Here is a 230,686-nt window from a genome sequence, read left to right as displayed (position 1 = left end):
TGCCAGTGGTGCTGGTGGTTGCGTCCGGCCTGGGCACGCTCAATCACACCGCACTGACCGTGGAAGCCCTACGTGCATCCGGCGTGGACTGCGCCGGGTTGGTGATCGGTTCGTGGCCGCAGGAACCGGACCTCGCCGAGAGATGCAATCGCGAGGATCTGGTTTCGGTCAGCGGTGTTCCCCTTCTCGGGGTAATGCCTGCCGGAAGTGGAGGCGTGAGTGTCCGAGAGTTTGCTCGCACCGCTTCGATCACGCTCGGTGAACTTCATTTGACGAACTGACGACGTAGCATCCGATTTGTCCGCATCGATAGCCAAGGCACAGTGGGGCGCCTTGGGTTTCGACGTCCCTCGCGTACGATTCCGGTCGGTATATTTCGACGGGTGTCTTGCGGCGACCCTGCATCCGGGGCGCCTTGGTCACCGACAGTGGTTGTCGAATTGTGAGTAGGTCAGTCGAATGTAGGTGGTGAGCACGGTCGAAAAGTCGTTGTCGTCATCGGCCGTTCGTCGCGCACTGCTTATCGGCGTAGTCGTCTTCGTCTCGTGCCTGGTCGGAATTCTGAGCCGTCTGCCGGGCACGCTTGCAGTCTTCTGGCCGGCGAACGCGCTGCTACTCGGGATCCTCTTTCGGTCGCCGCGTTCCGCCACACTGCTCACCTGGATCTGCGTCGTAGTCGGTTATGTCGGAGCCGACCTAATCACCGGTGGGGCATGGGAGTCCACGGTGTGGCTCAACGCGGCCAACATCGTCGGGGTTGCGAGCGGCTTCTACGCCTTTCGCTGGGTCGACAGTGAGGACCGTCGACTGACCAGTATTCAGTCCGTCGGCTATCTCGTGTCGATGACTGTCGCCGCCGCGTCGATGGCGGCGCTCGTGGGCGGAATCGCGAACCGCGTGCTGTTCGGCGGGCAGTGGTGGGACGGCTGGTTGCTCTGGTTCTCGAGTGAGTTCGTCAACTACATGACCATCGTCCCCTTGGTGCTGACATTCCCTTCGCTTCGACGAGTGGATCGAGAACCGAAAGCTGTTGCCACGCTTGTGCGTCGATCAGTCGTTCCGACGGCGCTGCTGGCCGTCTGCATCATCTTGGAGTGGGTGGTAGGCGGTGCCGGAGCGATCGCGTTTGCCATGCCGGCGCTGGTGACTGCAGCCTTGCTCACCAATGTATTTGTCACGTCGGTGCTCACCGCTGTGTCAACTGCCTGGACGTTGGTACTGACGGCCGACGGCCATCTCGGATTGTCCAGCGAGGGCGTCTCGCCGGTCAGCGCGTCGGTCCAGATCGGATTGTCGCTGCTGGCGGTAGCGCCGATCGCGGTGGCCTGTGTGATCCTCGAGCGTCGCCGCGCGCTCGAGGCACTCACCCAGGCCGTCACCCACGACGATCTCACCGGTGCGTTGCGCCGGGACGAATTCCTGCGGCGAGGCGGCAGCGTGACGGGTGCGACCGATCCGCGTCGCCCCTCTGGACGTCCGGTCAGCGTCCTGATGATGGATCTGGATCACTTCAAGATGGTGAACGACAACCTCGGTCATCGTGCCGGCGATACAGCGTTGGTGAGTTTTGCCGATCAGGTGCGGCGGCACCTCGATGACAAGCATCTCTTCGCCCGATTGGGCGGCGAGGAGTTCGTCGTACTGATGGCCGGTGTCGATCTCGAGGGTGCGACCGAAACAGCCGAGATGATTCGACGCGCGCAAGCGGAGAATTCGTCGGCAGTATTGGGTGAATTCGGGCCGACCGTCAGCATCGGTGTCGCGTGTTCACCCCACGGCGACGCAGACCTGACGCAATTGGTCGATTGCGCTGACGAGGCGTTGTATCGAGCGAAGAAGTTGGACCGCAATCGAACCGTGGCGCTCACGGTCGGTAGCTGAAGAAATACGTGCGGACCCGCAGTTTGTTGCGGGTCCGCACGTGGTGGTGGAGTCGACCGATTCAGAACAGATTGATCAGGGCAGGAACACTGAACAGCGCTACGTAGTAACCCATGAACAGAACTCCGCCGTGAATCTTGAACAGGCGCCCGAGAAGACCACCGACCAGGCCGACCGTCACGGTGATCAGAAGCCCGAGGATGCCGCCCTCCCAGATGCTGATGACGACGACGAGTCCCGTGAACACCGCGATCACAGCTTCGTGACTGATGTGCTTGACCACCGCTGACGCAGCGCGGTACGCGTAGTTCATGGCAAACGGGTATGCGATGACCGTTGCCGTGACCACTGCGAGCAGTCCGTAGAGCAGGAACTCCCACTGCGTCAGGTACGTGGAGAGATTGTTGATCACTCCGGTTTCCTGATTGGTCTCGAACACCGGTGGAGCGTTGAACAGAGGGGCTGCGGGGCCTGCCGCGAGCGGGCTGAGCGGAAGGCCGAAAGCGACGAGTGGGATGAGGGTTTCCGCGATGTAGGTGGATTCCGTCGTACCGTTCTTCGCCGAGACCATTGTGGTCAGTCGGTGATAGCCGTTCTTGATCCGCGCACCTACCAGCTCACCCATCAGAACAGTCATGGCGACCGGGCTGAAGACGAAGGTTGCGCTCGACACCGTGGAAGCGGCGGCGGTGTAACCGATCTGCTTGCGATCGAGGACCTTCAGAGGATTGGGGAAGTATCCCTTCCATCCTTTGATGTCCGGGGCCAATGCAACGGTTTTGGGTTCACTGCGTTCCATGTCCTTACGGCTCGACGGGCCCAAGGTCAATGCGAGGTCCGCGATCAGCGGCCCGACTGCGATCGCAAGGAAGTAGCTGATGTTCAGCGACACATCGTAATTCGACGTCAACGCGCGGGCGCCGAGGATCAAGATGACGAAGGGAACGAGGGCGACAACCCCGGCCCAGCGGCCTGGTGAGGCGTAGGCGATGCCGATGGCGGCGACCAGGAACAGCCACGGTGCTATCGACTGAACGGTGTCCGCGAACGGCGCGAGGATGGTCGCGAACAAAACGGCAACCGGCACAGCGACGAACGCCGAGATCACTGCTCCCGAGATCGCCTTGCGGAGTGCGATGTGCGGGATGCCGAGTGAGCGCATCATCTGCGCTTCCGGCAAGAGTGGAATCGCCATCGTGTCGCCGGGAATGCCCAGCAGCATCGTCGGCACCGCGTGCGTCATGTGTTTGGCGATCGCACCCGAGAGGAAGAACGTGAAGACCGCCGCCGGGGGAGCGCCGAGCAGAATCACGAGCAGAGTCAGCGGTGCGATCGTGGCGGTCTCGTCCGTGCCGGAGATCAATCCGATGAACGTGAACGCGACCGCACCGATGATGCCGAAGAGAACGGCAATCAGAATTTCGTTGGTCAGAACCGAACTCATGCGCGCCCACCGTCCTTCGGTGTGTTCGAGACCCGTGCGTGCTCGGCCTCGGCAGCGGCGAAGTGGTCGTACAGACCCAGCTCGCGAAGTTCCTGTCGGCTCTGCTCCGGAATGTCGGCGAGAGTGCCCAGACCCTGGCGCTGTTCACTCATCGTCGTGATGACACCGTCGATCGACTCCGCGTCGGCGGCGGCCAAGGCGACTATCCGCTTCGGCTTGATGAAGATTCCGCAGACCACGCCGGCGAGCAGGCAGGCCGCGATGCCGACCAGAAGGCTGTACGCCTGGGCCAACGACGGTTCGCTGACGACCCGTTCGAACAGTGCCTGGGCCGCGAGAAGGGCCGAGGCGCCGACGACACTGCCGACTGCAACGGAGATCGCGAGGTGTCGACCGTTGACGGTGTCACCCCAGACTTCGAGGTATGTCTGCTGCTCGGTCGGCTCGGTTGTGGTGGTCGGCGTCGTTGCCGGCTGCGGTGGTGACATCAGTCTTCTCCAGTGTCATGCATGGCGGGGTCGTACAGGGAGGGGCTTGCGAGATGAGGGGCTTGCGTTGCGGGTGTCAGGTGCGTGCTGCGCGGAGGGCGGTGACAACTCGGGACGGGCTCGAGTGGCCGATCTGTTCGGCCATCCAGCTGCTTGTATCGGTGAGCGAATCCAGGTCGATGCCGGTGTCGATCCCGAGGCCGTGGAGCATCCACACCAGATCCTCGGTGGCGAGATTTCCGGTCGCGCCCTTGGCATACGGGCACCGTCCGAGACCACCTGCGGAACTGTCGAATTCGGATACCCCAGCGGTCAACGACGCATAGACGTTCGACAGCGCCTGGCCGTAGGTGTCGTGAAAGTGCATGGCGATCTGCGATGTGGGGATGCCACGTTCTCGGAGGGCGCCGAGCAAAGCGAGCACATGGCCAGGTGTGCCGACGCCGATGGTGTCGCCGAGTGAGAGTGACGTGACACCGCTGTCGATCAGGGTCTTTGCGATGTCGGCGACACGCTCGACGGGCACGGAGCCTTCCCAGGGGTCGCCGAAGCACATGGAGATGTAGCCGCGGACGGGAAGTCCCAGGGCTCGGGCGGCCGTAGTGACCTCGGCAGCCGCGGCGATCGCGCCGTCCACCGTGGAATTGAGGTTGCGTTTCGCGAATTCCTTTGTGGCGCTGACGAATACTGCAACCTCGCTCGCTCCGGCGGCGACGGCCCGCTCGAGACCCTTGCGGTTCGGGACAAGAACGACCGTACGTACCGAGTCCGGCAGGTGCAGCCGACCCATCAATTCTTCCGCGTCCGCAAGTTGCGGGATCCATCGAGGTGAGACGAAACTCGTCAATTCGACAGTGCGGGAGCCGGCCGCGACCAGGCGTTCGATGAACTGGGCTTTCGTCTCGGTCGGGATCACCGCTGTTTCCGCTTGAAGTCCGTCGCGTGGCCCGACTTCGTAGATCCGGACCGAGGTCGGCAGTCCCGGTGCCGGCACTCGATGAGGCGCCGGCTTCCACACCGGTGATCCTGCAACTGTTTCGGTCATTGTCGTCAGTTTCCGCCGCGGATCTCGGCGAGAACCTTCTCGGCATGCTCGACGCGAATGCTCTTGTCCGCGATCAGGCGTGCCACCACGGCGTCGATCTCGCTCTTCTGCGCTCCGGCGGTGGCAGCGATGTTGCGGGCGTGCAGCCCCATGTGTCCGCGCTGGACACCCTCACTGGCCAGAACGCGGACAGCAGCCAGGTTCTGCGCCAGGCCGACTGCCAGAATGATGCCGGCGAGTTCTTCGGCGCTCTCGACGCCGAGCATCTTGATTGCGGCCTGCGCTACCGGGTGCACCTTGGTGGCGCCGCCGACGAGGCCGACCGGCATGGGTAGCTCGAGGGTGCCGACGATGTTGCCGTCGGCATTCTTCTCGAAATGCGAGAGTGAGGAGTAGATTCCGTCGGCGTTGACTGCATGGGAATGGCACCCGGCTTCGACTGCGCGCGTGTCGTTTCCGGTTGCCAACACCACGGCGCTGATGCCGTTCATGATGCCCTTGTTGTGTGTCGCGGCGCGGTAGGGATCCAGCTCTGCCAAGCGTGCGGCATGGATCAGGTTGTCCACAACCTCTGCGCCGCCGATCAATTCGGCGTCGAACACGGCACGAACGCGCGTCAGCCGCAGATCTGCCTTGTTGGTGAGAATGCGAAGAACGACGTGCCCGCCGCCGATCTCGGCTACTCGATCCGCGATTGCCTCTGCCATCGTGTTGACTGCGTTGGCGCCCATCGCATCTCGTACGTCGACATGAAGGTGGAGGACGACGTAGGCGGCCTTGTCCGAAGAAACGATGCGTACCGAAACGTCCTTCACGCCACCGCCGACGCTGACCAGTTTCGGGTCCTGTTCGTTGGCGAGTGCAATGATTTCTTCACGTGCCTCGAGGAGTCGGATACGGGCGGCTGCCGGATCCACGACGTCGACGAGTTGTATCTGGGCCTGCATGATCGGCGGGGTACTCGAGACGTGAAAGCCGCCGAGTCCGCGTGCGATGCGAGCAGCGTTGCTTGCGGCTGCGACCACCGACGGCTCCTCGGTGGCGAGCGGGATCAGGTAGTCCGTGCCGTTGATCGTGAAGTTGGTGGCCACGCCGACCGGGATGCCGATGACGCCGAGGACGTTCTCGACCATGCGATCGGCCTGGTCGATGGTGAGGCCGTCGGCGGCGTCGTAGACCGCGATGTCTGCCTCGGTCAGGTCGGTCTGGCGGACGATCTCGGCGCGTCGTGCGGCGACGTCGTAGGACCGGAAATCGGCGATGCGGCTGTTGATGGACCGGTTGTTCATAGACACGTGGGGTCGTCCTCCTGAAGTGGTTCTGTGCTCCGCTTCACAGTAGGGAGGTCGATGCTTGCCAGGCCACGTGCTCACGACACATCGATCGGTCGAAATTGTAGTGTCATGCACCATCGGCGCTGTCGGTGATGCCGCTTCCGGCCTCTTCGGTTCCCACGTCCCGAAGTTCGTCGAGCCTCGTCGCCATGGACACCCGGAAAAAGTTCTCGTCTTCCCGCCACGATTGACCGAGGAGCGTACGGATGCGGTCGAGACGCTGAACGACGGTGTTGGGGTGATAGTTGAGTGCGCGGGCAGCCTTGGTCGGGCTCCCGTCGTTGCGTACCAGGGCACGAAGGGTCGCGGTGAGATCGGTGTCCTTGTCGCGGTCGTACGCGAGTACCGGGCCGATTACTTCGTCGATGAACTGATGAAGTGATTCCGGATTTTCGCCGAACAGAACGGTGTACGGCAGATATGACGCCGTCGTGACCGCGCCGTCGGTCTTGCCCAATGCCGTGAGTAGGCGGGCCGTGCGCAGCGCCGAGGTGAAGCGCGCCGGGAGCTCTTCGGGGCGTTCCGTCGTCGCCGGCGCAATGACTACTGCGTGCGGTCCTACCGAACCGGTGATCTGACGGTGAATGACCGTCGCCGCGGCTGCCGGGTTTCCCGAGCGCGAGACCACCGCGATCAATCCGGCATGCTGCGCCGCCAACCCCGCTACCGGCAGAGACTGCCCGATTGCGCGGAGCGCGGCGGTGCGGAGTTCCGGAGCGACCGACACCACGAGGACGGTGTCCAGTTCGCCGAGGGAGATGCCGAGGTTTCGGGTCCTACGTTCGAGATCGCGCCTGCGCTCGGGCGCAGTGCTCAGCAAGTCGGCGACCAGTTCGTCACGTGCACGCCGGTCCGCTGCCGCCGCCGCCGAGTGTTGCAACACGAGGATGGCAGTGACCTGAGCTGCCCGTTCCACGGTCCGGAGTTCGACGGGGCCGATCGGCGCGTCCGAATGATTCAGCAAGATGGCCCCGAGGAACGATTCTCCGGCGGTTACGGCGCTGACGAGTTGGATCACGGTCTCACTGTCGGCGACGAACGTGCATCGGCCGCTTCGGCGACTCTGGTCGATGGCCTCGGACACGGCGGGAGGAAGAGACATCGGCACCGTCGTGATCTGCTCGCCAGAGGATTTCACGAGTGGGCGTAGCTCACTGTCGACGACGACGGTGCTGCGCTCGAGAGAGCTGCTGAGAGTTCGTGCAACCTGGGCGTATCCGCCGCCGCGGAGAACGGCGTGGATCAGATCCTGGTGGACGATGTTCGATTTGTCCCGCGCGGACACGTGTTCGCGCAGCTCGTCGAGTGCTCGCCCGGTCTCGGCAGCGGATTCCTCGGCGCGGTCGAGTGCCCGCGCGGTTTGCAGGACCACCGAGGCGTGATCAGCCAGCGCCGAGAGCAGGGCGATCTGATCTGCGGTAAAACGCCGTTCCCGGCGGTCGGCGGCAAACAGGACTCCGAGGATCTGGCCGTCGGAGAGCATCGGCACGCCGAGAATCGCCACCAGACCCTCGGCGACGATCGCGGCATCGACCACTTCGTCATGGCGCGACTGCGTGTAGTCGCTGTAGTTCTGAACCCATTGGGCTGCTCGAGATTCGGCAATCGCGCTGACCAGTCCCGCGCCGGCAGGAACTTGCAGATGCTGGAGTTCCGGCGAGACCGCGCCGGCCGTCTTTCGAACATTCAGGTCACGAGTGATCACGTCGAACTCGGACAGGTACGTGACGTCGGTGCCCATGATGTCGTGTGCGCGGTTGACCAGCCTCTGCAGCAGTGTGTCCACGTCGCGAACCTGCGCGAGCTCACGTGCACTCGAATAGAGAACCGCCAATTCGTTCTCGCGACGGCGAAGTCGCCGAAATTCCGACCGACTGGCCCGGATGCGGGCCGCGGTCTCCGCGACCTCCGTTGCGCCAAAGCCGAATTCGGCAAGTACCTGTTCGACATGTTCGTCGCCGACTGCATCGGACGTCACGTCGAACAGCGCGGCAATCACGTTGGGCGCTGAGTCGGAGTCTGAATCAGGGGCGGTCACACCGAACAAACTACAGACCGGTGGATCCACCGAATTCGTCGAGCGGTGTGGATATGTGATTGTTGTTTGTTTCCAATGCATTCCGAGTCGTGCTCGTGTCTCCCGTTTCCCGTCTCAGTCTGTTCACGTCCTTCTCGAGCGCGCTGACTTCTGTCTCGAGGGCACTGATTTTGCGGTTCAACGCTTGGATGCTCGCCATGCAGACGCCGTTCGCGTCGACGGCGGAGATCCGGCGGGCGTTGGATCCCAAGCCGAAAATCGCCGCAAAGTCTTGCGCCATCGGACCCAGGTGACGGACCGACTTGTGGTCGAATCCGTAACTCCACGTACTTATTCGGAGTGCCGTCAACCGGTCGAGCACGTCCTGCGCGCTCGTCGGAACATCTACGCCGGTATGCACGCCACGTCGATGCGCGGCCCGTGCGAACACCCACTGCGCGGGGTGTCGCATCGCGGCGTTCACCCGAATACCGACCCGAGTGCCCAAAAATTCAGTGCGCTCGCCCTCGTCAGGCGGTGAGTTCACGTCGTGCGGTTTTGACGGTCTTGTCGCTCAGCAGAATTCCCGCTCCTGCGCCGAGCAGTCCGAGGCCGATTCCGACAGCGGCGCTGCCGAGGCCCAAAGCAATTCCCAACATGATTCCTCCAAAAATTGTGCGGTGAATTGAGGGGCCAGGTGTCCGACGAAAGTGCTGCCGACCTGCTCCGCGCTCATCTTTCACATTGCTCCGCCGTGCGGGCGATGACAACCCGTCTGGACCGAATTTCTCGTGGAAAACACAGGCGTGCAACACTGGGTGAAGAACTGCTGAGTCATCGGCGTCTTGTCGGCGCCGTACGGGCGGCAGTAATTGAGTAGCCATCGACCGATCTCTAACGCAGGTTTATCTGCGCGCGGCAACGATGACCAGGCAAAAGGGTGGCATGTGAACGAATCGAGCAGTGGCTTGTTTTCCGACCTCAGCGCGTCGGAGCCCGTTGTCGACGCAAAAAGCGCCGAGCAACTGGCTGCCGAGCGTGAAACTGCGGCAGCAGAACGCTCCAACACCGACACCGCTGAACAGCGGCAGTCGCGGCTGTTCAGCGGTTAAGCGCGTCAGGACTCCTTGATCACCGACAGAACATTGCCGGCGGGATCGGTGAACCACGCGATGTCGGGGCCGTTGCCACGCATGATGCCTCGCTCATCCTGGGGGAATCCGTCGTATTTGAGAAACTCCACGCCACGTGCGGTCAGTTGGTCGACGGTTGTGTCGATGTCGTCGACGACGAAGTTGAGAATTGTGTAGGTCGCCGCTTCGTGATTCGGCTTCGGATAAACGAGGATCTCGGTTCCGCCGGCAAGATGTAGGCGAATCAGTCCCATGTCTCCGTCGGTTACCTTCAACCCGAGTGTTTCGCCGTAGAACTTCTTTGCAGAGTCGATGTCTGTCACCGAAAATCCGCTGAATGCTTTCGTGTCTGTAAGCATGACTATCTCCGTTCCCAGCGGTTGCCGGACTAGGTGGTTTGGGAATCCGTCATTCCGGATTCCATCTCGGCCCTGGCTTCCTCGCTGAACTCGATGATCTGAACGTAGTTTCCGTCGGGGTCGATCGCAGTGGCGAACAAACTGCCCCCGCGGTCTTCGAGTGGAGCGTGCCATTTTCCGCCGAGCGCATCGATGCGCTGTGCGATCGACCGGGCGTCGTCGGTTTCGACGTTGAGGAACATGCGACCCGGCTGGGGGTTGGTCTCGCCGACGTCGTCGCGTCTGTCGAGCATCACGTAGAAACCGTTGAAGTCGAGCACGTCGTAGCCGGGTTCGCCGGGAGTCCGGTCGACCTTCGGGGCGAACGCCTCGGCGTACCAGTCGCGCAAGCGTTCGGGGTCGGTGCTCGAGAGCAAAATGCTGCTGATGCTGGATCCGGACATGGGTCCTCCTGCTGTCGGTCGTTACTGTCTTCGGCAATCGAGGCTCTGGCCACATCACCTCCCAGATACAGACTTCCCGCAGCGGCGAAACTCATCGCGGCTCAGGTGTGTTCCGACACCAAGATCGCTGTCGTCCCGGGCTCGAGCGCCCGAAAGATGTGCTCCTCGTCGCCGGGATAAGCAAGATAATCGCCCGGTCCGAGTTCGATCGGATTTGCAGTGGGCCCGACCTCCGCCCGTCCGGTGCCGATCACGACGTGTTCGGTGGTGCCGCGTGCATGCGGAGTCGAAATACGCGGCTCGCCCGGTTCGGCGACTATCCGATACAGATCGCGTCGTGCGTTCGGTGGGCTCGGCGCCAAGAGTGTCGCGATGTACGACGCGTTTGCCGACGCAATCGCGGGACCTTCTCCGGCTCGAATCAACTGAACGGTCTGTGCCTGAGAGTCGACGAGTTGTGAGAACGGCACGCCCAATGCGTTTCCGAGTGCCCACAGAGTTTCGAGGCTCGGATTTCCGAGTCCGGATTCGAGTTGGGAGAGTGTGGACTTGGCGATATCGGCGCGCCGGGCGACCTCCGAAAGGCTCAAGCCTGCTCGGGCACGTTCGCGTTTGAGTGCGACGGCGACCAGTTTCTGAGGAGTCTCCGCTGTATCCGTTTCATTACTGGGCATCGTTCGATTCTCCGATCGATCGTTCTACTTGACGAACGGTGTCACTTCGTTCAACATAGAATACATGCGTTCTTTATGGCGAACAGTTGATCGAGACACGGTTCGGGTGAGCGTGCTGATCTGTCTCTCCGTGGCCATCGTCGGTGTGTCCTACGGTGTGTCCTACGGTGTGACGGCGGGATCGGCTGGATTCTCGTTGTGGCAGCTTTTGGCGTTGGCTGTACTCGTTCTGGGAGCGTCTTCGGAGTTCTTGTTCATCGGAATCATCGCGGCCGGAGGCGGCGCCGTCGCTGCAGTTGTAGCCGGCTTGCTGATCAACTCCCGAAACTTCGCCTACGGATTGGCAGCGGGATCTTTTCTCGGCGAGGCTCGCCACACGGATTCAGGCTGGCGCAGGGGCTCGGGCTGGCGCAAGTTGGTCGGCGCGCACCTGGTCAACGACGAAAGCGTCGCGGTTGCCATGGCGCAGGGCTCGGTGAAGCAGAAGCGTGCGGCCTTCTGGTTCTGTGGGATCGGGATCGCGGTGTCGTGGCCGATCGGAGCTCTCCTGGGCGGGCTGCTCGGCAGAGTCGTCCGAGACCCCGGCGCGTTGGGATTGGATGCCGCGTTTCCGGTTGTCATTCTGGCCCTTGTCTTGCCTGCGCTGAAGGAAAAGGTGACGCTGCTTGCCGCCCTGATCGGTGCAGCAGTCGCGGTGGCCACGTCGCCGTTCCTGCCGTCGGGTACCGCTCCGCTCGTTGCGCTGCTGAGTATCGCGGTGACGATACCGTTCCGGGAGAAGGTTCGATGAATACCGCGTCGGTCTGGATCGGTATCGTCGTGTTCGCTTGCGGTTCTTACGCTTTGCGGGCAAGTGGCGTTCTGCTCCGCGCTCGGGTGAAGCTTTCGGTTTTTGCCGAGAAAACCCTCGATCGTGCTGTCGTGGTCCTGCTGCTCGCAGTGGTTGTGACATCGACGGTCTTCACCAGGCATGACGTTGCGGGGCCGGCGCGGATGCTCGGCGTGGTGGCCGGAGGCATCTGCGCCTGGTTCAAGGCGCCGTTGGTGGTCGTGGTGATTGTCGCGGCCGGCACTACTGCAGTACTCCGACTGTCAGGAGTGTCGTAGAGCCGATTCGGTGCGCGTTGAATGTGTGGTCGAATTCAGGCGAGTGCGGATGCCGTCGATGAACAGGTCCAGGCCGAACTGGAAGCGCACTGTCGGATCGCCGTCGAGGAGGTCCTCGTCGGAACCGCCGCCGATCACCTCGGGGGAGTCGGGGGAAATGGGCGCTCGGGTCAGTGCCCCCATTTCTTCCATCTGCGCTCGGGACTGCTCGTCCACGGTATGGCCGAGTACGTAATACAGCAGGGCGTACGCCGCGAGTTGGGCGTGCTCGCGTGAGAGACCGGATTCTTGCCCGGCTTGTACGAAATGCTCGCGCACCTTGCTGTTCGTCATCCGCGAGGCGAAGGTGGCGCTGACCAACTCGGCGCCGTCGCGGTGCGCCAGTAGGGCAGACCGAAGTCTGTGTGCCAGTTCGGAATACGCTTCTTGCCACGTGTCTGCGTCGACGGGGGCGTCGAGGTCTTCGAGGATCTTGTCGACGACCGCGCCCAGCAAGGTCTGTTTGTTCGGGAAGTGCCAGTAGAGGGCGCCGGGTTGGACACCTAGTGAGGTTGCGAGCCTGCGCATCGTGAGGTCGGCAAGTCCGAACTCGTCGAGTATCGCCATGGCGCCGTCCAGCACGTCGCCCCGTCGCAACTGCACTTGTTGTTCCCCTCGTTTCGTCCCGCTGTGGACCGCTCGCAATCGGATGTCGATCGGATGTCGATCGGACCCGCCTTTGACAGTATTCCACCACGTCTCTAACGTGAACACCGTTCAACTTGTACGGTGTTCAATTTTGTTGGTTTCGAAGGAGACGTCTGTGACCCCGCCCCCGATTAGCACGGCCCCTGCGACGGTCGACATCCTCGACCAGGCGCGCGAGCAAGTTCTCGAAAGAGGAGTTGGCCTGACCGAAAGCCAGGTGCTCGACGTACTCCGACTCGACGACGACAGGCTCGAAGACCTGCTGGCTCTCGCCCACGATGTGCGTATGAAGTGGTGTGGACCGGAGGTCGAGGTCGAGGGCATCATCAGCCTGAAGACGGGCGGCTGCCCTGAGGACTGCCATTTCTGCTCGCAGTCCGGACTCTTCCAGTCGCCGGTTCGCGCGGCGTGGTTGGACATCCCGAGCTTGGTGGAAGCTGCCAAGCAGACTGCGAAGTCGGGCGCTACCGAGTTCTGCATCGTGGCCGCCGTCCGCGGACCCGACGCCCGGTTGCTCGCTCAGGTTGCCGCAGGCATCGAGGCGATCCGCAACGAGGTCGACATCCAGATCGCCTGCTCGCTCGGCATGCTCACCCAGGAGCAGGTCGACCAACTGGCCGCCATGGGTGTGCACCGGTACAACCACAACTTGGAAACTTCGAAGTCGCATTTCCCGAACGTCGTGACCACGCACTCGTGGGAAGAGCGGTGGAACACGCTTCGGATGGTTCGTGAAGCAGGCATGGAAGTGTGCTGCGGCGGAATCCTCGGCATGGGTGAATCGCTGGAGCAGCGCGCAGAATTCGCGGCCAACCTGGCTGAACTGGAGCCGGACGAGGTCCCGCTCAACTTCCTCAACCCGCGTCCGGGTACGCCGTTCGGTGATCTGGACGTGCTGCCCGCCAGCGAGGCGCTCAAGTCCGTGGCCGCTTTCCGTCTCGCGCTGCCTCGCACGATCTTGCGCTTCGCAGGTGGACGCGAGATCACTCTCGGCGACCTGGGTGCCAAGCAGGGCATCCTCGGCGGAATCAACGCCGTGATCGTCGGCAACTATCTGACGACCCTCGGACGTCCCGCCGAGAAGGATCTGGATTTGTTGGTGGATCTGCAGATGCCGATCAAAGCACTGAACGACACTCTGTGAGCACTCCGGTGACCGAGGAGCGGTACAACCCGTTCACCGGGCGTCGGATCGTCGACGGCGTCGACGATCCGACGCCGACTGCGGCGTCGATGGGGCTCGAGCCTCCTCGCTTCTGCGAGCAGTGCGGGCGCCGCATGATCGTTCAGGTCAGCCCTGACGGATGGTGGGCGAAATGCTCCCGACACGGTGTCGTCGACTCGATCGACGTCGCCCGCAGGTAGCGTCACTCTGTGTGATCTCTCTTCGGCAGATTCGTCTGCGCACCGCGATCGTGATCGCCGCAACCATTGCGGGCGTGAGCGTGCTCGTCGGTGTGCTGTGGGCGTTCTTGGCTCCGGCCGAGCACCTGTTGGTGGTGTCCGAGGGGCGCGGCGTCGCGTTGACGGGTGAGAGCCTTCATCAGTTCGACGCGAGCGCCGTGTTCATCTGGCTGGCACTGATCGTCGGTGTGCTGTCGGCGGTGGCGGCCTGGTTGGCACGCCTGAGTCGAGGTCCTTATGCCCTGGGCGGGTTGATAGTCGGTTCAGTGGCAGGTACCGGACTGATGGCACTCGTGGGTTCGGGCGTGACAAAACTGCGTTTCCCCACGGCCGACAATCCGGCGGTCGGGGAGGTCATTGCGCGGGCCCCGAACGTCGGAACTTTGCTCGTGCTTCTGTTTCAGCCGCTCGCGGCGTGCGTCGTGACATTGGTTCTTGCAGTGCTCAATCCGTACGACGACCTCGGGGTGGGGGACCACCCGGAATCCGGGGATCCGGAATCTGGGGATCCGGCCACCGACACCGAACAGGCCGAAGTCGAGAGCCAGCCGAAACTTCCGTAACTGTTGCGTCGCTACGCCGGCGAGGTCGACGAGCGCTTGGTTTCGGTTTTCATTCGCACGTCACCCAACAGTCGCCCGGAAATCAGCGCGCCCAACCGGCGGGTTGCGAAGCGAGTGCTGATCGAGGACACCCAGTTCGGCAGTCCCGATACAACGGTCGGCGGCGCGTAGCGTCGATCCAGTGCTCGGAAAGCGGTGTCCACCACCTGAGTTGCCGTCTGCATTCGCCCGACCGCCGCGTCTTCGGAGCCGACTACGTCGAAGAACTCGGTGCGCGTCGGACCGGGGCACACCGCCAATACAGTCAATCCGCTGCCGCGAGCTTCGGCCCAGAGTGCTTCGGTGAAGTTGAGTACGAACGCCTTGGACGCGCCGTAGACGGCCATGCCCGGTGTCGGCTGGAACGACGCTGTGCTGGCGATGTTGACCAGTGCTCCGCGGCCGGTGAGAAGGTCGGGCAGGAATGTGTGTGTCAGCTCGACCAGCGTGGCGATGTTGAGTTGAATTTCGGACGTGACGCGCTCGAGATCTTCGTCCACGAATGCCCCATGTGTTCCGAATCCGGCGTTGTTGATCAGCGAGTCGACGGTGATGCCACGGTTTGTCAGCTCCTGGTGCAGCGATGCACCGACGCCGGGTGCGGCCAGGTCGGCGGGCAGGACTGTCACGATGATGCCGTGGACGCCACGGAGTTCGGTGGCGAGTGCCTCGAGGCGGTCGGCCCGCCTGGCGACCAGAACCAGGTTTGCGCCGCGAGCGGCAAAGCGATGAGCGAATTCCACTCCGAGCCCAGCGCTGGCTCCGGTGATGAGGACGGTGGTTCCGGCTACGTCGATGGCCATGGTGGCTCCTTCGGTTCGGGTGATCCCAAATGTAGGCACTGACACCATAGTTGTCAATGACAACATTTTGATATGGTGCCACCATGCCCGCCCACGAACAGCCGTATCATCACGGCAGCCTGCGACAGGAACTCCTGGCGTCGGCCGAAGCAACACTCGAACGAGATGGCGTCGACAAGTTGTCGCTGAGGCAACTCGCGCGTGAGGCGGGCGTGAGCCATGCGGCTCCGGGCAAGCACTTTCGTGATCGCCAGGCTTTGCTCGATGCCTTGGCCGAAAGTGGATTCCATCGGATGACCGGTGCGCTCGAGCGGGCAGTCGCGGATGCTCCACCGACCGCGAGGGCGCGGTTCTCCTCGCTCGCCAATGCCTACGTGGATTTTGCGCTGGAGCATCCGGGCCTGCTCTCTCTGATGTACAGCAACAAGCATGCGCCGGGCGCCGCCGAAACTGTCGTCAACGCGGGGCACGCGACGATGGACCTGACCGTCCGGCTCGTGTCGGAAGCTCAGGCCGCAGGTGACATTGCCGCCGGTGATCCGGAAAGCATTGCGCTGGTTGCCTTTGCGACGTTCCACGGCGTCGCGACGCTTGCTGCGGGCGGAATGTTGGGCGACGTGCCGGTGGGCGAGGTCGTGAACGCGGCCTCGACGGTCTTCTGGGCGGGCCTTTCCAGGGCTGTCTGAGGTGGGGCGCGCAATTCCCCAGAGTTCTCACAGAACCAGCACAAGGGAAGCACAAGATTGCGGACTTACATAGGAGTCAAGAAGTTTGATTCCGAGTGGAGGTTCGGCAATGAGTGTTTCAGAGATCGCCCCCAACAGGGGAGTTGTACTTGTCACGGACATCGGATTCGAGCACGGTGCGCGCACGGCCGCCGAGTTTCTCGACGCTGGTTGGAGCGTGGCAGTCACGGCGCGGACGGTCACCGAATTGGTTCGCGTCATGGCGGGAAAACCTGCCCATCGCTTCTTTGCGATTGTCGCCGATCCGACGGATCGTTGGCAGGCCGATCGGATTCTCGATCGGGTGACTACTCGGTTCGGTGTAATCAACCGGGTCATCGATCCGGCCGGCGCCGTGACCTCGGTGTGGTTGCAGCGCGGAAGTCTCGAAGCTGTTGCCTGACAGTGCGATCGGTGTCAGCTTGGCGGCCGTAGTGCGGCGAATTCGTCGGTGACCCGCAAGGTGGAGTCGGTGAAACGGTACAGGGCGGGTGGACGTCCACCCGACTTGCCGGACGGTGCGGTGTTGCCGGTGGGAGTCAGAACGCCTCGACGCCCCAGTACGCGTTGCAAGTTGGTGGCATCGACCTGGTAACCGAGGGCAGCGCAGTAGATTTCGCGCAGTGTCGACATCGCGAACTCTTCCGGGGCCAGCCCGAATGCGATGTTGGTGTACGAGAGTTTCGCGGCAAGTCGATTGCGCGCGTGCCGTACGACGGTTCCGTGGTCGAACGACATCTCCGGCAACTTCGAAACGGGGTGCCAGGCCGTGTCCGGTGGCAGTTGTGGGTCGGCGCTGAGGGGAACGAGTCCGAGGAAGGTCGACGCGATGCGGCGCGGACCCGGCACGCGCTGTGGATCACTGAAGACGGAGAGCTGTTCGAGGTGGGCGACCTTTCTTAGGTCGACCTTCTCGGCGAGGAGTCGTCGAGCGGAGGTCGTCAGGTCCTCGTCGTCGCGCAAAGTGCCCCCGGGCAGGGACCACGTGCCCTTCTGTGGGTTGAGTGCACGCTGCCACAGCAGCACGGCCAACTCTTCACGCCCTTGCGGGCAGTGATCGCCGTCACCTGCGGCGATGCTTGCGGGGAAGGTGCGAACTTGGAACACCGCTGCAAGCACTTCGTGGGTGGTGTTACTATTGGGCACGTTTTCGATCCTAAGTCGAAAACCTCGAATACGGAAATCCGGGCCAGCCCGTCCGGATTTGAACTGGGTGACGAGCCCGGGTTCACGGTGAAGGAGAACGCCATGACGACCACGACGTTATGGGAGGGATCGGCCTCGCAGATTCACGACGGCCCCGGCGGATACAACGGAGTCGAAGCGACCCCCGAGTGGGCCGCTGAGATCAAACGTCTGGCTCGCGAACGCGGCGCGACGATTCTTGCGCACAACTACCAGCTGCCTGCGATTCAGGACGTCGCCGATCATGTCGGTGACTCCCTGGCGCTGTCGCGAATCGCTGCCGAGGCGCCCGAGGACACGATTGTCTTCTGCGGTGTGCACTTCATGGCCGAGACCGCGAAGATCCTGTCGCCGTCCAAGACCGTGCTGATCCCGGACGAGAGAGCCGGCTGCTCTCTGGCCGACTCGATCAATGCCGAGCAGCTTCGTGAGTGGAAGGCCGACAACCCGAACGCGCTGGTGGTGTCGTACGTGAACACAACCGCAGAGGTGAAGGGTCTCACCGACATCTGCTGCACCTCGTCCAATGCCGTCGACGTGGTCAACTCGATCGATCCCGACCGCGAGGTTCTGTTCCTGCCGGACCAGTTCCTGGGAGCTCACGTCAAGCGCGTGACGGGCCGTACCAACATGCAGATCTGGGCCGGTGAGTGCCACGTGCACGCCGGCATCAACGGTGACGAGCTAACGGCCAAGTCCAAGTCGCACCCAGACGCCGAGCTGTTCGTGCACCCTGAATGTGGTTGCGCTACTTCGGCTCTGTACCTAGCCGGTGAAGGCGCGGTCCCCGCGGACAAGGTCAAGATTCTCTCCACCGGCGGAATGCTCGACGCTGCCCGCGTCACCAAGAGCAAGCAGGTTCTGGTCGCGACCGAGATCGGGATGCTGCACCAGTTGCGCAAGGCAGCGCCCGACGTCGATTTCCAGGCCGTCAACGACCGCGCGTCGTGCCCGTACATGAAGATGATCACGCCTGCCGCGTTGCTTCGCTGCCTTCTCGAGGGCAAGGACGAGGTCCACGTCGATCTCGAGATGGCCAAGCGTGCACAGAAGTCGGTGCAGCGCATGATCGAGATCGGTAATCCGGGCGGCGGCGAGTGACCAGCCCTGCCGGGCGTTTCGCCTGGGAGGCTCATGCCGACCTGGTCGTCGTGGGAGGCGGTGTCGCGGGCCTCACCGCTGCGCGCACCGCTTCTCTGCGGGGACTGAAAGTACTCACGGTCAGCAAGGGCGGTCCGACGGACACCGCGACTCAGTACGCGCAGGGCGGCATCGCGGTCGTCGACGATCTGAATACGGATTCCGTCGAGTCGCACGTTTCGGATACGTGTGAGGCCGGCGTCGGTTTGTGCGACGAGGAAGCCGTCTATTCCATCGTCGAAGCTGGTCACGACGCTGTTGCTGCGCTGGCCGCGTTGGGAGCGGTCTTCGATCGCGGGCGAGACGGCGAGGTGTCGCGCACCCGCGAGGGTGGGCACAGCACGCGTCGGATCATCCATGCCGGCGGCGACGCCACTGGCGCGGAAGTGCAGCGGGCTCTCAATGCTGCCGGGCTCCCCGTTCTGTTCGGTGCAGCGGCAGTCCAGGTGGTGACCAACCGGCGTGGGGTGTGCGGACTCATCGTCTCCTCGCCGGAAGGCCTCGGAGTGATCCATGCGCCCGCGGTGCTGCTCGCTACCGGCGGACTCGGTCAGCTGTATGCCTGCAGCACAAATCCGCCCGGAGCGACTGCCGACGGAATCGCGTTGGCACTCGAAGCCGGTGCGGCGATTGCGGACCTGGAGTTCGTTCAGTTCCATCCGACGGTGCTCTTCACTCCGGGCGGGGTAGGCCGCCGACCCCTGATCAGTGAGGCGGTCCGCGGCGAGGGCGCGATTCTTGTCGACACCAGCGGTGATTCGGTCACCGCAGGTGTTCATCCGCTGGGTGATCTCGCCCCGCGTGACGTGGTCTCGAGGGCAATCGCAGCACGCCTACGCGATCTCGGCACTGATCACGTCTATCTCGACGCTCGCAAGCTCGACGGTTTCGATTCGAGATTCCCGACCATCACGGCGTCCTGCCTCGAAGCGGGCATCGATCCACGCACCCAATTAATTCCGGTCGCTCCGGCCGCGCACTATTCGTGCGGCGGAGTCGCCACCGACGTCCATGGACGAACGGGAGTGCCTGGTCTCTACGCAGCAGGCGAAGTGGCTCGCACGGGATTGCACGGCGCGAATCGTCTTGCGTCCAACAGCCTTCTCGAGGGTTTGGTAGTCGGGGAGCGTGCAGGAATCGCAGCTGCCGAGCGTCGCGAGGTTCATGCCGAAGTGGTCAACGTGGTGCGCAAGCCGATGCCGATCCTGCCGCGAGAGACCGTGCAGTCCGTCATGACGGCACACGCGTCGGTGGTTCGCGACGGAGGCGGTCTCCAGATTGCGCGAGCCGCGCTTGCCGACGCCGAACAGACAGTGGCGGTGGCTGCTCCGGACCTCGAAGACGCGGCGCTCACGTTGACCGCGACTGCATTGGTCGACGTGGCCGTGGCGCGAACCGAGAGCCGTGGCTGCCATACCCGCACCGACTATCCTGAAACAGATCCGAATCAGCGTCGCAGCACTCGGATCAAGATGGGTGCCGATGGAGCGCTCGAAATACCCGACATGTTGTTGACAGGAGTTCATTGATGACCGAGCAGAAGATCCTGCCCGCGCCGCTCGACCGTGACGAGCTGCTCACATTGGTCAGGCTCGCTCTGGACGAGGATCTGCGCTATGGCCCCGACATCACTTCTACCGCAACGGTTCCCGCCGATGCGGTCGCGAAGGCGTCGGTCGTCTCACGCTCCTCGGGTACTGTCGCCGGCATCGACGTCGGACTGCTTGTTCTCGACGAGGTGATCGGCGCGGGTAACTACGAGGTCGTTGATCGGGTGGCCGACGGAACTCGGGTTGCGCCAGGTCAATCGGTGCTCACTGTTGTCGCGCCCACCCGCGGACTTCTCACGGCAGAGCGCACGATGCTCAACCTCGTCTGCCATCTCTCGGGAATCGCCACGGCGACATCACAGTGGGTCGACGCCATTGCCGGCACTCATGCCAAAGTGCGGGACAGCCGAAAGACGCTGCCCGGACTGCGTTCTCTGCAGAAATATGCAGTCCACGTGGGCGGAGGCGTCAACCACCGTATGGGATTGGGCGACGCGGCGTTGATCAAGGACAACCATGTTGCTGCTGCCGGTTCGGTGGTCGCAGCACTTCGTGCGGTCCGTGAGCTCGCCCCGGACATCGAGTGCGAAGTTGAGGTCGACAACCTCACTCAGCTCGATCAGGTGCTGGCGGAGAACGTGGAACTTGTTCTGCTGGACAACTTCCCGCTGTGGCAGACGCAGATCGCGGTCCAGCGCCGAGACGCTGTTGCTCCAGAAACCAAACTCGAGTCATCCGGTGGTCTCACCATCGACGTTGCCGCAGAGTACGCCCGAACCGGCGTCGACTACCTCGCTGTCGGTGCCTTGACGCACTCGGTGACGGTCCTCGACCTCGGGCTCGACATGTAGGTGTCGCTATTGCTCGGCGTCCAGCAGTTGCGGGACGGCCGAGCGAAGCGCGTTTGTCACGGTTGCGACCGCCGGGTGAGCGTCGGAGCCCGCTCGGTGTGCAATCTTGGTCCTTCGTCGAATGGGCATCGGCGTCAGGCGCACACCTAGCGGCGGATGGATTGCTCCGAGTTCAGGAACCAGCGAAACACCCTGTCCCGCAGCGACGAGGGCGAGAACGGTGGCGAACTCGTCGATGTGGTGTCGCACTTTCGGGGTGAATCCAGCTGCCTGGCATGCGCGAATAGTCATTGCATGACAAGCAGTTCCGGGAATTGCGGTAATCCAGGGACGTTCTACGCAGTCGGTCAGTGATGCGACAGCGTCGTGGGGATCTGACTCGATGTCACTCGAAGCGAGGTACACGGCTTCGCTGCACAGCGGCAATGTCGTCAGGCCCGGTTCGGTGGGGCGAGGGACGAAGTCGTAGTCGTGAATCAATGCCAAGTCCAGAGTCCCAGCTCGTAGGTCGTCGGCGACGTCCGCCGGGTCGATCTCCGAAACCATCGGTTCCAACCCGGGATGCTCGCGAGACAGGGTGATCAATGCCGCCGGGAGGATCGCCCGTGCCGCGGTCGGGAACGTTCCGATGCGCAGCGGCCCCGCCAGTCCACGACGTGCGTCGACCAATTCACCTGACGCCTGCTCCAGGCGTTGCAGGATGGCTTCGGCATGACGTGCGAGGTTCTCACCGGCGGGTGTGAGTCGGACGCGACGGCCTGTTCGTTCCAGCAGCGGCACGCCGGCTTCACGTTCGAGGACGGCCAACTGCTGCGACACCGCGGAGGGACTGAACGACAGCGCCTCGGCAACGGCAACGATGGTTCCGCGCAGCGCTAGTTCGCGCAAGAGCTTCAGTCGGCGAACATCGAGCATCAGCTCAGCTTACGCTCGACGATGGAAATGCGAACTAGACCTACAAGGTTTGTTCGGTGAGGCTGAGTTCTATGACTACGACTCGAGTTGACCTGGCCGGAATCCATGTTCCACTGATCACGCCCTTCGAGAGCGACGGTCGTATTGCAACCGATGCACTCGAACAGCTTGCGCACCAGGTCCTCTCCGAGGGTGCGGTCGGACTCGTTGCGCTGGGGACTACAGCGGAAGCCGCAACACTCACCGAACAGGAGAGAGTGACCGTTCTGGATATCTGTGCGAATGTGTGCCGTGCGAGAGGTGCGACGTTGATCGTCGGCGCGGGCAGTAACGACACGGCGGGCAGTGCGCAGGCGCTCGGGAGGCTGGCTCGGTGGCCTGAGGTCTCGGCGGCGTTGGTGCCGGTTCCCTTCTTCACGAGGCCGTCGAAAGCCGGTGTGGTGGCGCATTTCGCGCATCTGCAGTCGTCGAGCCCAGTGCCGCTGATCGTCTATCACGTGCCGTACCGGACTGCGTGCGATCTGGACAGCGGCACTTTGCAGGAGGTGGTTACTTTGCCCGGGGTTGTTGGTGTGAAGTATGCCGCGGGCGGTATCGACGCAGCTGCCGTCGAACTCTTCGCGGATCTTCCGGGCGACTTCGCCGTACTGGCGGGGGATGATCTATTTCTCGCGCCTCTTCTGGCCTTGGGTGCGGCCGGTGGCATCTTGGCGTCCGCTCATGTGTCGACCGCTGAGTTCGTCCGCTTGGTAAAAGCTTGGGACAGTGGCGATGTGGACGGCGCCCGTGACCTCGGGCGGAGTTTGTCGAAGCTGTCCGGAGCTCTGTTTTCCGAACCGAACCCTACTGTGATCAAGGGCGTATTGCATGCGTTGGGACAGATTCCGACTCCCCATGTGCGACTGCCGTTGCTACCTGCGGGTGACGAATCGGTAGCGCGGGCGCTCGAGGTCTACCACTCTTGACTCGAGCGCATGTTCGAGTATCCTTTGGGGAGGGGATCGGGGGATTCAATGAGTGTCTTGTTGTCGGATGTGGTGTCGGGTTCTGCGGTGGGTTTGCGCGGACGGTTGTGGCAGTTGTCTGCTTCGGAGTTGCGTGCTGCTGCTGTCGAGGCGAGTGCGGAGATTCTGCGCCTGGAAGCTGTGTGTGTGGCGGTGGTGGACGAGTTGTCGTTGCGCCCGGATGATCAGGTGATTGCCAGCCGCGGGGTGGGTGCGTGGTTGGCGGGCAACACGATGCTGCAGGTTCGGGACGGGAAGAAGATCGCCGCCCTGGGTGCAGCTTTGCGGCCGATTCCTGCGGTGGCGGCAGGCTTCGATGGCGGGGATTGCTCGTTCGAGCATGCGGTGTTGATCGTGGCGTTCTGCGAGTCACCGCCGAAGGGGATGCCGGAGGAGGCATTACCGAAGTGCATCGATTTGTTGTTGGCGGCTGCGTCGGGTGTGGAGGCGACGACGACGAAGGTGCGGAACGTGATCGCGACGTTGGAGCGGTTGTTCGAATCGGATGAGATTCCACCCGCCGAGGATACCGACCTCAACGAGCTGCGGATCGCGTCGACATTGAACGGTCGAGTGGTGGTGCGCGGTGATTTCGACGCCCTCACCGGTGAAATGTTGTTGTCGGCGTTGTCGAATCTGACGATGCCGACCCCGGCACCGGATGGGACGCCGGATTCTCGGTCGGCGGCGAAGCGGACCGCGGACGGGTTCACGGAACTGATCCGGCGGTATCTCGATTGCGCTAAGACCGGCACCGATGGTGGTCAGCGGCCGCACGTGAACGTGCACATCAATGCTCGCGATCTCGCGGAGCATCGGGACTGCGCCGCCACACCAACTGATGGTGGTGGAGTGGCTGTGTCGGATCTCGATGTCGGGCACATGCCCTGGCTGGGCCCGCTGTCGGTGTCGCAGACCAGGCTCCTCGGGTGTGATTGTTTCCTGTCGACCGTTCTGCTCGACGATCACGGCGCGCCCTTGGATGCGAAACCAGGAAAGAGGTTGGTCACCGCCGAACAACGGACTGCGTTGATTGCCCGCGACAGAGGCTGCGCGTTCCCGGGTTGCACATGCGTGCCCGCCTGGACTGATGCGCACCACATCCGGCACTGGGCGAACGGTGGCCCGACGGTGATGAACAACCTGGTGCTGCTGTGCCGTTCACATCACCGACTGATGCACCGCAAATCAGGGTTCGTCGGGAAATGGGCGATCCGAATAGGCGCCGACAACAAACCGTGGTTCATCCCGCCGCCCTCGATCGACCCCGGCCAGCACCCGCGACCGGCCAACACCACATTCAAAACCTGACTGAGTGGTGACACCCGTTCAGGCGCACAACTTCACGCCGATAGGCTTCAACTCGGAGATACACCCGGGTTGGGGCCTGGAGGCCGTGTTGTTGTGAACGGCTGCAGATATGGGGGAGGTCATATGGTTGTGGACGTTGTGCAAGCGGTCGAGACCGATGGGCCGGAGATTCTGGCGCTGCGGCACGCGGCAGAAGACTGGTTGGCAGAACGCGGAATCATCCAGTGGCGCCCGCGTGAAGTGTCTGTCGAGCAGGTCGAGCAGCAGATTTCGAGAGGGGAGTTCTTTGTTGCGCGAGACCGGGAGCAGTCGAGGATTGTCGGTGCCCTGCGGTTGATCTGGTCGGACCCTGTGGTCTGGCCCGATTCGAACGAGCCTGCCGGCTACGTGCACGGATTGGTTATCGATCGAGAATTCTCGGGAACCTCGATGGGCGAACGCTTACTCGTCTGGGCCCATCGACGGTCCGCGGACGAGAACGCGCAGTACCTGCGGCTCGATTGTGTAGAAACCAACGTGCGGTTGCGCCGCTACTACTTGGACGCCGGTTTTACCGAGGTAGGGCGTCGTGACTTCGGAGACGATGCCGACACCGGGTGGTTCAGCGTCGTGCTGTTCGAGCGCTCCCTGACCTGAGCCATTCACAGCAACTTTCCAGCCGGCTCCCAGTGCCGCCAGGGTTGGAGACGCGATCGTTGGCAGGACAGTAACTCGTGAAGGGACTTCCTGATGACCGCCGTTCTGCATCCGGCCCCGCGTCAGCGGCCGGCACCAACTGCCCATCGCGCGGAGCCCTCGCCGTCGTGGTTCCGCACGCGCAGTACAGGATTGGCGCTGACGATCCTGTTGGCAGCAACGGCAGTCCTGTATTTGTGGAATCTGACCGCGAGTGGCTACGCCAACACCTTCTACGCTGCAGCGGCGCAGGCCGGCTCCCAGAATTGGAAAGCGTGGTTCTTCGGTTCCCTCGATACCTCGAATTTCATCACTGTCGACAAACCGCCCGCTTCATTGTGGGTCATGGGTGTGTCCGGACGAATCTTCGGATTCTCGAGTGCCAGTCTTCTAGTTCCGCAGGCATTGATGGGCGTCGGATCAGTAGCGCTCGTATACGCGGCCGTCAAACGAGTGGCGTCGCCCGCTGCGGGTTTGGTGGCGGGAGCTGTTTTGGCAGCTACGCCCGCTGCCGCCCTGATGTTCAAGTTCGACAATCCTGATGCACTGTTGGTTCTGCTCATGACTCTTGCGGGCTACTTCGTGATTCGGGCTATGGGCACGGCGATCGGTCGTCGAGCCGCGATGTGGGTGGCGCTCGCAGGAGTAGCGCTGGGGTTTGCCTTTCTCACCAAGATGCTGCAAGGGCTGATGGTGTTGCCTGCATTCGGTGCCGCGTATTTGATCGCCGGACAGGTGCGCTTGCGGACTCGCCTGGTCCACCTGGTGATCGGTGCTGCGTCCGTTGTCATATCGGCTGGGTGGTGGGTGTTGGCAGTGTGGCTGTGGCCCGCTGATTCTCGCCCGTACATCGGCGGATCGACCAACAACAGCGTCATGGACTTGGTACTGGGATACAACGGATTGGGTCGACTTTTCGGGAGCACCGGTGGCGGTGGCGGAATGGCCGGTGGCAGTGCAGGTTCGAGCTTCGGGGGAAGTGCCGGACTCGAACGGCTGTTCGGCAGCGAGATGGGTATCCAGATTTCCTGGCTGATACCTGCGGCACTGATCGCAGTGGTGTTCGGACTGCTCGCTCGGGGACGCGCACCGCGCACAGATCTTGTCCGTGCGTCGTTGATCCTTTGGGGTGGCTGGTTTCTCGTTATCGGCCTGATCTTCAGCTACATGTCCGGCACGATCCACCCCTATTACACAGTTGCGCTGGCGCCCGCCGTCGCGGGGATGATCGGGACCGGTGGATACGCTCTGTGGTTGGTCCGTGCCCGTTGGATCGGACGTTGCGGCTTGGCTGCGACGATGCTGGCCGCAGGAATCTGGAGTTGGGTGTTGTTGCACCGCAATGCCGGCTGGCTGCCGATGCTGAAGTGGATTCTGTTGGCGGGCACTGTCGTCGGCGCGATCCTGGTTCTCGTGGGAGCCAAGGATCGATTCCGCAAGCTCGCTGTCGCTGGATTGATTCTTGGATCGTTGGCAGGGATAACCGGTTCTGTGTCTTACGCGATTGCCACTGCCGCAACAGCGCACGGCGGATCCATCCCGACGGCCGGACCAACCGGCGCCGTGTCCGACTCCGGAATGGGCGGGGGAGGAGGTATGGGTGGGGGCCCAGAGCTGCAAAACGGTGACGCTCCGCCGAATTCTTCTGACGCGACTGTAAATCCGGCGTCGAACGGGCAAGAACTGAGTAGCGGCAGCGAAAGTACTTCCGAGTTGACGGCAATGCTGGTCAATGCGGGCACCACGTGGTCGGCCGCGACCAACGGCTCGCAAAGCGCAGCAACCTACGAGTTGGCCAGCAATACCGCGGTGATGGCGATCGGCGGTTGGAGTTCCGATCCCGCACCGACATTGGATCAATTCATCCAGTACGTGGCAGACGGAAAAATTCACTACTACATTGCCGGTGGCCAGGGCGGAAGCCAGAGAGAGGGCCAAAGCGGGGGCAGCACCTCGAGTGTCATCCAGGAATGGGTCGAAGCGAATTTCACGTCGACAACGGTGGGAAATTCCACGATCTACGACCTCAGCGGGTATGTCGGATAGCGACGTAGTTGTTGTGGTAGGCAATGATCGAGAAATGTCTGGGCGCAGCGCACACGAGTCGAACCGTCGCCGCGAGCAATGGACCTGGCGTGACGGGCTGGTGATCGTCTCGATCGTCGCCTTGGGAACTGTTGTCGCGGCGGTGACGAACGAAGACACGGGCACGTCGATTCCCGGCTGCGATTCGGTGGCATCGCCGGGTCCGCCGGTGCGTATCAACTACGGTTTTGCCGGTGAGCCCGGCTATGACGACCCGGACTATCCATGGTTCTCGGGACCGAAGGCCACCGCCATGAGCGACGCACTACTCGAATCGCTGCCTTCCGATGTCGACGTTGCATTTGCGAGTCCATCGAAATCGCTCGAGTTTGCGCCGATCCAGAATTACCGGGGTGCCTCGTTTCCTGACGGGGTCGACCCGATCGAGTTCAGCGGTTCTACGTCGGCGAAGGGAACCTTGACTCGCGTCGGGCGGACTGCGGATATCTCGGTTCAGGTGCGTGCATGGGATCAGCCGGTGCCGCCGTGCTTGGAGGGTCTGGTGGATCGGCGGGAGCATCTCGAAAACGGAACAGTGCTCGACATCGCCGATTTCGAGGACAGAGCCGATTTCGAAGACACGGACGGTTCGGAAGTCGGGGGCGAGCGCGGAGTCGTCGCGTATCTCGGTGATGGATCCCGGGTTGTTGCCAGCGTCGACACGTCGACCGGAACTTCGTCGGATGCTTCCCCGCTCTTGACGATGGACGAACTGATCGCGTTAGCGACCGCGCCGGGGCTTGCGGTGACTGCGCCGGTTCCAGACTCGACGCCGCCGCCGATGGCATCCTGCTACACCGATTCTGTGAATGCCGGTCCACCTGCGTCGCGCATGGATATCGACCGACTGAATCAGTTGCTCGATGCACGTTGGAAGGATCTCGGCGCGGCAGGCGTCACTTTGGAGCGCCCGCTCGGTTCGTTGGTTCCAGATGATTACGGACAGGGAGGAGTGTGCGAGCGGATCGTCGCCTCGACAGCGGACGGCAGCAGCGATGTCGAAATATCAGTTGGTACCGCTGTGCCGGAACCGGGTGAGACACTGACGTTGCCAGGCTCCACCACCGTGACTCGCCTGGTCGATCCCGGTGGCTCGGGCGATGACACGGTCCGGGTTGTTCACCCCTCCGGCGAAACAGTAGTGGTGACCCAGTTCGTGACATCGGCGGACTCCACATCGGCGTCGCCTTTGACAATCGAACAGCTCGAGTTCATCGCAACCACTCCAGGGCTGGTGATTTCGGCTCGGTGACGGTGGTGCTGGCACAATAGTGGCGAATTGTTCGTACCCAGAGACGTCGGAGGCTCAACGAATGGGCGATGCCAGCCCTGCTCGCGGTGACGACTTCTCCACGTGGTTTATCGATCAGTTCTCCGTGTACTGGCAGTCCGGCGGTGGGGCCCGCATCGAAGGACGTATTGCGGGCTATCTGTTGATCAGCGAGTCGCCAGGGGTCAGCGCCGAAGAGTTGGCGCAGGCACTCGGAGCAAGTCGCGGATCGGTGTCCGCCTACATTCGTCGGTTGATCGACCGGGGGTTCGTCAAGCTCACGCGCAAGCCTCGGGATCGGACTCACTACTACGTCATGGATTCCGACGTGTGGGGCGGATTCCTCGAAACAGAGCACGTATATCTCGAGAATCAACGCAAGCTTGCGACCGAGGCCCTGCAGTACGCAAATCCCAACGGTCCCGCGTACATTCGTGTGCTCAACATGCGCGATTACATGGGATGGATCATCGACAATCGCATGCTGAGCAGTGAGTGGATGCGATTCAAAGCTGAGCGCGACGGCAAGAAACCCGCGTCAGAATAGGACGCGGGTTTCTCGATCGCACGATGCTGATCTACATCACTTGTTCAGCTTCGCGATTGCCTCGTCGATCATCGGCACGTAGCGCTCGAGCGACCAGGGCACGGTCAGAGGGTTGATCATCGAGGAACCGGTGACGAAGGGCTGTTCGGTCGGAGCGATGACAGTTCCCCGAGCCACAGCGGGGATTGCCTGGTAAGCGGGCTGCGCTTCGATCTCGGCCCGATTGGCCGGGTCCGAGTAGAAGGTGAAGAGCAGGTCGGACTTGTCGAGGAGGTTTGCGTTCTCGAGGCCGATGACGGCCGAGTCTGTTCCTTCAGATTCCGTCAAGGTGTAGACGACGGGATCCACCTGCAGGCCAAGTGCGCGGACCATGGCCACACGCTGCTCTTCGGCGAAAAAGACGCCGAGGGTTCCTGGGCCCGTGTTGTAGATGAAAGAGAAGCTGACGTCGGCGTAGTTCGGATGTGCTGCAGTCGATTCCGCGAACTGCGACTTGATCTTGTCGATTTCGGCTGTCGCCTTCTCGGATTCGCCCATGGCTTTGCCGATGACGCTGATCTGGTCTTCCCACGTGATGGTCCAGGGGCTCTCGGCGTAGGCGACGGTCGGCGCGAACGCGTTGAGTGAGTCGAACTGCTGCTGAGTGATGCCGGACCAGGGGGCGAGGATCAGGTCGGGTTCGAGAGCGATGATCGCTTCGATGTTGAGATCGGTTCCGCCGGTGAACTGCTCTGGCAGTTCGCCACCTTGCTTCGTGACCGCTTCGTGCACCCACGGCAGATACCCGGTGTCGTCGCTGCCCCATGCGTACTTTTCGACGCCGACCGGGATCGTGCCGAGCGCGATTACGGTCTCCGCCGACCCCATGCCGAGAGTCACGATTCGCTCGGGCTTTTTGGTGATGACGGCGTTTCCGAGCGCACTTTCGATGGTGACGGTTTCGAAGTCGCTGCTGCTCGATTCGGTTGCGGTGTCGTTGTTACTGCATCCGCCGATTACCAGGGCGGCAATGACCAATCCACTCAGCGCCACAGTTCGGCGAAGTGAGCGCACACGGGCGTATCGCATGGGGAACCTTCCGTTGTCGATGCGCCGAGGAGTGAGACTCCGACGGATCGCAGCCGACGGCCGGTTCCAGGCGCGTCGGGAAGCATAGGCTAGCCTTCGCCAAAGTTTCAAATCTGCTGAAAGTTCACGAGCCCGACAAACGGCGACATGCCAGGGGCCTCGTCGACGTTTGCCGGTCAAGCTCAGCAGGTAGGCACGTCGACGGTAATCTTCGGGTCGTCGACAAGCGGCTGGACCGGTACGCGAGCTTCGCCCTCGGCTGTGGGCTCGGTCAGATCGAACTTCAGCTCAACCGTCTGGCCTCGCGGAATGACGGCCCTGGTCATGTAGGCCGGGTGACCCTGTTCGGTTCCGTTGACGGCAAACGAAATCTGTCCACCCACGGAGACGGCATCGAGTTTGGCGCCGGCTGTCGCAAGCAGAGTGACTGCAGCCACATTGGTGCCATTGGGCAGTCGTCCGGGGTTGTCGACGATCCCGCTGACATATTCGGTCAGGTCGGCGTCGGGCGCGTTGTTGGTCAGTCGAACGGTGACCGTTGTCTTTCGGGTGTCGCCGGTGCACGTCTGGGCTGTGTAGTCGATTTCTCGTGTGAGGTAGTAGTCGAGCTTGTTGCCGGCTTGGTTGTTGATCACCACACCGGCATACGGCGCCGCATCATCGGGAATGGTGTGCCCGAGGACGGTGTCGGCGAGAACCGATTGTTCGTCGGGGTGAGAGCTCCACACGGCGATTCTGCCCTCGCTGACGCCCTTGCCCAGAGCTTCCAGCAGTGCGCTCGGCGACTTGATGTTCCCGGTCATCTTCTCCACGACACGAGCTGCGATTGTCTGCAGATACTGCTTTCGTGCCTTGTTGTCGGAAGGGAAGCGAGCGTACGCAGTCGACTCGGTCAGTTCCACGACGTTGTCGGCGGTGACCGACTCTCCGTCGGGCATCTTGATCGGTCCTACCGCTTCGAGGATGTAACTCAGGGCGATCGGATCGGTCGCGATCGCACCGTCGACCATCTCACCCCCGGACTCCTGTGACCACAGGGACTGCCAGATCTGCGCTGCGTAGGGAAAGTGCGAGCTGAGGTTGCTGTTGCGAGAATCGGTGGTCGGGCGACTGTTTCCGTACAGCTGGTTGAAGTCAGGACCAAGGTCTATCGGTTGATTGTCCAGTGTTAGTTCGGAGTTGGGGGAGAGTGTGTCCACCCGAGCGGCGCCGTTGTCGACTCGGACGATGCCGTATCCACCCAACAGGCCGCCGGTTCCTCGCGCTTCCGCATTGGTCTGGAAACCGATGAAGTAGTTGCGCGGTCCGTCGGTGCCGAGCATCGCCGGTGCGATGCGCGCCGCGGTGGCGGTGTTCGTCAGGAGGGTAGCCAGTTCGCTTGTCTGCGACTGTAATTCTGCTCTGGCATCGTTAACTCGGCCCAGGTACTTCGATTCGGGAACTTCCTGTGCCTGCGACGACAGCAATTCCGCGGCGATAGCTGTTTCGGCCAGTTTCGGTTCCGCTTCGCGTAACGGTGCGAGTGCCAAGCGCCCACCGGGCTGCACCAATTCCGTTGGTGCGAGTGAAGTTCCGGTAGTCACGGCAGGGCCGAGAACGTCACGCGTAAGCCCCTGAACGACCTCGGTCATCTGGCGCGTCGACTCGAACGGCGACCCGATGACGGGAATTGCGGCGGTGATGTTCCAGGGGAGTGAATGGGTGTTGTCGTATGCGGCCGATGCTTCGCGATCGGCTTCCGCCGCGGCAGACTCTGCGACTCCCGTATCTCCGGCCAGGAGAGCGCTCTTCGCCGACTGTGCGTGGTCGCGAGCCGCCTCCAGGTTGTCTTTCGCTTCGTATGCCGTGTACCCGAGCCATGCCACGAAACCGCCCACTACCAGCGTCGTTGCGGTGATCGCGACTGCCGTTCTACGGCTTCGGAGAAAAGCGGCCGCCCCCTTGGTTTCGCGCTCCGGGCCCCTCGGTGGGATGGTGTTGGAGCCGCTCGGTTCAGCCCCGGAATCGTCGTCGGACTTTGGTCCCACCGTGTCGTTGTTCATCCGCTGAAGCTCCTGACGTTTGAGTGCGTGAAAGCTGCGTCGACATGTCTAGCAGTGTTGGCCCAGTGGTGAAAACTTAGACGAGACAGTAGGGTTCGGTTCGGCCGTTCGTGGTGTTCGCTCCCATGGATTCACGTGATCAGCCACCGAACGTTCGTGAAAAACAAGGCTGGTGAAATGTGAGGTGACGGGTTGAGTGCTTTTCCGTTGTCTCGGGCTCAGCTCGCGCTGTGGTTCGCGCAGCAATTGAGTCCGTCAACTCCGTTCGTGGTGGCTCAGTACGTGGAACTACGCGGACCGGTTGACGTCGACGCGCTGATCGAGGCAACGAATACGGCATGTCATGAATTGGAGTCGCCGTTCGTTCGCCTCGTCGCTACCGACGCCGAGCCGGCGCAGGTCGTCGATCATTCGATCGTCGACGATCTCGCATACCTCGACTTACGCAGCGATGGCGACCCGGTTCAGCGCGCGAACGAGTGGATGACAGCGGAATACTCACGGCCACTTGACGTGATGTCTGACCGCCTGATCTCGGCGACCTTGCTTCACCTGGCAGATGAGCACTACTACTGGTACTCGCACGCCCATCACCTCGTGCTCGACGGACATGCGGCGATGACACTCACCGCTCGGGTGGCCGAGCGCTATTCGCATCTGGTTCATGGCAAGACGCTGACTCCTTTCGGTGGTCTCGGGGTACGTGCACTGCATGACCTCGACGTCGATTACCGATCCTCGTCGCGGTATCGATCGGACGAGCAGTACTGGACGGAGATGTCCGAAGGCCTGCCCCGCCCGGTTCGCCTCGCCGACGGCGCCGGCCTGACGTCCATGCCGCAGCGCATGATGGTGCGGACACTGAATCCAACTCTTGCAAAACAGCTTTCGGATGTCGCGACCGAGTGGACTACCTCCGAGGTGGCGGTCCTCGTCGGTGCATTCGCGTCCTATCTCGGTCGCATGACTGATTCCGATGACGTAGTCCTCAGCTTGCCGGTGTCCGGCCGCACCACGGCGACGTCGAAACGTTCAGGTGGGATGCTGTCCAACATCGTGCCTGTTCGTGCGCAACTCGAACGGGATCTGTCGCCACGAGAACTGGTGCGTCAGATCTCGGTTCAAATGACCGGTGCGCTACGCCACCAGCGATTCCGCTACGAGGACATGGGCTTCCAGGAAGGTCAGGGCGGATCCCGTGAGGCGGCGGGCCCGGCCGTGAACGTCATGATGTTTCACGAAGCCATTCGGCTCGGCGACGTCGTCGGCGAGTTTCACGTCCTCACATCCGGCCCCACCGAAGACCTGTTCTTCAGCATCTATCCGTCGATCGCGGGGGAGAACGTTCGCCTTTCCTTCGAAGCCAATCCGCACCTCTACAGTGAACGTGACCTGGCGATGCATCATCGTCAGTTCGTTCGGCTACTCGAGGGGTTCCTCGACTCGGCTACCCGTGCGCTCGGTGACCTCCGCATCCTCTCGACGGATGAAGTGAAGGATCTGGTCCCCGCGCTGGGTCCGCGGACGGACGGATTCGCGACGCTCGATTCGGTCATCAGAGGCGGCGCAGGGCAGGGGAGTGCTGTCGCGATCCGCGAGCAAGGTGTGGACGTCACTTACGACCAGCTCGGCGCTCGCGCGGATGCACTCTGCGCCTTGCTCGTGGAGAACGGAGTCGGACGAGGTGACGTCGTCGGGATCCTCACCGAGCGCTCGACCGATTCCGTAGTTGCATTCCACGCGGTAGTGCGGGCTGGTGCTGTCCTTCTTTACGTGGATCCTCAAACACCCTCCGAGCGTGTCGCTTTCATTCTCGACGACGCCGACGTGTCGGTTGTGGTCGGTGGCGAACTCGTGGACGTGCCGGCTTGGGTGTGCGTCGTTGATCCCAGTGGCGACGAGACCGTCGAAGGGCCGGTGGATCGACGCGTGGGGGCGGGTTCATCTATCGCCGACCTGTCTCTGGACGACACCGCCTACGTGGTCTACACCTCTGGTTCTACCGGGCGACCGAAGGGTGTCGCGGTCACGCACCGAGGCATTGTGCCGTTGCTGCGTTCTCACGCACGGCGTCTGAACATCGATAGTTCCTCCCGCGTCGCGCTCCTTGCAAACACATCGTTCGACGTGGCGATCCTCGAGATTCTGCTTGCGCACGGCTGCGGCGCGACCGCAGTGATCGTTCCTCCCGGATTGATCGGCGGAGTGGACCTCGAAGACTATCTGCGGCTCGAAGGTGTCACGCACCTGAACTCGACGCCATCGGTTCCGTTGACGATGGATCCTCGGGCTTTGCCGGAACTTCGAGTCTTGAACGTCGGCGGCGAGCGACCGCCGGGAGCGCTAGTGGATGCGTGGTCGAGTCACGTCGACATCGTGAATTCGTACGGGCCCAGTGAAGCAACCGTCGCGGCATTCATGAGCGAGCCGCTCGCGCCTGGTGGTGATACTCCGATCGGGCGCCCGATCGACGGCGTTTCCGCTGTGGTGTTGGATTCGTCGTTGCTGCCCACTCCGGTCGGCGCCGCGGGGGAGCTGTACGTGATGGGACACGGACTGGCGCGAGGGTACCTTTCTCCGACGCTCACCGCGGAGCGTTTTGTCGCTGCGCCCTTTGGTGCCACTGGTGCCGGCGAGCGCATGTACCGCACCGGGGATGTCGTGCGATGGAACGATGCCGGTCAACTCGAGTTCTTGGGTCGCTCTGATCAACAAGTCAAGATCCGTGGAGTACGCGTCGAACTGGGCGAGATCGAGGCTGTGCTCCTGTCGACTCCCGGCGTTGCGCAAGCAGCGGTGGTCGAGCGATCCGGGTCGCTTGCGGCGTATGTGACCGCGGCCGAAGGTGCAGCTCATCCGTTGAGCCAGACGATGGTGCTCGATCATCTGGCTTCCCGACTTCCTCGTTCCATGCTGCCGAGTTCGGTGACTATTTTGGCAGCATTGCCCGTCACGAGCCATGGAAAGACTGACCGTTCAGCGCTCCCCGAACCGGCGTCGTCCGCGCCGGCCGAGCAGCGCGCGGCGGTCAACCGTCCGATCGAGTACGACGAGGAATTGATTGCCTCGGTGATGGCCGAGGTCCTCGGCGTCGGAGTTCTCGGACCGCACTCCGACTTGTTCGCCTGGGGCGGTAGTTCACTCGACGCCGTGTATGTTGCCGCGCGAGTGAGTTCCGCTCTCGGAAGACGGGTTGGTGTCAGGGACGTGTTCGGTGCCCCGACGCCGGCGCGCCTGGCCCGGGTGATCCGTGCGGGGCGGGCGGAGTGGGTGGAGGAACCCCAGCGCATTTCGGACGACCTCGTCGTGGAAATCGCACCGGCGCAACAACGCCTATGGTTACTGAACCGTTTGGATCCCCAGTCGTCGGCGTACAACATTGCGTTCGAGGTCGCGTTCAGTGGTGCTCTGGATATCGAGGCGATGAGGGCGGCGGTAGGTGACCTGACCGATCGCCATCTCGTCTTGCGTACTGTTTTCTCGTTCGACCAGAATCACGATGCGTGGCCGATCCAGGTTGCGACCGCGACTCCGGTGACTCTGATCGAGGTTGCGTCCGAGGATTACGAGGCTGCGTCAGCGGATTTGGTTGCGGCGGGTTTCGACCTGGCGACCGATGCGCCTCTTCGCTTGATCCTCGCCTCCGGCAGCGACGCCGACCACCGCATGACCGTGGTTGCCCATCACGTCGCCCTGGACGGCCTTTCGTTCGCGACGATCGTCTCGGACCTCGTCGCGGCGTACGACGCTCGCGCCGACGGACGGTCGCCGATCTGGCCTTCGCCCGCTCTCGACTACCGCGACTATTCCGCTTGGCACAGAACCATTCTCGGTGATCCCGCGGATCCACAGAGCTTGGCAGGACGCCAGCTGGAATTCTGGTCCGACACACTCGCCGGTGTTGATCCGACTCTGGCGCTTCCCGTGGACAGATCCCGCCGGCCGGACCAACCGTCGTCGGCGCGGGACGTGGCGTTCGAGTTGCCCTCACCTATCCATGCGGCGCTGAACGAGATCGCTCGCGCGCACGACTGCACAACCTTCATGGTGTTGCACGCCTGCCTTGCGATCGCACTGAGCAAGATCACCGGTGCGTCCGATGTGGTCATCGGGACCCCGACCTCCGGACGAACGCATCCTTCGTTCGACGGTGTCGTCGGTATGTTCGTCGGGACCGTCGCGCTGCGAACGCTCCTTCGCGGCGGAGACACGTTCGGTGAGTTCTTGACTCGGGTGCGCGAGGTTGATGTGGCGGCCCTGTCCAATGCCGACGTTCCGTTCGACTGGGTGGTCGACCGTGCGGTCGGTGGGGGCGTAGGTGAGAAGAATTCCTTCCTCCGAGTTGTTCTCGCTGTCGATCCGGTAGCGCCCGACTCCGAGATCGCGATGGGAACTCTGACGGCGCACGGCACTCCGCTACCCCCCGTGCACCCTCGCTTCGACCTCGAAGTGACTGTGCGCGAGGATCGTACGATTGACGGAGACGCGAGCGGTATTCGCGGTACATTCCGATATGCCGACGATTTGTTCGATGCAGGCACCGTGCAGAGCTGGGTCGAGCGGCTTCGTCGAGTGTGTGGCTCGATTACCGAGAACTCGTCAATCATGCTGCGTGACATCGATGTTCTCAGTGTTGCGGAACGCGAAGAATTGTCGGCTCGGGTGCCGGCGCCGTCGATTGTCGCGCAGTCGCTGCCTGACCTCTTCGGGGCCGTCGCAGCCCGGCATCCGAATGCAATCGCGGTGTCGAGTGGCGATACTCGTTTCACCTATGAAGAGGTGCGAGTTCGTTCGGAGGGCCTTGCCGCTGTCTTGATCGATCGAGGAATTCGAGTCGGTGATCGCGTGGCGGTCGCCCTGCCTCGATCGGTCGACCTCGTCGTAGCCATCATCGCTGTCGTTCGTGCGGGCGCGACGTACGTACCGATCGACTTGCAGTATCCCGACGCTCGTATCCACTATGTACTTGCCGATGCAGGCCCGAAAGCGATTCTGTCGACGGACGAATCTGCTGGGCGGTTCGTTGGGTACGAGCAACTTGTCATCTTCGTGGACGAGACGACTGACGCTACGGCCGACTGGCCCGTTGCACAGTCGGAGTCCGCCGCCTACGTGATCTACACTTCCGGATCGACCGGAGCTCCCAAAGGCGTAGTGGTGTCTCAGGACAACGTGTTGGCGCTGCTCGCCTCGACCCGAGAGATCTTCGACTTCAACGCCGAAGATGTGTGGACGATGTTTCATTCGTACGCATTCGACTTCTCGGTCTGGGAGATGTGGGGCTCGTTGACCACTGGCGGATCCCTCGTGATCGTGGATGGTGATGTCGCGCGCTCACCCGAAAGATTCGCGGATCTGATTGTGCGGGAACGAGTGACTGTTCTCAATCAGACCCCGGCCGCCTTCTATGCGTTGGCGGAAGTCACGCAGGAAATGCTGCTTCCGCTCCGGACGATTGTTTTCGGCGGTGATCGCCTCGACGCCGGGCGCGTGGAGGCTTGGTTCAATCGGCACCCGGACGTGCGGGGCGTCAACATGTTCGGAATCACCGAAACCACAGTCCATGTCACCAGTTTCGATCTTGTCCCCGGTGACGAGACTGTCTCGCCGATCGGGTCCCCACTACCAGGGTTGCGCAGCTACGTACTGGACGCGTCGTTGAAGCCCGTCCCTCCGGGATCTGTCGGCGAACTGTATGTTGCGGGTCCGCAGGTGGCCGAAGGCTACTTGGGTCGACCCGCGATGACGTCTTCGCGATTCGTGCCTGAACCCGGATTCGATGGATCACGGATGTACCGCAGCGGCGATCTGGTCCGTTGGCGAGCCGGCCGACTCGAATATGTTCGCCGCGCCGACGGTCAGATGGCACTGCGCGGTTACCGCATCGAACCGGGCGAGGTCGAATCCGCGCTGTTGGCTCACACGTCGGTGGAGCAGGCCGCGGTAGTGGTGAGAGAACTCGACAGCGGGCCGACTTTGGTCGGTTACATCACCCCGGGGAGCGGACACGACCTCGACGGCGTCTTGCGGACTGCTCGTTCGTTGCTGCCCGCGCACATGGTTCCGTCGGCTTTGATGGCGCTCGCGTCATTACCGGTCACGATCAACGGCAAAATCGACCGAGCATCGTTGCCGACCCCGGTGTCTCTCACGCAGCCGACTCGGCAGTCGCGAGACTTCTTCGAGCAGACAGTCGCAGCCATTCTGAGCGATTTGATGGAAGTTCCGCATGTCGATCCGGTCCGGAACCTCTTCGATCAAGGCGCCAATTCCTTGATCGCCACTCGTCTTTCGTCGCGTCTGAACTCCGCCCTGGGCTGCAACCTCGACGTCCGCGATGTGTTCGAGCACCCATCCGTCGATCAGCTCGCAGACATCGCTGCTGCGCGGATAGGTGTAGGGCGAACCGGCGCGGAGCACGCGTCTGACGTGTCCTTGGGGCCTCGTTCGGACAACACGGAAGTGCACCTGTCAGCTTCCCAGCATCGAATGTGGATTCTGAATCAGTTGGATACAGACTCCGCCGGATACAACATCCCGATCGTGCTGCGCTTGGCAGGCGAGCTGGACGTGGTTGCGGCCGAACTGGCAATTCGTGACGTGATCAATCGCCATCGCACCCTGCGGACCGTGTACCCGGTTGTCGGCGGCGGCCCGGTTCAGACGGTGCTCGACGCCGAGGATGCGCTTCCGGCCTTTCAGCTCGAGGCACTCGACGGCGGCGACGCCGAGAATTGTGTAGCAGAACTGGTGGGTTCGGGCTTCGATGTCACCGTTGATCCGCCCGTACGTGCGGCACTTCTCCAGGTTTCACCTGTCGAGCACATCCTGGCTGTCGTCGTCCATCACATTGCCGCCGACGCTCGATCACTCGAATTGTTGGTCCGCGACTTCACTGCGGCGTACATCGCCCGCTCGGCGCAGCACGCTCCGCAGTGGTCGCCGCTCGCGCTCGAATACTCCGATTACAGTGCATGGCAAAGGGAATCGGGGATTCCCGAGACGGTACGCAGCTACTGGATGCAGGCTCTCGAAGGACTTCCCGAGCAGGTGACGCTTCCCCTCGATCGTCCACGTTCGACGTTCGCCCGTGCGTCGAGCTGTCGGGTGGAGATCTCAGGTTCGGTACGAACGGGCCTTCAGACACTCGCACGATCGAACAACGCGACCATGTTCATGGTTGTACACGCCGCTCTCGCGGCGCTGTTGGCGAGGTACAACGGTAGCAATGACGTAGCTGTCGGCACTGTTGTGTCCGGACGCGTCACACCTGAACTCGACGAGCTGGTCGGCATGTTTGCCGGCACGATTGTTCTTCGAACCGAAGTCGATCCGTCGAACTCGTTCGGCCGGTTGGTCGAGCAGGTTCGTCAGCGTGACGTAGCGGCGTTCGCGCACGCAGAGATGCCCTTCGAATCGCTGGTCGATCTGATCGACCCACCGCGATCGCGTTCGCGACATCCGTTGTTCCAGGTGGCGCTCTCGTTCCGAACTGCTGAGACCGCCGCGTGGTCGATACCAGGGCTGGACATCACACAGATTGCTCCTGAAGTCAGGCACGCAAATTTCGATCTGCAGGTCAACGTCACGGACGAGGGGGTCGGGGGCGAACTCGGTCTCGAATTCGTCTACAACGCTGATCTATTCGATGATCTGACGGTATCGAGCTTTGCGGGCCGGTTCGAGCGCTTCCTGAATCGAGTGTCTGTCGACCCGAATGTCGCCGTAGGGCAAATCGACCTGTTGGACAGTGCGGAACGAGCTCTTCTCGTCCCCGTACATGGCGCGGTCGACCGGCCTGATCGATCTCGACTTTCCGGTACGACACTTGCCTCCATGCTGCGCTTCGGCGTCGAATCCGCCCCGGACGCTGTGGCGGTCGAGGGTGAGGGCAACACACTGACTTACCGGGAACTCGATGCCCAGTCGGATGTCGCAGCCGACGAGTTGCGCTCCCGGGGAGTTGGAGTCGACCAGGTCGCTGCTTGGACTGCAGATCGGTCGATTGCGTCGATCGTGCAACTGTGGGCAATCGCGAAGGTCGGTGCAGCTCCGGCATTGACGGACCCGGAACAGCCGCAGGCGCGAGTACGCGATGTCCTCGAAACACTGGGCACCGGAGCGATCGGCGGCCGCAACGCTGGTGGTGAGAAAGTCACCGACTCGGTGCGCGAATATTCCGAGAACCTGGCGGCCTACGTAGTTTTCACGTCAGGAACGACCGGAACCCCCAAGGCTGTGGTCGTGACCAACGGCGGGCTCGGTGTGATCGCCGAAGACCTGCCCGGTCGATTCTCGGCTGGGCCAGGTTCTCGCGTATTCCATCGCGGAGCGCCAGGATTCGACATGACGTTGCTCGAGGTGCTCATCGCGAGTGCGTCCGGGGCCACGCTCGTTCTGGCGAAGAACGAAGAACTGTTCGGCTCGGGACTCGCATCAGCACTGAGGCGCGAGCGAATTACTCATCTGTGCGCCACACCTACTGTCGTCGCCTCGATCGGCGATCCTTCGCTGCCGGACCTTTCCACGGTGATGTTCGGGGGCGAGCGACTCGGCGGCGCGTTGGCGAAGCGCTGGCAAGCCGGACGCCGAGTCATCAACGGATACGGACCTGCCGAGTCGACGATGTATTCGCTTGCTACCGAACCACTGTCGATCGAACAACTGTCGGGTGACACTCACGACGGATCGATCGGGTATCCACTGGCCGGGGTCGACGCCGTCGTGCTCGATGATCGACTCGAACCGGTGCCGCCGGGAGTCGCCGGCGAACTGTATCTCTCAGGTCGAATGCTCGCTCGCGGTTACGCCGGCCAACCGGCCCGAACTGCGGAACGATTCGTGGCAACCGGTTCAGGCGCCCGGATGTACCGGACGGGCGATCTGGTGATGTGGAAGCCGGAAAGCCCCAAATCCGAGGGAAATACGTATCGCCTGCATTATCTCGGGCGAACCGACGTGCAGGTGAAGGTCAACGGTGTCCGGATCGAACCGGGTGAGATCGAGGCAGTCATTCAGTCTGTCGCGAACGTCGACTTCTGTGTCGTCGGGGTTCGGTCGGCCGAAGGTGGAAGTCCTCTGTTGGTCGCCTACGTGAGAAGTTCAGGTGCCGAAAGAGTTGACACAGGTCAACTTCGCGCTGCCGCCGCAGAAGTCCTTCCGACGTACATGGTTCCGCATGCCATCGTCGACATCGAGGGCGAGCTTCCGATGCGGAACGGCAAGGTCGACTTCGCCCGTCTCCCGTCGCCGACACTGGATGCTTCCCGTGCAGTGGGGCCGGCCACCGCCACCGAACGTGTTGTAGCCGGAGCTTTTGGTTCCGTCCTCGGTGGGAATGAGGACGACCGCGACGCAGACTTCTTCTCGCTCGGGGGCAACTCGCTGTCGGCCGCGGAGGTTACCTCGCTCTTGAGTAGTACTCTGGGGCTGGTTGTTCCGCTCAGGACCGTATTCGAGCATCCAACAGTTGCGGCGTTGGCAGCCCGGCTCGATTCGCTCGAGCAGAACGACTCGGTGACCGATCTTGTCCGACTGGAACCGCGCCGCGACCCCACGCCCGCACCCCTGTCACGAAACCAGCGTGCGATGTGGGTACTGAATCAGCGGAACACGGCGAGCGGCGCGTACAACCTGCCGATCTGCATCGAGATCGACGGTGAACTCGACGCGGCGGCGCTGCGTCAGGCAGCAACGGATCTTGTCGGTCGTCATGATGTCCTCAGAACCCGGTATCCGGGCACTCCACCGGTTCAGGTCGTGGATCCTCCGACCTCCGTGACAATGGAAACGCGGCTGGTCGCCGACATCGAGGTCGAGGTGCTGCTGCGAGAGTTCGGCTCGCGTGGTTTCGATGTAGCGGCAGACCTGCCGGTGCGCTGGATGCTGCTCCAGGTGTCACCGGTCAGGCACGTTCTGGCAGTGAGCTTTCATCACATCGCAGTCGACGGGGTGTCGATGCGAACGGTGGTCGGCGACCTGCTGACCGCGTACGGCAAGCGACGAGCTGGACTGGATTCGCAATGGTCTCCGTTGCCGATCCAGTACGGGGATTTTGCCGCGTGGGAGGCAGCACGTGACGTTTCCCCTGTCGTCGAGCAGTTCTGGCGCCGAACGCTGGACGGTGTGACATCTGTGTCTCCGCTGACGGTGGATCACTCCGATGGCGGGCCGGATACCTTAGCGCAGCGAGTGAACTTCGTGATACCAGCCGTCATCACCTCGGCACTGCAGGCGCGAGCCGACCGATTGAAGGTCTCGCTGTTCGCGGTAGTTCATGCGGCGTTGTCGGTGGTGCTTGCCAAGCTGAGTGGAAATCCCGACGTCGTGATCGCCACAGCTGTCGACGGGCGGCGGGCGCCTCAGCTCGACGGCGTGGTCGGCATGTTCGTGGATACGGTGCCTCTTCGCCTTCGGATCGACGGGGACGTGCCGATCGATCTTCTGTTGGGTGCAGCTTTCGATGCTGATGTGGCAGCGTTCGAAAACAGCTCTGTTCCTGCCGAGTTGGTTGGTGAGCTGCTCGGTGGACGAACTCCCCAGATTGCGCTGGGTCTGCAGAACTTCGCGATCCCTGCCGTGGAGGTTTCCGGCCTCACGATCGAGGCTCGCGAAATCGAGACCGCGACAACGAAGTTCCCCATGCATGTCTCGCTCGCACCCGCTGACGACGGTTCATTGACCGGAGCGCTCATCTATGCCGCGAGCGCATTCGATCCTTCGAGCGCCGACGCGGTTACCCGACAGCTGTCGAGAGTGCTCACCTCGATTGCCGAGGATGTACCAGTACTCGTTTCGGATCTCGTGGTGGGCGCGGCGCCCAGTTGGACTGCTGCCGAGGTCGATTCGTCCCGCACACTGACCGAGATCTTCGCCGCCACCGCGGCGCGATTCCCGAACAACATTGCTCTCGACGACGGACACCGCACGGTGACGTATGCCGAACTCGACTCTGCCTCGGATGCCCAAGCCTGGGAACTGGTGGCTCGGGGAGCAGGACCGGGTGCCGTGTACGAGATTCCGGCGGTACGGACTATCGCGTACCTGGTCCGAATGTTGGCGATCTCGAAGACGGGCGCGGCATTCGTGCCGATCGACCCCGACCTGCCGCCGGCACGTCTGAAGCAGCTGCGCACCGTCCTCTCCGATCGCAGCCCTGTTCCCGGTCGGCAGTATCCGGATTCAGTCGCGTACGTTGTTCACACGTCCGGGTCGACCGGTGAACCGAAAGGCGTTGCAGTCACCCACCGAGGACTGGGCCTGCTGACCGACGATGCTGTCCGCAAGTACGGCGTGACTTCGGAATCGGTTGTGCTGCAAGGTTACAAACCGACGTTCGATGCAGCAATCCTCGAGATGATGTTGGCGATCGGCGCCGGGGCTACCTTGGCGGTCGCTCCTCGGGAGGCTTTCGGCGGAAGGGCACTCGAAGAATTCGTCGCAGAACGCGGCGTCACTCACATGTTGTCCACTCCAGCCGTACTCGACACGATGGCTCCAGAGCGGTTCGATTCGCTCGAGGTGGTGGCAGTCGGTGGCGATGTGCTCTCACCTTCCACCGCGCGTGCGTGGAGTCGCCGCGCGCGAATGCTCAATGCGTACGGACCGACGGAATGCACGGTGGTCACCACTGTCGCCGAGGTGGATCATCGGGTCACCATCGGAGTCCCGCTCGCCGGAATCGGTGCAGAGGTGCTCGATACGCGACTGCGTCCGGTGCCGTGGGCCGGGATCGGTGAGTTGTACGTCAGCGGGCCCGGGCTTGCGATGGGCTATGCCGGAGATCCTGCCGGCACCGCCACGTCGTTCATCGCAGCACCCGGTGGGCACCGCCGTTATCGGACCGGTGATCTGGTTCATCGCCGCACGGATGACACGCTCGGATTCGTCGGACGCTCCGACCGTCAGATGAGCGTGCGAGGAATCCGCGTCGAGCCCGCCGAAATCGAATCAGCTCTGCGTCGGTGCACGGGCGTCGAGGCTGCGGCGGTTGTCCTCGTCGACGACATTGCGGTTGCATGTGCGGTCGGCGATGGTGTGGAGGCGGATCAGCTGACAATCGAGTTGGCCGCGATGTTGCCTGCGTATCTGATGCCCGGCCGCGTGGTCGTATTGGAGTCGATCCCGCTCACGACGAACGGAAAACTGGACGCAGATGCGTTGCGGCGCCATGTGTTCGAGAGCCAGGCGCCCGATGCAGCAGTGACGGTTTCGGAGGAACTCGTCACCGCTGTCATGTCGGAACACGTGTCCGGAAGTTTCGGCGCCCTGCACAACCTGTTCGAATCAGGTGGTGATTCGTTGGCCGCGGCAGCGGTGGCAGGTCGACTCGCCTCGATCTTCGCGCGAGATGTGCCTGTTCGCGCCGTCTTCGACAATCCGTCGCCGCGAGCGATGTCTCAGTGGCTGTCGGCGAGCGCGTCCGATGGCAAACGCCGCGAACTGACTCGACGTGATCCCGGCAAGCCGGCCCCGCTGGCGCCCTCGCAACAACGACTCTGGCTGATCAATCAGCTTCAGCCGGAATCGACTGCGTACAACCTGACGTTTGCAGCGGTCCTGGCAGACGACATCGATCGTTCGGTCTTGAGCAGCGCGCTCGGCGACGTCGTCGATCACCATGCCGTATTGCGAACTGTCTGTGTTCCGGGTGAATTCGGTCCGCAACAACTTGAAATGGACTCTGTTGCATTCGATCTCACTGCGGTACACGTCGGCGATATCCGTGCGAGCGCTTCGGCATTCGCGACTGTGCCGTTCGATCTCGAACGAGATGTTCCGTTCCGTGTGCGTGTGTTCACCGAAAAGGCAGGAGTCGACTCTGCAGGACTGACGGTCCTGGTCATCGTTGTTCACCACATCGCGATCGACGGAGCGTCGACGGGCCCGATCCTGACCGATTTCGTGGCAGCCTTCGAGGCCAGGTCGGCAGGTCTTCCCTGGGATCGCTCGTCGGGGGAGATCAGCTACGGCGACTACAGTTTCTGGGCGAGAGAGAGCTTGGGTGACCCCGAGGATTCTCTCAGCATGGCCCACCGGCAACTCGACTACTGGTCGGACGCACTTTGTGGCGTCGAGGATGTGTTGGCTCTACCCGTCGACAACCCCCGGAGTCCCGTGTCTTCACGATCCGAGGAGATGGTGACGGAAGTCCTCGACGGCGCCACCTACGACGCGTTGTCGGCGTTGGCTCGTTCGCATGGCGTCACGGTATTCATGGTCGTCCACAGCGTGATTGCCGTGCTGCTCGCTCGCGAGTGCGTCACGGACGACGTCGTGGTGGGAGCAGCTGTGAGTCTGCGGAACGATCCGGCGCTGCTGAGCGTCGCCGGAATGATGGTGGGTACTGTCGCATTGCGCACGAGGATCAACTCCACCGATCGCTTCGCTGCTGTTCTGGACGAGGTTCGCCGTGCCGATCTGGAAGCAATGGCGAACGCGGACGTCTCGTTCGACGACGTCGTTGCGAAGGTCGATCCGCCGCGCAGGATGAACGAGCATCCGCTGTTCACGGTCATGCTGGCGTACCGGCGAGCGCTGGAGTTGCCGCAGATCGACGGCATCACCGTCTTCGACATCGACAACGCAGGGGCGTCGACCGGTTACGACTTGACGTGGGACCTGGTCGACACCGGTGACAGTCTGACTATTCGATTGCTGTATGCGACGGAGAAGTTCCGCGAGTCGACCGCGGAACTGTTCATGCAGCGGGTGAGACGTATCGCCGAATCAGTGACCGCGGAACCCGAGATTGTGATCGGGGAGATCGAACTGCTGTCCGGACTCGAACGCTCGGCGCTGACTGCTGCGAATCCTCGCCACGTCGAACCTCTGACGATTGCCGACATTTTCGAACGCGCTCTGCGTCAGGCGCCCGACGGCGTCGCGCTGGAAGAGAACGGCAGACGCTGGACTTACCGCGACCTGCACGAGGAGTCGTCGCACTGGACACGCGAGTTGGTGGTCCGAGGAATCGGACCCGACGACGTGGTGGCCGTTGCGCTCGGGCGCGGGCATCTGTGGATCGTTGCGTTGTGGGCAGTAGCGCGTGCAGGCGCAGCGTGGCTGTCGCTCGATCCGGCGCTGCCGACAGCGCGCCGGCAGACGATGGTCGAGGAATGCGGTTCGGTTGTCGGTTTGACAGCGGGAGGTGCATCCGAGAGTTTGCCCGAGTGCGTCGAGTGGGTGGCGATGGACGAATCCCGCACTGCTGGTGGCGCTGCCGAGGTATCGGCAACGCCGGCTCACCCCGACAACCTCGCCTACGTCATCTACACGTCGGGTTCCACGGGAAGACCCAAGGGCGTGGAGGTTTCACACCGCGGAATCATGAACGTCTGCACCGCACACGCCGAGATCGCCGAGCTCGAGCGTGGCCCCCGAGTCCTGCAATTGGCGTCGTCGACCTTCGACGCGTCGGTGATCGAGATCCTTCTCGCGGCTGCAGGGTGTGGAACGCTGATTCTGACTCCCGACTTCGTCTACGGGGGAGAAGAACTCACGAATCTGCTGATAGCCGCCGACGTAACACATCTGATCGTGACGCCGACGGTCCTGGCGACAGTCGATCCGGATGCAGTGCAACCGTTGATCGTCGAATCGATGGGGGAGCCGCTCTCTGCGCGCCTTGCGTCGGCGTGGTCACCCCGACATCGCATCGTCAACGGATACGGACCGACCGAATCAACGATCGCGGCATCGATTTCCGCACGGATCACTGACGCGGACGTCACTGTCGGCACTCCAGTCCCTGGTACGACAGCATTTGTTCTCGATCAGAGGCTCCGACCGGTTCCGGATGGCGTTGCGGGAGAACTGTTCCTCGCCGGTGAGAATGTGGCACGGGGGTACGTCGCTTCCCCGGCTCTGACTTCCGAGCGCTTTGTTGCCAATCCTCATGCGGTGGGGACTCGGATGTATCGCACGGGTGACCTCGTGCGTCGTAGGCGTCACGACCGAGCGCTCGAGTACCTGGGTCGCAACGACGCGCAGGTGAAGGTGCGGGGTGTCCGCGTGGAACCGGCGGAGGTCGACGCGGCTCTGTCAAGCCATGGAGCAGTGGCCTTCTCGGTAACCGTTGTCTGTGACGACGGGCACGGATCCGCTGAGCTCCGTTCGTATGTGACGTTGGCGGAAAACGGTTCGGCGACGGAATCGGAGCTTCGCGGGTTCGTCTCCGGCCTGCTGCCGAAGCACCTGCTGCCTTCGTCGGTGACGATAGTGGGCGAGGTACCGTTGCTCGCTTCGGGGAAGATAGACGCAGCGGCACTTCCTGCTCCTTCACCGCAGCCAGGGTCGAGTGTGGATCGACCCATCTCGGATACCGAACGTCACGTGGCACAGGCATTCGAGGGCGTGACCGGCGCGATATCGGTCGGCCGCTACGACGACTTCTTCGAGCTCGGCGGGACATCGATGGGTGCAGTTCGAGTGGCTACGCGCTTGCGTGAGAGCCTGAACAGGGAATTCCCGGTTCAATGGATTTTCACCGACCGAACTGTGGCGGAGCTTGCCTCTCGGATGGATCGCGTTCATGCCGATGTCTTCGAGGGTGATTCGCTTCGTTCGGATCCGCTGGACACGGTCGTCATGCTCGGAGGCGACCCCGATGACCAACGGCCGCCGTTGTTCTGTGTGCATCCGGTCAGCGGAATCGCCTGGTGCTACGCCGGACTCGTCGGTCAGCTGCGGGGTCGACGGGTGTACGGCATCCAGGCAACGGGAGCAGGTGAATTGCCAGGCACGGTGGCGGAGTTGGCGTCGGGGTACGTCGATGCCGTACGGACGGTGCAGCCGTCGGGTGAATACCATCTACTGGGTTGGTCTGCCGGCGGAACGATCGCGCTCGAGATGGCGAGCCAGCTCGAAGAGGCCGGCGATCTGGTCGGTTCGGTTGTCATGCTCGACGCGCTGTTACCGGAGATGATGCCATCGGTACAAGCGGCTCCGAAACCTTCCGAACTGTTCGCGCAGATCGGGCTATCCGAGGTTGAAACTGAAACTGCAGCACTGACTTTCACAGACGTTGCGGCAGAGATCCGAAGGCAGACCGGTATGGATTTCCTTTCCGATACGGTACTCGAATCCGTAGTGGGTCGGGTGGAAAAACTGTCGCGAATCGTTCGGGACCACACGCCGCGGCACTATTTCGGGTCAGTGGAACTGTTTGTGGCGCAGCATGATCTGCCTGAACATCGTCACCTGGTCGAAAGGTGGTCCGAACTGGTGGGGCCGTTGCGGGCGTACCTGGTCGACTGCTCCCACTCGGAAATGTCGAGCACTGAGGTGTTGGCGGAGGTCGCCCAAGTTCTCGTCAGCTATCTCGAAGGTGTCGATTCGGATTCGAAGGATCGCAATCATACTGGGGTGCAGTAGATCTAACGGGCCGGGACTTTGGTCCGGAATTGTCACTCCCGTGGTCCCCTTGCTTCAGTTCCGCAAGTGGAATCGGTAGCATTTCCCTTGTGGCAGTAAGCCATTCAGAAACTATCTCCGGAGGATCGTATGTTGGGTTCCCTTTTTTCCATCAGCTCTGAAATCGGTGTTCCGTCCGTCGACGCGCTCTTCGAGGCTGCTCGGACCATCATCGGCGCGCTCTTCGGCCTGAGCTGACACGTCGCAGCGACCTTCCCCCGCGGTGAAGAAAGTCCCTGTTCTCCGACAAGGAGGACAGGGACTTTCGTGCAGCCTGCCGGTGAGCGTTTGCGTGGCGGTGAGTGGGTGACCTACCGGCCGTTCTGTTGATACGCGATCGCTGTCAGCGATCCGACTTCGTCGTTCATGTCTGCGGTGCTGGTGAGCCCGATCTTGTGGGTCGACTGCCCGGGAGCCTTGGCCGGCACAAGAAGTTCGGATTCGGGGGCCTCGACAAAACGTAGTCCGAGGTCGACTCGGGCCTTGGTGGCCGCTGCGATGGCGGCGAATTGGCGAGCGCGAACGAAGGGCGTGTAGGTTCCGCGGCCTTCGACCCGAACATCGGTTCCGAGTTCGTCGATCAGACGTCGGGCTGCATCGAAGATCGGCCGCAGTGCCGCCTTCGGGCCGCTGTACTGCTGGTCGATGTATTGCTCGACGGTCGGCTCCACCCATCCGGACTGTTCGGCAGTCTCGAATGCAATTGCCCACTGCGAATTCTGCGGCACACCGTGCTCTGCTTTCAGCCACTTGCGCACTTCGTTCTGATCGAGCGGGTCGACCCCGGACGTCCGTACGGCCTCAACCCATTCTTCGAGGGTGCGCCCGGTACGGTCGCGCATGGACGAGGTGACTGCGGCCATCATGTCGGAGGGTTCCATGTGTCTGTTCTACCGGTTGTCACTGGTCTTCCGGTTGTCGCTGCTCTCTCGGTTCTCACGGTGCACGGGTAGCTCGCTCAGTCGATGCCGAGCATCGTCTTGAACGCGCGCACGCCGGTCACTTCGACGGGATACGGCGGTGCGACAAAATCTTCGCGGCTGAGGGTGAAGAGACGACGCACGGTCATGCGACCGTCGGCAGCCAACTCCTCTACTGTGCCGTCTGCGCGGTACCCGACTTTGGTGGACACCGTGATCGAGGCGGGGTTGTCCGTGAATGCCGATGACACCACGCTTCGTGCTCCCAAAGAGTCGAATGCGAATGCGCAGATTGCCTGTCGGGCGAGAGTGCCGACACCCCGGCCTTGGAACCCGCGTCCGATCCACGAGCCGGTTTCACCGGTACGACTGGTAGGAAAGTCCGTCGCGGCGAACGCCTGGCAGCCGACGATTTCTCCGTCGACGACAATGGCTGTTTCGAATTTCCAGTCGGTCATGGTCATCGCTCCGCGGACCGACCAGTGGTATTGGATGAATCTTCGCGACACTTCGTCGGGAGTGCCCACCGTCCAGGGGACGAGAAACGGCATCTGTTCGGCAGGGTGAATGCCGGCTCGGACCAGCGCAGTGAGTTCGGGGAAATGATCGTCGCGCACAGGGAGCAAGGTGATGGGCCCACACGTGATCGTGACTCCGTACGGAGGCCAGATCTCTCGCAGTGGGTCAACCATCGTCTTCAGACCTTCGTTTCGTGTGCGAATCGGGTCACAGTCTGGCATGCCAGGCACGTCCGAGTGAGCGACTTCTGGTCATCGGGATTCTTTTGCCCTCGCGGTACGGAGTCGTGACATTAGTGTGTGGACGGTGACTACAGACAAACCGGTACGTCTTCGTGAAGGTAGATCGCCTGACAGGCTTTCGCGTGGTGTGGTGGCCGGATACGCAGCGGGAAGTGTCGGTACGGGTGGATTCGGTGTTCTGCCAGGTCTGGTACTGGCGTACTACCTGACCGACACGCTCGGCGTTGCCGCGGCGCTCGCGTCGCTTGTGGTCATTGTCCCGAAAATCGCCGACGTCCTGATCGATCCGCTGATCGGGTCGATCAGCGACCGAAGCTCTCATCGAACTGGTACGCGAGTGCCACTCATGCTCGCAGGCGCTCTGGGACTGCCGTTGCTCTTCATTCTCACGTTCTCGGCCCCGGTGTCGGCCGGCCCCGGAGTCGGGGCGATGTGGGTGCTCGTCTTCTTCCTGCTCGCGGCGAGTGCCTACAGCCTCTTTCAGGTGCCGTACATCGCGTTGCCGACCGAGTTGACCGGCGATTACCACGAGCGCACCCGGTTGGTATCGGTTCGAATTGCGGTGTTGGCCCTGACAATTCTGGTCATCGGCGCCGGCGGACCCGAGCTACGCGACGCTGCCGGGGGCGGAGCACGCGGTTATCTGGTCATGGCGATCGGGGTGTCGGCGCTGATGTGCGGGGCAATGATCTGGGCAGTTCGCGGAGCCGCGCGCCACACGGTGACTCACGCGGACGCGCCGGTCGGCTCGTTGCTCTCGCAGTACCGGGACGGGTTCGACGCGATACGACGTACCCGCGCGTTCCGATTGCTGGTCATCGTCTTTGTGCTCCAAGCTCTTGCCACCGCTGTGATGTTGGCGGGTGCGCAATATCTGGCGACCTATGTGATGGGCAACGAAGGTGCGCTCACCGGTCTGTTCGTTGCACTCGTCGGACCAGCTCTCGTCGTCATGCCGCTGTGGTACCGGTTCTCGCATCGGTACGGAAAGCTTCGCGGTTACGTGGTGTCTTCGGTTCTGTTCGTCGTCGCCACGGCGTTGTTGACGCTTGCGGCTGTCGACGCGGGTTCGTGGATCTACGGTGCCGTCGCGCTTGCCGGCGTCGGCTACGCCGGCATGCAGGTGTTCCCGCTGGCGATGCTTCCGGACGTCATCGAGGACGACGCGCGAATCGGTGGGCGCCAACGCGGTGGTTCGCTCAGTGGTATCTGGACCGCCGCGGAAACCGCAGGCCTTGCCCTGGGACCCGCGGTGTTCTTGGGTGTACTCGCGGTGACCGGCTTCGTTTCGAAAACTGCGGGCGAGACTGTCGTGCAACCGGAATCGGCGCTGACCGGAATTGCCCTTGGCTTCTCGGTCGTGCCGGCGATCCTGGTTGCGATCAGCCTGGTCGTATTGCGGAATTACCGCACCGAACAAGAATCCACTCACGAGAACGAAAGGTGAACGATGAGTTCCACTCGGGCCGAGGAACTTCAGGGCAAGATCGTCGAGAGCGCAAACCTCGAGAAGAGGGCGGCCGACATCTTGAGTCGGTTGCGTTCGCTTCGCGAGCAGGACGCTCCGACGCACGGAGGCCGGGTTCTGTCGTACGTGTACGACAGCGGCCTCGCAGCGCTCGACGAGTTGGCAGCGGACGCAGCTCGATTGGTTCAGCCGGTCAACGGTCTCGACCCGACGGTGTTCCCGTCCACCGCGGTGATGGAGCGTGAGTTGGTTGCGTTCGCACGCGAGTTCCTCCATGGAGCTTCAGACCCAGCCGCAGATACAGACGCCGGAGGCGTAGTCGTCGGCAATGTCACCAGCGGCGGAACGGAGAGTTGTGTGTTGGCCGTCAAGGCAGCTCGCGACTTCCGTGGGCTCCCGCCGGGTGAGGGTTCGCTGGTTCTTCCGACCACCGCGCATGCCGCTTTCCACAAGGCAGCTCACCTGCTCGGACTGGAACTGATCCTGGTACCAGTAGATCCCACGTCGGGGCGCGTCGGCGCACAAGATATTGCGACGGCAGTTCGGAAAGACACGGTCTTGATCGTCGTCTCCGCGCCCAGCTACCCGTTCGCGGCGCTCGACCCGATCGCCGATGTCGCGGAAGTTGCTCGTGCACATTCGATTCCACTGCATGTCGACGCCTGCATCGGTGGGCTTGCGTTGCCGTGGTGGGGTGATCTGCCACCCTGGGATTTCCGGGTGCCCGGGGTCACCAGCATGTCGGTCGATTTCCACAAGTACGGATACTCGCCCAAAGGCGTTTCGGTCCTGCTGCACCGAGGGCGAGATCTGCATCGCAAGCAGTATTTCGGACTCACGGACTGGCCGGGGTACCCGGTGGTCAATCCCACGCTTCTCGGTTCCAAATCCGTTGCTGCTCTTGCCGGTGCTTGGGCGATTTCGCAAGTCCTCGGGCAATCCGGGTACGCCGAATTGGTGTCCCGGGCGCAGCGGGCCACTCGTGCACTGATCGGCACGGTCGAGGCAATCGAGGGTCTTCGCGTCGTGGGCTCGCCGGTGGGACCACTGTTCGCGGTCGCTACCGACGATTCCGTGCCGCTCGAACGGCGAGTGGATCCGCATCGCTGGGTGAGCGCTGTCGGTGCTCGCGGCTTCGTCCTTCAAGGGCAGCCGGCGTCGACGCAACCTGACGGGACGACGTTGCCTCGAACAACCCACCTCACCGTCACCCCGGTGACGGAATCTGTGCTCGGCGAGTTGACCAGCGCACTCGTCCTCGGTGCCGACGACGTTCGCGGCTCGGCGGCAGCCGAGGCGCCGCCGGCCCTGGCAGAGTTGGCCGGAGCATTCGAACGTGGCGATGTCACCGTCGCCGATGTTCTTGCTTTGCCCAGTGACGCCGTCGCGGCAGCGTTGACGTCGGCGGGGCTGGATCCTCGGGGCTCTTCCGATTCTCCCTTGGACATGGCGGCCGTCCTCGCGGCAGTGGAATCGCTGCCACGTGAGGTCACGAAGAGACTGCTGGTGGAATTCCTCGCCGGAATGGTGGAGCCCTGAACTCGGCGATGAATACCGAAACCGCGATGAACACTGTCCAAAACTCGGACAAATGGCGCGAAAGATTCGCGAATCGGGCGTAAGTTTTCTGTCATCGGCTAACCATCTTTTGTCGGAGGGTTGATCAGTGACTGGTGCCGCGGCCAAGATTTTGACGGTGTTCGAGGAAGTGATCGGGGTTCCGCTTCCGGTTCGCGTGCGATGTTGGGACGGTTCGGAGGCAGGGCCACCGGACGCCGCTGCGCAGGTTCACTTCCGGAATCGGCGTGCCCTACGGCGGGTCCTCTACTCTCCCAACGAATTAGGGCTGGCGAGGGCGTACGTTTCCGGCGATCTGGACGTAGACGGCGATATCTTCGCGCTCCTCGACGTTCCGGAACTGGTCACGCGGCTCGGTGAGAATCGTTTGTCGACGTTGCCGCTGCGCTCGATTGTTCGCGCCGCCGGTACTTTCGCCGGCTTGGGAGCGGTGGGTCCACCACCGTCACCCCCGGCGATCGAGATGCGTAGTAAGCGAGGCAAGCGGCACAGTAGATCACGCGATTCGGCGACTGTCTCCCATCACTACGACGTCGGGAATCGCTTCTACGAACTGTTCCTCGGGCCGAGCATGGTCTATTCGTGCGGATACTGGCCGGAAGGTGTCGAATCCCTCGAAGCTGCTCAGTACGCGAAGCTGGACTTGATTTGCCGCAAGCTCGATCTGAAGCCGGGAATGCGACTGCTCGACGTCGGCTGCGGTTGGGGATCGATGGCATTACACGCCGCCCAGAACTACGGCGTCGACGTCGTCGGAGTCTCGCTGAGCAACGAGCAGGTCGAATACGCCAAGGGGCGAGTTGCTGACGCGGGTTTGACCGATCGCATCGAGATTCGGGTGCAGGACTACCGCGACGTCGACGACGGCCCTTACGACGCGATTTCGAGCATCGGCATGTCCGAGCACGTGGGTCTGGTCAATTTGCCGGTGTACACGGCAAAACTCTACGACCTGCTCGTGCCGCGGGGTCGTCTGCTCAATCATGCCATCGCCGCGGTGAAGTCGTTGTCGGACAACGTCGATGACGGTCCCAGCTTCATCGACAGGTACATCTTCCCGGACGGTGAGATCCTTCCGTTGAGTAAAACCATTGATGCGCTGGAACTTTCGGGTTTCGAGACGCGTGACAGCGAAGCGTTGCGCGAGCATTACGCACTGACACTGCGCGCATGGGTGCAGAACCTTCGTGAGAACTGGGACGCATCGGTCTTACAGGTCGGTGCTCCCCGGGTGCGTACCTGGTTGCTGTATCTCGCTGCCAGTGCCCTGGGTTTCGAGGAGCCGCACAGGCTTACGATTCATCAGGTTCTGGCCGTGAAACCAGGGGATCGGGGGGCCAGCGGCATGGCCCGCTCGCGTGACAGTTGGTATCGATCGATTGAAGTCCCGCAGATCGAAACCGGTCCGCGCGTCGACTGAGGCCTATACGTTGGATTTCCATGAGCACCCGGAAGGTTGTCCTCGCGGCACTGAAGGTTACGGCCGTTGCGGTATCGGCGCTGTTGCCGACCTCGCTGCTGTTCACACCGATGTCGAACGCCGAACCTGTGAACGATTTCTACGATGCGATTCCGGGCGACGTCGGTGATCCGGGTTCGGTGATTCGGACGGAACCGCTGGCTCTGGCCGGTGCCGTCGGCGGAGTGCCTGGTGTGGGGACCCGGATCCTGTATTCGAGTACCGACACCCACGGATCAAAGGTTGCTGTGTCGGGCTCGTACCTGGAGCCGGCTGCCCCGTGGTCAGGAGCGGGCCCCCGCCCGACGGTGGTGATCGGTCCGGGTACGCAGGGCCAAGGTGATCAGTGCGCGCCGTCGAGGATGTTTCCCACTGCCGGTCAGCTCCGCCTGGCGGAACCCGGGAATCCGTCGAACTACGGTGCCGGTGTGGACAGTGTCGGTGTCAACTACGAGTCAGCTTTTGCTTTCGCTTTCCTCACCCAGGGCGTTCGTGTATTCGTCACCGACTACATCGGACTCGGAACACCCGGCGTCCATACCTACGTCAATCGCGCCGAGGAAGCCCATGCGATGTTGGACGGTGCACGCGCTGCCCGAGCCCTCGCGCGGGCAGGAGAGGACGATCCGATAGCGCTGTGGGGCCACTCGCAGGGCGGCGGCGCCACTGCCGCTGCAACCGAACTGGCACCCGAATACGCGCCTGAGTTGAATCTGGTCGGGAGTTACGCGAGCGCGCCCCCGGCAGACTTGGCAAGCGTTCTGCGTCATATCGACGGTAGCGGCCTGATGGCCGCGATCGGTTACACGATCAACGGCGTCCTCGACCGCTATCCCGCCGCCCGAGAGCCAATCGAATCTCGACTCAACGACTACGGCCGGTCCGTGCTCGCCGACGTCGCCGGGCAATGCCTCATCGATTCCCGAACCAAGTACGGGAAGCAGTCGACGGCGTCGTGGACCACAGACGGACGACCACTCGCCGACGTGGTGGAATCGGTACCGGAGATCCAACAGGTGATCGAGGAACAACGCATCGGGCGGCGAACCCCGGCCTCGCCGATTCTGGTCAACGGAGCGCTCAACGACGATTTCATCCCGTACGAGCAAACCCGGCGCCTGGTTCAGGACTGGTGCGCGCGCGGGGCCGAGGCGACGTTGTTCACCGACACCCTGCCTGCGGTGAATCCGGGGAGCGGCAACAACCACCTCGCGCCGGCCGTAGCGGATTTCGGCGTCGGATTGCAGTACGTGCTGGACAGATTCAACGGCAAGCCGATAGTCGGTGCGTGCAACGCCTGAGTCGCCGTGTCACGTAACCACCGTCTCACTTCTAACAGTGGTTGACTGAGCCCGTGAACGATCGACCGCACGACCTTCCGATCAACCCGGTTCCACGGAGCGCCCTGGGTGCCGGGCCGGCGCTGAGAGTGTCGACGGGTCTGCTGCTCGGTGTGGCCGCCGGTGTCGTCACGGCGTTGGTCGGCTACCCCCGATTCGCGTTTCTGATCGGCTGGGATGTGGCGGCGATGGTGTTCACGGTGTGGACGTGGATTCTGGTCTGGCCCTTCGACGCGACGCTCACCGCAAGCCACGCAACGCGCGAAGAGCCGGCCCGAAACGTCGCGCACCTGCTGATTCTCGGTGCCGCCGTCGCGAGCCTGGTCGGTATCGCGTTCCTGCTCCTGGCGGCACCCGACGGACATCACTACCAAGTAGTGGCGGCATCGGTTGCAGTCGGCAGCGTCGTGATCTCGTGGCTGGCGGTCCACACGCTCTTCGCCCTCGGATATGCACGGCTGTACTACTCCGGCCCCGACGGCGGAATCGATTTCAATCAGGAAGAACCGCCGAGGTACAGCGATTTCGCCTACGTGGCGTACACGGTCGGGATGAGCTTCGCGATTTCCGACACCAACTTGAAGTCGTCGGACATGCGCGCGATGGCACTCGGCCACGCATTGCTGTCGTACCTGTTCGGTTCGGTGATCGTGGCGTCCGTCGTCAACTTGATTGCGGGCCTGTGATCTCTCGAGCCGTGTGACCGATCAAGCCGCTGCACGCCCGATGCTCGAGAGGAAGCCGGCGGCTCCGAAGAACAGGCCGGCGAACACTCGATTGGTGGTTCGCTGCTGTTTGGGGGAGCGCATCAAGGTGAGCACCCGGGCGGCCAGGCCGGTGTATCCGGTCATCACGATCACGTCGACTGCGCACATCGTGGCGGCGATGATCAGATACTGCGGCAGCAGCGGCGCCGACGGGTCCAGGAACTGCGGGAGCACTGCGAGCATGAAAACGACGGCCTTCGGATTGCTCGCGTTCACGAGAAATCCGCGAAGCATCATCATCGGACCGGAACTGCTCGCGGCTGCCTCGTCGGTCTCCACCTCGGTGGGCGCCGATCGCCACTGCCTGATCCCCAGGTAGACGAGGTATGCGACACCGAACCACTTGATCAAGGAAAAGGCCACGGTCGAACTGGCGAGAATTGCACCGACCCCCGCCGCGACAATTCCGATCTGCAGCAACAATCCCAACTGCAGCCCGAAGATGTTCCAGTATCCGCGTCGCAAGCCGTAGGCAAGTCCCGACGACATCGACGCAATGGCGCCGGCCCCCGGCGACAGGCTGATCACCCAACTTGCTCCGAAGAACGCCAACCAGACGTGCCAACTCATGTCGAAAGTCCTTTGATCGGGAAATACTCCCGACAACGAGCACGCACGGGATCAGAAAAGTGTAGACGGACAGTCCTGCTCACTGCTCGCGACAGTGCAATGATCGGGAGATGACGTCGTATCCCGTACTGGACCTGACACCCGACGAATTGCTGACCACAACGCGGACCGTTCGAAAGCGTCTGGATCTGACCCGTCCCGTGCCGTTGGACCTGGTGAAGGAATGCCTCCAAATCGCCCTGCAAGCGCCCTCCGGTTCGAATCGCCAGGGCTGGCAGTGGATGGTGGTGACCGATCCGGCACTGCGTGCAGCAGTCGGGCAGATCTACAAGGAAGTCACCGACGAGTACCTTGCCTCTCACGGTTCGGCGGCAAAACTCTTCGCCGATGATCCCGATCGCGCGCCGATTCAACAACGCGTGGGCACCAGCGTCGCGTGGCTCGGTGAGCACATGGGTGAGGTGCCGGTCCTTCTCATTCCGTGTATCAAGGCGGGCAAGACGCTGCCGGAGGGGAACCAAGCCGGCCTGTGGGGTTCGCTACTCCCGGCTGTGTGGAGTTTCGCGCTGGCCGCGCGGGCACGTGGGCTCGGTACGGCGTGGACGACATTGCATTTGCAGCGTGAAGCGGAAGTTGCGGAGCTGCTGGGCATTCCGGCCGGCTTCCATCAGGCTGCGCTCATCCCGACGGCGTACTTCACCGGCGAGACGTTCAAACCCGCCGCCCGTGAACCGGTCGACAACGTGCTGCACGTGGACCGATGGTGAGCCTGATCTACTCGGCGATCTGCTCGATCGACGGGTATGTGGCTGATGAGCAAGGAAACTTCGACTGGGCGGTTCCCGACGCACAGGTCCACGCGTTCGTCAACGAGCTAGAGAGGGGAGTCGGCACGTACCTGCTCGGGCGCCGGATGTACGAGACGATGATTCCCTGGGAAACAATGGCATCCGAGGATCTCGAGCGTTCTTCGGTGGCAGGAGGACCTTCGGCTCCGGACGAGTTTGCCGGTATCGAGGCGGCGACCGCCGAGTTCGCTCAGATCTGGCGTGGAATCGACAAGATCGTGTACTCCACGACGCTGAACGAGGTGTCGACCGCACGTACCAGGATTGTCCCGAGCTTCGATGAAGACTCCATCCGTTTGCTCGAGAGTGAAGCGGTACAAGATATCTCGATCGGTGGACCGACGGTTGCGGTTAGTGCTTTCGCGGCGGGTTTGGTCGATGAAGTCAGACTGTTCCTGTGTCCGGTCAATATCGGTGGCGGATTGCGAGCTCTCCCGGAAAGCCGGCTTGATCTGCAGCTGCTCGAGGAGAAAACCTTCGACGGCGGCGTCATCTATCTGCGATACGCCGTTCGCTAAGCAATCACCATCACTGCCGTGACGACGCCGAGTAGAGCGATGTAGGCGGCGGCATGGACTCGGTCCGGTATGGCACCGACGATTCGTCGGCTCAGCGCGATCGCCGGTAGGGAACCGGCGAGTAGTGCACAGACGGCCAGAAGGTCGACAGCGCCGACTCTGCCCGCCGACAGATCCGAGGCTGAACTGTGCCCTGATGAGACCGCATACACCGCAGTCGCGACGACGGCGACAGGCAAGCTCAACGGGTTGGCGCTCGCGGCGGCGTCGGCCATCGGAACTCCGCCGCGTCGCATCATCGGAACCGTCATGACGCTCCCGCCGACTCCGAGGAAACTTGCGACGGCACCGATGCCTATCCCGACAGCGCGGACGCCGTGACGGTCAAGATGTTCGCGAGGTTCAGATGGTGTCAGAAACCCTTGTCGCAGAAGACTGTCCAGGATTGTCACCAGCAGGTAGAGCACAAACAGAATCCGGACGACGCCGTCGTCTACGTGGCCCGCCGCAACCGCTCCGAGCCCGGCTCCGAGTGCGACGGGGCCGATCAGAGGTCTGATGTACTCCGTCCGAAGCCGTCCTGACTTCCTGAATGCGACTGTGGCACCGAGTGAATTGACCACCATCACGGCCGCCGAGGATGCTACGGCGACATGCATCGGATCGATGACGTCCGGCCTCAGCGTCGATGCAGCGTAAACGACTGGGACAGTAACGAACCCGCCACCGAATCCGAAAAGAACGGTGGTGACTCCGGTCAAGGCGCCGAAAGCGAGCAGGATGAGGGAGTAGTGAAGCACTTGATGAACGGTAGCGATTTCTCCGTTGGCGCACATTCGAAGGTTCGCCACGTTCCATTGTGAATCGGACACAGACTCGGTAGGTTCCTCCGGTGCGCAACATCTCGATCAACGACGTCGATCACTCGCCCCGCGGTGTTCTCGCAATCGGAACCGACTACCCACCCGGTCACGTGCTGGCCGCCCACGAACATCGACGAGCCCAGTTTCTCTTCGCTGTGAACGGTGCGATGAACGTCGAAACCGATGACGGTGAGTGGACGGTTCTGCCGTCCAATGCGGTCATGATTCCCGCCGGTGTCGCTCATGCCGTGACAATGGACGGCGTCAGCACGCGAAGCCTCTACATCGAACCGTCCGCAGCGCCGTGGTTCCCGGTCAGGTGCCGAGTCGTCGCAGTATCGTCGCTCCTGCGTGAGTTACTTGTCGCTGCAGTCGACGTGGATGTCGAGCTGAATGTGGAGGACGACTTACCCGCACACGGACGCAGCGCCGCGGTATTTCAGCTGATCCTGCACGAACTTCGCGATCTTGCGCCCCTACCTGTGGAACTCCCGCTGCCTCGGCACCCGGGATTGCGGGCGTTGTGCGCGCAGTATCTCGCAGCCCCGTCGATCCATGACTCGCCCACGCGGTGGGCTGACCGACTCCACGTCAGTGAACGGACACTGCACCGCTTGCTGATCTCGGAAACGGGGATGAGCGCGTCGTCGTGGATGCAGCGTGCCTGCATTCTTCACGCGCTTCCGAAACTTTCTGCCGGGGCCAGTGTGACGGCCGTTGCGTCTGAACTCGGATACTCGACGCCGGCTGCCTTCGCGGCGATGTGCACCCGAGTCTCGGGTGCACCGCCCAGTAGCTATCGGGCGCGCGTCACGACACAGACACCGGGATGATGTCGGCGACGACGTCGTGGATGAGACCGTCACGGACTTCGAAGGTTTCACGAATCTCCACGGTCATGAGGCGAGTGCCGCCGATTCCCGCGTCCAGCAGGTAGGTGGTCGAGACGATGTCCCCGGCCTCCGACATCTCGAGGTCTCGGATGCCCTGGATAACGCGGTATTGGATGCCGTTTTCGAGGTCGGCGGACATCTGTGGTCCGGAGAACCCCGTCTTGAGTCCGGCTTCGACGCGGGTCGCATCCGGGGCGAAATGAACATCGGAGACGTCATGGGAGACGAGGGCGTCGATGTAGGCGCGTGCTTGCGCCTCGCGGGGTGAATCGGCCGGGTTCGGGGCTGCCGTCGCAGCGCCTCCGGCAACCAGGATCAGGACAGCGGTGGCAGCGGCAGTTCCGGCGATATTTCGCAGTGTTCGCATGGGACATCCTAACGACGAGGAGTGGAGGAAATTCGGAAAACGGCCCTCATCGAGTAGCCGTACAGCTGCGGGGAGGATCGACGAGCGAGCAGAAAGCCGGGGCCATGACGGGCACGTAGTCGGCTCCGACGCCGTTGTCGTGGATGATTCGGCGGTAGGCGGCGACGCCGTCGGTCGGGATTCGGGCCGCAGTGGGATCGCCGAGAACATCGACCGTGTAGAGGCCGAATCGAGGTCGGTACGAACCCCATTCGTAGTTGTCGGTGATGGACCAGTAGTTGTAGCCGATCACGTCGGCACCGTCTTCTCGGGCGCGTTCCATCCAATAGATGTGATCGCGTAAGTGATTCGCGCGTGTGTATCCGTCGGCGCGCGGCGCTCCGTTGTCGGTGGGCATGCCGTTCTCGACGATGTAGAGGGGGAGTTCCGGGTACTTGCCCGAGTACCGCATCAATGCGTCGTACAGGCCTTCGGGCTGCGGCGTGACGTTGTAGAACTCGTCGAGTGCGGCGTACGCGGCAGTCGGATTGTTCAGGGCCACACCGTAGTAGTAGTCGATGCCGAGAAAGTCGAGCTTGTCGCGCACTCGATCCGTGAATACCGAATCGATCGCCTCGGACACGCCGGGAATGAAGGAGAAATTACTGCTTACGCGGGCACCGGGATCGAGAACATGGATGCGGTCGTAGATCGCCCGGTGGACTCGGACCAATGAGTCGAACATCGACGGCGCCTGGGTGAGTGCGATTCCGCCGTAGGTCAATTCGCGCTGAACGTACACAGTCGGCTCGTTGATCGTGATCCAGAGCGCCCCGATTCCGGAGTACCGCTCGACTACCTTCTCTGCGTTGACCAGCCAATCGGCTTCCGTCTTCGGATTTGTCCAGCCGCCTTGATCGACAACCCATCCCGGATACACCCAGTGGTCGAGTGTGATCATCGGAGTCATGCCCCGCGCGCGGATGTGAGCTACCACGTCGTCGTAGTAGGCGAATTCGGTCTCGTTCCAGCTCCCGGCGGCGGGCTGAACTCGCGCCCACTCGACGCCGAATCGGAAAACCTTCGATCCCAGATCGGCCGCCCGGTCGATGTCCTCGGCGTAGCGATGACGGAAGTCGACCGAGTCACCGATCTTGTCGTGGGTTCGTCCGGAATCGGAGTATCGAGACCAGTTGCTGTCCGGCGACGAACCTTCCGATTGGAACCCGGAGGTGGCAACGCCCCAGAGGAAGTCATCCGGTACCTCAGCCGAGGCGTGAGCGGGAAGGGCCAGCACCCCGAACAGGCACGTCAGTGCCATCAGCGCAGGCGCAATAGACCGTGACAGGGCTCCCATGCCTGGGAGACTAAGTCATACAAGTGTCCAGTCGCAGGCGTTTCGTCCGATCCGCCCGCGGCAGGACCGTGTCACTCAGTGACCCAGCCGCTCAGAAATTCCGCTCAGAAAACCATGGTCATCGATCCCGGGTTCCACGTCCCGGAGCGCTGAACGGTCGTTTCGTCGACCTGGGCAGGTACTGCACTCGGATCGATCGGTGTGTACTTCTCGATCGAACCCCAGTCGCGAGCCCAGTCGTTGTCGAGATACGACGGAATGGTCTGAGCGGTCAGGAGCAGATCGATCCACCCCAACGGTCCACCACCGTAGTGGTCCTGCCAGGCACTGGTCACGAGCGCGCCGGAATGGTCGGGAAGGATCCGATACTCGGGGACCTCGGCGACACCGACCCGATGATCGAAGGGGCGTTGGCATGGGAATGCCAGTCCGACAGCCCAATCCAGCATGACGGGCGCCTGTGAACCGACGACGTCGTTGAGCTTCTGGGTCTTCGGAACCCGCGGCGGGGTGACGGCCACCCATTGGTCGGGCTTGCTGTCGTAGTCGCTGACGACCAGTCGAATGCTGTTGGCTTCGACGGGAATCTGATCCAACGGCACACGCAGGTTCCGCCATGACGGCGCCGGGCCGATGTCGAGGGGCGCGATCTTTCCGAGTGTTTCGACAGCGTCTGTTTCGGCATCGTCGACGCCACGCGCTGTGCCGTACTCGACCTCGACGTTCTGGCCGTAGGTGACGATTCCGTCCTTGTCGACGGACCGAACACGACCAGCCGCGGCAATCGAGATGATGTCGCCACGTGTGGCGTTCTCGCCCACGTCGGGGAGTTGGTACCAGTCACTGGTCAGAGTGCCGGGGGAGGGCTGACCGTAACTACCCATGACGGGTGTTGTCGCCGGGTCGAGACCGAACGGCAACGCGACCGAACTGCCGTTGACTCCGGTCTGTCCGGCGCCACCGCCGGTTCCGGCCGAGTTGCCGGCGGTGTCCTCGGAGGTGTCGACGGTGTTCGCGCCGCCGGTAGCCGTGGCTTCCTTGTCTGCTCGAAGGTCGGAGGCGACGCCATTCGGATCGAATCCCGTAGCCCCACCGGCGGACAGTCCTGTGGCGACGCTGCCCGAGAGGGGCGTCAGCATCGAGGCGTTCGGATCGGTCTCGAGCAGAACGTCGTTGGCGAGTCCGCAGTGTTGGCCGAGAACGGCGTCGACGTTTGCACGGCCCACCGAATAGGCCGGGTACTGGGTGACCGCGCCCTTGGCCATGGACAGCACCTCAAAGAGGACCATGGCACCTGCGGCAACCGTCAGTGGCGAGATGGCAAGCAGTCGAGCGTGCTTCGCGGACGGTTCCTTCCCCGCGGTGTACGGCTCACGGAAGAAGTACCACGCGGCGACGCCGAGCATCAGCACCGTCAGCCCGAGGAGGACGGTGCTCGCGCCGAGTCCGCTGATGGACACAGGCTTGTCCCACCACGGAACGCTGTAGCTGGACACGTAGTAGTAGCTGTTGCTGCCGGTGAATGCCACCGCGAGGAGGAACAGGACGGCCGCCGCGAAGAGGGCCCGATTGCGCGGCGAGCGCAGGAGTTTTGTTCCCACGGCGACGGCCGTCATCATCGCCAGAACGGCGGTGAGTCCGGCAAAGATTCCGAAGTGGTGCGTCCACTTGGTCGGCGAGAACATCAGCAGTGGCAGTGCGCCGATCGTCAGCCCCACGACGCGGCGTGACGGGCCGGCGGCCAAACCGGGAATCCGGCCCCCCTTGCGCAGCATCATCGCGGTGCAGACGCCAAGGCACAGAACCATGACGAACACACCGAATCTGCGAGTCAGGGAACCGTCGACGGAGATGTTGAAGAGGTACTGATAGCGGAGGTACTCGTCGAACCAGGGCTGATTCGGTGAGATCGAGTGGACGCGTTGCATCTCGATGACGGCGGCCAGACTTTGATCGCCGAACGCGGGGATGAGAATCGAGAGTCCGGCAGCTAGCAGTGGCCCGACAGCCGCGACGTAACCGGTGGTGCGCGCACGTTCGATGATGATGTGCATGATCGGGCGTATTCCGGCGATGAGTGCGGCAAAGCAGATGAGGCCGGAAGGGCCGGCAGTCAAGGTGAATCCGGCGATCAGGATCGCGACTGCGACCGGCAGAAGTCGTCTCGTCGCGACGGCGCGTTCGATCGAGCACCAGGTCAGCAGCACGCCGAGGGCAACGATCGGTTCGGGGCGCAGTCCGTTGTTGAACGGAAGCCAGAACGCGAGGAAGACAAGCGCGCCGGTCCAGAGGGCGAGTCGATTTCCGCGAATGGCGGCGCCCAGCCGAGGCGCAACCTCCCGGCTGATGACGAGCCAGGTGATGATGCCTGCCAACAGAGCAGGCAGGCGGACCCAGGGGCTTGCGGTGCTGACGTGGGCCAGGAGTCCGAGGATGTTGTAATACGGCGTTCCGAACGGGGTTTCGGGGACCGCGAACCACCGGAAGTAGTTGGACATGTAGCCCGATTGCTCGGAGGCTCTTGCCATCGTGAACTGGTAGCCGTCGTCGGTGGTGGTAGCGCCGATGAAGTGCCACAGCACCAGAGTTCCGACGACGACCCCGTCGAGGACGGTGAACTTCCACCATCGGGCGGGCAGAAATTTGCGTGTGCCCCGGCCGTCGCGGTTGTCGAGGCGGTGCAGCGCGAAGAGGGACACGACAGCCGTGAGTGCCCCGAGAATCATGGCGAGAGTCTTGATCACCGACGGGCTCGACGTGAAGCGAGAGTCCGCCTCGATCGAGACGTTCAAACCGGCTGCCGCCGAATCGAGGTCGCTGAAGACGCCGACTACCTGTGGTCGGCTGTCGCCCTCGATGACGCGCGGTTCGGAACCGGTGGCGCTGAAGGTGGTTCGGGTCGGCTCGGCGGCGAGCGTGAGCGCGCATCCAGTCTGCAGATCAGCAACGGGTGTCGAGAGCAACACTTGATCACGCAGGACAACGTCGACCCGAGCGGGAGCGTCGGCGGATTCGGGGGAGACGGTGGCAACAAATCCGTAGCGGCGCGCATCGGGGGCACCCGGAGGTGCAGTCGAGACGAGTGTTCCGCCGGTGGCGGCCAACTCGCTGATCGACGCGCACGGAATCGATGCCTCCATGCGCAACGGTGTGTACGAGACCAATGGCGCCTCGACGCTTGTCGTCGACCCGGCCTGCGGCCAGTTGACGACGGCGGTGTCCTGCTCGATCGGCAGGAACGGCACTGATCCGCACAAAACTATGCCGAGGATCGATGCGACAATCGCAACGATCCGTGCTCGGTTCGGTCCGCTGGATCGCTGAGGGGTCGGCAAGGCCGGAGGTGCGGTCGTGGCCACGTCACTGTCTGTCACGACTTTGGACCCTAGCTGTGCGTGACGTGTTTGTTATAAAAGCGCGAGTAATGGGATGGTCGTGTTCCCGGTGTCATTCCTCGGGGTGGGGTTGTCGGCGATCGAGGCGGGGGTGCTGTGCGCGAATTTCACGAGTCCATTCCCCTGAGCCCACTACTGCGCCGGTCGGCGGTCGCATTGTGCGTCGTCCTCGGAATTGTCCTGGTAATTGTCTTGCGGGTTCGCGGCAATCGTGGATCGCGACTCGGCGGGCTACGTCGGCGCCGTGTTGTCCGCAGTCCTGTCCTTCGGGTTGGCCGCGTACATGTGGAAGGTGCGCGTGATCATCACCACAGACGTCGAACGAGTGTCGATCGCGCTGTCTCCGGGGCTGCGTCAGGTATTTAGGTGGGACGAAGCTGTGTCTGCCACTGCAGTACATATCGGGATGGGCTCCGGAATCGGTTATCGAATGACCGGCCCAGGTATGCGGGTAATTCTCGCATCTCCCGGCGACGGGGTCCGCTTTCGTCTGCATGACGGCCGTGAAATCTCGGTGGCAACACCTCGAAGGGACGAGCTGATCGAACTCGCCCGGCGGCGGGCGCCGGACCTGCAGTGAGCGTTGCAGGTGGACCGGTGAAAAACGGGGTGCGCCTATCCTGGATAATTGACATCAGTTCTGTGTTTCAGGCGCGCTGTTCAGGGCCTGTGATGCCGGACCGGTTTGCTGCCGCTTGCACAGGCACCCCGTTTGCGTACGAGAGGAACTCTCATGCTTGCCCGCACCGACCTGCGTGGTCGTACCCCATCCACGGCCGAACTTCGCGCCGCGCTTCCCCGAGGTGGAGTGGATGTGGACGCGGTACTGCATCAGGTTCGCCCGATGGTCGAAGCCGTCCGTGATCGCGGGGCAGAAGCCGCCCTCGAATTCGGCGAGAAGTTCGACGGCGTTCGTCCGGCTTCGGTTCGTGTACCCGCAGCCGAGCTCGAGCGCGCACTTCGTGAACTCGACCCCGCAGTCAAGGAAGCCCTCGAGGTTGCGATCGAGCGCACCCGCAAGGTGCACGCCGATCAGCGTCGCAAGGACACCGTCACCGAGGTCGTTCCGGGTGGCACAGTCACCGAGCGTTGGGTTCCGGTCGAGCGCGTCGGGCTGTACGTGCCCGGCGGCAATGCCGTGTACCCGTCCAGCGTTGTCATGAACGTCGTGCCGGCTCAGACGGCCGGCGTCGGATCGCTTGTTGTCGCCTCGCCGCCCCAAGCCGACTTCGGCGGATTGCCGCACCCGACCATTCTTGCCGCCGCAGCCATGCTCGGCGTCGACGAGGTGTGGGCCGTCGGCGGCGGGCAGGGCGTCGCCCTCCTTACCTACGGCGGAACCGACACCGATGGAACCGAGCTTGTCCCGGTCGACCTCATCACCGGTCCCGGCAACATCTATGTCACTGCCGCCAAGCGTCTGTGCCGCGGACTGGTCGGCATCGACGCGGAAGCCGGTCCCACCGAGATCGCGATCCTCGCCGACCACACCGCTGACCCGGTCCACGTTGCCGCCGACCTCATCAGTCAGGCCGAGCACGACGTGATGGCCGCCAGCGTTCTTGTCACGACCAGCGTCGAATTGGCCGACGCGGTCGACAAGGCTCTGGCTGCGCAGCTCGAGATCACCAAGCATCGCGAGCGCGTCACCACGGCACTGACCGGCAGCCAGTCGGGCACGGTGCTCGTTTCTGATGTTTCCGCTGGTCTGCGCGTCGTCAATGCGTATGCGGCAGAGCACCTCGAGATCCAGACCGAGGATGCAACCGGGGTGGCAGCTCAGGTCACCAGCGCTGGTGCCGTGTTCGTCGGCCCGTGGGCGCCGGTCAGTCTCGGCGACTACTGCGCCGGCTCCAACCACGTTCTGCCGACGGCCGGGTGTGCACGCCACTCCTCCGGTCTGAGTGTGCAGACGTTCCTTCGTGGAATCCACGTGATCGACTACTCCGAGTCTGCACTGAAAGACGTTGCCGGACATGTCATCACGCTGGCCAATGCGGAGGATCTGCCGGCTCACGGCGAGGCTGTGCGTCTGCGATTCGAGGCTCTGCGATGAGTAGTGCTCCTGGAGAGTCGATTTCGGTCGACGCCCTGCCGATTCGCGAGAACCTGCGTGGAAAGTCGGCGTACGGCGCACCGCAGTTGACGGTTCCGGTTCAGCTCAACACGAACGAGAACCCGCATCCGCCGACCCAGGCGCTCATCGACGATGTGGCCGAATCCGTGCGCGAAGCCGCGAAGGAACTGCACCGCTACCCCGACCGTGACGCTGTGGCGTTGCGGACGGATCTGGCTGCGTACCTGGCGAAGCAGACAGGTGTACCGGTCACCGTCGACAATCTGTGGGCGGCAAACGGATCGAACGAGATTCTGCAGCAACTTCTTCAGGCGTTCGCAGGTCCGGGACGTAGCGCGATGGGTTTTGTGCCCTCGTACTCGATGCACCCGATCATCGCCGACGGTACCGATACCGAGTGGGTCGAGGTCTTCCGTCGGGACGACTTCGCACTCGACGTGGATGCTGCCGTCACCGTGATCGCGGAACGTCGACCCGACGTCGTGTTCGTGACCAGTCCCAACAACCCGACCGGACACAGCGTCGGCATTGCAGAACTGCGACGCATCCTCGACGTGGCGCCGGGCATCGTGATCGTGGACGAGGCGTACGCGGAATTCTCCGCTGCCCCGAGCGCGATGACGCTGATCGACGAGTTCCCGGCCAAGCTGGTTGTGACCCGCACCATGAGCAAGGCTTTCGCGTTTGCCGGTGGCCGACTCGGCTACCTCGCCGCCGCTCCCGCGTTCATCGACGCACTGTTATTGGTGCGCTTGCCTTATCACCTCTCGGTGGTCACGCAGGCGGCGGCACGTGCCGCCCTGCGTCACGCCGACGAGACCCTCGGCAGTGTGCACGCCTTGTCCGCCGAGCGCGATCGCGTGTCGAAGGCGCTGGCGGACACCGGTTTCCGAGTGATTCCCAGTGACGCGAACTTCATCTTGTTCGGACAGTTCACCGACAGTGCACAGGCGTGGAAGGAATACCTCGACCGCGGGGTTCTCATCCGCGACATCGGCATCCCCGGATACCTGCGGGCCACCGTGGGACTCGAAGCCGAGAACGACGCGTTCATCAAGGCCAGTGACGAAATCGCAGGCACCCAGCTGGTCGACACGAATTCAGGAGAGACGGCATGAGCGATCGCATCGCGCGGATCGAACGAACAACTCGGGAATCAAGCATCGTCGTCGAACTGAATCTGGACGGGACCGGCATCGTCGACGTCTCCACCGGCGTTCCGTTCTTCGACCACATGCTCAACGCCCTGGGTACGCACGCCAGCTTCGATCTCGACGTCAAGGCGAAGGGTGACGTCGAGATCGACGCTCACCACACCGTCGAGGACACCGCGATCGTTTTCGGCCAGGCGCTCGGCCAGGCTCTCGGCGACAAGAAGGGCATCCGTCGTTTCGGCGACGCTTTCATCCCGATGGACGAAACGCTGGCGCACGCGTCGGTCGACGTCTCCGGTCGCCCGTACTGCGTGCACACCGGTGAGCCCGACTACATGGTGCATTCCGTCATCGGCGGGTACCCGGGCGTTCCGTATCACGCGGTGATCAACCGCCACGTGTTCGAGTCGATCGCATTGAATGCACGTATCGCACTGCACGTTCGGGTTCTGTACGGCCGCGATCAGCATCACATCACCGAAGCCGAGTACAAGGCCGTTGCGCGCGCTCTGCGTGAGGCGGTCGAGCCGGATCCGCGCGTGAGTGGCGTGCCGTCGACGAAGGGCACACTGTGAGCGTCCTCTTCACCTATCTGCTGTTCATCGGCGCGGGTATTGCCGTGGGCGGCGCCTACTCGATGTTCAAGGTCAACAAGCTTGCGTCGGGAATCCTTCTGGCGTTGGCGGTTCTGGCGGCGGTAGCGGGCGCACTGCGTCTGTGACGCGAAAAGTGACTGTGTCTGAGACGCAAGATCCTGCTCCATCGCCGGGGTTGCTTCGCACTCCGGGCATGATCGGTGTCCTGATCATGGCGGCAGCAGCTTTCGGTGGCTGGTCGTTGCTGTTGCCGGTGGTGCCGTTGCTGGTTGCGCAGTCCGGCGGATCGGATGCGCTTGCCGGATCGGTGACCGGTGTCTTCATGGCGGCCACGGTCTTGACGCAACTGCTCGTGCCTCGGTTGTTGCGGACGCAGGGCTACCGGCGCGTGCTGGCGGTCGGGTGTCTGCTCCTCGGTCCACCGTCGTTGGTGCTGTTGATCTCGGCCGACGCCGGTCCTGTCCTGGCGGTTTCCGCGGTGCGTGGTATCGGTTTCGGCATGCTGACGGTGGCCGGCAGTGCACTGGTGGCGGAGTTGGCGCCCAAACGAATTCTGGGCCGTGCCACCGGTGCCCAGGGAATCGCGATCGCAGCGTCACAAATGGCGGGGCTTCCGCTGGGGCTTGCAATCATGGAACGGTGGTCGGCGACACCGGTGTTCGTCCTCGGTGCGCTGATCCCGGCGCTCGCGCTGGTGGCCATTGCCGGGTTGCCGAAGATTTTCGCCCAGCCGACCGGGGAATCCGTTCGACTGAGTGTGTTCGCCGTCTTGGTTCCGGTGCTCGCTCTGGCGTGTGTGTCCGCCTCGTTCGGCGGATTGTCGTCTCTACTGCCGATCGCAATCTCGGAGCGTGCGGCCGTTGCTGGAGTGGTGTTGGCGACCGCCAGTGGGTCGATGTTGGTCGGCCGGTACTCGGCGGGACTGATCGCCGATCGTCTCGGCAGTGGTCGGACACTCGCGCCGGCATTGGCGTCGTCGACCATCGGATTGGTGCTGTTCGCGATCAACGTCGACGGCGGGTCGACGCCGGTCTTGTTCTGCGCGGCGGTCCTTTTCGGGCTGGGGTTCGGGGCGGTGCAGAACGAATCCTTGGTCATGGCGTTTCAGGCTGCCGGCCCGAGGCAACTCGGATCCGCCAGCGCGATCTGGAACATCGGCTACGACGCCGGCACCGGAATCGGTGCACTGGCGTTGGGATTCGTGGCCACGACTGCCGGCTACGCATGGGTGTTCGCGGTCTCCGCGGTAGTTGTCGCGCTCCTCCCGGCACTGGCCGCGGGCGGCAAAGTGATCGGCAGCAGGGTTGCCCGATAGAGTTGGGGCATGAGCGCTTCCACGATTGCTGTACTCGATTACGGCTCCGGCAACCTGCATTCGGCTACTCGCGCACTGGCGCGCACCGGGGCGCAGGTGGAGGTGACCAACGACATGAAGGTTGCACTGGCGGCCGACGGTCTCGTGGTGCCCGGCGTCGGCGCGTTCGCGGCCTGTATGGAAGGTCTGCGTGCAGTGCAGGGTGACCGAATCATCGGCAGACGCCTGGCCGGTGGCCGACCGGTGCTGGGCATCTGCGTCGGCATGCAGATTCTGTTCGACCGGGGAGTCGAATTCGGTGTCGAGGCGGAGGGCTGTGGCGAATGGCCCGGCACCGTCGAGAGGCTGCAAGCAGAGGTTTTGCCGCACATGGGCTGGAACACCGTGGAGGCGCCGGAGTCCAGCACCCTGTTCAAGGGCATAGACGCCGATACCCGCTTCTACTTCGTCCACTCCTACGGTGTGCAGAGTTGGGAGCTCGCGCCGTCCGAGCACATTGCACCCCCGAAGCTGACATGGGCCGATCACGGCGGAAAGTTTCTCGCTGCCGTCGAGAACGGTGCGTTGTCGGCAACGCAGTTCCACCCCGAGAAATCCGGTGACGCAGGCGCCGAGTTGCTGAGCAACTGGGTGCAGAGTTTGTGACCGGGGGATCCGGACCGAACCGCGGTGACGATTTCTCCCTCGCCCGTCTGGCGTTGTTCTCGCTCGGCGCCGCTGTGGCTGCGCTGGCGGTCGCAACCGTCGTCATCGTTGTTCTCAAACCATCGCCGGGCGTCGGCCTCGTGCTCGGTCTCGTGGGGGTCGTCGCTGCGATTGCGGCAATGGGCGTCGTATCCAAGCGGATGACCCGAAAAGCGTTCGGTGACCCGGAAGACGGTTCGAGGTCCTGACCTACTAGGGTTACCGCACGTGAGCCTGGTCCTTTTGCCTGCTGTAGATGTCGTCAACGGTGAAGCTGTTCGCCTCGTGCAAGGAGAGGCGGGAAGTGAGACCGGTTACGGGTCGCCCCGCGACGCTGCTATTGCGTGGCAGAACGACGGTGCCGAATGGGTGCATCTTGTCGACCTCGACGCTGCTTTCGGGCGTGGGTCCAACAGCGAACTGTTGGCCGGCGTCATCGGCGACCTGACGGTCAAGGTGGAACTGTCCGGTGGGATCCGCGACGACGCTTCCCTGGAAGCCGCACTGGCCACCGGCTGTGCTCGCGTGAATCTCGGTACTGCCGCTATCGAGGATCCCGAGTGGTGTGCGCGTGCATTGGCCAAGTACGGCGACAAGATCGCTGTCGGCCTCGATGTTCGTCTCGTCGACGGTCAGTACCGCACCCGTGGTCGCGGCTGGGTCACCGACGGCGGCGATCTGTGGGAGACCCTCGCGCGTCTGGACCGTGACGGCTGCACTCGTTACGTCGTCACCGACGTCTCCAAGGACGGCACACTCACCGGTCCCAATCTCGAACTTCTCAGCCAGGTCTGCGCGGTCACCGACGCGCACGTCGTCGCCTCCGGTGGTGTGTCGACCATCGAGGATCTACTCGCCATTTCCAGCCTGGTTGATCAGGGTGTCGAGGGCGCGATCGTGGGCAAGGCATTGTATGCCGGTCGCTTCACTCTCCCCGAAGCACTGGCAGCAGTTTCCGGATAGATTTTCCAGATGACTCCGACGCGTGACCTCGACGAACTTCTCGCGATTGCGGGTCGGCTTCTCGACGGCGTCCACGATCAGTTCGTCTCCGGTGTCGGCGCCCCGAGTGCGGTCCGCAAGGGCTGGGGTGATTTTGCCACCGAGGTAGATCTTGCGCTCGAGAAGCGGTTGACCGCGGAGTTGTTCGAGCAGACCGGCATCGAGGTGCACGGCGAGGAATTCGGCGGTCCCGACGTCGGTTCCGGGCTCGTCTGGGTTCTCGACCCCGTTGACGGTACTTTCAACTACTCGGCCGGATTGCCCACTGCCGGAACGCTGTTGGCGCTTCTCGACGACGGTGTCCCGGTGCTCGGATTGACCTGGCTTCCATTGATCGGTCACACGTACGCGACTCGCGCCGGCGGTCCGTTGTTGGTCAATGGAATCGCCGTACCGCCGCTGGAGCCAACCGATCTGGCGTCGTCGATCGTCGGCTTGGGTGCGCTCAACGTCAACAGTCGAGGGCGGATCCCCGGCAGTTTCCGTCTCGACCTCCTCGCCGAGATCAGCAAGGTGTCCTCGCGGATCCGGATTCACGGTTCAACCGGAGTCGATCTGGCCTTCACCGCGGCCGGCATCCTGGGCGGTGCGATCGTCTACGGCCGCAACGCGTGGGACAACGCGGCCGGGGTCGCGCTCGTTCGCGGTGCGGGCGGGGTGGTCACCGACCTGGCCGGCCGCCCGTGGACCGTAGAATCGGAGTCGGTGCTCGCTGCCGCTCCGGGCATCCACGGTGAGATTCTCGATATCCTCAACGCGCTCGGTGATCCGCGCGCTTCGTCCTCAGGAGGACCACAGTCATGACCCTCGCAGTTCGTGTGATTCCGTGCCTCGACGTCGACGCCGGGCGAGTGGTCAAGGGTGTCAATTTCGAGAATCTTCGCGACGCCGGAGATCCGGTGGAACTCGCGGCAGCGTACGACGCTCAGGGCGCCGACGAACTGACCTTCCTGGACGTGACCGCCTCCACGTCGGATCGCGGCACGATGCTCGACGTCGTAAGTCGCACTGCCGAGCAGGTTTTCATTCCTCTGACCGTTGGCGGTGGAGTGCGCACGGTCGCGGATGTCGATCGTCTGCTGCGTGCCGGTGCCGACAAGGTCAGCGTCAACACCGCGGCGATTGCGCGCCCGGAACTGCTGAAGGAACTGAGTGAGCGATTCGGCTCGCAGTGCATCGTCCTCTCGGTCGATGCCCGCACCGTTCCCCAAGGGCAGCCGGACACACCGTCGGGGTGGGAGGTCACCACGCACGGGGGCAAGCGCGGCACCGGGATCGACGCTGTCGAGTGGGCCGAGCGTGGTGCAGAGTTGGGAGTGGGGGAGATCCTGCTCAACTCGATGGATGCCGACGGCACCAAGGCCGGCTTCGACCTTCTGATGATCCGCGCTGTCCGTGCGGCAGTCCACGTACCGGTGATCGCCAGTGGCGGTGCCGGCCTGGTCGAGCACTTCGCCCCGGCTGTCGAAGCGGGCGCAGACGCAGTTCTCGCAGCAAGTGTCTTCCACTTCGGCGATCTGAGCATCCCGGAGGTCAAGGATGCGATGCGTGCCGAGGGGATCGTCGTTCGCTAGGCTTTCTCGGCGCGGATTCCGTCGAACATGAGGCGGCTGATGGCTTGGTTCAACGCCGTGCAGTCGACGGACGAACCGGCTCGCAATCCTTGAATCGCACTTGCCAGCATCATGCCGTTGACGGCGTGGGCAGTGTTGTCGACATCGAGGTCGGCGCGTAGATAGCCGCATTCGACTCCGTGGTGCAGGTACGCCGCGGTCAACGTTGCCGACTGGTCGAGTAGATCGAGCATCCGGCCCGTCAGATCGGCGTCGACGCCCGTCGTCTCGAACAGCAGAACCCGCGGGATGCGGGGGTCGTCGAAGAAGATGCGGGGGAGCGCCTCGGCGATCCGTCCCACCTGGGCGCGGTACTCGTCCAGTGTGCTGGCGGCGTCGGGAGCATTCTCGGTGGCCAGTGCGCTGATGATCTTTGCGACGAGGTCGTCGATGACGTGATCGATGATGTCGCGCTTGTTCTCGAAGTACCGGTAGAAGGTCCCGTGGCCGATTCCGAGAGTTGTTGCGATGTCGGCAATTCCGGTTGCGTGATAGCCGCGCTGGGCGAAGCACTCGAATGATGCGTCGATGATCTCGCGGCGCAATTCCGCCTTTTTTCGTTCCGCTCTGGTCATGGCCTTCGTCACATCAGGAATGATACCGTTCTCAATAACGGAATGACGTGTCAGTTTCTGATGTGCAGTTTTTCTGATGTGCAGTTCACGAGAGGGATTCTCCGATGGCAGTGCAGTACGACGCAGTAGTAGTGGGGGCGGGCTTCGGCGGAATGGGTGCGGCCATTCAACTCAAGCGGCTGGGCCTGAACAACCTGGCGATCCTCGAGCGCGAGGACGATCTGGGTGGAACCTGGCACGTCAACCGCTATCCCGGTCTGGCTGTCGACATCGCATCGGTCACCTACTCGTATTCGTTCGAGCCCAATCCGAACTGGTCCAGGCTTTTCGCACCGGGCGCGGAACTGAAGAAGTACGCCGATCACGTCGCGGACAAGTACGATCTGCGGAAGCACATGACGTTCGGTGCCGTGGTCAACGGAGCCCGCTGGGACGAGGATTCCTCGCACTGGGTCGTATCCGTCGAAGGCGCGCCGGACATCACTGCCAAGTACCTCCTGACTGCGACGGGTTTCCTCTCGCAACCGCATCGGCCCGACATCTCCGGTATCGACGACTTCGCCGGCAAGATCATCCACACCACGGCCTGGGACGATTCCTACGATCTGTCCGGCACCAAGACCGCAATCATCGGAACCGGCGCCACCGCTGTGCAGTTGATCCCCGAGGTGGCGCGGCAGGCCGCAGAGTTGACCGTCTACCAACGCACCCCGATCTGGGTGGTTCCCAAGATCGACGTCTCCATTCCGAATGCAGTGCAGAAGCTGTTCTCGCGTATTCCGCTCACCCAGCGAATCGCCCGCGCTGTCAGTTCGTCGATCCTAGAAATGATCATGGTCAGCGCGGTCCTTCACTACAAGCAGGTCAAACTGTTGAACAAGGGTGCGGCGGCCGCATCACGTGCGTTTCTGCGGTCCCAGGTCAGCGACGCCAGCCTTCGCAAACAACTCACACCGGACTACGACTTCGGGTGCAAGCGTCCCACATTTTCCAACAACTACTTCCGTACGTTCACCAAGGACAACGTGCATCTCGAAACGACGCCGATCGACCACATCGCTGCCGACGGAATCGTCACCGCCGACGGTCGCAAGACCGAGATCGACACCTTGGTGCTGGCAACGGGATTCAACCTCTGGGATGTGAACTTTCCAGCCATCGAGGTTATCGGTCGCGAGGGACGAAACCTCGGTAAGTGGTGGCGCGACAAGCGTTTCCAGGCCTACGAAGGGGTCGCGGTTCCGTATTTCCCCAATTTCCTCACGCTCGCCAGTCCGTACTCGTACAGCGGGTTGTCCTACTTCACGACGATCGAATCCCAGATGCAGCACATGGATCGACTGTTCGGCGAGGTGAAACGGCGCGGCGCGGAAACATTCGAGGTCACCGAAACTGCCAACGCCGAGTTCCTCGACCGGATGACCGAGAACCTGGCGGACTCCGTCTTCTACGGCGGTAGTTGCCAGACTGCACGAAGCTATTACTTCAATCAGCACGGCGAGGCTGCGATTCTGCGGCCCACGTCTACACGGAATGCGTTCGTCGAAGCGAAACGCTTTCCGCTCGAGGACTATTCGATCATCTAGGCGGGCTTGTCCCGCGTTCGGCTATCTTGCCGAGCTGACTCCGGTCGGAACCGATATCACGGGATAACGGTTCTGCCGGTTCAGTCGGGAAGTGACCGAGATGTGCATCAGTCGGCTCACCGCGGAGGCAGCGCCTTTTCGCGGAGATCCGATCACGATGGTAAATGCGTCGTATTTGTCCGCGGTTGCGAGAATGACACCGGCCGGGTCTCCATAGGTGCAGTCGTACGTCCAGGTGTCGGCGTGCGAGGCAAGTGCCGAGGTTGTCTGCTCGCGTTGCGACACCATCTCGTCGTGCAGACGCGTTTCGAATTCTGGTGAGTCGGTTTCGACAGGTAGGTCCTCGGACGTGATGCAGTGAACGACGTGGAGGGCTGAATCCTCCTTGGCGGCAAGCGTCAGTGCGTAGCTGAGTACATTCTTGCTGGTAGCACCTGGGCCGATGCCGAGAACGACGTGGCGGGTTCGGACGCGATCGGTACTCGGGTTCGCGAGATGGCAGGTGTACTCCGGGTACGGACCGTCATGATGCTGATGGTTCATGTCGGATCTTCTTCCACGGTGACAGCGAAGGAACTTCCATTCTAGGGCGGCCGTGCAGGGGAATTCCACGGAAGTCACAGGTGGAAGGTATAAACGTCATATGAGCCTTGATCCCGCAATCGCGGCGAAGCTGAAGCGAAACGACGCCGGACTGTTCAGCGCGGTTGCGCAGGAGAAGTCGACCGGTGATGTGCTGATGGTCGCGTGGATGGACGACGAAGCGCTCGCGCGAACACTGGAAACCCGTAAGGGGACGTACTATTCGCGCTCGCGGCAGCAGTACTGGGTCAAGGGAGAGACCTCCGGGCACACCCAGTACGTGCACGAGGTGCGCCTCGACTGTGACGGCGATTCCGTCTTGCTGATCGTCGATCAGGAGGGCGCCGCGTGCCACACCGGCACTCACACGTGTTTCGACACCGACGTCCTGCTCGCTGCTGAACAGTGACGCGAGATGGCCACTGACAAGACTCCACAACCGCTCGATTACTCGTTCACCGCTCCCATCGAGAAAGACGGTGCGTTCGCAACGTTCTTGACCGTGCCCGGCTCGGCGGAACTTCTGGGAACCAGACGCGCTGTGAAGGTGCTCGGAACCCTCGATGGTGAGCATCCCTTCGAGGCGACGCTGATGCCCTCCGGCGACGGACCGCACTGGCTTCCGCTGCGCGTGGCGCTGTGCAAGGCGATCGGCAAGAGCGCCGCTGGAGAAGAGGTAGCGGTACATCTACAGCAGCGCCTGAGCTGAAGTTTTCCCGAACCAAGGAGCGCCGTCGTGCAATTCTGTTCGACTTCGCACACGCCGCGGACGTGGAGCCGGATCGGTGGGCCGAGTACGGTCCAGGTGCCGTCGGCGTCGGGTGGGACATGGGACTGCTCGGGCTGGCTCGACACGTGGAACTGGGGATCGCGACGCCACTCGAGACACCCGAGTGGTCGGCGAGCGACGAGGCCAAGGCATTCATCGCGGGAAGCAGTGAACTGTGGGCCGAAGCTGCGATCGCATCGGGCGACGACCCGGATGCGGCTGCAGCCGCCGCTGCTCGCACGACCGCTGCATACACCGGGTAGATCACCTCTACGAGGACTAACATCGGATTAGTCTGGTTGTTGCGGGACTTCCGCGCCACGAGCGGAGACGACGATGGTGTATCGGCTCATCGAAGTAGTAACGGTGTTCGTTCACTTCGGGTTTGTCCTCTATGTGGTGCTGGGTGGGTTCGTGGCGTGGAAGTGGCGTCGAACCATCGGTTTTCACCTTCTTGCAGTCGTCTGGGGAGCCGGTTCGATAGCGGTCGGATATGACTGCCCGCTGACCAATCTCGAGAACTGGGCCCGCCGGATGGCCGGGATCGCGGAGTTGCCGTCCACCGGATTCATCTCGCACTACATCACCGGCGTGTTCTATCCGGCGAGTATCGAAGGCCTGGTACAGGCGCTCGCGGCGACAGTGGTTGTCGGATCCTGGGTAGGATACGTGCTGCTCGGACGGCATTCGAAGGCTGAGGTCAAAGCGTCTTCAGTGTCGTGATTCCGTACAAACGATCCCTGCCGTTTCCGGATGGAAACGGCAGGGAGGCGCGATCAGGATTTACGCGCGAGTCAGTGCCACCACCGGAATTGTGCGGATCCCAGCTGTCTTCTCCGCGTATTCGGCAAATCCCGGGTATCGACTGGCCTGTTCGTCGTAGATGCGGTCACGCTTCTCGCCGGTTACTTCGCTGACGGAGACCGGGTATGTTTCGGTGCCGATCTCGACCTCTGCCTGGTCGGTGGCAACGAGGTTGTAGTACCAGTCGGGATTGGTCGGGGCACCGGCCTTGGATGCAAAAACGTAGATGGTCTTCGGATCCTGCTCGTCTGCCAGATACATCATGGGGCTCACGAAATCGCGTCCGGATTTGCGTCCTGTGTGGTGGACCAACACCATGGGCGCACCTTCGAAGGGGCCGCCTACCTTGCCCTCGTTCTCCCGAAATTCCGCAATGATTCCTGCGTTCCAATCGTCGGTACTCATCGTTGTCTCCCGGTCTGCGAGTGGCGAAGGGCTCTGCCGCCAAGCTTTGCACAACTGGTGAATCGACGAGAGGTCATCTTCGGCGTCCAGCATGATCTACTATCTACGTATGAACGCAGATAGTGGTGTTTGTCGCCGCAAGCTTCCCGATGATCAAGTCGACCTCGTCGTCGAGGTGTTCCGCATGCTGGCCGACGCAACCCGTGTGCAGGTCTTGTGGGCATTGGTCGACCGCGAGTGCTCGGTGAACGAACTGGCGGAACGCGTCGGCAAGCCGGCGCCCTCGGTGTCGCAGCACCTGGCGAAATTGCGCATGGCAAGGTTGGTACGAACCCGCCGCGATGGTACGACGGTGTTCTATCGCCTGGAGAACGACCATGTGCGCCAACTGGTTACGGACGCGGTCTTCAATGCGGAGCATGCCGGACCCGGATTGCCGGGGCATCACCGTAGTGAAGGTGAGCTTCGGGAGATACACCCGGAGCGCTCGGCGAACGTCGATCGGACCGATCAAGAAGAAGGTGCGTCGTGACGCACGAACCCAAGACGTCCCACGGCCACGGCCACACCCATGGCCACGGGCCGAAGGGATTTCGATCGGCAGTCCGCGAAGTGTTCTCGCCGCACAGTCACGACGCTGCCGACAGTGTCGACGACGCATTGGAATCGAGCGCAATCGGCATCCGGGCGGTCAAGATCAGTCTTGTTGCGCTCGGAGTCACCGCAGTTGCTCAGGTCGCGATCGTGGCGATCTCGGGTTCGGTGGCGCTGCTGGCGGACACCATTCACAACTTCTCCGACGCGCTCACGGCAGTCCCACTCTGGATTGCCTTCGCGCTCGGTCGGCGCGCTGCGACCAGGCGCTATACCTATGGTTTCGGGCGTGCGGAGGATTTGGCCGGACTGTTCGTGCTCGCCATGATCGCACTGTCGGCAGTGATCGCCGGTGTCGAGGCGGTGAGGCGATTGATCAACCCGGTCGAGATCGAGCATCTCGGTTGGGTAGCGGCGGCAGGTTTGATCGGTTTCATCGGAAACGAATTGGTGGCGTTGTATCGGATCAGGGTCGGCAGGCAAATCGGTTCAGCGGCCCTGGTGGCCGATGGATTGCATGCTCGGACCGACGGATTCACTTCGCTCGCAGTCCTTCTGGGGGCGGGGGGAGTTGCGCTGGGTTTCCCGTTGGCAGATCCGATCATCGGCCTTGTCATCACCGTTGCCATCGTGGCGGTGCTCAGGACTGCAGCGCGAGACGTCTTCCGGAGGTTGATGGACGGCGTCGAACCTGAGTTGGTGGACGACGCAGAGCATGCATTGATCCACGAACCTGGAGTCCTCGGTGTTCGTGATCTGAAGATGCGGTGGATCGGACACCGACTGCATGCCGATGCAGAACTCGACATCGATCCCCGGGCAACACTTGCCGAAGCTCATGCGATTGCACACAGCGCCGAGCATTCGCTCACTCACGCGGTGCCCAAACTCGCTACTGCCTTGGTGCATGCGTACCCGGCGCATGACGCGGCCAACTCCGAAGTCTGATACCGGCCGCCTTCCCGGTGATCTGTGCTTGATGTCAAGCGCAGGCGGCTTCCCAGGCGAAACCGTCTGGGTCTGTGAAGGTTTCAGACGCGCCGGCAACGGTCAGACGGTGTGATCCGGTGCCTTCCGGAGCAACCCCGGCATCCTTTGCCAAAGCGCGGCGACCATACAGTGCGAGTGTCACATTGTTTGCTGCACTGGTGAATTCGACGTACTTGCGACCGAAGCTCTTGGACACCTCGAGTCCGCGGTCGAGGTAGAACTGCTTGCTGGCCTTGACGTCTTCGGCGCCGAGCAGCAGCACGAGGCTGTCGATCGTGCGGGTGGCCGGCCCGTCGTTCTTCTTCGACGACGTGGCGATCTTCCAGATCGAACCGTCTGGAGCCTGGACGACTCCGCCGTATCCCCAGAGGGATTTCTTGACAGGCTTCAAGGCGGTGGCACCGGCTGCGAGTGCTGCGCCGACGAAGGCGTCGACGATGTTCGGTTGGGAGACGACGAGCGAAAGGGTGTACCCACGAAACCCTGTTGTCGGTTCGTTCGATTCGCGTAGCTGGATTCGATCTCCGACGCCGAGAGCGTTGTAGAAGGCTTCGGCTGCCGCGAGGTCGGGAACGTCGAGTATCACGGATTTCGCGGTGGTCATCTGGGCGCTCCCTGCTGATGTGTGGATTGGCGACGTGTGGTCGGAAGTGGACTTCTGTGGTGTGTTCATGTGTTTCAACGTAATTGCGGGTCCCGTGGCTGTGCTTCTCGATTTCTGATCGGTTTGCTGAGACTGCTTGCAAGGTGCAGCACTCACGCAGGCCTTAGGTGGGCGATTTGTCGTGAATATCCTGTTCAGCCGATGTTTTCTCGATAGGCTGGTGAGCGCTGATCGGACGTACCTCACGCCACCATGGAACGGGGAAACCAGTGATCGCACTGCGAGGAAAGTCGTTAGCTGCAGCAGTAGTGGTGTCCATGACGATGGCGTTGGCCGCGTGTACCTCCGGTGAATCGGCGCCCGAGGTGGGCGGCAATTACGGCTCTGGCGGAACCGCCGTCGACTATCGGGAGCCGGTGAAACTGAGTAGCCGAGATGGTGTTCTCGAGGTGCGCTTGTCCGCTCATCAGGGAGTGATTCCGCTCGATACCGCTTCGGCGCCCGTGTCGAATTTTCTGCTCTTCGGGTACGAGGTCATCCGCGGTACGGCGTCGGACGGATCGACCTCGGCGAGTGACGTCTATCCGGCGCCGACTCTCCGCGTCAATCCCGGAGAGCGATTGATCATTCATTACGACAACGATTTGCAGGATCTCACGATCCAGGACTTCTACGATCCGGCATTCACACCGGCGGGCGGGGACGTGCCGATCTATCCGCCGGCGCTGACGTCGGCTCCGCTGAATCTGCACACGCACGGAGTGCACGTGAGTCCGGACGGCAATGCGGACAACGTGTTGCTCAACATTCCAGCCGGCCAGGGAAACGTGTACGACTACGCGATTCCGGGGACGATGCCGAACGGTCTGTACTGGTATCACAGTCACCGGCACACCCTCACCGCCCAGCAGACGTACATGGGCCTGGCCGGGCTACTGGAAATCGGCCGGCCGGACGGCAATCTGCCTGTCGTGACGGCAAACGACGTTCCGATTCGCGATATGGCACTGCAGTACAACTTCGTATTCGACCGAAAAGGAAAGGGCCGACAGCTCAACGACGCGAACTGGCCCCAATTCGTCAGTACGTTGACGCCACCCGCCGGTACGGAACTAGCCGACGGCACGTACCGTCCGAGCCTTGCTCCGGTGAATTTCTCGGACACTACCGAGGGCGCGCAGTATTTCACCAACTGGTACACCGGACCGTTGTCCCCGGCCAATCATCGTGGACAGAATCAATTCGTTCCAGGCAATCTGCAGAGCTTCGTGGGTGAATCGACGACTGTACCGGCCGATCCTTCACTGCCGGACAACCAACGCGATGTGCAGTACACCGTGAACGGTCAGTTCCAGCCGTCGCTGAAACTGAAGCCGGGGCAGACCGAGATCTGGGTGCTTGCCAACATCAGCGACTTTGCCTACATGCCGGTCACGTTGACGGAAACCGCAACCGGCGCCCATCCGAAGTTCGCCATCGTAGGGCAGGACGGAAACCCGTTCGACGAGGTCAGGCCACCCGTGGACGGGGACGGAACCAGGCTGGTGATTCCGCCGGCCTCGCGATACGCAATCGCAGTGACGATGCCGGAGTCCGGCGATCTGGTGCTGGAGATGCCACCGCTCGAAGGTGCAAAGCCGGTGAGCAATCCAGGCATTCTCTACACCAACAACGGTACCGACAATCCGCCCGCCGAACTCGGAACCGTCACCGTCGACCCGTCGGTGATCAGTTACGCGGACGGATTCTTCACGTTCCCGACTCAGCAGTTGATCCGTGCGACGCCAGACGAGGGTGAAGGAAAGACGACTCCCTTCGAGTTCGGACAGAAGCTCGATACCTACACCTCGTTCGTGGATACCGCAGCGATGACGCCCGACGTGACCCGCAATCTCACAGTGTCCGGTGGGTTCGGAAACGAGAAGGCCAGCAACAGCGATCCGAAGGCCTTCACCTACGAATTCGCCGACAACACGTTCCCCAACATTCCGCTGATTCAACCGCGACTGAATTCCGTTGAGGAATGGAAGATCACGAACCTCAACAACGACGAACACCCGATGCATATTCACGTCAACGACTTCCAGGTAACGGAAGTTGTGGATCCCGTCGCAGGTACCACGACGGGCGTTCAGCCCTGGGGAATCGACAACGTGAACGTGCCCGCTCCGGTGACTGACGAGAATGAGAATGCTCTCGAGCCTGCGTCAGTGACGTTGCGAACGAAGTTCACCGAGTACACCGGAACCTTTGTGATTCACTGCCACCGACTCAATCACGAGGACAACGGTTTGATGGCGACTGTCAACGTGATTCCCGAGGTATCGACATATGCCGTCGCGATACCTGGTTCGGCCGGCGTGCCCGCCAAGGTGCAGATATTCGATGCCAACGGCGACAAACTGATCACTGCTGTGACGCCCTTCCCGGCGTTCGAAGGCACCCCGAGTGTTGCGATGGCGGACGTGAACGGAGACATGGTGCTTGATCTGGTCGCTGGAACAGGTGCAGGCTCGGCTCCGGAAGTGGTGGCGTACAACGCAGTCGGCGGCGTGCCGTTCACCGACGAGTTGGCAAGATTCGCCCCCTTCGATGTGGGTTTTCGTGGCGGAGTGAACATCGGCGGCGTCGATATCGACGGAAACGCACTGGCGGACAACATCATCGTTGCCTCGGGCCCAGGGATGGAGTCGCAGGTCAAGATTTACTCCACCGACCTTCCGGCGGACAAGAGGTCCGCACCCGCAGAATTCGGTTCGTTCTCGCCGTACCCGGGATCGAGTAGCGGAGTCACGTTCGCAACCGGAATGGTTGACAGTCACTCCGGTCGAGCGAGCATCGTGACCGCACCGGGTGCGGGCGAGGAGCCGTTTATCAAGACGTTCCGCTACGACCTGTACGAACCGACGGCGGCTGCGCAGGGCGGCTCCGATGAACACGCAGGTCGTACGGCTGGTCCTGTAATGACGTCGCAGTTCTTGGCATTCGATCAGGGCTACCGCGACGGGGTGTCTCTGTCGACGGGTTGGGTGGCCGGCGCCGAGGGCGGCGCAAAGTCGATAGTGGCAGGCATGCTCGGAGGAGAAGGATCAATCCGCGTCTTCTCGAGTGGATCCAGGCTCGACGGTGCACCCGAGATGTACCTCGAGAGTCCAGATCACCATTCGACGGACGTGGCATTTCGGGAGGTTGCAGCTTTCGACCCGTTCACCGCTCCAGAGTCGGGTGTGGGAGTGGCCACGACGAGCACGACTACCGGCGCGGATCTCCTCGTCAGCGGCAGCAACGGAACGGGTGCCGAAGTTCGGAAATTCACTCTCGGTCGTGCCGATCCGTCTGCGACCACATTGACACCGACGCTTGTGGGAACGCTGCCGCCCTATCCCGTCGGCGGGGGAGTTCTGCCGCTCGGCGGCCGATGATCCGGTTTTGAGAGTTGCTGAAAGTAGTTTCATATCAACGTGTCTCGAGCCTTCCTGTTCTCGAAGTTGTCCGTTTTGTCTCTGGTTATCGAAAGTGTGTTCGATTAAACTTTCGGTATGGACAGTCGGGATGCGCGGCAACTGGATGGTGAGGGCCTCAAGAGTGAGGTTCTCGATCTGGTGCGTGTCCGGCACGAGTTGCAATCGCGGATGGTGTTGCTGATCGTGGAAATGTTTTCCCGTGACGTTTTCGGTGGGAAGGGTTTTCGGGCGATCGCGCAGTGGTTGCATGGTTCGACGAATCTGGAGATCGGTGAGTGCAGTCTGCTGGTCGGGTTGGCGCGGTTGTTGATGCTCGAACCTGTTGTCGCGGATGCGTTTCATCGCGGGGATGTTGATGCGTTGAAGGCGCGGCAGGTGGCGTCGTTTTGTCAGCATCCGCCGAAGAACATGACCCTGGCGGATGTGGACAAGGCTCGCGGGATTCTGTTGGGTTTGGCGTCGAAGAACATCGCCGATTGTGATGCGGTTCGGGCAGCGATTCGGCGGATCGAGAAGCAGTACGGCAGGCGTGAGGACGGCGTTCCGGTGGGTGAGGATTCGGAGCGTAACGAGTTCTACGCGTCGAAGGGTTTGTACGGGCGGGTGTCGGTGAAGGGTGATTTGGATGCGGTGAACGGGGCACGTCTGATCACGTTGTTGTCGAGTCTGTCTGCGCCGACGCCGGAGAAGGACGGCGTCAAGGACACGCGTACTCCGGCGCTACGGCGTGCGGATGGGTTCTGCGAACTACTGCGGCGGTACGAGCGGGCGGGGTTGGGTCCGATCGAAGGCGGAGTGAAACCGCACATCACCGTTACCGCGTCCGCGAAAGACATGACCGACCTCAAGGCGTTGAAAGACCTCCTGCCGTCCACCGAAGAACTCGGATTTGCGTGGACCGATTGGGTGGGCCCGATCAGTATCGACACTGCGCGGATGTTGGCGTGCGACTGCACCGTGACGCGGATCTTGTTGGACGAGAATGGTGTTCCGCTCGACTGCGGCAAGGAAGTGAGAACGGCGACGGCGCCGCAGAGGCGGGCGTTGGCGGTTCGTGATGGTGGGTGTGCGTTTCCGGGGTGCGGGACTCCGTCGGGGTGGTGCGATGCCCATCATATTGTTCACTGGTGATGGTGGCCCAACGGATCTCGACAATCTGGTCTTGTTGTGCGGTCATCATCACCGGACGCTGCATCACACGGAGTGGCGGGTGGAGATCGGCCCGGATCGGAAATCGGTGTTCTATCCACCGATGTCGATCGACCCGTATCAACAGCCGATCGGCGGGAACAGCCCACCAACGGCCGCGTGATCGGACATAACTGAAAATGCCAGCGTATGCACCGGGGAAGAATCATGCCCCGTTACATGCGCTGGCATTTCGTGTTCCGGAGCGTTCAGGGCAGCGACCAGAACTGAGTAGTCACGAGGTAGAAGACGACAACCCAGAACAAGGTCACAGCGGCGACGATTGCCACCCCTTGTGCGTTGGTTTTTGCGACAGGAATCCCCGGAGGCGGACGCAGCCAACGGCGCAGGAGTCGATTCACGTAGTACGGCATCGTGAAGAAACTCATGATGAAGCTCGACAGCAGATTGCCGATCAACAATCCGAGCCAGAGTGGCAGCTTCAGCGGTGACAGCGCCAAAGTAAGCAAGACGACAGTCGGGTAGAGACCGACCCAGACCGCGATCGAGGTTTTTGTCTCCGAAGGTGGAGGGGCCTCGTTTCCGTTCTCGTCGAAGGCAAACCAACTGCCGAACGAATTGTCCACGGTTCGCAGTTCGAAATCGTGAAACTTGCGGCCCTCGGCGAGGAGTTGTTGTCGCTCAGGGGAAGTCAGCCACGTATCGAGGTGGGCAGCATTGTCGAAGCGATACAGCAGGGTCCATTCATCCTGCACACCGTCGACGGGGCGAAACAGTTCGGTGCCGCGGAATCCGTCGAAAGCACTCTCCACCTCCCGAAGGCGATCCTGCCAGGCAAGGAACTCGTCGATGCTGTCGTCACCGACTCGGTGCGTCACTACGACGGTCAGCAGTGGGTCCGGAGGCCTGATCCCACCGCTCACTACCTGCTGCGTGGCCGGGCCGTCGAAGTACTGACGCCCGCTGTCGAGGTAGTTCTGCCTCGTCGCGCTGTTGATCCACGCTTGAACATGAGCGATGGAGTCGAAGCGGTACACGATCACCCAATCGGGTTGGGTGGGCGTCGGAGCCGCGATTTCTGCCCCGAGGAAGCCTGCATAATCTGCGGCCGCCCGGTTGAGATCTTTCTGCCATACCTCGAATTCTTTCTCCAGTCCGGCACGCACTCGCTGGCCGATGATGACCGTCGCGGCGCTGTCCGCCGACGTGTGCGCGGTCATCGGTTCAGGCCTGTGTAGATGCGTTCCGGGGTGAGCGGTAGCGACCGGAATCGTGACCCGGTTGCATCCTGCAGTGCGTTCGCCAATGCAGGGGCAACCGGATTGATGCAGCACTCCGCCATGCCCTTGGAGCGGAGAGGACCGACGGAGTCTGATGACTCGACGAGGATCACCTCCGTGCGTGGGATATCTGCATATGTCGGGATCCGGTAGTTACGTAGATTCGGGTTCATCATCGCGCCGTTTGCGTCTACGTGGAAGTTCTCGGTGAGTGCGAAGCCGATGCCCTGGGCGACGCCACCTTCGATCTGTCCCCGCACCTGCGCCGGATTGATGATCACCCCAGCGTCGGTGGCTTGGACGCTGTAGAGAATGCGGATCTCGCCGGTGATGCGATGGACGGCAATCCGGAAGCCATGAGTGTTGGACACCACGCTGCGCGGAGATCCGTATGCCTTCCGCGCCTCGGTGAATCGGATCCCGCGCGGGCGCGCGGCCTCGAGTATCTCTTGCAGTGTTAATCGAGTACTACCGCAGACGATCTTGTCGTCGTCCATCGAGCACTGGTCAATCGACACGCCGGTGTGGTGCGCGGCGAAGGCAAGTAGGCGATCGCGGAGCGCATTCGACGCGCGAAGTACCGCGTTCCCAGCGACAAACAGGCCAGCGCTGGCGAAAGCGCCTGTGTCGAAACCGGTTCGGTCGGTGTCCGACTGAATGATTCGTACACGTGACGGTGTTGTGCCCAGCTGATTCGCGGCGATCTGCACGTGGGCGGTAGAAGTACCCTCACCGAATTCGACTGTGCCGATGGCAAGTTCGTATACACAGTCTTCGCCGAGGGTGAGCCAGGCCTCGGAAATGTGCTCGGTGGGTGGCGCGGTCTCGTGTAGTGAACTGGCGGTACCGGTGCCGATCAGCCAATCGTCTCCGAGCGAGGGAACCGGTTGGCGCTTCAACGCGGCGTCGATCAGATCTATGCATTGCCCCAGTCCGTCTTCGGTGAAGATCACGTCGTCTGGGCCGTCTTCGAGTGCGACGAGCGAATCGCCCGGTCGGACGATATTGCGTCGACGCAGTTCGAGCGGATCCATGTCCAGCGCGATGGCCAATTCGGTCATGGCCGATTCCACGGCAAAGGCCGGTTGCGTCATCCCGTACCCACGTAGAGCGCCGCTCGGAACATTGTTGGTGTACACGGAATACGCATCGAACTTCTTGTTGGCGCAGCGGTAGAGCGATACTGCCGCGCCGCCGGCAAAGAGTGTCTCTCCACCGTGGTTTCCGTACGCACCGGTGTTCGAGATGTTTCGGTACTGAAAGGCTGTGAGGGTTCCGTCCGACTTGGCACCGAGCTTGATCGTGAGCTTCATCGGATGACGCGGCGACGCGGTGGTGAACTCTTCTTCTCGGGTGAACTCGAGGCAGACGGGACGACCGGTGTCGAGGGTGGCGAGCGCCACCAGATCCTCGCTGATCACTTCCTGTTTTCCTCCGAACCCGCCGCCCACGCGTTTGCAGAACACGCGTAGCTGATCCGGGCGGAGGTCGAAGAGATGGGCGAGTTTGACCTTGGCGATGGAGGGGGACTGCGAACTTGTGCGAACGTGAAGGCGTCCGTCTTCCATCCAGGAGATCGAACCGTGCGTCTCGAGGTGCGCGTGCTGAACCCGCGGCGAGAAGTAGGTGCCTTCGTGGATGACGTCGGCCTCGGCGAACCCGGCCTCGACGTCGCCCACATGACCGTGAAGTTCGAGCAGGATGTTGTGCTCTGGATCTCGAACAAAGGGATCGTCGGATCCGTGCAGGGCTGGAGCGCCGTCGGCCATGGCCTCTTCCGGATCGAACACAAAAGGCAGGATCTCGTAATCGACCTTCACCTTCCGACGGCCTTCTTCCGCAGCGACGACGGAGTCGGCGAGGACGGCCACTACACGCTGACCCACGAACCGCACGACGTTGTCGAGAATGTAGGTGTCGTCCGGATCGACAAGGTGGTCGGTATGTATTGCCGTGGTGAAGAGCTTGCGCGGCACGTCTTTCCAGGTGTAGACGCGATGGACACCGGGGACGGCGAGCGCCTCGGTGGTGTCGATGGAGGTGATGCGTGCATGTGCGTGCGGCGAGTGCAGCACTTTCAGGTGCAGCATGCCGTCGATGGCGGTGTCCATAGTGTATTCGGCTCGGCCGGTCACCACGTCGGTGGCCGCCGGCGCCCCGACGCTGGTTCCGACGGCCTGTCCCGGGAGGGCAACTTCGATAGCACCGACACCGTTGACCGCGTCTTCGATGGATCGGTAACCGGTGCAGCGGCACAGGTTTCCCTTGAGCGCTCGCGGCAAGTCTTCTTTCTGCGCGTCGGTGAGCGCCGCCGAGGTCATGATCATCCCGGCGGTGCAGAACCCACACTGAAAGCCGGGTGCATCCCGGAACTGCTGCTGAATCGGATGGAGATCTTCGGGCGTGCCGAGTCCCTCGATCGTGGTTACCGCGCGACCGTCGGCGCGAAAGGCGGGCGTGATGCAGCTGTGTATCGGTGTTCCGTCGAGCCACACTGTGCACGCCCCGCAGTCCCCGCCGTCGCACCCCTTCTTCACCCCGTGGTGTCCGAGGTGCCGAAGAAACGTCCGGAGACACTGTCCCGGGAACGGCTCCTCGTGGAACTGCCGGTCGTTCACCGTGTAGCTCATGACTGGCTCCCCGTGAGTTCGTTTCGGAGCTCGTCGGCGTAGTGGCGGGCGAGGTGGAGGCGGTGGTCGGGGGTTCCGTTGGGATCGTCGAACCAACTGTCGGCCGAAATGGAGTCGACGGCTCGTCGCAGAGAGTGCTCGTCCGGCATCGTGTCGAACGTCAGCCGGATCGGATGGGTGGTGCCGGCGGTGATGGTGAGGTGAAAGTCGTCGGCGCCAGGAGTCTGCGTCGCGATCATGAAGATCGTCGAACGGCCGAGGTGCGTGAGACTGAAGCGGCGGTGGGCGTGCCGTTTGGTGAGTGAGTGCACCGGGAACTCGATGCTCCGAAGGACTTCGCCCGGCTCCAGGACATTCTGGTGGTCACCGGTCACGAAGTCGCACGCGTCGACGGTCCTCACTGTTCCGTCGGTAGCCCATAGTGTGAACGAAGCCTCGAGTGCAACTGCCAGGGTGATCATCGGTCCGGCTGGAAGTGACATACAGATGTTGCCGCCTACGGTTGCCGAATTCCACACCTTGAAGGAAGAGAGGAAGTACTCGCAGCTGACGCGAATAAGTGGACTCGCACGCCAATTGTCCGGCGGGACAAACGCATACAGTTCGGCAACGGTGCACGTGGCCCCGACACCGAAATGAGTCGCGCCGACCTCCAGTGATGTCCAGCCGAGCGCGTTGAGGTCGACGAGTCGACGGGTGTCGGGTTGTTCCGCTGAGAACAGCCACGTTCCTCCCGCGAGCCAGGCGTCGCCGGGACGCCACACGTCCCCTGGGCGATCCGGTGGTCGGCGTATCACGTCGGTAATGGTGGTGATGTCCATGCGCCTGCTCCCCTCGGGGGATGTGTCTTCTCGGAGTGGGACATTACCGAGGTGACGAGACACATTCACACTTTTAGTACATATCGGGCACGCGAAACATGAGCGATACGTACGTGACATCGACTGGTGGGGCGGTGCATGCGCTTGCCGATTCTGGGTACGACTGCTTGAGAGGCGCGATCAGCCTCTTGCTTTCGCGCTGTTGATTCGGACGCGGCTACGCACTCGGCGGCCGCGGAGATCATGCGGGGCGGGGCGCTGTGAAACCCTTCGAGGTAAGTCGGACCGACCCTTCTGGTGAGACGCTCTTTCCGCTCTCGGCCGCCCAACGGGCAACCTGGTTCGCTCAGCAATTCGATCCCGAAGTCCCGATTCTGATAGCGCACTACGTGGAGCTGCGCGGCGAACTCGACGTCGAACTGCTGGATCGCGAAACGCGAGCGGTGGCATACGAGTTTCAATCTCCTTTGCTCAAAGTGATCGAGATCGACGGTCACCCGATGCAGTACGTGGATGAGAAGGCCGAAATCTCGGTCGGTTTGGTCGACTTCCGTGGGTCCCCCGATCCGATCGAGGATGCCCTCGGGTGGATGCGCCGAGATTGCCGGACGCAGCTCGACCTGGCAGTCGACGGAATCGTCGCGACCGCTGTGCTGCGCGTGGGTGACGCGCACTATCTGTGGTACAGCCGCATCCATCATGTTGCGCTCGACGGTTTCGGCGCCATGACCATGATGAACCGCATTGCGCATCGGTACTCAACCTCGGCGGCGAGAAAGGACTCGCAGCCGAGTCGTGCCGCGACACTGCGCACGCTGTACGACATCGACGAGCGGTACAGAATGTCGGATCGATTCGCCGCCGACCGGGAGTACTGGGCTGAGCGCAATACCACCCTCGCTGGATCCAGCCTGGCGGAGGCTTCTGGGCCCGCGCAAACCGAGAGCCGACTCGAAAGCACACTGATCTCGGACCGAAGTTGTGCCCTTCTCTACGAATCCGAGAACCACGCTGCCCCGGTCATCGCTGCGCTCGCGTTGTACCTCGCGCGGATGACGGCGAAAGAGACTGTCCAGATTCATGTTCCGATGTCCGGACGGACTACGGCGGTGCTGCGGGACTCGGGCGGCATGATGGTGAACGTCACGCCACTGCTCATCCGTGTCGCAGCGGTCGACACCGTCGGTGAACTCTTCGCCCAGGTCCAGCATGAGCTCATGGGTGCATTGCGACACCAGCGCTGCAGCCTCGACGACATCCGTCGGGACGCAGGCGTGACGAGCGGTCTGGAAGGCGAAGACTCATATGCCGGGCCCATGGTCAACGTCATGCTGTTTCGCCAGGAGGTGCAGTTGGGCGAGGTGGTTGGGGAGTATCACATCGTCACCTCCGGGCCGGTGGACGACCTTCTGGTCAACGTGTATCCGAGCGGCGACAGGCTGCGTGTCGACTTCCGGGCAAACCCGATCCGATACGAGGAGGCGGGTTTACGCGAGCACCACCGGAACTTTGTCGGCTTGCTGGAAGAGTTGATCGCGTCTGATTCCGGTGCCGAACTCGCAGACATTCACGGCCCGACGGCCCGAGAGGGCGAGCGACGACAACGCGAAGTCCGGCACATCGAGTATTGGAGACATGAGCTCGCCGGGGCGCCCGAACTTTTGCAACTTCCCTTCGATCGACCCAGGCCTGCAACGCAATCGCTGGACAGTGCACAGGTTGAGGTCCTGATCGCCGCCGACACCCACGCGCGGATCACGGCGATGGCGAGTGATCTCGGGACGGACACTCGTGCGGTCTTACATGCGAGCTTTGCTCTCCTGGTGAGCCGGTTGTCCGGTGCTTCGGATGTTGTGATCGGTACGCCCGCGGGATCCGACGCGAACATCGTCGCCATCCGGAGTCGCGTCGATCTGGAGACGCCGTTCACGGCACTCTTGGGCAGTGCCGTCGAGGTCCGAAGTAATGCGCTGCCGCACAGTGGGATACGGCTCGAGCAGGTGGCGGAATCGCTCGAGGTGGAGGATGTACCTGCGTATGCGCCGGTGATACAGGTGACGTTCGAGTCCGTCGCCAGCGCTGACGAGCACCCTCCCGACCTCGGCCGCTTCGATCTCGGAGTGTCTGCAGTCGAGACTTTCGACGAGGTGGGTACGCCGTCCGGAATCACGGTGACGCTCGCGTTTGCCACCGACCTGTTCGACGCCGAGACGGTACGCGGCCTCGGTTTGCGGTTCGCGTGCGTCCTGGAATCCGTCACAGCGGATCCGGCAATCATGGTCGGCGACATCGATATCTTGTCCGACGACGAGCGATCCGCGATGCAGCCTGTACGCAGTGACCCTCGCGCTTCGCACCGCACCCTGGCCGAACTGTTCGACGGTGCGGCGCGCACACACCCCGACGGCGTGGCCCTGTCGTATCTCGATGACGAGTTGACGTATCGAGAACTCGACGAGCGTTCCTCGAAGTTGGCCCGAGAATTGATCGACCGCGGCATCGGTCCGGAAAAGATTGTGGCGCTGGGTATGACGCGTTCGATCGAATCGGTTGTCGCGATGTTGGCCGTGAGCAAAGCCGGCGCGGCATTCGTGCCGGTGGATCCGACCTATCCGGATGAACGTGTTCGCTTCATGCTGACCGATTCCGGCGCCGTACTGGGACTCACGGTCGTCGCGGAACTTCATCGCTTGCCGGATTCGGTTCCCTGGTCAGCGATCGACGACGCCGAGTTCCGTGGCCGACTTGCACGGTTGTCCGTGCGTTCCATCTCCGATGTCGATCGGGTGCACCCGATCCGGCCCGACAATCCCGCATACGTGATCTACACGTCCGGGTCCACCGGACTCCCCAAGGGGGTGACGGTCTCGCATCGTGGACTGGAAGCGCTTGCTGCCGAACAGCGTTCGCGGTTCGGTGCGACCCAGGATGCGCGAACGTTGCACTTCTCGACCCCGAGTTTCGACGCCTCGATTTTCGAGTACCTGCTGGCTTTCGGTGCCGGAGCGACCATGGTGATTGCGCCGAGCACGATCTACGGCGGTGACGAGTTGTCTCACTTCCTCGAATCCCAGCGTGTCACGCATGGTTTTGTCACTACTGCGGCGCTCGGAACAGTTTCGCCCGAGGGCCTTTCGGACTTCGGCGACGTGGTGGTCGGTGGTGAGGCCTGTCCGCCGGATCTTGTGCAGCGGTGGGCTCCCGGCCGACGGCTGTGCAATGCGTACGGGCCGACCGAGACCACCGTCATGTCGAACATCGGCGAGCCGATGGTGTCGTCGGAGAACATCACAGTGGGCGGTCCGCTCCGCGGCTTCGAGGAGATCGTGCTCGATCAGCGATTGCACCCCGTCCCCGACGGTGTTGTGGGCGAGCTGTACATCTCGGGAGACGCGCTCGCACGCGGCTACCACCGAAAGTATGCGTTGACGGCAGAACGATTCGTGGCAGACCCCTTCGGCCTCCCCGGGCAGCGGATGTATCGAACGGGGGATTTGGTGCGGTGGCGCCGTGGCCGTGGACTCGAGTACGTCGGTCGTAGTGACTTCCAGGTGAAAGTTCGCGGATTTCGTATCGAACTCGGGGAAATCGACAGCGTCGTGCGGTCGTGTCCGCAGGTCGAGAATGCAGTCACCGTGGCGCGGGCGGCTCCCTCCGGGACAGCGATGATCACCACGTACGTCGTGCCTGCCGGCGGAAGTGCGCTCTCGACGGCCGAGCTGACGCGGTACGTCGCGAGCCGTGTTCCGTCGTACATGGTTCCTGCGGCATTTGTTCTACTCGACGAGTTGCCGGTAACTCCGGCGGGAAAGGTCGATCGCGCTGCCTTACCGGCACCTCGGTTCGATGCTCGGTCGGACGACTTTCGACCGCCCGAGGGCGCTGAGGAACTAGTGCTCGCCGAGATTTTTGCCGATGTTCTAGGCGTCGAGACGGTGGGTGCGGGTGACGACTTCTTCGAGCTGGGCGGGAACTCACTGATTGCCACGAAGCTGATCGCTCGAGTAAATGCCGCTGAAGAAATCGATTTCGGGGTGCGGACTTTGTTCGAAGCACCGACTATCGAATCATTGGCCCGTCACGTGCGGGATGCGAAGTCATCCCGCGTTGATCGCACGCGTTCGAAGCGTCCAATCCTGCAGGCACATTCGTACAGGGACAAGATTCCGGTGTCTGTGGCACAACGACGCCTGTGGTTCGTCAATCAGTTCGACACGTCGTCCCCGGCCTACAACATTCCGATGGTGGTCCGACTGTCAGGTGCCTTGGATGTCGCTGCGATGCAGCGCGCGGTGGGAGATGTTGTCGATCGGCATGAATCGCTCCGTACCGTCTACCCGGCGTCGGTCGACGGCCCACATCAGGTAGTAGTGCCTTCGGAACGCGTGACGTCGAAGATCGCGTGGGAAGTATCCGTGGACGAGGAAGCCTTGGACAGGCGCATCGCCGATCTCGCTCGCGAGGGGTTCGACGTGAGCGCGAACGTGCCCCTGCGCGGCTCCCTTTTTCGGGTCACGCCGGACGATCATGTCCTTGCGCTGGTAGTTCACCATATTTCGGCGGACGGAGCATCCCTCGAGCCGCTGGCCCGAGACCTGACCCGCGCCTACGCGGCGCGGGCTGCGAAACGGGCACCGGACTGGTCGCCTTTGCCTGTGCAGTACGCCGACTACAGCCAATGGCAGATCGAACTGCTCGGCAGTGACGACGATCCGGACACTCTCGAGGCGAAGCAGTTGGACTACTGGACGTCCACCCTGGCCGGTCTACCTGACGTGATCGACCTTCCGCTGGATCTACCGAGACCGGCGGAACGATCCATGCGCGGTGAATCGGTCCGATTCTCGGTGCCCGCAGACGTGCACAGTGAACTCCTCGAACTCGCTCGGAATCACAACACGACACCGTTCATGGTGATGCACGCAGTGCTGGCGGTTCTGTTGGCACGGCTGAGCGCCTCGCCGGACATAGCGATCGGGACTCCGGTAGGAGGGCGCGCCGAGCAAGTCCTCGACGATCTGGTCGGGATGTTCGTCAACACGGTCGTCCTGCGAATCACCGTTGACACCGCCGCGACTTTCGAGGAGATCCTTGCACGAACTCGCGAAGTCGATCTGGCAGCGTTCGGACAAGCCGAGGTGCCGTTCGAGCGAGTCGTCGATGCAGTTGCGCCGGAGCGTTCGTCATCTCGCTCACCGCTCTTCCAGGTTCTGTTGGAATTCCAGAACACCGCAGATCCCCACCTCGAACTACCCGGACTGGGTGTCGATGTTGTTCCAGTCGACGTCGGTGTCGCCAAATTCGACTTGCAACTGTCGCTCTCCGAGCAGCGTGGCAAAGACGGCGTCCCCATGGGTTTCGATGCCGCCTTCACCTATGCCTCCGATATCTTCGAGCGCACCACAGTCGCCGAGTTCGGCGAGCGTTTCGTCCGCCTCCTCCGGTCGGTCGTGTCGGATCCGACAGTGCCAGTAGGGGATACGGAAATTTTGGGCGCGCCCGAGCGTGGGTTGGTGGTGGGTGGTTGGGATGGTGTGGGGGTTGTGGTGGGGGGTTTGACGTTGGTGGATGTGTTGGATGGGCGGTTTGCTGGTGTGGGTGGTGGGGGGTTGGTGGTGGTGGGGTGGGTGTTGTCGTGGGTGAGTTCGATGTTCGGGTGAATCGTTTTGCGCGGTTGTTGATTTCGTTGGGGGTGGGTCCGGAGTCGCGGGTGTGTGTGGCGTTGTCGCGGTCGGTGGGAGTTGTTGGTGGCGGTGTTTGCGGTGGTGCGGGCTGGTGGGGTGTTTGTTCCGGTGGATGTGGGTGCGCCGGTGGAGCGGGTGGGGTTTGTGGTGGGTGTGGTGGATCCGGTGGTGGTGTTGTCGCGGGTTTGGTGATGGTGGGTGTTTGCCGGTGGGGTGGGGTTTGTTGATGTGGGTTGTGTTGATGTTTCGGGGTTTTCGGTGGTTCGGTGGGGGTGGGGGATCGGTTGGGGTGTTGTTGCCTGAGCATGCGGTGTATGTGATGTTCACGTCGGGGTCGACGGGTCGTCCGAAGGGGTGGTGGTGTCGCATGCGGGGTGGTGAATCGGTTGTTGTGGATGCAGGGGGAGTTTCCGTTGGGTGTGGGGGATGTGGTGTTGCAGAAGACGCCGGTGTCGTTCGATGTGTCGGTGTGGGAGTTGTTTTGGGCCGTTGATGGTGGGTGCGCGGTTGGTGGTGGCGGATCCGGGTGGGCATCGTGATCCGGTGTATTTTGGTGGGTGTGATCGAGCGGTGGGGGGTGTCGGTGGTGCATTTTGTGCCGTCGATGTTGAGGTGTTCGTGGGGGAGTTGAGCGTGGGGGAGTTGGGGGTGGGGTGTTCGGGTTTGCGTCGGTGTTTGTGTCGGGTGAGGGGGTTGTCGTCGGTGTTGGCGGGGCGGTTTGCGGGGGTGTGTGGTGCGGAGTTGGTGAATTTGTGACGGGCCGACGGAGGCGTCGGTGGATGTGACGTTCATCGGGTGGAGGGTGTTGTGGGGGTGGGTGTTCCGATTGGTCGGCCGGTGTGGAATACGCGGGTGTTGGTGTTGGGATTCGCGGTTGCGGCCGGTTCCGGTGGGTGGTGGGGGAGTTGTATGTGGGTGGGGTGCAGGTGGCTCGGGGGTATGAGGGTCGTGTGGATTTGACGGTGGGTCGGTTTGTGGCGGATCCGGTGTCGGGTGTGGTGGGTGCTCGGTTGTATCGGACGTGTGATGTGGTGCGGTGGGGGTGTGGTGGGGTGTTGGAGTTTGTGGGGCGCACGGATTTTCAGTGAAAGGTGCGGGGGCAGCGGGTGGAGTTGGGTGAGGTGGAGGCGGTGTTGGCTGCTCAGGTGGGGGTGGCTGGTGCGGTGGTGGTGTTGCGGTCGGGTGTTGGGTGGGGGATTTTTGGTGGGGTTTGTGGTGGGTGAGGTGGGGGGTGGTGGTCGATGAGGTGGTGGTGTTGGAGGGGTGCGGAGGTCTCTTCCGGGGTTCATGGTGCCGTCGGTGGTGGTGGTGTTGGGGGAGTTTCCGGTGACGGTGCATGGGAAGTTGGACCGTAAAGCCCTCCCGGACGTCAACTTCGAACCTCAACCGCTGCAGTATGTTGCGCCACGAACGCCGGTCGAGGAGACGGTTGCCGCAATCTTCGATGATCTGCTGGGAACGTCGACGGTGGGCGTGAACGACGACTTTTTTGCCCTGGGTGGGAACTCTCTCAGTGCGGCCAGGCTGGTTGCGCGATTGAATTCTGTTCTCGGCGAACGGATCAACATTCGTGACGTCTTCGATGCTTCTACCGTTGCAGCGCTGGCCGAGTTGGCGCAGTGTCGCGGAGGAGAGGGGGCCAAGCCGGCGTTGAGGCCGCGGGGTACGACGACGGATATCCCACTTTCGCCGGCGCAGGAGCGAATGTGGTTTGCGAATCAGTTCGACCCCGAGTCCGCCGCCTACAACGTCGCGTGCGCGTTGAGGCTCGACGGCACAGTGAATCTGAGTGCACTTCACGCGGCATTTGTCGACGTCGTCGAGCGGCACGAGTCCTTGCGCACTGTTTTTCCTCTCACTGACGACGGCCCGCGTCAAGTGATCATGTCTACCTCACAGGTGGTATCGGATCTTGCACCGATACTTGTGCAGGGAGAGGAAGAGCTGCGCGAGCGTTGCCGGCAGATCGTTTCGGATGGTTTCGACGTCATGCAGCAGGTCCCGATGCGCGCCACCTTGTTGCGGCGAGACGACCAGGTCCACTCGCATGTCCTGGTGATCGTGATTCACCACATCGCCGCCGACGGATTCTCCACGGTACCGCTGGCCCGAGATCTCATGAGCGCATACACCTCCCGTGTGAACGGTGAGGCACCGCAGTGGGCGCCGCTCGGGATCCAGTATGCCGACTACGCGTTGTGGCAACGTGGTTGGTTGGGCTCGGAATCGGACTCTCGGTCTCTGATCTCGAAACAGCTCGGCTATTGGGCCGAGAATCTTGCGGGCGCACCGGAGGTTCTCGACATTCCGACCGATCGACCGCGTGTTGATGTGCGTTCGCTTCGACGCGGACGGATCAGGTTCGTGTTCGGTCCGAAGGTGCATGCCGGTGTGGTTGCCCTGTCGCGCAAACACAACGCCACGGTCTTCATGGTTGTGCACGCAGCCTTGGCAGTGCTGCTGGCGAGGCTCAGTGATGAGGACGACGTAGCCGTCGGAACTCCCATCGCCGGGCGTGGGGAGCGCGAACTCGACGACCTGGTGGGCATGTTCGTCAACACCTTGGTGTTGCGCACTGCAGTGGACCGCGGCGCAACTTTCGGAGACTTCCTCGACCAGGTCCGAAACGTAGATCTGAGCGCCTTCATTCACGCGGACGTGCCGTTCGAAAGAGTCGTCGAGATCGTGAATCCTTCACGTTCGACGGCGTACTCGCCCCTGTTTCAAGTCATGTTGGAGTTCCAAGACATCGAACGGCCTGCACTCGAACTCCCCGACCTGCAGGTGACCGACGTGGGCGTCGAGATCGACACCATCAACTTCGATCTTCAGTTGACGGTGACGCAGAATGCCGGCGCAGCCGGCGAATCGGACGGTCTTCGCGCCGAATTCGGATATGCCACAGATATTTTCGACGAGGAAACGGTAGCGGGCTTCGTCGACCGCCTGCAACGGATTCTCGAGCGCGTTATCACGGATCCGCAATCACGGATCGGAGATATCGAGATCCTCGACGCCTATGAGTCAGCCGAACTGGTACCCGTGCGAGGTGAGATTTCCGCCGCTGTTCAGACCCTTCCGGATTTGCTGACTGCAGCAACAGATATGGCGACTGCCCAGGATCCCGGCGCCGTTGCGCTGGTGTTCGAGGAACGTGAAGTGACCTATCTCGAACTCGACGCGCAGTCGAACCGATTGGCCCGCATGCTGATCGAATCCGGAGTGGGTCCCGAATCGGTGGTGGCGTTGTGTCTCCCACGCTCCATCGAGTCCGTTCTGGCGGTGTGGTCCATTGCCAAGACAGGTGCGGCATTCCTTCCCGTGGACCCGGGACATCCTGCTGCTCGTATCGAGCACATGCTGGGCGACTCCGGTGCAGGGTGGGGGATAACGTCTCGAGCTCACAACGCGGCATTGTCCGGCCTCGTGCCGTGGCTGGTCCTCGACGATGCCGGTTTCGAGGAACGGCTGCGGGCGTACTCGCCATCGAAAGTCACCGACGCGGATCGGAAGGCACCGATTCGCATCGACAATCCGGTCTATCTGATCTACACGTCGGGGTCGACAGGAACACCCAAGGGCGTGACGGTCACACATCGCGGGTTGAGCGACTTCGCGCTCCAGGAGCGTGAGACCTTCGCCGCCACGACCCGATCCAGAACTCTGCACTTCGCTTCGCCGAGTTTCGACGCGTCGGTTCTCGAGCTCGTGATGGCCGTTGGTGCTGGAGCCACGATGGTGATCGTGCCACCGACCGTCTACGGCGGGTCGGAACTGGCGGCGTTACTGGAGCGCGAGCGCGTCACCCATTGTTTTGTGACTCCGGCGGCCTTAACGTCCGTCGACCCAGACGGTCTCACCACTGTCGGTTGTGTCGTGACAGGTGGGGAAGCGTGTCCGCCGGAATTGGTGGCCCGCTGGGCTCCGGGCAGAAAGATGTTCAACGCCTACGGTCCTACCGAGGCAACTGTCGTGTCGAGCATCAGTGCGGCACTGGCTCCGAACGACCCGGTCACTATCGGCACACCTACTCGCGGATTCAGCGAGGTAGTGCTGGACTCGCGTCTGCGAGCGGTACCGGTAGGTGTCGCGGGGGAGTTGTATCTTGCCGGGCCGGCTCTCGCTCGCGGCTATCACCGGCGATACCCGTTGACCGCCACGCAGTTTGTCGCAGATCCCTTCGGTGCGCCGGGAACGCGGATCTATCGCACGGGCGATCGCGTGCGGTGGACGCCCGACCGACGGCTGGAGTATCTCGGGCGCACCGATGCCCAAGTCAAAGTCCGTGGGTTCCGCATCGAACTCGGGGAAGTCGAGGTGGCACTGCAGACGCACCCGCGCGTGGCCCAGGCGGTGACGGCCGTCTGGAACGGCGACGGCAGGGATCGGTTGATCGGCTACGTGGTTCCCGATCGCGGAGCGAGTGTCGATCCGCGAGACGTCCTCGCCCATGCAGGCAAGCGCCTGCCGTCGTACATGGTGCCGGCGGCGGTGGTGGTGCTCGACGCCGTTCCGCTGACGGTTCACGGAAAACTCGACCGCGCAGCGCTTCCCACACCCGATTTCTCGTCCGCCGCCACACCCGACCGGCCACCGCGAACGGAAACCGAGAATCTTCTTGCCGCTCTGTTCGCGCAGGTTCTCGGTCTCGACGCGGTAGGAGTGCATGATTCGTTCTTCGAGCTCGGTGGCGACAGCATCATGTCCATCCAATTGGTGGCCCGCGCTCGCGATGCGGGTGTGATCATCTCACCCCGAGATGTTTTCGACCACAAATCCGTCGCCGCGCTTGCCGAGTCGGCGCACCTTGAGCAGGACAGGCCTGATGTACTCGCGGAGCTACCGGGATCCGCTGTCGGAACTGTTCCACTGAGCCCGGTGGCGCAGTGGATGCTCGACCGCAGCAGTGGCGGGCTGCGTGGCGGCGGAGTGAAACGGTTCTCCCAGGCGCTCTTGCTGACAGCTCCCGCTGATCTCACCCAGGACCTCCTTGTCCGTGGTCTCCAGGTGTTGCTGGACCGCCACGGAATGCTTCGAGCTCGCTTGGTTGAGAGTGACCGGGTCATGGAAGTCTTACCACCCGGCTCGATCTCGGCCGAAGGACTGATCCACCGCGTAGCTGTCGATTCGGTGGACGACGAAGGTTTCAGGGCCTTGGCGTCGGGAGAACTCGAGGCCGTGGCCGACAGCTTGGATCCCGCCACGGCTGACATGGTGCGCGTGATCTGGTTCGACCTGGCCGACAAACCTGACGTGTCGACCGGGCGGGGCCGACTACTTGTGGTGATTCATCACCTGGTTGTCGACGGCGTCTCGTGGCGCATTCTGGTCACCGACCTGGCGTCGGTGACAGCACAACTCCAGGCCGGTGTCACGCCCGAACTGCCACAGATCGGAACGTCGTTCCGGCGATGGGCGCATGGGCTTGTCGAGCACGTGGGCGACCGGAGCGTCGAACTGGACATGTGGAGAACGATCCTGGACGGCGATGACCCGTTGATCGGTTCGCGCCCACTCGATCCCACGATCGACGTCGACGACACGGTCGACACCGTTACAGTGGACATCTCGCCTTCGGCGACCAGGAACCTTCTCACCACGGTTCCTGCGGCATTCCACGCCGGCGTGAACGACGGACTCCTCACCGCTGTTGCGTTGGCCTCGATCGGGTGGCGACGACGCCGCGGTATGGACACCGCTGCCGCCCTGATCACTCTCGAAGGACACGGCCGCGAGGAAGGGGTGGTTCCTGGCGCAGACCTCGCTCGCACCGTTGGTTGGTTCACCACGCTCTACCCGGTGCGCGTGGACCTCGGCGCAATCGACGTCGACGACGCACTGGCCGGTGGCGCCGACGCCGGGCGGGCCCTCAAAGCTGTCAAAGAGTACGTCCGTGCGATCCCCGATCATGGAATCGGATTCGGGATGTTGCGGTACCTGTCTGGCGAGAGCGACCCACTCGGCCGATTCCGTTCTCCTCAGATCAGTTTCAACTATCTGGGCCGGATCAGCTCCTCTGACGGAACACAGGACTGGCTGCCGGTGGAGGGCAATCGAAGGCTCGGCGGAACCCAGAACCCGTCCATGCCTGTGGCGTCCGTGATCGACATCAACGCCGCGGTTGAGGACCACGTCGACGGGCCGTGCCTGACAGCATCTTTCACCTTTCCCCGCGGAGTGCTCGACAGGTCTGACATCGCGGAGTTCGCGGAACTGTGGCGTCGTGCGCTCGACGGACTCACCGCGCACGCGTCGCGACCTGATGCGGGCGGTCTGACGCCGTCGGACATTCCCCTCGTCTCGGTCGACCAACAACAGATCGAACGCTGGGAGAACGACTTCCCCGGATTGCACGATGTCTGGTCGGTGTCGCCCCTTCAGGCCGGGCTGATGTTCCATGCCTCACTGGCGGCCACGTCGACGGACGTCTACACAGCGCAGTTGTGCGTCGAGCTCGAAGGAGCGGTTGATTCCGAGCGTTTGCGCGGCGCTGCTGCCGGACTACTCGCAAACCACCCGAATCTGTGTGCAGCGTTTCTCTACGACGTGAACGGCCTACCGGTGCAGTTGATTGTCGACGATGCAGTGATTCCCTGGACCGAGGTCGACCTGAGTGATCGCGGATCGGCAACCGACGCAGATCTGGAGCGCCGCCTCGACGAGGATCGCAGTGCACCCTTCGACCTCGCTTCGCCGCCACTGCTTCGGCTGACGCTGCTGCGAACCTCGCCGACGAGGTGCGTGTTGGTGGTGACGAACCATCACATCGTCCTCGACGGTTGGTCGATACCGTTGCTGGTTCGCGAACTGTTGACGCGATACGCGGCCGACGGTCTCCCGGTCGAGAGGGCCCCGTCCGATCTTCCCGAGACTCCGCCGTACCGCACCTATCTGGAATGGTTGATGCACCGCGATATGGAGACCTCGGTCGCGGCGTGGGAGGACGCCTTGGAAGGCGTCGACGAGCCGACGTTGTTGGCGCCTTCGACGCCGATCGCGGAGCAGTTGGTGCCCGAAGAGGTTGCCGTCGATCTACCCGATTCGGTGCGCGACGGACTCGGTGCGCTGGTCCAACGGAGCGGGATCACGATGAACACGGTGATCCAAGCGGCGTGGGGTGTCCTACTGTCTCGGATGCTTTCCCGTGACGACGTAGTCTTCGGCGTCACGGTTTCGGGCCGCTCACCCGAGTTGCCTGGTGTGGAAAACATGATGGGGCTGCTGATCAACACGTTGCCTGTCCGAGTGCAACTGGATCCGGACGAGACGTGTACGCAGCTGCTCGCTCGACTGCAAAGCGAGCAGACAGCTCTGCTCGATCATCACTATGTCGGACTCGGCGCGATTCAATCTGTCGTAGGGACAGGCAATTTGTTCGACACACTGTCGGTCTTCGAGTCGTATCCGATCGATACCTCGGGGATGGGCGGGAACACCGACATTGCCGGTATGCGCGTCACCGCTGTGAATGCCCGCGACGCCACGCATTACCCGCTCACCGTGCTGTCGGTCGCGGAACCGACGCTGCAGGTCAGCCTGCGGTACCAGCCGGCGGCATTCGACCGCGCCGCGGTCGACACCATTGCACAGCGAATGTCGCGGATTCTTGCCGCCTTCGCAGCGAACGCGGATACACCGGTCGGTGAGGTCGACGTGTTTGTCGCCGGTGAGCGTGGGTTGGTGGTGGGTGGTTGGGATGGTGTGGGGGTTGTGGTGGGGGGTTTGACGTTGGTGGATGTGTTGGATGGGCGGTTTGCTGGTGTGGGTGGTGGGGGTTGGTGTGTGGTGGGTGGTGTTGTCGTGGGTGAGTTCGATGTTCGGGTGAATCGTTTTTGCGCGGTTGTTGATTTCGTTGGGGGTGGGTCCGGAGTCGCGGGGTGTGTGTGGCGTTGTCGCGCGGTCGGTGGAGTTGTTGGTGGCGGGTGTTTGCGGTGGTGGCGGGCTGGTGGGTGTTTTGTTCGGTGGATGTGGGTGCGCCGGTGGAGCGGGTGGGGTTTGTGGTGGGGGTGGTGATCCGGTGGTGGTGTTGTCGCGGGTTTGGTGATGTGGGGTGTTTGCCGGTGGGGGTGGGGTTTGTTGATGTGGGTTGTGTTGATGTTTCGGGTTTTCGGGTGGTTCGTGTGGGGTGGGGGGATCGGTTGGGGGTGTTGTTGCCTGAGCATGCGGTGTATGTGATGTTCACGTCGGGGTCGACGGGTCGTCCGAAGGGTGTGGTGGTGTGTCGCATGCGGGGGTGTGAATCGGTTGTTGTGGATGCAGGGGAGTTTCCGTTGGGTGTGGGGATGTGGTGTTGCAGAAGACGCCGGTGTCGTTCGATGTGTCGGTGTGGAGTTGTTTTGGCCGTTGATGGTGGGTGCGCGGTTGGTGGTGGCGGATCCGGGTGGCATCGTGATCCGGTGTATTTGGTGGGTGTGATCGAGCGGTGGGGGTTGTCGGTGGTGCAATTTTGTGCCGTCGATGTTGGAGGTGTTCGTGGGGGAGTTGAGCGTGGGGGAGTTGGGGTGGGGTGTTCGGGTTTGCGTCGGGTGTTTGTGTCGGGTGGGGGTTGTCGTCGGTGTTGGCGGGCGGTTTGCGGGGGTGTGTGGTGCGGAGTTGGTGAATTTGTACGGGCCGACGAGGCGTCGGTGGATGTGACGTTTCATCGGGTGAGGGTGTTGTGGGGGTGGGTGTTCGATTGTCGCGCCGGTGTGGAATACGCGGGTGTTGGTGTTGGATTCGCGTTTGCGGCCGGTTCCGGTGGGTGTGGTGGGGGAGTTGTATGTGGGTGGGGTGCAGGTGGCTCGGGGTATGAGGGTCGTGTGGATTTGACGGTGGGTCGGTTTGTGGCGGATCCGGTGTCGGGGGGTGGTGGGTGCTCGGGTGTATCGAACGGGGTGATGTGGTGCGGTGGGGGTGTGGTGGGGTGTTGGAGTTTGTGGGCGCACGGATTTTCAGGTGAAGGTGCGGGGGCAGCGGGGGAGTTGGGTGAGGTGGAGGCGGTGTTGGCTGCTCAGGTGGGGTGGCTGGTGCGGTGGTGGTGTTGCGGTCGGGTGTGGGTGGGGATTTTTTGGTGGGGTTTGTGGTGGGTGAGGTGGGGGTGGTGGTCGATGAGGTGGTGGTGTTGGAGGGGGTGCGGAGGTCTCTTCCGGGGTTCATGGTGCCGTCGGTGGTGGTGGTGTTGGGGGAGTTTCCGGTGACGGTGCATGGGAAGTTGGACCGTAAAGCCCTCCCGGACACCGATTTTGCGAGCGCTGCATATCGGATTCCTGCCACTCCTGCCGAAATCGGAATCGCCCGTGCTGTTGCCGACGTTCTCGGTCTCGACCAGGTGGGTGCCGACGACAGTTTCTTCGAACTCGGCGGGGATTCCCTCAGCGCCACTCGAGTCATCGCCCGCATCAACGCCGCATTGCACACCAATATGGGGGTCAATGCACTGTTCGACGCCCCCGTGGTCGCGGACCTGGCGGCCTCGATAGATCCAATCGACTCCGCGCCGGGCGAGCCTGGACTCGAGGAAGCTACTCGTGTGCCCCTCACGAGTAGGGCACGGCCAGAACGTATTCCGCTGTCGTTCGCGCAATCTCGGATGTGGTTCGTCAACCAGTTCGACACGTCGTCTCCGCTCTACAACATCCCCGTCGCACTACAACTGGACGGGTTCCTGGATTCGGATGCGCTCCAAGCCGCGCTGGGTGATGTGGTGGAACGGCACGAATCCCTTCGAACGATCTTTCCTGCGTCCGCAGACGGGCCCTACCAGGTGATCGCCGAACCCGCGGTCGCTGCTCCTCGAATCCACCCCGTGCCGATTCCCGGCGAGGGGCTTTTCGCGGATTTGCACGCGTTCTTCGACATCGGATTCGATGTGTCCGAGGAGTTCCCGCTGCACGTGAGGTTACTCCGAACCGGACCGGAGCAGCATGTACTCGCGATCGTTGTTCACCACATCGCCGCAGACGGTTTCTCGATGGCACCACTGGCACGCGACCTGATGAGTGCATATACCGCGCGCACGCAAGGTCGGAGCCCGGACTGGGTGCCGCTGCCGATTCAGTACGCCGACTACACCCTCTGGCAGCGTGAGATCGTCGACGCAGACGTTGGTCCGGAAACTTCGCCCTCGGCCGAATTCGATTATTGGACAGCGAAGCTGTCGGGTATTCCGGACGTCTTGCCGCTCCCTCTCGATAGACCACGAACCTCGAAACGGTCTGCCGAGGGCGGGGTGGTTTCGATGGACTTCTCGCCCGAGATCCATCGAGCTTTGAACGAACTCGCACACCAGAACGGTTCGTCTCTGTTCATGGTGATGCATGCGGCTCTGGCGGTATTGCTGGCACGGCTCACTACAGCGGACGACGTAGTGATCGGGACTCCGGTCGCAGGTCGCGGTGCATCGGTGTTCGACGATGTGGTCGGGATGTTCGTCAACACGCTCGTCCTTCGCACACCTGTCTCATCCGGAGCAACCTTTGCCGAGGTGTTGGCCGCGGTGCGGTCAACGGATCTCGGTGCTCTGGACCATGCAGACATCCCCTTCGAGAGGTTGGTGGATTACCTCTCGCCCGACCGTTCCACCGAGCATTCACCTCTGTTTCAGGTACTCCTCGAATTCCAGACCGATACGGGACTGCGCTTCGACTTGCCGGAACTGACGGTTCGCTCGCTCGACATCGATCTCGCGGTTGCGAAATTCGATCTGCAACTGAGTGTGATGGAGCACGTCGACGAGCACGGTGAGCCCGCTGGTATCAGCGCCGGTTTCCGTTATGCAACAGATATTTTCGATCGAATGTCGGTGGCGCGCATCGCGGCGCGCTTCGAAAGAGTGATCGGCGCCGTGACCGAGAACCAGTCGGTGGTCGTCGGTGATATCGACATGATTCTGGCCGGCGAACTCAGCGGGTTGCTGGTTGCGCCCACGCCCTCCGGCGCCGGAACAGACGAGGATTCGTTGTCGGATCTCTTCGATCGCACGGCGCGGACGTCCGGTGCTGCCGTGGCGGTGCGCTGCGGCGGATTGTCGGTTACGTACCGCGAACTCGACGAGCGAGCAAACCGCCTTGCTCGACTGTTGGTGGCGCAGGGGGTGGGGCCGGAAACCTTGGTGGCAGTCGCGATGGCCCGCTCGATCGACCTGATGGTGGCATTGCTGGCGGTGGTGAAGGCGGGTTGCGGATACGTACCGGTGGACTCGACTTCTCCGGTAAACCGGGTGGACTTCGTGCTGCGTGACGCCCGGCCGAAGTGTGTGCTGACCACTCGGGCCGACGGCGCCTACATACGAGACAGTGACGCAATTGCAGACAGCGAGATTCCAGTGATTGCGGTAGACGACCCGGTGATTCTCGATGCGCTGCACAGGTTTTCTCCGCTTGCGGTGACCGACCGAGATCGGCTGCTACCGCTCCGGCCCGAGTCGGTGGCGTACGTGATCTACACCTCGGGGTCCACCGGGCGCCCGAAGGGGGTGCAGGTTTCTCACCGCAGCGTAGTGACGTTGCTGGCAAACACCAGAGCGCTCTTCGGCTTCGGCAGCGGCGATGTGTGGACGATGTTCCATTCGGAGGCATTCGACTTCTCGGTCTGGGAAATGTGGGGCGCACTCGCACACGGTGGCCGACTGGTACTGGTCGACTACTTCACGGCCCGTTCACCAGAGGCATTCCTCGAATTGCTACGGCACGAACGTGTCACGGTGCTCAATCAAACTCCCACTGCCTTCTATCAATTGGCGGAAGCCGACCGGCTTACCGGGGGTGCGGCCCTGTCATTGCGCTACGTGATCTTCGGCGGAGAAGCGCTCGACTTCGGACAGTTGACGCGCTGGTACGCCCGTCGCGGGACTTCGTCACCAGATCTGGTCAACATGTACGGCATCACGGAGACCACTGTGCACGTCAGCCATTTACCGCTCGATCGTGTGCTGGTGCGTCAACGATCGGCCTCGGTGATTGGTCGGGCGTTGCCCGGATTGCGTGTGTATGTGTTGGATCAGCGGTTGCACCCGGTGCCGCCCGGTGTGGTGGGTGAACTGTATGTCTCCGGTGATCAGGTTTCACGCGGATACCTCGGCCGGTTCGGTCTGACGTCCGCGCGGTTCATTCCCGACCTCGCGGTCAGTGGTGCGCGTATGTATCGATCCGGTGACCTGGGGCGCTGGAACGACAGCGGGCAGCTGGAGTACCTCGGACGAAACGATCTGCAGGTGCAGGTGAAGGGGTACCGAATCGAACTCGGCGAGGTGGAGGCTGCACTGCTCTCCGGAGTGGGCGTGTCTCAGTCGGCGGTGGTAGCCCGCAGAGACCGGTTGGTGGGCTACGTGGTGCCGGAGTCCGGTGCCACTATCTCTCCGGCGGCGTTGCTCGAGTATGTCTCACAGAGGTTGGCGCCCCACATGGTCCCCGCTGTCGTGACGGTTCTCGAGGGTTTGCCGCTGACGGTGAACGGAAAGCTCGACCGGAATGCATTGCCTGAACCTGACTTCGGGCGACAGGCAACCGTAAGTCGTCGCCCCGCGTCCGCGACGGAAAACATCCTTGCGAGTCTGTTCGCCGAAGTTCTGGGACTCGAAGAGGTGGGGGTCGACGATTCGTTCTTCACTCTCGGCGGTGACTCGATCATGTCCATCCAGTTGGTGACGCGCGCCAAGTCTGCCGGAGTTCTGATCACACCGCGCGAGGTGTTCGAACGCAAAACTGTTGCGGCGCTGTCCGAGACGGCCGGAACGGCTGGCAACCGTGTCGTCGTCGACGAATTACCTGGCGGCGGCGTCGGTGAGATCGAATTGACGCCCATCGTCGAATGGATGCTTGACCGTGGTGGAGATTTTCGCCGGTACTCCCAATCTGTTCTGCTCTCGGTTCCTGCCACGCTCGACGAGGTCACGCTGACACTGGCCATGCAGGCTGTGCTGGACCACCACGACATCCTCCGCGCAGGCATCCGGGCGACGCATCATCCTGAATCCGCTCGGCGGATGGACGTTGCGCCTGTAGGTACGGTGCGGGCGGAGACCGTCGTACGCCACGTGAGCCTCGGGGGTTCTGCCGCGGAGACGGTCTCGACAGAACTCGACGCAGCTCTGGGGCGGCTCGACCCGGAGGCAGGTGTGATGGTGCAGGCAGTCCTGCTCGACACCGACGGGCAGATTCAAAAGGACCGGCAGAGCCGGAAACGGTTGCTACTGGTAGCGCACCATCTGGTGACGGACGGTGTTTCCTGGCGAATCCTGATCCCCGATCTTGCACTTGCCTGTGCGCAGGTGCAGTCAGGCGTCGACCCGTCACTTGCTCCGGTCGGAACCTCGATGCGTCGATGGGCACATGGCCTCGTCGACGCCGCGCGCGAGCCGGATCGGGTCGCTGAAATCGACTATTGGCGCGAGGTGCTCGAGGGCCCGGATCCGACTCTGGGTGTGCGCGCCCTGACGAAGAGGGACACCGCCTCGGCCACCATTGACATCGAAGTACGAGTTCCCACGGGATTGACCGAGGCCGTGTCGACGACAGTTCCGCAGGCGATTCACGGGAGCGTCGAGGACGGATTGTTGACGGCTTTGGCACTTGCGATGGTCCGCTGGCGCATGGACCGCGGTATCGACAATCCGGAGACATTGATCAGTCTCGAGGGGCACGGACGCGAGGAACAGGTGGTTCTCGGGGCAGATCTCGCTCGCACGGTGGGATGGTTCACGTCGATCTTCCCGGTGCGGATCGATCTGAGCAGAGTGGATCCGAGCGACGCCTTCGCCGGCGGCCCGGCTGCGGGCGTCGCTGCCAAGGCCGTCAAGGAACAACTCCGGGCGGTGCCGGACCGCGGCATCGGCTTCGGGTTGCTGCGCTATCTGAACCGCGAAACGGCACACACTCTTTCGCAACTTCCGGTGCCTCAGATCAGCTTCAACTACCTCGGACGCGTCGGTGGAACCGACGCCGACGCTACAGCGGGATGGGTACCGATCCGTGACGAGTACCTGCGGACGGTTGCGGCCGTCGATCTTCCACTCGCCAGCGTCCTCGAGGTCAACGTGATGACGGTCGACAGCGATACCGAGGACGGTCCGCAGCTCGTTGCCGGCTGGACGTTCCCACCGGACATTCTGGGTGCGGACGACGTTCGGCAACTGGGGCAGTGGTGGCTCGACGCACTGGCCGGGCTCGCAGAGTTCGCGGCGGGCGGCGGCGGATTCACACCCTCGGACTTCGATCTGGTCGATCTTAGACAGGAGGCGATCGACGACCTCGAAAGTCGGTGTCCCGACCTGAGCGATGTCTGGCCACTCTCTCCACTGCAAGCGGGGTTGTTGTTCCACGCCGAATTGGCCGAACGATCTGTCGACGCATACCTCGTACAAGTGGCTCTCGATCTAGCCGGCGCAGTCGATTCGGAGCGCCTGCGCCGCGCCGCCGACGCGCTGCTCGGCCGGCATGAGAACCTGCGTACCGCCTTCCTTCACAGCGCCGACGGCCGTGCCGTCCAGGTGGTCCGAAGCAACGTGGCAGCGCCGTGGCAGGAAATCGACCTCACTGGTGCACCAGATCAGGAAATTGATCGAGCGCTGGCCGAGGACCGAGCGCGCCCGTTCGACATGGCACGGGCGCCGTTGATCCGATTCACCCTGATCGCTCTCGCCCCCGAAAAGTTCACGCTCGTGCTCACCAATCATCACATCCTTCTGGACGGCTGGTCCATGCCCCTGCTGATCCGGGAATTGGCGACGCTCTATGCCGCCGACGGTCAAGTGGCGGCCTTGCCTCACGCGCGCGCGTATCGCGACTATCTGACCTGGATGAGCCGCCGCGATCAGGAAGCTTCCCGAGCAGTGTGGGCGAGGACGCTGAGCGGAGTCGAAGGACCGACGCTGTTGGCTCCAGCGGTTCGATCGCGTCGACTCTCCACCATGGCGGCCGAGTGGGTGTTCGATCTGGACGAGGAATTCACAACCTCACTTCGCGGAATGGCGCGTGAACTCGGGCTGACGATCAACACGATTGTTCAGGCATCGTGGGGGATCGTCCTTGCTGCACTGACCGGGAGAGACGATGTGGTGTTCGGAGCGACGGTGTCGGGTCGACCTCCCGAGCTGACCGGGATCGAAACCATGGTCGGGCTGTTCATCAACACAATTCCGGTCCGAATCACGCTGCGCCCGAGTGAAAGTATCGGCACACTCCTCGCGCGGATCCAGGCCGAGCAAGCAGAGCTGTCGGATCACCACTGTCTCGGGCTTTCCGAGATCCACGTAGGCGCGGGGCCGGAGATCGGATTCGACACGTTGACTGTCTTCGAATCGTATCCCGTTGACCGTCAGGGGCTTTCGTCCGATACCGATATTGCGGGGGTCCGGATCACCGATGTCGAAACCAAGGACGCTGCCCACTACCCGCTCAGCCTCGTAGCATCGGTCGACACCAGGCTCCGCCTGAAATTCGAGTACATACCCGAGGTTTTCGGTGCCGCCGACATCGAAGAGATCGCCGGACGACTGCGGCGCGTACTCGAAGCGTGTACCCAGCCGGATCGTCCCTTGGCTGTGGTGTCGGTGCTCGCAGCCTCCGAACATGCTGAATTGGTGCCAGTCCGTGGCACGGCCGGCGGGTCGTCGCGCGTCTTCCCAGAGATCTTCGACGAGGCAGCCCAGCGTGATCCGAACGCACCGGCCGTGGAATCGGCGGACGGCAGCATGACCTACGGCGAGCTGGACATCCTTTCCAATCGCATTGCTCGCATGCTCGTCTCGCACGACCTGGGAACCGAGGACTATGTAGCGGTCGGTGTCCCACGTTCTCTCGCGTCCGTGGTGTCGATACTTGCCGTCGCCAAGACAGGCGCTGCGTTCGTGCCGATCGATCCCGACTATCCGGACGAGCGGATCAATCACATGCTGATCGATTCGAAGGTCAGCTTCGGATTGACCACCACCGCGGGCCGAGATCGATTGCCCGATATCGCGGAGTGGCTGATTATCGACGATCCGCATTTCACGAAGAAGTGCGAGGGATTCTCGGGGAGCCCGTTGACCGACAACGACCGACTCCGTCCGATCGGGTTGGATTCAGCTGCCTACGTGGTCTACACCTCGGGGTCGACCGGCGTGCCCAAGGGCGTCGTGGTCACGCAGCGAGGGCTCGACAACTTCGCCCGAGACCAGCTCGAACGCTACGGCGCAACTCCACAATCACGCACGCTGCACTTCTCCACTCCGAGTTTCGACGGGTCGCTCTTCGAATATCTGCAGGCTTTCGGAGCCGGGGCGACGATGGTTATCGCTCCACCCGGGATCTACGGGGGCGAGGACCTGGCGCAACTTCTGGCAGAGCACGCCGTCACGCACGCGTTCGTCACCACAGCGGCATTGGCATCGGTGGACCCGGCTGGGCTGGAACAACTTTCGGAAGTCGTATTCGGGGGCGAGGCGTGCCCGCCCGACCTCGTCGCTCGCTGGGCACCTGGCCGCCGCCTGTACAACGCGTACGGACCGACCGAAGCAACGATCATGTCCAACGTCAGCCCGCCGATGACCGCCGGAGAACCAATCACCATCGGTGGACCCGTCAGGGGCGTCAGCGAACTGGTGCTCGACACTCGACTTCAAGCGGTTCCCGTCGGGGTCCCCGGCGAGCTGTACCTGGCCGGACCAGGCGTGGCACGGGGATATCACCGAAGGGCGGGGTTGACGGCAGAACGCTTTGTTGCCAACCCGGCTGACCCAGGAACGCGGATGTACCGCACCGGCGACATCGTGCGATGGACGGCGGACATGTGTGTCGAGTACGTCGGGCGAAGCGACTTCCAGGTCAAGGTTCGAGGCTTCCGTGTCGAACTCGGTGAGATCGACAGTGTGCTCATGTCGGAGCCCAACGTCGGTTTTGCCGTTACGGTTGCCGATTCCGCCCCCACCGGAGACACCCGACTCGTGTCGTACGTCGTGCCCACGGCGGGTCGACTGGACACCAGGATCCTGAGTCGCGCCGTGGCCCGGCGCTTGCCTTCGCACATGGTGCCTGCCGTTCTCACGGTGCTGGAGAACATTCCGTTGACCGCTGTCGGAAAAGTCGACCGTTCGGCGTTGCCAAGACCCGAAATCGAGACGACCACAGGGGATTTCCGTCCCCCGGTCGGCCCGGTCGAACAGGCAGTGTCGGACGTGTTCGGCGAGGTGCTCGGCCTCGAACGAGTCGGTACCGACATCAGTTTCTTCGAGCTCGGTGGAAACTCTCTCAGCGCCACTTCGGTCGCGGCGAGGCTACGGGCGGTGCTCGGAGCTACCGTAGGCGTGCGGGATCTGTTCGAGACGCCGACGGTGGCCGAGTTGGCTACGGTGATCGACCAGTCGGTCGCCGAACGGTCGGAGCGACTGGGACCGCGCCCCCGACCCGACAACATCCCCTTGTCGTTTGCTCAGCAGCGGATGTGGTTCGTCAATCAACTCGACACCAGTTCTCCTGCATACAACATTCCGCTCGTGGTGCGGTTGAGCGGTGAACTCGACAAACCGGCCTTGAGATCAGCGATGTCCGATGTCATCGCCCGCCACGAATCGCTGCGAACGATATTCCCGGTCCACGGTGACGGACCGGTCCAGCACATCGTGCCCACCGAGAGCGCCGAGCTGCCGCAACTGACCGAGACATCGGTGACCGACGAACATCATCTCCGTGACGAGCTTGCCCGGATGGTCTCGGCCGGTTTCGACGTCGCCGCACGAATTCCCCTGCGGGCAGCGTTGTTCACCATCGATGAGCGCGAACACGTGCTTGCCGTAGTGGTGCACCACATCTCGGCTGACGGCTTCTCGATGTCTCCGTTGACCCGAGACGTGATGATTGCATACGAGGCCCACGGGTACGGCGGGGAACCCCAGTGGACGCCGCTTCCAGTCCAGTACGCCGACTTCGCGCTCTGGCAACGGGAGATTCTGGGCTCAGTCGACGACCCCGGGTCGGTGATCGCCGAGCAGTTGGCTTACTGGCGACGTGCATTGTCAGGTGCTCCGGACCTCTTGGAACTTCCGCTCGATCGAGACCGGCCGACGCAACAGAGTTTTCACGGCTCGCGGATTCACTTCTCGATCAGCAGTGATCTTCACCGCCGTATTCGGAACGTGTCGCGGCAGCACGAGTCCACTGCATTCATGACTGTGCATGCAGCGCTCGCGCTCTTGCTGGCACGTTTGGGCAGCACCGACGACATCGTGATCGGCACGCCGATCGCCGGCCGGGGAGATCGTGCCCTCGATGATCTGGTCGGCATGTTCGTCGGCACGCTCGCACTGCGCACACAGGTGGATCCAGCTCGATCGTTCCGGGAGTTGGTTGAGCATTGCCGCGAGGTCGACCTCGCCGCGTTCGCTCATTCCGACGTGCCCTTCGAGCGGGTAGTGGACGCGGTCGGGCCGAAACGGTCGAGCGCCTATGCACCGATTTCCTCGGTGTCGCTGGAATTCCAGAACAACAAACGACCGATTCTGAAGCTACCGGGACTGGAAGTCCGTGGGATCGACCCTGAACTCGAGGTAGTGAAGGTAGACCTGGAATTCCTTCTGGCCGAGGAGTACGACGATCGCGGTGAACCGGGAGGGATGAGCGGAGCCGTCGACTTTGCCACTGATCTCTTCGACCCCGGTACGGTCGGCGGTTTTGCCGACATGTTCGTTCGTGTGCTCGAGGCCGTGACCCGGAATCCGCAGGTACCGATCGGTGACATCGACCTACTCGGCGATCTCGAACGTCGCGAGTTGACGCCGGCGCATGGGCTCCCCGAAGTACCTCCGAAATTGTGGCCTGAGTTGTTGGCGGACGCCGTGGCGATCGATCCTGACTCGGTGGCCCTGTCGCTCGAGAACCGGCAGCTCAGTTATCGCGACCTGGACGAGTGGTCGAATCGTGTTGCCCGGGAGTTGTGCGGTCGTGGTGTGGGCCCGGAGACCTTCGTGGCACTGGGAATGCCTCGCTCGATCGAATCGGTGGTCGCGATCTGGTCGGTGACCAAAGCCGGAGCGGCTTTTGTGCCTGTCGATCCGGCCTATCCGCGCGAGCGCGTCGAATACATGCTCGCCGATTGCCGAGCCTCGCTCGGTTTGACTGTTCAGACCAGCCGAACTCACCTACCCGACGTTGTTCCCTGGCTGGAACTCGACGACCCACACTTCGCCCGGCGGGTAGCCGCGCTGTCGCCAGAACCGATCACCGATGACGATCGAACCGGTGAACTGAACCTCGATCATCCGGCCTACCTGATCTACACCTCGGGATCTACCGGGAAACCCAAGGGAGTGAACATTACTCATCGAGGTTTGGCGAGCTTCACGGCCGAAACTCGTGAGAGGTTCGAGGTCACTCACGACTCTCATGTCTCACAGTTGGCATCGCCGAGTTTCGACGCTTCCATCTTCGAGTTGACGATGGCATTCAGCGCCTCGGCGCAAGTCGTGATCGTTCCGCCTGCTGTGTACGGTGGCGCCGAATTGGCCGATGTTTTCCGGCGCGAGCAGGTCACTCATGCCACCATTACACCGACCGCGCTGGCGGCGTTGGGTGACAACGGTTTCGAGGCGCTCCGTGTTCTCGATCTGGTGGGCGAGGCCTGCCCGCCGGAGGTCGTCGCGCAATGGGCGCCGGGTCGGAGGCTGCACAACGGCTACGGCCCGACTGAAACCACCGTGCAGGCGAGCGTCAGCGATTCGATGAAACCCGGTGCGGGAGTGAACATCGGCTCGCCGGCAGTGGGCTTCGGCTTCCTGGTGCTGGACGAGCGTTTGCAGCCCGTCCCGGTGGGCGTGCCGGGGGAGTTGTACATCATCGGTCCAGGTATGGCACGTGGGTACCATAATCGGGCGTCGCTCACGTCGGAACGATTTGTCGCGTGCTCGTACGGGTCGCCGGGGCGCCGGATGTACCGCACCGGAGATGTCGTGCGTTGGCGTGAATCCGGCGGTGACAGTGCCAAAATCGTTGGCTCCGGCGATGGAGTGCATCACACGCTCGAATACATCGGGCGCAGCGACTTCCAGGTCAAGGTCCGTGGTTTTCGGATCGAACTCGGGGAAATCGATGCAGTTCTCTCACGCCATCCGTCGGTGGACTTCGCCGCGACTGTCGGCCACACGGGACCGTCGGGTGAAACGGTCCTGGTGTCGTACGTGCGTGCGTCAGCTGCTGACGCCACCGGCACTGACGAGATACGGGCGTACGCAGCCGACCGACTACCCTCGCACATGGTTCCGTCGGCAGTGGTGCTTCTCGAGCGGATTCCGATGACACCGGTGGGCAAGCTCGACCGAAAGGCCTTACCGGAACCCGAATTCGGTTCGGCTGCAGCCGAGTTCCGCGAGCCGGTCACCGACACCGAGCGCGCTGTGGTCGACTCGTTCGTCGAGGTTCTGGGTGTCGACCGGGTGAGCACTACCGACAGCTTCTTCGACCTGGGCGGGTCCTCCCTGGTGGCCACCCGAATCGTCAGCGCACTGCACTCTCGTTTCCGACGGAGAATCCCGCTTCAGTGGATGTTCCTCGACCCGACACCCGCTGGAATCGCTCGACGCCTCGACATGCCGACTGCCGACGCCGGTATGGAAGAGCTTCTCGCCGTGGTTGTTCCACTGCGGACGAAAGGGACTGGGCGACCGCTGTTCTGTGTGCACCCCGGAATCGGCCTGTCCTGGGGGTATGCCGGCTTGGTGCGGTATCTGCCCGAGGACAGACCCGTGTACGGACTTCAGCTCCCCGCTCTCAGCGACGACGGTGACTATCAGTCGATCGAACAGTTAGCCCATCGCTACGTCGAAGAGGTGGAGGCCGTTTCGCCGGACGGGCCGTACGACTTACTCGGGTGGTCCCTTGGCGGAGTCATCGCGCACGCCATGGCCGTCGAACTGCAATCGTCAGGCCGCGACGTCGCCACACTGGCGATGATGGACAGCTACCCCGACAACGGCGATGCCCCTGCGTCAGCCGAACTCGACGTCCGAGACATACTGCGAGGACTCGGCCTCGAGATCGAGACCGACCGAGATCTGACCTTCGACGAGGCGGCGGCCGTGTTGGCCCGGAGGCTCGGGCCCGAGACGGGAGTCGACGGTCGGGACCTCGAACGGATTGCCCGAGGGTACGAGACTTCGCAGAGAATCACGCACCAGTTCGTTCCCCAGGTCTACGAAGGAGATCTGCTGATCTTCCTGGCATCCGGAGACGACGACACGATTCCGCGCGACAGGTCGCCGCAGGAATGGAGCCCACTCGTGACGGGCCGGATCGTGGAGGTGCCCGTGCGCTGCGAACACAACGAGATGATCGAACCTCCGGCCATGGCGGTCATCGGACCGGTGCTCGCCCGGGTGCTCTCGATGTTTTCCGGATACTCCGAACGGGCATGACAACTTCAAGCCACCAAGCCGCACGCCCGCGAAGCGAGCGCCACCGAGCTGTTGCCGGGCACCGCAATCGAGCACGAGGAGCGGCAATGAGAAGAATCGGACGTACTCGGGCAATGCTTGTCGTCGCCCTCGTCGCGTGGACGGGACTGTTCGGCGAAGCAGCGTTGGCCTCGGCTGACCCGGCCCCGACATCCCCTTCAGGCGGTTCAGCTCTCGATCACGTCGAGGAGATCAACGCCCGTCAGCTGACTATGTACGTCTACTCGGCTGCGATGGACAAGGTGATTCCGCTCGAGGTGATTCGGCCGGCAGACACAAGTGCGCCCCGGCCGACCCTCTATCTACTCAATGGCGCCGGCGGAGGCGAGGACACGGCGACGTGGCAGACACGGACAGACGTCGTCGACTTCTTCGGCGACAAGAACGTCAACGTCGTCAACCCGATCGGCGGTGCCTACAGCTACTACACCGACTGGGAGAAGCCCGATCCTGTTCTCGGACTGAACAAGTGGACCACATTTCTCACCCAGGAGTTGCCACCGATCGTCGATGCCACGCTCGGGACTACGGGTACGAATGCCGTTGCCGGATTGTCGATGGCAGGTACCTCGGTTCTGAGCCTGGCCGAGGCGGCGCCATCCGTTTACCGTGCCGTCGGTGCTTTCAGCGGGTGTGCCGAGACGAGTACTCAACCCGGTCAGGACTACGTGAGATTCGTGGTCGGATTCCGCGGCGGCAACGTGGACAACATGTGGGGTCCTCCCGGCGGTCCGGGCTGGGTAGCCAACGATCCTGTGGTCAACGCCGAGAGATTGCGGGGGGTCGACCTCTACATCAGCAATGGATCGGGCCTGCCCGGCCCACACGAGAATCTGGGCGGACCGATGGTCAACGGCGACCTCGGCGTTCTGGCGAACCAGGTGATCGTGGGTGGAGTCATCGAGGCCGGGACGAACCAGTGCACCCAGCGTTTGGCCGAGCGGCTCGACTCCTTGGGCATCCCGGCCACCTATGATTTCCGGGCAACTGGCACTCACTCTTGGGGTTACTGGCAGGACGATCTTCACAACTCGTGGTCGATGATTGCCGCGTCGATCGGTGCGCGTTAGCCGGCGAACCCTGGGGTCGGTGGCTGAGTTGTTTCTCACTCCGGGACACTCTTGCCGAACCTAGCCGACCGAACTGCAGGTCAGCGGCGTTATAGTCGCCTCATGAGTTCAGAAACACTCGCTCCCCTCGACACCGACGTACTTGCGCGCAGGTTTGCGTGCCTGGGTGATCCGACGCGGCTGCGAGTGCTCCGACTTGCTGCCGGCGGTCCGATCGACGTCGACACGATTGCACACGCCGCATCACTCGAGCCGTCGGCGTTGAGTGCCCACCTCGAGGCCTTGATCGAGGTCGGTTTTGTCGAGGCTTCGGTGCGTGAAGGCACTTCGGTTGTCAGTGTTGCCGGAACGGCATACTCCGATCTGATGGCAGCGGCCGCCGTCGTGGCTGCTCGTGGTCCGGTCGAAGACACACTGGGAGTTCTTCCCGATGACGTGGTGGTGCGCCGCATGGAATCCGGCGACTGGGATGCCGTCCGCTCGATCTACCGCGAAGGAATCGACACCGGAACCGCGACGTTCACCACCTCGGTGCCATCCGCCGAGAAGCTCGACGCGCAATGGTTACCCGATCATCGATGGGTGGCCGAGATCGACGGCCGCGTCGAAGGCTGGGCGAGCCTCAGCCCGGTGTCCTCGCGAGACTGCTACCGCGGGGTCGCCGAGAACTCCATCTACATCGGTAGCGGCGCTCGCGGGCGCGGCGTGGGCAAGCTGCTGCTTCGCCGACAGGTGCAAGCCGCCGACGCCAGTGAGATCTGGACAGTGCAGTCGTCGATTTTCCCGGAGAACCGGGCAAGCGTCGCCTTGCACCAGGCCGTCGGATTCCGAGTCGTCGGCACTCGGTCGCGTATCGCTCAACTGGGTGGGCGGTGGCGTGACACGTTGTTCCTCGAACGTCGCAGCGAGGACGCTGACATCTGAGAAGAGACGCTCAGCCCTTGGCAGCGCTGACTCCGGCGCGTCGCCCGTAGAAGCTGCCGTCACCGAGGGACGTTCCGGAGGCGTATCCACCGGCGCAGACGCCGGCGGTGCAGCGTCCAGCGGCAAACAAACCCGGGATCGGTTCGCCGGAGACGTGGATGACCTCCGAGTTGATCGACGTGCGCAGGCCGCCGAGCGTGAATCCGGCGGTGAAATTGCGAAGATCGAGCGCAGCGACGGGTGAGCCGATCGGCTTGACCCACTCCTTCTTCTTACCGAGTACCGGGTCTTCACCACGGGCGGCGTGCCGGTTGTAGACCTCGACCGTCGACTGAAGGGTGCCTTCCGGCAGGCCCATGTCGGATTCGAGTTCCTCGACGGTCTCGGCCACCCACTTGGGCTGGAATCTGAAGAACGGTGTGGAACTGTCGGCGGCGCAGCCCTCTTCGTAGGAAGCTTCGTCGATGATCAGGTAGGCCTGATTCTCGTTGCGCAGCAGCGTCTCCTGGCCGATTCTTCCCGGATACGTGTCCTCGTTGACGTAGCGCTGGCCGCGTCCGTTGACGAGAATGCCGCGGATCATCAACTGGGGGTCGCCGAAGAATGCGACCTCGGTGGCGTCCATGTGCGCGAGGTCGGCCCCGAGAGCCTGCGCCATCTGGATGGACTTTCCGTCGTGCTCTTCGATAGCCGCACCGGGGCGCCCGATCAGCCGTGGGGCGTACGACTGAATCATCGCTTCGTTGTAGGCGAAGCTTCCCGTCGCCAGTACGACACCCGTGCGTGCTCGAACTGCCACTTCCTTGCCGTACTGCTTGGCGATGATGCCGACCACTCGATCTCCGTCGACGACCAGGCGCTGGACTCGCATGTCGTATTCTGCTCGTACGCCGAGGCTTTCGGCCGTCTCGATCAGTGGCTTCATCAACATGAAACCACCGCCCTTCTCCCCGGTGCGCTTGCCGCTCATCTGTGGAACGTGCCCGCGAGGGGCCGGTGTCGCGATCGTGTTGAACGGTGCCGAATTCTCGCCGCCGGAATACATGAGTCCGTCGTCGAAGGGTGTTTCCCAGCCGGGTTGGCCGTAGAAACTCTCCTTGAACGGCACACCGTTGTCGACGAGCCAGTTGTAGTGCTCGACGCTGCCTTCGCAGTAGTCGGTGATCTTCTCCTCGTCGGCGCCGGGACCGAGTGCGGCCATCATGAACGATTTCATGTTGGCGGGGGAGTCCTCGAACCCGAGTGCCTGCTGCAACGGGGTCCCGCCGCCCAGATAGATGAATCCGCCTGCCAGCGCCGCAGCGCCGCCCCAGCCGCTCGTGCGCTCGAGCACCAACACGTCGGCGCCCGCTCGCGCGGCCTCGATCGAAGCACTCACTCCGGCAATGCCGTAGCCGGCGACGACGACGTCAGCCTCGAAGTGCCACTGCTCGATGTTTGCGGAGGACTGCGGACGGATTGAGCTGGCCTCGGCCATGGATTCGGATCCTTCGTTCTTCTGGTTGGTTGGTGGGGGAATCGGTGGGTGTGATCGATGCCCTGATGGCAGTATCTCGACCGAAAGTCAGTCGGTGTCCGTTTTCGCGGAATCGGCCGCGGCCTTCTCCTTGGCGCGCGCGGCCTTACGTCTGTCGGCCTTCACGGCGATCAGCGCATTGTTGAGCCCGGTGGCCAGCGGCCAGCCGACGTAGTGGCACAGGAAGATTGCGGCCTCTTCGAACTGCTGCTCGGTCAACTCCTCGTTGTGGAGAGCAGCGTTGATCTGGATCTTCGCCACATCGTTCTGCCCCTGGGCGGTGATGGCACCGATCAGGAGTAGTCGTCGATCACGTACCGACAGTCCCGGTCGCGTCCAGATGTCGGCAAAGAGGTGGTCGGCGGTGACCGCGAAGAAGTCGCCGGGAACGTCGGCGGGAAGCTCCCAGCCGTACACCTCGTTCATCTTCGCGACGCCACGAGCACGGGCCTCGGAGATGCGGCTTTCGTCGGTTCCACCGGCATCGGTCATGTGAGTGGTGTCGGTCATGCGTGCTCCCGAATAGTAGATGCCGTTGAAGGTTCGGCCGACCTGTCTTCGCTGTCATTCCCGACGCCCAGACCGGCACCGAGTCCGGCGAGCGCAAGGTGCGCGAGCGGCAGGTCGAGATTCAGCCGATCACCGAGGTCGATGGCCAAGGCCAAGTCCTTCTCCCCGAGATTGCGAACATGCCGCAGTATCGAGAACCACGGGTCGTCCTCCGAGACCGGTGCGGTGGTGTCGCGGAGCATGATCGCGCCCGCGCCACCGGTGATCGCATCGGTGTGCCTGACGACCTTTCCGAGCGTGCGGAGATCGAGTCCTGCTGCTTCGGCGAGTCGCGCGGCCTCGGTCGTGGCGGTGAACGAGACGAAGTGAAGAAGGTTGCGTGCGAGCTTCATTCGCGTTCCCGCGCCGACGTCACCGGCGTGAACCACCAGCTCGGCCCAGGATCCGAAGGGCTCGCGGACGGCTTCGAACGCCTCGTCGGAGCCGCCGATCATCACTGCCAGCCTGCCCTGCGCTGCGCCGCCGGCACCGCCACTGATCGGCGCGTCGACCAGCAGAACACCACGCTGTTGACAGATGTCAGCGAGTTCCACCGCCGTGGTGTCCGAGATAGTGGAGTGAATCGCGACGACAGTGCCTGGCTGTGCGGTCGACAGAATCCCGTGCGGCCCGCACACAACCTCGCGTACCTGCGCGTCGTCGAGCACCGTGACGGAGATGATGCTCGCCTGCGCTGCAACGTCGGCGGGCGTCGATGCTGCGCTCGCGCCCGCAGCGGTGAACGGTTCGAGCGCTTCTGCGCGGGCATCACACACCACCAGTCCGCCCGGCCAGTCCAGGAGGCGCTGCGCCATCGGCGCGCCCATGTTGCCTAGGCCGATGTATCCCAGTCTGGTTTTCGAAGCGCTGGCTTTCGGCGCCGATTGCGTCATGACCGGTACACCTGGCCTCCGTCGACGTTGAAGATCTGCCCGGTCACCCAGCCTGCGTCGTCGGAGAGGAGGAACAGGCACATGCCGACGAGATCCTCCGGCGTTCCCATGCGCTGCAACGGGATTCGCTTCACCATGTCCTTGACGATGTTGCCGGGGGTGACGGTTCGAGTCGCCTCCGTGTCGATGGGACCGGGAGCGATGGCGTTGATCCGGATGTTCGACCAGCCGAGTTCGGTCGCGAGTTGTTGTGTCAGGCTGTTGACACCGGCTTTCGCGAGTCCGTAGTAGTTCGAGTACAGCCAGGCTGCTGTGGAGGACTGGTTGACGATCGAACCGCCCTTCGCTCGCATATGAGGTACGACCGCCCGGCACACGTGCAATGCGCCGTCCATGTTGACGCTCATGAACTTTCGGTAGTAGTCCCAGTCCACCGTCAACAGGGAATCGATCTTCATTCCGCCGTAGATGGCAGCGTTGTTCACCAGATGCTCGATGCTGCCGAACTGCTCGATCGTGAAGTCGGCAAGTGCCGCAGTCGACTCCCCGTCGGCGACGTCGACGTCCTTGAACACGGCACTTCCACCGTCTGCCGTGATCTGCTTGGCGACAGCTTCACCGAGTTCGCGATTGAGGTCCGCCACGACCACGTTGGCCCCCTCCGCGGCCAGAGCGCGGGCATACGCCTCTCCGATACCCTGCGCTGCTCCGGTGACTATCGCGGTGCGACCGTCGAAACGTCCCATGTCGACCTACTTTCGTGGTGATCATTCTGTGGTGAGGGTGTGGGGTGAGGGTGTGGAATGTCAGGAAGGTGAAGCGACGAGCTTGGTTTCGAGGTATTCCTCGAAACCCGCGAGGCCCATTTCGCGGCCGATCCCGGATTGTTTGTAGCCGCCGAACGGTGCGTCGGCCGAATACCAGACGCCACCGTTGACGCTCAGCGTTCCGGTTCTGACACCGGCAACGACGTGCGCGACGCGATCGGGATCGGTGCCCCACACCGACCCGGACAGGCCGTAGGGGGAATCGTTGGCAATCCGGATAGCGTCGTCGTCGTTGTCGTACGGAAGGATCACGAGGACGGGCCCGAAAATCTCCTCCTGCGCTACGCGAGACGAGTTGTCCAGCCCGGCAATGAGAGTGGGTTCGACGAAGAAACCCCTCTCGCGATCGTCGGGACGGCCCCCACCCGTCACGATCGTGCCGCCCTCTTCGACCGCGAGGGTGAGGTAGCTCTCCACCCTGGCGCGCTGGCGCGCCGAGATGACCGGGCCACACACCGTTCCGCGCGCGCTGGGGTCGCCGGCTCGGATACCCGCCATCGCGGCAGATGCCGCGGCCAGAGCATCGTCGTACCGAGCGCGCGGCACCAGAAGTCTGGTACTGAGCGCGCATCCCTGACCGGCATGAACGCAGACGGAGAACGCGGCAACCGAGCATGCACCTTTGATGTCCGCATCGTCGAGGACGATGAATGCGGACTTACCCCCGAGTTCGAGGAAGACCTTCTTGAGAGTTTGCGCGGCCGTGGCCATCACTGTGCGTCCGGTGGCGGTGGAACCGGTGAAGGACACGAGATCGACGCGCGGATCGCTGCACAGCTGCGCGCCTAGGGAGTGATCCGTCGACGTCACGACGTTGACTACGCCGGCCGGGATCTCGGTCTCTTCTGCAATCACCTTGGCGACCAGCGCGGCGCACCAGGGCGTGTCCGGCGCGGGTTTGAGAACGATGGTGTTGCCGGCTGCGAGGGCGGGACCGAGCTTGGCGAAATTGATCTGGTGCGGAAAGTTCCACGGTGTGATTGCGCCGACGACGCCGACGGCTTCCTTGAGCAGTCGGCGATGGGTCGGAATCCCCATGGGTGACGCGTGCCCGAGATCTTGTTCCCACGAATAGGTTTCGATCAGATCGGCCCAGTAGCGAAGATCTTCGATCGGGCCTTCGAGTTGCGGACCGCTCGTCAGCATGACCGGTGCGCCGACCTCGGCGACGGTGATCTCACGCAACTCCTCGATGTGGGACTGGAGTGCATCGCACAGTTGGCGCAGGCAGCGAGCGCGAAACCCGTGATCGCGTGCCCATTCGGTGTCGTCGAACGCACGGCGCGCAGCGGCGATGGCCGCGTCCATGTCCGCGGCGGTGCCTTCGGCCGCACGGCCGATCAGTTCCTCGGTCGCCGGGTTGAAAACTTCGAAGGTCCCGCCGGATCCGGGAACCAGTTTTCCGTCGACGAGAAGTGCAGAACTGTCTGCGGATCGAAGCGTCATAGCGCAAACCCTCTCTTTCTGGACATGTGTCTGGACTCTAGTTCACACTTGTGGTTGAGGCAATGGTTTTTGGGGCATAAGAGATTTCGAGAGCCCAGCGGTCTCGAGAGGGTCTCGGATCTGCTTCGACGAAAAGCGCCTCGTGTCCGGTGCGGCGCCGCTACGGTTCACCGCACATTCACAACCACGTCTTCACATCCACAGGAGAGAGGTCGAAATGAACAGAGTTGACGGAAAAGTGGTGTTGGTGACCGGCGCTGCTCGAGGTCAGGGGCGCAGTCACGCCGTCCGTCTCGCGCAGGAGGGCGCGCACATCATCGCCTTCGATCTGTGCGCAGACATCGCCAGCAACGAATACCCGCTCGCCAGTCCAGCCGATCTGGAGGAAACCGCTCGCCTGGTAAAGGAGGCCGGGCAGCAGGTGGTGACGGCGCGTGTCGACGTCCGTGATCGCGCCGGACTCGAAACAGCACTTGCCGAGGCGGTAGGGCAGTTGGGCGGATTGCATGTCGTCGTGGCGAACGCCGGTATCTGTCCGCTGGGCAAACACGTGTCGACCGCCGGTTTCGTCGACGCCTTCGATGTGAACTTTCTCGGTGTCGTCAATACAGTGCACGCGTCGATGGAATACCTCGGCGAAGGGGGTTCGATCATCGCGATCGGCTCTGTTGCCGGTCTGGTGCCGCAGACCGGATTCAACGGGCAACAGGCGCTCCAGGGTCCGGGTGGCGACGGATACGGCCTGGCCAAGAAGCTGATTCAGGCCTACACCAGTTCGTTGGCGCTGACCCTCGGGCCGAGTTCCATTCGCGTCAACGCGATTCATCCGACCAATGTGAACACCGACATGTTGCAGAGCATGCCGATGTACCGGACGTTCCGTCCCGACCTCGAGAATCCGACCGCCGAGGATGCGGCTGTGACGTTCCCGTTCATGCAGGCGATGCCGATCCCGTGGGTCGAACCCGCGGACATCTCGCATGCAGTCGTGTACCTGTCCTCGGACGAGTCGCGATTCGTCACCGGCCAGCAACTGCGCGTGGACGCTGGTGCCGGGATGAAGATCGGTCTGTAGTAGAACTTTTCGCGTCGCTGCTGCCTGTTCGTGGTGAATTTTCCAAGTTTCCCCATTTCGTTGCCCTGGACAGGACGCTGTAGTAACGTCCAGACACGTGTCCAGCAAACGGGGCGATTCAAGTGGCGGGGGATCGATTGTCTACGAATCCACTCGCAGGCGCCTCACGGGCAAACAAGCGGAAACTGTGGCCAGGCTTGCCGAAGCAACAGTGAAAGTTCTACGCAAACAAGAGTTTTCCGGGCTGACTGTCCGTTCGGTTGCGGCCGAAGCGGGTGTAGGAACTGCGACCGCCTACACGTATTTCGCGTCCAAGGAGCATCTCGTCGCAGAGGTTTTCTGGCGAAGACTTCAGAACTCGTCGGCGCCTGATGGCTCAGGGTTGGATCGCACCGCGCACGTGCTGTCTGTACTTCGAAATATCGCGCTGCTTCTCGCGGACGAACCGGAGGTATCGGCCGCCGTGACCAATGCACTGCTCGGATCCGACCCTGAAGTGGAACATCTTCGCGGCCGGATCGGGCTCGAGATCCATCAACGACTCGCCTCGGCGTTGGATCCGAATGGCGAACCCGAAGTGTTGGAAGCGCTCGAAATGCTTTATGCCGGGGCGCTTCTGCGGGCAGGGATCGGCTACGGAACCTACGCGCAAATCGCTGGACGCCTCGAGGCCTCAGCTCTACTGATCCTGGAGAAATCATGACAGAAGCTTTGATCGATCCGGTGGTCTTCAATCCGTATGACTACCACTTTCACGACGATCCGTATCCGACGTACAAGCGTCTGCGCGAAGAATCACCCCTGTATCACAATCCGGACGTGGGATTTTGGGCATTGTCGCGATATGCGGACGTGGTCGACGGATTCAAGGACAACAAGCGTCTGTCGAGCGCAAACGGAGTATCACTCGACCCCGCAGCCTACGGTCCACACGCGCATTATGTGATGTCGTTTCTCGCTATGGATGATCCCCGCCATATGCGGTTGCGCCAGTTGGTTTCTCGCGGATTCACACCGCGGCGTGTTGCGGAGCTCGACGGCCGGATACTCGAACTGACGAAGCAACATCTGATACCCGCGCTGGGCGCGGGGGAGTTCGACTGGATTACGGAGGTGGCGGGAAAGCTGCCGATGGACGTCATCTCCGAACTCATGGGTGTCCCCGAACCCGACCGAGCCGAACTGCGGCGCAAGGCGGATCTGGTGGTGCATCGAGAGGCGGGTGTTCTCGACGTGCCGCAACCTGCGGTGGAGGCTTCGATCAGTTTGATGGGCTACTACAAGGAGATGATCGCGCAGCGTCGCCGATCGCGGACGGACGATCTGACCTCGGCCTTGCTCGACGCCGAGATCGACGGAGACAAGCTTTCGGACCAGGAGATCCTCGGATTCATGTTTCTGATGGTCGTGGCCGGAAACGAGACCACGACCAAGCTTCTCGGAAACGCTCTGTACTGGGGTTCGCACCACCGGGAGCAGATCGCACCGGTCCTCGACGATCCCGAACGAGCCTCGGAATGGGTGGAAGAGACTCTTCGCTACGACACGTCGAGTCAGATCGTGGCTCGGACTTCGGTTGTCGACCTCGAATACCACGGGCGCACCATTCCAGCGGGGGAGAAGGTCCTGCTCCTGATCGGATCGGCCAACCGAGACGCCGACGTCTTCGACGATGCCGACAGCTTCCAGATCGGCCGGAGTTCGTCGGGAAAACTCGCGAGTTTCGGTGGTGGCGTGCACTTCTGCCTCGGTGCCCACCTTGCCAAGCTCGAAGCCAAGATCGCCCTGGCGGAGTTCGGGCGTCGGGTCAGCGACTACGAAGTCGTCGAGTCCGGAATCGAGCGTGTTCATTCGACAAATGTCCGGGGCTTTGCGGCCCTGCCGGTGAAAGTGCAGGTGCGCTGATGCCTCGTTTCGAACCCAATCCTGTTCGCCGGCCGGCACTGATCAGTGGTGCGTCGTCGGGAATCGGCACAGCCACCGCGTATGCCCTGGCCGAACTCGGGCATCCGGTTGCACTCGGTGCGCGTCGAGTCGCCGAATGCGAAGCCATCGCCGAGAAGATCCGCAGCAACGGTGGTGAAGCGTTCGCCCACTTCCTCGACGTCACGGACGGTGATTCGGTCGACGGGTTCGTCTCGGCCGCAGAGGCAGTCCACGGCCCCGCGGAAATCGTCGTCTCCGGTGCCGGAGACCTCGAATTCGGGGCTGCGGACGAGATGAATCCTGAGGCGTTTCTACGGCAGATCCAAGTTCACCTCGTCGGTGCGCAGCGATTGGCGCATCGCGTACTCCCCGGTATGAGGCAACGACAGCGCGGTGACTTCGTACTGATCGGCTCGGATTGTGCCGAGCGCCAGCGTCCACTCATGGGTGCGTACGACGCAGCGAAGGCCGGGCTCGAGGCAATGGGGCGTCAGATGCGAATGGAGCTCGAGGGAACAGGCATTCGCGCGTCGATCGTGCGACCCGGGCCGACACTGACCGGCATGGGGATGGACACGACGCCGGAGATCATCGGACCGGTCGGGGAATCGTGGAGCAAGTGGGGGTTCGCCCGCCATGGTTACTTTCTGCGCGCCTCGGACATCGCCAATGCCATCGTCGCCGTTGTGTCGGCGCCGCGAGGAGCACACATCGTGCTCGTCGAAGTTCAGCCCGAGGCGCCACTGGACAAACTTCCCACTGCGAACTCACAGGAGACGACATGACGCACGGAGTGCAAGAGACGTCGCGAACACTGCCAGAGCCGCCGCGGGTGTCCGGCGGGGATCTCCCGCACGGGCATCTCGAGGAACTGCGAACCGACCCGATAGCGCTCATGCGCCGGGTGCGTGAGGAATGTGGTGACGTCGGCGCCTTTCAACTTGCCGACCGCACAGTGATCTTGCTGTCCGGAGCCGAGGCAAACGAGTTCTTCTTCCGCTCCACCGACGAGGATCTCGACCAACAAGCGGCTTACCCCTTCATGAAGCCGATATTCGGTGAAGGCGTCGTCTTCGACGCCAGCCCGGAGCGGCGTAAAGAGATGCTGCACAACTCGGCTCTGCGCGGCGAACAGATGCGCGGGCACGCCGCCACGATCGGCCGCGAAGTCGAGGCGATGGTCGCGCAGTGGGGAGACGAAGGCGAGATCGATCTGCTCGACTTCTTCGCCGAGCTGACCATCTACACCTCGTCGGCGTGCCTGATCGGCAAGAAGTTCCGCGACGAACTGGATGATAGCTTCGCCAAGCTGTATCACGAGCTCGAACAGGGAACGGATGCATTGGCTTTCGTGGATCCGTACGCGCCGATCGAGAGTTTCCGCCGCCGCGACGAGGCCCGGTTGGCGTTGGTCGCTCTGGTACAGGACATCATGAACGGGCGCATCGCGAATCCTCCGCAGGGCAAGGATGACCGCGACATGTTGGACGTGTTGGTCTCGGTCAAGGACGAGAACGGCGACCTCCGGTTCAGTGCCGACGAGATCACCGGAGTCTTCATCTCGATGATGTTCGCCGGCCACCACACGACTTCCGGCACGGCAGCGTGGTCGCTGATCGAGATGTTGCGGCATCCCGACACCATGACGGACGTCGTCGACGAACTCGACAATCTGTACTCCGACGGCGCCGACATCAGTTTTCATGCCCTGCGCCAGATTCCGGTTCTGGAGGCTGTGGTCAAGGAAACCCTTCGACTGCATCCGCCGTTGATCATCCTGTTGCGGGTGGCACGTGGAGATTTCGAAGTGGGCGGCTTCGAGATCCGAGAGGGCCATCTTGTCGCCGCGACACCCGCGATCTCCAATCGAATCGCCGAGGACTTTCCCCGGCCGGACACCTTCGATCCCGGGAGGTACATCGACCCGAATCAAGAGGACATCGTCAACCGCTGGACGTGGATTCCGTTCGGAGCCGGCCGGCATCGCTGCGTCGGCGCTGCGTTCGCCCAGATGCAGCTCAAAGCGATCTTCTCGATCCTGCTGCGGGACTTCGAGTTCGAGATGGCGCAGCCGTCGGAATCCTACCGAAACGACCACAGCAAGATGGTCGTCCAGTTGCAGCAGCCGTGCGCGGTGAGGTACCGGCGCCGAACACGTCCCGGGCGTGAGGGGTGATCATGCACGTCGAAGTCGACCACGACCTGTGCCAAGGCCATGCGGCGTGTGAGCTGGAGGCACCGGAGATCTTTGTCGTCCCGAAGCGGGGGAAGGTCAGTCTTCTGGACTCGGACCCACCCGAGTCGCTCCGCGGTGAAGCCGAGATGGCGGTCAGGTACTGCCCGACCGGCGCCCTGAGAATTGTCGATTGATTGCAGCGAATTCATGTGCTCGAGGGAGGAAGTTCAGATGACGGGTTTCGACCGCGCAGAGCTCGACGAGATGGTCCAACGCTGGATCGAGGCGAACAAAAAGGCCGAAGCCGCCGGCGATTGGAAACCGTTGGCGGACATGTATACCGAGGACGCCACGTACGGGTGGAACTACGGCCCCAAGCAGGATTTCATGGCGGTGGGGCGCGAGGAGATTCGCGAAGTCGCGCTCGGTCTCGAGATGAAGGGCCTCGAAGGCTGGGAGTATCCGTATCAAGACTTTGTGATCGACGACCGTAGCGGAAACGTGATCGGCTTGTGGAAGCAGATTTCCGATGCCAAGCGTGAGGACGGTAGCAACTACTCCGTCTACGGTATCGGTGGTAGTTGGTTCCGCTACGGCGGGGATTTCCAATGGTCGTGGCAGCGTGACTTCTTCGACTTCGGGAACGTGTCGGCATTGTTCATGGAGATGATCGGCAACAATGCTCTCTCGAAGGGGATGCAGGGGCGGATCCAGCGATCGATCTCGGGCAACCCGCTGCCGGGCTGGTATCCGGTGGGCACCGCGCCGGTTTCGCTGTGGTGAGTCCTATGTCGGTGCGCGATTCCTTCGAGGCACTCTCGCAGCGCGACCTTGCCGTGCTGGTGCCCGAGTTGCTCCTGTGCGGGCAACTCATCGACCGCTCGGGCATGGCGCATCTGATCGTCGAATTCGGGCGCGAGGGTATGGCACAGGTGGCCGTCGAGGAGTGGGAATCGGCCAGCCCCTGGTACACCCGCCGCATGCAGAAGGCTCTCGGATACGAGGGCGACGACGTCGTGACGATCTTCAAAGGATTACAACTCGACATCGGCGCTCCGCCACAGTTCATGGACTTTCGATACCGGGTCGACGATCCGCTGCACGGTGAATTCTGGCTCGATCATTGCGGAGCACTCATGGACGTCGAGCCGTTGGGCGATGAGTTCGTGACCTCGATGTGTCACGACATCGAGGATCCGACTTTCGATGCAACGGCCATCGCGACCAACCCGCGCGCCCAGATCCGGCCGATTCACCGACCACCGCGCAGGCCCGCCGACCGACATCCGCACTGCGCCTGGACCGTTTCCATCGACCCGTCGCACACGCCTCCCGTGATGACCGCGCACACCGAGCAGATCGGACGCACCGCCGCGGTGACGGTCGAGCTGAGCCCGATCGATCACGGTGGGGACGGCAGGGCGGACTACTCGGGTCCGTTGTTGTCCGACCTGAGGTTTTCCGACTTCTCGCGATCAGCCTTGGTTCGTATCGCAGAGGAGATCTGCGTGCAGCATCATCTGTTGGCGTTGGGCTTTCTGGCAGCGGTTCGCCGCCGTGCCGACGAAGACAAGGCTCGCGAGATCACGCGAAAGCAATTGACCGGAATCGCGGGAGTTGCGGCACAGCGTATTCGAGATGCGCTCGGGCTTCCTTCGACGCTGGAATCGTTGGCATTGGTCCTGTCCGTGCATCCCTTGCTGAATCCGAAGCAGTATGTGGAGAGCGAGATTCGACAGGACGGCGGTGCTCTGGAGCTGCGGATCTCGCGAGAAGCTCTTGTCGACCGCGACGGCGGTTGGCCGACCTTGCTCGGCAGCGAGCACCTTGATCCTCTCCAAGCTTTGGTCCGCGGCGTGAATCCGCACTTCACCGTGAGAGTGGTGGCCGAAGATGCCGCGGGGCTTCTTCTGGCCGTCGACATCACCGAGGCTCCCGCTCCGGAATGCGTCGAAGTCGCCATCACGAAGGTCAGTACCGGCGCGGCATTCGTATTCGAAGATCGCGGAATCCCCTTGCCTCTCTTCGTCGTCTGACCGGCCGAACCCGAAGGACTCAACCTATGGCGTACACGTTTGCAGACCTGTTCGAGCATTCCGTCGATGTGATGCCCGATCGCCTCGCGCTGATCGTTTCCGGCGAGGAGGTGACATACCGTGAGCTCGACGAGCGGGCCAACCGATTGGCGCATTACTTCCAGTCCGTCGGGTTGGGTGTCGGTTCGCACATCGGTATTCAGCTGCACAACTCGATCGAGGCGATGGTTGCTGTCCTCGCGGCCTTCAAGATCCGCGGCGTTCCCATCACGGTGAACTACCGCTACACGAGCGACGAATTGGTTTATCTGTACGAGAACGCGGATCTCACGGCGTTGGTTTTCCATCGTGGTTTCGCTGAGCGGGTCGCCGAGGCCTTGGTGGCCACGCCGCGGGTCAAGTACGTGATCGAGGCGGCGGACGAACTCGCTCTCGGGAACGAACCGTCGATTCCGGGGGCAGTGGCGTACGAGGATGCGCTCGGCAACCAATCCTCGCTTCGCACAGGTGAACATGCATTTCCCGAGCGTTCCGGCGACGACGTCTACGTTCTCTACACCGGCGGAACAACCGGACGACCGAAAGGCGTCGTCTGGCGGCAGGAAGACATCTGGCGCGTATTGGCCGGCGGTTACGACTTCTATTCGGGTGAGCCGATCGCCGACGAGTACCAGCAGTCGCGCGGTGGCGCCGCGGCAGCCGAACCGATGCGGTGGTGCATGCTTCCACCGCTGATCCACACCTCGGCACTGATGCCGACGTTCAACGCTCTGTTCTCCGGAAACACCGTCATCTTCGAACCGAAGTTCGATGCGGCACAGGTCTGGAAAGTCGTCGCCGAATATCGCCCGCAGGTCATGGTCATCACCGGCGACGCCATGGGCCGTCCACTGGTCGAAGCCCATCACGAATTGCAACCGGATGCGTCGAGCCTGGCTGTGCTCGCCTCCGGCGCTGCGCTCTTCTCCGGATCGGTCAAAGATGCGTTCTTCGACGTCTTTCCGAATCTGATGATCTCCGATTCGGTTGGATCGTCCGAAACAGGCTTCGGCGGAATCGGATTCGCAACCAAAGGGCTCGAGCAGCGTGGCGGACCCAAAGTGGGCGCCAACAGATTCACGGTCGTCGTCGACGACGACAACCGAGTGTTGGAGCCGGGCTCGGGCGCCGAAGGATGGCTGGCGAAACTCGGAAACGTTCCACTCGGCTACTACAACGATCCGGTGAAGTCGGCCGAGATATTCCGAGAGGTGAACGGCGCGCGGGCAGTGGTGACCGGAGACCGGGCGCGGATCGAGGACGACGGCTCGGTCACCCTCCTCGGACGGGGAAACATGGTGGTCAACACCGGCGGCGAGAAGGTCTTCGTGGAAGAAGTCGAAGCCGTGGTGAAGGCCCATCCCGACATCTACGACGCGACAGTGATCGGTGTTCCGGACGAGCGGTGGGGCAATCGGGTGGCGGCAGTGCTTCGCATCCGCGACGGTGTGGAACCGGATTTCGAATCCATCGAGAAGCACGCCCGCAGTCACCTCGCCGGCTACAAGATTCCGCGTTCCTTCTGGATCGCCGACGAGGTCGTTCGAGCGCCGAGCGGCAAGCCGGACTACCGCTGGGCCAAGGAGTTCTCACAGAACAGCGACCCGGTCCACCGGATCGACTAGCGCTCACACGCAACACCCGGCACCCGGCACCCATCCGTAAAGGAGCATCTGCAATGCCTGAGATCGACCTTCCCGACGGGTTCGACGTGACCGACCCACATCTGTACGGCGAGCGCGTCCCGCTTGCCGAGTTCGCCGAACTACGACGATGCGCTCCGGTCTGGTGGAACGCCCAGGAACCGGGTACCGGCGGATTTCACGACGGTGGTTGTTGGGTTGTCTCCCGCCACGCAGACGTCCGCGACGTCTCGTTGCGCAGCGAGGAGTTCTCGAGCAACGTCAACGGCTGCATTCCGCGGCATGAAGACAACATCTCGGCGGAGGAGTTGGAGGCGACGAAACACGTCCTCATCAACAAGGACGCCCCTGAGCACACACAGCTACGCAAGTTAGTGGCGCGCTTGTTCACTCCGCGGTCGGTGGAAGCGATGCGGGCCGGGCTGGAAGCGCGGGCAGAGGACATAGCGTTGGCTGCCGTGGCGGAAGGTAGCGGTGATTTTGTCAGCCAGGTCGCCAGCGAGTTACCCATGCAGGCGATCTCGGAGCTGATCGGTGTACCGCAGGACGGGCGCCGTCAGCTGTACGAATGGTCGAATCAGATGACGGGATACGACGACGAGTCACTCGCCGGCGAGTCTCGGATGGCGTCGGCGCAGATATTGGGATACGCCTATCAACTGGCTGAGGCGAGACGGGAGGAACCGCTCGACGACATCATCTCGCGCTTGGTGCATGCCGACATCGACGGACAGAAACTCACCCCGGAACAGTTCGGTTTCTTCGTCATCATGTTGGCTGTCGCAGGCAACGAAACGACGCGAAACGCAACGACACTCGGCATGATGGCATTTCTCGAGCATCCGGATCAGTGGGAACTGTACAAGCGCGAGCGTCCGCGCACCGCCGCGGACGAGATCATCCGCTGGGCTTCGCCACTGACGTCGATGCAACGAACAGCAGTGGTGGACACACAGATTGCCGGCACTGCGATTGCGAAGGGGCAGCGTGTCGTACTGCTCTACGGCTCGGCGAACTTCGACGAAACCGTCTTCGGGAACCCCGACGTCTTCGACATCACCCGAGACCCGAACCCGCACCTCGCGTTCGGAGGAACCGGGCCGCACTACTGCGTCGGCGCCAACCTGGCCAGAATGGAGGTCGATCTGATCTTCGGCAAGATCGCCGATCACATGCCCGACATCAGCAAGCTCGGCGATCCGAGCAGGCTCTCGTCCGGTTGGCTCAACGGGATCAAGGAATTCAAGGTCGACTACGGCAACTCCACGTCATGTCCTTCGGGGCATTGACGTGTACAGCGGAAGAGTTGCACTTGCGGGCCCGATGCGCGAACTCGGCCAGTTCTACCGGATGGGCGCCGATGTCGCAGTGGGCTTGTTCCGCACCCGCTTTCAGGTGCAGGAGTTTCTCGAGCAGAGTTGGATGATCGCCCGGGTGTCGATCGTGCCGACCGTATTGGTGGCCGTGCCGTTCACGGTCCTGGTGAGTTTCACGCTCAACATCCTGCTCCGTGAGATCGGTGCCGCCGACCTCAGCGGCGCCGGGGCCGCGCTCGGCGCCGTGACTCAGGTCGGTCCGGTGGTGACGGTGCTGATCGTGGCAGGTGCGGGCGCGACTGCCATCGCCGCCGATCTGGGATCGAGAACGATTCGTGAAGAGATCGACGCCATGGAGGTGCTCGGGATCGATCCGATCACTCGGCTGGTGATTCCTCGGGTGGTCGCGTCGACCGTGGTGGCTTTGCTGCTCAACGGACTCGTCTGCGTCATCGGCATCGCCGGCGGTTACGCCTTCTCGGTGTTTCTCCAGGGCGTGAACCCTGGCGCCTTCGTCGAGGGAATCACGTTGCTGACCGGCCTGCCCGAGGTGGCGTTGTCGATGGTCAAAGCTGCACTGTTCGGGATGCTGGCGGGATTGGTGGCCTGCTATCGCGGACTGTCGGTACGGGGTGGGCCGAAAGGCGTGGGGGAGGCCGTCAACGAAACGGTGGTGTACGCATTCATGGCGTTGTTCGTCGTCAACACCATCGTCACCGCGGTCGGCATCCGATTGACGGCGGGGTGATCGAGGTGACGCTGTCGGATTCGCTGGCACAAATCGGCAAGTTCGGACGCACGCGGGCGCGGGTGGCTCGAACGTCACGCTCGATCGACGACGTCGGGCGACAAGCTGTCTTCTTCGCGCGCGCCATCGCTCACATCCCGTGGGCAATTCGCAAACACCCGAAAGAAGTGTTGAGGCTGGTAGCCGAGATCAGCATGGGCACCGGAGCTTTGGCAGTGATCGGCGGCACGGTTGCGGTCGTAGGATTTTTGACTCTCGCCTCGGGCGGTACCATTGCGATCCAAGGTTTCAGCTCACTGGGAAATATCGGAGTCGAAGCGCTCACCGGATTCTTCTCCGCCTTCATCAACGTTCGTATCGCTGCGCCGGTCATCGCGGGAATCGGCCTGTCGGCCACGATCGGCGCAGGTTCGACCGCGCAGATCGGTGCCATGCGCATCAGTGAGGAAATCGACGCCCTCGAATCGATGGCGATCAGTTCGGTCCCGTACGTCGTCAGCACCCGCGTCACCGCAGGGATGATCGCGATCTTGCCGCTGTACTCATTGGCGCTCGTAGGATCTTTTCTGGCCGGAAGGTTCACCACGGTCGTGCTGTTCGGTCAGTCCTCCGGTCTTTACGACCACTACTTCACGACGTTCCTCGATCCGGTCGATGTCGCATGGTCCTTCGTTCAAGTGCTCGTGATGGCACTACTGGTGATGCTGATCCACACGTACTACGGATACAACGCGTCCGGGGGACCGTCGGGCGTGGGAACTGCAGTGGGCCGCGGGGTTCGGCTCTCGCTGATCTGCGTCGTGGCGGTGACCCTGCTCGTCTCACTCGCGCTCTACGGCGGTTCCGGCAACTTCAATCTGTCCGGTTAGGGGGACTGCGTGCACAGATACGGCTACAAGTTGGCTGCTCTGGGCTTGGCTGCGGCGATCGTCGGGGTCATCGCTTTGTCGGTCGCGTCTTTCAACCAGGTGTTTGTCGCTCGCGTCCCGATCACGGTGATCGCGGAGCGCGCGGGGCTCGTGATGGATCCGGGCGCGCGGGTGAAGATGGCCGGGGTGACCGTGGGCTCGGTGGAGTCCATCACGCCGACTGACGACGCCACCGCACAACTGTCGTTGTCGATCGATCCCGAAGCGCTCGAGTCGATTCCGTCAAACGTGGATGTGGCGATCACGTCGAACACGGCCTTCGGCGCGAAGTTCGTCAGCCTGTCCTCGCCGGAGCAGCCGAGCAGCGCGCGACTTGCCGCCGGGGCGACGATCGACGCATCCCGGGTGACCGTCGAGCTGAACACGGTGTTCGAGAAACTCACCACCGTGCTCCGGACAGTGGACCCGGGCAAACTCGATTCGACATTGGGTGCCCTCTCGACTGCTCTGCAAGGACGCGGCGAACGGCTCGGGGTCGCACTCGAACAAGCAGATTCCTCCTTGCTCGAATTCAACACTGCACGTGAGGCTCTCGATCATGTGTTGACTGACCTGCCAGCCGTCACACAGACCTACCGCGACGCTGTTCTCGACTTGATGGACACCCTCGACTCGCTCACGACGACGGGATCCACTGTTCTCGACGAGCAGCAGAATCTTGATCTCCTCTTGCTCAACGTGATCGGGCTGGCCCGCACCGGCGAGGACGTACTGGGAGCCAACGCCGACGGCGTCGACACCGTTCTTTCCCTGCTACGTCCGACGACCGCTCTGCTCGAGGAATACTCCCCGGTGATTCCCTGTATGTTCCACGGTCTGCAGGAGAGCAAGCGGATCGGCGACGGCGCCTACAACGGTCAACCGGGCATCAAGATGTCGATAGGTCTGATTGCCGGAACCGAACCGTACCGCTATCCCGACGACCTGCCCAAGGTGGCGGCTACCGGCGGTCCGCAGTGTATGGGTCTCCCTTTGCGTGATCCGAACGTCAATGCGCCGTACCTGGTGACCGATACCGGGGTGAATCCGTTTGCGCCCGAGCGTCAGCCGAATGGTGGGCAACCGATGAACACGGTCCCTGATCTGATGAGCTACCTGTTCGGGACGGAGATCCGATGAAAGTTCGTGGGTACACCGTCAAGTTCGGAATTTTTGTTCTGGTGATGATCCTCGTCAACGCCGGGCTGATCCTCGTGTTCGGCCAGATGCGAGGTGGCGACGCGAGGTCGTACTCGGCGGAGTTCGTCAACGCCTCCGGGCTCAGAGCCGGCGACAAGGTGCGCATCGCCGGTGTGCCGGTCGGTTCTGTCGGCTCCGTCGAATTCGGTGGGAATCACCGTGCCCACGTGAGTTTCAGTGTGGATACGGGTGACACCGTGACCGTATCGACCAGAGCCGCTGTTCGATATCAGGATCTGGTGGGTAATCGATACCTCGAATTGCTCGACGATCCGGGGATCGCGGAACCGCAACCGGAGGGCGAGAGCATCCCCGTCGATCGCACCGCACCGGCACTCGACCTCGATGCGCTACTCGGTGGTTTCAAGCCGCTGTTTCAAGCCCTGGACCCGGAGCAGGTCAACGCGTTGTCGATGTCCTTGCTCGAGGTGTTTCAAGGCCAGTCCGGAACTGTGGCATCGGTGCTGGCGCACACCGGATCGATTACGAACACTCTCGCAGACCGCGACCAACTGATCGGTCGAGTGATCGGCAACCTCGACGGTGTGCTCAGCGAAATGCGCAGCCGCGGTGGTCAGTTCAGTGACACTCTCGATCACCTACAACAGCTGGTCAGCGGGCTCGCGGCGGACCGGGAGATGATCGGGACTGCCGTCGAGAGTGTGAACACCGCATCAGGCACCTTCGCCGATCTCCTCGCCGGAGTTCGCCCGGACATCGCGGGAAACCTGTCGAAGCTGGACGCAAGCCTGAATCCGCTGATCGAGCAACAGAGTGAGCTCGATCGGATTCTCGCGTCCATGCCCTCGAACTACAAGCAGTTGATCCGAGTCGGCTCGTACGGGTCGTTCTTCAACTTCTATCTGTGCGGAATCGCACTGAAGGTCGACGGTGCCGACGGTACGCCGCTCACTGTCGACCTGGTGGATCAGACGACCGGAAGGTGCGCACCACGATGAGAGAGATGGCACAGAGCCAGGCCGTACGCGTGGGGGTCGTGGGATTGGTTGTCACGGCCGCCGTCGTATTGGCATCGCTCCAGTATCAGAATCTGCAGTTCCTGAAATCGGGTGTCGGGTACAGCGCGGTGTTCGCCGACGCCAGCGGTCTCGCGCCGGGAGACGAAGTCAACGCCGCCGGAGTGAAGATCGGAACGGTGAACCGGATCGAGGTCGAGCACGGACTCGCCCGCGTGGACTTCACACTCGACGGCTCGATCGGTTTGGGAGAAAGCACATCGGCGGCCGTCACCACGATGTCGTTGCTCGGCAAGCGAGCGGTATCACTCGATCTGGACGGTCCGGGAAGGATCGCGGTCGGCGGCGAGATCCCGGTCGAGCGAACAAGATCGGCGTACTCGCTGCCCGACGTACTCGGTGACCTCACCACGACGGTCGAGGACATCGATCTCGACCAACTCTCCGAATCGCTCGACGCAGTGGGACAGGTGATGTCCGACAGTGCGCCGAACCTGAGGCCGGCACTGGACGGTGTCGCACGGATCTCCGACAGCGTCAATAGACGCGACGACATGTTGCGCACCTTGCTGTCCGATGCAAACGACGTCGCCGGGACGTTGGCCGAGCGTGGACCACAGGTCAACGCGCTACTCGTCGACGGCAATGCCTTGTTGGGAGAACTGGATCGGCGACAGGCGGCGCTGGGGGAAGTGATCACGAACATCTCGGCGTTGTCGACCCAGCTGAGCGGACTCGTCCACGACAACGAGGCGCAGTTGCAGCCGGTCCTCGGCAAACTCGACACGGTTGTCGGCATTCTGCAGAACAACAAGGACAACCTTTCTCAGGGAATCGACGGTCTCGGTACGTACGTGGGCACGCTCGGTGACACCGTGGCCAGCGGCCCCTTCTACTACGCCTACGTTCAGAACCTGGTGCCAGCGCAATACACCCAACCGTTGATCAACGCGATGTTCGGGCTACCACCTGCGCCGCTACCGATTCCGGAGGTTCGATGATGGGTGCCTTACGAGTTCGCAAACCGGTGAACTGGCGTCGAATCGCCGTCGTTGGTGGAAGCGTCATCGGTGCGGCGATCGTCGTCGTGTCGGGATACCTTGCGGTGCAACATCTGCGCTACTACAACGTGACGGCCTACTTCGCCTCGACGACCGGTCTGTATGTCGGTGACGACGTTCGTGTCGTGGGAGTCGACGTCGGCCGCGTCACCGCGATCGCCCCACAGGGAGATCGAATGCGCGTCGAACTGAAATTGGCGCGCGAGGTTCCCGTCGCCGAGGACGCGAAAGCGGTGATCGTTGCCCAGTCGCTGGTCTCGGCCCGCTTCGTGCAATTGACGCCGGCGGTGACGGACGGCGCCGACGCACTGAATGACGGTGCGGAGATCCCACTCGACAGAACGGCCGTCCCGGTCGAGTGGGACCAGATCAAGGAACAGCTGGGCCGGGCTGCCGATGCTTTGGGTCCCGTCGGGGACGATCGCGGTCCCGCCGCCAACTTCCTCGACGGTGCCGGATCCGCACTGGCCGGCAACGGGGAAGCGCTGGGGCGCTCGGTGACCGAACTCTCGGAGGCTATGAGCACACTCGACGAAGGCGGAGCCGATCTGTTCGGCACCATCCGCGGCCTGCAGACCTTCACGACCGCACTCGCCGCAAGCGACGAACAGATCGTTCAGTTCCAAGGACGACTGGCAAATGTCTCGAGTGTGCTCGCCGAGAGCCGGACGCAATTGGCTCCGGCTCTCGCCGATCTGGACGCCGCCGTCGTCGACGTACAGCGGTTCGTCGAACAGAACCGAACCGGCTTGACGGAGCAGATCGCGAAGTTGGCCGACGTGTCCCAGGTACTGGTCGACAAGCGCGCAGGCCTCGAGAAGGTACTGCATCTGGCTCCGACAGCGTTGTCGAACTACTACAACGTCTACCGGCCGGCCCAAGGAGCGATGGTGGGTGTGCCCGCATTCCAGAACGTCGGCAACCCGATCGACTTGATCTGCGGCGGAATCGCCGGCCTGGCCAACGACACCTCGAAGAAGGGCGCGGATTTGTGCATCGAATACCTCGGCCCGTTGCTCAACACGATCAAGGCCAACTACCCGGACCTGAGCATCAATCCGACCCGGGCGCTCGGCGCTCTTCCGGACCAACTGGTGTACAGCGAGCCTGATCTGGAACCGACTGGCGCCTTGGGCTTTCCGACGGTACCGGTGGCGTCTGATCTGACCGGCTTGCTCATGCCGTCGACAGGATCACGATGACTGGCCGCCGGTGGGGAACAGTGTGTGTGGCGGCGAGCGCCGTGCTCGTTCTGACGGGTTGTCAATGGAGCGGGCTGAATTCGGTGTCGCTGCCGGGCGCGGCCGGCCGCGGTGAGGGAAGTTTCTCGGTCGTGATCGAGATGCCGGACGTCACGTCGATCAGTCCGAACTCTCCGGTCATGGTCAACGACGTGACAGTCGGGAGTATCAGTGCGATCGAGACCGACAACTGGCACGCACGGGTGACGGTTGCGCTCGACGGCTCGGTGTCGCTGCCCGCCAACGCGACTGCCAAGATCGGCCAAACCAGTCTGCTCGGATCCAAACACGTCGCGCTCGCGCCGCCCACCGAGGTGGCGCCGGAAGGGCGGTTGTCGGAAGGATCCGTGATTCCCCTTGCATCGGCCAGTGTCTATCCCACCACCGAGGAAGCGTTGACGGCACTGTCATTGGTCCTCAACGGCGGCGGGCTCGCTCAGATTCACAGCATCACCACGGAGCTGAACACGGCGCTCGGCGGACGGACCGACGCGGCTCGCGACCTGCTGAGTCAGATGGATACCGTGACCGAAACACTCGACCGCCAACGTGATGCGATGGTCACGACCATGGAGAATCTCGACGTCTTCGCCGGCGAGATCACGGCTCAGCGAGACGTTCTCGGTGAGGCGTTGGAGACCCTCGATCCGGCCTTGGCGGAACTGAGCGCCCAACGCGTCGACCTGACCACCGCCCTCGATGCGGTCGGCAGGTTCGGGGACGTCGGGACCGATCTGGTCGACCGGACCCGCGACGATCTGAAAGCCAATTTGAGCTCCTTGGAATCGACGCTGCAGAAGGTGGTCGAAACAGGACCGGACCTGATCAACAATTTGGGCAATCTGAGTACCTTCCCCTTCCCCCAGACGACCATCGACGACGGAATGCGCGGTGATTACACCAATTTGTGGGCGCTGATCGACCTCACGAGTAATCGTCTGCAGTCGGGGCTCGGTTTCGGCACTCCGTTCGGGGCGCCGCAAACACCAGTGGAGAGCGGAATCCTGGTAGATCCCTTGACCGCCCCACTCGGCACAGGACAGCCCGGCCCACTTGGCACAGCGCAGCCCGCCCAGGGAGGTGGACGATGATTCTCACGAAGCTGGTGCGAAGGCAATTGACGATCTTCGCGATCCTGGCGGTGATAGGCATGAGCGCAGCGGCTATCTCGTACCTGAGAGTTCCGACCATGCTCGGAATCGGGCGCTATTCGGTGACAGTCGAACTGCCCGACGCCGGTGGCCTGTATCGGAACGCGAACGTGACCTATCGCGGCGACACCATCGGTCAGGTCAGATCGGTGCGTCTGTCTCCGGGAGTGGTACGCGCCGAATTATCTTTGGAGAGTGCGGTTCCCGTTCCCTCCAGCGGGCTCGCAGTAGCGGTGCGAAGTGTGTCGGCCATCGGCGAGCAATACGTCGACATGCAACCGAGCACCGCGGACGGACCCTTTCTGACCGACGGAGACGTGATCGGCCCCGACGCTGTCACGATCCCGACCGAGATCGGACCGGTCCTCGATCAGGCGCAGGCGATGCTCGCATCCGTACCGCAGGACAAGTTGCGATCGGTGATCGACGAGTCCGCGGCAGCTTTCGGAGGCAGGGGAGAGGGTCTGGCTCGTCTGCTGGATTCGACCACTTCGTTCGTCGATCAGATGTCCGCTGCCACAACGCCGGCCACGACGCTCGTACAGCAGTTGGATCCGCTCCTGCAGACACAGGTGGTGACGGGCGATCAGATTCGCCAGTGGGCGTCCAGTGTCGCTCAACTCAGTGGACAGTTGGCGGTCGCCGACGGGTCCGTGCGCAATATCCTCGAGACCGGACCGGGCTTCGCGACTGAAGCCGACCTGCTGTTTCAAGGCCTCAAGCCCACTTTGCCTGTGCTGCTTGCCAATTTCACCAGCACCGCTCAGGTGGCTTTGACGTACAACGCCGGGTTGGAGCAGGTGCTCGTCATCTTGCCGCCACTGGTCGCGGCACAGGAAACCGTTGTCCAACGCGGGCAGGTGGACGGCGCCGCGAATGTCAACTTCCACCTCCAAGCGCAGGACCCTGCGGCCTGCTCGACCGGCTACCTTCCGGCCGATCAGCGACGAGACCCGACCCAGATGAGTGTCCCGGACACCCCGGCCGACTTGTACTGCAAAGTTCCGCAGAACTCGGTCTTCGCAGTTCGTGGATCCCGGAACATTCCCTGTATGGAGGTACCGGGTAAACGAGCACCGAGCCCGGAGATCTGTCGGAGCCCAGATCCGTACGTCCCCTCGGGAACCAATGCGCCCGGCGAGTTGTACACGGGGCCAGACGGAGTCGACTATCAACACACGGAATTGGCTCCTGCTGCTTCCGATTCGGGGGAGGGTGAGCCGTGGCAACAGTTGCTGATGCCGACGAATCGCTGAGGGGCGAGGTGCTGGATCCGGTCGGAGGGAAGCGCGGTGTACTCCTTGCCCTGGTCTGGATTGCACTCGTGGCTCTGAGCGTCGTTGTCGTCTTCGGTGCTCTGGCAGTTCGATCGGACCGCGCGCGAGAGTCCCAGCGTCAAGGGTTCGTCGACGGTGCTGTCGCAGGAACCCTTGCTCTGATCGACGTTCACTCTGCCACGCTCGACGAGGATCTCGCGGCGCTGAAGTCGCTGAGTACGGGAACTTTTGCAGACGAACTGAAGTCCGGTGAATCTGCGTTCGTCGCATCGATCCGTGATTTTGCCGTCGATTCCGACGGTCGTGTCGACACCGCAGCCTTGGCATCGGAATCCGGAACCTCGGGGGTGGTGCTGATCGCGGCATCGGCTCAGGTCGGCAATTCGGCGGGAGAATCTTCGGCGCGAACCTACCGTCTTCGCGTCGGTGTCGAGGAGGTTGACGGTCGGGTACTGATGTCGAGTGTGGAGTTCGTCCCGTGAAGCGCGTGGTCTTGGCGTTTGCAGCGCTGATCTTGGTGGGAGCCGGCGGGACTCTGCTCTGGAGTCACCAACGTTCGGCAGCCGCTGAAACCGCACGTGTCGAGGTGATCGGTGTGGCGCCGATGCTCGTCGAGAATCTCTTGAGCTACAACAGCGACACGGTGGACGAGGATCTTGCACATGCTGCCGAGGGCGCAAGTGGAACATTTCAGGACCGCTTCGCTGAATTCGGATCGAAAACCGTTGCACCCCAGTCGAAGGAGCAAGGAATCAGCACGAAGGCGCGAGTAGTCGACGTGGGAGTGCTCTCCGCTGCTGCAGACCGCGCGGAAGTGCTCGTGTTCGTCGATCAGATCACGACGAGTACCGCGCGGCCGGCACCAGCGTCGACGTCGAGCCGAGTCGAGGTGACACTCGATCGAGTCGACGGCACATGGCTGGTGAGTGCCATGACCCCCGTCTAGTGAAGGTTGTCGCGGCCCGCCATGATCAGCCTGGCAGTGACTTCGAGCCGGTCTGCGATCTGCGAATAGGACTCGTAACCCATGCCGGCTCGAACAAGCGCTCCGGACCAGGAGATTTCGAGTGCTTCGAGTACGTCGGGATCGTACGACGGACCCAGTGCCTCGATGAGCCGCTCGCGGATGTTCTTGCCGATACGTCCCCGAAGGTGTTCGACGTCGGGATCATTGCCCATCATCGCCGTGGTCACGGCCGCGGCCAGCTCCGGTTCGTCGGAAACGAGGAGTGCGACGCTGCGCAGGACCGAACAGACCTGCGCTTCCCGTTCCGCCTCCGGGGAGGGCTCGTGGGGTACCGCGTCGAGGCGACGCCAGAACAGTTCTGCCACAAGGTGACTCTTGGACGAGAAATAGGTGTATGCCGTAGCCGCGGCGACACCGGCTTCTGCTGCCACCATCCGCACGGTCAGATCGGCAAACCCTTTGTCGCGCAGGACCGTGATCGCTGCCGCGGTCAATCGATCGACGGTTTCGGCTTGCTGCTGGGTCAGTCTGCGGCGAGTGGACTCGAACTTGGTCTTACCAGACATGTGTCCAGACACTACGGGATCAGACCCGTGCGAGCAAAGTGTGCGCTATCGCTGCTCGTTCTCGCTCCCGCTCGGCGTCATGTCTCGCTCCCGCTCGGCGTCATGTCTCGCTCCCGCTCGGTGGGACAGAATTTCGAACCCCCGCGATCGCTAAGTCCATGTGTTAGAACGATTTCTAGAACATGTTCGGAAACTGTGCCCAGAATCAGAGAGGCTGACGATGGCGAAGTGGGACGAGACGTGCGACGTACTCGCTGTGGGATCAGGTGGTGGACTCACCGGCGCGTACACGGCAGCCCGCGAAGGCCTCGACGTCATTGCGATCGAAGCAACCGACAAGTACGGCGGAACAACGGCGTACTCGGGCGGCGGCGGAATGTGGTTCCCGTGCAACGCCGTTCTTCGTCGGGGCGGGGACGTCGACACCATCGAGGATGCGCTGGAGTACTACCGATCAGTGGTGGGTGATCGTACGCCCGCCGACGTTCAGGAAGCCTACGTTCGAGGTGGCGCCGGGTTGATCGACTACCTCGAAGAGGACTCGAACTTCGAGTTCCAGATACTGCCGTGGCCCGACTACTTCGGTGAGGAGCCCAAGGCTCGAGCGAGCGGACGGCACATTGTTCCCAAGCCGATGAACGCGAACAAGCTGGGTGCGCTTCGTGATTCGCTTCGTCCGCCGCTGGCGACGGAACGGCTGGGGGAGGAGTTGCCGAAGTACCTCGTCGGCGGCCAGTCGTTGATCGGTCGATTCCTGTTGGCTCTTGCGGAACTCCCGAACGCCACCATGCACCTGAAGACCACTCTCGAGGAACTGGTTGTCGAGGACGGAGTGGTGGTCGGAGCCGTCGTCGACCGAGATGGTCGGCGTCGAACCATTCAGGCACGCAGAGGAGTGATCCTCGCCGCCGGTGGATTCGAGCAGAACGAGACCATGCGTGCCGAATTCGGTGTCCCCGGATCCGCTCTCGACACGATGGGCTGCCCCGGCAACCTCGGGAAGGCGCACCAGGCGGCGGTCGCCGCGGGTGTCGACACCGACCTGATGGGCGAGGCCTGGTGGTCGCCGGGACTCACCCATCCAGATGGGCGCTCCGCGTTTGCGCTGTGGTTCACCGGCGGAATCTTCGTGGACGACGACGGTCGTCGATTCGTCAACGAATCAGCGCCGTACGACCGCTTGGGTCGCTCTGTCATCGAACACATGCGGGCAGGGAAAGTGACCACGCCGTACTGGATGATCTACGACAACAGAGAAGGCGCAGTGCCGCCGGTGAAGGCACCCAACGTACCCATGGCCCAGACGGAGCAGTACGTGGCTGCGGGGTTGTGGAAGAGTGCACAGACACTCGAAGACCTCGCTGCCCAGATCGATGTTCCCGCAGCGGAACTGGTGGAGACCGTGAAGCGATTCAACGCGTTTGCGGCGACTGGCGTCGACACGGACTTCGGTCGAGGAGACACTGCGTACGACCGCGCCTTCTCCGAGGGGGCTTCGCCGCTCGTAGCGATCGATCAAGGGCCGTTTCACGCTGCCGCTTTCGGCATCTCCGACCTCGGGACCAAAGGTGGTCTACGGACCGACGCGACCGGGAGGGTGCTCAAATCCGACGGTACGGCGATTGCCGGGTTGTACGCGGCGGGGAACACGATGGCAGCGGCCAGCGGGACTACGTACCCCGGCGGTGGAAACCCGATCGGAGCGAGCATGCTGTTCAGTCACTTGGCTGCACTCGACCTCGCGAAGCTGCCGTCTTGATCATCAGTCGCTCGTCTCGGGGATGTGGTCAGGCCTTGCCGAGTCCGGCGGCGATTCCCTTGTCCAGTTGGGTGAGCATTGCTGTACCCAACGACGAAAGCTGGGCGACCTGGCGATCGTCGAGGCCCTCGAAGAGGAGACCTTGAACTGAGGCGACGTGCGGCGGTGCGGCCGCGACCACCTTTGCCATTCCCTCATCGGTGAGCACTGCGTTGGAGCCGCGGCTGCCACGAATGACTTCCCGTTTCGCCCAGCCGGCCTTCTCCATCTTCGTGATCACGTGCGAGAGGCGGGACAGGGACGCGTTCGCGCGCTGGGCCAGTACCGACAACTGGAGCTTGTGGTCGGGGGCGTCCGAGAGTGCCGCGAGTACGAAGTATTCGAAGTGTGTGAGTGCCGAATCGCGTTGTAGTTGAGTGTCGAGTGCGGCAGGCAACCGTGTCACGAGAGCGATCAGTGTCAGCCATGCTTCTTGCTGCTCGGCTGTGAGCCACTTCGTCTGAGACTGCGCGTCGGGCTGCGCGGTCGGTTCACTCATCGGTGACTTCTCCTTCGGGTCGAGCATTCTTCGTGCACGGAGCGTGCTTGTGTACAGCGTCTCAGACGCATGTCCAGAAGAATCCTGCGGGGAATAGTTGCGGGACGCAAGTGTTGAGTTCTATATTAGGTTGAATCTTCAACTTGCGACGAATGTCTATCCCGAGGAGTCCGTATGTCCACCACAACCATGCCTGCGCTGTATCTCAGCCACGGTGCTCCGCCGCTGGTGGACAGCGCGTTGTGGGTCGACCAGTTGGGGGCGTGGGCCGGCGATCTTCCGCGGCCGACGGCAATCCTCGTCGTATCGGCGCACTGGGAATCAGCACCGCTGACGATCGGATCGACGACCACGGGCACCCCGCTCATCTACGACTTCGGTGGTTTTCCCGAGAGGTTCTACCGCGCGAAGTACAACTCTCCCGGCGCTCCGGAACTCGCCGCCCAGGTTGCCGCGTTGATGCCGGACAACGAACGCGTGGTTCAGCAGCCGAATCGAGGCCTGGATCACGGTGCCTACGTGCCGCTCACGGTGATGTACCCGGACGCAGACATCCCGGTACTGCAAATTTCGCTGCCAACCCTCGATCCCGAGCGTTTGCTCCATCTCGGACAGCGCCTACGGCCACTCCGTGAGCAAGGTGTACTGATCGTGGGATCCGGATTCACCACGCACGGGCTACCGTTCCTGCGCGATCCGTCACCGGAGGCGCAGGCCCCGGGATGGTCGGCGGAATTCGACGCGTGGGCAGGGGAGAGGTTCGCTGCCGGTGACGTCGATTCCTTGATCGACTTCCGCGCTCAAGCTCCCGGGATGCCGTACGCGCATCCGACCATCGAGCACTTCGCCCCGTTGTTCGTCACGCTCGGTGCGTCGTCCGATCCGGAACAGGTGCCCACCCAGGTGATCGACGGATTCTGGATGGGGCTTGCGAAGCGCTCGATTCAGGTCGCATAGAGGGTTTAAATCGCGCAGAGAATCAGGTGCCCAGGCACGTCAGCTTCGATTGCGAAGGAACTCGAGCGCCTGGTCTCCGTGGGTGTTGGCGCGTAGTTCACTCGAGATGACTTTGAGGACGGTGCGGTCGGTGTCGATCACGAAGGTCGAGCGTTTGACCGGAGCCAACTTGCCCAGGAGTCCGCGCTTGACGCCGAACTGTTCGGCTACCTTGCCCTCGGTGTCGGCGAGTAGGGGGTAGTCGAAGGATTGTGCGGTGGCAAAGGTGGACTGAGCTTCGACCGTATCGGTGCTGATGCCCGCTCGCGAAGCGCCCACCGCGGCGAATTCGCTGCCGAGGTCACGGAAGTGGCACGCCTCGGCGGTGCACACCGGCGTCGAGGCTGCCGGGTAGAAGAAGAGGACCAAGGGTCCGTTCTCGAGCAGGCTCGTCAGCGAGCGCGGAGTCCCGTCCTGGTCGGGCAGTGAGAAATCGGGAGCGAGTTGGCCTGGTTTCATTCGGCCGAGGTTACCCGCGCACGACGGCCACATGGGGGAGCCTGGGATGATGGAGCCATGCACGGCGAGCCCACCTCCATGTCCGCACGGTCATCCGACACCGCGATCGTCGGTGACGCGTCCGATTCCACCACGACCCGGGAGCAGTTCCGAGCTCTCGCAGCTGAGCACCGGGTCGTTCCGGTCACTCGGAAAGTGTTGGCGGACTCCGAAACTCCGCTCTCGGCGTACGAGAAGTTGGCCGGCAATCGTCCCGGCACCTTCTTGCTCGAGTCGGCCGAGAACGGTCGTTCGTGGTCGCGGTGGTCGTTCATCGGCGTCGGGAGTCCGGCTGCACTGACCGTCGTGGACGGAGAGGCGGCCTGGTACGGCAACGTTCCGGCCGGCGCTCCGGCCGGCGGCGACCCGATCGACGCGCTCGGTGCCACCCTCGAGCTGCTTCGTTCGGAGCGGCTGCCCGACCTGCCCCCGCTGACCGGCGGAATGGTCGGATTCCTCGGCTACGACGCGGTGCGGCGCCTCGAGAGATTGGGTGACTCCGCGGTCGACGACCTGCAGATCCCCGAAATGGTCATGCTGCTTGCCGCCGACATCGCCGCAGTCGATCACCACGAAGGGGCGATCACCCTCATCGCCAATGCCGTCAACTGGGACGGCACGGACGAGCGCGTCGACACGGCGTACGACGACGCAGTCGCCAGGTTGGACGCGATGACTCGTGCTCTCGCGGCGCCGGCGAAATCGACGGTGTCGACATTTTCGAAAGCGACTCCGAACTACCGTCGTCAGCGCACCACCGAGAGCTTCGGTGTCGATGTCGACAAGTTGATCGGCGACATCGAAGCGGGCGAGGCATTCCAGGTAGTTCTCTCGCAGCGATTCGAGATCGATTGCACTGCAGCACCGATCGACGTGTACCGGATGCTGCGAGCGTCGAACCCCAGCCCGTACATGTATCTGCTCAACGTGCCGAACGGTGATGGAGAGACGGCGTTTTCGATCGTCGGTTCGAGCCCGGAAGCACTGGTCACGGTTGCTGAGGGCGTCGCGACAACACACCCGATCGCTGGAACCAGATGGCGCGGTGCCACAGAGGAGGACGACATCCTGCTCGAGAAGGACCTCCTCGCCGACGAGAAGGAAAACTCCGAGCACCTCATGCTCGTCGATCTGGGGCGAAACGATCTGGGTCGTGTCTGTCGCCCGGGCACGGTGAAGGTGCACGACTACCGGCACATCGAGCGGTACAGCCACGTGATGCATCTCGTATCGACCGTCACCGGTCATCTGGCCGAGGGAAAGCACGCTCTCGACGCCGTCACCGCATGCTTCCCCGCTGGAACCCTCTCGGGGGCACCCAAGGTCCGAGCGATGCAGCTGATCGAAGAACTGGAACCGACCAGGCGCGGTATCTACGGCGGCATCGTCGGCTACCTCGACTTCGCCGGCGACGCCGACACCGCGATCGCGATCCGAACGGCATTGATCAAGGACGGGATCGGATACGTCCAGGCGGGCGCCGGCGTCGTCGCCGACTCGGATCCGGTCTACGAGGACACCGAGGCCCGCAACAAGGCGATGGCAGTGCTGAGCGCGATTGCGTCGGCGCACACCCTGCGCACCATCGGAGGTGACGATCAGTGAGTGAGAACGAGTCGAGTGCAGCGGAGCCTACAAGCGCGTCTCGTGGCACCGCCGTGCCGAGAACGCTTCTGCTGGCGTTGTCGGCAGCAGCTCTGTGGGGCAGCTCACGAATGACGTGGGTTCATCTGACCTCGAGCGACGGCAAGACGCTGGAGAGGACGACGGATCTCGACGGCAGCACCTGGGCGGCGGCGATGACTCCGCTCGCGCTCGCGCTTCTGGCGGCGATCGCGGCGTCGTTTGCGGTGCGAGGTTGGGCACTTCGGGTAGTCGGACTGTTGGTTGCCCTCGTCGCCATCGCGGTAGCGGTTCCGGCAGTGCAGTTGTTGGTGTCCGGAGCCTCTGCGGACCGAGCGGTGGAGTTGGCCGAGTTGTCCGGTCACCCGGAAGATCTCTCGACGACTGTTTCGGTACTGCCTGCCTTGCTTGCGTTGGTCGGAGGGGTGGCGGCGCTCGGCGCGGCAGTACTTCTGATGCGCAAACCTCCAGTGCGAGGCGGGTTGTCGTCGAAATACGACAACCCTGCCGCGCGCCGCGAGGCCGCGGCCAAGCTCGGTCAGGGAGACAAACCTGCATCGGACGAGCCTGTGACACAACGGATGTTGTGGGATGCGCTCGACGCCGGAGAGGACCCGACAGCGACTGACGGGGACGACGGAGTTGGGGGAGACAACGGCGCGAAACCGGGGTCGTCCCACTGAGTAAGACTGAACCCTCACCTGCGTGGGTACCCCGACGGAGTAGCAAAATTTCGTCCCACTAGGCTGAGACCACCCTGATGACGTATCTCACATCGGGCTCTTGCCCAGAAAGGATTCGGGCCACGATGACCGTACTCGACTCGATTCTCGACGGGGTGCGCGCTGATGTCGCCGCCCGCGAAGCCGTACTCGACTTCGCTGCAGTCAAGGCTGCTGCGGCCGCTGCACCGCCTGCACTCGATGCTGCAGCAGCACTTCTGGAATCGAGCATCGGCGTCATCGCCGAGGTCAAGCGAGCGAGCCCGTCAAAGGGTGCGTTGGCCGACATTGCCGATCCCGCTGAGCTTGCCGCGGCGTACCAAGCCGGTGGCGCACGCATCATCAGTGTTCTCACCGAAGAGCGCCGTTTTCACGGCTCGTTGGCCGACCTGGACGCAGTCCGTAAAGCGGTCACCATTCCGGTGCTCCGCAAGGACTTCATCGTGGGGCCGTACCAGATTCACGAGGCTCGCGCTCACGGCGCCGACGTCATCTTGCTGATCGTCGCGGCACTCGAGCAGCAGGCGCTCGCCTCGTTGATCGATCGCACCGAATCTCTGGGAATGACTGCCCTCGTCGAGGTGCACACGGAGGAAGAAGCCAACCGCGCGCTCGAAGCCGGCGCCAAGGTGATCGGTGTGAACGCCCGCAATCTCAAGACTCTCGAGGTGGACAAGAACACCTTCGGTCGCATCGCTCCCGGTCTTCCGACCGAGACGATCAAGATTGCCGAGTCCGGTGTTCGCGGAACTGCCGATCTGTTGGCGTACGCCGGGGCGGGCGCCGACGCAGTGCTCGTCGGTGAAGGCCTCGTGACCAGCGGCGACCCTCGCAAGGCCGTCGCAGATCTGGTCAATGCAGGTGCGCACCCGTCCTGCCCCAAACCGTCTCGATAAATCGCTTCACCCGCCCGGCGTGCTTTGATGCACCCGGGCGGTGACCAGCGACACCGTTGGGGCAGACTGGTGGGGTGACTTCACGTACTCAGGAACCAGGCTCCGGTGCAATATTCAAGGGCGGCAATCTGCCGCCGGCCAGCGCGGGACTCACCGAGCGCTCCCACGATCCCGACGCCGGAGGCCATTTCGGCGTCTACGGCGGACGGCATGTGCCGGAAGCCCTCATGGCGGTTATCGACGAAGTCACTGCGGAGTACGAAAAGGCTCGCGCGGACGACACGTTCTTGAACGAACTCGACCGCTTGCAGCGCGATTACACCGGGCGCCCGTCGCCGATTTTCGAGGCAACGCGAATGAGCGAGTTCGCCGGCGGTGCGCGCATCCTTCTCAAGCGTGAAGATCTGAACCACACCGGTTCTCACAAGATCAACAACGTTCTCGGTCAGGTTCTGCTGGCAAAGCGTATGGGCAAGACCCGCATCATCGCCGAGACCGGAGCGGGCCAGCACGGTGTGGCATCGGCCACCGCCTGTGCACTGCTCGGTCTCGAGTGCGTCATCTACATGGGTGCTGTCGACACCGAACGGCAAGCACTCAACGTCGCGCGCATGCGACTTCTCGGCGCGGAGGTCGTCTCGGTCGAGACCGGTTCGCGCACGCTCAAGGACGCGATCAACGAAGCCTTGCGCGACTGGGTTTCCCACGCGGACAACACCTATTACTGCTTCGGTACCGCGGCAGGCCCGCACCCGTTCCCCACCATCGTTCGGGACTTCCAGCGAGTGGTCGGCCTCGAAACACGCGTCCAGGTTCAGGCACTGACCGGCCGCCTGCCCGATGCAGTCACAGCCTGCGTCGGAGGCGGCTCCAACGCAATCGGAATCTTCCACCCGTTCATCGACGATCTGTCGGTACGGCTGGTTGGCTACGAAGCAGCCGGCGACGGTGTCGAAACCGGAAGGCATGCAGCAACGTTCGCCGGCGGTACCCCTGGCGCATTCCAGGGTGCCTACTCGTACCTGCTCCAGGACGAAGACGGTCAGACCATCGAATCGCACTCGATCTCTGCTGGTCTGGACTACCCGGGCGTCGGACCCGAGCACGCTTACCTGAGCGATATCGGGCGCGCGACCTACGAACCCGTCACCGACAGTGAAGCCATGGATGCGCTGCTGCTGCTCTCACGCCGCGAGGGCATCATCCCGGCCATCGAATCGGCCCACGCCGTCGCCGGCGCACTCCGACTGGGCAAAGAACTCGGTGAGGGCGCGATCATCGTCGTCAATCTCTCCGGTCGCGGTGACAAGGACATGGACACCGCCGCAAGCTGGTTCGGTCTTTTCGACGGCGCCTCAGGTCAGGCAGCCGCTCCGGATGATGCAGCAGACGAGAACGACAACACGGAAGGCTCGGACAAGTGAGCGAACGACCATCACGCCTCGCACCCACCTTTGCCGCGTGCAAGGCTGACAAGCGTGCCGCCCTCGTCGGTTACCTGCCTGCCGGTTATCCGACCGTTCCCGAATCGATCGACGTGTTCAAGGCGATGGTCGACGGCGGCTGCGACATCATCGAAGTCGGTGTCGCGTATTCCGATCCGGTCATGGACGGTCCGACCATCCAGCGTGCAGCCGAAACCGCACTCACCAACGGCGTTCGCCTTCGCGACATCTTCACCGTGATCGAGCAGATCAGTTCGGTCGGCGGCAAGGCCGTCGTGATGACCTACTGGAACCCGGTACTGCAGTACGGCGTCGACAAGTTCGCACGAGACCTCGCTTCCGCCGGCGGGCTCGGACTGATCACCCCCAACCTCATTCCGGAAGAAGCCGGCGCCTGGATGGAAGCATCCGAGGAGCACCACCTCGACCGGATCTTCCTTGTCGCTCCGTCCTCGACGGAAGAACGACTCGCGATGACACTCGATGCGAGTAGTGGATTCATCTACGCGGCCTCGACGATGGGTGTCACCGGCGCTCGCGACGCCGTGTCTTCGATGGCTCCGGAACTGACCGCACGAATCCGCGCGCATTCCGACATTCCCGTCGGCGTCGGATTGGGAGTTCGCTCCGGCGCACAGGCTGCCGAAATCGCGGCATACGCCGATGCCGTCATCGTCGGCTCGGCTCTGGTCTCCGCGGTCGAGAACGGCCTGGGAGCGGTTCGCTCGCTCACCGAAGAACTCGCCGAGGGCGTCCGCTCGGCTACCGTGGCGTCGTGACCTCAACTGTGGACCTGCTGGCCTATATCCCCAGCCCGCCCCAAGGCGTCTGGTACGTCGGACCGGTGGCGCTTCGCGCCTACGCGCTCTTCATCATCCTCGGCATCATCGTCGCGATCGTGTGGGGAGATCGTCGTTGGGTCGCCCGCGGCGGCGAGAAGGGGACCGTTCTCGACATCGCGATCTGGGCCGTTCCCTTCGGTCTGATCGGTGGCAGGCTCTACCACGTTTTGACCGACTGGCCCGCCTATTTCGGCGAGAACGGTCAGCCACTCGACGCACTCAAGGTGTGGCAGGGAGGCCTCGGAATCTGGGGAGCAGTGTTCCTCGGCGGCATCGGTGCGTGGATCGGCTGCCGTCGACGCGGCATTCCGGTGTCCGCGCTCGGTGATGCGATTGCGCCCGGAATCTTGCTCGCGCAGGCCATCGGTCGTATCGGCAACTACTTCAACCAGGAGTTGTACGGTCGCGAGACCACCGTCCCGTGGGGCCTCGAGATCTTCGAGCGTGTGAACTCTTCCGGCCAGCTCGATCAACTGGCAGGTGTCTCCAACGGAGAAGTCATTCGGGTCGTTCACCCGACGTTCCTCTACGAAGCTGTGTGGAATGTCCTGATCGTGATCCTGCTGGTCCTCGTCGACCGCCGATTCAAGATCGGCCACGGACGTCTGTTTGCTCTGTACGTCGCGGGCTATTGCCTGGGCCGGTTCGTCGTCGAACTGATGCGCGACGATTTCGCCTATGAGATCGCCGGCATTCGCGTCAACACATTCACTTCGGGGATCGTGTTCTTCGCCGCACTGGCCTACTTCTTCCTGGCGAAGAAGGGTCGTGAGGATCCGGCTGATTTGAAGTCGAAGGACTACGTCGCTGCGGTAGCTGCCGGCGAAGCAGGAGTCGCGGTGCCAGTTACCGAAACTGATTCGGCGAAGGCCGATGCTGAAGATTCTGAATCCGATGCTGCTGAATCCGCTTCCAGTGAGGCAAGCGCCTCCACGGCAGCGTCGGATGAGTCGTCGGACGCGGTGAAGCTGTCGAAGAAAGACAAGCCGTGACAGGTCCCTATTCGCAGGGGGGATTCCCCGAGGATCAGGGACCGGTCTACGGCGCGCCCAATCCGTACGGATATCAGCAGCCATTGCCGCCTCCATCGATGTACGGGTTCGGAGATCCCTACGCCCCGTACGGTCGGCACCCGGTAACCGGGGAACCGTATTCCGACAAGTCGAAGGCCACCGCTGGACTGTTGCAGATCTTGCTGGGCTTCTTCGGAATCTGTGGAGTCGGGCGCCTCTATATCGGAAGTGTCGGCATCGGATTGTGCCAACTGCTCGGCATGTTCTTCGCGCTGTTCATGTCGGCGTTCCTCATCGGAATTCCATTTGCGATCGGAATCTGGATCTGGGCGTTCGTCGACGGCATCGTGATACTTTCGGGCAATGCGCGGGACGGTGCTCGCCGGCCATTGCGAGGATGAGTCGCGAGCGCGAACCGAGGAAACATGTGTGGGGGACTGGCCTCGAGAAGGTCGAACCTTCTCGAAGTCCGATAACAAAAGCTATTACGTACCGTCGTCGAATCGAAGGAAAGTACGTTGCCTAACTTGAACAAGAATCCGGAACCTTCCGAGTCGGGGGACTCGTCTGGATCACAGCCGCCGGTTCCACCGCAGTTCGGGTCGCCGTTCGACTACGACGCGACGGCGGATGCGTCGTTGACGGAAACCTCGGCACCCACCGAAAAGACGCCGTCGACGGAGACCACCGGCACCGGTCCAGGCTGGGACACGTATTCGGGAGTCGGAAACGGTCCGGGGTGGGGAAACCACCCCATCTACCCGCCGCCGACCGGAACCGAATCGACCACAGCGTTTCCCGCTGCCGATTCTGATTCCACCCCGAATCAGCCGACAGCGCCGTACACGTCGCAGGAAAGTTACGCCGCCCAGAACTATCCGGCGACCGACTATCCGGCGCCGGACTACTCGAGCCCGACCCAAACCCCGACGGACGGTCCCGTCTACGGTGCACCGGCAGATCAGACTCCGAATCCCTACGCGGCTCCGCCGCAGGGCTACCCCCAGCCGGGATACTCACAGCCGGGTTACGGTCAGCCTCAGGGGTACCCACAAGCTCAGGGTTATCCTCAGCCTGGCTACGGCCTGGTCGACCCGTCCGCACCATACGGACGTGACCCGATGACCGGTGAACCGTACTCGGACAAGTCGAAGACGACTGCCGGATTGCTGGGCATTCTGCTCGGCGGATTCGGTGCAGGACGTTTTTATCTCAACCAGCCCGGCATGGCTGTCGCACAGATCGCGGTCACTTGGTTGACGTGTGGAATCGGTGGCATCTGGCCGCTCATCGACGGAATCATGATGTTGACCGGCAGTGTGCGCGATCAGTACAACCGCCCTTTGCGTAGCTGATCGAAACGACCCTCGGCAAGTGTGACCCCCTGATGCCTCGGTATCAGGGGGTCACCGTTTTGCTCTCGCGACCTGCGGTTATGGGCTGATAAACTAGCGCACGTCGGCTGCATGTCCGCGTGGAGGTCGCCGAGTGCTGTTTTCTCGAATACCTGAACCTCGGGGCCTGTACGACCCCGATCAGGAAACCGATTCGTGTGGTGTAGCCGTGGTAGCAGACACCTCTGGACGCCACCTGCATTCCATTGTCGACGATGCGCTCGCGGTCCTGGGCAATCTCTCCCATCGCGGCGCAGTTGGGCGCGAATCCAACAGCGGAGACGGCGCGGGCATTCTGATTCAGCTGCCGACGGAGTTCTTCGACGCGGTGACCGAGTTCGAGCTTCCACCACCCAACGCGATGGGTGAGAACACCTACGCGGCCGGAAACTGCTTTCTCCCGGTGGATCAGGAAGCACGTTGGCGCGCGGTAGTTCGGATACACCGGTACGCAGCGGCAGAAGGACTGCAGATTATCGGGTGGCGAGAGGTGCCGGTCGACCGAGACTGCGTCGGAACCGTTGCCGCGCAGTGCGCTCCGTACGTCAGTCAGTGTTTTGTGACGTGCGCCGAGTCGCGAGATCGTAGTGTGGGCGGAATTGCCTTGGACAGACGAGTGTTTGCGCTCAGGAGACAGGTCGAGCGGATTCACTGTGCCAACACTGCAGTGTATTTCCCCTCGTTGTCCGCCCGAACCATCGTGTACAAGGGCATGCTGACGCCGACGCAGTTACCCGGTTACTTCACCGACCTACGCGACGACCGAATGCGAACTGCGTTGGCAGTCGTGCACAGTCGATACTCCACGAACACATTTCCGTCGTGGCCACTCGCTCAGCCGTATCGCTGCATCGCCCACAACGGCGAGATCAATACGATTGTGGGAAACAGGAATTGGATGCGCGCTCGCGAGCCGATGCTGCGGAGCACACTTTTAGGTGGGGACATCGATCGCCTGTTTCCGATCTGCACCCCGGGAGGATCCGACTCTTCGTCGTTCGACGAAGTACTGGAGTTTTTGACGCTCGGGGGCCGCAGTGTGCAACACGCCATCGCGATGATGATTCCCGGAGCCTGGGAGAACGATTCTTCGATGCCCGACGAGATAAAGGCCTTCTACCAATTTCACGGTTGTCTGATGGAACCGTGGGACGGTCCGGCGTCCGTGACGTTCAGCGACGGCATTGTTGTCGGGGCCGTGTTGGATCGCAACGGTCTTCGCCCAGGGCGATGGTGGCGGATGAAGAACGACCGTATCGTGTTGGCCAGTGAGAGCGGTGTGTTCGACGCTCCCACGTCCGAGGTGTTGGAGAAGGGGCGCCTCGAACCGGGACGCATGTTTCTCGTGGACACCGCTCGCCATCGGATCGTTTCCGATGCGGAGATCAAGTCCGAACTCGCGAGCACAGCCCCCTACCGGGACTGGGTCGACGGGGGATTGGTCGACCTCGAGGATATCCCCGAGACTGCGCCTGCCCGAGGCGATCCGGCTCCGCTGTTGCAACGGCAGTTGCTCTTCGGATACCACGCCGAGGACCTGCGGGACATTCTTGTCCCGATGGCAAGCTCAGGATCGGAGCCGTTGGGATCGATGGGTGTCGACACGCCTCTCGCCGTTCTTTCGGATCGGCCGAAGCTGTTGTACGACTACTTTATTCAGCTCTTTGCTCAGGTGACCAACCCGCCATTGGACGCGATTCGCGAGGAAGTCGTCACTACGCTTGGTGTCACCCTCGGCGCTGAGCAGAACTTGTTCGAAGCGTCGGCGCTGTCGTGCCGAAGGATTGTTCTCGACAAACCGGTGATCGGACCGGGGAAGATGGCGAAGGTCGCCGAACTATACGGCGCAAGAACTCCGAGAAGCGCTGTCCTTCGCGCAGGTTTCGATCCGAGGGGCAGTCTCACCGAAGGCGTCGAGAGGCTTCGTGAGTCCGCCCGAACAGCCGCCGCAGCCGGAATCGAGATTCTGGTGATCTCCGACCGTGGATCAGGCCCTGAGCAGGCTCCCATTCCGTCATTGCTCGCAGTATCAGCCGTGCACCACGATCTGGTTCGTCATGGCCTGCGGACCAAGGTTTCCCTTGTCGTCGACTCGGGTGACGCGCGCGAAGTTCATCACATCGCGCTGCTGATCGGCTACGGTGCGGCGGCTGTCCACCCGTATCTTGCTCTCGAATCTGTCCAAGCCCTCAGCGAGCAGGACGAACTTCCCGGGATAGATCCGAAGACTGCGTCGGACAACTACCTGAGAGCAACAAATTTCGGCGTGCTCAAAGTGATGTCGAAGATGGGAATCGCTACGGTTCACTCCTACACGGGCGCACAGGTATTCGAGGCCGTGGGCTTGGGTCGAGAGTTGGTCGACGAATACTTCTGCAACACACGGAGCCGGATCGGCGGGATCGGTATCACCGAAGTCGCGCGCGAAGTTCTGATGCGCCACACGGCTGCGTTCTCGTCGTCCGCAGTGCAGCATCGTCAGTTCGACAATCGTCAGTTGACCGACAGCGGACAGTACCGGTATCGCCGCGATGGTGAATTGCATGTGTTCACACCCGAATCCGTGTTCTTCCTTCAGCACGCGACCCGGACGGGGCGAAGTGAAATCTTTCGCCGCTACAGCGATGAAGTCGATCGACTGAGCGCGCAGGGCGGAACACCGCGGGGATTGTTTCGATTTCGGTGTGAGGTTCGTCCGCCGATTCCGCTCGATCAGGTCGAACCCGTCGAGATGATTCTCGCTCGATTCAACACCGGTGCGATGAGCTACGGCTCCCTCTCTGCGGAGGCGCACGAGACGATGGCGGTTGCGATGAATGCTCTCGGCGGGCGTTCCAACACCGGTGAGGGCGGAGAGTCGCCGGAGCGGTTGCGTGACGACAAGCGTCGAAGCGCAGTCAAGCAGGTCGCGAGTGGGCGCTTCGGGGTGACCAGCGATTACCTGGTCAATGCCACCGACATTCAGATCAAGATGGCCCAAGGTGCCAAGCCCGGTGAAGGAGGGCAGCTTCCGGGGTCCAAGGTGTACCCGTGGATCGCGGAAACCCGGTACTCGACGCCTGGGGTCGGGCTCATTTCTCCGCCCCCGCACCACGACATCTATTCGATCGAGGATCTCGCCCAATTGATCTATGACCTCAGATGCGCAAACGATCGTGCGCGGATACACGTGAAATTGGTCAGCGCAGTCGGAGTCGGGACTGTTGCGGCAGGTGTGGCCAAAGCGCACGCCGACGTGGTGCTGATCTCCGGTCACGACGGTGGGACGGGTGCTGCGGCACTCTCGTCCATCCACCACGCGGGTACGCCGTGGGAGATCGGGCTGGCCGAAACTCAGCAGACCCTGGTGCTCAACGGGTTACGCGATCGGATCGTCGTCCAGTGTGACGGGGGTTTGCGCACGGCGCGGGACGTCGTCGTCGCCGCGTTGCTGGGGGCGCAGGAGTACGGGTTTTCCACGGCGCCACTCATCGCGGCCGGGTGCGTCATGATGCGGGTATGTCACCTCGACACCTGCCCTGTCGGAGTAGCGACGCAGAATCCCGAACTGCGCGAGCGATTCACCGGCCGGCCCGAGTACGTCGAGAACTTCTTTCGCTTCATCGCCGACGACGTACGACGGCTGTTGGCAGAACTGGGGTTTCGAAGTATCGACGATGCTCTGGGGCACGCAGACGTATTGGAAATGTCTCCGGCGGTGGCACATTGGAAGAGTCGCACGTTGGACCTCTCACCACTCTTCGACGTTCCGGCCGCGCCGGCCGGCGCGGCCTTCCAACCGTATGTACCTACTTCGAGCGAACTCGAACGCACCCTGATCAAGTTGGCTGCGAACTCCCTCGAGGACGCTCGACCGGTGCATATCGAACTGCCAGTACACAATACGGATCGAGCGGTGGGAACGAGGCTGGGCGCTGAGGTGACCAGACGCTACGGCGCCGTCGGGCTACCTCAAGGCACCATCGACGTCGTGCTCCGTGGAACGGCAGGCCAGTCACTCGGTGCGTTCCTGCCACCGGGCATCTCGCTGGTCGTCGTCGGCGATGCAAACGATTACGTGGGAAAGGGGCTCTCGGGTGGACGAATCGCGCTTCGGCCGAGTGAGGACGCACCCTTCGTGGCCGAGGAGCAGGTGATTGCCGGCAATACGCTGCTGTACGGCGCTACGAGCGGTGCGCTCTATGCCAGGGGGCGTGTCGGGGAACGATTCGCGGTGCGCAACTCGGGTGCGGTCGCTGTGGTGGAAGGCGTCGGCGACCATGCGTGCGAGTACATGACCGGGGGTCGCGTCGTCATCATCGGCCCAACCGGTAGGAACCTTGCTGCGGGAATGTCCGGCGGACTTGCCTTCGTACTCGACGTGAAGGCAGAAAAGGTCAACCGCGACATGGTCGTTCTGGAGCAGCCCTCGGCGGAAGACTGTCGTCAGCTGGTCGACATTCTCGGCACGCATTTGGCCGCTACCGGTTCGCCGGTGGCGGCAAAACTACTCGACGACTGGGGTGGACAGAGTCCGAGATTCACCAAAGTCTTGCCTGTCGATTATCAGAAGGTCGTGGAACAGAACCAACTGGTGGAGCCGGCTCATGCCTGACCCACGCGGGTTCCTCAACGTGAAACGATCCGGCGCACCGACCAGACCGACCGACGTGCGCGTCGGCGACTGGGCGTCGGTATACGAGTCGCTGGATCCCGTCGTGCGAAATCGAGACGTATCTGCACAGGCCTCGCGTTGCATGGACTGCGCTGTGCCGTACTGCCATTCGGCCGACATAGGGTGTCCGCTCGGCAATCTCATTCCGGAATGGAACGACCTGGTTCGGCGTGGACGGTGGTCCGAAGCCTCGGAGAATCTGCATTCCACCAACAATTTCCCCGAGTTCACCGGACATCTGTGCCCCGCACCGTGCGAAACGGCGTGCGTTCTCGCACTCGACGACGAGCACACGTCGGGGGGTGTCACCATCAAGCGCATCGAACAGGCGATCGTCGACAACGCCTGGGAGTCGGGTTCACTGGGACCACGGCCGCCGGTAGTTCACAGCGGAAACCGTGTTGCGGTTGTCGGTTCGGGACCGGCGGGACTGGCCGCGGCTCAACAACTGACACGAGCCGGACACAGTGTCACGGTGTTCGAGCGGAGCGATCGGATCGGGGGACTCCTTCGCTACGGAATTCCGGAATTCAAGTTGCCCAAGGCCCTCATCGACCGGCGGCTGGACCAACTGACCGCCGAGGGGATCAGATTCGTCACCGACTGCGCCGTCGGAGTGAACGTGAGCGCGCACGACCTCTCGACGGAATTCGAGGCGGTAGTCCTGGCGGTCGGGGCTGATCGTGCCAGAGACACCGACGTACCGGGTCGTAGTCTTCGCGGAATCCATCGTGCGATGACGTACCTGCGTGCGGCCAACCACGAATGCGAGGGTGATGGTGCGTCGAGCATCTCGGCGCGAGGTAAGAACGTCGTGATCATCGGTGGCGGCGACACGGCCGCCGACTGCCTCGGCACGGTGCATCGCCAAGGCGCCCTCTCGGTGACGGAATTGGATTACCACGTCCCACCTCCGGCACACCGCGATCGAGATCGCGACCCATGGCCGCTGTGGCCGCGGCTCCTACGCACCTCGCCGGCGGACGAGGAGGGCAGTGACAAACGATTCCGATGGGCGGCGCAGGAATTTCTCGACGACGGTGGGGGTGCGGTCCGCGCAATCCGGATGGTTCCGGTAGCCGTGTCACGAGCGAAGGACGGACAACGGACCCTGGTGGAGACCGGCGACACGACGGATCTGGTGTGCGAGATGGTCCTGCTCGCTCTGGGTTTCGACGGCGTCGAAACCGCCCCGCTGCTCACCGACCTTGATGTCGGCACCGATCCACTCGGCAGAATCAAGTGTGATGTCGGGTGGCAGACCCGGACACCCGGCGTATTCGTCTGCGGCGACGCGCATCGCGGGGCGTCGCTGGTCGTGTGGGCGATTGCCGAGGGACGGTCGGCCGCACGTGCCGTCGACATGTTTCTCACAGGCGAGTCGGCGCTTCCGGCTCCGGTTCATCCAAAGGCATTTCCGCTGTTCGTGAGCTGACCAACTGAATCGAGTAAGTACAGAAAGTGCAGGTCGCAAATGCCGGATAGAAGTGCGGTGGGGTAGCGACTAGGCTCGAGCCGTGAACCGACGGACAAAAATTGTATGCACACTTGGACCTGCGACAGCTTCTGGCGACCGCATCCGTGAGCTCGTGGAGAGCGGCATGGACGTGGCGCGCCTCAACTTCAGCCACGGCGAGCATGCCGATCACGAAGAAAACTACATTCGCGTCCGCGCCGCGTCGGACGCCACCGGAAAGGCCGTCGGTGTTCTCGCCGACCTTCAGGGGCCCAAGATTCGCCTCGGCCGATTCAAGGACGAGCGGACCACCTGGGCCAACGGTGAAGAGGTTCGTATCACCGTCGACGACGTCGAGGGAACGCACGATCGCGTCGGGACCACGTACAAGGAATTGGCGCGCGACGCCAAGGCCGGCGATCGACTGCTGGTCGACGACGGAAAGGTCGGCCTGGTCGTCACGTCCATCGACGGCAACGACGTCGTCTGTCGGGTCACCGAAGGCGGTCCGGTCAGCAACAACAAGGGCCTCTCACTGCCCGGTATGAACGTCTCCGTTCCAGCCCTGTCGGGCAAGGACATCGCCGACCTCGAGTTCGCTCTCAAGCTGGGTGTCGACTTCATTGCACTCTCCTTCGTTCGCTCACCGGCGGACGTCGAATTGGTTCACGCCATCATGGATCGAGTCGGGCGCCGCGTTCCCGTCATCGCGAAGCTCGAGAAGCCCGAGGCCATCGACAATCTCGAAGCCATCGTGCTCGCGTTCGACGCCGTCATGGTCGCCCGCGGTGACCTCGGTGTCGAGTTGCCGCTCGAGCAGGTCCCGCTCGTTCAGAAGCGCGCAATCCAGATTGCTCGTGAGAACGCGAAGCCGGTCATCGTCGCGACGCAGATGCTCGAGTCGATGATCGAGAACTCACGTCCCACTCGCGCAGAGGCATCCGATGTCGCCAACGCCGTTCTCGACGGCGCCGACGCAGTCATGCTCTCGGGCGAGACTTCGGTGGGCAAGTACGTCATGGAAACCGTTCGCACCATGGCCCGCATCGTCGAGGCCGTCGAGAACGAATCGACCCGTGTCCCACCGTTGACCCACGTCCCGCGCACCAAGCGCGGTGTCATCTCGTACGCAGCACGCGACATCGGCGAACGTCTCGACGCCAAGGCCTTGGTTGCGTTCACTCAGTCCGGTGACACGGTGCGTCGACTGGCTCGTCTGCACACGCCGCTGCCGTTGCTCGCCTTCACACCGCTGCCCGCGGTGCGCAGTCAGCTGACGCTGACGTGGGGAACCGAGACGTTCCTGGTCGATGCGGTGGCCACCACCGACGAGATGGTGCGTCAGGTGGACAGTGCGTTGCTCTCCCTCGGGCGGTACGTCAAGGGCGACCTCGTGGTCATCGTTGCCGGATCCCCTCCGGGAACTGTCGGTTCCACCAACCTCATTCACGTCCACCGTATCGGCGAAGAGGACCACTGAGTGACCCACGCGAACGCGTCCACCGACCTCGGTACTCTCCTCGGTCTGTTGGATCTGGAGCAGATCGGTGAAGACGCGTTCCGTGGATACCACCCGAAACAGGTAGGTTCGCGGACGTTCGGCGGTCAGTTGGTGTCTCAGGCACTGATGGCCGCCGGGCGGACCGTCGACGGTGATCGCCCCATCCATGCGGTGAATGCCCATTTCATTCGCGGCGGAGATGTCAAGGCGCCCATCGAGTATCGGGTGGATCGTCATCGCGACGGGCGGGCGTTCGCCAACCGTCAGGTGACTGCCTATCAGGGTGAGAACGAATTGTTCGTGATGCTCGCGGCGTTCCAGGACTCCGGCAAGGGGCTCGACCATGCTGTCGAGATCCCGGATGTTCCACTTCCGGAGTCGTTGCCTCCCATCGGCGATCATCTGGTGGGGTACGAGGAAAAACTGCCGCATTTCAGTGCGGCGCTCAAGCCGATCGACATGCGGTACGCCAACGATCCGGCGTGGATCCTCAAGGGCACCGGCGAGAAACTCAACCACAATCGGGTGTGGATGCGCCCCGACGGTGATCTGCCGGACGATTCGCTCATTCACGCTGCGACGCTGGCATATTCGTCCGACACCACCGTGCTCGATTCGATTCTGACCACTCATGGTTTGTCCTGGGGTCATGATCGTATCGTCGCGGCGACGGTCAATCATTCGATCTGGTTCCATCGCCCGTTCCGGTTCACCGACTGGGTTCTGTACGCCACCGAATCGCCGGTCGCCGCAGGTTCGCGCGGTCTGGCAACGGGACGGTACTTCTCGGTGGAAGGTCTGCTGTTGGCGACGGTGGTCCAAGAAGGAATGATCAGGCATTTCCCGCGTAAAGGAGAATGAGATGCGGGCCCGAGACTGAACTCGGGCCCAGAATCAAGCAGACTTGCGATATTGCGGTGAGAGTTCGTCGGCGCGGTCCCACGGAGACCAGTCGACTTCGCGTCCATCGAGTTGGGCCGCAACAACTTCCAAGCCCGCGTGCCAACCGGCGGCGTGCGCGTACGCGGACTCTTCGTCTTCCATCGTGTGGGTGAGAGTCAGCCAACAGCCGCCGGTGCCGTCCGGTGCCAGTTCCCAATGCAGAGTGTCTGCGTCCCAGAGGAATTCGAGAATTCGGTGCGGGTGGACGCTGATGACCGTCCCGCGCGTCACGTGATCTGCGGGCAGTCCGAAACGCTCGACTTGTTCCGGTGTCACCTTGAACAGTAGATCCGCGCCGGGAGTGAGATCGAAATCGACGTCCGCCGGAAACCAGGCGTCGAGGTACTCGCGTTCCGTTATCACTTTCCAGACCTTGTCCGGTGCGTGCGGAATCGCCAGTTGGAAGCTCAGTGACACCCGACCGTCATAGGTCAGGTTTATCTTGCCGTTGTCCATCGGTGCCTCCAATGCTTGGTGCCCGTGCGGTTGCCCCCATCGTGCCATCTAATTGCACAGGATGGAATAACTGCAGGTCAGATCGTTACCTATTGATAGGTTATGTCGATTTGTCTCGTTTCGTGAGTGGCGTTCTCGACGCGTTTCGTGGCGGTGAAGCAACCGCGCGGTACGCTGACCACGCACGACTGGCGCGGGTGGGGATTACCACCGGGGAGTGCACATCGCGAGGCATCGACCGCCTGGGTGCTTCACACATCTTGTGTGAAGGGGGATCCATGTCTACCGAGAATCGGCCTACCGAAAACGTCTCTACCAAGAATCTGTCGACCCAGACCGCGCCCGCTCGAATAATCGACGGACGCGCAATTGCCGATGGTGCGCTCGCGGACCTGTCAGTGCGCACCAGGCAGTTTCGTGATGAGGCGGGGCACGTTCCTTGCCTGGCCGCCGTCATCGTGGGAGCGGACCCGGCCTCGAAGGCGTATGTACAGATGAAGGCCAAACGATCTGTCGCCGTCGGAATGACGTCGCGGACGGTCGAACTCCCGGTGAGTACAACCACCGAAGAACTGGTCGGCGTGCTGAGAGCGTTGTCGGCGGACCCTTCGATCGACGGCATACTGCTGCAACACCCGGTGCCAGACCACATCGACGAACGGGCCGCGTTCGATGCCATCTCGGCCGACAAAGACGTTGACGGCGTCACTTCGGCATCTTTTGCGGCAATGGCGTTGACCGGTGGGGGATTCGAATCATGTACACCGAGTGGCATCCTGCGCCTGCTCGACGCCACAGGCGTCGAACTCTCCGGAAAGCATGCTGTCGTGGTCGGCCGAAGCCCGATACTCGGATTGCCGATGGGAATGCTCCTCCTGCGTCGAGGCGCAACGGTGACATACTGCCATTCGCGCACCGTCGACCTGGCCGCCCACGTCGCCTCGGCAGACGTCGTCATCGCGGCCGTCGGTGTTCCGGAACTGATCAAAGGGGCGTGGATCAAGTCTGGGGCAGTGGTGATCGATGCGGGGTACAACGAGGGCAACGTCGGAGATGTGGAGTACGCCGCTGCGCTCCCACATGCCGGTGCGATCACACCAGTGCCGGGTGGCGTCGGCCCCATGACGGTGGCAGTCCTGCTGGAACAAACACTGGCAGCAGCAGTTCGAGCAGCGGACGTTCGGGCATGCAGTGAGAGTTCGGGCATGGAGTGAGAATCATGACAGTCGTGTTGAACCGGACCCCGCAATCGCCTCGGATCGATTGTGAGACCTCGGTTTCGAGACGGAGTATTCATCCGCCCCGCGATAACCGAATTACCGCGTCGAGCACCGCTGCGCTGGAATGGCTGAGCTGAGCGCGCAATTGGGTATTCGACAGTCAGCTGTCTGCCTTGGGGATGTCGATCGTCAACTGGGACGGTGAATCGGATGTCGATACGGTGTATGCCGGACGGATGTCGACCGTGCCGACAAACGACTGCAGGATCGCACTGTTCCTGGCTGCACTGTCTATGCGCGTGATGTTTTCGCCCTCGTGAGATACGGAGTTGAGCGACGAATCCGATTGGACTCCCATCAGGTCGACTTGAAGTATCGATCGACTTCCGACGTCCACGACTGTGCTGTCACCCGCTCGGATTGCTTCGCTGACATATTCGGTTTTCCAGAACACAGATCCGCTTCCGTCGAAGCGATAGGTGATGCGGGTGAAACCATCGTGATCGATCACGTCGATCTCGGTCACGTCGACGCGCGGAGTCGGTGAAGGGACCTCCGTGTCGTTCGGGAACGGGGGAGGCACGGAGATCTCGGTGGATGGGGCATCGATCGGGGGAGAGCCGACCTGAAGGGTGCCGGTCTGTGTTGCAGCATCGAGCGCGGCCTGGGTGGAAGATTCGCCGGCAGTGCTGGATTCGCCGGCAGTATTGGATTGGCCGTCTGTTTGACACCCGGTGAGCAGCGCGAGAATCGATATGGCTCCGAGCAGAGCAATCAGCCGGTGACCGTTCATGGATCGAATCTAACGGCGGTCGATCTGGGGTACAGCCGAATGCCGAAACCTTGCGGTGCGGCCAGCTGCGGCAGGTGGTGCCCTCGGTGAGACTCGAACTCACACTGGACGGGTTTTGAATCCGTTTCCTCTGCCAATTGGGATACGAGGGCTTGTTGCGATGACTACATTAGAAGATGCGATTTCAATGTCAAACACCGGTACCCTCTAATCGTTCGCGTCTCGTGTCGGGGCGGTTCGATGGAGGAGGATGGTGGCCATGAATTCGCCGCAGCCGCAAGGCAATCAGCTCGCACCCCGTCGTGTTGTCGTCGCTGAAGACGAGGCGTTGATCCGCATGGATCTGGTCGAGATGCTCCGCGAAGAGGGCTACGACGTCGTCGGTGAGGCGGGTGACGGGCAGGTCGCGGTGGAGTTGGCCGAGTCGCTCAAGCCTGATCTGGTCATCATGGACGTGAAAATGCCCAGGAGAGACGGCATCGACGCCGCTTCGGAGATTGCCGCCAAACGCATCGCTCCTGTTGTCATTCTCACAGCGTTCAGTCAGCGCGAGTTGGTCGAGCGCGCACGCGATGCCGGCGCCATGGCTTACTTGGTCAAGCCGTTCTCGATCAGTGACCTCGTTCCCGCTGTCGAATTGGCGGTCAGTCGTTTCCGCGAGGTGACGGCGCTCGAGCGTGAGGTCGCTGATCTTTCGGACCGGCTCGAAGCACGCAAGCTGATCGAGCGAGCCAAGAGTGTTCTGATGGTTCGCCAAGCGCTCACCGAACCTGAGGCGTTCAAGTGGATTCAGCGCGCCGCGATGGATCGGCGCTCCACGATGAAGGCGGTCGCACAGGTCGTACTGGAAACTCTGGGCGGTGAACCGGACGCTTGAGCAAAGTGTCCGGGTTACCCGGTTGCTGCGTCGACCGTCGAAACGTCGCGCAGCGCTACAGCCGTGTAAACACTGTGCACCTTCAGATAACAGTCAGGTCACAGGGCTTTCTTGAAGGATCGCGAAACGGTTCCAAGGTCTAGCGTCTGATCCCACAGCGAGCGCCAGTTCGGGTGGCGCGAGCACCGGCTGATCTTAGGAGCGTGGGATGGCTAGACGAACACTTGTGCGTACTGCTGCAGTTCTCGGCGCGGCATCACTGGCACTTGCAGGCTGTAGCTCGGACAAGTCGGATGACTCGTCTTCGAGTGGCTCTACGTCCGGCGCTTCTGCCGCGACGACATCCGTCACGACTGATTGCACCCCGGAGCAGGCCAAGGCCGGCGCCACCCCGTCCACGGAAGCGCTGCGCATCGGCACGCTTCTTCCCGATACAGGCAGCTTGTCGTTCCTCGGGCCGCCGATGGTCGCGGGCACCCAGCTGGGAGTCAACGACGTCAATGCAGCCGGAGGCGTTCTCGGCCAACCGGTCCAGCTGATTCCCGGCGATTCGGGTGACACCACAACGGACACCGCCAATACCACCGTCGACCGCGAATTGGCTGCAGGCACTCAGGTCATCGTCGGCGCCGCGTCGTCTTCGGTCTCGCTCAAGGTGATCGACAAGATCGCCAGCGCAGGCGTCGTGATGTTCTCGCCTGCCAACACCTCGGACCAATTCGTCTGCTACCCAGACAAGGGCATGTACTTCCGCACCGCTCCGACGGACGTACTGCAGGCTCAGGCCGTCGCACAGCTCATTTCGGACGACGGTGGTCAGCGCGTAGCGATCATGGCCCTCAACGACCCGTACGGGACGGGTCTGGCGGACAACATCGAAAAGAATCTGATCGATTCGGGTGTCCCCTCCGATCAGATCGAGAAGATCATCTACGACCCGAACGCGCAGTCGTTCAACTCCGAAGTCGATCAAGTCAAGAACTTCAATCCGGATGCAGTGGCACTGGTGGGCTTCGAAGAGTCGGCGAAGATCATCACGCGCATGCACGAAGTGGGCATCGGCCCGTCGGACGGAATGGCGATGTACGGCGTCGACGGCAACATGGGCAACGCTCTCGGCGAATCCGTGGCGAAGCCGTTGCTCGACACCATGCAGGGAACGACGCCCCTGACGGACGTCGGAGCTGCCTTCCAGGATCGTCTGAAGGCTGTGAACCCCTCTCTGATCGACTTCAACTACGCCGGAGAGTCATACGACGCGGTGGTGATCTCAGCGCTCGCTGCCGAGCAGGCGAAGTCGACGGCCGGTACCGACATCGCGGCCAACATCAACAGCGTCACCGAAGGCGGCACCAAGTGCACGTCCTACGTCGAGTGCCTGCCGTTGGTGAAGGCGGGAACCGACATCGACTACGACGGCATCACCGGTGAGTTGGACTTCAACGATTCGGGGGAGCCGTCGATCGGTTCGTACGGAAAGCTCAAGTTCGGCCCTGAGAACACCCTGACCACAGAAGGATTCGTGGTGGTGGGCAAGTAAGCAGCCAAGGAGAATGGGCCAGGGTCTCGCGACCCTGGCCCATTCTCGTGTCTGTCCTACTTCTCTTTGCTTCCGGCAAGCGTTCCCAAGTACAGCTCGATCACCTTGGGGTCGTTCATCAGATTGGCGCCGGTGTCGGTGTACGCGTTCTTACCCTGATCGAGTACGTAACCGCGGTCGCAGATCTGAAGGCAGCGGCGCGCGTTCTGCTCGACCATGATGACCGAGACACCGGCAGCATTGATCTTCTTGCAGCGGATGAACACCTCGTCCTGGAACATGGGGGACAGGCCCGCGGACGGTTCGTCGAGCAGCAGCACCGACGGATCCATCATCAGGGCCCGGCCCATCGCGACCATCTGGCGTTCGCCACCCGAGAGTGCGCCGGCCTTCACCTTTCGTCGTTCACTCAGAAGAGGGAATAGTTCACTCACGAAGGCGAATCGTTCCGCGAATGCCTTGGGACGCAGATAAATGCCCATTTCGAGGTTTTCTTCGATGGTCAGAGTCTGAAAGACGTTCTGCGTTTGAGGGACGTACCCGACTCCCTTCTGAACGAGGACGTGAGCGGGCGCAGACGTGATGTTGTCCTCGCGTAGGGTGACCGACCCTTCGCGTACCGGTATCAGTCCGAACAGTGATTTCAGGAGTGTCGATTTGCCTGCGCCGTTCGGTCCGATGATCCCGACGATTTCCCCTTCCTTCAGGAAGAAGTTGCATTCACGCAGGATGTTGACGCCGGGAATGTAGCCCGCGACGAGGCTGTCGGCGCGGAGCAGGGCACCTGCCGACAGTCGCTGATGCTCCTCGGCCGTCGGGGCGAACTCTGCAGGCGTGAGTGAACGTGCGTGGTTCTCGCTCATGGCTTCTCGTGCCTTCCGCGCGGTTCCTCGGGACTCGATTCCAGCGTCGCGGCGAGATCGGCCGGAAGGTTGTCGACGTCGGGTTCCGACAGGTCCCCGCCCGACTCGAGGGTTTCGACCTCGGCTTCAGCCAGGGCGGCGGCCAGAACGGCCGTCTCGCCCACCGGATTTCCGTTGTCGTCGAACTCGAGAGCCTGGTCATGGTGGCTGCCCAGATATGCGTCGACGACGGCTGCGTTGGACGAGAGTTCGTCCGGGGTGGATTCGGCGATGACGCTGCCCTGCGCCATGACCACCACCCAATCGCTGATGTCTCGGATCACGTCCATGTCGTGCTCGACGAACACCACTGTCATTCCGTCGTCGCGCAATGACTTGATGTGTCCGAGCAGGCTTTGCGTCAGAGCAGGATTGACCCCCGCCATCGGTTCGTCCAGCATCACCACCGAGGGCGAGGTCATGAGTGCGCGAGCCATTTCGAGCAGTTTGCGCTGCCCACCGGAGAGTGAACCGGCGAGGTCGTCGGCCTTGGTGTCGAGTTTGAATCGTGCGAGGAGTTCGTTGGCGCGTTCGGTGATCTCGCGTTCCTGGCCTTTCCAGATCCACGGGACGAGAGATGCAAAAATGCGTTCACCACGTTGGCCGGTGGCACCGAGACGTACGTTGTCCAGCACGGTGAGTTTGGAGAGCGCCTTGGTCAACTGGAACGTCCGTACCACTCCTTTCCTGGCTACCTGGTGGGGATACATGCGGCCCAGCGATTGACCGTCCATCGACCACGTACCGGTGTCCGGCCGGTCGAATCCGGTAAGGAGGTTGAAGAGCGTCGTTTTTCCGGCACCGTTTGGACCGATCAGACCCGTGATGCACCCTCGTTGAATCTCGAGGTGATCGACGTCGACGGCCTTGAGACCGCCGAACGTCCGCGAGACGTTGTCAGCGACCAACACCGGATCGGGTTTCGCCGATCCGGGAAGGTGAGGAACGTCGGCAAAGATCTGTGCTCTGGTATCGGCGTCAAGCATTGAGTTGCACCTCCCGCTTGTTACCCAGTATTCCCTGCGGTCTGAAGACCATCAGGAGAGCAATCATCAATCCGAGCAGGACATACCTGGTGGCTCCGACCTGTTGTTCGGTCAGCGAGAGCAGCGGATTCTCGCCGGAGATCGCCTGACGCAGCAAGGCATCAGGGATGGCGAGGAGGAACCAGAACAACATTGCGCCGACCACCGGGCCGAATACCGTTGCCGCCCCGCCCAGAATCAGTGCGCCGAACGCGAAGAACGTCTGCGCGGTCGAGTAGAAGTCCGGGTTGATGGACTTGGTCTGCAAAGCGTTGAACACTCCGGCCAGACCACCGATCACGCCGCCGAGAACCAGCGCCTGCATCTTGTACACGAACACGTTCTTGCCCAACGATCGCGCTGCGTCCTCGTCTTCGCGTACCGCCTTGAGGACGCGCCCCCACGGGCTGTGCGTCAACAGGTAGACAAATCCGCACAAGATCAAGACCAGCGTCCACCCCACGACCATCGACCAGAGGTCGTCTCCGTAGAACTTCACGCCGAGAAATGAGTACTGCTTGGCCGAGTCGAAGGGGCTCAGTGCGGTGAACGGGTCTGCGAAACCGAACAGGCCATTGGTGGAACCGGTCACCGAATCCGACGCGGTCGAGCGGAAGATCAGACGCAAGATCTCCGAGGCCGCGATGGTCACGATGGCGAGATAGTCGGCGCGCAGACGCAGCGTCGGGATACCGAGCACGAGCGCGAGGAGCCCGGCTGCGGTGAGTCCGACCAGGATGCCGAGCCAGAGCGGCTGGTCGTAGGTCACGGTCATGATGCCGACGCCGTAGCCGCCGAGAAGGGCAAAACCGATCTGACCGAAATTGAGCAGTCCGGCGTAGCCGAAGTGCAGGTTCAACCCGATTGCCAACAGTGCGTAGAAGATTGCCGACGGCCCGATCAGCTGGGCGAAGGAAACCTGGAAAGCTCCCATGATGTCCATATTCGTCACCCGATCCTTTGTCTGGATCCGAGGATGCCCTGGGGGCGAACCACGAGGATCACGATCAAGACGAGAAGTCCGCCGATGTATTTGAGGTCTGGGTTGATGATGAGCGTCGAGAGTTGGACCAGAAGTCCGACGATGACGCAGCCGAGTAGCGCCCCGTACGCGGTTCCCAGACCACCGAGGGTGATTCCGGCGAACATGAGCAGCAACAGTTTGAATCCCATTTCCCACTGGACGCGTCCGCCGAGTTCGGAGATGCCGAACAGCACACCGCCGAGGGCGGCCAATCCGCCGCCGAGACCCCAGACGAACATGATCACGCGCTCGACGTTGATTCCGGACGAAGCGGCGAGGTCACGATTGTCGGAGACGGCACGCATGGCCTTTCCGATGCGAGTCTTCTGCAGAAGCAGTGCGACGCCGACCAGGACGACCAGACTGACGATCATGACTATCGCGTTGGCGTCGGTCAGTGCGATCGGGCCCCAGTTCTTCTCGACCTGGCCCTGGTAGTCGTCGAACGGTTCGGCGCGGTCGGAGAAGAAGATCAGGATCAAGTAGCGCAATGAAATCGCGAGGCCGATCGAGACCACCAATTGCGCGATCAACCCGGTCTTGCGCTTACGCAGTGGTTTCCAGACGATTCCGTTGGTCAGCAGGCCGATGCCGATGCCGACGAAGATCGCGAGGATCGTGGCGGGAATCAGCGGAACGCCGAAGGACGTGTTGATCACCCAGGCAGCAACGGCTCCCAACGTCACCATCTCGCCGTGAGCGAAGTTGGTCAGGCCAGTGGTGCCGTAGATCAGGCTCAAACCCACACCGGCGATCGCGATCACGAGGCCGAACCGCAGACCGTCGACCGTCGTGCGGATCAGCTTCTCGCCGAAGCTGACATTCGAGGCGGTACGTACCTCGCCGAACGAGAAGATCACGGTGTTCGCGCGGCCGGCCACCACCTCGCGTTCGACAGCGGCTTGCACACTGACCCCGTCGGGAAGTGTGTCGGCAACGATCTCGAAGGTGTAGGTGCCCGGTGCCACGGCCAGTTCCCAACGGCCGTTCGATGCCGATTCTCCGGTGGCGACTTCCGTGCCGGAAGAATCGAGTGCACGCACGGTGACGCCCTCGAGGCGTGTGCCGCCGTTGTTGAGATTGCCGCTGACGGGGACAGCGTTGTCGGGAACCGGTGCTGTCGGTGGCGCGGATGCTGTCGGGGTCGGCGGTGTAGGGGAAGTGGTCGGTTCCTGAGCCGAAGCAGTTCCGGCCAGGCTGAGTAATGCGAAGAACGTCAGTAATGCAAAGGCCAGTAGTCGGCTGAGTGTCGCGAGGGTCTGCCGTTTCACTACGGGTGGGGCCACGTACGTCCTCCGAGCGGGTCGGGAATAGCGCGTCTGGACAAAGTGCCGCGCAGCAGAGGGATTGTTTCGCTGCTGCGATTTCCGGACTCTAACGGCTCCGTTCGCTTCAGATGGGGTTCTGAGATTTCCGGGATGTTTCGGTTCCGTATCGAAGGCCGAAGGCTGCATCAATTGTCCGATTCTTGTGTCTGTTCCTGCGTAAACAACGGCGAAGGCGTCGATGTCGGTCGCGATCCCTAGACTGATGAACCGTGAGCCCCGCAACCACAACTCGGTCCAGCACGTCCACCGCTCCAGCCGGCACCACCGGCAAGGCGGACGATCGCCCTCTTCTGATGCTTCTCGACGGGCATTCGTTGGCGTTTCGCGCCTTCTACGCGCTGCCTGCAGAGAACTTCAAGACACACAGTGGGCAGGCCACCAACGCGGTGTACGGCTTCACGTCGATGTTGATCAACCTTCTTCGTGACGAGCAGCCCACCCACCTGGCCGCGGCCTTCGACGTGTCGCGTCAGACGTTTCGCGCCGACCTGTTCCCCGAATACAAGGCGCAGCGCGCGAAGGCTCCTGACGAATTCAAGGGCCAGATCGACATCACCAAGGACGTTCTCGGCGCGCTGGGCATCCCGGTCATGGCCGAGGAAGGTTTCGAAGCCGACGACGTGATCGCCACCTTGACCACGCAGGCGGAGGCCCTCGGATACCGGGTTCTCGTCGTGACCGGTGACCGTGACTCGCTGCAACTGGTGACCGACAACGTCACTGTGCTCTACCCGAAGAAGGGTGTCTCGGAGCTCACCCGATTCACGCCGACGGCCGTAGAGGAGAAGTACAGCCTCAGCCCGGCGCAGTATCCCGATTTTGCTGCACTGCGCGGCGACCCGAGTGACAACCTCCCCGGCATCCCCGGCGTCGGCGAGAAGACCGCCACCAAGTGGATCCGTGAGTACGGCGACCTGCAGGGACTGGTCGACAACGTGGACAAGGTCCGCGGCAAGGTGGGCGACTCACTGCGGGAGAACCTCGCGAACGTCCTGCTCAATCGTCAGCTCACCGAAATGGTTCGCGACGTTCCCTTGCCGTACACGCCCGAGCAGTTGGTGTTGGCCCCGTGGGACCGCGAGAAGATTCATGCGTTGTTCGACGATCTCGAGTTCAAGGTTCTCCGCGATCGACTGTTCGCGACCCTGTCGTCGTCCGAGCCCGAAGCAGAGGAAGGGTTCGAGGTCAGCGGCGACGCACTCGCCCCGGGTGCGGTTGCCGCGTGGCTCGACGCCCACGCACGAACCGGTGAGCGTCACGGCGTGACGGTGCTCGGAACCAGAACTCCGTTTGCCGGCGACGTCACTGCACTCGCGATCGCGGCCTCCGACGGTGAATGTGCATACATCGCGGCGTCGACGGCAACACCGGAAGACGAAGCAGCTCTGGGTGATTGGCTCGCCGACGCATCGCAGCCGAAGGCGCTGCACGAAGCCAAGTGGGCGATCCATGCTCTGCGTGGGCGTGGTTGGACGCTCGGTGGACTGACCAGCGACACTGCTCTGGCCGCGTACCTCGTCCGGCCGGGCCAGCGCAGCTTCAATCTCGACGACCTCTCGCTCCGCTACCTCAAGCGTGAACTGCGCGCCGAAACATCCGGCCAGGAACAGCTTTCACTGCTCGACGACACCGAACAGCTCGATGCCGAAGCGGCCGAGACCGCGATGCTCAGCGCTCAGGCCGTTCTCGACTTGGCGGCTGCACTGGACACCGAGTTGGAGTCGATCGAATCCAAGTCGCTCCTCTCCGACATGGAACTGCCGTTGACGATCGAGCTCGCTCAGATCGAGGCCACCGGCATCGCCGTCGACAGCGCGCATCTGCACGATCTTCAGAGCCGTTTCGCCTCCCAGGTCGCCGACGCCGCAAACTCGGCCTACGAGGTGATCGACAAGCAGATCAACCTGGGTTCGCCGAAGCAGCTGCAGGTGGTCTTGTTCGAAGAACTCGACATGCCCAAGACGAAGAAGACGAAGACGGGCTACACCACCGACGCCGAGGCGTTGCAGGGTCTGTTCGACAAGACAGGACACCCGTTCCTCGAACACCTTCTCGCGCACCGTGATGCGACGCGTATGAAGGTGACCGTCGACGGTCTTCTCAAGGCCGTAGCCGAAGACGGACGCATTCACACGACGTTCAATCAGACGGTTGCCGCGACCGGACGCCTGTCGTCGACCGATCCGAACTTGCAGAACATCCCGGTGCGAAACGACGCGGGGCGCGAGATTCGCGACGGATTCGTAGTCGGGCAGGGGTTCGACGTTCTGCTCACTGCCGACTACAGCCAGATCGAAATGCGCATCATGGCGCACGTGTCAGGCGACGAGGGGCTGATCGAGGCATTCAACACCGGTGAGGACCTGCACAGCTTTGTCGGCTCGCGTGCATTCGGTGTACCGATCGAAGAGGTGACTCCTGAACTGCGTCGCCGGGTCAAGGCGATGTCGTACGGTCTGGCCTACGGGCTCAGTGCCTACGGATTGGCGTCGCAGCTGAAGATTTCGACCGAAGAAGCGAAGCAGCAGATGGATGCGTACTTCGCTCGTTTCGGCGGCGTGCGGGATTACCTCCACGCGGTGGTCGAGCAGGCACGTAAGGACGGCTACACCTCGACGCTCTACGGTCGTCGTCGCTACCTGCCGGACCTCAACAGCGACAACCGTCAACGTCGTGAGGTTGCCGAACGTGCTGCCCTCAATGCGCCGATCCAGGGCACTGCGGCCGACATCATCAAGGTGGCGATGATCAACGTGCAGAAGGCTCTCGCCGACGCCGGATTGAAGTCGCGCATGCTGTTGCAGGTGCACGACGAATTGGTGCTCGAAGTGGTTGCCTCCGAGTTGGAGGAGGTCACCGCGCTGGTCAAGGACAAGATGGCCACAGCCATCGAGCTGTCAGTACCTCTGGATGTTTCGGTGGGAACCGGTCGAAGCTGGGACAGCGCGGCTCACTAGGCAGCAACGAAAAAGGCTGGGCCGGAATCGACTTCGATTCCGGCCCAGCCTTTTCACGCTATTCAGCAGATGCGGTCTGCTCTGCGATCTGCTTGCGGACCTCGTCCATGTCGAGTGCCTTGACCTGAGTGACGAGCTCTTCGAGCTGAGCGGCGGGAAGCGCGCCGGCCTGGTTGAACACGAGTACGCCTTCGCGGAAGGCCATGATCGTGGGGATGGAGCGGATGTTGGCGGCCGCTGCGATTCCCTGCTCGGCCTCGGTGTCGACCTTGGCGTGAACGACGTCGGCATGCTTCTCCGAAGAGGCTTCGAACGTCGGTGCGAACTGGCGGCACGGGCCGCACCAGGAGGCCCAGAAGTCCACGAGGACGACGTCGCTGCCGTTGATCGTTTCGTCGAAGTTCTGCTGGGTGAGTGTCTGGGTGGCCACAGGGGTCCTTTCCATTGTGCGGGCTGTTGGTGTGTGCAACGCCCCGGAACCGCTGATTCTTCCCTGAGCCGATTTCAGCTTGCGTTGTCGGTCGCCCGAAACGTCCGGCGGTAGGCCTGCGGCGTGGTGCAACGCAGACGAATGAAGTGCTGGCGAAGCACGGCACCGCCGCCGAATCCGACGCGTTCTGCGATGACGTCGACGGAGAGGTCGGAATTCTCGAGGAGGTGTTGGGCGGCCAGTACTCGCTGATCGCTGAGCCAGCGGGCGGGGGTTGTTCCCGTTTCCGCTTGGAAACGGCGCGCGAACGTGCGCGCGGACATGTTCGCGCGGGCCGCGACCATGCCCACAGTGAGGTCGAGGGCGAGGTTCTCCGTCATCCAGTCGAGGAGCGGGGCAAGGGTTGCACTCGGCGTCGAGGCGAGGGGAGTGGCAACGTACTGGGCTTGCCCACCGTCACGATGGGGCGGCACCACCATCCTTCTCGCGATGCCATTGGCAACGCGAGAACCCTGTTCTTTTCGGACGATGTGCAGGCACAGGTCGATTCCTGCCGCGGTGCCTGCGCTGGTGAACACCGGATCTTCGTCCACGTACAACACGTCCGGATCGACCTTGGCTTCCGGATATGTCTGGGCAAGCCTCTCTGCATGCCGCCAATGCGTCGTGCATCGCCTTCCGTCCAGTAGTCCAGCCGCCCCGAGGACAAACGCTCCGGTGCACAGACTCGCCACCTTGGCGCCCCGGGCTACGGCCTCGTTGAGTTTGACCAACAGGGGATCGACAGTCGAGTCGGGACTCGGTGAGCACATGTACGCGTCGCCGGCGTCGTAGGTTCCGCCGGCGGACACGACGATGAGATCGGCGTCGTCGAGAGAATCGAGGTTGTACGGAACATCGATGTTGTACCCGAACCGCGTTCGGATCGGACCCGGAACCGCGGCGATCAGAGAGAAGTCGTACGTGGGGAGGCCGTCGTCGGATCGGTCGAAGCCGAAGACTTCACATGCCACGCCGAGTTCGAACGCCTCGGTCATCGGCATCAGTGGGACCACCACTTTCGCGAGCATCTTTCGAGTGTGACAGAAAAACAGGAAAGTGGCAGAAAATCGTCCAAGTCTGGCTTTTCTGCCACTACTGCCACGTGGGACATTCCGTCAGGCTGGACACATGGCAATCATCGTCGTCAGCGTCTTGGTCCTACTGGTCCTGAACGTACTAGCTCTTGCCGGCCGAACGCCCGACACTCGTCACGACGTCAGTCCGCACGGAGACTTCACCCTTTGAGGGCAAGTCTGGCCTTTCAATACACCGCAGCTGCGGTGGTGTGGGGAGCTAGTTTCCTCTTCATGAAGATCGGGCTCGAAGGTCTGTCCTTCACGCAGGTAGTTCTGTGGCGCTTGGTCTTCGGTGCGCTCGCGCTGGTTCTCGTGACATCGGTCAGCCGGATCGGCCTACCGAGGGACTTTCGCGTCTGGAAACACATGGCTTTTCTCGCAGCGACACAATGCATCGTGCCGTGGCTGCTGTTCAGTTGGGCGGAGCAAAACATGTCCTCGGGACTCGCGAGCATCTACAACGCCACCACGCCACTGATGACTATGGCTGTCTCCCTTGCCTTTCTGCCGGGGGAGACGCTGACGCGATACAAATCGCTGGGGTTGCTTCTCGGATTCGGTGGGGTGCTGATCGTATTGGCGCCGTGGAATCTCGGCGTCGGCGGAAGTGTCAGTTCTCAGGTCGCTTGCCTGGGAGCGACTGCGTCGTACGGGATTTCGTTTGTCTACCTCAGACGTTTCGTGCTTCCTCTCGGCGTCGACACCCGCACAGTCGCGCTATTACAGATCAGTATCGGAGCTTTCGTGATGGTTCTGGCCTCACCGGTCATCGCGAATACACCGATGCACCTGACGCCGGCAATTGTCCTGTCGATGATCGCTCTGGGCGCACTGGGGACCGGGCTCGCATTCATCTGGAACACCAATGTCGTTCAGGGGTGGGGGCCGACTGCGGCGTCCACCGTCACTTATCTCAGTCCAGTGGTGGGCGTCGCTCTCGGCGCAATAGTCTTGAACGAAAGCGTTGGCTGGAATCAGCCGGTTGGTGCACTCGCGGTGATCGCGGGAATCCTGGTGACCCGACGTGCAACCCGATCTGTCACAGCGGCGGCGTCAGTAACCACTCCGTCTTCTGTTCGCCGTCCCAGCGCCTGATCGCGCCGCAGCGCCCTTGAATCACGTCGGTGCCCAGCAGGGCGATGGCTTCACCCAGACGTGCAGGTTCGACGCGTCGGGCGAGCGTTACATGAGGCGTCCACGCGCCGGGCTCGACGTGGGCGGGAAGTGCCGTCGAGCCAACTGTTGACTCGGCTATTTCTCGGTGCAGGTGAAGGAGTGCGCGCGAAGGAATGACCGAGCGCGCCAAGACCATCTGCTTGCCGCCGAACACGACGTAGCCACCGAGTCGGACCTCGAAGTCCGGGGCCGAGAAGCGCCGCTTCAACAGTTCGTCGATCTCCGCGGGGATCTCACGGGCGACGAACAGCGTGATGTGCGGACGGTTGGACGGGCTGTGATGAGAGGCCTGACTCGGTAAACCGGCGTCGGCGAGTAGCTGCCATTGTGCTCGCACTGCCGACTCACTCATTGGATCGAGGAGCAATTCCACCGACTGGACCATGGTGAGCAATGATTGCCTGATGACAGGTGCGAGCGCAATCGGTACTTCGGCCATGCGGCTGGGGCTCATGCACGGCGACGGAATCGGCCACGAAATCGTCCCGGCGACACGGCAGATCGTGGATGCGGCGTTGTCAGCGGTTCATGCTCCGCCCGTCGAGTGGGTCGAGCTTCCGCTCGGGAGTACGGCCATCGACAGCCACGGCACGCCGATTCCCGACGAGACCATCGATGGGTTGGGGCAGCTGCAGGGTTGGATTCTCGGACCCCACGACAGTGCGTCCTATCCGGAGAGGTTTCGCGGACAACTCACACCCGGCGGCGTCATCCGGAAGAAGTTCGAGCTGTTCGCGAACATCCGACCGGCAGCGGCGTTCCCCGGTGTCAAGGCGATGGTCCCCGACATGGATCTGGTGATCGTCCGCGAGAACACCGAGGGGTTGTACGCGGATCGGAACATGGCAGTCGGCAGTGGTGAATTCATGCCGACGCCCGACATCGCGCTGGCCGTCGGTGTGTTCACCCGCGCTGCGTGTGAACGGATCGCACGCACTGCCTTCGCGTTGGCGTCGCGACGGCGCAATCACGTCACGATCGTCCACAAAGCCAACGTCCTCACACTGACCACCGGCCTGTTCCGTGACGCCTGCCGAACCGTCGCTGCGGAGTACCCACACGTAGTCGTCGACGACGAGCACGTCGACGCGATGGCGGCGCACCTGGTTCGGCGCGGCGGCGACTTCGATGTCGTGGTGACGGAAAACATGTTCGGCGACATCTTGTCGGATCTGGCGGGCGAGCTGTCCGGTTCACTCGGAACCGCGCCGTCGATCAACGCTTCCGAGACGCAGGTCATGGCTCAGGCTGCGCACGGTGCCGCACCCGACATCGCCGGGAAGAATCGGGCGAACCCGACGGCACTGTTCCTCTCGAGTGCAATGATGCTCGACTGGCTCGGTGATGCGCGTGGCGATCGGTTGTTGTCTGCGGCAGCACGCCGGATTTCAGATGCCGTTCGCACGACCATCGCGTCGGGCATCGCGACCGCCGACCTCGGCGGTTTGGCATCGACCAGCGAATTTTCCGAAGTCGTGTACGCACACACTCTGCGTCGCTGATTCTTGTACGACAGGCCGGAATCTTGCGAAGTCGGCGACGGTGGAACTCCTGCCGTAACCTACCGTTCGACTGAATTTCGGATGGACGTTGCAAGTGCGGCGATCGACGAGTGGAGAGCAGAGTCGTGGTCGATGAAAACGCACGGGCACCAAGGCCACGTGGCGTGAGTTATGGCTCGAGCAGTGGCGGGCGTATCCGCACCAACGTGGTGCGAGTCTTGTTGGTGGGCTTGATCGTCGCACTGTGCGGCGGGTGTGTGACCAACAACGAGGGCCTCGTTCCGGAGGGGCCGCCACTTGACATCCAGAAGGTGCCCGAGATCGCCGCCCTGTTGCCCCCGAACGTCAGGGAGTCGGGCAAGCTGCAGGTCGGGGTCAACATTCCTTACGCACCAAACGAATTCAAAGATGAGAATGGCAAAATCGTCGGCTTCGACGTCGACCTGATGAATGCCGTTGCCGCCGTGCTCGGGGTCGAAGCTGTCTATAACCAGGCCGACTTCGACAAGATCATCCCCGCTATCCAGTCGGGAAGCTACGACCTCGGCATGTCTTCGTTCACCGACTCCAAGGAGCGGGAGAAGTCGGTCGACTTCGTCACGTACTACAGCGCAGGTATCCAGTGGGCTCAGCGGCCGGACAATCCCGTGGACCCGAACAATGCGTGTGGGTTGCGAGTGGCGGTACAGACCACAACTACCGAGGACATCGACGAAGTACCCGCCAAGAGCGAGGCATGCGTTGCTGCGGGCAAGCCGCCCATCGAGAAGATCAAGTACGACAGTCAGGACGACGCGGCCAACGCACTCATCCTGGGTCGAGTCGACGCGTTGTCCGCTGATTCACCGGTGACCGGCTACGCGATCAAACGGAGTAAGGGGCGGATGGAAGCTGCGGGTCAGCCCTTTGATTCCGCGCCGTACGGCTGGCCGATCGTGAAGGGTTCCGCCCTCGGTCCCGCCCTGCAGCAGGCAATGCAGTACCTGATCGACAACGGTGTCTATCAACAGATCGCGCAGACCTGGAGTGTCGAGGCCGGCGTCATCGAAGTATCCAAGATCAACGGCGCGGAAAGCTGATGAACATGACAACAACTGAGACTGGCGATCCGGCGCCGATCAAGGCGATCCCACTGCGCAGACCGGGCCGATGGGTCGCAGCAGTCGTGGTGGTGGTCCTGGTAGGGCTCTTTATCTACGGTTCGGCGACCAATGAACAGTTCGGCTGGGCGACTTACCGCCAGTACCTCTTCGACGCTCGAATTTCGAAGGCCGCCTGGGTCACCATTCAACTGACAATTCTGTCGATGGCAGCCGCGATCGTTCTGGGCATCGTCCTCGCGGTAATGCGGCTGTCGCCGAACCCGGTGCTGAAGTCCGCTGCCTGGGTGTATTTGTGGGTCTTCCGCGGCACGCCCGTTTACGTCCAGCTCGTCTTCTGGGGTCTCTTCCCCTCCATATACAAGAGCATCGATCTCGGCGTTCCGTTCGTCCATCAGTTCGTGCATTTCGACATGCAGGATCTCCAGGCGGCGTTTCTCTTCGCAGTCATCGGACTCGCATTGAACGAGGCGGCGTACATGGCCGAAATCGTCCGTGCAGGTATCGCCTCGGTCAACGAAGGTCAGACCGAAGCGTCAGTGGCTTTGGGAATGACGTGGGGCCAGACGATGCGGCGAACGGTCCTTCCCCAGGCGATGCGGGTGATCATCCCACCGACCGGCAACGAATTGATCAGCTTGCTCAAGACGACTTCGCTGGTGACCGCAGTGCCGTTGAGTACCGAACTCTACGGACGAGCGAGAGACATATCCGGTGCAAATTTCGAGCCGATCCCACTCTTGATGGTCGCGGTTACGTGGTACCTCGCAATGACCAGTGTTCTCATGGTCGGCCAGTACTACGTCGAACGCCACTATTCGAAAGGGTCGACGAGGACGCTCACCACTCGCCAGCTTCAGGCACTCGCCGACGCACAGGGCAAAGAAACGGTAGTGGAGACACTCCCGGATATTCCAGGAGGAGAACGCAGATGACACCGATGGTCAAGGCAGACCGGGTCTGTAAGAACTTCGGCGCGCTCGAGGTTCTCAAAGGGGTCTCACTCGAAATCGATCCCGGCCAAGTTCTGTGCCTCGTCGGTCCGTCCGGATCAGGCAAGTCGACGTTCTTGCGCTGCATCAATCACCTCGAGCAGGTCAACGCCGGCCGACTGTACGTCGACGGCGACCTGGTGGGCTACTCGGAGAAGAACGGAAAACTGTACGAACTTCACCCGCGAGCAGCGGCCAAACAACGCCGCGACATCGGGATGGTGTTTCAGCACTTCAATCTGTTCCCACACCGCACCGCTCTCGAGAACATCATCGAAGCGCCGACGCAGGTGAAGCGCGTCAGTAAGAAGAAGGCTGTCGAACGAGCGAAGGACCTCCTCGATCAGGTCGGGTTGAGCGCCAAAGCCAACGCCTACCCGGCCCAGTTGTCGGGTGGTCAGCAGCAAAGAGTTGCCATCGCCCGCGCACTCGCGATGGACCCGAAGCTCATGCTGTTCGACGAGCCGACGTCCGCGCTCGACCCCGAACTGGTCGGTGAAGTTCTCACCGTGATGAAGCAGTTGGCCAAAGAAGGCATGACGATGGTGGTCGTCACCCACGAGATGGGATTCGCCCGCGAGGTCGCCGACCAGTTGGTGTTCATGGACGGGGGAGTTGTGGTCGAGGCAGGCGAGCCGCGGGAACTCCTGGCCAATCCTCAGCACGACCGGACCAAGGCTTTCCTGTCGAAGCTGCTGTAGCCGTCAGGGTTTGACGGCGCTGAAAATTGCAGTGCCCGGAAAGAGTTGGCCGCGCAGGGGACTCCACTGTCCCCATTCGCGGTCCAACCACTCCGGCCATTCGGGCTCGATGATGTCGCGCACCTGAAGTCCGGCGGCGACGATCTCACGAACCCGGTCGCCGATGGTGCGGTGATGCTCGACGTAGGTGGGGACTCCGTTGTCATCGACCTCGACATACGGGGTGCGGTCGAAGTAGGGGAGGGTCGCGGTCAAGCCTTTCGGCCCGGGATCGTCGGGGAAGATCCATCGAATCGGATGGTTGACGGCAAAGACCCACGATCCGCCGGGACGGAGAACCCGGGCGACTTCGTTCATCACTCGCTGCGAATCGGCAACGAACGGGACGGCGCCGAACGCGGAACAAACGATGTCGAAACTCCCGTCGGCAAACGGCAGGAGTTCCGCACTTGCCTGAATCAACGGGACTGCCGGTCCGCCGGCATTCATCGCGTCCTGCCCGCGGGCGAGCATCCCCATCGAGATGTCGAGACCGACGGCCCGAGCACCATGTCCGGCGAGCCATCGGGCACACGGCGCCGAGCCGCAACCCACTTCCAATATGTCTTTGTCGACTATGTCGCCGAGCAAGTGGTGATCGCCCTCGTGCAGCCCTTCGGGGCACCAGACGAATTCACCTTCCGCGCTGTTCACGCCCAGAAACTCGCCGTGGGTTCGGTGGTAATCGTCGGCGTCGGCGTCCCACCACGCACGGCTGGCGCGGTCGCTGGCACTCGAATCGACACGGACTCGGCCGACGCCGCTGGTACCGAGAATGGAATTGGCAGCGGCATGGCGCTCGTCAGACATGAACAACACAGTAGAACGGGTGATGCGGGCGCAGGGTACCCGGGTTTGCCCGGCAAGATAGCCGACGCGTAGTCTTACTCACGCGAGTGTCTGTCATCCGACCGATTGTCTATACGAGATCTTTACCAAGGTCTCGGAATCAGTCGGATCGAGGGAGCTCGCGGTGCGCTTCCGCGGTGTGGAATGTGATCCGGTATTCGGTTGTTCGTTATTGATGCAGCTGGGTACTTCGATCTAGTACTTCACAAAGTACTTCCAACATTTGTACGCCACAGTTGCGCATCTCGTCCGACAAAATCCATCAACCGACCACAACTCGTCCGGAGCAATTCAACATATGCCCTCCACAACCGTCACCTCGCCGCAGGTTGCCATTAACGACATTGGCTCCGCCGAGGACTTCCTCGCCGCCATCGATGCCACGATCAAGTACTTCAACGATGGCGACATCGTCGAAGGAACCATCGTCAAGGTCGACCGCGACGAGGTTCTGCTCGACATCGGTTACAAGACCGAAGGCGTCATCCCTTCTCGTGAGCTCTCCATCAAGCACGACGTCGACCCCAATGAGGTCGTCTCCGTGGGAGATGCGGTCGAGGCTCTCGTCCTCACCAAGGAGGACAAAGAAGGTCGACTGATCCTGTCGAAGAAGCGCGCTCAGTACGAGCGTGCCTGGGGCACCATCGAGGAGCTCAAGGAGAAGGACGAGGCCGTCAAGGGCACCGTCATCGAGGTCGTCAAGGGCGGCCTCATCCTTGACATCGGTCTTCGTGGCTTCCTCCCCGCTTCGCTCGTCGAAATGCGTCGCGTCCGCGACCTCCAGCCGTACGTCGGCAAGGAGATCGAGGCCAAGATCATCGAGCTCGACAAGAACCGCAACAACGTGGTCCTGTCGCGCCGCGCATGGCTCGAGCAGACTCAGTCCGAGGTTCGCAGCGAATTCCTGCACCAGCTCCAGAAGGGCCAGGTCCGCAAGGGCGTCGTGTCCTCCATCGTCAACTTCGGTGCATTCGTGGACCTGGGCGGCGTAGACGGTCTGGTTCACGTTTCCGAGCTGTCTTGGAAGCACATCGATCACCCGTCCGAGGTTGTCGAGGTCGGCACCGAGGTCACCGTCGAGGTTCTCGACGTCGACCTGGACCGCGAGCGCGTCTCCCTGTCGCTCAAGGCAACGCAGGAAGATCCGTGGCGTCAGTTCGCCCGCACGCACGCCATCGGCCAGATCGTGCCCGGCAAGGTCACGAAGCTGGTTCCGTTCGGTGCATTCGTGCGCGTCGAAGAGGGAATCGAAGGCCTCGTTCACATCTCGGAGCTCGCTGAGCGCCACGTCGAGGTTCCGGACCAGGTTGTCGGCGTCGGCGACGATGCACTCGTCAAGGTCATCGACATCGACCTCGAGCGTCGTCGTATCTCGCTGTCGCTGAAGCAGGCCAACGAGGATTACAACGCCGAGTTCGATCCGTCCAAGTACGGCATGGCCGACTCGTACGACGAGCAGGGCAACTACATCTTCCCCGAGGGCTTCGATCCCGAGACCAACGAATGGCTCGAGGGCTTCGACAAGCAGCGTGAAGAGTGGGAGAACCGCTACGCCGAGGCTGAGCGTCGCCACAAGATGCACACCGCTCAGATGGAGAAGACCGCTGCAGACGAGGCCGCTGAGGCTGCCACCGCTGCTGCCGGCTACTCCTCGGAGACGGCTGCTGCAGACGACGCCGAGGCTCCGGCTGCTGCCGGCTCCGCTCCGGCCGAGTCCGCTGGCGGATCGCTTGCCAGCGATGCACAGCTCGCCGCACTTCGCGAGAAGCTGTCGGGCAACGCATAAGGATTACCGCTTGATCTGATCAGGCGAGATCTGTGAAGAACCCCGCCCCTGCACGTGCAGGGGCGGGGTTCTTTTCTCTGCCAGGTGTCACTTGCGAGCGAAGAATCAATTCAGTGAGTGAACACAAAAATGACCGGCACCGAAGGGTTGCCGGTCATTTTGTACTTCGTGAAGAGAACTCAGTTTGCGGGAGCAGGCACCCAGTAGGTGGCGGTCGCTTCGGCTGTGCGCTTACGCATCGACGCGAAGCTGTGTCGGCCTTGGCTCACGAGCATCGTGAACCACGTACGACGGTGCTCTGCCAGGGCAAAAGCAACTTCGGGAAACTCTATGCAGTGCACGCCGTTCGGCATTCCGAGGCGGTGCTGACCGTGATGGTCGCGATCTGCTCGCATGGCGTCCACTTTCTCGAGAAGGTGCAGGTACAGGTGCGTTCGCTAGAACATAACCGCACGGTCACCGAAATTGTGGTATTTGAGCCTCGAACGCCCCGGCGTGTTCGATCAGTAGGCGTGTCTGAATCTCTCGGGCGCGGAGATGAGAGACTGTCGAGTGTGTTGAGAGTTGGCCTCACTGGAGGCATCGGAGCCGGTAAGTCGACAGTGTCGAAAATCCTCAGCGAACTGGGAGCCGTCATCGTCGACGCCGACCTGATCGCCCGAGAAGTGGTCGAGCCCGGTACTCCGGGACTTGCCGCTCTGGTCGATGCATTCGGCGACGGGATTCTGTCCGAGGACGGCAGCCTCAACCGACCCGCGCTGGCGTCGTTGGCGTTTGCCGACGACACGTCACGCGGAACTCTCAACGGCATCCTCCACCCACTGATCGGTGCGCGGACGATGGAGCAGATTTCGTCTGCGCCGTCGGATGCAGTGCTCGTTCAAGATATTCCGCTGTTGGTCGAGGGTTCGATGGCGCCGGCATTCAATCTGGTCGTCATCGTCTACGTCGACGAGGAGGAACGAGTTCGACGCTTGGTGGGCTCGCGCGGCATGCCTGAATCCGACGCTCGTGCGCGCATCGCAGCGCAGGCAAATGACGATCAGCGTCGTGCTGTTGCCGACGTGTGGCTCGACAACAGCGGAGAGCCGGGTTCACTCGACGACGTGGTCCGCGACTTGTGGGCGAATCGACTTGTTCCCTTCGAGAAGAACCTCCGCGAGGGCACGGTAGTGCGCGCACTGCCCGAGCTGACTCCAGCCGACCCGTCGTGGCCGGCGCAGGCCGAACGAATCATCGGCCGGTTGTCGTTGGCGTCCGGTGACCGCGCGCGCCGTATCGATCACATCGGATCGACCGCAGTGCCTGGTCTCGATGCCAAGGACGTGATCGACATTCAGATCACTGTCGAGCACCTCGGCGTTGCCGACGACCTCGTGGAAGATCTGGCCGCTGCCGGGTTCCCCCGGATCGAGCACATCGTCGCCGACGACCCGAAACCGTCGTACCTCGGTGGCGAGACCGATCCGGCGGTGTGGGCGAAGCGAATTCACGGAAGCGCCGATCCAGGGCGCCGCGCGAACATCCACATTCGGGTGGATGGTTGGCCGGGTCAGCAGTTCGCGATCCTCTTCCGTGACTGGCTTCGCGCCGACGCAGCGGCGCGTGCCGAATATGCCGAACTCAAGGTCAAGGCAGCCGAGAGTGCCGCCGGCATCGACGACTACGCCGCTGCGATCGATGCCTACCTGGGAGTCAAGACGCCGTGGTTCGACGCCGCTTTCCACCGGGCATGGGAGTGGGCCGAGAAATCAGGCTGGTCCCTCTAACCACTCAGCGCCACGTGACCGGCATGCCCACCGAGGTGAGCCAGGCGTCGAGATCGTGACCGTGGGCGGCGATGCCCTCGATAGCGCGGGCCGCGTTCAGCATCGCACGCTCTGACGTCTTCGGGTCGAGAATCCCGGCGGTGTTCGCCTCGAGCAATTCGTCGACGTCGAGCAATTCGACGCTGCGTCCGGTCTGCACGATCAGGTCGAGGTAGTGGTCCTCGGACGTCCAGACCTGGTCGCCGCGGATGAAGTCGCCGATGTCGACATAGAAATCCCAGTCTCGGATGTGTTCCGGGGTGAAGTGCAGGATCGACGCCCGAATTCCGAGTTCGGGAATGATCCAGGACTCCAGGTAGTGAAACCGGGGATGGTCGGCGTGGCGCGCCATGTACAGCCCCCACGGTTCTTCGCGGTAGTGCTCGACCGGGCGAACGAAGCCCTTGGGATCGACGTTGGTGCGAGCTGCGATGTCGAAGGTTTCGACCTTCGGCCGGTGAATGTGGGGACGTTCCTCGCTCATGGTCGAAGAACCTACCGCCGAACTGCATTTTCGGCTGAACGCGGACGAGCGGGCATTGTGTCGGTAGGTGCGCTTACCCTGGTTTCATGGCGTTTGCTTCCGAACATCCCGTGGTCGCGCATTCCGAGTTTCGGCCGGTTGGTGACATCGAGCGCTCAGACGCGCGCTTCGAGGTCGTCAGCCCGTACGAACCGGCAGGCGATCAGCCGGCAGCTATCGCCGAGCTGGAGAAACGGATCAACGAGGGGGAGAAGGACGTAGTCCTCCTCGGTGCGACCGGTACCGGCAAGTCGGCCACGACTGCGTGGTTGATCGAGAAGCTGCAGCGCCCGGCTCTGGTGATGGCTCCGAACAAGACTTTGGCGGCTCAGCTCGCGAACGAGCTTCGGGAAATGCTACCCAACAACGCGGTCGAGTACTTCGTCTCGTACTACGACTACTACCAACCCGAGGCGTACATCGCCCAGACGGACACCTACATCGAGAAGGATTCGTCCGTCAACGACGATGTCGAGCGGCTGCGCCACTCGGCGACGTCCAGCCTTCTGTCACGACGGGACGTGGTCGTGGTGGCATCGGTGTCGTGCATCTACGGCCTCGGTACACCGCAGTCGTACCTCGATCGCTCGATTCAGCTGGACGTCGGTGTGGAGGTGCCGCGGGATGCGTTCCTGCGTCTGCTCGTCGACGTTCAGTACAACCGCAACGACATGGCGTTCACGCGAGGTTCGTTCCGCGTGCGCGGCGACACGGTCGAGATCATTCCGTCGTACGAAGAGCTGGCGGTCCGCATCGAATTCTTCGGTGACGAGATCGAGGCACTGTACTACCTCCATCCACTGACCGGTGACATCGTTCGCCAGGTCGACACGGTTCGTATCTTCCCGGCGACGCACTACGTCGCCGGCCCTGAACGCATGGAGCGTGCCGCCAAGGACATCGAGGCGGAACTCGAACAGCGACTCGCCGAGCTCGAAGGCAAGGGCAAGCTCCTCGAGGCTCAGCGTCTGCGCATGCGTACGCAGTACGACCTCGAGATGATCAAACAGGTCGGATTCTGCTCCGGCATCGAGAACTACTCGCGCCACATCGACGGCCGTGGCCCTGGAACTGCCCCCGCAACCTTGATCGACTACTTCCCGGAAGATTTCCTTCTGGTCATCGACGAGTCGCACGTGACGGTTCCTCAGATCGGCGCCATGTACGAGGGCGATATGTCGCGCAAGCGAAACCTGGTCGAGTTCGGATTCCGGCTACCGTCGGCAACAGACAACCGCCCTCTGACTTGGGAAGAATTCAGTCAGCGGATCGGTCAGACCGTCTACTTGTCGGCGACACCAGGTAAGTACGAGTTGGGTCAGTCCGGCGGTGAGTTCGTCGAGCAGGTGATCCGCCCGACCGGATTGATCGATCCCGAGGTCATCGTCAAACCCACCAAGGGACAGATCGACGATCTCGTTCACGAAATCCGCGAGCGAGCGGAACGTGACGAGCGTGTGCTGGTCACGACGTTGACCAAGAAGATGTCGGAAGATCTGACCGATTACCTGCTCGAACTCGGTATTCGCGTCCGCTACCTGCACTCGGATATCGATACGCTCCGGCGAGTCGAGTTGCTCCGTCAGCTCCGCCTGGGGGAGTACGACGTGCTGGTCGGCATCAACCTCCTGCGTGAGGGACTCGACCTTCCCGAGGTGTCGCTGGTCGCGATTCTCGATGCCGACAAAGAAGGTTTCCTACGTAGCTCCACCAGCCTCATTCAGACGATCGGCCGAGCGGCTCGAAATGTATCCGGTCAAGTGCACATGTATGCGGACAAGATCACCGCTTCCATGGCGCAGGCCATCGAGGAAACCGAGCGACGACGCGAGAAGCAGGTCGCCTACAACGAGAAGATGGGCGTCGACCCACAACCTCTACGCAAGAAGATCGCGGACATTCTCGATCAGGTGTACGAGGAGGCAGAGGACACTGCGGCGTCCGTGGACGTCGGTGGTTCGGGTCGCAATGCGACGCGTGGTCGGCGTGCGCAGGGTGAGGCCGGTCGTGCGGTCAGTGCGGGTGTGTACGAGGGGCGCGACACCAAATCGATGCCTCGGGCCGAATTGGCAGATCTGGTCAAGGAACTCACCGATCAGATGATGAACGCTGCACGTGACCTTCAGTTCGAGTTGGCTGGGCGATTGCGAGACGAAATCTCGGATTTGAAGAAGGAGCTTCGAGGAATGGACGCCGCGGGTCTCAAGTAGGTCGCCTCGCGTGCGTTCGTGCTTTCGACCGCTACGGTTTCAGGTATGGATGCACAGACTGCAGGCAAGACCGCGCGGACTCTCGAACTTCTCCATTCCTTGGCGTACTTCGTCCCGGAGACGGAGAAGGAACTTGTCGGCGTCGGGTTGGAGCCTGGCCGAATGGTGTACTTTGCCGGGCGATCAGCTCCGCTCGGCGCTCCACCCGCGACTGTCGTCACGGCCACCTTCTTCAACTTCAATCCTGAATTGATCGCCAGTGTCATCCCACGTGCCTGGGAATTGGCAAGGCCCACAGAGGTTGTCGCCGCGCGGTATCGGGCAATCGACGCGGCGTACGTCCGCCTGTTCGGTGCAGACGTGACAGGATCGGGGGACATGGCCGAGGCCGCCGAACTCGTGTCGATCGCTGCCCAGAACATTCCTGGAGTGGACGGCCGCCCTCTGTACGCGGGTTGGGCGTCGCTCGACTGGCCGGCCGAGCCGCACCTGCGTTTCTGGCACGCGCTGACATTGCTGCGTGAGTATCGCGGTGACGGCCACATTGCGGCCCTTCAGACCGCGGGATTGAACGGCCTGGACGCGTTGATCACGCACACCGCGACGGGAATCGGGTTTCAGCGCAAATTCGCGCAGACTCGTCGCGGATGGTCGCAGGAACAGTGGGACGAGGCCGTCGAGAGTTTGAAGGACCGCGAACTGCTGGATCGTTCGTCCGGTGCGCTGACCGAGGACGGGCAGGACTTGCGTGACGTCGTCGAAGACCTGACGGACGACCTCGCTTTGGCTCCGTGGGATGCGCTGGGTGAGGAGGGTGCCAAGCGGTTGCTGGAATTGGCGACGCCGTGGCGTACCGCCCTGGTCGAGCAGGAAGTATTTCCGGCGGCGCTGTTCGGGCCCCGCTTTGGCAAACTTCGCTGAGTGGTCACCACCGAACAAATGTGTCTGTGACGAAGAATCACATTCACTGTGGGCTTGTGGCGTGTACTGCAAATAACACTATCCGCGGCACAATCCCGCTAATGTCAGCGCAGCGGTTGTCGAGCGGGCGCAACAGCGTTGCGCCCGGTGCCGGCCGTACCGTCCGTCCCGTAACCATGGAGGAATGAATGAGTGCCTACCGGACCGTTGTCGTAGGAACCGATGGCTCCGAGTCGTCACTGAAGGCAGTCGACAGAGCTGCCGCCATTGCCAGTGGCTCGGACGCTCAGCTCGTCATCGCGTGTGCGTACTACCCGGCTGATCCCAAGGACGTGAGCGCTGCCGCTGATGCGTTGGGTAACGAGGCCTACCAGGTCACCGGTTCCGCTCCGACCTACGAGATCCTTCGCACCGCTCGTGAGCGCGCACATGCCCAGGGGGCAAAGGATGTTGTCGAGCGCGCCGTCGTCGGCGCTCCCGTCGAATCGCTTCTCGCTTTGCTCGACGAGGTGAAGGGCGACTTGCTGGTCGTCGGAAATCGCGGATTGAACACGTTGACCGGGCGTCTACTCGGATCGGTGCCTTCCGATGCCGCTCGCAAGGCGACGTCCGATGTCCTGATCGTGCACACCGTTCGCTGAACTACCGGCAGTAGTCGGCCTCGGCCGCATCGACGAACACTTCAGCCAGCTGATCGGCGCTGGGGGGTGTTGTCGATGCGGCCGAGCCGTTTCCGGAGGTGACCATTGGTTCGCTTGCTCCGTTCAGCGATACCGCCCGCAGATTCGCGATGATCATCGCTCGATCCGTTCCGGCCGCGAGCTGCTGGCAGACGCCGTCACCGAGCGCCTGCAACATGTCGTCGGAAAAGGCGGGCGTGACCCCGGTAGACGCAAGCGCCGCCCGCAGCCGATCTGCCTCGTCTACCGGTTTTTCTGTCGGTGCGGCAGCAACAGCAGCGATGTCGTCGCTGCCGGCAGCAGCCGTCGAACTCGAATCATCCTCTGAGCAACCGGCTGTCACCGCCGCAAGCATCCCGACGCCGATCACCACGCGAGCGATCTTGCGGATGGGTGCGGCGGAACTTGCGGGCAGGCCAAGCACGTGGGGTCATTCCTTCAGTCGTCGACACAAATTGGAGTGACACCACCATTCGTGGTGTCACGCACGAACCTACTCCGTGATGCTCACGAATCGAAGGCCAACTCTGCTGCTTCGACGCCGTCGAGAACCGCGGGGAGCGACTCGACGTGAATGATGCCGAGCCTCTGGGTAGCGCGGGTCAATGCGACGTAGAGGTCGTTCATTCCGCGTGGTGACTCGTCGAGAATGTCGGCAGGTTCGACGATCAACACGGTGTCGAACTCGAGTCCCTTGACGTCCTTGACGGACAGGACGCTTACGGTGTCACTCGCAAGGCCCGCCAGATCGGCAACGACCTCGGAACCGGCGATCACTGCGGTGATACCGGGATGCGACTCGGACTCGATGCAACGGCGCACGGTCGATTCCAATTCTTCGGCCGTGGTCTTGAGCGCCCACGGCGCGAATCCGCTGTCGCGTACCGACCGGGGCACGGATTGCTCCGGGTCGATCTCTTCGAGTACACGGTGCGCGACATCCATGATCTCCGAAGGAGTTCGGTAGTTGACGGTCAGTTCGGTGAGCTTCCAGCGCTTGGCGACGTAAGGCTCGAGAATCTTCTGCCAGGACGAGGTTCCCGCCGGATCCCCGGTCTGGGCTGTATCGCCGACCAACGTCATCCAGCGATTCGGTATGCGCCGCATCAGCATTCGCCACGCCATTTCGGAGAGCTCTTGGGCTTCGTCGACGATCACGTGACCGTAGGTCCACGTCCGGTCGCCGGCAGCGCGTTCCGCCGTCGTCTGACGCTGACCTTGATCGTGGCGCTGGGCGAGTTGGCTGGCGTCGATCAAGTCGTACGCCATCAAGATCTCGGGATCCATCTCGTCCTCGAGGTCCTGTGGTGCAGAGCCGGTGAGGATGTCGAGGGCGCCCTGAGCGTCGGCGATCTGCGCGCGCCATTCACGTTGTGCGCGTTCGCGTTCGGCGGCGTCGTCGACGCCGAGAATCTCGGCCAGTTCGTCGAGCAGGGGAGCATCGGCCGCACTGAAACCCGGTCCGACGCTCTGCAGAAGCTCGTCGCGTTGGGCGTCGTCGAGTTGCGGTGCTGCCTTGGCCAACCGCGCCGGCGACGTCCACAGTTCCGCGAGGATTTGCTGCGGCGACAATTCGGGCCACAGCTTCGCGATGGCGGACATGATGTCCGGGTCCTCACGCATCTCGTCGCGAATGTCGGCGATGTCGTCCCGACTGAGGAGTGACCCACCGTCGACGAGGTTTCCGCCGATGAGTTCGGCCATCTGCAGTGCCAACGCCTCGATGACTGCTGCCACGAAGATCGGGCGCGCCAGGTTGTGTGGGCGACGCGACGACCGAGCGCGCCCGCGCGCCTTCGTGACAGTCTTGCGATCCAGTTTCAAGTCGTACGTGTCGAATCGAAGGGTTATCGGCTTCGACGGAACTTCCTGCCGATCCCGGACGGCGTTCTTGAGTACGTCGAGGATCGCGAGGGAACCCTTGATCTCGCCGGCGGCGAGGGAATCCGTACGAGTCGCACGCACTCCGGGATACAGGTCCCCGATCGTCGAGAGCAGAACTCCGGTCTCACCGAGTGAAGGAAGGACCTGGCTGATGTAGTCGAGGAACGTCGCGTTCGGCCCGATGATGAGAACACCGGCCTTGGCCAGTTGCTGGCGGTAGGTGTAGAGCAAGAAGGCGGCACGGTGAAGGGCGACTGCGGTTTTGCCGGTACCCGGACCGCCCTGGACGACCAAAACGCTCTTGTGCTCGGAGCGGATGATGGCATCCTGCTCACTCTGAATGGTCTCGACGATGTCGTTCATCTGACCCGTACGCGCTGCGTTCAGAGCGTCCAGGAGTGCGCTCTCACCGGCGACGCCACCGGCTTCGGTCACCACGCCGGCGGCTCGGGCAGCGTCGAGGTCCAGGTATTCGTCGTTGATTCCGGTGACTGTTCGGCTCCGACTGCGGATATGGCGTCGTCGCTTGACGCCCTCAGGTGCCGCGGGCGTCGCCAGATAGAACGGGCGTGCCATCGGAGCTCGCCAGTCGAGCAGTAGCGTTTCGTAGTCGTTGTCGGTGTCCAGAATTCCGAGTCGGCCGACGTAGCGTCGCTCGTCGTCGAAGTCGATGCGTCCGAAACACATTCCGTTCTCGGCTGCGTCGTACTTGGCGAGATCTTCGGTGTACATGGCATTGAAGGATTCGCGTTCACTGCGTGCTTGCGGGGTTCCGCCGGTCTCGAGGAGCACCGTGCTCAAGCGAGTTTGGGCATACTTTCGAAGATCGTCGAGACGGGAGTACAACATCGTCACGTACTGCTGCTCGAGCTCTTGCTCGTTCAGTGACGGGTCCGCGTCGGGCAAAGGATCTCCTAGGCTTGATGAGAAATTCACGCGCTGCAAAAGCGCCAAGACAGTCTAGTTCCCCCAGATGAACTGCCGCATAGATACAGGTCAGGCCACCCGAAGGTGGCCTGACCGTGTTTTCGGTGCACTCAGTGCGTCAATTCGTCCTTCTTGGCGCGAGCCTTTTCGAGCGCCTTCTCGGCGCGCTTTCGGGCACGCTTACCCAGCACCTCGGTCTGCTCCGACGCCGTTTCGGCCCACTCGTTGCTCTTTTCGAGCGCGAGTTCGGCGAACTCGGAGCTGCGCTTGCTCGCCAGCTCTGCCAGTTCGGCGCTGCGCTCGCGTGCGGTCTCGGCCAGTTCGGAGCCGCGCTTCTGCGCGACTTCGAGGATGTCCGGGCCGCGTTCCTTGGCGACCTCTCCGAATTCCGCGGCTCGCTTGCTCGCGATCTCCGCGAACTCGGAGCTGCGCTCCTTGGCAAGTTCGAGCCAATCCGTGCCGTGTGCCTTCGCGGTTTCGGCAAGCTCGGAACCGCGTTCGGATGCCACCGACAGAGCATGCTCGACGCGATCGCTCGTGTGATCGGTCTGCGATGCGACCAATGGAAGTGCCGCGGCGATAGACGCCTGGGCTTTCTTCGCGGCGCGACGGCCGCGCCAGCCGAGCGACGGCTTGCCCTCGGTGTCGACGGAGGCGATCATCAGTCCGCCGAGCAAGCTGACGTTCTTGATGAAGTTGGTGCGCTGCATCGCTCGCAGTGACGGATCGGTTTCGTTCCAGAAGTCGTGACCGGCAAGCGTGGTCGGTACCAGGCTCCCCGCGAGCACCAACGACGCGAGCCGCGGCGCCTTGCCGGTGGCCAGCAGGGCACCGCCGCCGATCTGGACGGCGGCGTTGATCTTGACGAGTGTTTCCGGATCAGCAGGCACCTTCTGCGTCACTGCTCCTGGCAGCGTCTCGACGGATTTGTCGATCAGCGGTGACGCTTTGGCTGCTCGCTGAGCAGGGTTGCGCAAAGCATCGATTCCCCCGGCGATGAAGATCGTGGAAAGCAGTGGACGAGCAATTCGACGTACCAGCATGTTTCAAGCCTCCCGATGTAGGTTCGTTTTCCACCCTAGCGATCTCACAAGGAATTGGTCCGGTTCGGCGATCCCGGCACGCCTGACCCGGTTGACGGATTCCTGGTCGCCGAAGCGCGCTGTACTGCGACGATGACTTCTCCACTGATCCGGACACACCGTTCTGAAGTATCCGTTACCGCGTATCCGCATACGGCGTGTTCGAAGGTGTCACAGTATGCGCACCGTTCGAGCACGATGGTGTTGTGACCACCAAGATGACTCAGAACTTCGGCTCGACCCTTCCCACCGGCTGGGGACAGCTGTCGGACGAGGAGAACGAGAGAAACTGGGCGATCTTTCGTGACCGCTTTGGGTTCACGCCCGGCATCGACGCACGATCTTGGCCCGCCATCGCCGAGCCCATCCCGTCCGTGGTCTTCGATTTGGGTGCGGCGCCAGCTGCGACTCCAGGGGCGTGGGCCGCTCGCGTGGATGCGATCAACGCCGAAGCGTTGCGCTGTTTTGTCACCGATTTGAACGACGATCCCAACTTCGTCGTTCTGGATTGGCAGCATCCGGGCTACACCTTCGACGCGGAGGCACACGCTGCTGCGAAGGAGCTTGCGGAGTGGCGTGTCCCGGTCTATCCGAACGGTGACTACTACATATTCAGTCGGGACGACTTCACGGAAGGGACCTTCGGCCATCCGTGGGAACGCACGCTGTGTGTGTTCGGGGAACGGATGGTCGAAGGACTCGGCCGGACTCTGTCGACCTGGCTTCCGCGACTTCGAGTCAACGGTGAACAGGTCGACAGCCAAGTCGGTTAGCGGGGTCCAGTACGGAACAGGTGAAACGTCACCAACCGCGTTCGCGCCACTCCGCCAGGTGCGGGCGCTCGGCGCCGAGCGTCGTGTCCTTGCCATGCCCGGGGTAGACGACGGTCGCGTCGTCGTACCTTCCGAACAGCTTGTTTTCCACGTCGTCGAGTAGAGAAGTGAACTTCTCGGGATCGGCGGTCTTGCCTACTCCGCCGGGGAAGAGTGAGTCGCCGGTGAAGAGGTGAACCTGTCCGCTCGGTTCGGTGAGAGCCAGCGCGATGGAGCCGGGCGTGTGGCCGGACAGGTGAATGACGTCGAGGCTCAAGTTGCCAACGGTCACCTTGTCGCCGTCTTCGAGGAGCACGTCCGGGGTGACGGGAAGGACCTCTGCGTCGAGGGGGTGCGCGGCGGTCGGCACCTTGGTTGCGGCGTGAACGTCTTCGAGGGCCAACCAGTGATCGCCGTGCTGGTGGGTGGTGACGATGGAATCGAAAACAGGTGCTTCCTGTTCGATGAGCGCGATGATCTTCTCGGCTTCGTTGGCCGCATCGATCAGGAGAGATTTCCCGGTCGTGGAACAGGCGACGAGGTAAGTGTTGTTGTCCATGGGGCCGACCGACATCTTCGTGATGACGGCGCCTTCGACTGTGCGCCGCTGAGGGGCAGAATCGGGGGAGACCTGACCGGTGTAGGAGTCGTCGATCACGATGGGCTGATTCGTCATGAAACGCAGGCTACCTTCGAATAGGGGCAGGTAGAGCGATGGGCTCGCCTGGTGAGAAAAACGTGTCGGTGGCTCGGCCTACGATGACGATCGCTCGAGGACTCGCGTTTGCGAGGCCACTCGAGACTTCTCCGGGGGGACGGCCCCGGACGATTGACAATGAAGGGAATTGGTGTGGCGGATCGCCTGATCGTGCGGGGTGCGCGTGAGCACAATCTGCGAGGAGTCGATCTCGACCTCCCGCGAGACAGCCTGATCGTCTTTACCGGGTTGTCCGGCTCCGGCAAGTCCAGCCTCGCGTTCGACACGATCTTCGCCGAAGGTCAGCGCCGCTACGTCGAGTCGCTCTCGGCATACGCGCGTCAGTTCCTCGGTCAGATGGACAAGCCGGATGTGGACTTCATCGAGGGATTGTCTCCTGCGGTGTCGATCGACCAGAAGTCGACCAACCGCAACCCCCGTTCGACGGTGGGCACCATTACCGAGGTCTACGACTACCTCCGACTTCTCTATGCCCGCGCGGGTTCGGCGCACTGCCCGGTGTGTGGTGAGAAGATCGCACGTCAGACGCCCCAGCAGATCGTCGACCAGGTGCTCGAGATGGAAGAGGGCATCAAGTTCCAGGTCCTCGCACCGGTAGTCCGTACTCGTAAGGGCGAGTTCGTCGACCTTTTCGATCAGCTCAATACCCAGGGCTACTCGCGAGTGCGCGTCGACGGTGTCGTCCATTCGCTGGCGGATCCGCCGAAGCTCAAGAAGCAGGAAAAGCACGACATCGAAGTAGTGGTCGACCGATTGCAGGTCAAGGCGAGTTCGAAGCAGCGCCTGACCGACTCGGTCGAGACCGCACTTCGCTTGGCTGAAGGCATCGTGGTCCTCGACTTCGTCGACCGTGAAGAAAATGCACCTGATCGTGAGCGTCGTTTCTCCGAGAAGCTGGCCTGCCCGAATGGCCACGCACTCGCGATCGACGATCTCGAACCGCGCTCGTTCTCCTTCAACTCGCCCTACGGCGCCTGCCCGGAATGCACCGGCCTCGGTATCCGCAAGGAGGTCGACCCGGATCTGGTGGTTCCCGATCCCGACCTGAGTCTCGAAGACGGAGCGATCGCGCCGTGGTCGATGGGCCAGAGTTCGGAGTACTTCGGACGGTTGCTCTCCGGCCTCGGCGACATCCTCGGTTTCGACATGAAGACGCCGTGGAACAAGTTGCCGGCGAAGGCCCGCAAAGCAATCCTCGAAGGCAGCGAGGAGCAGGTTCACGTCCGGTACAAGAATCGGTACGGCCGTACCCGTTCTTACTACGCGGAGTTCGAAGGTGTGATGCCGTTCCTGCATCGCCGGCTCGAGCAGACCGAATCGGATCAGATGAAGGAACGGTACGACGGGTACATGCGCGACACGCCGTGCCCGGCGTGTGGTGGTGCTCGCCTGCGCCCGGAAATCCTGTCGGTAACTATCGCGGCTGGAGACTTCGGCAGTAAGTCCATCGCCGAGGTCTGTGAACTGTCGATCTCCGATTGCGCGGACTTCTTGAACAGCCTCACTCTCGGTTCGCGCGAAGAGGCGATTGCGGGTCAGGTCCTCAAGGAAGTTCAGGCACGACTCGGGTTCCTGCTCGACGTCGGCCTGGAATACCTTTCCCTCTCGCGTGCCGCTGGCACGTTGTCCGGTGGCGAGGCCCAGCGAATCCGCTTGGCAACGCAGATCGGTTCCGGACTCGTCGGCGTGCTGTATGTACTCGACGAGCCGTCCATCGGCCTGCATCAGCGTGACAATCGACGACTGATCGAAACCCTGACGCGCTTGCGCGACCTCGGCAACACGCTGATCGTCGTCGAGCACGACGAAGACACTATCCGCACGTCCGACTGGGTAGTCGACATCGGACCGTACGCCGGCGAGCACGGCGGCAAGGTCGTCCACAGCGGACCGTACGAAGAACTGCTGACGTGTGAAGAATCTCTGACCGGCGCCTACCTGTCGGGTCGCAGCTTCATCGAGGTTCCGGCCATTCGTCGGCCGGTGGATCGCAAACGCCAGGTCACGGTCGTCGGAGCTCGCGAGCACAATCTCGACGGCATCGACGTGAGTTTCCCGCTGGGTGTTCTCACCGCTGTCACCGGTGTCTCCGGTTCGGGCAAGTCGACGTTGGTCAACGACATTCTCGCGACCGTCATGGCGAACAAGCTCAACGGTGCACGCCAGGTGCCTGGCCGTCACACACGAATCAACGGACTCGATCAGCTGGACAAGCTCGTGCAGGTCGATCAGTCTCCGATCGGCCGGACTCCGCGATCGAATGCGGCGACGTACACCGGTGTGTTCGACAAGATTCGAACCCTGTTCGCGGCCACGACGGAAGCGAAAGTCCGCGGTTACCAGCCCGGCCGATTCTCGTTCAATGTCAAGGGTGGACGCTGCGAGGCGTGCTCCGGCGACGGAACCTTGAAGATCGAGATGAACTTCCTGCCGGACGTGTACGTGCCCTGCGAGGTATGCCACGGCGCTCGGTACAACCGCGAAACGCTCGAGGTCCACTACAAGGGCAAGTCGATCGCCGAGGTACTCGACATGCCTATCGAGGAAGCAGCCGAGTTCTTCCAGCCGGTCACCTCAATTCACCGGTACCTCAAGACGCTGGTCGACGTCGGCCTGGGCTATGTCCGACTGGGTCAGCCGGCTCCGACTCTGTCCGGTGGTGAAGCGCAGCGCGTCAAGCTCGCCGCCGAATTGCAGAAGCGGTCCACCGGTCGCACGGTGTACATCCTCGACGAGCCCACCACGGGTCTGCATTTCGAGGACATCCGAAAGCTCCTGATCGTGATCAACGGTCTGGTCGACAAGGGCAACAGCGTGATCGTGATCGAGCACAACCTCGACGTGATCAAGACGTCGGACTGGGTCGTCGACATGGGACCCGAGGGTGGATCCGGCGGCGGAACCGTTGTGGCGCAAGGTACGCCGGAAGACGTTGCCGCGGTCCCCGAGAGCTACACGGGCAAGTTCCTCAGTGAGGTTCTCACCGCACAGCACGCGCCGGTCAAGGCCAAGCCGATCACCAAGAAGCGTGCGACGAAGGCAGTTGCCGCAAAGAAGGCCGCGCCACGGAAGAAAGCCGCTTCCGTGAGCTAGTAGAACGTGAGCAAGTAGAAATCGGTCAGTGATGCCGGGTCGGAATCGACCCGGCATCACTGCTTTGTCGATCAGGAAGTGCTGGTCTCGAGAATTACGTTGGCGACCTCTTCGGGGCGCGACCACATCGGCCAATGGCCGGTCGGGAGGTCGACGTACGTCACGGGGAGTTTCGCCAGTTCGGCGGCCATCGGATGACCTCCGTCGGCCATCTGGGCGATCACCGCGGAGGGGAACGTGCTGCAAACGACGGTTGACGGCACCTGGTAGCGCTTTTCGTTCGTCAGGACAATCGGCTCACGCGCGGGCCCAGCCGGTTCGGGTACCGCGTTGGCGCGGAACGTCTCCAGAGCTTTCTCGTCGAGTCCTTCGAGGCTGCTGCCGTCCGCTTCGAGCTCTGCCCACGTGGGGAGCGGAATCTCGATGACATCGGAGGCCAGATCCGGTCGCAGCGCTGCGCCGTCGGGCATGGGGCCCGAGTCGACGTAGACGATCCGAGCGACGCGATCCGGGATGCGATCGGTGACGGCGTACCCCACCGGGCCGGCGCCGCTGTGTACGACCAAGACCGTGCGCTCGTCGGAGTCCGATACGGCGTCGACGACTGCACGGACGTGAGCGTCGAAGGTGACCGCTGATCGATCTGTGTCTACTGAGTCGAGCCCGGGCAGTGTCAGGCTGGTCACGCGGGTGTCGGAACGCTCGAGGTGGGGGAGTACTGCGTCCCAAGCCCATGAACCGAGCCAGAATCCGGGAACAAGAACGATGTGAGTTTTCATGTACTCACAGTGCACCCGGGTTGGTGACAACAGAGTGTCACCAATTATGTCACCGTTTGGTATCGGAATCTGAGACACTGGTGAACGTGAATCGAGCTGCGAGATTGCATGCTCTCGTCGAGGAACTTCGGCGACAGGGCGATCGAGGGACTACGTGCTCCCGATTGTCCGAGGAATTCGGTGTCACCACCCGGACGATCAAGAGGGATATCGAGACGCTGATGATGTCAGGTGCGGCGATCGAAGCGCGCTCAGGCCCCGGGGGTGGTTACCGACTCGTAGGTCGCGCCACGCTACCGCCGGTGAATTTCACTGTTCCGCAAGCAGTTTCGATCGCGTTGGCCTTGACGGCGATGGGTGATGCTCCGTTTGCGCCGGATGGACGAGCAGCGCTGGCGAAACTGCTCGATGTGATGGACGAGGAGAGTCGTCGCAAGGTTGCGGAGCTCGGTGGCCGCGTGTGGATTCGCGGTGACGGCGGGGCTCTGACGGATTCGCGCGCGAACCGGCAGGCCGTCGAGCAGAGTCGCGTCGTGTCGTTGCACTACGTGGACGGGGACGGTGCGGAGACGGTGCGGGCAGTTGAGCCGCACATTCTGGCGCAGGACCGTGGGCAGTGGTTTCTCATCGGCTGGTGTCGCCAGCGCGACGCGGTGCGGTGGTTTCGACTCGATCGAATGCGTCGGGCCACGCTGACGAACGATCACTTCACACCACGCGATTCGACCGTCTTCGGGCAACCGCCCGAAGACGCTCGGCCTGTTTCTCCCCGTAGGTGAGTGACTCAGTCGATCATGTTGCGGGCTGCGGCAACGGAATCCGTGATCAGTTCGGTCAGGGCCGTCATATCGACGTCGCTCAGCCGTTTGACGTACAGGCAGCCCTTGCCGATTTTGTGCTTGCCGAGGCGAGCGAGCGTGTCGGTGTAGTCGTCGAAGTTCAGCGACAAGTACAACGTGAGCGCGGTGGCCCTGGGGGAGAACCCGATCAGTGGGGTGTCACCTTCGTGGCCACTCGCATATCGGTAGTGCCGTGCCCCGAATCCGATGATGCTCGAGCCCCACATGACAGCAGGCTCGCCGGTTGCGGCCGACAGGAGGGAGATCAGCTCCACGGCGTCGGCGCGTTTGCGGTCGTCGACGCGTGAAATGAATGCGTCGACGTCCTCGGGCGTCGGTTGAGTCTTGTTGGCGGTTGCCAACTCAGTAGACCGGACCGGTGAACTTCTCGCCCGGTCCCTTTCCTGGCTCGTCCGGGTGCGAGGAGGCCTCACGGAATGCGCGCTGCAGGGCTTGGAGGCCTTCACGGATGGGTCCGGCATGAGGGCCGAGGTATTCGACCGACGCAGTCACGAGTCCGGCAAGTGCCGTGATGACGCGACGCGCTTCGTCGAGGTCCAGGTAGGGGCTGGAAGACGGATCGGCGTCGGAGAGGCCGAGTTTTTCGGCAGCCGAACTCATCAGCATCACTGCAGCACGGCTGATGACCTCGACCGCGGGAACTTCGGAGAGTTCGCGGACGTCGGGGTTCGCGCCGTCGGTGTTCTGTTCTGCCTCGAAGTTCTCACTCATGGATGTAAGGATTCCATCAGGCCGTGACGGTGTTGAATCGGGCCTCTCCCGGCAGTACTGGGAGCGGCACCGATTTCTTTCATCTGTGGCGACCTGTTACTCTTGTTGCAACGACCGCCTCCGACTTGTTCGGGGGCAGCAAGTGGAGTCCGACTCCCACCTCTGCGCGGCAGGTGAAACTGCAGTTCAGTGGTTCCGGTCACCTGTTATCGGAGATCATTCTTCGTCAGGTTCCTCGCTCAGTCGAGGAGATAGGTTTCGGCGTGAGCTGGATCTTATGTGATCGGTCGACATCGGGCCCCGCGGATGAGCAATCATCACAGCGGGGCTTTTTTGTTGGGGTGCGGGCGGTACGGGCTGCGTGCGGTCATGAAGACCGCACCGTTCAACCTAGGAGGCCCCATCAGCACTGAGACCCGCATCAACGATCGTATCCGCGTTCCCGAGGTTCGTTTGGTCGGACCTGGCGGCGAACAGGTAGGCATCGTGCGTGTTGAAGATGCACTCCGCTTGGCCCTTGAGGCCGACCTCGACCTGGTCGAGGTAGCTCCTGACGCCCGTCCACCGGTCTGCAAGATCATGGACTACGGCAAGTTCAAGTACGAGGCTGCGCAGAAGGCACGTGAGTCACGTAAGAACCAGCAGCTGACGGTCATCAAGGAGCAGAAGCTCCGACCCAAGATCGACGACCACGACTACGAGACCAAGAAGCGCAACGTCGTTCGCTTCCTCGAAGCCGGTTCCAAGGTCAAGGTCACGATCATGTTCCGCGGACGTGAGCAGTCACGCCCCGAACTCGGCTACCGCCTTCTGCAGCGTCTGGGAGCAGACGTCGCAGATCTCGGATTCGTCGAAACCTCGGCAAAGCAGGACGGCCGAAACATGACGATGGTCCTGGCACCGCACAAGGGCGCCAAGACTCGTGTCAAGGCGCAGGAGAGCGCTCAGGCGCCAGTGGCTCAGGCTGCTCCGCGTCCGGCTCCGGCCGCACCGGCTTCCAGTGAAGCAGCTCCGGAAGCACCGACGACCGGCGATGCCGCTCCCGAGGCTCCGGCCAGCTAGTCGATTTCCCAAGATCCACCACGTAACAAGAACTGAGGACTCCATGCCCAAGATGAAGAGCCACAGCGGCGCCTCGAAGCGATTCAAGGTGTCCGGCAGCGGAAAGCTCATGCGCCAGAAGGCCGGCCGTCGCCACCTTCTCGAGCACAAGTCCAGCAGGGTTACCCGTCGTCTCGACGGTGTCGCTGTTGTCAGCCCTGACGACGCTCCGCGCATCAAGCGCATGCTCGGCATCTGAGTCGCCCCCTTACTGACCACCCGGGGCCGTACTTTCAGCCCCTAGATTGACAGGATTTTTCAAGTGGCACGCGTAAAGAGGGCGGTCAACGCCCAGAAGAAGCGTCGTTCAATTCTTGCTGCATCCAGCGGCTACCGTGGACAGCGTTCGCGTCTGTACACCAAGGCCAAGGAGCAGCAGCTCCACTCGCTCACCTACGCGTACCGCGACCGTCGTGCGCGCAAGGGCGAGTTCCGCAAGCTGTGGATCACGCGTATCAACGCTGCAGCTCGTGCAAACGACATCACGTACAACCGCCTCATCCAGGGCCTGCGTCTGGCAGAGGTCGACGTCGACCGCAAGATCCTGGCCGAGCTCGCTGTCTCCGATGCCGAGGCCTTTGCCGGCCTGGTCGCACTCGCGAAGGCCGCTCTGCCGGCTGACGTGAACGCTCCTGCCGGAGAAGCAGCCTGATTCACGCATCACAGCAACGGCCCGTGGACCCGCTCACCGAGCGGACTCCGCGGGTCGTTTCTGCTGTCAAGCTCCTGCGCACAGCAGAACGACGCAAAGCAGGACGTTTCCTCGTCGAGGGCGAGAACTCGGTCACCGAACTGTTGAACGGTGCACTCTCGAATGGCGAGGCCCGCCCGGTACACGACCTCTTCTACACCGAGGACGCAGCCGAGCGCTATCAGCACGTCATCGATCGGGCGCTGACCGCTGGAGTTCGTGTTGCTCTTGTGACCGATCGAGCAATCAAAGTTCTGAGCGATACCGTCACGCCGCCCGGTCTCGTTGCCGTCAGCGATCTACTGGATGTACCGCTGAGCGCAGCCGTCCATCAGGAGACCCGCCTGCTCGCAGTGCCGGTCGAGGTCAACGAACCAGGTAACGCGGGCACCGTCATTCGCATCGCCGACGCAGTGGGTGCCGATGCGGCAATCCTCGCCGGCGACAGCGTCGATCCGCACAACGGCAAGGTCGTTCGTTCGTCGGCGGGCAGCCTGTTTCACCTGCCAGTCGTCCGCGATCGAGACACAGTGTCGGTGATCGAGCAGATTCGCGCAGCAGGCATTCAGATTCTCGCGACTGCAGCTGACGGCGAGGTCGATCTCGACGAGGCCGACGAGTTGCTGAGCAAGCCGACGGCCTGGCTGTTCGGTAACGAAGCTCACGGTCTCGATCCGGCGATCGCCGCGCAGGCTGATCATCGGGTCAGGATTCCGATCCATGGCCGCGCCGAAAGCTTGAACCTCGCGACAGCGGCGGCAATTTGCCTGTACGCAAGCGCGCGGGTGCAAAATCGCGCCACCGATCACGGCTGAAAACGCACGCGAAGACCTCACGGAATCCCATTTGCGGAAGCCTGAGACAATACAAGAGCAGAGACAATGCTCGAGCGAGTTCGAAAGCTCGCTCGCAGTACAAGAAGTAAGCAGTACAAGAAGTAAGCAGTACAAGAAGTAAGCAGTACAAGAAGCACGCAGTACGAGAAGTAAACCGAGAAGCGACAGGAGCGTCACAGCCGTGGCCAAAAATGAGGGCGCGACACCGCCGGAGGTCGACGCGAGTGTACTCACCGAAGAGGCGTTGACCGCTGCGGCTGAGAACGCCGAGAAGGCGCTGGCGGACGCCGCCGACCTGGACGCGCTGGCGCACGTCAAGGTGGAGCACCTGGGGGACAAGTCCCCGATCGCCCTCGCGCGCCGGGGTCTCGGCAGCCTTCCGGGCAAGGAAAAGGCGGACGCCGGTAAGCGCGTCAACATCTTCCGCACTCGGATCAACAACGCGTACGACGCTCGTCGTGAGGTCCTCCTCGCCGAGCGTGACGCCGCGGTGTTGGTTGCCGAGGCAATCGACGTCACTCTGCCTTCCGATCGTCACCCCGTCGGGGCGCGTCACCCGATCAGCCTGATTTCCGAGCAGGTCGCCGACGTATTCGTCGCGATGGGTTGGGAAGTTGCCGAGGGTCCGGAGGTGGAGACCGAGCACTTCAACTTCGACGCGCTCAACTTCTTGCCGGATCACCCTGCGCGCACGATGCAGGACACCTTCCACCTGGCGCCCGAGAACTCTCGCCAGGTGCTGCGTACCCACACCTCGCCGGTGCAGGTCCGCACGATGCTCTCGCGTGAGGTGCCGATCTACGTGGTGTGCCCGGGCCGCACGTTCCGCACCGACGAACTCGATGCGACGCACACGCCTGTCTTCTCGCAGGTCGAGGGCCTGGCCGTCGACAAGGGCCTGACCATGGCCAATCTGCGCGGAACTCTCGACGCGTTCGCTCGTGCCCTTTTCGGCCCCGAGACGCGTACCCGTATGCGCCCCAACTACTTCCCGTTCACGGAACCGTCGGCCGAGGTCGACGTCTGGTTCGCGAACAAGAAGGGCGGCGCAGGCTGGGTCGAGTGGGGCGGCTGCGGCATGGTCAACCCGAACGTTCTGCGCGCCAGCGGTATCGATCCCGACGAGTACTCGGGTTTCGCATTCGGCATGGGCCTCGAGCGGACCCTGCAGTTCCGCAACGGTATCCCGGACATGCGCGACATCGTCGAAGGTGACGTGCGTTTCACGCTGCCCTTCGGTGTCGCAGGCTGACCGATCCGGTCCGCGGAACCTTCACAAAGACTTATCGACAAACGAGAGAGCTGAGCAGACGTGCGAGTAGCGCAATCCTGGCTGACCGAGATCCTGCAGCGGGCAACTCCCAACTGGGAGGTGACCCCGGAAGAGCTGGACGCCGGGTTCGTCCGGGTGGGACTCGAAGTCGAGGAACTCGACACACTCGAGGCGATCGACGGCCCGTTGGTCGTCGGCAAGGTCGTCTCCATCACCGAACTGACCGAGTTCAAGAAGCCGATCCGCTTCTGCCAGGTCGAGGTCGGCGAACCCGAGCCCCGTGGCATCGTCTGTGGCGCGCGCAATTTCAACGAGGGTGACCTCGTCGTCGTTGCGTTGCCCGGCGCGGTGCTGCCCGGCGGATTCGAAATCGCCACTCGCAAGACGTACGGCCAGGTGTCCGACGGCATGATCTGCTCCGTCTCGGAACTCGGTATCGGCAAAGACCATTCGGGCATCTTGGTGCTCGAGCCCGGTACCGCCGAACCCGGCGCGGACGGCAACGAGTTGCTCGGTCTCGGTGACACGATCATCGAACTGAACATCACCCCGGACCGTGGCTACTGCTTCTCGGTCCGCGGTCTCACGCGAGAACTCGCGTGCGGCTTCGATCTCGAATACGCCGATCCCGCTTCGGTTCCCGCTCACCCGGCTGAGGGTGAAGCCTGGCCGGTGCGCCTCGAACCGGAGTCCAAGGCTTCGCGTTTCGTGATGCGGAAGATCACGGGTATCGATCCGCAGGCAGTGAGCCCGTGGTGGCTGCAGCGTCGACTGCTGCTCTCGGGTGTTCGCCCGATCTCGCCGGCAGTCGACGTCACCAACTACGTGATGCTCGAACTCGGTCAGCCTCTGCACGCGTTCGATGCGACCGCAGTGCAGGGCGACCTGGTGGTCCGTCGCGCCAAGGCGGGGGAGAAGCTGACGACGCTCGACGACGTCGAACGCACGCTCGATCCCGAAGACGTTGTCATCGCCGACGATTCCGGAGTCATCTCGCTGGCTGCCGTCATGGGCGGCGCAACCACCGAGGTGGGAACGGCAACGACGGACATCCTCCTCGAAGGAGCTACCTGGGATCCGCTCGCAGTCTTCAAGACGGCGCGCCGGCACAAGCTGCCGAGTGAGGCGAGCAAGCGTTTCGAGCGCGTCGTCGATCCGGCAATTCCGCTCGCGGCCGTCGACCGCGCAGCCGCTCTGCTGGTCGAGATTGCCGGCGGACGGATCGAACCGGTCCTGACCGACGTGGGCGATGTCGCCCCTCGCGCTGCCATTCGCATGGATATCGACCTGCCCGACCGTGTCGCCGGAGTCACGTACCCCAACGGCACCGCAGCTCGCCGCCTCACCCAGGTTGGCTGCAACGTCGAGGTCGGCGTCAGCGAAGAAGGACACGGCCAGTTGGTCGCGACGCCGCCGTCGTGGCGTCCGGACCTGGTGCAGCCTGCGGACCTCGTCGAGGAAGTTCTTCGCCTCGAAGGTCTCGAGCAGATCCCGTCTGTGCTTCCCGCCGCTCCGGCCGGACGTGGGTTGACTCCGTCGCAGCGGCGAAAGCGCACGGTCTCGAAGGCCGTGGCTCACGCCGGTTACGTCGAGGTCCTTCCTCCGGTCTTCCTGCCTACGAACGTCTTCGACGTCTGGGGCCTCGACGCGGATGATCCGCGCCGCAACACCAGCAAGGTCCTCAATCCGCTCGAAGCCGATCGTCCGGAGTTGGCGACCACGCTGCTCCCGGGTCTGCTGGAGATCCTGGCTCGCAACGCTTCTCGCGGTCAGCGTGATCTGTCGCTGTACGGCATCGCGCAGGTCGTCCTGCCGGGCCCCGACACCGAACCGGTGGATGCATTGCCGGTGGATCGTCGCCCGACGGACGAGCAGATCGCGAACCTGATCGCGTCGTTGCCGGCACAGCCGGTGCACATCGCTGCAGTGTTGAGTGGTTTGCGTGAGCCGAGCGGCCCCTGGGGTCCTGGCCGTCAGGCCGAGGCTTCGGACACTTTTGCAGCCGTGCGGGTCATTGCAGCTGCAGCAGGCGTCGAGGTGGAACTGCGTGCGGCGCAGTACCTGCCGTGGCATCCCGGCCGTTGCGCCGAGGTTGTCGTTGACGGCAACGTAGTCGGTCATGCGGGCGAACTGCATCCGGCTGTTCTCGAGCGTGCGGGACTGCCCGCGCGCACCTGCGCACTGGAGATCGACCTCGACGCTTTGCCGTTGGTCGAGAACCTGCCGGCGCCGCGCATTTCGCCCTTCCCCGCAGTGCTCCAGGACGTGGCAGTTGTTGTCGATCGCGACATTCCGGCAGCCAAGGTGCAGGAAGCTCTGCGTTCCGGCGGCGGTGAGCTTCTCGAAGACATCCGCCTCTTCGACGTCTTCGAGGGCGAGCAGGTCGGTGAAGGCCGCAAGTCGCTCGCGTTCGCATTGCGATTCCGTGGTGTCGACCGGACGCTGACCGAGGACGAGGCCAGTGCCGCGCGCGATGCAGCAGTGGAGGCGGCTTCCAAGGCTGTCGGTGCGCAGATGCGTGGCTGATTTCCTCAACTGATCACAGAGCCCACGACCGTTGCCGGTGGTCGTGGGCTCTGTCGTGTTATCGGCTTTTCGACTGAGGTGAATCGGAAAGCCACACATCTGGCGCAACGGTGTCCGTCCGTCGCCCTTGCTGGTCGAGCACGTGGCCGAGCAGTTTGCGCAGATACAGCACGATGGATCGTTCCGTGACGCAAAGACCCGGAATCTCCTTGCGCAGACGAGTGTCGAATGCATCGAGTTCTGCAGGAGAATGCAGCCACAACTGAACCACCAGGTTGTCGGGGCCGACTACAGCGAAGCAGTTTCGAACTTCCGACGCCCGACTCAGCACTCGTCCCGCCGTATCGAGAAGCTCGGGTTCGACGCGGCACCACAAAGTGGCGAGCACGGGAAGGCCGGCCAGCGGCCGCGCGAATTCACACCGCAGCGCCACCAACCCCGAAGACGTGAGCCGGTCGATCTGGCGTTTGCACGCAGCGGGACTGACACCGATCGCGTCGGCCAACTCCTTCATGGGAGTGCGCCCGTCGTAAGCGAGCTTCGTCAGAACCTTGCGATCCTGTTCGGATATCCCGGTCGGCCGAGCGCGCACGGCAGGACGGTTTTCGCTGGTGGTCAGCACACCCTTCTCGGACGGTGCCAGCGCATTGAGTCTCCATCGCCCACCTTCGGTGAACCAGCGTGTGATGATCGAGGTTCGTGTCGCCAGTACACCGTCGATCGTTGCGACGTCTTCCGAGATGAAGCGCGACATCGACGCCAGATCCGCGGTACCGGCTGTGACGAGCAGATCTGCTCTGCCCGTTGATGCTTCGATGGTCACGGCGTGGGCCGAGCGAGTCAGCCGTGCCGCGACGGTGTCGAGAAGAGCAGGTGAGCAATCGATTTCGATGATCGCTGTGACGATGCTGCCCAGCACCTGTGGCCCTGGAGTGACCGTGACCCAGGCCAACGACGATTCGGAGAGTCGATTCCAACGACGGGCGAGAGTCGCGGCGTCGAGTTCGAGTGGTTCGGCCAACGAAAGCCACTTCGATCGCGGTGCGAGCTGGAGCGCATTGATTATCCTCAGATCGATTTCATCTATCCTGCGACCGTTGCCGGCATCTGGTGCGCTCATAACGTCATTATCCGGCATATTGCTGCAAGATTCGGACTATCTGCGACGCTCGACGGATGATCACAGAGGAGAAGTACGCGCTGATCGGAGCGGGCCCGTCTGGATTGGCCGGCGCGCGAAACCTCGATCGGGCCGGGATAGCGTTCGACGGCTTCGAGAGCCACGACGACGTCGGTGGGCTCTGGGACATCGACAACCCGCACAGCACCGTCTACGAGTCGGCGCACCTCATCTCTTCGAAGGGCACCACCGCATTCGCGGAGTTCTCGATGGCTGATTCGGTGGCCGACTACCCGAGCCACGTCGAACTTGCCGATTATTTCCGCGACTACGCCGATACTCACGATCTTCGCAGGCACTTTGCCTTCGGCACTACCGTCGTCGACGTCTCGCCGGTCGATTCGCTGTGGCAGGTCACCACGCGCAGTCGCAGCGGTGAGACAACAGTCGCGCGGTATCGAGGCGTGATCATCGCGAACGGAACGCTGTCGAAGCCGAACATGCCGACTTTCCGGGGCGACTTCACCGGCACGTTGATGCACACGAGCCAGTACCGCAGCGCCGAGATCTTCCGCGGGAAGAAGGTACTGGTCATCGGGGCGGGCAACAGTGGATGCGACATCGCCGTCGATGCCGTCCACCAGGCCGAGTGCGTCGACCTGAGCGTTCGGCGAGGCTACTACTTCGTCCCTAAGTATCTGTTCGGCCGACCCTCGGACACCTTGAATCAGGGAAAGCCGTTGCCGCCGTGGATCAAACAACGCGTCGACACCTTGGTACTCAAGCAGTTCACGGGTGATCCGGTGCGGTTCGGATTTCCGGCACCGGACTACAAGATCTACGAATCGCATCCGGTCGTGAACTCGTTGATCCTGCACCACATCGGGCACGGTGATGTGCACGTGCGCGCCGACGTCGACCGGTTCGAGGGGAAGACGGTGCGGTTTGTCGACGGATCGTCTGCCGACTACGACCTCGTTCTCTGCGCCACGGGTTATCACCTCGACTATCCCTTCATCGCGCGCGAGGACTTGGACTGGTCGGGCGCTGCCCCGGACCTGTTCCTCAACGTCGCGAGTCGCCGCCACGACAATCTCTTTGTTCTCGGCATGGTCGAAGCATCCGGTCTCGGGTGGCAGGGCCGTTTCGAGCAGGCCGAGTTGGTGGCCAAATTGATCACCGCACGTACCGAAGCCCCCGCCGCGGCGCGGGAATTCTCGGCGGCGGCGGCCGGTCCTCCTCCAGATCTGTCCGGGGGATACAAGTACCTGAAGTTGGGACGAATGGCCTACTACGTGAACAAGGACGCCTACCGCTCGGCGATCAAGCGGCACATCGGACCGCTTGATGCCGCTCTGACGAAGGGAGGACAGTGATGCCGATCGACGACGTGGTGCTCAACTTCAACCCGGGATCGTTGATGATCCTTAACGTGGTGCTGGCCACGATCATGCTGGGGATCGCCCTCGACACCTCGGTTGACGACTTTCGTCGTGCGCTCACCAAACCCAAGGCGATGGCGGTGGGTATTGCTGCGCAGTTCCTGCTGTTGCCGGCAGTGACTTTTCTCCTGACGCTGATTCTCTCGCCGGCTCCGTCGGTAGCACTCGGCATGATCCTGGTGGCGTGCTGCCCGCCAGGGAATATCTCGAACGTCCTGACTCACCGGGCGGGCGGCGACGTCGCACTCTCGGTGTCCATGACGGCGGTGTCGAACGTCCTCGCGATCTTCCTCATGCCGCTCAATCTTGCGTTCTGGGGGAGCCGACGCCCGGAGACCGACGCTCTGTTGCAGTCCGTGAACCTGAATGCGCTCGAGATGGTCGCGCAAATCGCCCTGATCATCGGTGTGCCGTTCGTTCTCGGCATCTGGGCGGCACGAAGGTTTCCGGAGATCGCCGCGAAAGCGCAGCCTTGGGTGAAAAACGGTTCGTTGGTGGCGTTGTTGATCTTCATCGTCGCGGGGGTGTCGGGGAACGCGTCGTACTTCGTCGACTACATCGGGGTGGTACTGCTCGCGGTCTTCCTGCACGACACGGTTGCCCTAGCACTGGGATACTTCTGCGGCGCCGTCACCGGGTTGAACGAATACAGCCGTCGCGCCGTCTCTTTCGAGGTCGGCATCCGCAATGCCGGGCTGGGGCTTGGCCTGGTGTTCACGTTCTTCGACGGGCTCGGTGGCATGGCCGTCGTGGCCGGCTGGTGGGGGATCTGGGACATCATCGCCGGGTTGGCTCTGGCGACGATCTGGTCCAAGCGACGCGCCCGAAAGGCGGTACCGGCATGACCGTCGCACTCGTCACGGGCGGAAACGGGTTCCTGGGTACCGCTGTCATCGACGCACTGATCGCGCAGGGCATCACCGTCGTCTGTGTCGACCTCACGGTCAAGGACACGCCGGACGATCGCATCCGCCGCGTCAGGGCGGACGTCTGCGACCCCACAGAATTGGGGCGGGTGTTCGGTCAGTACCGACCGAACGTCGTGATCCACCTTGCGTCCATCGTGAATCCCGGCAAGAAAACGACAGCAGAGCAGGAGTACCGCGTCGACGTCGACGGGACACGAAACGTGCTCGCGGCCTGCGTCGAACACGGGGTTGGACGGGTCGTCGTGTCTTCGTCCGGAGCGGCGTACGGCTACCACTCCGACAACCCACCGTGGATCACCGAGGACGTACCTGTCCGAGGCAACGACGAATTCACATACAGTCGCCACAAACGCCTGGTCGAGGAGATGCTCGCCGAATATCGCGTCGAACACCCGGAGTTGGAACAAGTTGTCTTCCGGATCGGCACGATCTTGGGCGAGAGCGTCGACAATCAGATCACCGCGTTGTTCGATCGCCGCAAGCTGCTCAAGGTTGCCGGGAGCGACAGCCCCTTCGTCTTCGTCTGGCACACCGATGTCGCGGGCGCTTTTGCGGAGGCCGTGACCGGAAACCAAGTGGGCATCTTCAATGTCGCGGGCGACGGCGTGCTGACCGTCGACGAGTTGGCTTCCCGGATGGGCAAGAGCACGGTGACGCTTCCTGCATGGTTGTTGCGAGGCGTTCTACGCGTCGGACGGCGATTAGGCGTAACGGAACACGGTCCGGAGCGCGTCGGATTTCTCCAGTACCGACCGGTTCTCGACAATCGGCGGCTCAAGGAACAGTTCGGATACGTCCCCGAATATTCGAGCGAGGAAGCGTTTGCCGCGTATCTCGCGTCACGCTGACCCCTTCGACGGACGGTCGTGGAAGGATCGGAATTGTCCGTCGGCATTTTCGAGAAGGGACTGACAGTGTCACGAAATGATGGGCCCGAACATGATGGGTCCGAGCACGATGGTTCCGTGCACCAGGTAGTCGAGGCCGCCAGTGCACTCGGCGACAAGGACTTCCTCGCGGTCGTTCGCGCAGTGGTCGAGCGTCGTCCGAGCTTGTCGGTCCTTCTTTCCGTGGTGGACACCGCTGCCGCGAGCCTCGAGCCGCACCGTGTAGAGGACGACAACACGATCACCGACGCCGAAGAAGTCGAACTGCCCGACACCGTTGTGGAGGTCGACGAGATCATCGACGTCCCGGTGGTACTTGCGACCGATCCGAGAATTCCCGAACCCGACTACACCGAAGGGGGAGTGCCCACTTTCGACCGCGTTCGGGAGAAGATAGAGGGGCGCTTCGGTACTTCAATAGGTTCGTCCGAACTGGCGCACGAGAGTCCTGCCGGAAAGTCCGTGGACGAGCGGTGGGACGAGCGCCAGAAGGCCGCAAAGGCCAAGCTCGAGGAGATCCGGCGATCCATGGGTAAGTAATTATGCATTCCGATGCACAATGATGCATACTGTGTGACATGACTGAAGGTGGTACGACCGAGAACGCACGCAAGCCGATCAGAGTCGCCGTTGCCGGCGCCAGTGGGTACGCCGGTGGTGAGGTTCTGCGTCTGCTCCTCGGGCACCCGTCCTACGCCGACGGCAGTCTGGTGATCGGTTCGCTGACCGCCGGTGGCAACGCCGGTTCGACGCTCGGTGAGCATCATCCGCACTTGCTTCCACTCTCTTCGCGGGTGCTCGAAGAGACCACTGTCGAAATCCTCTCGGGTCACGACGTCGTCTTCCTCGGTCTCCCACACGGAAATTCGGCTCAGTACGCCAAGTTGCTGCCCGAGTCGACGGTCATCATCGACTGCGGCGCGGACTTCCGGCTGCAGGATCCCGCAGCCTGGGAGAAGTACTACAAGAGCACTCATGCCGGTACCTGGCCATACGGTCTTCCTGAATTGCCCGGTGCCCGTGAGAAATTGGTAGGCGCAACCCGCATCGCCGTTCCGGGCTGCTACCCGACGGCAGCGAGCCTCGCGCTGGCCCCCGCCGTTGCCGCGGGGATCGTGGACTCACACGTGAACGTGGTTGCGGTCAGTGGCACTTCGGGCGCCGGCCGGGCACCGAAGGCTGATCTGCTGGGTTCCGAGGTCATGGGCTCCGTCCGTGCGTACGGCGTCGGCGGCGTCCATCGCCACACCCCCGAGATCATTCAGAATCTCTCGGCCGCAGGCGGCAAGGACATCAGTGTCTCCTTCACTCCGGTCCTCGCGCCCATGCCGCGCGGCATCCTCGCGACCTGCACGGCAGCCACCACGGCCACCGAAGAGCAAGCGCGCGAAATCTACGAAAAGGCATACAACGACGAGCCGTTCATCCACGTGCTGCCTGCCGGAGTCTTCCCGCAGACCGGTGCCGTGATCGGATCCAATGCCGTGCAGATCGGGGTCACCGTTGACGCCGACGCCGGTCAGCTCGTTGTCATCTCGGCAATCGACAATCTCACCAAGGGCACCGCCGGTGGCGCGGTGCAATCGATGAATCTCGCCCTTGGCCTACCCGAGACCGCAGGTCTCTCTACCGTGGGAGTAGCTCCGTGAGCACCGACAATCCGCAGCAGATCGACAACGCAATCGAGCCTGACGCGACCGTTGCAGACGTGGTTCACGTCGCCGGGGGACGTCTGCTCCGCACGCAGGGCGTCACCGCACCTGCCGGATTCCGCGGTGCCGGAATTGCTGCCGGTATCAAGAAGAGTGGCAAGTCGGACCTCGCATTGGTGCTCAACGAGGGACCCGATCTGGCCGCTGCCGGCGTCTTCACCCTGAACAAGGTCAAGGCAGCTCCGGTGCTCTGGTCTCAGCAGGTCCTGACGACGGGCAAGCTGCGCGCGGTGGTGCTCAACTCGGGCGGCGCGAACGCCTGCACGGGCGCGGGTGGATTCCAGGATGCACACAAGACTGCCGAGGAAGTTGCTTCGGCACTGAGTAATTGGGGCACCGAGACGGGCGCGATCGAGGTCGCTGTCTGTTCGACCGGACTTATCGGTGACCGCTTGCCCATGGACAAGCTGATCCCCGGTGTCACCGAGGTGGTGCACGAACTGGCCGGCGGAATCTCCGGCGGCACCGACGCGGCATACGCGATCATGACCACCGATACCGTGCCGAAGCAGGCGTCGCTGCACCACGCGAACAAATGGAACGTCGGCGGAATGGCCAAGGGCGCAGGCATGCTCGCGCCTGCGCTGGCCACGATGCTGTGCGTCGTCACGACCGATGCTGTCGCAACGGCCGAGCAGCTCGATACCGCTCTGCGCGCCGCCACCCACCTGAGCTTCGATCGCCTCGACGTCGACGGCGCCACGTCCACCAACGACACAGTGCTCCTGTTGGCTTCCGGCGCCAGCGGTGTCACGCCGACGCAGGACGAACTGAACGCCGCAGTGCTGGCCGTGTGCGATGATCTCGCGGATCAGTTGATGGCAGACGCCGAGGGCGTCACCAAGCGGGTCAAGGTGACGGTTCGCGGCGCGGCGTCCGAGTCCGATGCGTTGATCGGCGCCCGGACCATCGCCCGCGACAGCCTGGTCAAGACAGCGCTTTTCGGTTCCGATCCCAATTGGGGTCGCGTTCTCGCCGCAGTGGGTATCGCTCCCATCGAGCTCGATCCCGATCGAATCAGTGTGTCCTTCAACGGGAGTCCCGTCTGCATCGACGGCGTTGGTGCTCCGGGGGCGCGTGAGGTGGACCTGAGTGGGATCGACATCGAACTCGACATCGATCTGGGAATCGGCAACGAGTCCGTGAGCATTCGCACCACGGACCTCTCGCATGCTTACGTCGAAGAGAACTCGGCGTATTCGTCATGACCGAGACGTATCCCGTGATCAGCGAGCATCAGAAGGCGCATGTCCTCGCCGACGCGCTGCCGTGGCTGCAGCGATTCCGAGACAAGGTGGTCGTGGTCAAGTACGGCGGAAACGCCATGATCGACGAGACGCTCAAAACGGCATTTGCCGCCGACATGGCGTTCCTGCGGACTGTCGGCATCCATCCCGTCGTCGTGCACGGCGGTGGCCCGCAGATCAACGCGATGCTGGCACGCCTTGGCATGAAGGGTGAGTTCCGCGGTGGTTTCCGTGTGACGACGCCCGAGGTGATGGACGTCGTGCGGATGGTGCTTTTCGGTCAGGTCGGCCGTGAACTCGTCGGCTTGATCAACGCGCACGGTCCTTACGCGGTCGGTATCTCCGGTGAAGATGCGCACCTGTTCACCGCTACTCGACGCACTGTTGCGGTCGAGGGGGAGCAGACCGACATCGGGCTGGTCGGGGACGTCACCACCGTGAACCCAGACGCCGTACTCGATCTCATTGCGGCAGGACGTATTCCGGTCGTCTCGACCATCGCACCCGACGCCGACGGTGTCGTCCACAACATCAACGCCGATACCGCTGCTGCAGCACTGGCCGAGGCGATCGGTGCCGAGAAGCTCGTTGTCCTCACCGACGTCGAGGGCCTGTACACCGATTGGCCGGACCGAGCCTCACTGGCCACCGAAATCGACACCGACGCCCTGGCCCAGTTGTTGCCGAGTCTCGACGCCGGCATGGTGCCCAAGATGGAGGCCTGCCTTCGCGCGGTGCGCGGAGGTGTGCCGTCGGCGCACGTGATCGACGGTCGGCTCGAACATTCAGTCCTACTCGAACTTTTCACCGGTGAAGGAATCGGCACGATGGTCGTGCCGGGTTCCTCGGTCGCCGGTCCCCAGCAGGGAGCTATCTCATGAGCACGATCGATCTGCAGCAGCGGTGGTCCGCTTCGCTGATGAACAATTACGGCGTACCCCGGGTTGCTCTCGTCCGCGGTGACGGCGCCGTACTCACCGACGCCGACGGCAAGCAGTACGTCGACTTCCTGGCCGGAATCGCGGTCAACATCCTCGGACACGGACATCCGGCCGTCGTCGAAGCCGTCACTACTCAGTTGTCGACACTCGGCCATGTTTCCAACCTGTACGCCAGCGAGCCGGTCGTCGAGTTGGCGGAGCAGTTGCTCGCTCATCTCGGCAACGTCACCGGGCGCGCGTTCTTCTGCAACTCCGGTACCGAGGCGAACGAGGCTGCCTTCAAGCTCGCTCGCGCCACCGGCCGGAAGAAGATCATCGCAGCCGAAGGCTCCTTCCACGGTCGCACGATGGGGGCACTCGCTCTGACGGGTCAGCCGGCCAAGCGGGCGCCGTTCGAACCGATGCCCGCCGGTGTCGAGTTCGTGCCGTACGGCGACGTCGAGGCACTCGAGCAGGCCGTCGATTCCGACACCGCCGCTGTGTTCCTCGAACCGATCATGGGTGAGGGCGGCGTCGTGGTGCCACCCGAGGGATACCTCGTCGAGGCTCGGCGGATCACCGCCGAGCGCGGTGCACTTCTCGTGCTCGACGAAGTGCAGACCGGCATCGGTCGGACCGGCTGGTTCTACGCCCATCAGGCAGTCGGCATCGTTCCGGACGTCATCACCCTCGCGAAGGGACTCGGTGGCGGAATGCCGATCGGCGCCTGCATCGCGACCGGGGCAACGGCCGAGTTGTTCGGACCGGGTAAGCACGGTACGACGTTCGGTGGCAATCCGGTGTGTGCTGCGGCGGCACTTGCCGTGCTGAAAACCATTGCAGCGGAAGACCTGATCTCACGCGCCGACAGCTTGGGCAAATCGATCTCGGCGGGCATCGAAGATCTGGGCCATCCGTTGGTCGACTACGTACGGGGATCAGGACTGTTGCTGGGTGTCGTGCTGACCGAGGACGTCGCGCCGGCAGTGGAAAACGCAGCGCGCGAAGCCGGGTACCTTGTGAATGCAGCGCAACCCGGAGTGATCCGGTTGGCGCCGCCGCTCATCCTCACGGACGAGCAGGCCGAAACCTTCGTGGCAGCACTACCTGCCATCTTCGACAGTGCACTATCGGCTGACCAGCCGGGGGAGAAGTGACTACCGTGGTGAAACACTTTCTCAGGGACGACGATCTGACTCCTGCGCAGCAGGCCGAAGTTCTCGAACTCGCAGCGATTCTCAAGAAGGACCCGTTCGCTCGGCGTCCGCTCGAGGGTCCCCGCGGAGTCGGTGTCATCTTCGAGAAGAACTCGACGCGTACACGTTTCTCGTTCGAGATGGGCATCGCACAGATGGGCGGTCACGCTGTCGTCGTCGACGGGCGCAGCACTCAACTCGGTCGTGAAGAGACCTTGGCGGACACCGGACGCGTTCTCTCCCGCTACGTCGACGCCGTCGTGTGGCGCACGTTCGGCCAGAAGCGCCTGGAGCAAATGGCTACGGGCGCAACGATTCCCATCGTCAATGCATTGTCCGACGAATTTCATCCCTGTCAGGTTCTGGCCGATCTGCAAACGCTGATCGAACAGAAGGGTGAGCTCAAGGGGCTGAAGCTGACCTACCTGGGCGACGGCGCCAACAACATGGCTCACTCGCTGATGCTCGGCGGAGTGACCGCAGGCATAGACGTCACCATCGCAAGCCCCGCCGGCTTCGAACCGGCGGACTGGGTCGTGGCAGCAGCACGCAAACGCGCCGAGGAAACCGGCGCGACCATCACCCTGACGCAGGACCCACAGGCCGGCGTCGTCGGCGCCGACGCGTTGGTCACCGACACCTGGACCTCGATGGGTCAGGAGAACGACGGGCTCGATCGGGTCGGACCTTTCCGTCCGTTCCAGATCAACAAGGAACTGCTCGCAAAAGCAGATCCGAAGGCTGTCGTCCTGCACTGCCTGCCGGCCCATCGCGGCGAAGAGGTCACCGACGAGGTTCTCGACGGACCCCAGAGCGTCGTCTGGGACGAGGCGGAGAACCGTCTGCACGCCCAGAAGGCGTTGCTCGTGTGGCTGTTGGAACAGCGAACCCAACTGGACCAGGCGTGAGCGTCGCTCCCACTCGGGCCGGTCGCCAGTCGCGCATCATCGCGCTGCTGGCGGCGCACCCCGTCCGAAGTCAGACGGAGTTGGCGGCGTTGCTCGGTGCCGAGGGCATCGAAGCGACGCAAGCCACTCTCTCTCGTGACCTCGAAGAGTTGGGAGCGGTGAAACTGCGCGCCGCCGACGGCGGCGCCGGTGTTTACGTGGTGCCGGAGGACGGGAACCCGGTACGCGGTGTGTCCGGCGGTACCGACCGTCTCTCACGGCTGTTGGGTGAGCTGTTGGTCTCCACCGATTTCAGCGGCAACATGGCGATTCTCCGGACACCGCCGGGAGCCGCGCACTACCTCGCGAGCGCACTGGATCGGTCCTCGATGCCGGACATCGTGGGCACGATCGCCGGAGATGACACCATCTTCGTAGTGGCCCGGGAACCGCTTTCCGGAGCGGAACTCGCGGCCATGATCGAATCGCTCGCCTGACCCCTTATTCTTTGATAGAGATTTTCAACCGAAGGAGCACAAAAACCATGGCCGATCGCGTCGTACTCGCCTACTCGGGCGGGCTGGACACTTCTGTTGCCATCAGTTGGATCGGTAAGGAGACGGGCGCTGAAGTTGTCGCCGTCGCCATCGATCTGGGGCAGGGTGGCGAGGACATGGAGGTCGTGCGTCAGCGCGCGATCGACTGCGGCGCAGTCGAATCCGTTGTCGTCGACGCCCGCGACGAGTTCGCGGACGAATACTGCCTGCCGACCATCGCGGCCAACGCCCTGTACATGGACCGCTACCCGCTCGTCTCGGCCATCAGCCGTCCGCTGATCGTCAAGCACATCGTCGAAGCTGCACGCTCGCACGGCGGCACCATCGTCTCGCACGGTTGCACCGGTAAGGGCAACGACCAGGTTCGCTTCGAGGTCGGATTCGGCGCCCTCGCACCCGACCTGCAGGTCATCGCACCGGTCCGCGACTACGCCTGGACCCGCGAGAAGGCCATCGCCTTCGCCGAAGAGAACAACATCCCGATCAACGTCTCCAAGAAGTCGCCGTTCTCGATCGACCAGAACGTCTGGGGCCGCGCCGTCGAGACCGGATTCCTCGAGGATCTGTGGAACGCGCCGACGAAGGACGTCTACGACTACACCCAGGACCCGACGGTCAACTGGAACGCACCCGACGAGCTCATCATCAGCTTCGACAAGGGCCGCCCGGTCGCCATCGACGGCCGCCCGGTGTCGGTTCTCGAAGCCATTCAGGAACTGAACAAGCGCGCAGGCGCTCAGGGCGTCGGCCGTCTCGACGTCGTCGAGGACCGTCTCGTGGGCATCAAGAGCCGTGAGATCTACGAAGCTCCCGGCGCGATGGTTCTCATCACCGCACACCAGGAACTCGAGCACGTCACCCTCGAACGCGAACTCGGTCGCTACAAGCGTCAGATGGAGCAGCGTTGGTCCGAGCTGGTCTACGACGGCCTCTGGTTCTCGCCCCTCAAGGACGCACTGGACACGTTCGTCAACAAGACGCAGGAACGCGTTACCGGCGACATCCGTCTCTTCCTGCACGGTGGAGCCATCACCGTCAACGGTCGTCGCAGCCCGGAGTCGCTCTACGACTTCAACCTCGCGACGTACGACGAGGGCGACAGCTTCGACCAGTCCGCATCGAAGGGCTTCGTCGAGATCCACGGTCTGTCGTCGAAGGTCGCCGCGAAGCGCGATCTGGGACTCTGAGCCATGACGGCTCGCGGTGACGGAGACGCTCAAAAACACGGCACCAACGAAGGTGCGCTGTGGGGCGGGCGGTTCGAGTCCGGACCGGCCGCTGCCATGGCGGCGCTGAGCAAGTCGACTCACTTCGACTGGGTCCTCGCTCCGTACGACGTGCGGGCGTCGCAGGCGCATGCGCGTGTGCTGAACAAGGCCGGTCTGCTCAGCGAAGCCGACCTCGCGACGATGCTCGACGGTCTCGACCGTCTGGCGGCAGATGTCGCCAGTGGCGCCTTCGGGCCCAGTGATTCGGACGAGGACGTACACGGCGCACTCGAGCGTGGTCTGATCGAGCGCGTCGGGCCTGAGGTCGGTGGACGCCTGCGTGCCGGTCGTTCACGTAACGACCAGGTGGCCACGCTGTTCCGCATGTGGCTTCGCGATGCAGTCCGCCGCATCTCCACCGGAGTTCTCGACGTGGTCGACGCATTGGCGACTCAGGCCGGGGCGCATCCGGATGCCGTGATGCCGGGCAAGACGCACCTGCAGGCGGCTCAGCCGGTCCTGTTGGCGCATCACCTGCTCGCTCACGCACATCCACTGTTGCGGGACGTGCAGCGCCTTCGCGACTTCGACGTGCGAGCTGCGGTGTCCCCGTACGGTTCCGGTGCACTGGCCGGTTCCTCACTCGGACTCGATCCCGAAGCGATTGCGGCGGAACTGAAGTTCGACAGCTCGGCCGAGAACTCGATCGACGCAACGGCTTCGCGTGATTTCGCAGCCGAGGCAGCGTTCGTGCTCGCAATGATCGGTGTCGATCTCTCCCGTATGGCGGAAGAGATCATCATCTGGAGCACACCGGAGTTCGGCTACATCACGCTTGCCGACGCGTGGTCGACGGGATCGTCGATCATGCCGCAGAAGAAGAATCCGGATGTCTCGGAACTCACGCGCGGTAAGTCGGGTCGTTTGATCGGCAACCTGACCGGATTGTTGGCGACGCTCAAGGCTCAGCCGCTGGCGTACAACCGCGATCTGCAAGAGGACAAGGAACCGGTTTTCGACTCGGTTGCGCAGCTCGAGATGCTGCTCCCGGCCATCACCGGTCTGGTGCAGACGCTCGAGTTCCACACCGAGCGCATGGCGGAACTAGCTCCGGCAGGGTTCACGTTGGCCACCGACATCGCGGAGTGGATGGTGCGTCAGGGCGTGCCGTTCCGGGTTGCACACGAGGCTGCTGGAGCGTGTGTGCGTGTCGCCGAAGCGCGAGGCGTCGGACTCGAAGATCTCACGGACGAGGAACTGGCCGGCGTCGACAGCGCGCTGACACCGGCTGTTCGTGAGGTGCTGACAGTCGAGGGTTCCATCGCTTCGCGCAACGCGCGAGGCGGCACCGCGGGGGTGCGGGTTGCCGAGCAGCTGGACGGAGTCAAAGCAGTGGCGCAGTCACTGCGGGAATGGACCCTGTGACCTCGCGGTCACGAGTGTTGTCGCTCTCTTTTCGGCAGTAGTCCTTCGGTCGTACGCGGTCAGGTAGCAGAATTTGCTCCCTGACCGCGTACGCGTATTCGTCGTCAGTAGGCTTGTCGCGCGCGGGAAAAATGAGACTGACGTCACATGGTGAGTAACTTGGGAGTGAAATGGTGGGATTGAATTCCAAGTCTGTGCTGGGCCCGATTCGTCGGGTGGTTGCGACAGCACAAAACGGCCTCGAGGTCGTCCGGTTGGGTGGGCTGGAAACGGATGCGACCACGTCGCCGTTCGAGATCGTCGAACGCGCAGCGATGTATCGGCTACGGCGCTACTTCCCGGACAGTGACCCGGAAACCGTCGGCGCACCGATCTTGCTGATCCCGCCGATGATGATGTCGGCGAACGTGTACGACGTGACCCGTGACCAGGGCGCTGTGGGAATTCTGCACGAGATGGGCCTTGATCCCTGGGTCGTCGATTTCGGTTCGCCCGACTCCGAAGAGGGCGGTTGGGATCGTAACCTCGCCGATCACATCATCGCTCTCAGCGACATCGTCGATCACATCCACCGTCACACCGGAAAAGATGTTCACATCTCCGGTTATTCGCAGGGTGGCATGTTCGCCTATCAGGCTGCCGCGTATCGGCGTAGTCGAAACATCGCCAGCGTCATCACCTTCGGCAGTCCGGTCGACACACTCGCCGCGCTACCCTTCGGCATCCCGGCGGGATTGGCAACCAAGGGTGCAGATTTCCTCGCCGATCACGTCTTCAATCGCCTGGCGGTCACCGGGTGGATGGCCCGTACCGGGTTCCAGTTGCTCGATCCCGTGAAGACGCTGAAGATGCGCGTCGACTTTCTGCTTCAACTGCACGACCGGGAGGCGTTGCTTCCGCGGGAGCAGCAACGACGCTTCCTCGCGACCGAGGGTTGGGTCGCGTGGTCGGGGCCCGCGGTAGCCGAACTGCTCAAGCAGTTCATCGTGCACAACCGAATGATGACCGGTGGGTTCGTCATCAAGGATCAATTGGTCTCGCTCGCCGAGATCACCTGCCCTATCCTGGCATTCGTCGGCGAGGTCGACGACATCGGCCAGCCGCAAGCGGTTCGAGGCATCAGTCAAGCCGCTCCGCGGGCGAAGGTCTACGAATCTACCTTGCGTGCAGGCCATTTCGGTTTGGTTGTCGGTTCCACTGCGGCCAATCACACCTGGCCGACCACCGGTGAATTTGTACAGTGGACCGAGACGGGTGGACCCCTCCCGGACCGTATCGCGAACATGGTCTACGGCGCCGACCTCGAAGACCAGACCGGTGTGTCGATCAGCAATCGGATCATCCACACCGTCGCCTCGGTCGCTGAAGTAGGTGCAGGAGTCACCAAGGGAATCAGTGACCTTGCCGCCGGTGCGTTGCGCGGCACTTTCGAATTGTCGGGAGAAGCGGCACGAGCGTTGCCACGTCTGGCTCGACTCAACCAGATTCAGCCGCACACCAAGATCTCGCTGAGCCAGTTGCTGGCGGAGCAGCGTCGAAAGGCGCCGAACGGCGAGTGCTTCCTCTTCGACAATCGCGTGCACACGTATGAAGCGGTCAACGCGCGTATCGACAATGTCGTGCGTGGATTGATCTCCGTGGGAGTGCGTCCGGCAGCGCATGTCGGTGTCCTGATGGAGACCCGTCCCAGCGCACTCGCGGCCATCGCAGCCCTGTCGCGACTTGGTGCCGTCGCGGTCATGCTTCCGCCAGGCTCCGACATAACGGCGGCGGTCAAGCTGGGGTCGGTCGATCGGATCATCACCGATCCGGAAAACGTCGATGCTGCAGTGGTTACCGGTCGGCCGGTACTGGTGCTCGGCGGCGGCGATGCCCGTGGCCTCGAGGTGGATCCGTCACACGACGTGATCGATCTCGAACAAATCGATCCGACGAAGGTCAATCTGCCCGGGTGGTACCGACCGGATCCCGGTGTCGCCCGCGAACTCGCCTTCATCATCTTTGCGGAATCCGGCGGTGTGCTCGAGGCCAAGCAGATCACCAACTACCGGTGGGCACTGTCGGCCTTCGGCACGGCCACGGCGGCAGATCTCGATCGCGGTGACACCGTGTACTGCCTTGCACCACTCCATCATTCGTCGAGTCTGCTCGCGACCATCGGTGGTGCCATGGCCGGTGGCTCACGCATTGCGCTCTCACGTGGACTGAACCCCGCGAGGTTCGTCGAGGAAATCCACCGCTACGGCGTGACGGTCGTGAGTTACACGTGGTCGATGATGCGCGAGATACTCGACGAGGATCTTCTTCTCATCGACGGTAGTCATCCGGTCCGCCTGTTCATCGGTTCGGGCATGCCCCATGGTCTGTGGAAGCGGACAACGGAGGCGTTCGACCCCGCGCAGGTACTCGAGTTCTATGCGTCGACCGAAGGCGACGTGATTCTTGCCAATGTTGCAGGCTCCAAAGTTGGTTCCAAGGGGCGCCCACTGCCGGGTAGTGCGCAGGTGCGGTTGGCGGCATACGACCCGCTGAGTGGTCGGCTCCTCGAGAACGGAAACGGATTTGTCCGTGAGTGCGCCGAAGACGAGGTCGGATTGCTGCTCGGGCGCGCGGGATTCACCGCCGATCTCTCGGGCGGAGCCATGCGAGGTCTCTTCCAAGCCGGCGATTCGTGGATTCCCACCGAAAATCTCTTCCGCCGGGACGCCGACGGCGACTACTGGCTGATCGACCACAAGAACACGGTCATTTCCACGCTCCGCGGTCCCGTGTTCACCCAGCCGATCGTCGACGCGTTGTCGAGTGTGGCGCGGGTGGATCTTGCCGTCGCATACGGAGTCGGTGACGCGCCGCATCAGCTGGCGGTCGCTGCCGTGACATGGCGTCCGGGACGGCAGTTCCGTTCTGCCGAGCTTGCAGAGGCCCTCTCGCGCATCGCTTTCGACGCTCGTCCGGATATCGTGCACGTGGTTGACGAGATCCCGGTGGGTTCGTCGTACCGTCCGAGCTCCACTGCTTTGGCTGCGGCCGGATTGCCGGCGCCGGGGCCACGGACCTGGTTCCTCGATTCCGAGTCGCAGTCGTACAAGCGGCTGACCAAGGCAATTGCCGCGCAGTTGATGCCGACGAGGGTGAGCACCGGAGCACGGTAGCCTGAGGACATTCTGTTTGATCGGTTCGAGAGGACACACGTGGCTATTGATTCGACGTTGCTCAGCATTTTGGCCTGCCCCCAGGACAAAGGCCCGCTGTTGCTGGTCGGGGACGAGTTGCTCTACAACCCGCGCCTGCGACGTGCCTACCCGATCGAGAACGGCATTCCCGTTCTGTTGATCGACGAGGCACGCGATGTAGCGGACGACGAACACGAGAAGTTGCTCGCGCGGGCTGAAGGCTAGATCGGTAATTCACCGATCAGGTACCGCTGGAGGTTCGGCGCCACCAGCGGTACCAACGCGTCAACGCTCAATGATGCGAGTGGTTCGAGTCCGAGCACATATCGCGTGACAAGCAGTCCGGCCATCTGAGATGCCACCAATTCCGCTCTGATCAAGCCGGTACCAGGTGGTGTGTCCACCCGCGGAATGATGTCGCGCAATACGACATCGAGCAGAAAGCTCTGGATCAACTGCGATCCGTCGCCGGAAATGGCTGATCGAAAAGCCGCCAGAATCGCCGGCTGGTGTTCCGAATCCCATAGCCCGATCACCGCCCGGAGAAGGCTTTCGCCGAGGTTTTCGGTCGGGGAGGTGTGAACCGGTCCCAGTACCTTTGCTGGATCGATCGGTAGCGCGATCGCAGCGGTGAACAACTGCTCCTTGCTCCCGAAATGGTGATGAATCATAGCCGGATCGACGTTAGCGGCCGCAGCTATCGATCGAACGGTTGTTCGTCGAAAACCGTTCTGGGAGAACGCCCGTCGCGCCGAATCGAGGATCTGCGCGCGAGTCTCCGACTTGCCCGGTCGTCGCCCCGAACGAATCGGTGCAGGACTCGTGTCCTTGTCGGTCATGGAGTGCGGCGATCGAGTGTGGCCGCGGCCAGCGAGAGTGCGGCGGCGGCGAAGCCCGCCATGACGGCGAGATCACGCCACATCTGACCCGTCGCGTCGGCATGCATCGACACTTGCTGAAGTGCGTCGACGGCGTAGCTCAAGGGGAGGACGTTGCTGATCCATTCGAGCCAGGTCGGCAATTGGTCGCGCGGTACCAGGAGTCCGCAGAGGAAGAGCTGTGGAACCACAACTACCGGCATGAATTGCACCGCTTGGAACTCGGTCTTCGCGAATGCGCTGGCCAACAGGCCTAGCGCAACGCCCAGTATTGCGCCGAGAACTGCAATGACGATGACCCAGGCAAGACTGCCGGCGATGGTGAGTCCGAGGAATCCGAAAGCAACCGCGCACGCGAGGGCTGCCTGAGCGGCGGCGGAGAGCGAAAATGCCGCCCCGTATCCGGCGAGAAGGTCGAGTTTGCCCATCGGTGTGGTGAGCAGGCGTTCGAGTGTGCCTGAACTGCGTTCGCGTTGCATCGCGATGGACGTGACCAGGAACATGACGACAAACGGCAAGATTCCCAACATCGTGATCGCCACTCGTTGGAAGAGCGAAACCTGGCCGGGTGGCGTCGGGACGTCTTGGTAGAGGAAATAGAGCAGAATCATCAGTAACGACGGGACCAACAAGATCATGGCCACCGTGCGGTGATCTTGGCGGAGCTGAAGCAGAATGCGTACGGTCGTAGCACCGAAGATCCTGATGCTCATGATATTTCGCCTCCGACGGGTGAAGTCCGAATCAGCTCGAGAAAGGCGTCCTCGAGCCGTTCACATCTAGTTTTGGCGCGCAATTCATCGGGTGTGAGTTGAGCGAGGAGGTGCCCGTCTCGCATCAGGATCAGCTCAGCGCAGTGGTCGGCCTCATCCATGACGTGGCTGGAGACCAACAGGGTGGTTCCGCTGCGAGCAAGGTCAGCGAATCGTTCCCACAATTCGACGCGAAGCACCGGATCGAGGCCGACGGTCGGTTCGTCGAGGATCAACACATCAGGTGACGCCACCAACGCGCAAGCCAGCGAGACTCGCCCGCGTTGACCACCAGACAGATCGGCGGCGGTCTGGTCGGCGTATCGGCTCAATCCGACGGCGTCGACCGCTGCTGCGACGTCGGCGCCGGACTTGCCGTAAAGAGCGCCGAAGTACTGGACGTTTCGAGTGACCGTCAGGTCGCCGTACACGCTGGGGGATTGGGTGACATATCCGACCCGGTGGCGAAGAGCAACGGAACCGGCGAGATCGCCCAGCACTCTGACCTCACCACTTTCGACGATCTGTGTTCCGACAATCGCGCGCATCAGGGTTGTCTTGCCGCAGCCGGACGGGCCGAGCAGTCCGGTGATCGATCCTGCTGATACCTGCAGGTCAAGCGAGTGAAGAACTTCGTGCTTGCCGCGAACGACTCGTAGTCCGCGGATATCTATTGCCGGCGTTGTGGTCACGGTTCGCCTCGTTTCAATAATTCATCACTTGTTGAATTATGCGACTCGGCCGACCGATGAGTCAACGGCGTGGGCACAATCGAAGGGTGAGCATCGAGACCTTGGAAAATGTGGAGAACCCGTTGGAAGCGGGCCTGACAATTCTCGGCTCGACCCTGACCGTCGACGACATCTCGCTGAGGATCGTCGAGGTCGAGGCGTACGGAGGGGAGAAGGACGGGCCATGGCCGGATCCGGCAGCACATTCGTATCGGGGGAGAACGCCGCGGAACAGCGTGATGTTCGGGCGGGCGGGGCGTCTCTACGTCTACCGCAGCTATGGAATGCACTTTTGTATGAACATCTCGTACGGCCCGGATGGTGTCGCGGGTGGTGTTCTGCTCCGAGCGGCCGAAATCGAGGCCGGTCACGATGTGGTGTCTGCTCGGAGATCGCCGGATCGACCATCTCACCAATGGGCCAGAGGGCCGGGTAATCTCGGTGCTTCTGTCGCAATCACGTTGGCGGACAACGGAACAGACGTGTTCAACCCTGCCTCGCGGATTCGGCTCGAATTGGGGGAGTCGAAGGAATGGGTCAGTGGACCGCGGGTGGGGGTCAGTACCGCGGCGGAGGTTCCGTGGCGCCTGTGGATTCCGGACTCGCGAGCGGTGTCCGCGTATCGCCGAAGCCCGCGAGCGCCGGTCATTTCGTGAAGATGGGATGATCGAGTCCGTGACTGAGAATATTCTCGACGAACTGACCTGGCGCGGGCTGATCGCCCAATCAACCGATCTCGACGCTTTGCGTAAAGATCTCGAGGCCGGACCGGTCACGTTGTATGCGGGCTTCGACCCGACAGGACCGAGCCTGCACGCAGGTCACCTGGTTCCGCTCCTCGCGCTCAAGCGGTTTCAGCGCGCCGGCAACCGCCCGATCGTTCTTGCCGGCGGTGCAACGGGCCTGATCGGAGACCCCCGTGACGTCGGGGAACGGACGATGAACTCCGCCGATACCGTCGCGGACTGGGCAGGTCGCATCCGTGGTCAGCTCGAACGATTCGTGGATTTCGACGATTCGCCGACGAGCGCGGTCATCGAGAACAACATGAACTGGAACGGCAAGATGTCGGCCATCGACTTCCTGCGTGATGTCGGCAAACACTTCTCCGTGAACGTCATGCTTGCGCGTGACACCGTGAAGCGTCGTCTCGAGTCGGACGGGATGTCGTACACCGAGTTCAGCTACATGCTGCTCCAGGCCAACGACTACCTGCACTTGCGACGCGACCTCGGCTGCACTCTGCAGGTCGGCGGGTCCGATCAGTGGGGCAACATCATTGCCGGCGTCGAACTCAACCGTCGTGTCGACGGTGAGAGCGTTCATGCAATGACGGTTCCGCTGGTGACCTCGGCCGATGGCAAAAAGTTCGGAAAGTCGACCGGTGGCGGAAGTTTGTGGCTCGACCCCGAGATGACCAGCCCGTACGCCTGGTACCAGTACTTCGTGAACACCGGCGACGCCGACGTGATCAAGTACCTGCGCTGGTTCACCTTCCTGA

General features: G+C 62.5%; 185 protein-coding genes, 1 tRNA gene, 2 pseudogenes and 1 riboswitch (2 of these 189 running past the window's edge). Of the genes and pseudogenes, 126 read left to right on the top strand and 62 right to left on the bottom strand.

Annotated elements, in window-relative coordinates; genetic code table 11:
- Both bioD and BH682_RS16435 read left to right on the top strand, forming a co-directional pair.
- Positions 1 to 281: the final stretch of a dethiobiotin synthase gene (bioD, locus tag BH682_RS16440; RefSeq protein ID WP_075833413.1), read on the top strand. The gene continues 403 nt to the left of window position 1, outside the view; 281 of the gene's 684 nt are visible here — the last part of the coding sequence; its start codon lies off the left edge, out of view; it ends in the stop codon at positions 279 to 281.
- 187 nt (positions 282 to 468) lie between these two features.
- Entirely contained in the window at positions 469 to 1,881 is a 1,413-nt protein-coding gene (locus BH682_RS16435) for a GGDEF domain-containing protein (RefSeq protein ID WP_223304505.1), read from the top strand.
- Between the two features lie 61 nt (positions 1,882 to 1,942).
- Here BH682_RS16435 and BH682_RS16430 read toward each other — a convergent pair whose 3' ends face one another.
- The 7 genes from BH682_RS16430 to BH682_RS37070 all read right to left on the bottom strand — a co-directional run bounded on the left by BH682_RS16430 (position 1,943) and on the right by BH682_RS37070 (position 8,868).
- Positions 1,943 to 3,325, bottom strand: coding sequence for a tripartite tricarboxylate transporter permease (locus BH682_RS16430; RefSeq protein WP_003941745.1), 1,383 nt, complete (start codon positions 3,323 to 3,325; stop codon positions 1,943 to 1,945).
- Complete coding sequence (locus BH682_RS16425; RefSeq protein WP_003941716.1) at positions 3,322 to 3,813, bottom strand: hypothetical protein; 492 nt, start codon at positions 3,811 to 3,813, stop codon at positions 3,322 to 3,324. The genes BH682_RS16430 and BH682_RS16425 overlap by 4 nt, the downstream gene beginning before the upstream one ends.
- A 76-nt stretch (positions 3,814 to 3,889) precedes the next feature.
- The gene (locus BH682_RS16420; RefSeq protein ID WP_080712772.1) at positions 3,890 to 4,858 is read right to left on the bottom strand and encodes a hydroxymethylglutaryl-CoA lyase; all 969 of its coding nucleotides are present in this window, start codon (positions 4,856 to 4,858) and stop codon (positions 3,890 to 3,892) included.
- 5 nt (positions 4,859 to 4,863) lie between these two features.
- Positions 4,864 to 6,147 (bottom strand): hydroxymethylglutaryl-CoA reductase, degradative, encoded by a 1,284-nt coding sequence (locus BH682_RS16415; RefSeq protein WP_054827941.1) that lies wholly within the window; start codon positions 6,145 to 6,147, stop codon positions 4,864 to 4,866.
- A 112-nt stretch (positions 6,148 to 6,259) separates the two neighbouring features.
- The gene (locus BH682_RS16410) at positions 6,260 to 8,230 is read right to left on the bottom strand and encodes a helix-turn-helix domain-containing protein (protein WP_075835326.1); all 1,971 of its coding nucleotides are present in this window, start codon (positions 8,228 to 8,230) and stop codon (positions 6,260 to 6,262) included.
- 10 nt (positions 8,231 to 8,240) lie between these two features.
- Positions 8,241 to 8,756 (bottom strand): tail fiber domain-containing protein, encoded by a 516-nt coding sequence (locus tag BH682_RS16405; RefSeq protein ID WP_030537101.1) that lies wholly within the window; start codon positions 8,754 to 8,756, stop codon positions 8,241 to 8,243.
- Positions 8,740 to 8,868, bottom strand: coding sequence for a hypothetical protein (locus BH682_RS37070; RefSeq protein ID WP_003941742.1), 129 nt, complete (start codon positions 8,866 to 8,868; stop codon positions 8,740 to 8,742). Before BH682_RS37070 ends, BH682_RS16405 begins: the two co-directional genes overlap by 17 nt.
- A 288-nt stretch (positions 8,869 to 9,156) precedes the next feature.
- Between BH682_RS37070 and BH682_RS36380 the strand changes: the two genes are divergently transcribed.
- Positions 9,157 to 9,321 carry a hypothetical protein gene (locus tag BH682_RS36380; RefSeq protein ID WP_180279628.1) on the top strand — a complete coding sequence of 55 codons (165 nt, stop codon included), beginning with the start codon at positions 9,157 to 9,159 and terminating at the stop codon, positions 9,319 to 9,321.
- A gap of 5 nt (positions 9,322 to 9,326) precedes the next feature.
- Here the strand turns inward: BH682_RS36380 and BH682_RS16400 are convergent, their stop codons facing one another.
- From BH682_RS16400 to BH682_RS16390, 3 genes are all read right to left on the bottom strand, one after another.
- Entirely contained in the window at positions 9,327 to 9,701 is a 375-nt protein-coding gene (locus BH682_RS16400) for a VOC family protein (RefSeq protein ID WP_007733101.1), read from the bottom strand.
- A gap of 29 nt (positions 9,702 to 9,730) precedes the next feature.
- Positions 9,731 to 10,144 carry a VOC family protein gene (locus tag BH682_RS16395; protein WP_030537099.1) on the bottom strand — a complete coding sequence of 138 codons (414 nt, stop codon included), beginning with the start codon at positions 10,142 to 10,144 and terminating at the stop codon, positions 9,731 to 9,733.
- Positions 10,145 to 10,245: 101 nt separating this feature from the next.
- The gene (locus BH682_RS16390) at positions 10,246 to 10,818 is read right to left on the bottom strand and encodes a helix-turn-helix domain-containing protein (RefSeq protein ID WP_030537098.1); all 573 of its coding nucleotides are present in this window, start codon (positions 10,816 to 10,818) and stop codon (positions 10,246 to 10,248) included.
- 64 nt (positions 10,819 to 10,882) lie between these two features.
- On the opposite strand from BH682_RS16390, the gene BH682_RS16385 reads away from it, so the two are divergent.
- Together BH682_RS16385 and BH682_RS16380 are read left to right on the top strand one after the other, a co-directional pair.
- Positions 10,883 to 11,608, top strand: coding sequence for an AzlC family ABC transporter permease (locus BH682_RS16385; RefSeq protein ID WP_075835324.1), 726 nt, complete (start codon positions 10,883 to 10,885; stop codon positions 11,606 to 11,608).
- A complete protein-coding gene (locus BH682_RS16380; protein WP_075833410.1) occupies positions 11,605 to 11,925 on the top strand; it encodes an AzlD domain-containing protein in 321 nt (106 codons plus the stop codon). The genes BH682_RS16385 and BH682_RS16380 overlap by 4 nt, the downstream gene beginning before the upstream one ends.
- On the opposite strand, the gene BH682_RS16375 is transcribed toward BH682_RS16380, so the two are convergent.
- Positions 11,911 to 12,567 (bottom strand): TetR/AcrR family transcriptional regulator C-terminal domain-containing protein, encoded by a 657-nt coding sequence (locus tag BH682_RS16375; RefSeq protein WP_065456606.1) that lies wholly within the window; start codon positions 12,565 to 12,567, stop codon positions 11,911 to 11,913. The two genes, BH682_RS16380 and BH682_RS16375, sit on opposite strands and share 15 nt — an antisense overlap.
- Positions 12,568 to 12,742: 175 nt before the next feature.
- Here BH682_RS16375 and bioB point away from each other — a divergent pair, with 175 nt between their 5' ends.
- From bioB to BH682_RS16360, 3 genes are read left to right on the top strand one after another with little or no spacing between them, the layout of a single operon-like run.
- Entirely contained in the window at positions 12,743 to 13,756 is a 1,014-nt protein-coding gene (bioB, locus tag BH682_RS16370) for a biotin synthase BioB (protein ID WP_024487821.1), read from the top strand.
- A complete protein-coding gene (gene bsaP, locus BH682_RS16365; protein ID WP_003941741.1) occupies positions 13,753 to 13,977 on the top strand; it encodes a biotin synthase auxiliary protein BsaP in 225 nt (74 codons plus the stop codon). The genes bioB and bsaP overlap by 4 nt, the downstream gene beginning before the upstream one ends.
- 11 nt (positions 13,978 to 13,988) lie before the next feature.
- Complete coding sequence (locus BH682_RS16360) at positions 13,989 to 14,579, top strand: DUF2567 domain-containing protein (protein WP_075833408.1); 591 nt, start codon at positions 13,989 to 13,991, stop codon at positions 14,577 to 14,579.
- Positions 14,580 to 14,590: 11 nt separating this feature from the next.
- Here the strand turns inward: BH682_RS16360 and BH682_RS16355 are convergent, their stop codons facing one another.
- On the bottom strand, positions 14,591 to 15,421 hold the full coding sequence (locus tag BH682_RS16355; RefSeq protein ID WP_075833407.1) for an SDR family NAD(P)-dependent oxidoreductase: 831 nt from the start codon (positions 15,419 to 15,421) through the stop codon (positions 14,591 to 14,593).
- A gap of 83 nt (positions 15,422 to 15,504) precedes the next feature.
- Between BH682_RS16355 and BH682_RS16350 the strand changes: the two genes are divergently transcribed.
- Complete coding sequence (locus tag BH682_RS16350; protein WP_007733070.1) at positions 15,505 to 16,107, top strand: TetR/AcrR family transcriptional regulator; 603 nt, start codon at positions 15,505 to 15,507, stop codon at positions 16,105 to 16,107.
- Between the two features lie 109 nt (positions 16,108 to 16,216).
- The gene (locus BH682_RS16345; RefSeq protein WP_003941794.1) at positions 16,217 to 16,549 is read left to right on the top strand and encodes a hypothetical protein; all 333 of its coding nucleotides are present in this window, start codon (positions 16,217 to 16,219) and stop codon (positions 16,547 to 16,549) included.
- A gap of 14 nt (positions 16,550 to 16,563) precedes the next feature.
- Here BH682_RS16345 and BH682_RS16340 read toward each other — a convergent pair whose 3' ends face one another.
- Positions 16,564 to 17,292, bottom strand: coding sequence for an NUDIX hydrolase (locus BH682_RS16340; RefSeq protein WP_007733069.1), 729 nt, complete (start codon positions 17,290 to 17,292; stop codon positions 16,564 to 16,566).
- Positions 17,293 to 17,394: 102 nt separating this feature from the next.
- Here BH682_RS16340 and nadA point away from each other — a divergent pair, with 102 nt between their 5' ends.
- Genes nadA through nadC form a run of 3 tightly spaced genes read left to right on the top strand, consistent with a single transcriptional unit; the run spans position 17,395 to position 20,872 of the window.
- The gene (gene nadA, locus BH682_RS16335; RefSeq protein WP_003941702.1) at positions 17,395 to 18,432 is read left to right on the top strand and encodes a quinolinate synthase NadA; all 1,038 of its coding nucleotides are present in this window, start codon (positions 17,395 to 17,397) and stop codon (positions 18,430 to 18,432) included.
- A complete protein-coding gene (locus tag BH682_RS16330; protein WP_063316123.1) occupies positions 18,429 to 20,000 on the top strand; it encodes an L-aspartate oxidase in 1,572 nt (523 codons plus the stop codon). Before nadA ends, BH682_RS16330 begins: the two co-directional genes overlap by 4 nt.
- Entirely contained in the window at positions 20,000 to 20,872 is an 873-nt protein-coding gene (nadC, locus tag BH682_RS16325; RefSeq protein WP_003941805.1) for a carboxylating nicotinate-nucleotide diphosphorylase, read from the top strand. The genes BH682_RS16330 and nadC overlap by 1 nt, the downstream gene beginning before the upstream one ends.
- A 6-nt stretch (positions 20,873 to 20,878) precedes the next feature.
- Here nadC and BH682_RS16320 read toward each other — a convergent pair whose 3' ends face one another.
- Complete coding sequence (locus tag BH682_RS16320) at positions 20,879 to 21,787, bottom strand: LysR substrate-binding domain-containing protein (RefSeq protein WP_075833405.1); 909 nt, start codon at positions 21,785 to 21,787, stop codon at positions 20,879 to 20,881.
- Between the two features lie 71 nt (positions 21,788 to 21,858).
- Here BH682_RS16320 and BH682_RS16315 point away from each other — a divergent pair, with 71 nt between their 5' ends.
- From BH682_RS16315 to BH682_RS16290, 6 genes are all read left to right on the top strand, one after another.
- A complete protein-coding gene (locus tag BH682_RS16315) occupies positions 21,859 to 22,752 on the top strand; it encodes a dihydrodipicolinate synthase family protein (RefSeq protein WP_075833403.1) in 894 nt (297 codons plus the stop codon).
- A 48-nt stretch (positions 22,753 to 22,800) separates the two neighbouring features.
- Positions 22,801 to 24,102 carry an HNH endonuclease signature motif containing protein gene (locus tag BH682_RS16310; RefSeq protein WP_075833401.1) on the top strand — a complete coding sequence of 434 codons (1,302 nt, stop codon included), beginning with the start codon at positions 22,801 to 22,803 and terminating at the stop codon, positions 24,100 to 24,102.
- 123 nt (positions 24,103 to 24,225) lie between these two features.
- Positions 24,226 to 24,738 carry a GNAT family N-acetyltransferase gene (locus tag BH682_RS16305; protein ID WP_047272184.1) on the top strand — a complete coding sequence of 171 codons (513 nt, stop codon included), beginning with the start codon at positions 24,226 to 24,228 and terminating at the stop codon, positions 24,736 to 24,738.
- Between the two features lie 93 nt (positions 24,739 to 24,831).
- Positions 24,832 to 26,823, top strand: a complete 1,992-nt coding sequence (locus tag BH682_RS16300; RefSeq protein ID WP_083954677.1) for a glycosyltransferase family 39 protein — start codon at positions 24,832 to 24,834, stop codon at positions 26,821 to 26,823.
- 34 nt (positions 26,824 to 26,857) lie between these two features.
- Positions 26,858 to 28,114: a hypothetical protein gene (locus BH682_RS16295; RefSeq protein ID WP_075833399.1), complete on the top strand. Its 1,257-nt coding sequence runs from the start codon at positions 26,858 to 26,860 to the stop codon at positions 28,112 to 28,114.
- Between the two features lie 61 nt (positions 28,115 to 28,175).
- Positions 28,176 to 28,679, top strand: a complete 504-nt coding sequence (locus BH682_RS16290; RefSeq protein ID WP_075833397.1) for a GbsR/MarR family transcriptional regulator — start codon at positions 28,176 to 28,178, stop codon at positions 28,677 to 28,679.
- A 36-nt stretch (positions 28,680 to 28,715) separates the two neighbouring features.
- Here BH682_RS16290 and BH682_RS16285 read toward each other — a convergent pair whose 3' ends face one another.
- The gene (locus BH682_RS16285) at positions 28,716 to 29,747 is read right to left on the bottom strand and encodes an iron-siderophore ABC transporter substrate-binding protein (RefSeq protein ID WP_075833395.1); all 1,032 of its coding nucleotides are present in this window, start codon (positions 29,745 to 29,747) and stop codon (positions 28,716 to 28,718) included.
- Positions 29,748 to 29,929: 182 nt separating this feature from the next.
- On the bottom strand, positions 29,930 to 31,789 hold the full coding sequence (locus BH682_RS16280; protein ID WP_075833393.1) for a DUF4012 domain-containing protein: 1,860 nt from the start codon (positions 31,787 to 31,789) through the stop codon (positions 29,930 to 29,932).
- Between the two features lie 192 nt (positions 31,790 to 31,981).
- Between BH682_RS16280 and BH682_RS16275 the strand changes: the two genes are divergently transcribed.
- Complete coding sequence (locus tag BH682_RS16275) at positions 31,982 to 48,163, top strand: non-ribosomal peptide synthetase (RefSeq protein WP_075833391.1); 16,182 nt, start codon at positions 31,982 to 31,984, stop codon at positions 48,161 to 48,163.
- 350 nt (positions 48,164 to 48,513) lie between these two features.
- On the opposite strand, the gene BH682_RS16270 is transcribed toward BH682_RS16275, so the two are convergent.
- The gene (locus BH682_RS16270; protein ID WP_075833389.1) at positions 48,514 to 49,083 is read right to left on the bottom strand and encodes a DUF5655 domain-containing protein; all 570 of its coding nucleotides are present in this window, start codon (positions 49,081 to 49,083) and stop codon (positions 48,514 to 48,516) included.
- 77 nt (positions 49,084 to 49,160) lie between these two features.
- A complete protein-coding gene (locus BH682_RS16265) occupies positions 49,161 to 49,814 on the bottom strand; it encodes a GNAT family N-acetyltransferase (protein ID WP_180279627.1) in 654 nt (217 codons plus the stop codon).
- A gap of 124 nt (positions 49,815 to 49,938) precedes the next feature.
- On the opposite strand from BH682_RS16265, the gene BH682_RS16260 reads away from it, so the two are divergent.
- The 5 genes from BH682_RS16260 to BH682_RS16240 all read left to right on the top strand — a co-directional run bounded on the left by BH682_RS16260 (position 49,939) and on the right by BH682_RS16240 (position 56,414).
- A complete protein-coding gene (locus tag BH682_RS16260) occupies positions 49,939 to 51,330 on the top strand; it encodes an MFS transporter (protein WP_180279626.1) in 1,392 nt (463 codons plus the stop codon).
- 3 nt (positions 51,331 to 51,333) lie between these two features.
- On the top strand, positions 51,334 to 52,890 hold the full coding sequence (locus tag BH682_RS16255) for a pyridoxal phosphate-dependent decarboxylase family protein (RefSeq protein WP_176742016.1): 1,557 nt from the start codon (positions 51,334 to 51,336) through the stop codon (positions 52,888 to 52,890).
- A 127-nt stretch (positions 52,891 to 53,017) separates the two neighbouring features.
- Complete coding sequence (locus tag BH682_RS16250) at positions 53,018 to 54,349, top strand: SAM-dependent methyltransferase (protein ID WP_007732273.1); 1,332 nt, start codon at positions 53,018 to 53,020, stop codon at positions 54,347 to 54,349.
- A 20-nt stretch (positions 54,350 to 54,369) separates the two neighbouring features.
- The gene (locus tag BH682_RS16245) at positions 54,370 to 55,689 is read left to right on the top strand and encodes a lipase family protein (RefSeq protein ID WP_075833387.1); all 1,320 of its coding nucleotides are present in this window, start codon (positions 54,370 to 54,372) and stop codon (positions 55,687 to 55,689) included.
- Positions 55,690 to 55,742: 53 nt separating this feature from the next.
- Entirely contained in the window at positions 55,743 to 56,414 is a 672-nt protein-coding gene (locus tag BH682_RS16240; RefSeq protein ID WP_030537075.1) for a DUF1345 domain-containing protein, read from the top strand.
- Positions 56,415 to 56,435: 21 nt separating this feature from the next.
- Here the strand turns inward: BH682_RS16240 and BH682_RS16235 are convergent, their stop codons facing one another.
- Positions 56,436 to 57,065 carry a LysE family transporter gene (locus BH682_RS16235; RefSeq protein WP_037130153.1) on the bottom strand — a complete coding sequence of 210 codons (630 nt, stop codon included), beginning with the start codon at positions 57,063 to 57,065 and terminating at the stop codon, positions 56,436 to 56,438.
- 110 nt (positions 57,066 to 57,175) lie between these two features.
- Between BH682_RS16235 and BH682_RS16230 the strand changes: the two genes are divergently transcribed.
- Together BH682_RS16230 and BH682_RS16225 are read left to right on the top strand one after the other, a co-directional pair.
- Positions 57,176 to 57,832: a nitroreductase family protein gene (locus tag BH682_RS16230; RefSeq protein WP_075833385.1), complete on the top strand. Its 657-nt coding sequence runs from the start codon at positions 57,176 to 57,178 to the stop codon at positions 57,830 to 57,832.
- Positions 57,826 to 58,431 (top strand): dihydrofolate reductase family protein, encoded by a 606-nt coding sequence (locus tag BH682_RS16225; RefSeq protein WP_070161666.1) that lies wholly within the window; start codon positions 57,826 to 57,828, stop codon positions 58,429 to 58,431. Before BH682_RS16230 ends, BH682_RS16225 begins: the two co-directional genes overlap by 7 nt.
- On the opposite strand, the gene BH682_RS16220 is transcribed toward BH682_RS16225, so the two are convergent.
- Positions 58,428 to 59,231, bottom strand: a complete 804-nt coding sequence (locus BH682_RS16220; protein WP_223304506.1) for a sulfite exporter TauE/SafE family protein — start codon at positions 59,229 to 59,231, stop codon at positions 58,428 to 58,430. The two genes, BH682_RS16225 and BH682_RS16220, sit on opposite strands and share 4 nt — an antisense overlap.
- Before the next feature lie 92 nt (positions 59,232 to 59,323).
- Here BH682_RS16220 and BH682_RS16215 point away from each other — a divergent pair, with 92 nt between their 5' ends.
- A complete protein-coding gene (locus tag BH682_RS16215; RefSeq protein WP_075833383.1) occupies positions 59,324 to 60,127 on the top strand; it encodes an AraC family transcriptional regulator in 804 nt (267 codons plus the stop codon).
- Here BH682_RS16215 and BH682_RS16210 read toward each other — a convergent pair.
- The 3 genes from BH682_RS16210 to BH682_RS16200 form a co-directional block, all read right to left on the bottom strand.
- Positions 60,105 to 60,554, bottom strand: a complete 450-nt coding sequence (locus tag BH682_RS16210) for a hypothetical protein (RefSeq protein ID WP_070161672.1) — start codon at positions 60,552 to 60,554, stop codon at positions 60,105 to 60,107. The genes BH682_RS16215 and BH682_RS16210 overlap by 23 nt on opposite strands.
- Before the next feature lie 46 nt (positions 60,555 to 60,600).
- Positions 60,601 to 61,854, bottom strand: coding sequence for a glycoside hydrolase family 1 protein (locus tag BH682_RS16205; protein WP_007732259.1), 1,254 nt, complete (start codon positions 61,852 to 61,854; stop codon positions 60,601 to 60,603).
- A 140-nt stretch (positions 61,855 to 61,994) separates the two neighbouring features.
- Positions 61,995 to 65,264: an arabinosyltransferase domain-containing protein gene (locus tag BH682_RS16200; RefSeq protein WP_411561118.1), complete on the bottom strand. Its 3,270-nt coding sequence runs from the start codon at positions 65,262 to 65,264 to the stop codon at positions 61,995 to 61,997.
- A 232-nt stretch (positions 65,265 to 65,496) separates the two neighbouring features.
- On the opposite strand from BH682_RS16200, the gene BH682_RS16195 reads away from it, so the two are divergent.
- The 11 genes from BH682_RS16195 (at position 65,497) to hisF (ending at position 73,687) form a co-directional block, all read left to right on the top strand.
- The gene (locus tag BH682_RS16195; protein ID WP_223304507.1) at positions 65,497 to 65,865 is read left to right on the top strand and encodes a hypothetical protein; all 369 of its coding nucleotides are present in this window, start codon (positions 65,497 to 65,499) and stop codon (positions 65,863 to 65,865) included.
- Between the two features lie 153 nt (positions 65,866 to 66,018).
- On the top strand, positions 66,019 to 67,341 hold the full coding sequence (hisD, locus tag BH682_RS16190; RefSeq protein ID WP_020908000.1) for a histidinol dehydrogenase: 1,323 nt from the start codon (positions 66,019 to 66,021) through the stop codon (positions 67,339 to 67,341).
- Positions 67,338 to 68,480 (top strand): histidinol-phosphate transaminase, encoded by a 1,143-nt coding sequence (locus tag BH682_RS16185; protein WP_042449556.1) that lies wholly within the window; start codon positions 67,338 to 67,340, stop codon positions 68,478 to 68,480. Before hisD ends, BH682_RS16185 begins: the two co-directional genes overlap by 4 nt.
- Entirely contained in the window at positions 68,477 to 69,091 is a 615-nt protein-coding gene (hisB, locus tag BH682_RS16180; protein ID WP_003942383.1) for an imidazoleglycerol-phosphate dehydratase HisB, read from the top strand. Before BH682_RS16185 ends, hisB begins: the two co-directional genes overlap by 4 nt.
- On the top strand, positions 69,088 to 69,237 hold the full coding sequence (locus BH682_RS36375; RefSeq protein ID WP_007732248.1) for a hypothetical protein: 150 nt from the start codon (positions 69,088 to 69,090) through the stop codon (positions 69,235 to 69,237). Before hisB ends, BH682_RS36375 begins: the two co-directional genes overlap by 4 nt.
- A 68-nt stretch (positions 69,238 to 69,305) precedes the next feature.
- Complete coding sequence (locus BH682_RS16175; RefSeq protein WP_042923080.1) at positions 69,306 to 70,427, top strand: MFS transporter; 1,122 nt, start codon at positions 69,306 to 69,308, stop codon at positions 70,425 to 70,427.
- Between the two features lie 9 nt (positions 70,428 to 70,436).
- Positions 70,437 to 71,072, top strand: coding sequence for an imidazole glycerol phosphate synthase subunit HisH (hisH, locus tag BH682_RS16170; RefSeq protein ID WP_003942389.1), 636 nt, complete (start codon positions 70,437 to 70,439; stop codon positions 71,070 to 71,072).
- Positions 71,069 to 71,320, top strand: a complete 252-nt coding sequence (locus tag BH682_RS16165) for a hypothetical protein (protein ID WP_047272209.1) — start codon at positions 71,069 to 71,071, stop codon at positions 71,318 to 71,320. Before hisH ends, BH682_RS16165 begins: the two co-directional genes overlap by 4 nt.
- 19 nt (positions 71,321 to 71,339) lie before the next feature.
- Positions 71,340 to 72,074: a bifunctional 1-(5-phosphoribosyl)-5-((5-phosphoribosylamino)methylideneamino)imidazole-4-carboxamide isomerase/phosphoribosylanthranilate isomerase PriA gene (gene priA, locus BH682_RS16160; RefSeq protein ID WP_075833379.1), complete on the top strand. Its 735-nt coding sequence runs from the start codon at positions 71,340 to 71,342 to the stop codon at positions 72,072 to 72,074.
- Between the two features lie 9 nt (positions 72,075 to 72,083).
- A complete protein-coding gene (locus tag BH682_RS16155) occupies positions 72,084 to 72,917 on the top strand; it encodes an inositol monophosphatase family protein (protein WP_003942414.1) in 834 nt (277 codons plus the stop codon).
- The gene (hisF, locus tag BH682_RS16150; RefSeq protein ID WP_003942380.1) at positions 72,914 to 73,687 is read left to right on the top strand and encodes an imidazole glycerol phosphate synthase subunit HisF; all 774 of its coding nucleotides are present in this window, start codon (positions 72,914 to 72,916) and stop codon (positions 73,685 to 73,687) included. The genes BH682_RS16155 and hisF overlap by 4 nt, the downstream gene beginning before the upstream one ends.
- On the opposite strand, the gene BH682_RS16145 is transcribed toward hisF, so the two are convergent.
- The gene (locus BH682_RS16145; RefSeq protein ID WP_190287607.1) at positions 73,684 to 74,301 is read right to left on the bottom strand and encodes a TetR/AcrR family transcriptional regulator; all 618 of its coding nucleotides are present in this window, start codon (positions 74,299 to 74,301) and stop codon (positions 73,684 to 73,686) included. The two genes, hisF and BH682_RS16145, sit on opposite strands and share 4 nt — an antisense overlap.
- 104 nt (positions 74,302 to 74,405) lie before the next feature.
- On the opposite strand from BH682_RS16145, the gene BH682_RS16140 reads away from it, so the two are divergent.
- Positions 74,406 to 75,887 (top strand): flavin-containing monooxygenase, encoded by a 1,482-nt coding sequence (locus BH682_RS16140; RefSeq protein WP_075833375.1) that lies wholly within the window; start codon positions 74,406 to 74,408, stop codon positions 75,885 to 75,887.
- 21 nt (positions 75,888 to 75,908) lie between these two features.
- On the opposite strand, the gene BH682_RS16135 is transcribed toward BH682_RS16140, so the two are convergent.
- Entirely contained in the window at positions 75,909 to 76,430 is a 522-nt protein-coding gene (locus tag BH682_RS16135; protein WP_075833373.1) for a universal stress protein, read from the bottom strand.
- A 100-nt stretch (positions 76,431 to 76,530) separates the two neighbouring features.
- Here BH682_RS16135 and hisI point away from each other — a divergent pair, with 100 nt between their 5' ends.
- The 4 genes from hisI (at position 76,531) to BH682_RS16115 (ending at position 77,961) form a co-directional block, all read left to right on the top strand.
- On the top strand, positions 76,531 to 76,878 hold the full coding sequence (gene hisI / locus BH682_RS16130) for a phosphoribosyl-AMP cyclohydrolase (protein ID WP_003942390.1): 348 nt from the start codon (positions 76,531 to 76,533) through the stop codon (positions 76,876 to 76,878).
- Between the two features lie 6 nt (positions 76,879 to 76,884).
- Positions 76,885 to 77,178: a DUF1905 domain-containing protein gene (locus BH682_RS16125; protein WP_042449548.1), complete on the top strand. Its 294-nt coding sequence runs from the start codon at positions 76,885 to 76,887 to the stop codon at positions 77,176 to 77,178.
- Positions 77,179 to 77,240: 62 nt separating this feature from the next.
- The gene (locus tag BH682_RS16120) at positions 77,241 to 77,501 is read left to right on the top strand and encodes a hypothetical protein (RefSeq protein ID WP_223304508.1); all 261 of its coding nucleotides are present in this window, start codon (positions 77,241 to 77,243) and stop codon (positions 77,499 to 77,501) included.
- A gap of 73 nt (positions 77,502 to 77,574) precedes the next feature.
- A complete protein-coding gene (locus BH682_RS16115) occupies positions 77,575 to 77,961 on the top strand; it encodes a DUF2784 domain-containing protein (RefSeq protein ID WP_075833371.1) in 387 nt (128 codons plus the stop codon).
- 60 nt (positions 77,962 to 78,021) lie between these two features.
- On the opposite strand, the gene BH682_RS16110 is transcribed toward BH682_RS16115, so the two are convergent.
- Complete coding sequence (locus BH682_RS16110; protein WP_029255500.1) at positions 78,022 to 78,447, bottom strand: nitroreductase/quinone reductase family protein; 426 nt, start codon at positions 78,445 to 78,447, stop codon at positions 78,022 to 78,024.
- Positions 78,448 to 78,556: 109 nt separating this feature from the next.
- On the opposite strand from BH682_RS16110, the gene BH682_RS16105 reads away from it, so the two are divergent.
- Positions 78,557 to 78,979 carry an ArsR/SmtB family transcription factor gene (locus tag BH682_RS16105; protein ID WP_003942406.1) on the top strand — a complete coding sequence of 141 codons (423 nt, stop codon included), beginning with the start codon at positions 78,557 to 78,559 and terminating at the stop codon, positions 78,977 to 78,979.
- Positions 78,976 to 79,989 (top strand): cation diffusion facilitator family transporter, encoded by a 1,014-nt coding sequence (locus tag BH682_RS16100; protein WP_075833368.1) that lies wholly within the window; start codon positions 78,976 to 78,978, stop codon positions 79,987 to 79,989. The genes BH682_RS16105 and BH682_RS16100 overlap by 4 nt, the downstream gene beginning before the upstream one ends.
- 34 nt (positions 79,990 to 80,023) lie before the next feature.
- Here BH682_RS16100 and BH682_RS16095 read toward each other — a convergent pair whose 3' ends face one another.
- A complete protein-coding gene (locus tag BH682_RS16095; protein WP_021333651.1) occupies positions 80,024 to 80,635 on the bottom strand; it encodes a glyoxalase in 612 nt (203 codons plus the stop codon).
- A gap of 317 nt (positions 80,636 to 80,952) precedes the next feature.
- Between BH682_RS16095 and BH682_RS16090 the strand changes: the two genes are divergently transcribed.
- Both BH682_RS16090 and BH682_RS16085 read left to right on the top strand, forming a co-directional pair.
- A complete protein-coding gene (locus tag BH682_RS16090; protein ID WP_190287608.1) occupies positions 80,953 to 84,057 on the top strand; it encodes a multicopper oxidase family protein in 3,105 nt (1,034 codons plus the stop codon).
- Positions 84,058 to 84,174: 117 nt separating this feature from the next.
- A pseudogene (locus BH682_RS16085) lies at positions 84,175 to 85,411 on the top strand (DUF222 domain-containing protein).
- A gap of 85 nt (positions 85,412 to 85,496) precedes the next feature.
- On the opposite strand, the gene BH682_RS16080 reads toward BH682_RS16085, so the two are convergent.
- From BH682_RS16080 to BH682_RS16070, 3 genes are read right to left on the bottom strand one after another with little or no spacing between them, the layout of a single operon-like run.
- Positions 85,497 to 86,468, bottom strand: coding sequence for an antibiotic biosynthesis monooxygenase (locus tag BH682_RS16080; protein ID WP_075833364.1), 972 nt, complete (start codon positions 86,466 to 86,468; stop codon positions 85,497 to 85,499).
- Positions 86,465 to 89,158, bottom strand: a complete 2,694-nt coding sequence (locus BH682_RS16075; RefSeq protein ID WP_075833362.1) for a molybdopterin-dependent oxidoreductase — start codon at positions 89,156 to 89,158, stop codon at positions 86,465 to 86,467. Before BH682_RS16075 ends, BH682_RS16080 begins: the two co-directional genes overlap by 4 nt.
- On the bottom strand, positions 89,155 to 89,979 hold the full coding sequence (locus BH682_RS16070) for an FAD binding domain-containing protein (RefSeq protein WP_003941432.1): 825 nt from the start codon (positions 89,977 to 89,979) through the stop codon (positions 89,155 to 89,157). The genes BH682_RS16075 and BH682_RS16070 overlap by 4 nt, the downstream gene beginning before the upstream one ends.
- A 260-nt stretch (positions 89,980 to 90,239) precedes the next feature.
- Between BH682_RS16070 and BH682_RS37300 the strand changes: the two are divergent.
- The 5 genes and pseudogenes from BH682_RS37300 to BH682_RS16030 all read left to right on the top strand — a co-directional run bounded on the left by BH682_RS37300 (position 90,240) and on the right by BH682_RS16030 (position 119,054).
- Positions 90,240 to 103,676: pseudogene (locus tag BH682_RS37300) on the top strand (amino acid adenylation domain-containing protein).
- Between the two features lie 672 nt (positions 103,677 to 104,348).
- Positions 104,349 to 104,471 (top strand): hypothetical protein, encoded by a 123-nt coding sequence (locus BH682_RS37190; protein WP_332328459.1) that lies wholly within the window; start codon positions 104,349 to 104,351, stop codon positions 104,469 to 104,471.
- Positions 104,472 to 104,712: 241 nt separating this feature from the next.
- On the top strand, positions 104,713 to 117,021 hold the full coding sequence (locus tag BH682_RS16040) for an amino acid adenylation domain-containing protein (protein ID WP_269750840.1): 12,309 nt from the start codon (positions 104,713 to 104,715) through the stop codon (positions 117,019 to 117,021).
- 86 nt (positions 117,022 to 117,107) lie between these two features.
- Positions 117,108 to 118,130, top strand: a complete 1,023-nt coding sequence (locus tag BH682_RS16035; protein WP_003944025.1) for an alpha/beta hydrolase — start codon at positions 117,108 to 117,110, stop codon at positions 118,128 to 118,130.
- 102 nt (positions 118,131 to 118,232) lie between these two features.
- Positions 118,233 to 119,054 carry a helix-turn-helix domain-containing GNAT family N-acetyltransferase gene (locus BH682_RS16030; RefSeq protein ID WP_003944042.1) on the top strand — a complete coding sequence of 274 codons (822 nt, stop codon included), beginning with the start codon at positions 118,233 to 118,235 and terminating at the stop codon, positions 119,052 to 119,054.
- Positions 119,055 to 119,064: 10 nt separating this feature from the next.
- Here the strand turns inward: BH682_RS16030 and BH682_RS16025 are convergent, their stop codons facing one another.
- The 5 genes from BH682_RS16025 to BH682_RS16005 form a co-directional block, all read right to left on the bottom strand.
- Positions 119,065 to 120,531 carry an FAD-dependent oxidoreductase gene (locus tag BH682_RS16025; RefSeq protein WP_050656861.1) on the bottom strand — a complete coding sequence of 489 codons (1,467 nt, stop codon included), beginning with the start codon at positions 120,529 to 120,531 and terminating at the stop codon, positions 119,065 to 119,067.
- Between the two features lie 87 nt (positions 120,532 to 120,618).
- Positions 120,619 to 121,080, bottom strand: a complete 462-nt coding sequence (locus BH682_RS16020) for a carboxymuconolactone decarboxylase family protein (protein ID WP_003944075.1) — start codon at positions 121,078 to 121,080, stop codon at positions 120,619 to 120,621.
- Positions 121,077 to 122,012 (bottom strand): NAD(P)-dependent oxidoreductase, encoded by a 936-nt coding sequence (locus tag BH682_RS16015; RefSeq protein ID WP_054187433.1) that lies wholly within the window; start codon positions 122,010 to 122,012, stop codon positions 121,077 to 121,079. Before BH682_RS16015 ends, BH682_RS16020 begins: the two co-directional genes overlap by 4 nt.
- A complete protein-coding gene (locus tag BH682_RS16010) occupies positions 122,009 to 122,758 on the bottom strand; it encodes an SDR family oxidoreductase (RefSeq protein ID WP_007728639.1) in 750 nt (249 codons plus the stop codon). Before BH682_RS16010 ends, BH682_RS16015 begins: the two co-directional genes overlap by 4 nt.
- 60 nt (positions 122,759 to 122,818) lie before the next feature.
- Entirely contained in the window at positions 122,819 to 124,285 is a 1,467-nt protein-coding gene (locus BH682_RS16005) for an aldehyde dehydrogenase (RefSeq protein WP_075833354.1), read from the bottom strand.
- Between the two features lie 217 nt (positions 124,286 to 124,502).
- Here BH682_RS16005 and BH682_RS16000 point away from each other — a divergent pair, with 217 nt between their 5' ends.
- The 20 genes from BH682_RS16000 (at position 124,503) to BH682_RS15905 (ending at position 144,005) form a co-directional block, all read left to right on the top strand.
- Positions 124,503 to 125,360, top strand: a complete 858-nt coding sequence (locus BH682_RS16000) for a mycofactocin-coupled SDR family oxidoreductase (protein WP_047272231.1) — start codon at positions 124,503 to 124,505, stop codon at positions 125,358 to 125,360.
- A gap of 136 nt (positions 125,361 to 125,496) precedes the next feature.
- A complete protein-coding gene (locus BH682_RS15995; RefSeq protein ID WP_024487471.1) occupies positions 125,497 to 126,063 on the top strand; it encodes a TetR/AcrR family transcriptional regulator in 567 nt (188 codons plus the stop codon).
- Entirely contained in the window at positions 126,060 to 127,265 is a 1,206-nt protein-coding gene (locus tag BH682_RS15990; RefSeq protein WP_003944019.1) for a cytochrome P450, read from the top strand. The genes BH682_RS15995 and BH682_RS15990 overlap by 4 nt, the downstream gene beginning before the upstream one ends.
- Positions 127,265 to 128,071 (top strand): SDR family oxidoreductase, encoded by an 807-nt coding sequence (locus BH682_RS15985; RefSeq protein ID WP_003944110.1) that lies wholly within the window; start codon positions 127,265 to 127,267, stop codon positions 128,069 to 128,071. The genes BH682_RS15990 and BH682_RS15985 overlap by 1 nt, the downstream gene beginning before the upstream one ends.
- The gene (locus BH682_RS15980; protein WP_075833352.1) at positions 128,068 to 129,462 is read left to right on the top strand and encodes a cytochrome P450; all 1,395 of its coding nucleotides are present in this window, start codon (positions 128,068 to 128,070) and stop codon (positions 129,460 to 129,462) included. The genes BH682_RS15985 and BH682_RS15980 overlap by 4 nt, the downstream gene beginning before the upstream one ends.
- A 2-nt stretch (positions 129,463 to 129,464) precedes the next feature.
- Positions 129,465 to 129,656 carry a ferredoxin gene (locus BH682_RS15975; protein WP_075835316.1) on the top strand — a complete coding sequence of 64 codons (192 nt, stop codon included), beginning with the start codon at positions 129,465 to 129,467 and terminating at the stop codon, positions 129,654 to 129,656.
- A 37-nt stretch (positions 129,657 to 129,693) separates the two neighbouring features.
- The gene (locus BH682_RS15970) at positions 129,694 to 130,245 is read left to right on the top strand and encodes a hypothetical protein (RefSeq protein WP_042923098.1); all 552 of its coding nucleotides are present in this window, start codon (positions 129,694 to 129,696) and stop codon (positions 130,243 to 130,245) included.
- Between the two features lie 5 nt (positions 130,246 to 130,250).
- The gene (locus tag BH682_RS15965; protein ID WP_087503877.1) at positions 130,251 to 131,498 is read left to right on the top strand and encodes a hypothetical protein; all 1,248 of its coding nucleotides are present in this window, start codon (positions 130,251 to 130,253) and stop codon (positions 131,496 to 131,498) included.
- Between the two features lie 26 nt (positions 131,499 to 131,524).
- Positions 131,525 to 133,162: an acyl-CoA synthetase gene (locus BH682_RS15960; protein WP_075833350.1), complete on the top strand. Its 1,638-nt coding sequence runs from the start codon at positions 131,525 to 131,527 to the stop codon at positions 133,160 to 133,162.
- 53 nt (positions 133,163 to 133,215) lie between these two features.
- The gene (locus BH682_RS15955) at positions 133,216 to 134,469 is read left to right on the top strand and encodes a cytochrome P450 (RefSeq protein ID WP_075833348.1); all 1,254 of its coding nucleotides are present in this window, start codon (positions 133,216 to 133,218) and stop codon (positions 134,467 to 134,469) included.
- 34 nt (positions 134,470 to 134,503) lie between these two features.
- A complete protein-coding gene (locus BH682_RS15950) occupies positions 134,504 to 135,244 on the top strand; it encodes an MlaE family ABC transporter permease (RefSeq protein WP_030536769.1) in 741 nt (246 codons plus the stop codon).
- Complete coding sequence (locus BH682_RS15945; RefSeq protein WP_003944051.1) at positions 135,241 to 136,113, top strand: MlaE family ABC transporter permease; 873 nt, start codon at positions 135,241 to 135,243, stop codon at positions 136,111 to 136,113. The genes BH682_RS15950 and BH682_RS15945 overlap by 4 nt, the downstream gene beginning before the upstream one ends.
- 9 nt (positions 136,114 to 136,122) lie before the next feature.
- The gene (locus BH682_RS15940) at positions 136,123 to 137,292 is read left to right on the top strand and encodes an MCE family protein (protein ID WP_075833346.1); all 1,170 of its coding nucleotides are present in this window, start codon (positions 136,123 to 136,125) and stop codon (positions 137,290 to 137,292) included.
- Positions 137,289 to 138,311: an MCE family protein gene (locus tag BH682_RS15935; protein ID WP_075833344.1), complete on the top strand. Its 1,023-nt coding sequence runs from the start codon at positions 137,289 to 137,291 to the stop codon at positions 138,309 to 138,311. Before BH682_RS15940 ends, BH682_RS15935 begins: the two co-directional genes overlap by 4 nt.
- The gene (locus BH682_RS15930; protein ID WP_075835314.1) at positions 138,308 to 139,330 is read left to right on the top strand and encodes an MCE family protein; all 1,023 of its coding nucleotides are present in this window, start codon (positions 138,308 to 138,310) and stop codon (positions 139,328 to 139,330) included. Before BH682_RS15935 ends, BH682_RS15930 begins: the two co-directional genes overlap by 4 nt.
- Positions 139,330 to 140,592 carry an MCE family protein gene (locus BH682_RS15925; RefSeq protein WP_075833342.1) on the top strand — a complete coding sequence of 421 codons (1,263 nt, stop codon included), beginning with the start codon at positions 139,330 to 139,332 and terminating at the stop codon, positions 140,590 to 140,592. The genes BH682_RS15930 and BH682_RS15925 overlap by 1 nt, the downstream gene beginning before the upstream one ends.
- Positions 140,589 to 141,722, top strand: a complete 1,134-nt coding sequence (locus BH682_RS15920; RefSeq protein ID WP_180279702.1) for an MCE family protein — start codon at positions 140,589 to 140,591, stop codon at positions 141,720 to 141,722. The genes BH682_RS15925 and BH682_RS15920 overlap by 4 nt, the downstream gene beginning before the upstream one ends.
- Positions 141,719 to 143,038, top strand: a complete 1,320-nt coding sequence (locus BH682_RS15915; protein ID WP_075833340.1) for an MCE family protein — start codon at positions 141,719 to 141,721, stop codon at positions 143,036 to 143,038. Before BH682_RS15920 ends, BH682_RS15915 begins: the two co-directional genes overlap by 4 nt.
- Positions 143,005 to 143,541: a hypothetical protein gene (locus BH682_RS15910; RefSeq protein WP_223304672.1), complete on the top strand. Its 537-nt coding sequence runs from the start codon at positions 143,005 to 143,007 to the stop codon at positions 143,539 to 143,541. Before BH682_RS15915 ends, BH682_RS15910 begins: the two co-directional genes overlap by 34 nt.
- Entirely contained in the window at positions 143,538 to 144,005 is a 468-nt protein-coding gene (locus tag BH682_RS15905) for a hypothetical protein (RefSeq protein ID WP_075833338.1), read from the top strand. The genes BH682_RS15910 and BH682_RS15905 overlap by 4 nt, the downstream gene beginning before the upstream one ends.
- On the opposite strand, the gene BH682_RS15900 is transcribed toward BH682_RS15905, so the two are convergent.
- Entirely contained in the window at positions 144,002 to 144,592 is a 591-nt protein-coding gene (locus BH682_RS15900) for a TetR/AcrR family transcriptional regulator (RefSeq protein WP_003943994.1), read from the bottom strand. The genes BH682_RS15905 and BH682_RS15900 overlap by 4 nt on opposite strands.
- A 220-nt stretch (positions 144,593 to 144,812) precedes the next feature.
- Here BH682_RS15900 and BH682_RS15895 point away from each other — a divergent pair, with 220 nt between their 5' ends.
- Positions 144,813 to 146,351: an FAD-binding protein gene (locus tag BH682_RS15895; RefSeq protein ID WP_075833336.1), complete on the top strand. Its 1,539-nt coding sequence runs from the start codon at positions 144,813 to 144,815 to the stop codon at positions 146,349 to 146,351.
- Positions 146,352 to 146,379: 28 nt separating this feature from the next.
- Here BH682_RS15895 and BH682_RS15890 read toward each other — a convergent pair whose 3' ends face one another.
- Positions 146,380 to 146,889, bottom strand: coding sequence for a MarR family winged helix-turn-helix transcriptional regulator (locus BH682_RS15890; protein WP_075835307.1), 510 nt, complete (start codon positions 146,887 to 146,889; stop codon positions 146,380 to 146,382).
- A 174-nt stretch (positions 146,890 to 147,063) separates the two neighbouring features.
- On the opposite strand from BH682_RS15890, the gene BH682_RS15885 reads away from it, so the two are divergent.
- Positions 147,064 to 147,846, top strand: coding sequence for a dioxygenase family protein (locus tag BH682_RS15885; RefSeq protein WP_003944012.1), 783 nt, complete (start codon positions 147,064 to 147,066; stop codon positions 147,844 to 147,846).
- 39 nt (positions 147,847 to 147,885) lie between these two features.
- Here BH682_RS15885 and BH682_RS15880 read toward each other — a convergent pair whose 3' ends face one another.
- Positions 147,886 to 148,344, bottom strand: a complete 459-nt coding sequence (locus tag BH682_RS15880; protein WP_030536758.1) for a peroxiredoxin — start codon at positions 148,342 to 148,344, stop codon at positions 147,886 to 147,888.
- Between the two features lie 57 nt (positions 148,345 to 148,401).
- Between BH682_RS15880 and BH682_RS15875 the strand changes: the two genes are divergently transcribed.
- The 12 genes from BH682_RS15875 to BH682_RS15820 all read left to right on the top strand — a co-directional run bounded on the left by BH682_RS15875 (position 148,402) and on the right by BH682_RS15820 (position 164,790).
- Positions 148,402 to 149,988 (top strand): anthranilate synthase component I, encoded by a 1,587-nt coding sequence (locus tag BH682_RS15875; RefSeq protein WP_058227001.1) that lies wholly within the window; start codon positions 148,402 to 148,404, stop codon positions 149,986 to 149,988.
- Positions 149,985 to 150,689 carry a TIGR02234 family membrane protein gene (locus BH682_RS15870; RefSeq protein ID WP_075833334.1) on the top strand — a complete coding sequence of 235 codons (705 nt, stop codon included), beginning with the start codon at positions 149,985 to 149,987 and terminating at the stop codon, positions 150,687 to 150,689. Before BH682_RS15875 ends, BH682_RS15870 begins: the two co-directional genes overlap by 4 nt.
- Positions 150,690 to 150,814: 125 nt before the next feature.
- Positions 150,815 to 151,624 (top strand): indole-3-glycerol phosphate synthase TrpC, encoded by an 810-nt coding sequence (trpC, locus tag BH682_RS15865; RefSeq protein WP_003944016.1) that lies wholly within the window; start codon positions 150,815 to 150,817, stop codon positions 151,622 to 151,624.
- Between the two features lie 74 nt (positions 151,625 to 151,698).
- Entirely contained in the window at positions 151,699 to 153,048 is a 1,350-nt protein-coding gene (trpB, locus tag BH682_RS15860) for a tryptophan synthase subunit beta (RefSeq protein WP_007728699.1), read from the top strand.
- Positions 153,045 to 153,848, top strand: a complete 804-nt coding sequence (trpA, locus tag BH682_RS15855) for a tryptophan synthase subunit alpha (protein ID WP_003944010.1) — start codon at positions 153,045 to 153,047, stop codon at positions 153,846 to 153,848. The genes trpB and trpA overlap by 4 nt, the downstream gene beginning before the upstream one ends.
- Positions 153,845 to 154,903: a prolipoprotein diacylglyceryl transferase gene (lgt, locus tag BH682_RS15850; RefSeq protein ID WP_190287664.1), complete on the top strand. Its 1,059-nt coding sequence runs from the start codon at positions 153,845 to 153,847 to the stop codon at positions 154,901 to 154,903. The genes trpA and lgt overlap by 4 nt, the downstream gene beginning before the upstream one ends.
- On the top strand, positions 154,900 to 155,325 hold the full coding sequence (locus BH682_RS15845; RefSeq protein WP_030536756.1) for a TM2 domain-containing protein: 426 nt from the start codon (positions 154,900 to 154,902) through the stop codon (positions 155,323 to 155,325). Before lgt ends, BH682_RS15845 begins: the two co-directional genes overlap by 4 nt.
- A 126-nt stretch (positions 155,326 to 155,451) precedes the next feature.
- Positions 155,452 to 156,279 (top strand): TM2 domain-containing protein, encoded by an 828-nt coding sequence (locus tag BH682_RS15840; protein WP_047272252.1) that lies wholly within the window; start codon positions 155,452 to 155,454, stop codon positions 156,277 to 156,279.
- A gap of 133 nt (positions 156,280 to 156,412) precedes the next feature.
- Positions 156,413 to 160,912 (top strand): glutamate synthase large subunit, encoded by a 4,500-nt coding sequence (gltB, locus tag BH682_RS15835; RefSeq protein WP_075833330.1) that lies wholly within the window; start codon positions 156,413 to 156,415, stop codon positions 160,910 to 160,912.
- Entirely contained in the window at positions 160,905 to 162,407 is a 1,503-nt protein-coding gene (locus BH682_RS15830; RefSeq protein WP_063316092.1) for a glutamate synthase subunit beta, read from the top strand. The genes gltB and BH682_RS15830 overlap by 8 nt, the downstream gene beginning before the upstream one ends.
- Positions 162,408 to 162,489: 82 nt before the next feature.
- Positions 162,490 to 163,908, top strand: a complete 1,419-nt coding sequence (gene pyk, locus BH682_RS15825) for a pyruvate kinase (protein ID WP_003944038.1) — start codon at positions 162,490 to 162,492, stop codon at positions 163,906 to 163,908.
- On the top strand, positions 163,909 to 164,790 hold the full coding sequence (locus tag BH682_RS15820; protein WP_003944096.1) for an acyl-CoA thioesterase: 882 nt from the start codon (positions 163,909 to 163,911) through the stop codon (positions 164,788 to 164,790).
- A 33-nt stretch (positions 164,791 to 164,823) separates the two neighbouring features.
- Here BH682_RS15820 and BH682_RS15815 read toward each other — a convergent pair whose 3' ends face one another.
- The gene (locus tag BH682_RS15815; RefSeq protein WP_042923025.1) at positions 164,824 to 165,327 is read right to left on the bottom strand and encodes an SRPBCC domain-containing protein; all 504 of its coding nucleotides are present in this window, start codon (positions 165,325 to 165,327) and stop codon (positions 164,824 to 164,826) included.
- A gap of 174 nt (positions 165,328 to 165,501) precedes the next feature.
- A riboswitch (ZMP/ZTP riboswitch) is annotated at positions 165,502 to 165,582 on the top strand.
- Between the two features lie 23 nt (positions 165,583 to 165,605).
- On the opposite strand from BH682_RS15815, the gene BH682_RS15810 reads away from it, so the two are divergent.
- On the top strand, positions 165,606 to 166,541 hold the full coding sequence (locus BH682_RS15810) for a bifunctional 5,10-methylenetetrahydrofolate dehydrogenase/5,10-methenyltetrahydrofolate cyclohydrolase (RefSeq protein WP_075835305.1): 936 nt from the start codon (positions 165,606 to 165,608) through the stop codon (positions 166,539 to 166,541).
- 166 nt (positions 166,542 to 166,707) lie between these two features.
- Here BH682_RS15810 and BH682_RS15805 read toward each other — a convergent pair whose 3' ends face one another.
- Entirely contained in the window at positions 166,708 to 167,340 is a 633-nt protein-coding gene (locus tag BH682_RS15805) for an AMIN-like domain-containing (lipo)protein (protein ID WP_075833328.1), read from the bottom strand.
- Between the two features lie 75 nt (positions 167,341 to 167,415).
- A tRNA-Leu gene (locus tag BH682_RS15800) sits at positions 167,416 to 167,492 on the bottom strand.
- A 107-nt stretch (positions 167,493 to 167,599) separates the two neighbouring features.
- Between BH682_RS15800 and BH682_RS15795 the strand changes: the two genes are divergently transcribed.
- Entirely contained in the window at positions 167,600 to 168,217 is a 618-nt protein-coding gene (locus BH682_RS15795; protein WP_003944029.1) for an ANTAR domain-containing response regulator, read from the top strand.
- Positions 168,218 to 168,425: 208 nt separating this feature from the next.
- On the top strand, positions 168,426 to 169,757 hold the full coding sequence (locus BH682_RS15790) for an ABC transporter substrate-binding protein (RefSeq protein WP_003944031.1): 1,332 nt from the start codon (positions 168,426 to 168,428) through the stop codon (positions 169,755 to 169,757).
- Positions 169,758 to 169,813: 56 nt separating this feature from the next.
- Here the strand turns inward: BH682_RS15790 and BH682_RS15785 are convergent, their stop codons facing one another.
- From BH682_RS15785 to BH682_RS15770, 4 genes are read right to left on the bottom strand one after another with little or no spacing between them, the layout of a single operon-like run.
- A complete protein-coding gene (locus BH682_RS15785; RefSeq protein ID WP_075833326.1) occupies positions 169,814 to 170,620 on the bottom strand; it encodes an ABC transporter ATP-binding protein in 807 nt (268 codons plus the stop codon).
- A complete protein-coding gene (locus tag BH682_RS15780; protein ID WP_054187416.1) occupies positions 170,617 to 171,645 on the bottom strand; it encodes an ABC transporter ATP-binding protein in 1,029 nt (342 codons plus the stop codon). The genes BH682_RS15785 and BH682_RS15780 overlap by 4 nt, the downstream gene beginning before the upstream one ends.
- The gene (locus BH682_RS15775) at positions 171,638 to 172,627 is read right to left on the bottom strand and encodes a branched-chain amino acid ABC transporter permease (protein ID WP_003944088.1); all 990 of its coding nucleotides are present in this window, start codon (positions 172,625 to 172,627) and stop codon (positions 171,638 to 171,640) included. The genes BH682_RS15780 and BH682_RS15775 overlap by 8 nt, the downstream gene beginning before the upstream one ends.
- 5 nt (positions 172,628 to 172,632) lie before the next feature.
- Complete coding sequence (locus BH682_RS15770) at positions 172,633 to 173,943, bottom strand: branched-chain amino acid ABC transporter permease (RefSeq protein ID WP_223304673.1); 1,311 nt, start codon at positions 173,941 to 173,943, stop codon at positions 172,633 to 172,635.
- A 302-nt stretch (positions 173,944 to 174,245) separates the two neighbouring features.
- Here BH682_RS15770 and polA point away from each other — a divergent pair, with 302 nt between their 5' ends.
- On the top strand, positions 174,246 to 176,993 hold the full coding sequence (gene polA, locus BH682_RS15765) for a DNA polymerase I (RefSeq protein ID WP_007728727.1): 2,748 nt from the start codon (positions 174,246 to 174,248) through the stop codon (positions 176,991 to 176,993).
- 58 nt (positions 176,994 to 177,051) lie between these two features.
- Here the strand turns inward: polA and trxA are convergent, their stop codons facing one another.
- Together trxA and BH682_RS15755 are read right to left on the bottom strand one after the other, a co-directional pair.
- A complete protein-coding gene (trxA, locus tag BH682_RS15760; RefSeq protein WP_003944106.1) occupies positions 177,052 to 177,423 on the bottom strand; it encodes a thioredoxin in 372 nt (123 codons plus the stop codon).
- Positions 177,424 to 177,497: 74 nt separating this feature from the next.
- On the bottom strand, positions 177,498 to 178,493 hold the full coding sequence (locus BH682_RS15755) for a helix-turn-helix domain-containing protein (RefSeq protein ID WP_075833324.1): 996 nt from the start codon (positions 178,491 to 178,493) through the stop codon (positions 177,498 to 177,500).
- Positions 178,494 to 178,706: 213 nt separating this feature from the next.
- Here BH682_RS15755 and BH682_RS15745 point away from each other — a divergent pair, with 213 nt between their 5' ends.
- Positions 178,707 to 179,636, top strand: a complete 930-nt coding sequence (locus BH682_RS15745; RefSeq protein ID WP_039972995.1) for a DMT family transporter — start codon at positions 178,707 to 178,709, stop codon at positions 179,634 to 179,636.
- Here the strand turns inward: BH682_RS15745 and BH682_RS15740 are convergent.
- Complete coding sequence (locus BH682_RS15740) at positions 179,581 to 180,156, bottom strand: 2'-5' RNA ligase family protein (protein WP_007728733.1); 576 nt, start codon at positions 180,154 to 180,156, stop codon at positions 179,581 to 179,583. The genes BH682_RS15745 and BH682_RS15740 overlap by 56 nt on opposite strands.
- Here BH682_RS15740 and BH682_RS15735 point away from each other — a divergent pair.
- The 4 genes from BH682_RS15735 (at position 180,122) to BH682_RS15720 (ending at position 184,012) form a co-directional block, all read left to right on the top strand.
- Positions 180,122 to 181,219, top strand: a complete 1,098-nt coding sequence (locus tag BH682_RS15735) for an isocitrate/isopropylmalate dehydrogenase family protein (protein WP_039972997.1) — start codon at positions 180,122 to 180,124, stop codon at positions 181,217 to 181,219. The two genes, BH682_RS15740 and BH682_RS15735, sit on opposite strands and share 35 nt — an antisense overlap.
- Positions 181,220 to 181,383: 164 nt before the next feature.
- Positions 181,384 to 182,298 (top strand): ABC transporter substrate-binding protein, encoded by a 915-nt coding sequence (locus BH682_RS15730; protein ID WP_411561150.1) that lies wholly within the window; start codon positions 181,384 to 181,386, stop codon positions 182,296 to 182,298.
- Positions 182,298 to 183,254, top strand: a complete 957-nt coding sequence (locus tag BH682_RS15725) for an amino acid ABC transporter permease (RefSeq protein WP_003944035.1) — start codon at positions 182,298 to 182,300, stop codon at positions 183,252 to 183,254. Before BH682_RS15730 ends, BH682_RS15725 begins: the two co-directional genes overlap by 1 nt.
- Positions 183,251 to 184,012 carry an amino acid ABC transporter ATP-binding protein gene (locus BH682_RS15720; protein ID WP_003944053.1) on the top strand — a complete coding sequence of 254 codons (762 nt, stop codon included), beginning with the start codon at positions 183,251 to 183,253 and terminating at the stop codon, positions 184,010 to 184,012. Before BH682_RS15725 ends, BH682_RS15720 begins: the two co-directional genes overlap by 4 nt.
- Positions 184,013 to 184,015: 3 nt before the next feature.
- Here the strand turns inward: BH682_RS15720 and BH682_RS15715 are convergent, their stop codons facing one another.
- Positions 184,016 to 184,861, bottom strand: coding sequence for a class I SAM-dependent methyltransferase (locus tag BH682_RS15715; protein WP_064112545.1), 846 nt, complete (start codon positions 184,859 to 184,861; stop codon positions 184,016 to 184,018).
- Positions 184,862 to 185,198: 337 nt separating this feature from the next.
- Between BH682_RS15715 and rpsA the strand changes: the two genes are divergently transcribed.
- The gene (gene rpsA, locus BH682_RS15710; protein ID WP_003944095.1) at positions 185,199 to 186,686 is read left to right on the top strand and encodes a 30S ribosomal protein S1; all 1,488 of its coding nucleotides are present in this window, start codon (positions 185,199 to 185,201) and stop codon (positions 186,684 to 186,686) included.
- Positions 186,687 to 186,865: 179 nt separating this feature from the next.
- On the opposite strand, the gene BH682_RS15705 is transcribed toward rpsA, so the two are convergent.
- Complete coding sequence (locus tag BH682_RS15705; protein ID WP_003944056.1) at positions 186,866 to 187,081, bottom strand: hypothetical protein; 216 nt, start codon at positions 187,079 to 187,081, stop codon at positions 186,866 to 186,868.
- A gap of 159 nt (positions 187,082 to 187,240) precedes the next feature.
- Here BH682_RS15705 and coaE point away from each other — a divergent pair, with 159 nt between their 5' ends.
- On the top strand, positions 187,241 to 188,455 hold the full coding sequence (coaE, locus tag BH682_RS15700; protein WP_075833320.1) for a dephospho-CoA kinase: 1,215 nt from the start codon (positions 187,241 to 187,243) through the stop codon (positions 188,453 to 188,455).
- Positions 188,456 to 188,459: 4 nt separating this feature from the next.
- Here the strand turns inward: coaE and BH682_RS15695 are convergent, their stop codons facing one another.
- Positions 188,460 to 188,978: a DUF402 domain-containing protein gene (locus BH682_RS15695; RefSeq protein ID WP_003944071.1), complete on the bottom strand. Its 519-nt coding sequence runs from the start codon at positions 188,976 to 188,978 to the stop codon at positions 188,460 to 188,462.
- An 86-nt stretch (positions 188,979 to 189,064) separates the two neighbouring features.
- On the opposite strand from BH682_RS15695, the gene uvrB reads away from it, so the two are divergent.
- The 3 genes from uvrB (at position 189,065) to BH682_RS15680 (ending at position 192,789) form a co-directional block, all read left to right on the top strand.
- A complete protein-coding gene (gene uvrB, locus BH682_RS15690; RefSeq protein ID WP_075833318.1) occupies positions 189,065 to 191,227 on the top strand; it encodes an excinuclease ABC subunit UvrB in 2,163 nt (720 codons plus the stop codon).
- A 45-nt stretch (positions 191,228 to 191,272) separates the two neighbouring features.
- Positions 191,273 to 192,148 carry an SCO6745 family protein gene (locus BH682_RS15685; protein WP_075833316.1) on the top strand — a complete coding sequence of 292 codons (876 nt, stop codon included), beginning with the start codon at positions 191,273 to 191,275 and terminating at the stop codon, positions 192,146 to 192,148.
- A 188-nt stretch (positions 192,149 to 192,336) separates the two neighbouring features.
- Positions 192,337 to 192,789: a universal stress protein gene (locus BH682_RS15680; protein ID WP_003944055.1), complete on the top strand. Its 453-nt coding sequence runs from the start codon at positions 192,337 to 192,339 to the stop codon at positions 192,787 to 192,789.
- 1 nt (position 192,790) lies between these two features.
- Here BH682_RS15680 and BH682_RS15675 read toward each other — a convergent pair whose 3' ends face one another.
- The 3 genes from BH682_RS15675 to BH682_RS15665 all read right to left on the bottom strand — a co-directional run bounded on the left by BH682_RS15675 (position 192,791) and on the right by BH682_RS15665 (position 196,682).
- Positions 192,791 to 193,252: a DUF732 domain-containing protein gene (locus BH682_RS15675; RefSeq protein ID WP_007728747.1), complete on the bottom strand. Its 462-nt coding sequence runs from the start codon at positions 193,250 to 193,252 to the stop codon at positions 192,791 to 192,793.
- An 83-nt stretch (positions 193,253 to 193,335) separates the two neighbouring features.
- Positions 193,336 to 195,618 carry a HelD family protein gene (locus tag BH682_RS15670; protein WP_075833314.1) on the bottom strand — a complete coding sequence of 761 codons (2,283 nt, stop codon included), beginning with the start codon at positions 195,616 to 195,618 and terminating at the stop codon, positions 193,336 to 193,338.
- A gap of 131 nt (positions 195,619 to 195,749) precedes the next feature.
- Positions 195,750 to 196,682 (bottom strand): DoxX family protein, encoded by a 933-nt coding sequence (locus BH682_RS15665; protein ID WP_003944048.1) that lies wholly within the window; start codon positions 196,680 to 196,682, stop codon positions 195,750 to 195,752.
- Positions 196,683 to 196,927: 245 nt separating this feature from the next.
- Between BH682_RS15665 and BH682_RS15660 the strand changes: the two genes are divergently transcribed.
- Positions 196,928 to 197,494 carry a DUF2716 domain-containing protein gene (locus tag BH682_RS15660; protein ID WP_223304674.1) on the top strand — a complete coding sequence of 189 codons (567 nt, stop codon included), beginning with the start codon at positions 196,928 to 196,930 and terminating at the stop codon, positions 197,492 to 197,494.
- A 28-nt stretch (positions 197,495 to 197,522) separates the two neighbouring features.
- Here BH682_RS15660 and BH682_RS15655 read toward each other — a convergent pair whose 3' ends face one another.
- On the bottom strand, positions 197,523 to 198,209 hold the full coding sequence (locus BH682_RS15655; protein WP_054187410.1) for an MBL fold metallo-hydrolase: 687 nt from the start codon (positions 198,207 to 198,209) through the stop codon (positions 197,523 to 197,525).
- Between the two features lie 174 nt (positions 198,210 to 198,383).
- Between BH682_RS15655 and uvrA the strand changes: the two genes are divergently transcribed.
- Positions 198,384 to 201,344, top strand: coding sequence for an excinuclease ABC subunit UvrA (uvrA, locus tag BH682_RS15650; protein ID WP_024487477.1), 2,961 nt, complete (start codon positions 198,384 to 198,386; stop codon positions 201,342 to 201,344).
- A 71-nt stretch (positions 201,345 to 201,415) separates the two neighbouring features.
- Here the strand turns inward: uvrA and BH682_RS15645 are convergent, their stop codons facing one another.
- Positions 201,416 to 202,123 carry an alpha/beta fold hydrolase gene (locus BH682_RS15645; RefSeq protein WP_064444635.1) on the bottom strand — a complete coding sequence of 236 codons (708 nt, stop codon included), beginning with the start codon at positions 202,121 to 202,123 and terminating at the stop codon, positions 201,416 to 201,418.
- 80 nt (positions 202,124 to 202,203) lie between these two features.
- Between BH682_RS15645 and BH682_RS15640 the strand changes: the two genes are divergently transcribed.
- Complete coding sequence (locus BH682_RS15640; protein WP_075833312.1) at positions 202,204 to 202,902, top strand: helix-turn-helix transcriptional regulator; 699 nt, start codon at positions 202,204 to 202,206, stop codon at positions 202,900 to 202,902.
- Positions 202,903 to 202,907: 5 nt separating this feature from the next.
- Here the strand turns inward: BH682_RS15640 and BH682_RS15635 are convergent, their stop codons facing one another.
- Together BH682_RS15635 and BH682_RS15630 are read right to left on the bottom strand one after the other, a co-directional pair.
- A complete protein-coding gene (locus tag BH682_RS15635; RefSeq protein ID WP_003944044.1) occupies positions 202,908 to 203,324 on the bottom strand; it encodes a DUF1801 domain-containing protein in 417 nt (138 codons plus the stop codon).
- A gap of 1 nt (position 203,325) precedes the next feature.
- Complete coding sequence (locus BH682_RS15630; RefSeq protein ID WP_007736262.1) at positions 203,326 to 203,694, bottom strand: DUF1844 domain-containing protein; 369 nt, start codon at positions 203,692 to 203,694, stop codon at positions 203,326 to 203,328.
- A gap of 369 nt (positions 203,695 to 204,063) precedes the next feature.
- Here BH682_RS15630 and infC point away from each other — a divergent pair, with 369 nt between their 5' ends.
- The 6 genes from infC (at position 204,064) to pheT (ending at position 210,121) form a co-directional block, all read left to right on the top strand.
- Positions 204,064 to 204,756, top strand: a complete 693-nt coding sequence (gene infC, locus BH682_RS15625) for a translation initiation factor IF-3 (protein ID WP_075833310.1) — start codon at positions 204,064 to 204,066, stop codon at positions 204,754 to 204,756.
- A gap of 43 nt (positions 204,757 to 204,799) precedes the next feature.
- Positions 204,800 to 204,994 carry a 50S ribosomal protein L35 gene (rpmI, locus tag BH682_RS15620; protein ID WP_003944043.1) on the top strand — a complete coding sequence of 65 codons (195 nt, stop codon included), beginning with the start codon at positions 204,800 to 204,802 and terminating at the stop codon, positions 204,992 to 204,994.
- Between the two features lie 63 nt (positions 204,995 to 205,057).
- Positions 205,058 to 205,447: a 50S ribosomal protein L20 gene (rplT, locus tag BH682_RS15615; protein WP_003944011.1), complete on the top strand. Its 390-nt coding sequence runs from the start codon at positions 205,058 to 205,060 to the stop codon at positions 205,445 to 205,447.
- A gap of 23 nt (positions 205,448 to 205,470) precedes the next feature.
- Entirely contained in the window at positions 205,471 to 206,301 is an 831-nt protein-coding gene (locus tag BH682_RS15610; RefSeq protein ID WP_075833308.1) for a TrmH family RNA methyltransferase, read from the top strand.
- A gap of 202 nt (positions 206,302 to 206,503) precedes the next feature.
- Complete coding sequence (pheS, locus tag BH682_RS15605) at positions 206,504 to 207,574, top strand: phenylalanine--tRNA ligase subunit alpha (RefSeq protein ID WP_003944109.1); 1,071 nt, start codon at positions 206,504 to 206,506, stop codon at positions 207,572 to 207,574.
- A 60-nt stretch (positions 207,575 to 207,634) separates the two neighbouring features.
- Positions 207,635 to 210,121: a phenylalanine--tRNA ligase subunit beta gene (gene pheT / locus BH682_RS15600; protein ID WP_075833306.1), complete on the top strand. Its 2,487-nt coding sequence runs from the start codon at positions 207,635 to 207,637 to the stop codon at positions 210,119 to 210,121.
- A 58-nt stretch (positions 210,122 to 210,179) separates the two neighbouring features.
- Here pheT and BH682_RS15595 read toward each other — a convergent pair whose 3' ends face one another.
- Positions 210,180 to 211,241 carry an Lrp/AsnC family transcriptional regulator gene (locus tag BH682_RS15595; RefSeq protein ID WP_075833304.1) on the bottom strand — a complete coding sequence of 354 codons (1,062 nt, stop codon included), beginning with the start codon at positions 211,239 to 211,241 and terminating at the stop codon, positions 210,180 to 210,182.
- 56 nt (positions 211,242 to 211,297) lie between these two features.
- Here BH682_RS15595 and BH682_RS15590 point away from each other — a divergent pair, with 56 nt between their 5' ends.
- The 14 genes from BH682_RS15590 to BH682_RS15525 all read left to right on the top strand — a co-directional run bounded on the left by BH682_RS15590 (position 211,298) and on the right by BH682_RS15525 (position 227,049).
- Positions 211,298 to 212,617 (top strand): flavin-containing monooxygenase, encoded by a 1,320-nt coding sequence (locus tag BH682_RS15590; RefSeq protein WP_075833302.1) that lies wholly within the window; start codon positions 211,298 to 211,300, stop codon positions 212,615 to 212,617.
- The gene (locus tag BH682_RS15585; protein WP_047270476.1) at positions 212,617 to 213,528 is read left to right on the top strand and encodes a bile acid:sodium symporter family protein; all 912 of its coding nucleotides are present in this window, start codon (positions 212,617 to 212,619) and stop codon (positions 213,526 to 213,528) included. Before BH682_RS15590 ends, BH682_RS15585 begins: the two co-directional genes overlap by 1 nt.
- On the top strand, positions 213,525 to 214,460 hold the full coding sequence (locus BH682_RS15580) for an SDR family oxidoreductase (RefSeq protein WP_054781544.1): 936 nt from the start codon (positions 213,525 to 213,527) through the stop codon (positions 214,458 to 214,460). The genes BH682_RS15585 and BH682_RS15580 overlap by 4 nt, the downstream gene beginning before the upstream one ends.
- Positions 214,461 to 214,577: 117 nt before the next feature.
- A complete protein-coding gene (locus BH682_RS15575) occupies positions 214,578 to 215,039 on the top strand; it encodes a hypothetical protein (protein WP_075835301.1) in 462 nt (153 codons plus the stop codon).
- Positions 215,040 to 215,077: 38 nt separating this feature from the next.
- On the top strand, positions 215,078 to 216,148 hold the full coding sequence (gene argC, locus BH682_RS15570) for an N-acetyl-gamma-glutamyl-phosphate reductase (protein ID WP_019748609.1): 1,071 nt from the start codon (positions 215,078 to 215,080) through the stop codon (positions 216,146 to 216,148).
- 32 nt (positions 216,149 to 216,180) lie between these two features.
- Complete coding sequence (gene argJ, locus BH682_RS15565) at positions 216,181 to 217,419, top strand: bifunctional glutamate N-acetyltransferase/amino-acid acetyltransferase ArgJ (protein ID WP_075835299.1); 1,239 nt, start codon at positions 216,181 to 216,183, stop codon at positions 217,417 to 217,419.
- Positions 217,416 to 218,339 carry an acetylglutamate kinase gene (argB, locus tag BH682_RS15560; RefSeq protein ID WP_007736229.1) on the top strand — a complete coding sequence of 308 codons (924 nt, stop codon included), beginning with the start codon at positions 217,416 to 217,418 and terminating at the stop codon, positions 218,337 to 218,339. Before argJ ends, argB begins: the two co-directional genes overlap by 4 nt.
- A complete protein-coding gene (locus tag BH682_RS15555; protein WP_007736227.1) occupies positions 218,336 to 219,535 on the top strand; it encodes an acetylornithine transaminase in 1,200 nt (399 codons plus the stop codon). The genes argB and BH682_RS15555 overlap by 4 nt, the downstream gene beginning before the upstream one ends.
- Entirely contained in the window at positions 219,532 to 220,482 is a 951-nt protein-coding gene (gene argF, locus BH682_RS15550) for an ornithine carbamoyltransferase (protein WP_064075615.1), read from the top strand. Before BH682_RS15555 ends, argF begins: the two co-directional genes overlap by 4 nt.
- On the top strand, positions 220,479 to 220,958 hold the full coding sequence (locus BH682_RS15545; RefSeq protein WP_020907875.1) for an arginine repressor: 480 nt from the start codon (positions 220,479 to 220,481) through the stop codon (positions 220,956 to 220,958). The genes argF and BH682_RS15545 overlap by 4 nt, the downstream gene beginning before the upstream one ends.
- 47 nt (positions 220,959 to 221,005) lie before the next feature.
- On the top strand, positions 221,006 to 222,205 hold the full coding sequence (locus BH682_RS15540) for an argininosuccinate synthase (RefSeq protein ID WP_007736221.1): 1,200 nt from the start codon (positions 221,006 to 221,008) through the stop codon (positions 222,203 to 222,205).
- Between the two features lie 3 nt (positions 222,206 to 222,208).
- Positions 222,209 to 223,651 carry an argininosuccinate lyase gene (argH, locus tag BH682_RS15535; protein WP_042450495.1) on the top strand — a complete coding sequence of 481 codons (1,443 nt, stop codon included), beginning with the start codon at positions 222,209 to 222,211 and terminating at the stop codon, positions 223,649 to 223,651.
- Positions 223,652 to 223,821: 170 nt separating this feature from the next.
- On the top strand, positions 223,822 to 226,803 hold the full coding sequence (locus BH682_RS15530) for an acyl-CoA synthetase (RefSeq protein ID WP_021334041.1): 2,982 nt from the start codon (positions 223,822 to 223,824) through the stop codon (positions 226,801 to 226,803).
- Positions 226,804 to 226,842: 39 nt separating this feature from the next.
- The gene (locus BH682_RS15525) at positions 226,843 to 227,049 is read left to right on the top strand and encodes a Trm112 family protein (RefSeq protein ID WP_003944045.1); all 207 of its coding nucleotides are present in this window, start codon (positions 226,843 to 226,845) and stop codon (positions 227,047 to 227,049) included.
- Here the strand turns inward: BH682_RS15525 and BH682_RS15520 are convergent.
- From BH682_RS15520 to BH682_RS15510, 3 genes are read right to left on the bottom strand one after another with little or no spacing between them, the layout of a single operon-like run.
- Positions 227,046 to 227,663 carry a TetR/AcrR family transcriptional regulator gene (locus BH682_RS15520; RefSeq protein ID WP_075833300.1) on the bottom strand — a complete coding sequence of 206 codons (618 nt, stop codon included), beginning with the start codon at positions 227,661 to 227,663 and terminating at the stop codon, positions 227,046 to 227,048. The genes BH682_RS15525 and BH682_RS15520 overlap by 4 nt on opposite strands.
- Entirely contained in the window at positions 227,660 to 228,415 is a 756-nt protein-coding gene (locus BH682_RS15515; protein ID WP_003944033.1) for an ABC transporter permease, read from the bottom strand. The genes BH682_RS15520 and BH682_RS15515 overlap by 4 nt, the downstream gene beginning before the upstream one ends.
- Complete coding sequence (locus BH682_RS15510) at positions 228,412 to 229,146, bottom strand: ABC transporter ATP-binding protein (RefSeq protein WP_007736198.1); 735 nt, start codon at positions 229,144 to 229,146, stop codon at positions 228,412 to 228,414. The genes BH682_RS15515 and BH682_RS15510 overlap by 4 nt, the downstream gene beginning before the upstream one ends.
- Before the next feature lie 86 nt (positions 229,147 to 229,232).
- Between BH682_RS15510 and BH682_RS15505 the strand changes: the two genes are divergently transcribed.
- Together BH682_RS15505 and tyrS are read left to right on the top strand one after the other, a co-directional pair.
- Entirely contained in the window at positions 229,233 to 229,841 is a 609-nt protein-coding gene (locus BH682_RS15505; RefSeq protein ID WP_003944023.1) for a DNA-3-methyladenine glycosylase, read from the top strand.
- A gap of 19 nt (positions 229,842 to 229,860) precedes the next feature.
- On the top strand, positions 229,861 to 230,686 hold the 5' portion of the coding sequence (tyrS, locus tag BH682_RS15500) for a tyrosine--tRNA ligase (protein ID WP_075835297.1). The gene runs 452 nt beyond the window's last position; the window shows 826 of its 1,278 coding nt (coding positions 1–826); the start codon lies at positions 229,861 to 229,863; its stop codon lies off the right edge, out of view.

Source organism: Rhodococcus sp. YL-1 (genome assembly GCF_001942025.1).
In the GTDB taxonomy this organism is placed as follows: Bacteria; Actinomycetota; Actinomycetes; order Mycobacteriales; family Mycobacteriaceae; genus Rhodococcus_F; species Rhodococcus_F qingshengii.
This window is presented reverse-complemented; position numbering and strand designations above follow the sequence as displayed.

What these genes read in the sequence shown, in the direction of transcription:
- BH682_RS15960 (WP_075833350.1), top strand. Translation starts at nt 131,525, where the DNA reads ATGGCGTACACGTTTGCAGACCTGTTCGAGCATTCCGTCGATGTGATG.
- BH682_RS15665 (WP_003944048.1), bottom strand. Translation starts at nt 196,682, where the DNA reads ATGCTGGTACGTCGAATTGCTCGTCCACTGCTTTCCACGATCTTCATC.
- BH682_RS15685 (WP_075833316.1), top strand. Translation starts at nt 191,273, where the DNA reads ATGGATGCACAGACTGCAGGCAAGACCGCGCGGACTCTCGAACTTCTC.
- BH682_RS16400 (WP_007733101.1), bottom strand. Translation starts at nt 9,701, where the DNA reads ATGCTTACAGACACGAAAGCATTCAGCGGATTTTCGGTGACAGACATC.
- argB (WP_007736229.1), top strand. Translation starts at nt 217,416, where the DNA reads ATGACCGAGACGTATCCCGTGATCAGCGAGCATCAGAAGGCGCATGTC.
- BH682_RS16095 (WP_021333651.1), bottom strand. Translation starts at nt 80,635, where the DNA reads ATGACCACCGCGAAATCCGTGATACTCGACGTTCCCGACCTCGCGGCA.
- BH682_RS15970 (WP_042923098.1), top strand. Translation starts at nt 129,694, where the DNA reads ATGACGGGTTTCGACCGCGCAGAGCTCGACGAGATGGTCCAACGCTGG.
- BH682_RS16280 (WP_075833393.1), bottom strand. Translation starts at nt 31,789, where the DNA reads ATGAACAACGACACGGTGGGACCAAAGTCCGACGACGATTCCGGGGCT.
- BH682_RS16210 (WP_070161672.1), bottom strand. Translation starts at nt 60,554, where the DNA reads ATGCGAACACTGCGAAATATCGCCGGAACTGCCGCTGCCACCGCTGTC.
- BH682_RS15530 (WP_021334041.1), top strand. Translation starts at nt 223,822, where the DNA reads ATGGTGGGATTGAATTCCAAGTCTGTGCTGGGCCCGATTCGTCGGGTG.
- BH682_RS15975 (WP_075835316.1), top strand. Translation starts at nt 129,465, where the DNA reads ATGCACGTCGAAGTCGACCACGACCTGTGCCAAGGCCATGCGGCGTGT.
- BH682_RS37070 (WP_003941742.1), bottom strand. Translation starts at nt 8,868, where the DNA reads ATGTTGGGAATTGCTTTGGGCCTCGGCAGCGCCGCTGTCGGAATCGGC.
- BH682_RS15720 (WP_003944053.1), top strand. Translation starts at nt 183,251, where the DNA reads ATGACACCGATGGTCAAGGCAGACCGGGTCTGTAAGAACTTCGGCGCG.
- BH682_RS16255 (WP_176742016.1), top strand. Translation starts at nt 51,334, where the DNA reads ATGAGTTCCACTCGGGCCGAGGAACTTCAGGGCAAGATCGTCGAGAGC.
- BH682_RS15785 (WP_075833326.1), bottom strand. Translation starts at nt 170,620, where the DNA reads ATGAGCGAGAACCACGCACGTTCACTCACGCCTGCAGAGTTCGCCCCG.
- BH682_RS16350 (WP_007733070.1), top strand. Translation starts at nt 15,505, where the DNA reads ATGCCCGCCCACGAACAGCCGTATCATCACGGCAGCCTGCGACAGGAA.
- BH682_RS16035 (WP_003944025.1), top strand. Translation starts at nt 117,108, where the DNA reads ATGAGAAGAATCGGACGTACTCGGGCAATGCTTGTCGTCGCCCTCGTC.
- BH682_RS16090 (WP_190287608.1), top strand. Translation starts at nt 80,953, where the DNA reads ATGACGATGGCGTTGGCCGCGTGTACCTCCGGTGAATCGGCGCCCGAG.
- BH682_RS16005 (WP_075833354.1), bottom strand. Translation starts at nt 124,285, where the DNA reads ATGACGCTTCGATCCGCAGACAGTTCTGCACTTCTCGTCGACGGAAAA.
- BH682_RS16115 (WP_075833371.1), top strand. Translation starts at nt 77,575, where the DNA reads ATGGTGTATCGGCTCATCGAAGTAGTAACGGTGTTCGTTCACTTCGGG.
- nadA (WP_003941702.1), top strand. Translation starts at nt 17,395, where the DNA reads ATGACGACCACGACGTTATGGGAGGGATCGGCCTCGCAGATTCACGAC.
- BH682_RS16015 (WP_054187433.1), bottom strand. Translation starts at nt 122,012, where the DNA reads ATGACGCAATCGGCGCCGAAAGCCAGCGCTTCGAAAACCAGACTGGGA.
- BH682_RS16155 (WP_003942414.1), top strand. Translation starts at nt 72,084, where the DNA reads ATGACTCCGACGCGTGACCTCGACGAACTTCTCGCGATTGCGGGTCGG.
- BH682_RS16305 (WP_047272184.1), top strand. Translation starts at nt 24,226, where the DNA reads ATGGTTGTGGACGTTGTGCAAGCGGTCGAGACCGATGGGCCGGAGATT.
- hisH (WP_003942389.1), top strand. Translation starts at nt 70,437, where the DNA reads ATGAGCGCTTCCACGATTGCTGTACTCGATTACGGCTCCGGCAACCTG.
- infC (WP_075833310.1), top strand. Translation starts at nt 204,064, where the DNA reads ATGAAGACCGCACCGTTCAACCTAGGAGGCCCCATCAGCACTGAGACC.
- BH682_RS15925 (WP_075833342.1), top strand. Translation starts at nt 139,330, where the DNA reads ATGGGTGCCTTACGAGTTCGCAAACCGGTGAACTGGCGTCGAATCGCC.
- BH682_RS15815 (WP_042923025.1), bottom strand. Translation starts at nt 165,327, where the DNA reads ATGGACAACGGCAAGATAAACCTGACCTATGACGGTCGGGTGTCACTG.
- BH682_RS15790 (WP_003944031.1), top strand. Translation starts at nt 168,426, where the DNA reads ATGGCTAGACGAACACTTGTGCGTACTGCTGCAGTTCTCGGCGCGGCA.
- BH682_RS15895 (WP_075833336.1), top strand. Translation starts at nt 144,813, where the DNA reads ATGGCGAAGTGGGACGAGACGTGCGACGTACTCGCTGTGGGATCAGGT.
- BH682_RS15715 (WP_064112545.1), bottom strand. Translation starts at nt 184,861, where the DNA reads ATGTCTGACGAGCGCCATGCCGCTGCCAATTCCATTCTCGGTACCAGC.
- BH682_RS16345 (WP_003941794.1), top strand. Translation starts at nt 16,217, where the DNA reads ATGAGTGTTTCAGAGATCGCCCCCAACAGGGGAGTTGTACTTGTCACG.
- BH682_RS15875 (WP_058227001.1), top strand. Translation starts at nt 148,402, where the DNA reads ATGCACGGCGAGCCCACCTCCATGTCCGCACGGTCATCCGACACCGCG.
- BH682_RS16270 (WP_075833389.1), bottom strand. Translation starts at nt 49,083, where the DNA reads ATGGAACCCTCCGACATGATGGCCGCAGTCACCTCGTCCATGCGCGAC.
- BH682_RS15795 (WP_003944029.1), top strand. Translation starts at nt 167,600, where the DNA reads ATGAATTCGCCGCAGCCGCAAGGCAATCAGCTCGCACCCCGTCGTGTT.
- BH682_RS15915 (WP_075833340.1), top strand. Translation starts at nt 141,719, where the DNA reads ATGATTCTCACGAAGCTGGTGCGAAGGCAATTGACGATCTTCGCGATC.
- BH682_RS16290 (WP_075833397.1), top strand. Translation starts at nt 28,176, where the DNA reads ATGGGCGATGCCAGCCCTGCTCGCGGTGACGACTTCTCCACGTGGTTT.
- BH682_RS15880 (WP_030536758.1), bottom strand. Translation starts at nt 148,344, where the DNA reads ATGAAACCAGGCCAACTCGCTCCCGATTTCTCACTGCCCGACCAGGAC.
- BH682_RS16385 (WP_075835324.1), top strand. Translation starts at nt 10,883, where the DNA reads ATGCGTTCTTTATGGCGAACAGTTGATCGAGACACGGTTCGGGTGAGC.
- BH682_RS15540 (WP_007736221.1), top strand. Translation starts at nt 221,006, where the DNA reads ATGGCCGATCGCGTCGTACTCGCCTACTCGGGCGGGCTGGACACTTCT.
- BH682_RS16415 (WP_054827941.1), bottom strand. Translation starts at nt 6,147, where the DNA reads ATGAACAACCGGTCCATCAACAGCCGCATCGCCGATTTCCGGTCCTAC.
- argH (WP_042450495.1), top strand. Translation starts at nt 222,209, where the DNA reads ATGACGGCTCGCGGTGACGGAGACGCTCAAAAACACGGCACCAACGAA.
- hisF (WP_003942380.1), top strand. Translation starts at nt 72,914, where the DNA reads ATGACCCTCGCAGTTCGTGTGATTCCGTGCCTCGACGTCGACGCCGGG.
- hisD (WP_020908000.1), top strand. Translation starts at nt 66,019, where the DNA reads ATGCTTGCCCGCACCGACCTGCGTGGTCGTACCCCATCCACGGCCGAA.
- BH682_RS16110 (WP_029255500.1), bottom strand. Translation starts at nt 78,447, where the DNA reads ATGAGTACCGACGATTGGAACGCAGGAATCATTGCGGAATTTCGGGAG.
- BH682_RS16175 (WP_042923080.1), top strand. Translation starts at nt 69,306, where the DNA reads ATGATCGGTGTCCTGATCATGGCGGCAGCAGCTTTCGGTGGCTGGTCG.
- BH682_RS16390 (WP_030537098.1), bottom strand. Translation starts at nt 10,818, where the DNA reads ATGCCCAGTAATGAAACGGATACAGCGGAGACTCCTCAGAAACTGGTC.
- BH682_RS16105 (WP_003942406.1), top strand. Translation starts at nt 78,557, where the DNA reads ATGAACGCAGATAGTGGTGTTTGTCGCCGCAAGCTTCCCGATGATCAA.
- BH682_RS15810 (WP_075835305.1), top strand. Translation starts at nt 165,606, where the DNA reads ATGTCTACCGAGAATCGGCCTACCGAAAACGTCTCTACCAAGAATCTG.
- BH682_RS15555 (WP_007736227.1), top strand. Translation starts at nt 218,336, where the DNA reads ATGAGCACGATCGATCTGCAGCAGCGGTGGTCCGCTTCGCTGATGAAC.
- BH682_RS15980 (WP_075833352.1), top strand. Translation starts at nt 128,068, where the DNA reads ATGACGCACGGAGTGCAAGAGACGTCGCGAACACTGCCAGAGCCGCCG.
- BH682_RS15985 (WP_003944110.1), top strand. Translation starts at nt 127,265, where the DNA reads ATGCCTCGTTTCGAACCCAATCCTGTTCGCCGGCCGGCACTGATCAGT.
- uvrB (WP_075833318.1), top strand. Translation starts at nt 189,065, where the DNA reads ATGGCGTTTGCTTCCGAACATCCCGTGGTCGCGCATTCCGAGTTTCGG.
- BH682_RS16185 (WP_042449556.1), top strand. Translation starts at nt 67,338, where the DNA reads ATGAGTAGTGCTCCTGGAGAGTCGATTTCGGTCGACGCCCTGCCGATT.
- BH682_RS16300 (WP_083954677.1), top strand. Translation starts at nt 24,832, where the DNA reads ATGACCGCCGTTCTGCATCCGGCCCCGCGTCAGCGGCCGGCACCAACT.
- BH682_RS16225 (WP_070161666.1), top strand. Translation starts at nt 57,826, where the DNA reads ATGGTGAGCCTGATCTACTCGGCGATCTGCTCGATCGACGGGTATGTG.
- BH682_RS16140 (WP_075833375.1), top strand. Translation starts at nt 74,406, where the DNA reads ATGGCAGTGCAGTACGACGCAGTAGTAGTGGGGGCGGGCTTCGGCGGA.
- BH682_RS15965 (WP_087503877.1), top strand. Translation starts at nt 130,251, where the DNA reads ATGTCGGTGCGCGATTCCTTCGAGGCACTCTCGCAGCGCGACCTTGCC.
- hisB (WP_003942383.1), top strand. Translation starts at nt 68,477, where the DNA reads ATGAGCGATCGCATCGCGCGGATCGAACGAACAACTCGGGAATCAAGC.
- trpC (WP_003944016.1), top strand. Translation starts at nt 150,815, where the DNA reads ATGACCGTACTCGACTCGATTCTCGACGGGGTGCGCGCTGATGTCGCC.
- BH682_RS16265 (WP_180279627.1), bottom strand. Translation starts at nt 49,814, where the DNA reads ATGGTTGACCCACTGCGAGAGATCTGGCCTCCGTACGGAGTCACGATC.
- BH682_RS15515 (WP_003944033.1), bottom strand. Translation starts at nt 228,415, where the DNA reads ATGAGCATCAGGATCTTCGGTGCTACGACCGTACGCATTCTGCTTCAG.
- BH682_RS15920 (WP_180279702.1), top strand. Translation starts at nt 140,589, where the DNA reads ATGACTGGCCGCCGGTGGGGAACAGTGTGTGTGGCGGCGAGCGCCGTG.
- BH682_RS16395 (WP_030537099.1), bottom strand. Translation starts at nt 10,144, where the DNA reads ATGTCCGGATCCAGCATCAGCAGCATTTTGCTCTCGAGCACCGACCCC.
- BH682_RS15935 (WP_075833344.1), top strand. Translation starts at nt 137,289, where the DNA reads ATGAAAGTTCGTGGGTACACCGTCAAGTTCGGAATTTTTGTTCTGGTG.
- BH682_RS16030 (WP_003944042.1), top strand. Translation starts at nt 118,233, where the DNA reads ATGAGTTCAGAAACACTCGCTCCCCTCGACACCGACGTACTTGCGCGC.
- BH682_RS16285 (WP_075833395.1), bottom strand. Translation starts at nt 29,747, where the DNA reads ATGCGATACGCCCGTGTGCGCTCACTTCGCCGAACTGTGGCGCTGAGT.
- BH682_RS15590 (WP_075833302.1), top strand. Translation starts at nt 211,298, where the DNA reads ATGATCACAGAGGAGAAGTACGCGCTGATCGGAGCGGGCCCGTCTGGA.
- BH682_RS15645 (WP_064444635.1), bottom strand. Translation starts at nt 202,123, where the DNA reads ATGAAAACTCACATCGTTCTTGTTCCCGGATTCTGGCTCGGTTCATGG.
- hisI (WP_003942390.1), top strand. Translation starts at nt 76,531, where the DNA reads ATGAGCCTTGATCCCGCAATCGCGGCGAAGCTGAAGCGAAACGACGCC.
- BH682_RS15780 (WP_054187416.1), bottom strand. Translation starts at nt 171,645, where the DNA reads ATGCTTGACGCCGATACCAGAGCACAGATCTTTGCCGACGTTCCTCAC.
- BH682_RS16000 (WP_047272231.1), top strand. Translation starts at nt 124,503, where the DNA reads ATGAACAGAGTTGACGGAAAAGTGGTGTTGGTGACCGGCGCTGCTCGA.
- BH682_RS15695 (WP_003944071.1), bottom strand. Translation starts at nt 188,978, where the DNA reads ATGAGCGAGGAACGTCCCCACATTCACCGGCCGAAGGTCGAAACCTTC.
- BH682_RS15950 (WP_030536769.1), top strand. Translation starts at nt 134,504, where the DNA reads ATGCGCGAACTCGGCCAGTTCTACCGGATGGGCGCCGATGTCGCAGTG.
- rpmI (WP_003944043.1), top strand. Translation starts at nt 204,800, where the DNA reads ATGCCCAAGATGAAGAGCCACAGCGGCGCCTCGAAGCGATTCAAGGTG.
- BH682_RS16355 (WP_075833407.1), bottom strand. Translation starts at nt 15,421, where the DNA reads ATGGCCATCGACGTAGCCGGAACCACCGTCCTCATCACCGGAGCCAGC.
- BH682_RS16315 (WP_075833403.1), top strand. Translation starts at nt 21,859, where the DNA reads ATGACTACGACTCGAGTTGACCTGGCCGGAATCCATGTTCCACTGATC.
- BH682_RS15805 (WP_075833328.1), bottom strand. Translation starts at nt 167,340, where the DNA reads ATGAACGGTCACCGGCTGATTGCTCTGCTCGGAGCCATATCGATTCTC.
- BH682_RS15725 (WP_003944035.1), top strand. Translation starts at nt 182,298, where the DNA reads ATGAACATGACAACAACTGAGACTGGCGATCCGGCGCCGATCAAGGCG.
- BH682_RS15705 (WP_003944056.1), bottom strand. Translation starts at nt 187,081, where the DNA reads ATGCGAGCAGATCGCGACCATCACGGTCAGCACCGCCTCGGAATGCCG.
- BH682_RS16125 (WP_042449548.1), top strand. Translation starts at nt 76,885, where the DNA reads ATGGCCACTGACAAGACTCCACAACCGCTCGATTACTCGTTCACCGCT.
- BH682_RS16070 (WP_003941432.1), bottom strand. Translation starts at nt 89,979, where the DNA reads ATGGACATCACCACCATTACCGACGTGATACGCCGACCACCGGATCGC.
- BH682_RS16025 (WP_050656861.1), bottom strand. Translation starts at nt 120,531, where the DNA reads ATGGCCGAGGCCAGCTCAATCCGTCCGCAGTCCTCCGCAAACATCGAG.
- BH682_RS15740 (WP_007728733.1), bottom strand. Translation starts at nt 180,156, where the DNA reads ATGGCCGAAGTACCGATTGCGCTCGCACCTGTCATCAGGCAATCATTG.
- BH682_RS16380 (WP_075833410.1), top strand. Translation starts at nt 11,605, where the DNA reads ATGAATACCGCGTCGGTCTGGATCGGTATCGTCGTGTTCGCTTGCGGT.
- BH682_RS16320 (WP_075833405.1), bottom strand. Translation starts at nt 21,787, where the DNA reads ATGCTCGATGTTCGCCGACTGAAGCTCTTGCGCGAACTAGCGCTGCGC.
- BH682_RS16080 (WP_075833364.1), bottom strand. Translation starts at nt 86,468, where the DNA reads ATGACCGCGCACACGTCGGCGGACAGCGCCGCGACGGTCATCATCGGC.
- BH682_RS16310 (WP_075833401.1), top strand. Translation starts at nt 22,801, where the DNA reads ATGAGTGTCTTGTTGTCGGATGTGGTGTCGGGTTCTGCGGTGGGTTTG.
- BH682_RS15900 (WP_003943994.1), bottom strand. Translation starts at nt 144,592, where the DNA reads ATGTCTGGTAAGACCAAGTTCGAGTCCACTCGCCGCAGACTGACCCAG.
- BH682_RS15735 (WP_039972997.1), top strand. Translation starts at nt 180,122, where the DNA reads ATGACAGGTGCGAGCGCAATCGGTACTTCGGCCATGCGGCTGGGGCTC.
- BH682_RS16295 (WP_075833399.1), top strand. Translation starts at nt 26,858, where the DNA reads ATGTCTGGGCGCAGCGCACACGAGTCGAACCGTCGCCGCGAGCAATGG.
- BH682_RS15630 (WP_007736262.1), bottom strand. Translation starts at nt 203,694, where the DNA reads ATGAGTGAGAACTTCGAGGCAGAACAGAACACCGACGGCGCGAACCCC.
- BH682_RS15655 (WP_054187410.1), bottom strand. Translation starts at nt 198,209, where the DNA reads ATGACGAATCAGCCCATCGTGATCGACGACTCCTACACCGGTCAGGTC.
- BH682_RS15885 (WP_003944012.1), top strand. Translation starts at nt 147,064, where the DNA reads ATGTCCACCACAACCATGCCTGCGCTGTATCTCAGCCACGGTGCTCCG.
- BH682_RS15585 (WP_047270476.1), top strand. Translation starts at nt 212,617, where the DNA reads ATGCCGATCGACGACGTGGTGCTCAACTTCAACCCGGGATCGTTGATG.
- BH682_RS15580 (WP_054781544.1), top strand. Translation starts at nt 213,525, where the DNA reads ATGACCGTCGCACTCGTCACGGGCGGAAACGGGTTCCTGGGTACCGCT.
- BH682_RS16425 (WP_003941716.1), bottom strand. Translation starts at nt 3,813, where the DNA reads ATGTCACCACCGCAGCCGGCAACGACGCCGACCACCACAACCGAGCCG.
- BH682_RS15755 (WP_075833324.1), bottom strand. Translation starts at nt 178,493, where the DNA reads ATGCTCGCGAAAGTGGTGGTCCCACTGATGCCGATGACCGAGGCGTTC.
- BH682_RS16010 (WP_007728639.1), bottom strand. Translation starts at nt 122,758, where the DNA reads ATGGGACGTTTCGACGGTCGCACCGCGATAGTCACCGGAGCAGCGCAG.
- BH682_RS16020 (WP_003944075.1), bottom strand. Translation starts at nt 121,080, where the DNA reads ATGACCGACACCACTCACATGACCGATGCCGGTGGAACCGACGAAAGC.
- BH682_RS15830 (WP_063316092.1), top strand. Translation starts at nt 160,905, where the DNA reads ATGCCTGACCCACGCGGGTTCCTCAACGTGAAACGATCCGGCGCACCG.
- BH682_RS16235 (WP_037130153.1), bottom strand. Translation starts at nt 57,065, where the DNA reads ATGAGTTGGCACGTCTGGTTGGCGTTCTTCGGAGCAAGTTGGGTGATC.
- nadC (WP_003941805.1), top strand. Translation starts at nt 20,000, where the DNA reads ATGACCGAGCAGAAGATCCTGCCCGCGCCGCTCGACCGTGACGAGCTG.
- BH682_RS15955 (WP_075833348.1), top strand. Translation starts at nt 133,216, where the DNA reads ATGCCTGAGATCGACCTTCCCGACGGGTTCGACGTGACCGACCCACAT.
- BH682_RS16145 (WP_190287607.1), bottom strand. Translation starts at nt 74,301, where the DNA reads ATGACCAGAGCGGAACGAAAAAAGGCGGAATTGCGCCGCGAGATCATC.
- rpsA (WP_003944095.1), top strand. Translation starts at nt 185,199, where the DNA reads ATGCCCTCCACAACCGTCACCTCGCCGCAGGTTGCCATTAACGACATT.
- BH682_RS15930 (WP_075835314.1), top strand. Translation starts at nt 138,308, where the DNA reads ATGAGAGAGATGGCACAGAGCCAGGCCGTACGCGTGGGGGTCGTGGGA.
- BH682_RS15680 (WP_003944055.1), top strand. Translation starts at nt 192,337, where the DNA reads ATGAGTGCCTACCGGACCGTTGTCGTAGGAACCGATGGCTCCGAGTCG.
- BH682_RS15990 (WP_003944019.1), top strand. Translation starts at nt 126,060, where the DNA reads ATGACAGAAGCTTTGATCGATCCGGTGGTCTTCAATCCGTATGACTAC.
- BH682_RS15775 (WP_003944088.1), bottom strand. Translation starts at nt 172,627, where the DNA reads ATGGACATCATGGGAGCTTTCCAGGTTTCCTTCGCCCAGCTGATCGGG.
- BH682_RS16205 (WP_007732259.1), bottom strand. Translation starts at nt 61,854, where the DNA reads ATGGCACTGACGTGCCTGTTCGGGGTGCTGGCCCTTCCCGCTCACGCC.
- BH682_RS15520 (WP_075833300.1), bottom strand. Translation starts at nt 227,663, where the DNA reads ATGACCGACAAGGACACGAGTCCTGCACCGATTCGTTCGGGGCGACGA.
- BH682_RS16420 (WP_080712772.1), bottom strand. Translation starts at nt 4,858, where the DNA reads ATGACCGAAACAGTTGCAGGATCACCGGTGTGGAAGCCGGCGCCTCAT.
- BH682_RS16075 (WP_075833362.1), bottom strand. Translation starts at nt 89,158, where the DNA reads ATGAGCTACACGGTGAACGACCGGCAGTTCCACGAGGAGCCGTTCCCG.
- BH682_RS15595 (WP_075833304.1), bottom strand. Translation starts at nt 211,241, where the DNA reads ATGAGCGCACCAGATGCCGGCAACGGTCGCAGGATAGATGAAATCGAT.
- BH682_RS15890 (WP_075835307.1), bottom strand. Translation starts at nt 146,889, where the DNA reads ATGAGTGAACCGACCGCGCAGCCCGACGCGCAGTCTCAGACGAAGTGG.
- BH682_RS16230 (WP_075833385.1), top strand. Translation starts at nt 57,176, where the DNA reads ATGACGTCGTATCCCGTACTGGACCTGACACCCGACGAATTGCTGACC.
- BH682_RS16430 (WP_003941745.1), bottom strand. Translation starts at nt 3,325, where the DNA reads ATGAGTTCGGTTCTGACCAACGAAATTCTGATTGCCGTTCTCTTCGGC.
- BH682_RS16135 (WP_075833373.1), bottom strand. Translation starts at nt 76,430, where the DNA reads ATGAACCATCAGCATCATGACGGTCCGTACCCGGAGTACACCTGCCAT.
- BH682_RS16245 (WP_075833387.1), top strand. Translation starts at nt 54,370, where the DNA reads ATGAGCACCCGGAAGGTTGTCCTCGCGGCACTGAAGGTTACGGCCGTT.
- argC (WP_019748609.1), top strand. Translation starts at nt 215,078, where the DNA reads ATGACTGAAGGTGGTACGACCGAGAACGCACGCAAGCCGATCAGAGTC.